This window comes from Flammeovirgaceae bacterium (assembly GCA_015180985.1).
GTDB lineage: Bacteria > Bacteroidota > Bacteroidia > Cytophagales > Cyclobacteriaceae > UBA2336.
Genome location: CP054185.1, coordinates 1,812,966 through 2,043,651 on the forward strand (window position 1 = coordinate 1,812,966; position 230,686 = coordinate 2,043,651).

The 230,686-nt window shown below is 46.6% G+C and carries 207 protein-coding genes, 4 tRNA genes, 3 pseudogenes and 1 riboswitch (2 of these 215 only partly in view); of the genes and pseudogenes, 110 read left to right on the plus strand and 104 right to left on the minus strand.

What is annotated here, in order from left to right; genetic code table 11:
• The 3 genes in view from HRU69_08535 to HRU69_08545 are tightly spaced (at most 17 nt apart) and all read left to right on the plus strand, a layout consistent with a single transcriptional unit that may run on beyond the window.
• Positions 1-531, plus strand: the 3' portion of a protein-coding gene (locus tag HRU69_08535) for a helix-turn-helix domain-containing protein (protein QOI97533.1). Its footprint begins 456 nt before the window's first position; 531 of the gene's 987 nt are visible here — the last part of the coding sequence; its start codon lies beyond the left edge, outside the window; its stop codon occupies positions 529-531.
• 1 nt (position 532) lies between these two features.
• Entirely contained in the window at positions 533-1,033 is a 501-nt protein-coding gene (locus tag HRU69_08540) for a YkgJ family cysteine cluster protein (GenBank protein QOI97534.1), read from the plus strand.
• Positions 1,034-1,050: 17 nt separating this feature from the next.
• Entirely contained in the window at positions 1,051-2,193 is a 1,143-nt protein-coding gene (locus HRU69_08545; protein ID QOI97535.1) for a P1 family peptidase, read from the plus strand.
• Positions 2,194-2,233: 40 nt separating this feature from the next.
• Here the strand turns inward: HRU69_08545 and trxA are convergent, their stop codons facing one another.
• Positions 2,234-2,557: a thioredoxin gene (gene trxA, locus HRU69_08550; protein ID QOI97536.1), complete on the minus strand. Its 324-nt coding sequence runs from the start codon at positions 2,555-2,557 to the stop codon at positions 2,234-2,236.
• A gap of 29 nt (positions 2,558-2,586) precedes the next feature.
• Complete coding sequence (gene dnaE / locus HRU69_08555) at positions 2,587-6,882, minus strand: DNA polymerase III subunit alpha (protein QOI97537.1); 4,296 nt, start codon at positions 6,880-6,882, stop codon at positions 2,587-2,589.
• A 404-nt stretch (positions 6,883-7,286) separates the two neighbouring features.
• Between dnaE and HRU69_08560 the strand changes: the two genes are divergently transcribed.
• Genes HRU69_08560 through HRU69_08570 form a run of 3 tightly spaced genes read left to right on the plus strand, consistent with a single transcriptional unit; the run spans position 7,287 to position 10,686 of the window.
• Positions 7,287-7,967 (plus strand): succinate dehydrogenase cytochrome b subunit, encoded by a 681-nt coding sequence (locus HRU69_08560; GenBank protein QOI97538.1) that lies wholly within the window; start codon positions 7,287-7,289, stop codon positions 7,965-7,967.
• 23 nt (positions 7,968-7,990) lie between these two features.
• Entirely contained in the window at positions 7,991-9,913 is a 1,923-nt protein-coding gene (locus tag HRU69_08565) for a fumarate reductase/succinate dehydrogenase flavoprotein subunit (GenBank protein QOI97539.1), read from the plus strand.
• A 2-nt stretch (positions 9,914-9,915) separates the two neighbouring features.
• Positions 9,916-10,686: a succinate dehydrogenase/fumarate reductase iron-sulfur subunit gene (locus tag HRU69_08570; GenBank protein ID QOI97540.1), complete on the plus strand. Its 771-nt coding sequence runs from the start codon at positions 9,916-9,918 to the stop codon at positions 10,684-10,686.
• Positions 10,687-10,699: 13 nt separating this feature from the next.
• Here HRU69_08570 and HRU69_08575 read toward each other — a convergent pair whose 3' ends face one another.
• Both HRU69_08575 and HRU69_08580 read right to left on the minus strand, forming a co-directional pair.
• Complete coding sequence (locus tag HRU69_08575) at positions 10,700-11,215, minus strand: hypothetical protein (GenBank protein ID QOI97541.1); 516 nt, start codon at positions 11,213-11,215, stop codon at positions 10,700-10,702.
• 18 nt (positions 11,216-11,233) lie between these two features.
• Positions 11,234-11,755 (minus strand): hypothetical protein, encoded by a 522-nt coding sequence (locus HRU69_08580; GenBank protein ID QOI97542.1) that lies wholly within the window; start codon positions 11,753-11,755, stop codon positions 11,234-11,236.
• An 81-nt stretch (positions 11,756-11,836) separates the two neighbouring features.
• Here HRU69_08580 and HRU69_08585 point away from each other — a divergent pair, with 81 nt between their 5' ends.
• Together HRU69_08585 and HRU69_08590 are read left to right on the plus strand one after the other, a co-directional pair.
• The gene (locus HRU69_08585) at positions 11,837-13,237 is read left to right on the plus strand and encodes an LPP20 family lipoprotein (protein ID QOI97543.1); all 1,401 of its coding nucleotides are present in this window, start codon (positions 11,837-11,839) and stop codon (positions 13,235-13,237) included.
• Between the two features lie 112 nt (positions 13,238-13,349).
• Positions 13,350-13,916, plus strand: coding sequence for an LPP20 family lipoprotein (locus HRU69_08590; protein QOI97544.1), 567 nt, complete (start codon positions 13,350-13,352; stop codon positions 13,914-13,916).
• A gap of 74 nt (positions 13,917-13,990) precedes the next feature.
• Here the strand turns inward: HRU69_08590 and asnS are convergent, their stop codons facing one another.
• On the minus strand, positions 13,991-15,424 hold the full coding sequence (gene asnS, locus HRU69_08595; protein ID QOI97545.1) for an asparagine--tRNA ligase: 1,434 nt from the start codon (positions 15,422-15,424) through the stop codon (positions 13,991-13,993).
• 150 nt (positions 15,425-15,574) lie between these two features.
• Between asnS and rpoN the strand changes: the two genes are divergently transcribed.
• The 3 genes from rpoN to HRU69_08610 are packed head-to-tail and all read left to right on the plus strand — an operon-like array spanning position 15,575 to position 18,457.
• On the plus strand, positions 15,575-17,032 hold the full coding sequence (gene rpoN, locus HRU69_08600; GenBank protein ID QOI97546.1) for an RNA polymerase factor sigma-54: 1,458 nt from the start codon (positions 15,575-15,577) through the stop codon (positions 17,030-17,032).
• 1 nt (position 17,033) lies between these two features.
• Entirely contained in the window at positions 17,034-17,657 is a 624-nt protein-coding gene (locus HRU69_08605) for a hypothetical protein (protein QOI97547.1), read from the plus strand.
• Between the two features lie 14 nt (positions 17,658-17,671).
• Positions 17,672-18,457: an enoyl-CoA hydratase/isomerase family protein gene (locus HRU69_08610; GenBank protein QOI97548.1), complete on the plus strand. Its 786-nt coding sequence runs from the start codon at positions 17,672-17,674 to the stop codon at positions 18,455-18,457.
• 1 nt (position 18,458) lies between these two features.
• Here HRU69_08610 and HRU69_08615 read toward each other — a convergent pair whose 3' ends face one another.
• Positions 18,459-19,226, minus strand: a complete 768-nt coding sequence (locus tag HRU69_08615) for a hypothetical protein (protein QOI97549.1) — start codon at positions 19,224-19,226, stop codon at positions 18,459-18,461.
• 107 nt (positions 19,227-19,333) lie between these two features.
• On the opposite strand from HRU69_08615, the gene HRU69_08620 reads away from it, so the two are divergent.
• The 3 genes and pseudogenes from HRU69_08620 (at position 19,334) to HRU69_08630 (ending at position 20,015) form a co-directional block, all read left to right on the plus strand.
• Positions 19,334-19,407, plus strand: a tRNA-Arg gene (locus HRU69_08620).
• Between the two features lie 54 nt (positions 19,408-19,461).
• Positions 19,462-19,662 (plus strand): annotated as a pseudogene (locus HRU69_08625) (GIY-YIG nuclease family protein).
• A 41-nt stretch (positions 19,663-19,703) separates the two neighbouring features.
• A complete protein-coding gene (locus HRU69_08630) occupies positions 19,704-20,015 on the plus strand; it encodes a hypothetical protein (GenBank protein ID QOI98872.1) in 312 nt (103 codons plus the stop codon).
• 360 nt (positions 20,016-20,375) lie between these two features.
• On the opposite strand, the gene HRU69_08635 is transcribed toward HRU69_08630, so the two are convergent.
• The 3 genes from HRU69_08635 to HRU69_08645 are packed head-to-tail and all read right to left on the minus strand — an operon-like array spanning position 20,376 to position 21,955.
• Positions 20,376-21,053 carry an energy transducer TonB gene (locus HRU69_08635; GenBank protein QOI97550.1) on the minus strand — a complete coding sequence of 226 codons (678 nt, stop codon included), beginning with the start codon at positions 21,051-21,053 and terminating at the stop codon, positions 20,376-20,378.
• 28 nt (positions 21,054-21,081) lie between these two features.
• Positions 21,082-21,345: a hypothetical protein gene (locus tag HRU69_08640; protein ID QOI97551.1), complete on the minus strand. Its 264-nt coding sequence runs from the start codon at positions 21,343-21,345 to the stop codon at positions 21,082-21,084.
• A complete protein-coding gene (locus HRU69_08645) occupies positions 21,332-21,955 on the minus strand; it encodes a sigma-70 family RNA polymerase sigma factor (protein QOI97552.1) in 624 nt (207 codons plus the stop codon). The genes HRU69_08640 and HRU69_08645 overlap by 14 nt, the downstream gene beginning before the upstream one ends.
• An 81-nt stretch (positions 21,956-22,036) precedes the next feature.
• Here HRU69_08645 and HRU69_08650 point away from each other — a divergent pair, with 81 nt between their 5' ends.
• Entirely contained in the window at positions 22,037-22,507 is a 471-nt protein-coding gene (locus tag HRU69_08650; GenBank protein ID QOI97553.1) for a nuclear transport factor 2 family protein, read from the plus strand.
• A gap of 11 nt (positions 22,508-22,518) precedes the next feature.
• Here HRU69_08650 and HRU69_08655 read toward each other — a convergent pair whose 3' ends face one another.
• Positions 22,519-23,421: a diacylglycerol kinase family lipid kinase gene (locus HRU69_08655; protein ID QOI97554.1), complete on the minus strand. Its 903-nt coding sequence runs from the start codon at positions 23,419-23,421 to the stop codon at positions 22,519-22,521.
• A gap of 27 nt (positions 23,422-23,448) precedes the next feature.
• On the opposite strand from HRU69_08655, the gene HRU69_08660 reads away from it, so the two are divergent.
• Positions 23,449-23,805, plus strand: a complete 357-nt coding sequence (locus HRU69_08660; GenBank protein QOI97555.1) for a hypothetical protein — start codon at positions 23,449-23,451, stop codon at positions 23,803-23,805.
• A 3-nt stretch (positions 23,806-23,808) separates the two neighbouring features.
• Here HRU69_08660 and acpP read toward each other — a convergent pair whose 3' ends face one another.
• The 7 genes from acpP to rsfS all read right to left on the minus strand — a co-directional run bounded on the left by acpP (position 23,809) and on the right by rsfS (position 31,042).
• Complete coding sequence (gene acpP / locus HRU69_08665; protein QOI97556.1) at positions 23,809-24,054, minus strand: acyl carrier protein; 246 nt, start codon at positions 24,052-24,054, stop codon at positions 23,809-23,811.
• Between the two features lie 53 nt (positions 24,055-24,107).
• Positions 24,108-25,460, minus strand: coding sequence for a GHKL domain-containing protein (locus HRU69_08670; protein ID QOI97557.1), 1,353 nt, complete (start codon positions 25,458-25,460; stop codon positions 24,108-24,110).
• A 9-nt stretch (positions 25,461-25,469) separates the two neighbouring features.
• Positions 25,470-26,810, minus strand: coding sequence for a sigma-54-dependent Fis family transcriptional regulator (locus tag HRU69_08675; GenBank protein QOI98873.1), 1,341 nt, complete (start codon positions 26,808-26,810; stop codon positions 25,470-25,472).
• Between the two features lie 198 nt (positions 26,811-27,008).
• The gene (locus HRU69_08680) at positions 27,009-27,806 is read right to left on the minus strand and encodes a hypothetical protein (GenBank protein QOI97558.1); all 798 of its coding nucleotides are present in this window, start codon (positions 27,804-27,806) and stop codon (positions 27,009-27,011) included.
• Positions 27,766-28,527, minus strand: a complete 762-nt coding sequence (locus tag HRU69_08685) for a UDP-2,3-diacylglucosamine diphosphatase (GenBank protein QOI97559.1) — start codon at positions 28,525-28,527, stop codon at positions 27,766-27,768. Before HRU69_08685 ends, HRU69_08680 begins: the two co-directional genes overlap by 41 nt.
• Positions 28,528-28,581: 54 nt before the next feature.
• Positions 28,582-30,627, minus strand: a complete 2,046-nt coding sequence (locus HRU69_08690) for an ATP-dependent metallopeptidase FtsH/Yme1/Tma family protein (GenBank protein ID QOI97560.1) — start codon at positions 30,625-30,627, stop codon at positions 28,582-28,584.
• Between the two features lie 46 nt (positions 30,628-30,673).
• Positions 30,674-31,042: a ribosome silencing factor gene (gene rsfS / locus HRU69_08695; GenBank protein ID QOI97561.1), complete on the minus strand. Its 369-nt coding sequence runs from the start codon at positions 31,040-31,042 to the stop codon at positions 30,674-30,676.
• Positions 31,043-31,082: 40 nt separating this feature from the next.
• Here rsfS and HRU69_08700 point away from each other — a divergent pair, with 40 nt between their 5' ends.
• The 10 genes and pseudogenes from HRU69_08700 (at position 31,083) to HRU69_08745 (ending at position 41,706) form a co-directional block, all read left to right on the plus strand.
• Positions 31,083-31,844, plus strand: a complete 762-nt coding sequence (locus HRU69_08700) for a biotin--[acetyl-CoA-carboxylase] ligase (GenBank protein ID QOI97562.1) — start codon at positions 31,083-31,085, stop codon at positions 31,842-31,844.
• A 115-nt stretch (positions 31,845-31,959) separates the two neighbouring features.
• Positions 31,960-35,223, plus strand: coding sequence for a hypothetical protein (locus HRU69_08705; GenBank protein QOI97563.1), 3,264 nt, complete (start codon positions 31,960-31,962; stop codon positions 35,221-35,223).
• Positions 35,224-35,246: 23 nt separating this feature from the next.
• A complete protein-coding gene (locus tag HRU69_08710) occupies positions 35,247-35,930 on the plus strand; it encodes an ATP-binding cassette domain-containing protein (GenBank protein QOI97564.1) in 684 nt (227 codons plus the stop codon).
• The gene (locus HRU69_08715; protein QOI97565.1) at positions 35,927-37,156 is read left to right on the plus strand and encodes an ABC transporter permease; all 1,230 of its coding nucleotides are present in this window, start codon (positions 35,927-35,929) and stop codon (positions 37,154-37,156) included. Before HRU69_08710 ends, HRU69_08715 begins: the two co-directional genes overlap by 4 nt.
• 37 nt (positions 37,157-37,193) lie before the next feature.
• The gene (locus HRU69_08720; GenBank protein QOI97566.1) at positions 37,194-37,646 is read left to right on the plus strand and encodes a hypothetical protein; all 453 of its coding nucleotides are present in this window, start codon (positions 37,194-37,196) and stop codon (positions 37,644-37,646) included.
• 168 nt (positions 37,647-37,814) lie between these two features.
• Positions 37,815-38,396: a protogloblin ApPgb gene (locus tag HRU69_08725; protein QOI97567.1), complete on the plus strand. Its 582-nt coding sequence runs from the start codon at positions 37,815-37,817 to the stop codon at positions 38,394-38,396.
• Between the two features lies 1 nt (position 38,397).
• Entirely contained in the window at positions 38,398-38,661 is a 264-nt protein-coding gene (locus HRU69_08730) for a DUF2024 family protein (protein QOI97568.1), read from the plus strand.
• The gene (locus HRU69_08735) at positions 38,661-39,275 is read left to right on the plus strand and encodes a winged helix-turn-helix transcriptional regulator (GenBank protein ID QOI97569.1); all 615 of its coding nucleotides are present in this window, start codon (positions 38,661-38,663) and stop codon (positions 39,273-39,275) included. Before HRU69_08730 ends, HRU69_08735 begins: the two co-directional genes overlap by 1 nt.
• 18 nt (positions 39,276-39,293) lie before the next feature.
• A riboswitch (cobalamin riboswitch) is annotated at positions 39,294-39,504 on the plus strand.
• 116 nt (positions 39,505-39,620) lie between these two features.
• On the plus strand, positions 39,621-41,519 hold the full coding sequence (locus HRU69_08740; protein ID QOI97570.1) for a TonB-dependent receptor: 1,899 nt from the start codon (positions 39,621-39,623) through the stop codon (positions 41,517-41,519).
• An 18-nt stretch (positions 41,520-41,537) separates the two neighbouring features.
• Positions 41,538-41,706, plus strand: a pseudogene (locus HRU69_08745) (hypothetical protein).
• Positions 41,707-41,732: 26 nt separating this feature from the next.
• Here the strand turns inward: HRU69_08745 and HRU69_08750 are convergent.
• Positions 41,733-42,749: an alkaline phosphatase family protein gene (locus HRU69_08750; protein QOI97571.1), complete on the minus strand. Its 1,017-nt coding sequence runs from the start codon at positions 42,747-42,749 to the stop codon at positions 41,733-41,735.
• A gap of 100 nt (positions 42,750-42,849) precedes the next feature.
• Here HRU69_08750 and HRU69_08755 point away from each other — a divergent pair, with 100 nt between their 5' ends.
• The 5 genes from HRU69_08755 (at position 42,850) to HRU69_08775 (ending at position 49,849) form a co-directional block, all read left to right on the plus strand.
• A complete protein-coding gene (locus HRU69_08755; protein QOI97572.1) occupies positions 42,850-44,751 on the plus strand; it encodes a CocE/NonD family hydrolase in 1,902 nt (633 codons plus the stop codon).
• Positions 44,752-44,800: 49 nt separating this feature from the next.
• Entirely contained in the window at positions 44,801-46,087 is a 1,287-nt protein-coding gene (locus tag HRU69_08760) for an exo-alpha-sialidase (GenBank protein QOI97573.1), read from the plus strand.
• 37 nt (positions 46,088-46,124) lie between these two features.
• Positions 46,125-48,077, plus strand: coding sequence for a HAMP domain-containing histidine kinase (locus HRU69_08765; GenBank protein ID QOI97574.1), 1,953 nt, complete (start codon positions 46,125-46,127; stop codon positions 48,075-48,077).
• Between the two features lie 108 nt (positions 48,078-48,185).
• Positions 48,186-49,487 (plus strand): adenosylhomocysteinase, encoded by a 1,302-nt coding sequence (locus HRU69_08770; GenBank protein ID QOI97575.1) that lies wholly within the window; start codon positions 48,186-48,188, stop codon positions 49,485-49,487.
• A 77-nt stretch (positions 49,488-49,564) separates the two neighbouring features.
• On the plus strand, positions 49,565-49,849 hold the full coding sequence (locus HRU69_08775; GenBank protein QOI97576.1) for a hypothetical protein: 285 nt from the start codon (positions 49,565-49,567) through the stop codon (positions 49,847-49,849).
• On the opposite strand, the gene HRU69_08780 is transcribed toward HRU69_08775, so the two are convergent.
• A complete protein-coding gene (locus tag HRU69_08780; protein ID QOI97577.1) occupies positions 49,850-50,374 on the minus strand; it encodes a hypothetical protein in 525 nt (174 codons plus the stop codon).
• An 11-nt stretch (positions 50,375-50,385) separates the two neighbouring features.
• The gene (locus tag HRU69_08785) at positions 50,386-50,943 is read right to left on the minus strand and encodes a sigma-70 family RNA polymerase sigma factor (GenBank protein ID QOI97578.1); all 558 of its coding nucleotides are present in this window, start codon (positions 50,941-50,943) and stop codon (positions 50,386-50,388) included.
• 132 nt (positions 50,944-51,075) lie between these two features.
• Between HRU69_08785 and HRU69_08790 the strand changes: the two genes are divergently transcribed.
• Complete coding sequence (locus tag HRU69_08790) at positions 51,076-51,441, plus strand: hypothetical protein (protein ID QOI97579.1); 366 nt, start codon at positions 51,076-51,078, stop codon at positions 51,439-51,441.
• A 67-nt stretch (positions 51,442-51,508) separates the two neighbouring features.
• On the opposite strand, the gene HRU69_08795 is transcribed toward HRU69_08790, so the two are convergent.
• The 5 genes from HRU69_08795 to HRU69_08815 form a co-directional block, all read right to left on the minus strand.
• Positions 51,509-52,948 carry a DASS family sodium-coupled anion symporter gene (locus tag HRU69_08795; GenBank protein ID QOI98874.1) on the minus strand — a complete coding sequence of 480 codons (1,440 nt, stop codon included), beginning with the start codon at positions 52,946-52,948 and terminating at the stop codon, positions 51,509-51,511.
• Between the two features lie 64 nt (positions 52,949-53,012).
• Positions 53,013-53,270 (minus strand): RNA-binding protein, encoded by a 258-nt coding sequence (locus tag HRU69_08800; protein QOI97580.1) that lies wholly within the window; start codon positions 53,268-53,270, stop codon positions 53,013-53,015.
• A 96-nt stretch (positions 53,271-53,366) separates the two neighbouring features.
• Positions 53,367-54,554 carry a phosphoglycerate kinase gene (locus HRU69_08805; GenBank protein ID QOI97581.1) on the minus strand — a complete coding sequence of 396 codons (1,188 nt, stop codon included), beginning with the start codon at positions 54,552-54,554 and terminating at the stop codon, positions 53,367-53,369.
• A gap of 11 nt (positions 54,555-54,565) precedes the next feature.
• The gene (locus HRU69_08810; protein ID QOI97582.1) at positions 54,566-55,666 is read right to left on the minus strand and encodes an ATP-dependent 6-phosphofructokinase; all 1,101 of its coding nucleotides are present in this window, start codon (positions 55,664-55,666) and stop codon (positions 54,566-54,568) included.
• Between the two features lie 19 nt (positions 55,667-55,685).
• Positions 55,686-56,639: a threonylcarbamoyl-AMP synthase gene (locus HRU69_08815; protein ID QOI97583.1), complete on the minus strand. Its 954-nt coding sequence runs from the start codon at positions 56,637-56,639 to the stop codon at positions 55,686-55,688.
• Between the two features lie 37 nt (positions 56,640-56,676).
• Here HRU69_08815 and HRU69_08820 point away from each other — a divergent pair, with 37 nt between their 5' ends.
• On the plus strand, positions 56,677-56,838 hold the full coding sequence (locus HRU69_08820) for a hypothetical protein (protein QOI97584.1): 162 nt from the start codon (positions 56,677-56,679) through the stop codon (positions 56,836-56,838).
• A 5-nt stretch (positions 56,839-56,843) separates the two neighbouring features.
• On the opposite strand, the gene HRU69_08825 is transcribed toward HRU69_08820, so the two are convergent.
• From HRU69_08825 to HRU69_08840, 4 genes are read right to left on the minus strand one after another with little or no spacing between them, the layout of a single operon-like run.
• Positions 56,844-57,182, minus strand: a complete 339-nt coding sequence (locus HRU69_08825) for a hypothetical protein (GenBank protein QOI97585.1) — start codon at positions 57,180-57,182, stop codon at positions 56,844-56,846.
• A gap of 55 nt (positions 57,183-57,237) precedes the next feature.
• On the minus strand, positions 57,238-58,827 hold the full coding sequence (locus HRU69_08830; protein QOI97586.1) for a beta-N-acetylhexosaminidase: 1,590 nt from the start codon (positions 58,825-58,827) through the stop codon (positions 57,238-57,240).
• 47 nt (positions 58,828-58,874) lie between these two features.
• Positions 58,875-59,126 (minus strand): hypothetical protein, encoded by a 252-nt coding sequence (locus HRU69_08835; GenBank protein QOI97587.1) that lies wholly within the window; start codon positions 59,124-59,126, stop codon positions 58,875-58,877.
• A gap of 40 nt (positions 59,127-59,166) precedes the next feature.
• Entirely contained in the window at positions 59,167-64,425 is a 5,259-nt protein-coding gene (locus tag HRU69_08840; protein QOI97588.1) for a gliding motility-associated C-terminal domain-containing protein, read from the minus strand.
• A gap of 174 nt (positions 64,426-64,599) precedes the next feature.
• Between HRU69_08840 and HRU69_08845 the strand changes: the two genes are divergently transcribed.
• The 11 genes from HRU69_08845 (at position 64,600) to HRU69_08895 (ending at position 76,281) form a co-directional block, all read left to right on the plus strand.
• Positions 64,600-65,667, plus strand: coding sequence for a type IX secretion system membrane protein PorP/SprF (locus tag HRU69_08845; protein ID QOI97589.1), 1,068 nt, complete (start codon positions 64,600-64,602; stop codon positions 65,665-65,667).
• Between the two features lie 4 nt (positions 65,668-65,671).
• Complete coding sequence (locus HRU69_08850; protein QOI97590.1) at positions 65,672-66,286, plus strand: trimeric intracellular cation channel family protein; 615 nt, start codon at positions 65,672-65,674, stop codon at positions 66,284-66,286.
• Between the two features lie 374 nt (positions 66,287-66,660).
• Positions 66,661-67,413 carry a GNAT family N-acetyltransferase gene (locus HRU69_08855; protein ID QOI97591.1) on the plus strand — a complete coding sequence of 251 codons (753 nt, stop codon included), beginning with the start codon at positions 66,661-66,663 and terminating at the stop codon, positions 67,411-67,413.
• A gap of 1 nt (position 67,414) precedes the next feature.
• On the plus strand, positions 67,415-68,629 hold the full coding sequence (locus HRU69_08860; protein ID QOI97592.1) for an argininosuccinate synthase: 1,215 nt from the start codon (positions 67,415-67,417) through the stop codon (positions 68,627-68,629).
• Positions 68,619-69,596 (plus strand): N-acetyl-gamma-glutamyl-phosphate reductase, encoded by a 978-nt coding sequence (locus tag HRU69_08865; GenBank protein ID QOI97593.1) that lies wholly within the window; start codon positions 68,619-68,621, stop codon positions 69,594-69,596. The genes HRU69_08860 and HRU69_08865 overlap by 11 nt, the downstream gene beginning before the upstream one ends.
• 57 nt (positions 69,597-69,653) lie before the next feature.
• Positions 69,654-70,796 (plus strand): aminotransferase class III-fold pyridoxal phosphate-dependent enzyme, encoded by a 1,143-nt coding sequence (locus HRU69_08870; GenBank protein ID QOI97594.1) that lies wholly within the window; start codon positions 69,654-69,656, stop codon positions 70,794-70,796.
• 6 nt (positions 70,797-70,802) lie between these two features.
• On the plus strand, positions 70,803-71,792 hold the full coding sequence (locus HRU69_08875) for an acetylornithine carbamoyltransferase (protein QOI97595.1): 990 nt from the start codon (positions 70,803-70,805) through the stop codon (positions 71,790-71,792).
• Positions 71,789-72,577, plus strand: a complete 789-nt coding sequence (gene argB, locus HRU69_08880) for an acetylglutamate kinase (GenBank protein QOI97596.1) — start codon at positions 71,789-71,791, stop codon at positions 72,575-72,577. The genes HRU69_08875 and argB overlap by 4 nt, the downstream gene beginning before the upstream one ends.
• The gene (locus HRU69_08885; GenBank protein ID QOI97597.1) at positions 72,574-73,695 is read left to right on the plus strand and encodes a M20 family metallo-hydrolase; all 1,122 of its coding nucleotides are present in this window, start codon (positions 72,574-72,576) and stop codon (positions 73,693-73,695) included. The genes argB and HRU69_08885 overlap by 4 nt, the downstream gene beginning before the upstream one ends.
• A 10-nt stretch (positions 73,696-73,705) precedes the next feature.
• Positions 73,706-75,040 (plus strand): argininosuccinate lyase, encoded by a 1,335-nt coding sequence (gene argH / locus HRU69_08890; protein QOI97598.1) that lies wholly within the window; start codon positions 73,706-73,708, stop codon positions 75,038-75,040.
• An 8-nt stretch (positions 75,041-75,048) separates the two neighbouring features.
• Positions 75,049-76,281, plus strand: coding sequence for a M48 family metallopeptidase (locus HRU69_08895; GenBank protein QOI97599.1), 1,233 nt, complete (start codon positions 75,049-75,051; stop codon positions 76,279-76,281).
• A gap of 4 nt (positions 76,282-76,285) precedes the next feature.
• On the opposite strand, the gene HRU69_08900 is transcribed toward HRU69_08895, so the two are convergent.
• Entirely contained in the window at positions 76,286-77,221 is a 936-nt protein-coding gene (locus tag HRU69_08900) for a LysR family transcriptional regulator (protein QOI97600.1), read from the minus strand.
• 154 nt (positions 77,222-77,375) lie between these two features.
• On the opposite strand from HRU69_08900, the gene katG reads away from it, so the two are divergent.
• Positions 77,376-79,577, plus strand: coding sequence for a catalase/peroxidase HPI (gene katG, locus HRU69_08905; protein QOI97601.1), 2,202 nt, complete (start codon positions 77,376-77,378; stop codon positions 79,575-79,577).
• Positions 79,578-79,791: 214 nt separating this feature from the next.
• Here the strand turns inward: katG and HRU69_08910 are convergent, their stop codons facing one another.
• The 4 genes from HRU69_08910 to HRU69_08925 all read right to left on the minus strand — a co-directional run bounded on the left by HRU69_08910 (position 79,792) and on the right by HRU69_08925 (position 84,872).
• Positions 79,792-82,152 (minus strand): glycoside hydrolase family 127 protein, encoded by a 2,361-nt coding sequence (locus tag HRU69_08910; GenBank protein ID QOI97602.1) that lies wholly within the window; start codon positions 82,150-82,152, stop codon positions 79,792-79,794.
• A gap of 83 nt (positions 82,153-82,235) precedes the next feature.
• Positions 82,236-82,820 (minus strand): DUF4256 domain-containing protein, encoded by a 585-nt coding sequence (locus HRU69_08915; GenBank protein ID QOI97603.1) that lies wholly within the window; start codon positions 82,818-82,820, stop codon positions 82,236-82,238.
• 139 nt (positions 82,821-82,959) lie between these two features.
• The gene (locus HRU69_08920; GenBank protein ID QOI97604.1) at positions 82,960-83,937 is read right to left on the minus strand and encodes a c-type cytochrome; all 978 of its coding nucleotides are present in this window, start codon (positions 83,935-83,937) and stop codon (positions 82,960-82,962) included.
• 122 nt (positions 83,938-84,059) lie between these two features.
• A complete protein-coding gene (locus HRU69_08925; GenBank protein ID QOI97605.1) occupies positions 84,060-84,872 on the minus strand; it encodes a helix-turn-helix transcriptional regulator in 813 nt (270 codons plus the stop codon).
• Positions 84,873-85,061: 189 nt separating this feature from the next.
• Between HRU69_08925 and HRU69_08930 the strand changes: the two genes are divergently transcribed.
• A complete protein-coding gene (locus HRU69_08930; protein QOI97606.1) occupies positions 85,062-86,537 on the plus strand; it encodes a carboxypeptidase in 1,476 nt (491 codons plus the stop codon).
• Positions 86,538-86,614: 77 nt separating this feature from the next.
• Here HRU69_08930 and HRU69_08935 read toward each other — a convergent pair whose 3' ends face one another.
• From HRU69_08935 to HRU69_08945, 3 genes are read right to left on the minus strand one after another with little or no spacing between them, the layout of a single operon-like run.
• Positions 86,615-87,805 (minus strand): hypothetical protein, encoded by a 1,191-nt coding sequence (locus HRU69_08935; GenBank protein QOI97607.1) that lies wholly within the window; start codon positions 87,803-87,805, stop codon positions 86,615-86,617.
• Positions 87,806-87,820: 15 nt separating this feature from the next.
• Complete coding sequence (locus tag HRU69_08940) at positions 87,821-88,651, minus strand: hypothetical protein (GenBank protein QOI97608.1); 831 nt, start codon at positions 88,649-88,651, stop codon at positions 87,821-87,823.
• A complete protein-coding gene (locus HRU69_08945; GenBank protein ID QOI98875.1) occupies positions 88,641-89,243 on the minus strand; it encodes an RNA polymerase sigma factor in 603 nt (200 codons plus the stop codon). The genes HRU69_08940 and HRU69_08945 overlap by 11 nt, the downstream gene beginning before the upstream one ends.
• Positions 89,244-89,397: 154 nt before the next feature.
• Here HRU69_08945 and HRU69_08950 point away from each other — a divergent pair, with 154 nt between their 5' ends.
• Together HRU69_08950 and HRU69_08955 are read left to right on the plus strand one after the other, a co-directional pair.
• On the plus strand, positions 89,398-90,165 hold the full coding sequence (locus HRU69_08950; GenBank protein ID QOI97609.1) for a methyltransferase domain-containing protein: 768 nt from the start codon (positions 89,398-89,400) through the stop codon (positions 90,163-90,165).
• Positions 90,162-90,821: an HAD family phosphatase gene (locus HRU69_08955; GenBank protein QOI97610.1), complete on the plus strand. Its 660-nt coding sequence runs from the start codon at positions 90,162-90,164 to the stop codon at positions 90,819-90,821. Before HRU69_08950 ends, HRU69_08955 begins: the two co-directional genes overlap by 4 nt.
• A gap of 15 nt (positions 90,822-90,836) precedes the next feature.
• Here the strand turns inward: HRU69_08955 and mdh are convergent, their stop codons facing one another.
• Together mdh and tilS are read right to left on the minus strand one after the other, a co-directional pair.
• On the minus strand, positions 90,837-91,766 hold the full coding sequence (gene mdh, locus HRU69_08960) for a malate dehydrogenase (protein QOI97611.1): 930 nt from the start codon (positions 91,764-91,766) through the stop codon (positions 90,837-90,839).
• An 89-nt stretch (positions 91,767-91,855) separates the two neighbouring features.
• The gene (gene tilS / locus HRU69_08965; GenBank protein QOI97612.1) at positions 91,856-93,178 is read right to left on the minus strand and encodes a tRNA lysidine(34) synthetase TilS; all 1,323 of its coding nucleotides are present in this window, start codon (positions 93,176-93,178) and stop codon (positions 91,856-91,858) included.
• A 59-nt stretch (positions 93,179-93,237) separates the two neighbouring features.
• Between tilS and HRU69_08970 the strand changes: the two genes are divergently transcribed.
• The 10 genes from HRU69_08970 (at position 93,238) to HRU69_09015 (ending at position 102,850) form a co-directional block, all read left to right on the plus strand.
• Positions 93,238-94,773, plus strand: coding sequence for an Organic solvent tolerance protein OstA (locus HRU69_08970; GenBank protein ID QOI97613.1), 1,536 nt, complete (start codon positions 93,238-93,240; stop codon positions 94,771-94,773).
• A gap of 84 nt (positions 94,774-94,857) precedes the next feature.
• Positions 94,858-95,565, plus strand: coding sequence for a T9SS type A sorting domain-containing protein (locus HRU69_08975; GenBank protein QOI97614.1), 708 nt, complete (start codon positions 94,858-94,860; stop codon positions 95,563-95,565).
• 66 nt (positions 95,566-95,631) lie between these two features.
• Complete coding sequence (gene bamD, locus HRU69_08980) at positions 95,632-96,432, plus strand: outer membrane protein assembly factor BamD (GenBank protein QOI97615.1); 801 nt, start codon at positions 95,632-95,634, stop codon at positions 96,430-96,432.
• Positions 96,433-96,449: 17 nt separating this feature from the next.
• Positions 96,450-96,770 carry a DNA-directed RNA polymerase subunit omega gene (locus tag HRU69_08985; GenBank protein QOI97616.1) on the plus strand — a complete coding sequence of 107 codons (321 nt, stop codon included), beginning with the start codon at positions 96,450-96,452 and terminating at the stop codon, positions 96,768-96,770.
• 7 nt (positions 96,771-96,777) lie between these two features.
• Complete coding sequence (coaBC, locus tag HRU69_08990) at positions 96,778-97,980, plus strand: bifunctional phosphopantothenoylcysteine decarboxylase/phosphopantothenate--cysteine ligase CoaBC (GenBank protein QOI97617.1); 1,203 nt, start codon at positions 96,778-96,780, stop codon at positions 97,978-97,980.
• The gene (locus HRU69_08995; GenBank protein ID QOI97618.1) at positions 97,973-98,866 is read left to right on the plus strand and encodes a DUF4835 family protein; all 894 of its coding nucleotides are present in this window, start codon (positions 97,973-97,975) and stop codon (positions 98,864-98,866) included. Before coaBC ends, HRU69_08995 begins: the two co-directional genes overlap by 8 nt.
• Before the next feature lie 68 nt (positions 98,867-98,934).
• Positions 98,935-100,587, plus strand: coding sequence for a DNA repair protein RecN (gene recN / locus HRU69_09000; protein ID QOI97619.1), 1,653 nt, complete (start codon positions 98,935-98,937; stop codon positions 100,585-100,587).
• A 35-nt stretch (positions 100,588-100,622) separates the two neighbouring features.
• Complete coding sequence (locus tag HRU69_09005) at positions 100,623-101,102, plus strand: lipocalin family protein (protein ID QOI97620.1); 480 nt, start codon at positions 100,623-100,625, stop codon at positions 101,100-101,102.
• A gap of 178 nt (positions 101,103-101,280) precedes the next feature.
• Entirely contained in the window at positions 101,281-101,850 is a 570-nt protein-coding gene (locus HRU69_09010) for a hypothetical protein (protein QOI97621.1), read from the plus strand.
• Between the two features lie 133 nt (positions 101,851-101,983).
• Positions 101,984-102,850, plus strand: coding sequence for a bile acid:sodium symporter family protein (locus HRU69_09015; GenBank protein ID QOI97622.1), 867 nt, complete (start codon positions 101,984-101,986; stop codon positions 102,848-102,850).
• A 177-nt stretch (positions 102,851-103,027) separates the two neighbouring features.
• Here the strand turns inward: HRU69_09015 and HRU69_09020 are convergent, their stop codons facing one another.
• The 5 genes from HRU69_09020 to HRU69_09040 form a co-directional block, all read right to left on the minus strand.
• Complete coding sequence (locus tag HRU69_09020; protein QOI97623.1) at positions 103,028-104,950, minus strand: RecQ family ATP-dependent DNA helicase; 1,923 nt, start codon at positions 104,948-104,950, stop codon at positions 103,028-103,030.
• A gap of 63 nt (positions 104,951-105,013) precedes the next feature.
• Positions 105,014-105,868 carry a transporter substrate-binding domain-containing protein gene (locus HRU69_09025; GenBank protein QOI97624.1) on the minus strand — a complete coding sequence of 285 codons (855 nt, stop codon included), beginning with the start codon at positions 105,866-105,868 and terminating at the stop codon, positions 105,014-105,016.
• Between the two features lie 92 nt (positions 105,869-105,960).
• On the minus strand, positions 105,961-106,734 hold the full coding sequence (locus tag HRU69_09030) for an enoyl-CoA hydratase/isomerase family protein (protein QOI97625.1): 774 nt from the start codon (positions 106,732-106,734) through the stop codon (positions 105,961-105,963).
• Complete coding sequence (locus HRU69_09035; GenBank protein QOI97626.1) at positions 106,731-108,803, minus strand: ComEC family competence protein; 2,073 nt, start codon at positions 108,801-108,803, stop codon at positions 106,731-106,733. The genes HRU69_09030 and HRU69_09035 overlap by 4 nt, the downstream gene beginning before the upstream one ends.
• A gap of 137 nt (positions 108,804-108,940) precedes the next feature.
• On the minus strand, positions 108,941-109,897 hold the full coding sequence (locus HRU69_09040; protein ID QOI97627.1) for a PhoH family protein: 957 nt from the start codon (positions 109,895-109,897) through the stop codon (positions 108,941-108,943).
• An 84-nt stretch (positions 109,898-109,981) separates the two neighbouring features.
• Here HRU69_09040 and HRU69_09045 point away from each other — a divergent pair, with 84 nt between their 5' ends.
• The 6 genes from HRU69_09045 to HRU69_09070 all read left to right on the plus strand — a co-directional run bounded on the left by HRU69_09045 (position 109,982) and on the right by HRU69_09070 (position 114,008).
• On the plus strand, positions 109,982-110,752 hold the full coding sequence (locus HRU69_09045) for an SAM-dependent chlorinase/fluorinase (GenBank protein ID QOI97628.1): 771 nt from the start codon (positions 109,982-109,984) through the stop codon (positions 110,750-110,752).
• Between the two features lie 13 nt (positions 110,753-110,765).
• The gene (locus HRU69_09050; GenBank protein ID QOI97629.1) at positions 110,766-111,062 is read left to right on the plus strand and encodes an antibiotic biosynthesis monooxygenase; all 297 of its coding nucleotides are present in this window, start codon (positions 110,766-110,768) and stop codon (positions 111,060-111,062) included.
• Between the two features lie 57 nt (positions 111,063-111,119).
• Positions 111,120-111,203 (plus strand) — tRNA-Leu (locus HRU69_09055).
• Between the two features lie 24 nt (positions 111,204-111,227).
• The gene (locus HRU69_09060; protein ID QOI97630.1) at positions 111,228-111,848 is read left to right on the plus strand and encodes a Crp/Fnr family transcriptional regulator; all 621 of its coding nucleotides are present in this window, start codon (positions 111,228-111,230) and stop codon (positions 111,846-111,848) included.
• 205 nt (positions 111,849-112,053) lie between these two features.
• Positions 112,054-113,469 carry an MBL fold metallo-hydrolase gene (locus HRU69_09065; GenBank protein QOI97631.1) on the plus strand — a complete coding sequence of 472 codons (1,416 nt, stop codon included), beginning with the start codon at positions 112,054-112,056 and terminating at the stop codon, positions 113,467-113,469.
• A 59-nt stretch (positions 113,470-113,528) separates the two neighbouring features.
• Complete coding sequence (locus tag HRU69_09070; GenBank protein QOI97632.1) at positions 113,529-114,008, plus strand: peptidylprolyl isomerase; 480 nt, start codon at positions 113,529-113,531, stop codon at positions 114,006-114,008.
• A gap of 51 nt (positions 114,009-114,059) precedes the next feature.
• Here HRU69_09070 and HRU69_09075 read toward each other — a convergent pair whose 3' ends face one another.
• A complete protein-coding gene (locus tag HRU69_09075; protein QOI97633.1) occupies positions 114,060-115,718 on the minus strand; it encodes a M20/M25/M40 family metallo-hydrolase in 1,659 nt (552 codons plus the stop codon).
• 95 nt (positions 115,719-115,813) lie between these two features.
• Positions 115,814-117,189 (minus strand): annotated as a pseudogene (locus tag HRU69_09080) (Gfo/Idh/MocA family oxidoreductase).
• 95 nt (positions 117,190-117,284) lie between these two features.
• Between HRU69_09080 and HRU69_09085 the strand changes: the two are divergent.
• Together HRU69_09085 and HRU69_09090 are read left to right on the plus strand one after the other, a co-directional pair.
• Positions 117,285-118,634, plus strand: coding sequence for a neutral/alkaline non-lysosomal ceramidase N-terminal domain-containing protein (locus HRU69_09085; protein ID QOI97634.1), 1,350 nt, complete (start codon positions 117,285-117,287; stop codon positions 118,632-118,634).
• Between the two features lie 83 nt (positions 118,635-118,717).
• Entirely contained in the window at positions 118,718-120,871 is a 2,154-nt protein-coding gene (locus HRU69_09090) for a S46 family peptidase (GenBank protein ID QOI97635.1), read from the plus strand.
• Positions 120,872-120,879: 8 nt separating this feature from the next.
• Here the strand turns inward: HRU69_09090 and HRU69_09095 are convergent, their stop codons facing one another.
• The 5 genes from HRU69_09095 to HRU69_09115 are packed head-to-tail and all read right to left on the minus strand — an operon-like array spanning position 120,880 to position 124,743.
• Complete coding sequence (locus HRU69_09095; GenBank protein ID QOI97636.1) at positions 120,880-121,983, minus strand: hypothetical protein; 1,104 nt, start codon at positions 121,981-121,983, stop codon at positions 120,880-120,882.
• A 49-nt stretch (positions 121,984-122,032) separates the two neighbouring features.
• Positions 122,033-122,506 carry a DUF1772 domain-containing protein gene (locus HRU69_09100; protein QOI97637.1) on the minus strand — a complete coding sequence of 158 codons (474 nt, stop codon included), beginning with the start codon at positions 122,504-122,506 and terminating at the stop codon, positions 122,033-122,035.
• An 11-nt stretch (positions 122,507-122,517) separates the two neighbouring features.
• The gene (locus HRU69_09105) at positions 122,518-123,033 is read right to left on the minus strand and encodes a hypothetical protein (GenBank protein QOI97638.1); all 516 of its coding nucleotides are present in this window, start codon (positions 123,031-123,033) and stop codon (positions 122,518-122,520) included.
• Positions 123,008-124,057: a hypothetical protein gene (locus HRU69_09110; protein ID QOI97639.1), complete on the minus strand. Its 1,050-nt coding sequence runs from the start codon at positions 124,055-124,057 to the stop codon at positions 123,008-123,010. Before HRU69_09110 ends, HRU69_09105 begins: the two co-directional genes overlap by 26 nt.
• On the minus strand, positions 124,054-124,743 hold the full coding sequence (locus HRU69_09115; protein ID QOI97640.1) for a hypothetical protein: 690 nt from the start codon (positions 124,741-124,743) through the stop codon (positions 124,054-124,056). The genes HRU69_09110 and HRU69_09115 overlap by 4 nt, the downstream gene beginning before the upstream one ends.
• A gap of 272 nt (positions 124,744-125,015) precedes the next feature.
• On the opposite strand from HRU69_09115, the gene HRU69_09120 reads away from it, so the two are divergent.
• Complete coding sequence (locus HRU69_09120; protein ID QOI98876.1) at positions 125,016-126,203, plus strand: IS256 family transposase; 1,188 nt, start codon at positions 125,016-125,018, stop codon at positions 126,201-126,203.
• A gap of 24 nt (positions 126,204-126,227) precedes the next feature.
• Here HRU69_09120 and HRU69_09125 read toward each other — a convergent pair whose 3' ends face one another.
• The 3 genes from HRU69_09125 to HRU69_09135 are packed head-to-tail and all read right to left on the minus strand — an operon-like array spanning position 126,228 to position 130,761.
• The gene (locus tag HRU69_09125; GenBank protein QOI97641.1) at positions 126,228-127,607 is read right to left on the minus strand and encodes a site-specific DNA-methyltransferase; all 1,380 of its coding nucleotides are present in this window, start codon (positions 127,605-127,607) and stop codon (positions 126,228-126,230) included.
• Complete coding sequence (locus HRU69_09130; protein ID QOI97642.1) at positions 127,607-127,975, minus strand: type II toxin-antitoxin system VapC family toxin; 369 nt, start codon at positions 127,973-127,975, stop codon at positions 127,607-127,609. The genes HRU69_09125 and HRU69_09130 overlap by 1 nt, the downstream gene beginning before the upstream one ends.
• The gene (locus HRU69_09135; protein ID QOI97643.1) at positions 127,972-130,761 is read right to left on the minus strand and encodes a DEAD/DEAH box helicase family protein; all 2,790 of its coding nucleotides are present in this window, start codon (positions 130,759-130,761) and stop codon (positions 127,972-127,974) included. Before HRU69_09135 ends, HRU69_09130 begins: the two co-directional genes overlap by 4 nt.
• Before the next feature lie 391 nt (positions 130,762-131,152).
• Here HRU69_09135 and HRU69_09140 point away from each other — a divergent pair, with 391 nt between their 5' ends.
• Positions 131,153-132,163 carry an oxidoreductase gene (locus HRU69_09140; protein ID QOI97644.1) on the plus strand — a complete coding sequence of 337 codons (1,011 nt, stop codon included), beginning with the start codon at positions 131,153-131,155 and terminating at the stop codon, positions 132,161-132,163.
• A 29-nt stretch (positions 132,164-132,192) separates the two neighbouring features.
• On the opposite strand, the gene HRU69_09145 is transcribed toward HRU69_09140, so the two are convergent.
• The 4 genes from HRU69_09145 to moaA all read right to left on the minus strand — a co-directional run bounded on the left by HRU69_09145 (position 132,193) and on the right by moaA (position 137,159).
• Entirely contained in the window at positions 132,193-133,026 is an 834-nt protein-coding gene (locus tag HRU69_09145; GenBank protein QOI97645.1) for a universal stress protein, read from the minus strand.
• 108 nt (positions 133,027-133,134) lie between these two features.
• Complete coding sequence (locus tag HRU69_09150) at positions 133,135-135,573, minus strand: YfhO family protein (protein QOI97646.1); 2,439 nt, start codon at positions 135,571-135,573, stop codon at positions 133,135-133,137.
• A gap of 60 nt (positions 135,574-135,633) precedes the next feature.
• Positions 135,634-136,152: a molybdopterin-binding protein gene (locus HRU69_09155; protein QOI97647.1), complete on the minus strand. Its 519-nt coding sequence runs from the start codon at positions 136,150-136,152 to the stop codon at positions 135,634-135,636.
• Positions 136,153-136,157: 5 nt separating this feature from the next.
• Complete coding sequence (gene moaA, locus HRU69_09160) at positions 136,158-137,159, minus strand: GTP 3',8-cyclase MoaA (GenBank protein QOI97648.1); 1,002 nt, start codon at positions 137,157-137,159, stop codon at positions 136,158-136,160.
• A gap of 71 nt (positions 137,160-137,230) precedes the next feature.
• Here moaA and HRU69_09165 point away from each other — a divergent pair, with 71 nt between their 5' ends.
• Together HRU69_09165 and HRU69_09170 are read left to right on the plus strand one after the other, a co-directional pair.
• Positions 137,231-137,473, plus strand: coding sequence for a MoaD/ThiS family protein (locus HRU69_09165; GenBank protein QOI97649.1), 243 nt, complete (start codon positions 137,231-137,233; stop codon positions 137,471-137,473).
• A gap of 100 nt (positions 137,474-137,573) precedes the next feature.
• Complete coding sequence (locus HRU69_09170; protein ID QOI97650.1) at positions 137,574-138,005, plus strand: molybdenum cofactor biosynthesis protein MoaE; 432 nt, start codon at positions 137,574-137,576, stop codon at positions 138,003-138,005.
• Between the two features lie 361 nt (positions 138,006-138,366).
• Here the strand turns inward: HRU69_09170 and HRU69_09175 are convergent, their stop codons facing one another.
• From HRU69_09175 to moaC, 3 genes are read right to left on the minus strand one after another with little or no spacing between them, the layout of a single operon-like run.
• Positions 138,367-138,960, minus strand: coding sequence for an NTP transferase domain-containing protein (locus HRU69_09175; GenBank protein QOI97651.1), 594 nt, complete (start codon positions 138,958-138,960; stop codon positions 138,367-138,369).
• The gene (locus HRU69_09180) at positions 138,953-139,750 is read right to left on the minus strand and encodes an ion transporter (GenBank protein ID QOI97652.1); all 798 of its coding nucleotides are present in this window, start codon (positions 139,748-139,750) and stop codon (positions 138,953-138,955) included. The genes HRU69_09175 and HRU69_09180 overlap by 8 nt, the downstream gene beginning before the upstream one ends.
• Positions 139,747-140,229, minus strand: a complete 483-nt coding sequence (moaC, locus tag HRU69_09185) for a cyclic pyranopterin monophosphate synthase MoaC (protein QOI97653.1) — start codon at positions 140,227-140,229, stop codon at positions 139,747-139,749. Before moaC ends, HRU69_09180 begins: the two co-directional genes overlap by 4 nt.
• Positions 140,230-140,261: 32 nt before the next feature.
• Between moaC and HRU69_09190 the strand changes: the two genes are divergently transcribed.
• On the plus strand, positions 140,262-141,455 hold the full coding sequence (locus HRU69_09190) for a molybdopterin molybdotransferase MoeA (protein ID QOI97654.1): 1,194 nt from the start codon (positions 140,262-140,264) through the stop codon (positions 141,453-141,455).
• Position 141,456: 1 nt separating this feature from the next.
• Here the strand turns inward: HRU69_09190 and HRU69_09195 are convergent, their stop codons facing one another.
• Positions 141,457-142,914 carry a potassium/proton antiporter gene (locus tag HRU69_09195; protein ID QOI97655.1) on the minus strand — a complete coding sequence of 486 codons (1,458 nt, stop codon included), beginning with the start codon at positions 142,912-142,914 and terminating at the stop codon, positions 141,457-141,459.
• 94 nt (positions 142,915-143,008) lie between these two features.
• Between HRU69_09195 and ffh the strand changes: the two genes are divergently transcribed.
• From ffh to HRU69_09225, 6 genes are all read left to right on the plus strand, one after another.
• Positions 143,009-144,340, plus strand: coding sequence for a signal recognition particle protein (gene ffh, locus HRU69_09200; GenBank protein QOI97656.1), 1,332 nt, complete (start codon positions 143,009-143,011; stop codon positions 144,338-144,340).
• 131 nt (positions 144,341-144,471) lie between these two features.
• On the plus strand, positions 144,472-144,987 hold the full coding sequence (locus tag HRU69_09205; GenBank protein ID QOI97657.1) for a DUF2911 domain-containing protein: 516 nt from the start codon (positions 144,472-144,474) through the stop codon (positions 144,985-144,987).
• 103 nt (positions 144,988-145,090) lie between these two features.
• Positions 145,091-145,549 carry an ATP-dependent zinc protease gene (locus tag HRU69_09210; protein QOI97658.1) on the plus strand — a complete coding sequence of 153 codons (459 nt, stop codon included), beginning with the start codon at positions 145,091-145,093 and terminating at the stop codon, positions 145,547-145,549.
• A gap of 19 nt (positions 145,550-145,568) precedes the next feature.
• A complete protein-coding gene (gene rimK, locus HRU69_09215; protein ID QOI97659.1) occupies positions 145,569-146,477 on the plus strand; it encodes a 30S ribosomal protein S6--L-glutamate ligase in 909 nt (302 codons plus the stop codon).
• A 30-nt stretch (positions 146,478-146,507) separates the two neighbouring features.
• Complete coding sequence (locus tag HRU69_09220) at positions 146,508-147,473, plus strand: succinylglutamate desuccinylase/aspartoacylase family protein (protein QOI97660.1); 966 nt, start codon at positions 146,508-146,510, stop codon at positions 147,471-147,473.
• Positions 147,474-147,574: 101 nt separating this feature from the next.
• Complete coding sequence (locus tag HRU69_09225; GenBank protein QOI97661.1) at positions 147,575-148,462, plus strand: PAS domain S-box protein; 888 nt, start codon at positions 147,575-147,577, stop codon at positions 148,460-148,462.
• 119 nt (positions 148,463-148,581) lie between these two features.
• Here the strand turns inward: HRU69_09225 and HRU69_09230 are convergent, their stop codons facing one another.
• The 5 genes from HRU69_09230 to HRU69_09250 all read right to left on the minus strand — a co-directional run bounded on the left by HRU69_09230 (position 148,582) and on the right by HRU69_09250 (position 154,497).
• Positions 148,582-151,032, minus strand: a complete 2,451-nt coding sequence (locus tag HRU69_09230) for an ABC transporter permease (protein QOI97662.1) — start codon at positions 151,030-151,032, stop codon at positions 148,582-148,584.
• A 149-nt stretch (positions 151,033-151,181) separates the two neighbouring features.
• Positions 151,182-151,730 (minus strand): peroxidase-related enzyme, encoded by a 549-nt coding sequence (locus HRU69_09235; protein QOI97663.1) that lies wholly within the window; start codon positions 151,728-151,730, stop codon positions 151,182-151,184.
• A gap of 6 nt (positions 151,731-151,736) precedes the next feature.
• Positions 151,737-152,966 (minus strand): MFS transporter, encoded by a 1,230-nt coding sequence (locus HRU69_09240; GenBank protein QOI97664.1) that lies wholly within the window; start codon positions 152,964-152,966, stop codon positions 151,737-151,739.
• A gap of 3 nt (positions 152,967-152,969) precedes the next feature.
• Entirely contained in the window at positions 152,970-153,533 is a 564-nt protein-coding gene (locus tag HRU69_09245) for a peroxidase-related enzyme (GenBank protein ID QOI97665.1), read from the minus strand.
• Positions 153,534-153,633: 100 nt separating this feature from the next.
• Positions 153,634-154,497, minus strand: coding sequence for a helix-turn-helix transcriptional regulator (locus HRU69_09250; protein QOI97666.1), 864 nt, complete (start codon positions 154,495-154,497; stop codon positions 153,634-153,636).
• Positions 154,498-154,694: 197 nt separating this feature from the next.
• Between HRU69_09250 and HRU69_09255 the strand changes: the two genes are divergently transcribed.
• The 3 genes from HRU69_09255 (at position 154,695) to HRU69_09265 (ending at position 158,923) form a co-directional block, all read left to right on the plus strand.
• Positions 154,695-156,719: a TonB-dependent receptor gene (locus tag HRU69_09255; GenBank protein ID QOI97667.1), complete on the plus strand. Its 2,025-nt coding sequence runs from the start codon at positions 154,695-154,697 to the stop codon at positions 156,717-156,719.
• 12 nt (positions 156,720-156,731) lie between these two features.
• Positions 156,732-158,159, plus strand: coding sequence for a hypothetical protein (locus tag HRU69_09260; protein ID QOI97668.1), 1,428 nt, complete (start codon positions 156,732-156,734; stop codon positions 158,157-158,159).
• 119 nt (positions 158,160-158,278) lie between these two features.
• A complete protein-coding gene (locus HRU69_09265) occupies positions 158,279-158,923 on the plus strand; it encodes a hypothetical protein (GenBank protein QOI97669.1) in 645 nt (214 codons plus the stop codon).
• Here the strand turns inward: HRU69_09265 and HRU69_09270 are convergent.
• The 5 genes from HRU69_09270 to HRU69_09290 all read right to left on the minus strand — a co-directional run bounded on the left by HRU69_09270 (position 158,908) and on the right by HRU69_09290 (position 163,217).
• Positions 158,908-159,480 (minus strand): PepSY-associated TM helix domain-containing protein, encoded by a 573-nt coding sequence (locus HRU69_09270; GenBank protein ID QOI97670.1) that lies wholly within the window; start codon positions 159,478-159,480, stop codon positions 158,908-158,910. The genes HRU69_09265 and HRU69_09270 overlap by 16 nt on opposite strands.
• On the minus strand, positions 159,477-160,427 hold the full coding sequence (locus HRU69_09275) for a CbiX/SirB N-terminal domain-containing protein (GenBank protein ID QOI97671.1): 951 nt from the start codon (positions 160,425-160,427) through the stop codon (positions 159,477-159,479). The genes HRU69_09270 and HRU69_09275 overlap by 4 nt, the downstream gene beginning before the upstream one ends.
• A 109-nt stretch (positions 160,428-160,536) precedes the next feature.
• Positions 160,537-160,842 (minus strand): hypothetical protein, encoded by a 306-nt coding sequence (locus tag HRU69_09280; protein ID QOI97672.1) that lies wholly within the window; start codon positions 160,840-160,842, stop codon positions 160,537-160,539.
• A 63-nt stretch (positions 160,843-160,905) separates the two neighbouring features.
• Positions 160,906-162,222: a hypothetical protein gene (locus tag HRU69_09285; protein ID QOI97673.1), complete on the minus strand. Its 1,317-nt coding sequence runs from the start codon at positions 162,220-162,222 to the stop codon at positions 160,906-160,908.
• Between the two features lie 95 nt (positions 162,223-162,317).
• Positions 162,318-163,217: a WYL domain-containing protein gene (locus HRU69_09290; protein QOI97674.1), complete on the minus strand. Its 900-nt coding sequence runs from the start codon at positions 163,215-163,217 to the stop codon at positions 162,318-162,320.
• A 207-nt stretch (positions 163,218-163,424) separates the two neighbouring features.
• Between HRU69_09290 and HRU69_09295 the strand changes: the two genes are divergently transcribed.
• Positions 163,425-165,002 (plus strand): D-aminoacylase, encoded by a 1,578-nt coding sequence (locus HRU69_09295; GenBank protein ID QOI97675.1) that lies wholly within the window; start codon positions 163,425-163,427, stop codon positions 165,000-165,002.
• On the opposite strand, the gene HRU69_09300 is transcribed toward HRU69_09295, so the two are convergent.
• Both HRU69_09300 and HRU69_09305 read right to left on the minus strand, forming a co-directional pair.
• Positions 164,995-166,899, minus strand: a complete 1,905-nt coding sequence (locus HRU69_09300; GenBank protein QOI97676.1) for a tetratricopeptide repeat protein — start codon at positions 166,897-166,899, stop codon at positions 164,995-164,997. The genes HRU69_09295 and HRU69_09300 overlap by 8 nt on opposite strands.
• Before the next feature lie 29 nt (positions 166,900-166,928).
• On the minus strand, positions 166,929-169,124 hold the full coding sequence (locus tag HRU69_09305) for a patatin-like phospholipase family protein (GenBank protein ID QOI98877.1): 2,196 nt from the start codon (positions 169,122-169,124) through the stop codon (positions 166,929-166,931).
• A gap of 168 nt (positions 169,125-169,292) precedes the next feature.
• Here HRU69_09305 and HRU69_09310 point away from each other — a divergent pair, with 168 nt between their 5' ends.
• Together HRU69_09310 and HRU69_09315 are read left to right on the plus strand one after the other, a co-directional pair.
• Positions 169,293-172,595, plus strand: a complete 3,303-nt coding sequence (locus HRU69_09310) for a UvrD-helicase domain-containing protein (GenBank protein ID QOI97677.1) — start codon at positions 169,293-169,295, stop codon at positions 172,593-172,595.
• Positions 172,596-172,625: 30 nt separating this feature from the next.
• A complete protein-coding gene (locus tag HRU69_09315; GenBank protein QOI97678.1) occupies positions 172,626-175,433 on the plus strand; it encodes a PD-(D/E)XK nuclease family protein in 2,808 nt (935 codons plus the stop codon).
• Here HRU69_09315 and HRU69_09320 read toward each other — a convergent pair whose 3' ends face one another.
• The 7 genes from HRU69_09320 to HRU69_09350 form a co-directional block, all read right to left on the minus strand.
• Positions 175,434-175,913, minus strand: coding sequence for a DNA starvation/stationary phase protection protein (locus tag HRU69_09320; protein QOI97679.1), 480 nt, complete (start codon positions 175,911-175,913; stop codon positions 175,434-175,436). It abuts the gene before it with no gap.
• Positions 175,914-175,972: 59 nt separating this feature from the next.
• Positions 175,973-178,411 carry an ABC transporter permease gene (locus HRU69_09325; protein QOI97680.1) on the minus strand — a complete coding sequence of 813 codons (2,439 nt, stop codon included), beginning with the start codon at positions 178,409-178,411 and terminating at the stop codon, positions 175,973-175,975.
• 25 nt (positions 178,412-178,436) lie between these two features.
• Positions 178,437-180,806 (minus strand): ABC transporter permease, encoded by a 2,370-nt coding sequence (locus tag HRU69_09330; GenBank protein ID QOI97681.1) that lies wholly within the window; start codon positions 180,804-180,806, stop codon positions 178,437-178,439.
• Between the two features lie 27 nt (positions 180,807-180,833).
• Positions 180,834-183,224 carry an ABC transporter permease gene (locus tag HRU69_09335; protein ID QOI97682.1) on the minus strand — a complete coding sequence of 797 codons (2,391 nt, stop codon included), beginning with the start codon at positions 183,222-183,224 and terminating at the stop codon, positions 180,834-180,836.
• Positions 183,225-183,236: 12 nt separating this feature from the next.
• Positions 183,237-185,663, minus strand: coding sequence for an ABC transporter permease (locus HRU69_09340; protein QOI97683.1), 2,427 nt, complete (start codon positions 185,661-185,663; stop codon positions 183,237-183,239).
• 134 nt (positions 185,664-185,797) lie between these two features.
• Positions 185,798-187,756, minus strand: coding sequence for a KUP/HAK/KT family potassium transporter (locus tag HRU69_09345; GenBank protein ID QOI97684.1), 1,959 nt, complete (start codon positions 187,754-187,756; stop codon positions 185,798-185,800).
• A gap of 31 nt (positions 187,757-187,787) precedes the next feature.
• Entirely contained in the window at positions 187,788-189,092 is a 1,305-nt protein-coding gene (locus tag HRU69_09350) for an NAD(P)/FAD-dependent oxidoreductase (GenBank protein QOI97685.1), read from the minus strand.
• A gap of 141 nt (positions 189,093-189,233) precedes the next feature.
• Here HRU69_09350 and HRU69_09355 point away from each other — a divergent pair, with 141 nt between their 5' ends.
• Positions 189,234-189,977 (plus strand): hypothetical protein, encoded by a 744-nt coding sequence (locus HRU69_09355; GenBank protein ID QOI97686.1) that lies wholly within the window; start codon positions 189,234-189,236, stop codon positions 189,975-189,977.
• Positions 189,978-189,979: 2 nt separating this feature from the next.
• Here HRU69_09355 and HRU69_09360 read toward each other — a convergent pair whose 3' ends face one another.
• The 3 genes from HRU69_09360 to corA all read right to left on the minus strand — a co-directional run bounded on the left by HRU69_09360 (position 189,980) and on the right by corA (position 193,021).
• Positions 189,980-190,957 carry a calcium/sodium antiporter gene (locus tag HRU69_09360; GenBank protein ID QOI97687.1) on the minus strand — a complete coding sequence of 326 codons (978 nt, stop codon included), beginning with the start codon at positions 190,955-190,957 and terminating at the stop codon, positions 189,980-189,982.
• A gap of 66 nt (positions 190,958-191,023) precedes the next feature.
• Positions 191,024-191,983 (minus strand): calcium/sodium antiporter, encoded by a 960-nt coding sequence (locus HRU69_09365; protein ID QOI97688.1) that lies wholly within the window; start codon positions 191,981-191,983, stop codon positions 191,024-191,026.
• Positions 191,984-191,995: 12 nt separating this feature from the next.
• Entirely contained in the window at positions 191,996-193,021 is a 1,026-nt protein-coding gene (corA, locus tag HRU69_09370) for a magnesium/cobalt transporter CorA (protein QOI97689.1), read from the minus strand.
• Positions 193,022-193,136: 115 nt separating this feature from the next.
• Between corA and HRU69_09375 the strand changes: the two genes are divergently transcribed.
• Positions 193,137-194,111 carry a polyprenyl synthetase family protein gene (locus HRU69_09375; protein ID QOI97690.1) on the plus strand — a complete coding sequence of 325 codons (975 nt, stop codon included), beginning with the start codon at positions 193,137-193,139 and terminating at the stop codon, positions 194,109-194,111.
• On the opposite strand, the gene HRU69_09380 is transcribed toward HRU69_09375, so the two are convergent.
• The 5 genes from HRU69_09380 to HRU69_09400 all read right to left on the minus strand — a co-directional run bounded on the left by HRU69_09380 (position 194,108) and on the right by HRU69_09400 (position 197,321).
• Positions 194,108-194,695: a DUF3365 domain-containing protein gene (locus tag HRU69_09380; GenBank protein ID QOI97691.1), complete on the minus strand. Its 588-nt coding sequence runs from the start codon at positions 194,693-194,695 to the stop codon at positions 194,108-194,110. The genes HRU69_09375 and HRU69_09380 overlap by 4 nt on opposite strands.
• Entirely contained in the window at positions 194,692-194,898 is a 207-nt protein-coding gene (locus HRU69_09385; protein QOI97692.1) for a hypothetical protein, read from the minus strand. Before HRU69_09385 ends, HRU69_09380 begins: the two co-directional genes overlap by 4 nt.
• Positions 194,870-195,091 (minus strand): hypothetical protein, encoded by a 222-nt coding sequence (locus HRU69_09390; protein QOI97693.1) that lies wholly within the window; start codon positions 195,089-195,091, stop codon positions 194,870-194,872. The genes HRU69_09385 and HRU69_09390 overlap by 29 nt, the downstream gene beginning before the upstream one ends.
• A 136-nt stretch (positions 195,092-195,227) precedes the next feature.
• Entirely contained in the window at positions 195,228-195,689 is a 462-nt protein-coding gene (locus HRU69_09395) for a hypothetical protein (protein ID QOI97694.1), read from the minus strand.
• Positions 195,690-195,872: 183 nt separating this feature from the next.
• A complete protein-coding gene (locus HRU69_09400) occupies positions 195,873-197,321 on the minus strand; it encodes a DUF5106 domain-containing protein (protein QOI97695.1) in 1,449 nt (482 codons plus the stop codon).
• A 136-nt stretch (positions 197,322-197,457) separates the two neighbouring features.
• On the opposite strand from HRU69_09400, the gene gldA reads away from it, so the two are divergent.
• The 6 genes from gldA to dnaN all read left to right on the plus strand — a co-directional run bounded on the left by gldA (position 197,458) and on the right by dnaN (position 203,845).
• On the plus strand, positions 197,458-198,378 hold the full coding sequence (gldA, locus tag HRU69_09405) for a gliding motility-associated ABC transporter ATP-binding subunit GldA (GenBank protein QOI97696.1): 921 nt from the start codon (positions 197,458-197,460) through the stop codon (positions 198,376-198,378).
• Between the two features lie 43 nt (positions 198,379-198,421).
• Complete coding sequence (locus HRU69_09410) at positions 198,422-199,225, plus strand: hypothetical protein (GenBank protein QOI97697.1); 804 nt, start codon at positions 198,422-198,424, stop codon at positions 199,223-199,225.
• Between the two features lie 92 nt (positions 199,226-199,317).
• The gene (gldF, locus tag HRU69_09415; protein QOI97698.1) at positions 199,318-200,046 is read left to right on the plus strand and encodes a gliding motility-associated ABC transporter permease subunit GldF; all 729 of its coding nucleotides are present in this window, start codon (positions 199,318-199,320) and stop codon (positions 200,044-200,046) included.
• A complete protein-coding gene (gene gldG / locus HRU69_09420; protein QOI97699.1) occupies positions 200,040-201,728 on the plus strand; it encodes a gliding motility-associated ABC transporter substrate-binding protein GldG in 1,689 nt (562 codons plus the stop codon). Before gldF ends, gldG begins: the two co-directional genes overlap by 7 nt.
• Positions 201,728-202,645, plus strand: coding sequence for a hypothetical protein (locus HRU69_09425; GenBank protein QOI97700.1), 918 nt, complete (start codon positions 201,728-201,730; stop codon positions 202,643-202,645). The genes gldG and HRU69_09425 overlap by 1 nt, the downstream gene beginning before the upstream one ends.
• A 75-nt stretch (positions 202,646-202,720) precedes the next feature.
• Positions 202,721-203,845: a DNA polymerase III subunit beta gene (gene dnaN, locus HRU69_09430; protein ID QOI97701.1), complete on the plus strand. Its 1,125-nt coding sequence runs from the start codon at positions 202,721-202,723 to the stop codon at positions 203,843-203,845.
• A gap of 8 nt (positions 203,846-203,853) precedes the next feature.
• Here the strand turns inward: dnaN and HRU69_09435 are convergent, their stop codons facing one another.
• A complete protein-coding gene (locus tag HRU69_09435; protein ID QOI97702.1) occupies positions 203,854-204,357 on the minus strand; it encodes a metallophosphoesterase family protein in 504 nt (167 codons plus the stop codon).
• A 106-nt stretch (positions 204,358-204,463) separates the two neighbouring features.
• Here HRU69_09435 and HRU69_09440 point away from each other — a divergent pair, with 106 nt between their 5' ends.
• Both HRU69_09440 and HRU69_09445 read left to right on the plus strand, forming a co-directional pair.
• Positions 204,464-206,926: a carbohydrate binding family 9 domain-containing protein gene (locus tag HRU69_09440; GenBank protein QOI97703.1), complete on the plus strand. Its 2,463-nt coding sequence runs from the start codon at positions 204,464-204,466 to the stop codon at positions 206,924-206,926.
• Positions 206,927-207,064: 138 nt separating this feature from the next.
• The gene (locus HRU69_09445; protein ID QOI97704.1) at positions 207,065-207,661 is read left to right on the plus strand and encodes a hypothetical protein; all 597 of its coding nucleotides are present in this window, start codon (positions 207,065-207,067) and stop codon (positions 207,659-207,661) included.
• A 9-nt stretch (positions 207,662-207,670) separates the two neighbouring features.
• Here the strand turns inward: HRU69_09445 and HRU69_09450 are convergent.
• Both HRU69_09450 and HRU69_09455 read right to left on the minus strand, forming a co-directional pair.
• Positions 207,671-207,743: transfer RNA gene (locus tag HRU69_09450), tRNA-Gly, on the minus strand.
• An 85-nt stretch (positions 207,744-207,828) separates the two neighbouring features.
• Positions 207,829-208,596, minus strand: a complete 768-nt coding sequence (locus HRU69_09455) for a hypothetical protein (GenBank protein QOI97705.1) — start codon at positions 208,594-208,596, stop codon at positions 207,829-207,831.
• A gap of 38 nt (positions 208,597-208,634) precedes the next feature.
• Between HRU69_09455 and HRU69_09460 the strand changes: the two genes are divergently transcribed.
• Positions 208,635-209,210 carry a YkgJ family cysteine cluster protein gene (locus tag HRU69_09460; GenBank protein QOI97706.1) on the plus strand — a complete coding sequence of 192 codons (576 nt, stop codon included), beginning with the start codon at positions 208,635-208,637 and terminating at the stop codon, positions 209,208-209,210.
• Here the strand turns inward: HRU69_09460 and HRU69_09465 are convergent.
• Positions 209,192-209,395, minus strand: coding sequence for a hypothetical protein (locus HRU69_09465; GenBank protein ID QOI97707.1), 204 nt, complete (start codon positions 209,393-209,395; stop codon positions 209,192-209,194). The genes HRU69_09460 and HRU69_09465 overlap by 19 nt on opposite strands.
• A gap of 232 nt (positions 209,396-209,627) precedes the next feature.
• Here HRU69_09465 and HRU69_09470 point away from each other — a divergent pair, with 232 nt between their 5' ends.
• Positions 209,628-210,158 carry a DUF255 domain-containing protein gene (locus tag HRU69_09470; protein ID QOI98878.1) on the plus strand — a complete coding sequence of 177 codons (531 nt, stop codon included), beginning with the start codon at positions 209,628-209,630 and terminating at the stop codon, positions 210,156-210,158.
• A gap of 205 nt (positions 210,159-210,363) precedes the next feature.
• On the opposite strand, the gene HRU69_09475 is transcribed toward HRU69_09470, so the two are convergent.
• Together HRU69_09475 and HRU69_09480 are read right to left on the minus strand one after the other, a co-directional pair.
• Complete coding sequence (locus HRU69_09475) at positions 210,364-210,903, minus strand: HD domain-containing protein (GenBank protein QOI97708.1); 540 nt, start codon at positions 210,901-210,903, stop codon at positions 210,364-210,366.
• Positions 210,900-212,051: a tetratricopeptide repeat protein gene (locus HRU69_09480; protein QOI97709.1), complete on the minus strand. Its 1,152-nt coding sequence runs from the start codon at positions 212,049-212,051 to the stop codon at positions 210,900-210,902. The genes HRU69_09475 and HRU69_09480 overlap by 4 nt, the downstream gene beginning before the upstream one ends.
• Before the next feature lie 110 nt (positions 212,052-212,161).
• On the opposite strand from HRU69_09480, the gene HRU69_09485 reads away from it, so the two are divergent.
• The 12 genes from HRU69_09485 (at position 212,162) to HRU69_09540 (ending at position 222,075) form a co-directional block, all read left to right on the plus strand.
• Entirely contained in the window at positions 212,162-212,650 is a 489-nt protein-coding gene (locus HRU69_09485; GenBank protein QOI97710.1) for a hypothetical protein, read from the plus strand.
• A gap of 10 nt (positions 212,651-212,660) precedes the next feature.
• Positions 212,661-213,161 (plus strand): histidine phosphatase family protein, encoded by a 501-nt coding sequence (locus tag HRU69_09490; GenBank protein ID QOI97711.1) that lies wholly within the window; start codon positions 212,661-212,663, stop codon positions 213,159-213,161.
• A 13-nt stretch (positions 213,162-213,174) separates the two neighbouring features.
• Positions 213,175-214,164, plus strand: coding sequence for an aldo/keto reductase (locus tag HRU69_09495; GenBank protein QOI97712.1), 990 nt, complete (start codon positions 213,175-213,177; stop codon positions 214,162-214,164).
• 33 nt (positions 214,165-214,197) lie between these two features.
• Positions 214,198-214,608, plus strand: a complete 411-nt coding sequence (locus tag HRU69_09500; GenBank protein QOI97713.1) for an OmpA family protein — start codon at positions 214,198-214,200, stop codon at positions 214,606-214,608.
• Positions 214,609-214,755: 147 nt separating this feature from the next.
• Positions 214,756-215,442, plus strand: coding sequence for an ABC transporter ATP-binding protein (locus tag HRU69_09505; protein QOI97714.1), 687 nt, complete (start codon positions 214,756-214,758; stop codon positions 215,440-215,442).
• A gap of 4 nt (positions 215,443-215,446) precedes the next feature.
• Positions 215,447-216,802 carry a TolC family protein gene (locus tag HRU69_09510; protein QOI97715.1) on the plus strand — a complete coding sequence of 452 codons (1,356 nt, stop codon included), beginning with the start codon at positions 215,447-215,449 and terminating at the stop codon, positions 216,800-216,802.
• A gap of 203 nt (positions 216,803-217,005) precedes the next feature.
• On the plus strand, positions 217,006-219,009 hold the full coding sequence (gene rpsA, locus HRU69_09515) for a 30S ribosomal protein S1 (GenBank protein QOI97716.1): 2,004 nt from the start codon (positions 217,006-217,008) through the stop codon (positions 219,007-219,009).
• Positions 219,010-219,096: 87 nt separating this feature from the next.
• Positions 219,097-219,167, plus strand: a tRNA-Cys gene (locus HRU69_09520).
• Positions 219,168-219,369: 202 nt separating this feature from the next.
• Entirely contained in the window at positions 219,370-220,158 is a 789-nt protein-coding gene (gene panB / locus HRU69_09525; protein ID QOI97717.1) for a 3-methyl-2-oxobutanoate hydroxymethyltransferase, read from the plus strand.
• A complete protein-coding gene (gene panC / locus HRU69_09530; protein ID QOI97718.1) occupies positions 220,158-220,934 on the plus strand; it encodes a pantoate--beta-alanine ligase in 777 nt (258 codons plus the stop codon). Before panB ends, panC begins: the two co-directional genes overlap by 1 nt.
• On the plus strand, positions 220,931-221,713 hold the full coding sequence (locus HRU69_09535) for a type III pantothenate kinase (protein ID QOI97719.1): 783 nt from the start codon (positions 220,931-220,933) through the stop codon (positions 221,711-221,713). The genes panC and HRU69_09535 overlap by 4 nt, the downstream gene beginning before the upstream one ends.
• Positions 221,713-222,075, plus strand: coding sequence for an aspartate 1-decarboxylase (locus HRU69_09540; GenBank protein ID QOI97720.1), 363 nt, complete (start codon positions 221,713-221,715; stop codon positions 222,073-222,075). Before HRU69_09535 ends, HRU69_09540 begins: the two co-directional genes overlap by 1 nt.
• Before the next feature lie 28 nt (positions 222,076-222,103).
• On the opposite strand, the gene HRU69_09545 is transcribed toward HRU69_09540, so the two are convergent.
• The 3 genes from HRU69_09545 to HRU69_09555 are packed head-to-tail and all read right to left on the minus strand — an operon-like array spanning position 222,104 to position 225,005.
• Complete coding sequence (locus HRU69_09545) at positions 222,104-223,102, minus strand: hypothetical protein (GenBank protein ID QOI97721.1); 999 nt, start codon at positions 223,100-223,102, stop codon at positions 222,104-222,106.
• 55 nt (positions 223,103-223,157) lie between these two features.
• A complete protein-coding gene (locus tag HRU69_09550; protein QOI97722.1) occupies positions 223,158-224,348 on the minus strand; it encodes an FAD-dependent oxidoreductase in 1,191 nt (396 codons plus the stop codon).
• A 9-nt stretch (positions 224,349-224,357) separates the two neighbouring features.
• Complete coding sequence (locus HRU69_09555) at positions 224,358-225,005, minus strand: orotate phosphoribosyltransferase (protein QOI97723.1); 648 nt, start codon at positions 225,003-225,005, stop codon at positions 224,358-224,360.
• Between the two features lie 138 nt (positions 225,006-225,143).
• On the opposite strand from HRU69_09555, the gene HRU69_09560 reads away from it, so the two are divergent.
• Positions 225,144-225,827, plus strand: coding sequence for an NUDIX domain-containing protein (locus HRU69_09560; protein ID QOI97724.1), 684 nt, complete (start codon positions 225,144-225,146; stop codon positions 225,825-225,827).
• Here the strand turns inward: HRU69_09560 and coaD are convergent.
• From coaD to HRU69_09580, 4 genes are all read right to left on the minus strand, one after another.
• Positions 225,824-226,279: a pantetheine-phosphate adenylyltransferase gene (gene coaD, locus HRU69_09565; GenBank protein QOI97725.1), complete on the minus strand. Its 456-nt coding sequence runs from the start codon at positions 226,277-226,279 to the stop codon at positions 225,824-225,826. The two genes, HRU69_09560 and coaD, sit on opposite strands and share 4 nt — an antisense overlap.
• Positions 226,280-226,327: 48 nt before the next feature.
• The gene (locus HRU69_09570) at positions 226,328-227,221 is read right to left on the minus strand and encodes a DUF3822 family protein (GenBank protein QOI97726.1); all 894 of its coding nucleotides are present in this window, start codon (positions 227,219-227,221) and stop codon (positions 226,328-226,330) included.
• A 1-nt stretch (position 227,222) separates the two neighbouring features.
• On the minus strand, positions 227,223-228,035 hold the full coding sequence (locus HRU69_09575; protein QOI97727.1) for a hypothetical protein: 813 nt from the start codon (positions 228,033-228,035) through the stop codon (positions 227,223-227,225).
• A gap of 72 nt (positions 228,036-228,107) precedes the next feature.
• A complete protein-coding gene (locus HRU69_09580) occupies positions 228,108-228,584 on the minus strand; it encodes an NUDIX hydrolase (GenBank protein ID QOI97728.1) in 477 nt (158 codons plus the stop codon).
• Between the two features lie 113 nt (positions 228,585-228,697).
• Between HRU69_09580 and HRU69_09585 the strand changes: the two genes are divergently transcribed.
• Entirely contained in the window at positions 228,698-229,096 is a 399-nt protein-coding gene (locus HRU69_09585) for a DUF1573 domain-containing protein (protein QOI97729.1), read from the plus strand.
• Positions 229,097-229,129: 33 nt separating this feature from the next.
• Here the strand turns inward: HRU69_09585 and HRU69_09590 are convergent, their stop codons facing one another.
• Positions 229,130-229,519, minus strand: coding sequence for a DUF423 domain-containing protein (locus HRU69_09590; GenBank protein QOI97730.1), 390 nt, complete (start codon positions 229,517-229,519; stop codon positions 229,130-229,132).
• The gene (locus tag HRU69_09595) at positions 229,516-230,184 is read right to left on the minus strand and encodes a YggS family pyridoxal phosphate-dependent enzyme (protein ID QOI97731.1); all 669 of its coding nucleotides are present in this window, start codon (positions 230,182-230,184) and stop codon (positions 229,516-229,518) included. Before HRU69_09595 ends, HRU69_09590 begins: the two co-directional genes overlap by 4 nt.
• A gap of 46 nt (positions 230,185-230,230) precedes the next feature.
• On the opposite strand from HRU69_09595, the gene HRU69_09600 reads away from it, so the two are divergent.
• Positions 230,231-230,686 carry the beginning of a GH3 auxin-responsive promoter family protein gene (locus HRU69_09600; GenBank protein ID QOI97732.1) on the plus strand. 1,101 nt of this gene lie beyond the right edge of the window, so only the first 456 of its 1,557 coding nucleotides appear in the window; its start codon is at positions 230,231-230,233; its stop codon lies beyond the right edge, outside the window.

Consider the following 230,686-nt stretch of genomic DNA (forward strand, 5'->3'; position numbering starts at 1 on the left):
CGCGTAATAACGGATGAGCAAGGCGTGTATTCCAGCGGAGGGGCAAGTTCGTTCTGGAATTTGTTGCTTTACCTTTTGGAAAAATACACCAACAGGGAAATGGCTATTTTGTTCTCAAAATATTACGCTATTGAAATTGACCGGTATACGCAATCTCCTTTTATCATTTTCCAGGGCCAAAAGGAGCACAAGGATCCGGTAATCCGCAAAGCTCAGGAGTTTATTGAAGCCAATTACCAGGAAAAGATAAGTGTGGAGCAGTTGGCCAGCATGTTTGCGCTGGGGCGCAGAAACCTGGAACGCAGGTTTAAGAAAGCCACTTCCAATTCAGTAATTGAATACCTGCAACGTGTGAAGATAGAAGCGGCCAAAAAGAGTCTTGAGATTTCGCATGAGAATGTAACTGAGGTCATGTATAAAGTGGGTTATTCCGATGCAAAAGCTTTTCGTGATGTTTTTAAAAAAGTTACCGGCATGACGCCCCTGGAATACCGTAAGAAGTACAACGCAGCAGAAGCAACAGCCGCTTAATATGAGCGTACCTGATCTACCTGCGTTTAGTGAAAAATCGAAGCGGCTTTCAAAGGAAAATCAAAAATTTCTGTTGAAACTGAAGGATAAAAATCCCCGCAAAGTAGATGACGTATTTCACCGCCTGCACGATGAGGTATTTGAACAAACCGATTGCCTTGCCTGTGCCAATTGCTGTAAAACCACAAGCCCGATTTTTTACCAAACCGATATTGAACGTGTCGCAAAGTCATTACGGATGAAGCCCGGTGATTTTGTAAAAAAATACCTTCGTGTAGATGAAGACAATGATTTAGTGCTGCAATCAACACCTTGCCCCTTTCTGCTTGCTGATAACCGTTGTAAAATATACACGGATCGGCCTAAAGCCTGCCGGGAGTATCCGCACACCAACCGGAAAAAGATGGTTCAGATTATGGATTTGACACACAGGAATACGCTGGTTTGCCCCGCGGTTTTGGAAATGGTAGAGCAGTTTAAAAGATTGAGCCTTGAATTCTGAACCTTAAATTTTGAATAATGAACCTTATCAAAAGCGCATTAATTATTGTATCGGTGCTGGTTGCGGGTTTACCGTACGTTTCGGGCCAAACCCGGGCGCGCGATCTGGGCATTACCATCGGAGTGCTGCCCACCGGTAAACTGAATGCGATAACCGATGTTACGGGTGTAAAGGTTGGGCACACCACGCTGGTAGCGGGCAGTACAGTTCGTACAGGGGTTACTGCTATTTTGCCGCATGATGGAAACATATTCCAGGAAAAAGTACCGGCAGCCATTTTTGTAGGTAACGGATTCGGAAAGCTTGCAGGCAGTACACAGGTAAAGGAACTTGGCAATATTGAAACACCCATTATACTCACCAATACATTATGTGTTTCCACAGGAATCGAAGCTGTTATCGAGTACACGCTAAATCAAAAAGGAAATGAGCATGTGCAGTCGGTAAATGCCGTAGTTGGTGAGACTAATGATGGATATTTGAATGACATCCGCGGCAGGCATGTAAGCCGTCAGCATGTGCTGGATGCGCTTTCATCCGCATCCGGTGGTTCGGTGAGGGAAGGAAATGTTGGTGCAGGTACGGGCACGGTATGCTTCGGCTTTAAAGGCGGTATCGGTACGTCATCGCGGGTACTTCCAAAAAGCCTGGGCGGTTATACAGTAGGCGTGCTGGTACAAACCAACTTTGGCGGTGTTTTGCAGATTGATGGTGCCCCGGTAGGGGAAGAGTTGAAAAAATTTTACCTGCGGGATCAACTTACCGAAAAAGCTGATGGCTCCTGCATAATTGTAGTGGCTACCGATGCACCGCTGGATGCGCGTAACCTGGAGCGGCTTGCGCAGCGTGCCATGATGGGCTTAGCTAAAACCGGAGGTATTGGCAGCAACGGCAGCGGTGATTATGTGATAAGTTTTTCAACGAACCCGCAGGTGAGGATTAAGCACGAAAAGGCGGGCTTATCGGATACAACGGTTTATGTGCGCAACGATGCCATGTCACCTTTGTTTATGGCTACCATTGAAGCAACTGAGGAGGCGATCATTAATTCATTAATTGGTGCTGAAACAATGACGGGAAAAGACGGGCGAAAAGCAGAAGCATTACCTCGCCAGGAGGTTCTTGCAATTTTGAGGAAATATGGTGCGGTGAAAAATTAAAAAAGTGGCCGTTTTGATTCGGCCACCTGGTTATAATCGTTTAAGCTACCTGTGCTGCCAGCTTTTGCGAGAGTACCGATTTAGGCACTGCGCCCACTTGCTTATCAACAACCTGGCCGTTTTTAAACACCAGTAAGGTTGGAATAGAGCGGATGCCGAATTTGGCTGCGGTCTGCGGGTTTTCATCCACATTCAGTTTAGCCACCACGGCTTTGCCATCGTAGTCGCCAGCCAGTTCTTCCACAATAGGGCCAATCATCTTACAAGGTCCGCACCATTCGGCCCAAAAGTCAACCAATACGGGCTTATCGGTTTTTACAATCTGATCAAAATTGGAGTCGTTGAGTTCAATCGTTTTTCCCATGATAATAATGTTGTGAATTTATGTCAGTTTTAAAGTTCTGCTGTTTCCAACACAAAGGTAGAAGAATTTGTTCCATCTTCTGCAGGTTCAGGTACGGGTTCAGTAACAAGGGTATCCGCAAGCCAGCGTAACCCGGTCTTGTCGGAAATTATCCCGATTTCACCTAGTTTTTTAAATGCCTGGATAACCGCATTGGAAGCATTAACCCGGTAGGTGCGCGACAGTAATTCGGTTTGGATGGACTCCTGTTCGTCCAGGACATATAAATGAAAGGAGGATTTTCCCGGATTCTTTTTAACGGTTTCTTCAATTGTTAGTATAAGTTCCGGGTTAATAGCCTGCAAGGGTAGTTTTAGAGCAATACCCTGCACGCGTTTTTCGGCCAGGTCATGCAGGTTTTCGATGTTGCGTATCTGGAACTCCAGATTCATGTTTCCCCAGTTGTTTCGTTGGACAGCGCCTTCAACAAACAGAAACCACCCTTGCGACATGAAGTCTTTGTATTTCCGGTATTGATCGCCAAACAAGGTAAAGGTGAAATTTCCCGAGTAATCCTCCAGGGTAAATTTGCCGAAAGGCCTTCCGGTTTTAGTCATCCGGTGTTCTACCGAAGTAACAATACCACATACTTTCTTTTCCTGGTTTTCAATTTTTTCAAGGTCGGCAAGCTGGCCGCACATGGAGTTGCAAAAGGCACTAATCTCAAAGCGGAAATTATCCAGCGGATGCCCCGAGATGTAAATGCCGATAACCTCTTTTTCCAGGTTAAGCTTTTCCAGTTCACTAAACGGTTCAATGGCATCCACTTTAGGCTTGGGCATGGCTGTGCCGGTAGCTGCGCCAAACAAACTTACCTGTGCGCTGAGTTCCTCCTGCTGCGATTTACCCGCATACTTAATGGCTTTTTCAATCAGGCTGGGTTCTCCATTGTTAGAATATATGTACTGCCTTCGGTGGATGCCCTGGAAGCAATCGAAAGCCCCGGAGAGCGCAAAGCACTCAAAGGTTTTTTTATTTACGGCACGCTGGTTAACCCGTTTGGCAAAATCAAAAATGTCTTCAAACGGGCCGCGGGCATCGCGTTCCTGGATGATGGCTTCAACGGCTGCTTCACCGGCTCCTTTAATGGCTCCAAGGCCGAAACGAATTTCACCCTGTTGGTTAACGGCAAAATAAACCCCCGATTCATTTACATGCGGCCCCAGTACCTTAATGCCCATGTTGCGGCATTCTTCGATAAAAAACGTAACCTTATCCAGGTTGCTTTGCGAGTGGGTGAGTACGGCAGCCATATACTCGGCCGGGTAGTTGGCCTTGAGGTAGGCCGTTTGGTAAGCCACCAAAGAATAGCAGGTGGAGTGCGATTTGTTGAATGCATACTGGGCAAAGGCCTCCCAGTCGCTCCAGATTTTTTCGCACGTTGCCTGCGGATGACCGTTTGCCTTACAGCCTTCGATGAATTTGTCCTTCATCTTGTCCAGCACACTCTTTTGCTTTTTGCCCATGGCTTTGCGCAAAATGTCGGCATCGCCTTTGCTAAAACCGGCCAGTTTTTGCGAGAGCAGCATAACCTGCTCCTGGTAAACAGTAATGCCATACGTTTCAGCCAGGTATTCCTGCATTTCGGGCAGGTCAAATTTCATGGCCTGTTGCCCGCGTTTGCGTGCAATAAATTCCGGGATGTACTCCATTGGTCCGGGCCGGTAGAGGGCATTCATGGCAATCAGGTCTTCAAACTTATCGGGCTTGAGTTGCCTCAGGTATTTTTGCATGCCGGCACTTTCAAACTGAAACGTGCCGGTGGTTTCACCGCGCTGGTAAAGTTGATAAGTCTTTTCATCATCCAGCGGTATGGCCTCTATATCAATCTCAATACCCTTGCTTTTCTTAATGTTTTTTAAAGCCGTTTTTATAATCGTAAGGGTGGTGAGGCCAAGAAAATCCATTTTCAACAATCCGGCACTTTCAACCACGCTGTTATCAAACTGGGTAACCAGCATGGCGGAGTCTTTGGCGGTTGAAACCGGCACAAAGCTGGCCAGCTCATCGGGTGTGATGATTACACCACAGGCGTGGGTTCCGGTATTGCGAACTGAGCCTTCTATAACCTCAGCCTGCCTCAATACCTCGGCACGCAGGTCGTTTCCTTTCCGGATATTGTCCAGATCTTTGATTTCTGTAAAGGCAGCATCCAGCGTTGTGCCGGGCCGTTCAGGAACCATTTTGGCCAGCAGGTTTGCCTCCGACAGGGGTAGGTCCATTACCCGCGCACAATCGCGAATGGAGGATTTTGCGGCCATGGTGCCATACGTAATAATTTGAGCAACCTGCTCTTTGCCGTACTTCTCAATTACATATTGAAGTACCTTCTCGCGTCCTTCATCGTCAAAGTCAATATCAATATCGGGAAGAGAAACCCGGTCGGGGTTAAGAAAACGCTCGAACAGCAAGTCGTACTGAATAGGGTCAACATTGGTAATACCGGTGCAATAGGCTACCACCGAACCGGCTGCTGAGCCGCGGCCTGGGCCAACCGAAACACCCATTTCGCGTGCTTTCGTGGTGAGGTCCTGTACAATCAGAAAATAGCCGGGGTAACCGGTTTTGCGGATGGTTTCCAGTTCAAATTCAATCCGGTCTTTTATTTCCGGACTAAGTTCATCGTAGCGTTTTTTTGCACCCTCGTATGTCAGGTGCCGTAAGTAATCATCTTCTGTTTTAAAGCCCGGGGGTATCTCAAATTTCGGAAGCACCACCTGGCGTTCCAGGGTGTAAGCTTCAACCTTATCAATTATTTCAGTAATAGTGTGGACGGACTCCGGTAAATCGCGGAAGATGGATTTCATTTCCTCCTGCGATTTGAAGTAGTATTCATCGTTAGGCAGCCCGTAACGAAAGCCCCTGCCCGATCCTTTCGGGGTATTTAGTTTTTCATTTTCACCAATGCATACGAGAACATCCTGTGCTTTGGCTTCGTGCTTTTCAAGGTAGAAAACTTCATTGGCGGCAAAATACTTAACGCCATATTTTGTTGCGAAGCGCAGCAGAACCTCGTTTACATGGTCTTCCTCTGCAAGGCCATGGCGATTAAGCTCAATGTAAAAATCACTACCAAATAAACGATGCCACCATTGAAATGCTTCTTCGGCTTGCCGTTCGCCTACATGAAGAATAAGGTGCGGAATTTCACTGTTCAGGTTTCCGGTGGTGGCAATGAGATTGTTGTGGTATTGCGAAACCAGTTCTTTATCAATGCGTGGATACATACCGTACAAACCTTCGGTGAAGCCGAGTGAACAAAGGCGCGCAAGATTATGATATCCGGTTTTGTTTTTTGCCAGCAACACCTGCTGGTAGCGCTTGTCGGGGTTGTCTTTAGTAAATTTTAGTTTCTTCCGTTCTTCAGCCAGGTAAAATTCGCATCCCACAATGGCTTTAATCCCAAGCGCATGGGCTTCGCTTACAAACTTAAATGCACCGTACATATTGCCCAGGTCGGTTAGGGCTACAGCCGGCATCCTGAGATCGGCCGCCAGTTTAACCAGCGACTTGATGTCTGGTGTGGCTTGCAGTACGGAGAATTGTGAGTGCACGTGCAGGTGACAGTACGCGCTTTCAATAGCCGGTTCTGATTCACCGGTAAGAGAGTAACCCGCCTGTTTTACTTTCTCGCGCTTAGCAAAGTTTGCCGTTTCCAGGTCGGGTTCTTCGTAGTCAATTTCTGTTACCGGAGTTTCATCAACTGGCGCGATAACTTTTTTTGTTATTAACCCGAAAAAGCAGCGGGCTGTGGCGGCTACATCGTAGGCAGCATCATGCGCATCGTTAAAACCTTTTCCAAAGAGTTTCTCGTGCAGTTCGAGCAGGCGCGGCATTTTCAGTTTGCCGCCAATACCGCCACTGAGCTGGCAGAATTCAATGGAGGCGATTCCGGTATCTGTCTTCCGGAGCTCAAGTATTTTTCGGGGGTCAAGGTCTCTGCGGATAAATTCCGCCCCGATGATGTTGATATCAAACTCAATATTATGCCCTACTAACATGGTAGCTTGGCCAACATCTGATAGAAATTGAGCCAATACGGCATCCAGTTCAGTACCCTCTTCCAAAGCACGTTTGGTTGAAATGCCGTGCACCTGCTCGGCCTTAAACGGGATGTTAAAGCCATCGGGCCGGATGATAAAATTCTGTTGCGAAAGAAGTTTACCCCGGTTGTCATGCAGTTGCCAGGCCAGTTGTACCAGTCGCGGCCAGTTTTCCAGATCGGTTAACGGAGCAGTTTTATTGTGCGGAACACCGGTAGTTTCCGTGTCAAAAATCAGGTACATCAGTAATTAAAAAGTGGTAGTGGTTTACAGCGTAAAAATAGGCTATTGGTTAGTTATTTCAATTTGGTTCATTTTGGAATATTAGTTCAATATTGGGAATTTAATCCGTTTTTAGTTCAACTCTGTTATATGTAAATAATTGACTATCAAACATTTAATTTTTCAGGCCTGAAATTAGCCTTACAGCATTAACCATTTTTTAAGTAAGATGAAGCAGTTCATGAAGGCGGTAATGAATTTTATCAGGCGCGAGTGGTTCTTGTTTGTTGTACTTGGCACCATAGCAGTTATTTTTCTCCTGTTCGAAGTTTTTTTTGCCTGATAACGATTTTGTTTCCTGTTCAACAAACATTGTTTGGTAATTCTTCGGGAGGTATTTTGCATGACTTAATTGCAAGTAAGTCATGAATTGGTTTATCCGTTTTTTAACCAGTAGCCTCGGAAGAAAATTAGTCATGGCCCTCACCGGCCTTTTTCTCATTCTTTTCCTTGCTGTGCATTTAACCGGTAATCTTCAATTACTGAAGAATGATGGTGGCCGGGCATTTAACATCTATGCCGAGTTTATGAGCACCAATCCGCTCATTCAATTCATTTCCAAAGGAAATTTTGCTTTCATTCTCATACACGTTCTGCTTTCTTTTTACCTCACCATTCAGAACCGCAAAGCGCGTGGATCGGAGCGTTATGCGGTAACCTCCGGCAAATCTTCAATTTGGGCATCTCGCAATATGGGCATCCTTGGAACCTTGATTTTGATTTTTATTGTCATCCACCTGAAAGATTTTTGGGCGCAGATGCACTTTGGCTCGGTAGCTACAGTTGATTACGATGGCCATCAGGTGCGCGATCTGGCCGGCCTTGTGGATTACTGGTTCGCTAAAGAATGGTACGTTGCCGTTTACGTATTCTGCATGGTTGCATTGGCGTTTCACTTGTGGCACGGCTTTATCAGTGCCTTTCAAACATTGGGCTTAAACCACCTAAAATATAATTCGCTTATCAGTTTTGTAGGCAAAGCGTTCGCGCTGATTGTTCCGGCACTGTTTGCCTGGATACCCATTGCCATGTACTTCAACATTTAATCGCTTAACTTGTTTGTACCGATATGAAGTTAGATTCCAAAATTCCTGAAGGGCCGCTTGCGGAAAAATGGACGAAACACAAGTTCAACCTGAAGTTGGTTAACCCGGCCAACAAAAGGAAATATGATATTATCGTAGTGGGTACCGGTTTGGCCGGAGCATCGGCAGCCGCTTCGTTGGCCGAATTAGGATATAATGTAAAAACATTTTGTTTTCAGGACAGCCCCCGCAGAGCACACAGCATTGCGGCACAGGGCGGTATCAACGCTGCAAAAAATTACCAGAACGATGGCGATAGTGTGTATCGGTTGTTTTATGATACCATAAAAGGAGGCGACTACCGGGCCCGCGAAGGCAATGTTTATCGCCTGGCCGAAGTAAGCGTAAACATAATCGATCAGTGTGTGGCGCAAGGTGTACCCTTTGCCCGCGAATATGGCGGCTTGCTGGCCAACCGATCATTTGGAGGCGCACAGGTATCGCGCACATTTTATGCCCGGGGCCAAACCGGCCAGCAGTTGTTGCTGGGTGCTTATTCGGCCATGAACCGCCAGATTGCCAACGGTAAGGTTAAATCATACACCCGAACCGAAATGCTGGATGTGGTGCTGGTTGATGGTAAAGCCCGCGGTATCATCACCCGCGATCTGGTAACCGGAAAGATTGAAGCGCATAGCGCTCACGCAGTATTGTTATGTACGGGCGGTTACGGTAACGTATTTTATCTCTCAACCAATGCCAAAGGCTCCAATGTAACGGCCGCCTGGCGCGCCCATAAAAAAGGGGCGTTGTTTGGTAATCCGTGTTTCACTCAAATTCATCCTACGTGCATTCCGGTTTCGGGCGACCATCAATCCAAACTCACACTGATGTCAGAATCACTTCGTAACGATGGGCGCGTGTGGGTGCCCAAGGTAGCCGTTAAAGGATTGAAGGCCAGCGATGCGGTAAAGATTGCCGAAGCCGATAGAGATTATTTCCTCGAAAGGCGTTACCCTTCGTTTGGTAACCTGGTTCCCCGCGATGTGGCCTCGCGCAATGCAAAATATGTTTGCGATGAAGGCCGCGGAGTAGGCTCTACCGGCCTGGCGGTTTTTCTCGACTTCTCCGATGCCATTAAACGCGATGGCCGCAACGTAATTGAAGCCAAATACGGCAACCTGTTCGATATGTATAAGCAAATCACAGGCGATGACCCGTATGAAGTACCCATGATGATTTACCCGGCCGTTCATTACACCATGGGCGGACTATGGGTAGACTATAACCTGATGACTACCGTACCCGGATTATATGCACTGGGCGAAGCAAACTTCTCTGACCATGGTGCTAACCGGCTGGGCGCCAGTGCCCTGATGCAGGGACTGGCCGATGGGTATTTTGTAATACCCTATACCATTGGCGATTACCTGGCCGGTATGCCGTATGAGAAAGTAAGTACTGACAGGCCCGAGTTTAAAGAAGCTATACAACAGGTGAGCGACCGGATAGCAAAATTGCTGAACATAAAAGGCAAGAAAACCGTGGACGAATTTCACCGTGAATTAGGTCTCACCATGTGGGAATATTGTGGCATGTCGCGGAATGAAGCAGGCTTGAAAATAGCCAAGAAGAAAATTCAGGAATTGCGGGCGGAATTCTGGCAAAATGTAAATGTATTGGGTAGTGGTAATGAACTGAATATGGAATTGGAAAAAGCCAACCGCGTTGCTGATTTTATGGAACTTGGTGAGTTGATGGTTGATGATGCCCTCAACCGCAGCGAGTCGTGTGGCGGGCACTTCCGTGAAGAATCGGCTACTGAAGACGGTGAAGCCAAACGTAGAGATGATGAGTTTGCTTACGTGGCCGCTTGGGAATACAAAGGCGATAACCAGCCTGAAGTGCTGCACAAAGAAGAATTGCGATTTGAAAATGTAAAACTTACCCAACGTAGTTATAAATAAGTATGGAGCTTACGCTGAAGATCTGGAGGCAAAAAGGCCCGCATGACAAAGGGGGTTTTAAAACCTACAAGCACACCCACGTTTCACCCGATATGTCGTTTCTCGAAATGCTGGATGTGCTCAATACCGAGTTAATTAAAAAAGGAGAGGAGCCTGTCCACTTCGACCATGATTGCCGCGAGGGTATCTGTGGCATGTGCAGCCTGTACATTAACGGCCGGCCGCACGGTCCGCTGCAAACCACCACGTGTCAGTTGCACATGCGCTCGTTTAAGGATGGCGAAACCATTACCATTGAACCCTGGCGGGCAAAGCCATTCCCTATAATTAAAGACCTTGTGGTTGACAGAACGGCTTTTGACCGGATCCAACAGGCTGGCGGATATATTTCGGTGAATACGGGTGGCGTACCCGATGGCAACGAAATACCCATACCCAAAAAAATTGCTGATGAAGCAATGGACGCAGCAACCTGCATCGGTTGCGGGGCGTGTGTGGCCGCTTGTAAAAATGCTTCGGCCATGCTTTTTGTCAGTGCTAAAGTGTCGCAGTATGCCCTGCTCCCCCAGGGTAAACCCGAACGGAAAGAACGTGTTGAACGCATGGTGGCCCAAATGGATGCCGAGGGCTTTGGTGCATGTACCAATACCCGCGCCTGTGAGGCGGAATGCCCTAAAGGAATTAGTGTTACCAATATTGCACGCTTAAACAGGGAGTATTACTCGGCCATGATGAGCTCGTATGAAATTGCCTCCAAAGGAGGCGGTGACTAAGAGCTATCGGTAATTATCGCAGATATTTTCGGATTCGCTTTGCGTAATAGGGTGGCAGTTGCCCTTCGGCTTGATATTTTTCCACCAGTCTGAAATATTTTTTTACCGTATAGGGTGTTAGCAGAATGTATTGCGCACCCAGATTAATTCCACTCGCTATCATGCCCATTGCACCAAGCAGGGGTATCAGGAAACTAATATCTTCCTGTCCTTCGGAAGGAGGCGCGTTACCGGCCATAACAAGGCCGGTAACAAGCACTACAGATGAAACGCCAAACACTATCCAGTTGGTTTTCATATTCAGCCCGATGTAGCGTTCAATTTCACTGGTTGTATGCGGGCCAATGATTTGTTGTCGTTTTGCCAGGAACAAGGTAGCCAGAGCCCGTGTAGTGTCATCATACGCGGCAAGGTAAATGCGCTCGTATTTTTTTAAACGAATGGTACCAGACGAGTCGGTTTGAGAAAAAACGGAAGACAACGGAAGCAACAAAAGAGTGATTGCGGTAAAGAAACGCAAGGTTTTCATTGCTTTTGCCGGATAATACTACTCGCTTTTACAAACTCCGAACTCAATGCGGCTTCTGCCCGAATCGTTGATGTGGGCGCTGCCAATGTTACCGCCTGCCAGGATGATATCGCGGTCAGGGCCGGAGTCAGCCAGGTGTACCTTTATGCAGGCGTTTAATGCAATAAGCGCCTCGTAGGTTATGGGCGTTTCATCGGCCAGCATTTCCAGGGTGGTTTCGCTCGTACCGGTGTTTCCTTTAACCGGATTCAACAGCGCAGCTATTTCCGCATCCGGTGTTGCAATATCGCCTAAATGCAGGTGCACCGGGTGCAGGAGGTTTCCTTCTGTTCCCGAAAGGGTAACTACAATTTGTGCTGCTCCATCCTTTCGTTCTTTAATGGTAACGCTACCGCTTACCGGGTACACCGAACCGGCTTGCAGGGCATAGGTAACTTCATTTCCGGTTAAATTGCTCAGGGCATTTTCGTTCTCCTGACAGGCCGTAAATGCACTCAACAACACAAAAACCCATAATTTTCTCATAATCGTGATGTCCATAACCGATTCAATTTAATACAGACTCTCTAAATTCTAAACAGATTTGGCCTTAGATTTGTCTTCACTGATTAAACGTTCTGAATGAATCCGATTTTACAACGCAGTTTCTGGTTAAAAAATTTTAGGTTGGTTTGCTTTTTTAGTGTGCTGCTTAACCCCTCCTGCAGCCCAAAGGTTCAGCAGCCAGTGGATACGCGGCCAGCCTGGTTAAAGGGTGAATCGGCCCAACGCGGTTACTATACCGGAGTAGGTCATAGCGTTAAGGACGGTACCAATAATTATGTGCAGGCAGCCAAAAAAAGCGCACTGGACGACCTCGTTTCACAGATTAAAGTAACTGTTTCAAGTACGTCAATCCTCAGCACATTCGAAGAAAACCGGAGTAACTTTAAAGAGACCTATGAGCAGATTATACAAACGTCTGTTGCCGATGAGCTGGAAGAGTTTGAACTGGTTGGCAGTTGGGAAGATGAGCGCAACTATTGGGTTTATTACCGCTTGTCGGTGGCGCGCTACCGCGAGATAAAAGAAGAACAAAAGCGCAATGCGGTTCTGCTGGCAACCGACTTTCTGAAAAAAGCCCGCGCCTCAGAAGCCGCAAAAGAGTATCTTCAAGCCCTTGGTTTTTATTTCCAGTCCTTCCGAAGTGTTGAAAAATACCTGGCTGAAGCCATTCCGGTAACTGTTGATGGCCAGGAGTTTCTTCTAACCAACGAAGTGTATGCCTCCATTCAAAAAATTCTCAATACTATTCAACTGCGTATTGAACCGGCCGAACTACAGGTTAACCGAAGGGTCAACCTGAAGGAACAGCCTCTTACTGTAAAAGCAACCTTCATGGAGGACAATAAACCAGTTTCCATGCTGCCACTACAAGCTGCGTTCGATAAAGGTGCAGGCGATGTTTTTCCGGATTACAAAACCGATGAGAGCGGGACAGCCAAAATACTGGTTACAAAAATCGCAAGCCGTGAACTGGAACAGACGGTGGCTGTTAAAGTGAACATTGACGCCATTAGTGGCTCCAGTTCAACCATCTATAACCTGGTGGCCAAAACATTAAATGTACCGGTTACCAAGGTGCTGCTCAAAGTGCAACGCCCCGTGGTGTACATGGTGGCCGAAGAAAAGAGCCTCGGTACAGCCCGTAATAACAACCAGTTAAGCAACAAGCTTAAAAACCTGCTGGCTAATAACGGATTTGAGTTTACTAATGATAAATCGGCAGCCGATCTGATGTTTGAAGTGCAGGCCGATTCGGAAAGAGGCTCGGTGAGCGGAAGTATTTACATCACTTTCCTTACAGGAGTCATCAAAGTTTCGGCTGTTCGCGAAGGAAAGGAGATTTATGCTACAACCCTGGACCGCATAAAGGGCTACGGCCTTGATTATGAGCGCTCCAGCCAGGATGCCTATAACAAAGCGCTCGAAACCCTTGAAAAGGAGCGGATGGCTGAATTATTGAACACGATTCTTCAGTAAAAATTGATGATTTTGAAAGAAATTCGATGGATTATTTAAATCTAAATGTTCTGCTCGTAAATTGGTCTTAAAATTGCCACAGTAAATACATTAACCAACTACTTATTTGATTATGAAAAAACTGACCTATTCTTCCGTGTTCCTTTTTGCACTGGCCGGTGCGGTGATGATCGGCTGTAAAGGAAAGGAAAAACTTCCGAAGGGTGAAGTTGAAGTGAACATACCCTGCTCCGGTCCGGATTATTTTACCAACAACAAATTTTTCCGGGCTAATTCGCTGGGCGAAAGTATGGACCTGGTGGCATCCAAAAAGAAAGCCATGGATAATGCCCGTGCCGAACTGGCTGCAAGCATTCAGTCAACCGTAAAAACCGTTACGGATAATTACCTGAATTCGCGGGAGTTCAATAACAAGGAAGAACTCGAAGAACGATTTGAACAACTCAATCGCACCATTGTTAACCAAACCCTTAGCGGGATAAAAACAATCTGCGAGAAGCAGGTTAAGACAGACAAAGGCAACTTTAAAACCTATGTGGCCATTGAATTATCAGCGGCCGACATTGTTTCGAAGTATAATGAAAGCCTTTCGAAGGAAGAGCGCCTGAAGATTGATTACGACTACGAGAAATTTAAAGAGACATTCGATAAAGAAATGGAAAAAATGGGGAACAGGTAATCCGATTCTCTCAATAAATACTCCGAGCCCTGGCGGTTGCCGTCAGGGTTTTTTAGTTAGTATGATAATGATTGTCAGAATTCCGCATTTCCCGGGTACCTCGGGAATGGAATTACATCACGTATGTTCGTCATGCCGGTAACAAACTGAATCAGCCGCTCAAAGCCCAATCCGAAACCGCTGTGCGGTGCTGAACCGAATTTGCGCAGTTCCAGGTACCACCATAAATCCTTTTCGGGCAGGTTCAGTTCTTTAATACGCTTCAACAGGTTATCGTACCGTTCTTCGCGCTGCGAGCCTCCTATAATTTCGCCAATACCCGGAAACAAAATATCCATTGCGGCAACCGTTTTGCCATCTTCGTTTTGCCGCATATAAAAGGCTTTAATACCGGCCGGGTAGTTGTAAAGGATAACCGGCTTTTTAAAATGTTTCTCCACCAGGTAACGCTCATGTTCCGATTGCAGGTCGGCACCCCACTGGTCGATGAGGTATTGAAATTTTTTCTTTTTGTTAGGATTGGAGTTTCTTAATATATCTATGGCCTCGGTGTAGGTAAGCCGTTGAAAATCATTCTGAACAACAAATTTCAGCCGGTCAATCAGTCCCAGTTCGCTGCGTTGTTCCTGGGGTTTACTCATCTCCTCTTCCTGTGCGCGCTTGTTAAGAAACTCCAGATCTTCAGCACAGTTTTCCAGTGCATACCGGCACAGGTATTTTAGAAAAGCTTCAGCCAGTTCCATGTTGTCGTGGATGTCGTAAAATGCCATTTCGGGTTCTACCATCCAGAACTCGGCAAGGTGGCGAGTGGTATTTGAATTTTCAGCCCGGAACGTGGGGCCGAACGTGTAAGTTTCTGAAAGCGCCAGCGCATAGGTTTCTACCTCCAGTTGACCAGAAACAGTTAGGTTGGTCTCTTTTCCAAAAAAGTCTTCTTTAAAGTCAATGTTGCCGGCCTCGTCTTTCGGAAGCTTATTTAAATTCAGTGTGGTAACCTTAAACATATCGCCTGCGCCTTCGGCATCGGACCCGGTAATGATGGGTGTGTGGATGTAGAAGAAGCCTCGTTCATTGAAAAATTGGTGAATTGCAAAAGCCATGGCATGCCGCACACGCATCACAGCGCTAATGGTGTTGGTGCGCGAGCGCAGGTGAGCAATTTCGCGCAGAAACTCCAGGGAGTGTTTCTTTGGCTGAAGCGGGTATTTTTCCGGGTCACAATCACCTAAAACTTCAATTGCCTTCACCTTGACTTCTACCGGTTGCCCCTTTGCAGGCGAAGGAACCAGGGTTCCGGTAACGGAAATGCAGGCACCTGTAGTAATCCGTTTTAAAGTAGCATCATCGGTAGCTGTATAGTCAACAACCGCCTGCAGGTTGTTGATGGTGGAACCGTCATTAATTGAGATAAACTGATTATTCCGGAACGTTCGCACCCACCCCATAACCACAACCTCCCGGCCATCGGGCACTGCTTGAAGTAAATCGCTGATTTTTGTACGCCTCATACCCTGTTTTATCCGTGTGAGTTCAGGCCGCAAAAAAAGGTATTTTAAAACTCTTATCAAAAACCAGCAAGAATCTTAAACCGGTACCCGGGTTTTCATGAACGCCATGAATTAATACCTTTGCCTATATTGTTTTTGAATGGTGGATTGATGCAGAAACTTGGATTAAGCCAAACGTTACAACAAAAACTGTCGCCCCAGCAGATACAGTTTATTAAACTATTGCAGGTGCCAACGGCCGAGCTGGAAAGCCGCATTGAGGAGGAACTGGAGATAAACCCTGCTTTGGAAGAAGGCTCCGATGAGCCGGTTGATGAAAAGCCCGGAAGTGAAGAGGAATACCAGGAAACTTCGGGGAGTGAGGATGAAATTGATATAAAAGATTACCTGCGCGATGACGACTATGCCGGGTATAAAATGCAGGCCGATGGGGGAGGCGATGAAGATGAAGACGATCGTGAAATGCCCATCCCCATGGCTACCAGCCTGCATGAACAACTGATGACCCAATTGGGGTACCTGGGCCTTGATGAACGACAACAGGCCATTGGCAAACAACTTATCGGCAGCATCGAAGCCGATGGGTACATCCGCAGGGAACTGGAAGCCATCGTAAACGACCTGGCCTTTTCGCAAGGTATTGAAACTACCGTAGAGGAAGTCGAGAGTATTTTAAAAAAGATTCAAACGTTTGATCCGCCCGGCATTGCCGCGCGCGATTTACGCGAGTGTTTGTTGCTTCAACTGGATCGTATGGATAACGGTCGCGATGTGGATGTAGCCGTGGCAAAAAAGATTATTGCAGAGTGCTATGACGAGTTTACCAAAAAGCATTACCAGAAAATTCAGAAAAAGCTGGGCACCGAAGATGAAGACTTTGTTCGCGATGCCGTTGAACTGATTGTGAAGCTAAACCCCAAACCCGGAGGGGGCGGCTCGGCCGGTATGGTAAAAAATCAATACATTATTCCGGATTTTATCCTTACCAACAATAACGGCAAGCTTGAACTGGCCCTTAACTCGCGCAATGCACCTGAACTGCGCATCAGCCGGTCATACACCGAAATGTTCAAGGCCTACGATAAAAGCGATAAAAAAGATAAAAAGCTGAAGGAAGCTGTTACGTTTGTTAAACAAAAACTGGATTCGGCCAAATGGTTTATTGATGCTATTAAGCAGCGTCAACAAACCCTGCTGAAAACCATGCGTGCCATTGTTGATTTTCAGTACGAATTTTTTCTCGAAGGGGATGAAACCAAGCTGAAGCCGATGATCCTGAAGGATATTGCCAACATGATTGGCATGGATATTTCCACGGTTTCGCGGGTGGCCAGCAGCAAGAGCATACAAACCGATTTTGGTATTTACCCGCTGAAATATTTTTTCTCCGAAGGCATTTCAACCGATTCAGGCGAGGAGGTGAGCAGCCGGGAAGTGAAGCAAATTATCAAAGAAATAATCGAGAAGGAGGACAAAAGCAAGCCGCTCTCTGACGATAAGCTTGAAAAAATGCTTAATGAAAAAGGGTACAACATTGCCAGGCGCACGGTAGCCAAGTATCGCGAACAACTGAATATACCGGTGGCCCGTTTGCGTAAAGAATTGTAAGGTGAATACACTGGCAAAAGGTTTTTCTTACCTGTTTCATCCGCTGCTTATTCCATCGGGTTTATTCGGGCTATTGGCGGTTTACTTTCCACCGGCTTTGTACCCGATCAAAATGGAAACGCAACAGCATTTTGTATTATTTGTAGGCGTAATAACGTTTTTACTGCCCGGTGTTAATTTGCTGTTCTTCCGGCAATTCGGGGTAATACGGTCTTTTTCAATGATCAGCCGCGAAGAACGGGTAACGCCTTTTCTGTTTATTACCTTACTTTACCTGGCCGGTACCTTTATGTTTTATTACAAAACGCGCATTGGCCTTCAGGATAACGTGTTTAAACTGTTACTGGTGGTTGATGCCCTGGTGCTGGTTTCATTTTTTATTACACTGGTGTATAAAGCCAGCATTCACAGCCTGGCCGTTTCGGGTGTACTGGGTATTTTATTGCCGCTAACCAAAGCCGCGGAAGATGGAAGTTTGTTTATTCCTTTTTTAATTGCCTTGCTGGTGGCAGGCGCCATCATGTCGGCCCGGCTGCAATTAAACGCCCACACGCCACGCCAGATTTTGGTTGGTGCTATAGCCGGATTTACCACAGCATTTACAGCTATGCTAATTTTATTTTAATCAATTTCGTAACCATGAATGCATTTAACTTTATCAAATACGAAGTTGCCGATGGGGTGGCCACCATTACATTGAATCGGCCTGACGTTTACAATGCACTGAACGATGAAATTACTTTTGAGCTGCAGGATGCATTGAAAGCAGTAGCGAAAGACGACAAGGTACGCGTGGTAGTGCTTACCGGTGAAGGCAAGGCTTTTTGTTCAGGCCAGGATTTGAAAGCCGCCTCCGGTAATCAAAAGCGGTCTTTTTTACAATCGCTCCATAAGCGTTACAATCCGATTATCCGCGCCATGCGTGCATTACCCAAACCGATTATTTGCCGGTTAAACGGAGTAGCTGCCGGTGCCGGCTGTTCGCTGGCGCTTGCGTGCGATATGATTGTAGCATCAGAAGAGGCAACCTTAATTGAAGTATTCATCAACATCGGGTTGGTGCCGGATTCGGGTAGCTCGTACTTTCTTCCGCGCTTAACCGGAATGGCCAAGGCGTTTGAACTTTGCGCCATGGGCAGCCGGGTAAAAGCGGGCGAGGCCCTGGCCCTAGGCTTGGTAAACAAGGTAGTTCCACACGAAAAACTGGATGAAACCGTTAAGGAATACACCGATTATTTTGCTAAAGCACCAACCAAAGCCATAGGTCTGATTAAAAAGATGCTTGCCAAATCGGCAACATCAACACTGGATGAAATGCTGGATTATGAAGCCTACTGCCAGGAAATTGCCGGCAGCACACAGGATTACCGTGAAGGTGTTCAGGCATTTCTTGAGAAACGGAAACCTGATTTTTCTGGTAAGTAACTTAAAAGCTAACCAGCGAAAGCGTAATGGTGTAATTTGAGGTTGCCGTACCATCTGGTCCTTTTCCGGCTTTAAACAAATCGCTGAAGTTGTAGTAAAAAGAAAGGTACACGTTGCCAACGCCAACGCGACCGTAAGCGCCATAGCGAAACTGGTTCAGGTTAAAATCCTGGCGGTCTTTTAATTTTTTCACTTCGCCATCCTCCCGGTACTTTAACTTAGTTTGGGCATTCAGTAAAACACCAAACCGGCCTCCAATAGCAGCTTTAAAACTTTTTGCCGGGTCGTTAGGGTTGGCTGTAAAACGGAATTCGATGGGTACATCCACATAGTTTGTAATAAACATGGATTTGGTAGCCGCCCGTGTTGTATCGCCATATAAAACTGCGCCTGAACTAATAAACCGGGTGTTACCTGAGGCATCAATGTGGAGGGTTGGCGTGCTTACCTTGATGGTATCATTACTGAATCGTTTTACAAAGGATTGCAATTTGTAACGTTCCAACCCGAACCCAATACCAGAGTGAACACTCCATTGTGATGAGCCGAATTGTTTATCGTATTGATAATAGAGGTTGAGCGTGCGCGAACCCCAGAAACCTTTATTTAAATCCTGGGGCGGCCGGGTAAACCAGTTAAAGCCGTATTCCACCATGAACGTACCGGGTATATCAGGTCGGCCTTTACGTTTTTTTTCAGGTTCGAGTTGCGCAAAGGTTATTACTGCCATAACCCCGAACAAAACAGTGGTTGCAAGCTTCTTAAGCATCAGTACAGGTTTTACCAAGTCCCAAAAATAGGTTTTTTGCGGTGGGGTGCAAAAGTGTGTTTTTGGCCGGGCCATATATTTTTTTACATTTGCACTCCTTTTTTACCGCACTCGTAGCTCAACTGAATAGAGCACTTGACTACGGATCAAGAGGTTCGGGGTTTGAATCCCTGCGAGTGCACATCAACAATCCCGGTTATCGAACGATGGCCGGGATTTGTTATTTTCAATTTCTATGTATTTCGTTTATGTGATTAAGAGCAAGGTGGATGGTCGCCTGTACAAGGGCATGACTGAAGATTTACAAAAACGGCTTGCTTTGCACAATGCGGGAAAAGTAAGATCTACAAAAGGGTATCGGACATGGGAGTTGGTTTATGTTGAAAAGTATTCAAAAAAGGAAGATGCGCGGGCCCGTGAGTTGTTTTTAACGAGTATGCAGCATATCTCAATGCTGCCCATTATACCGACAGGTTTATTGGTGAACTCTGGAATTACCTGCAAAGCGATGTACAATATAAGGATAAAACAACAATCATCATTACAACAGACCATGGACGGGGTGTGGATACGGAAAACTGGAAGCATCACGGCATTAAGGTTCCGGAAGCTGACCAGATCTGGATGGCTGTTATCGGGCCGGATACCAGGCCCATAGGAGAGGTTCGTACCCAGGGTCAGTTGTTTCAGAAACAAATTGCAAAAACCGTTGCTGCATTTTTGGGGCTTGCATTTAATGTTGCAAATGAAAGTTCGGGACCGGTGGAATCAATGTTAGCCGGCAGGTAACAACACCGATACTGAATCAGTTGCTTTGGTATTAGCTTCTGAAACTTTTCTTAACAGCAGCAGGTTCTTGTAAAAGTAGAATAACTATCGGTATACAATAACGTAACACCTGAAAGGTAGCTTTGTGTTTGGGTAAATTAAAATTCCGTAAATGAGGTTTTATTACCTCATTTCAATCTTCGTTTTAATTGCAGTTCTCTCATACCCACAGGAACTGAAAACAAAAAATGTCATCTTGGTTACTTTAGATGGAGTTCGTTGGCAGGAAATACCAAGCCGGTTGGCGATGTAATTGATGTACTGTTTTACACTCCTGAATACCGTGCCGCCCTGTCGGCTACCAGCAACAGGTAATTCCATTTAATGTAAACGGAACCACACGGGCATCACCATTTTAACGGTTACCGGGGTACCGCGTTGTTTGCCCGGTTCCCACCGGGTTAAAGCCACCACACGGGCCGCTTCGGCATCACAGCCGCTTCCAATTCCTTTAATCACCTTTACATTCGATACATTACCGGCTTTGTCAATAATAAATTCAACAAACACTTTTCCTTGTGTTCCATTTCGTTGAGCCAGTTTGGGATAGTGTATGGCTTTTGACAGGAACGTGTAAAAATGCTGATAGCCGCCAACCGGTTGGGGCATCTTTTCTACAATCAGAAATGTGTCAACAACGGGTTCGGGTGCCGTTAGTACGATTGGGGTAATACTGGTTTCAGCCGGGAGTTCAGATGGAATTAGCGAAAAGGTGTCAGCCTCGAATGGATTATCTGTACCTTTTGTTTGATTCAGATCGATAACCTGAACTTTTTTAACCGGTTTTGGGATAGCCTCCGTTTTTTCAACTATCAAGGGTGATTCAAGAATAATCCCAACAGGTTCGGTTGTTGTAAATCGACAGCTTGTTACGGGTTGTTTTTTTGCTTTCCACTGAAAGGCCATGGCTATCAGGGCAAGGCTGATGATTAAGCCGCTGGACAGGAGTGCCGGATAAAGCCGGTGCACATCCTTTGAAGGATTCTTTTTCGGTACCATAGGTCAGGTAGTTATTAACTACCCAATTCTATGTTTCATGAGAAGTCACTGAATACGACTGATTTATTTTTTTGAAGTGCAATTCACTGCGTTGCTTGCCTTCCCAGCGGATAACAATGAATAACAAAATGAGAAGAAACAGGATAATCAGGAAATAAGTAAACACCCGCAGCACGCGCTTCAGGCGTATTTCTTTATCGTGCTGGCGCATTAATTCCGAGTAGTTGCGGTGGCGCGCTATGCGCCCGCTGCTCATCTGTTGTCTGCGTAACCGTATTTCATTTCTTCCCATCGTACTTAATGCTAAGGTTAAAATTTTTGCGCAGCCGGTCCAGAGCCCGGTAGGTGCGCATTTTTGCCCCGCTTTCGGTTATGTTCAGGATGAATGCGATTTCTTTGAAATCTTTATCCTCAAAAAACCGCAATTCCAACACCTCCAGCATATCGGTGGGCAATTCTTTTAAATAATTAAGCAAACGCTGCATTAGTTCTTCATCCCATCCTTCTGAAGTTATTTCAATCAGCTCGCGTATCTTCACTTCTTCAATGGAAAAAACGCGCGTCTTTTTCTTGTTACGGTAATGCTTGTTTACTTCGTTGGCCGCAATGCGGTAAAACCAGCTGGATACGGGCACGCCCCTGTACTCAAACCGGTGGCTGTTTTTAAGTGCATTCAGAAAGGTTTGCGAGCATAAGTCGGCCGTCAGTTCCTCATCATCGGTTTGGCGGTAAATAAAATTAAAGATCCGGTCGTAGTACTTTTCGTACAATTCGCCAAACGCTTCGGGTTTTTTAGCCGATTGTTTAAGAATGGCGTATTCATGCCGTATTTCGTCATCGGATAACAAAGTGCCGAATTTTAAATTTCGTAATCCATTTACAATCTTTTCGTCACATAACAATATTACGGCTTCTTCATTTTGTTTTGTTACATATTACGGTAATTTGAGGGAAAAATTTAGTCAGCGCATATCCCCGGCATCATGTTATCTCGCTTTTATTTATGCATCGCCTTTCTTTTTTTGTCAGGCTGCCAGCCTGATGATACCAGTGAAACGCTGCGCGTACAGGTACTTGATGCCGATAAAAATTTTAACCGGATGGCCCAGGAGAAGGGTGTTGCTGAAGCGTTTGTTTTTTATGCCGATGAAAATGTAGTAAAGCCAACAGCAGGGCAACAACCTGTAGTAGGTAAATTTGCCCTGATGGAATCGTTTAAGAAAAACCCGCCCGGTAATACAAAACTTTTGTGGACTCCGCTGAAGGCCGAAGCGAGCGGCAGGTTGGGGTATACCCTGGGCAGCTATACCGTACATACCAAAACCCCTGATGGACAACGTGATACAATACTTTATGGAATGTACGTGTCCATCTGGAAGCGTAAAAATGACGGCAGCTGGCGGTATGTTTTCGACACGGGCAATCCTACGCCAGGTCCTGCTGTACTTAATTAGTCTGAAAGGAGTTAAATAGAAGACAAACTTTTTTCCGGTACAAGCACCGGTAATGAAGCGGGATTAATTTTGATTTCAAATTTTAAGTCTGCTCCGCAAGGCTCACCATCAACATGAAAGGGTACAGGTTTGCTGGTTTGCAGCACCAGGTTTCGTACCGGTTCACTCCGGTAGGTGGTGTTGTTTTGCAGGGTGCGGGTAAAAAGCCGGTATGCAAAGGGTACACTTTTATACAATGGAATTTTCTTTATGGAAACCAGGTGCAGCAGCTTATCGGTTACCGAGGCACCCGGTGATACGCGGGCGTTGTTTCCGTATTGCGATGAGTTCGCTATTGCGATAATTAAATTTTGTTTTAGTTCTTCTTCAGTATCGTTTTGAATACGGGATGCTTCAAAGGCAGCAAAGCGGATATACTCACTAATCACAAAGCGGGCATACCCCCAGAAGCCCCGTTTTTTATTTTCACCAAACAGGTTAGCCACGTGGCCGTCAAACCCGATGCCCGATACATTCACCGATAAGCGGTTATTCAGATTAAACGTATCCATCAGTATGGTTTTGCTGTTGAATAGTGCCTGCAGGGCTTCTTCCAAATTCATTGGTATGCCCAGATGACGTGCCAGCCCGTTACCAGAACCTTTGGGTAAAATACCCAGGGGTGTTTTTGAATGCAGTAAACCCTGGGCGATTTCGTTTACAGTGCCGTCACCGCCAACAGCAATTACAGCATCGTATTTTCCAATGGCTTCTTTGGCCAGGTCAGTGGCATGCCCGCGACAGGTTGTAAATTGAATCGTACATTCAGCCTGGTGCTGTTCGCACGCGGTAAGAATTTTTCCTTCCAGTTTCGGCCGTAAACCCGAGCCTGAAAATTTGTTGATAATGAATAATAGCTTGTTAAATTCGCTCATGCGGAAAGGCCAGCAAAATTAACCGAAATGGAAGAATTTCAACCCCGTGTGTTCAAGTTTAAAGCCTGGAACCGCGAAGACCGGCTGCTGGTTAAATTGAGCACAATTGATTTTAAAAAAGGAGTTCTCTATAAAAAAGATCATGTGCTGCTGCAGTTTACGGGGATGCTTGACAAACACGATGAAGAGATTTACGAAATGGATATACTGATGAAGCAGGACAAGAAGTACCTGGTACGTTGGCACGAGCAACAAAACGGATGGTACATTTTGCACCTTCCGGCACAGGCTTCGCTTGAGCCGTTACGCAATGAAGAGGCCCGTACAATGAAACGGTTGTGGAGTTACTTTGAATCGGAAGCAAACGGGAACGAAAGCTGCTAACGGTTACTTCTTTGCCTTTAATTTGTCTTCAATGTATTTAACAGCAGCGCCAATGGTAGTGAGTTTTTCGGCATCGTCATCCGGTATTTTAATGTCGAAGGTTTGTTCAAAGTCCATCACAATCTCGGCATAATCAAGCGAATCAATGCCCAGATCCTTAACGAGGTTGGTATCGGGATTTATTTCGGATTCGGCAACGCCCAGTTTTTCGATCAGGATACGGGCCACTTCTTCTGAAACGTTTGGCATAAGGTAATTAAAAAGGTGGTCAAAGGTATTAAATGAGGGGGTTCAGTCCAAACCTAGAACCGCATGATAAATTCGGTTCCTCCGCCCAGGGTTGATTTTACGGTAAGTGTTCCCTGGTGCTGCCGCATAATCTGCCTGGATAAACTCAGGCCGATACCGGAGCCGGTTTTTTTGGTGGTGAAAAACGGAATGAAGATCTTTTCCAGCGCATCCGGATCAATACCGCTGCCGTTATCGCGAACGGATATAACCGGGCGTAACTTTTGGTTACAATACGCTCGCAGTGTTATTTGTTTATCAGGCTGTTCATCAAAAGCCTGGATGGCATTTTTAATCAGGTTAATCAGTACTTGTTCAATCATGCCCTTATCGGCCATAATGGTCAGGTCGGCCGGCTCAACCAGGATATTCATCGTTATCTGTTTTTCGGCCAGCTCATTTTTATGCAGCATAGAAAGCTCTTCCAGCAGGGGCTGAACCATTACCGATTGTGGTTTGGGTTTGGGTATGTGGGTAAGGCTTCTGAATTCTTTTACGAAGTGAATCAGGTTGGCGCTGCGCTTGCTGATGGTTTGAAGCGAGAGTTGTACATCCGAAAGTTGTTCGGCATTAAGCGGCTTATCCTGCTGGTTTTTTAAATGATTGTTCAGCTCATCCTCCAGTGTTCCGGCCAACGAGGAGATAGGGGTTACCGAATTCATGATTTCGTGCGTAAGCACACGCACCAGGTTTTGCCAGGCTTCCATTTCTTTTTCTTCCAGTTCGCTCTGGATGTTCTGCAATGAAATCAGCTTTAACGTTTCACCCCGCAGGGTAAGTTCAATGGCATATACCGAAAGTTGGATAAAGTCTTCGCCAACCTGCAGCCGCAGCAGTTCGCGGCCTCCGGTTTTTAACCGGATGAAGGCCGTAACCAGTTGTTCGTTTACTTCTTTAAGGTCTTGCAGGGTGTCGGCTTTATTTATCCGCAGCAGTTTTCGGGCTGCGCTGTTAAAAATTTCGATTTTACCATCGCGTTCCCTGAAAATTACAAGACCGATGGCTACATGCATAACAATGTTTTTGTAGAACAGGTATTCCGTATCCTTTTCCTGCCGTGAATTCCTGATTTTTACCAACACTTCGTTTAACTGTTTTTCCAGTTCTTTGGCATCGGCATCGGTGCTATCCGTTTTAAACGAAGCAGTTATTTCATCAAAGCGTATTAGCTGAAGAAGCGATCCGATTGCAGGTTGCGGTCTTTCGATTAGGTCAAGCAGCTGCTTCACCTGGAAAACGCAGGCAGCCAGTAAGGCCAGGGCAGGGATGTAGCTGTTCCGGTCGAACAGAAAAAATCCAAAAGCAAGAATGGTAACCGCCAGGATGGCAAGGCGTGTTAGATATGGCGATTTCCGGTTGAGGTACACAGGCAACTGTTACAGTCCGTACTTTTCCATTCTGCGGTACAGCGAGGCGCGGGTAAGTCCCAGTTCATCGGCTGCTTTCGAAATGTTGCCGCTGTGTATGCTCAGCGCTTTAACAATAGCGGCTTTTTCAACTTCATCGAGGTTCAGCGTTTCGGGCGACATGGCGGTTACCGGCCGGCTGAACAGGAAGTCTGTTTCCTGTAATGAAGCAGAGTCGGTCATGATTACGGCTCGTTCAATAGCATGTTGCAGTTCGCGGATGTTGCCGGGCCAGGCGTACCGTTTCAGCTTGTCAATGGCTCCGGCTGATATAGCGGTAACCTGCTTGTGGTATTTACGGGCATAGTAATTCAGGTAATGGTCAGCCAGTAACGGAATATCTTCAATCCGGTCGCACAACGGAGGTACACGGATCTCAACGGTGTTAATGCGGTAGAGGAGGTCCTGGCGGAAGGTGCCTTCTTTCACCATCTGGTGCAGGGGCATGTTGGTGGCGCAAATCAGGCGGATGTCAACCGGTATGGGTTGGTTTGAGCCTACACGCGTTACCTGGCGTGATTGCAGTGCGCTCAACAGTTTGCTTTGCAGGCTCAAACTCAGGTTTCCGATTTCATCCAGAAATAAGGTGCCTCCATTGGCCAGTTCAAAGCGGCCGGGCCGGTCTTCGCGCGCATCGGTAAAGGCGCCCTTTTTGTGCCCGAAGAGTTCGCTTTCAAATAACGTTTCGGTAATAGCGCCCATGTCAACGGCCACAAAGCTGTTGTCTTTCCGGAGGGAACGCTGGTGAATGGCGCGCGCAATGAGTTCCTTGCCGGTTCCGTTTTCACCCAGTATCAAAACATTGGCATCGGTTTTCGCTACTTTTTCAATCAGGGTAAATACTTCTTTAATGGCCGGGCTTTGGCCGATGATTTCGCCAAAGGGTTTGCTGATCTGCTCTTCGAGCATTTCTTTGGCTTTGCGCAGTTTGTCCACCTCGTTGTAGGATTGTTTTAACCGGATGGCGGTTGAAATGGTGGCGATGAGTTTTTCGTTTTGCCAGGGTTTTAGTATGAAATCGGTTGCGCCTTGCTTCAGGGCTTTTACAGCCATTTCCACATCGCCAAAGGCCGTGATGAGGATAACCACTGCGTTGGGATCTTTTTCAAGGATTTTCTCCAGCCAGTAAAAGCCTTCCTTGCCGCTGGTAATGTCTTTGCTGAAGTTCATGTCCAGCAGGATTACATCGTAGGTATCATTATTGAGGAGGAAGGGTATTTTGTTTGGATTTTTTTCGATGATTACATGATGGTTCTGTTTCTTAAGCAACATTTTGGCTGCCAGCAACACATCTTCATCATCATCAATCATCAGAATTTTTGCCTGGCGTTCGGCCTGGCGGGCGCTTTCGGTACTCATTTCGTTTGTTTAGGGTGGGTAAGGTACTCGAATACCATGCCACGGTTAATAACTGCTTATAAAGCCCTAATTATAGTTCGGGCTGTTCCACAATGTACAAATATGTTCAATTCTGAACACAGGGATTGTTCGCTGGCACACGGAATGTGCTTAATTGATACGCGAAATAACCATTTTACCGGGGTAAACCGCATACCGAACTTCATCGGTTAGCAGAATAAAGAGGGCGGTACTATCAGTATATTCTTTTCGCTGCGTTCCGTCAAACAAATCATAAAAGTTCAACCTTCCTTTATCGGCATAATAGAGTTCTTCACCGATAAAATTAAACCACCTGATTTCCTCACCGGGAATGGTTTTCAGTTGCTTACCGAACCCGCTGAAGATGTGTATTTGGCTATTAATTAACAGAAAGAGAAAGCCCTGGTATTCTCTCAGTAATTCAACGTTGCCATGTAAACCAGCTGGCAGTGTAAATTCTGCTTCTGTTTTTAGCGAAGCGAGGTTTATCCGTCTCAAACTGTAATCTGCTTTATCCAAAATCCACATACCCTGATCCCCGGCTGAACAGGCCAGCCAGGGTTCAATAGCAAACTCTTCATTAATCGGAGTTTTTGGTTCACTTCCAAAACCTGTAAAGCCTGCCAGGTTGCGCGCTCGGTAATGGGTGAATGTTCTTGAACCATCGCGTGGTTCGAAAATCGTTGGCGATTCTTTGGGTTTAAATTCGCCAATTAGTTTACCTTCTTTACTGTATTTTATTATCTGGTCGTTCTTCAACTGTATGTATAAATCGCCAGGCCGATCGATAAAGGCATTAACGGGTTCGGCAGATAAAATAATTTCGATTCCTGCTTGTTGGGCTGCTACCGGCAGGCTGAAATAAACAAGTAGTAACGCTAAGATTTTAGCCCTCGAATGATTTAAGTTCAACGTTCTTCCCATCATAAACAGCATATGTACTGAAATGCACCCATTCACCCAGGTTGATATACCGGCTTTGTTGCCCAACCGCTAAATCAAGGGGCAAGTGCCGGTGCCCGAAAATATAAAAATCATGGTGCGTAGTTTTTTCCACATCACGGCAATACGCCAGCAGATATTCGTTCTCTTCGCCCTGAAATTTTTCTTCCCGCCTGGTGTTGCTGATGCGGCTCTTGCGCGACCAGTAATGAGCAATGGCAATGCCAAGATTAGGATGAATACGGGCGAACAGCCATTGACAGAATTTACTGTTGAGAAACTTTTTCAGGATTTTGTACGTGTGGTCACCAGGCCCCAGGCCATCTCCGTGGCCAATCATTAATTTATGGTTGGCAGCGGTAAGCACAATCGGTTTGCGGTACACAGGAATGGCCAGTTCGGTGGGGAAGTAGTCGAACATCCACATGTCGTGGTTGCCGGTAAAAAAGTAAATGGGTATGCCGGCATCGCGCAGTTCGGCCAGTTTGCCCTGCAGGCGGATAAATCCTTTGGGTATGGCTTTTTTGTATTCAAACCAGAAATCGAAAATATCGCCCATCAGGTAAATGCTGTGGGCATCGTGGCGGATGTGTTCAAGCCAGCGAACAATTCGTTTCTCGCGCTCCAGACTCGATTGCGTATCCGGAACACCCAGGTGAAAATCGGAAGCGAAATAAATCTTGTTATTGTTCAGTATTACTTCCATAAAATGAAAAAGCCCGGTTGAACCGGGCTTAAATATAAGTCCAAATATCAGTATTTACTGTGGCGAGGCTTTTGACTCTTCTGCAGCCGGAGTTTCCGTTACGGTTGGCGTGCCGTTGGTTTCAGTTTTAACCTGCTCCGGCTTACCGTTGGTAAATTGTTGATAAGTGGTGGGCTTATCGAACGGGCGTTTACCGATGAGCCGTTCCAGATCGCTTTGAAAGAGAATTTCTTTTTGAAGCAATTCGTTGGCAATTACTTCAAGGTGCTGCCGATGCTTGCTGAGCAGGCCTTTGGTGCGCTCGTAGCACTCATCAACAATACGTTTTACTTCTTTATCAATTTTTTCGGCCGTTGATTCGGAATAGGGTTTCTGGAAGGTGTAATCGTTGGCTTTGGAATCGTAGAATGAAATGTTACCGATTTCCTTATTCATGCCATAAACCGTAACCATGCTGTAGGCCATTTTGGTTATCCGTTCCAGGTCGCTTAACGCACCGGTTGAAATTTTTCCGAACACCAGGTCTTCGGCCGCACGCCCACCGAAGGCCATGCACATTTCGTCCAGCAATTGCTCGGTTTGGTAGAGGAATTGTTCTTTTGGTAAATACTGGGCATAGCCCAGGGCGGCAACTCCACGGGGTACAATGCTAACTTTCACCAACGGGTCGGCATGTTCTAAAAACCAGCCGGCCACGGCATGACCGGCTTCGTGGTAGGCCACGATTTTCTTTTCTTCCGGTGAGATGATTTTGGTTTTCTTTTCGAGCCCGCCAATCACCCGATCGATAGCGTCCTGGAAGTCCTGCATATCAACAGCCTTCTTGTCTCTGCGGGCAGCAATAAGCGCAGCTTCGTTGCACACGTTGGCAATTTCCGCCCCGGCAAAGCCGGGCGTTTGAGCCGAAAGTTTTTTGATGTCAACGTTCGGATCAAGTTTAATCGGCTTGAGGTGTACCTTGAAAATAGCTTCACGGCCCACGATGTCCGGTTTGTCAATACTAATCTGCCGGTCGAAACGGCCGGGCCTCAGCAGGGCGGAATCCAATACATCGGGGCGGTTGGTTGCCGCCAGGATGATAACGCCTGAGTCGGTAGCAAATCCATCCATCTCAACCAGCAGCGAGTTGAGCGTATTTTCGCGTTCATCGTTGGCACCGGGCATCTGGCCTCTTCCGCGCGAGCGGCCGATGGCGTCAATCTCGTCAATGAAAACAATGCAGGGTGCTTTTTCTTTTGCTTGTTTAAAGAGGTCGCGCACGCGGGCTGCGCCAACCCCCACGAACATTTCAACGAAGTCGGAGCCGGAAAGTGAGAAGAAAGGCACGGCTGCTTCACCGGCCACGGCTTTTGCCAGCAGGGTTTTACCGGTACCCGGAGGACCCACCAGCAAAGCACCTTTCGGAATTTTTCCGCCCAGCTTGGTGAACTTGGAAGGATTTTTTAAGAACTCAACAATTTCCTGAATTTCTTCCTTGGCTTCGTCAAGGCCGGCTACATCTTCGAAGGTTATCTTCACTTTGTTTTCGGCATCGAACAAGGCAGCTTTTGATTTACCGATGTTGAAGATTTGGCCGCCAGGCCCTGCACCGCCCGTCATTCTCCGCATCAGCATCCAGAATCCGAAAAGCAGCAGGAACAGAAAACCCCATTGCACAAGTACGCTAAAGTAATCGCTGCGTTCTTCAAACTGCAGGTCAACCTGTTCGGAACGGGGAATGTCTTTGTTTAACTCTTTGTATTCAGTAATAAATGATTCGATGGTGCCCACTTTCATTTTAAAATGGGGGCCGTTAGGATTTACGCCAAACCGGTTGCTGTTTTCGAGGCGCTCTTTGTATTTGGCATTTTGAAGGGCGCTGGCGGTAAGTGTTATCTCCAGCACATCCATGTTTTTGATCAGCACAACGCGTTTCAAATCGCGGCTCTTAATCATGGACTCAAACTCGCTGCGGTTTACTTCGGGCAGGCCGGATGAGTTGCCGAAATACATAACACCCATGATAACTGCCACGGTTACCAGAATAACCCAAAGCTGGTAGTTGCCTTTCGGTGGTTTGGGCGGGATAATTTTATTATTGTCTTTTTTGGTGTCTGACATTGCTTTTGTTCAATAACGGGTTAAATCTCAATATGTTCCCGGAGGCTCATTTTACTTCAATCATCTCTGCATCGCCCCAGAGTTTTTCCAGTGCGAAATATTCCCTGCGGTCGTGCCGGAAAATGTGGGCGACCACATCAAAGTAGTCGAGCAGCATCCATTCTTTATTGTTTTTTCCTTCAATGTGCCAGGGGTTTTCTTTAACCAACTTATACACTTCCTGGTCAACCGAGTCGGCTATGGCATCCAATTGCCTATCCGAGCTGCCCGAACAGATAACAAAAAAGTCGGCTACGGCATTTTTTACTTTCCGGAGGTCCATAATCAGAATATCAGCGGCTTTTTTCTCCTGCATTCCTTTTACGATGGCATCACAAAGTATTTCCGAACTGCCACCCTTTCTTTTTTTTGCCATTCAGCTATCTTCGGTTTACGTGCAAAACTACAACAATTCCATGTATAAAATCCCTGCCAATACCCTTTTCATGGGCAAACGCCTAATTTATATGCCAGAATGTCACTCTACGAATGATGAAGCAAGCAAGCTAATCGGGGCGGGTGGTGAGGTAAACGGAACGATAATGATTACTGATAAACAGGTTGCGGGTAAGGGACAACGTGGAAACCGGTGGGAGGCAGCACCTGCCAAGAATCTCACCTTCTCAATTGTTATAACCCCTACTAGGTTTTCAGCAATAAATCAGGCGTACCTTACCATGGTGGTTTCGCTGGGTATTCATGATTGGCTTAGTCGGACGCTTCAGCAGAAGAAGGTTTACATCAAATGGCCTAACGATGTGCTCGTTGCCGATCGCAAGGTGTGTGGAATACTTATTGAAAACCACATCACCGGCAATTTCATATCGCATGCAATTGTAGGTATTGGCCTGAATATCAACCAGGAAACTTTTCAGGCGCCTTTAGCCGTATCACTCAAAATGCTTACCGGTAAAGCATTCAACTTACAAAACTGCTTTGAGCAGGTTGTTGCCTGTATCGAATCGCGCTACCTTATGCTTGAGCAGAATGAATTTGTGCTTATTAAAGCCGAATACCTGGAGCGGCTTTATTGGATAGGTGAGCCGCATTACTTTATCAGTGCGGGTAAGCGTTTTTCCGGAATCATTACAGGCACCGATGAAAGCGGCCGGTTGGTGATTGATGTAAACGGCACCTCAAAGACCTTTGATGTGAAGGAAGTTTCGTTTGTGAGGTAAGCATGTGCCACTCATGTAATATGCAGGCATCCCATCCTTTAAATTTAGTTTCTGATCATTTCCTGCCGTGAACAGGCTTGCCGGTTGGTATCTTTAACGCATTAAAATCAACTCTATGAAAGCAATTTATTCCATCCCCGCCTGTATTGTTTTGTTCTTTACACTTTCGCAGGCTGTTTCACAAAAACTCGACATGGACAAACTCAAAGGCATGAAGCCCCGTGCCATCGGTCCTGCGGCCATGGGCGGCAGGATAACCGCCATTGATGCTGTGATCAGCAATCCGGATATCATCTATGCCGGTGCAGCTTCCGGGGGTGTATGGCTTTCGGCCAGCGGTGGCGTAACCTGGGAACCTGTTTTCGATAAGGAATTAACACAGTCCATTGGTGCAATCGCTATTCAGCAGGATAATCCCTCGGTGGTTTGGGTAGGTACCGGTGAAGGAAACCCGCGCAACAGTTTAAACGGGGGCGATGGCATTTATAAAACGCTAGATGGTGGTAAAACGTGGAAGAAAATGGGCCTCGAAAAAACGCGGCACATTCATCGGATTATTATCGATCCGAAAAATCCGAACACGGTTTATGTGGGAGCAATCGGTTCGCCATGGGGTGAACATCCTGAGCGGGGTGTTTATAAAACCACCGATGGAGGTGCTACCTGGGAACGTATTCTATTTGTGGATAACAAAACCGGCTGTGCCGAACTGGTGATGGATCCATCTAACCCGAATAAATTATTCGCCAACATGTGGGAGCACCGCAGAATGCCATGGACGTTTAAGTCGGGTGGGCCGTCTTCCGGTTTGCATGTAACGTATGACGGAGGAAAAACATGGAAGAAACTCACCAGCAAAGAAGGCCTGCCCGAAGGTGAGTTAGGCCGCATGGGTCTGGCCATCGCCCGCAGTAAGCCCAGCGTAGTGTATGCGCTTATTGAAGCAAAAAAAAATGCCCTGTACCGTTCGGATGACGGTGGCGAGAAATGGGTGAAGGTGAATGACAAAGAAGAAATAGGCGACCGGCCCTTTTACTATTATGAGATTTATGTCGATCCGAAAAACGAGAACAGACTTTATTCCATATACTCACGGGTCGGTGTGAGCGAAGATGGGGGCAAATCATTCCGGCAACTGCTTCAGTATTCGGGCGTGCACCCCGATCACCATGCCTGGTGGATTCATCCCGAAAACCCAAATTTAATTATCGATGGTAACGATGGCGGCCTGAACATTTCACGCGACATGGGTAAAACCTGGGTATTTGCCGACAACATCCCGGTAGGGCAGTTTTACCACATTAATGTGGACATGGAACATCCGTACAATGTGTATGGCGGCATGCAGGATAACGGCTCGTGGGTAGGACCTGCGTATGTATGGCGAAGTGCCGGCATTCGCAACTCGTATTGGCAGGAAACATACTTTGGCGATGGCTTTGATGTATTGCCTGATCCGGATGATGCACGTTATGGGTATGCCATGTCGCAGGGTGGAAACCTTGCACGATACGATTTGAAAACCGGCTTCACCAAAAACACAAGGCCAACGCATCCCGATCCGAATATGAAACTCCGGTTCAACTGGAATGCCGCGCTTGCACAGGATCCCCACAACAACTCAACCATCTATTATGGAAGTCAGTTTCTTCATAAGTCCTCCAACAAAGGCGATACATGGGAAATCATTTCGCCTGATTTAACAACCAACGATCCGTCAAAACAAAAGCAGCATGAAAGCGGGGGCCTCACTATGGATGCCACCGGGGCTGAAAATCACTGCACCATTCTTGCCATTGCAGCAAGCCCGGTAAAGCAGGGCGTCATCTGGGTAGGTACCGATGACGGCAATGTGCAGGTTACCCAGGATGGTGGCAAGACCTGGACAAACGTTTCATCGCGGATTACCGGTATGCCCAAGGGTGCATGGGTTCCGCAAATTCAGGCATCATCAAAAAATGCCGGTGAAGCATTTGTGGTGGTTAATAACTACCGGATGTTTGATTACAAACCGTATTTATTCCGCACCAAAGATTATGGAGCAACCTGGGAGAGCCTGGTGACACCCGCACAGGTGGGTGAAAGCAATTTTACGCTGGCCGTTGTGCAGGATCCGGTTGAACCTAAACTCATGTTTTTAGGAACAGAGAACGGATTGTTCGTTAGCATTGACGAAGGCAAAAACTGGACGCGCTGGACACATGATTATCCGGCAGGTGTTCCAACAATGGATTTGATAATCCATCCGCGCGAACATGACCTGGTTATCGGTACATTTGGCCGCGCCATTTATGTGCTGGATGATATCCGGCCCTTGCGCGAAATGGCTAAAACCGGAGGCATGCCTTCCAAAACAGTGCAGTTGTTTCCTCCACCCGATGCCTACCAGGTTTCCATACAGCAGCCTTCAGGCCCGCGCTTCGATGCCGATGCAGTATTCAACGGCCAGAACAGACCTGCCGGAGCGATGATTACCTATGCCGTGAATAAACCCACTGCACCCAAAGAAGAAACAAAACCTGCGATTGACCCCAAAACCAAAAAGCCGGTTGCTGAAGCCAAACCTGCAGCACTTACACAGTCGAAGCCCGGAGTAAAATACGATTCAGTGAAGTTGGAGATTTTCAATGCGCAGGGGAAATTGATAAACACCATACGCCAGAAGGCGCCTGATGAAAATGGCGTGTACCGCATGAGCTGGATGCTGAATGAACGTAGCGATCGGCAGCCATCGCGCGAAAGGCCTCGCGGTGAACCAGGCGGTGGCGGAGGTGGTTTTGGCGGATTTGGCGGTACACCGGTTTTGCCCGGCACGTATAAACTGCGTGTCACATTTGGCGACCAGAAAGATTCAACAACGCTTACCGTTAAAACCGATCCACGTATGGATGTTCCGGCAAGTGTTTATGAACAACGCTACGCCATGCTCAAAGATTTACAAGGCCTGCGCGCCAAAGCCACAGTTGCTACCGACAGGCTGCGCGAATCGAAAGAAGTGGTTGAGGATTTTGAAAAGAGAATCAAAGATGCAAAGCGGACCGACCTGAAGGAGGCAGCCGACAAAACAAAAGCTATGAAAGATTCTATCGATGCGTTATTCGATTTTATCCTTGGCAAGGTAGATACCCGCCAGGGCATCTTGCGTGCGCCCGATCCGACTCCGGTATCCTACATTCAAACCGCTTTGGGCTATGTGGCCCGCTCGCGCGACCCGATAAGCGATACTGACAGGCGCGTGTATAAACATGCCGAGGATAAGATTGCCCAGGTGACTAATCGCGTAAACAACTTTTTTAACACCACCTGGAAGCAGTATCGTGAGATGATGGAAAAAATTTCACTGTCACCGTTTAAGGACTATGAGCCGATTAAACAATAGCGGCCGGCTTTAACGATTAATTTATGCAAGTCTGGCTGGATAACCCGGCCAGACTTTTATTTTTGGAGTTTCAGATGGTTACTGTAAGAAATTTGTCGTTTACGTACGCAGGTTCAACGCCTATGTCCTTTCCTGATTTTCAAGTTGGTAGCGGTGAACATGCCCTGCTGTTGGGCGACTCGGGTAGTGGTAAAACAACGTTGCTTCATCTTATAGGCGGCCTGTTGCGCGGTTACACAGGGTCGGTGCAAGTTGATGGAGCCGAACTGGCTGATCTTTCGGAAAAGGAATTGGATCACCTTCGCGGAAGAAAAATCGGATTTGTTTTTCAGCGCAATCATTTAATCAGCGCACTAACCGTTAAGCAAAATCTGTTACTGGCATCCTACCTGGCGGAAGCGCCATTGGCTGCACAACGCGTTGAAGAGGTGCTTAATCACCTCTCGCTTACCAATTACAGAAATCAAAGCGTATTAAAAATAAGTCAGGGCCAGGCGCAACGGGTGGCCATTGCCCGCGCGGTACTGAATAAACCTTCGGTAATCCTGGCCGATGAACCGACTTCGGCATTAGACGATAAAAACTGCGAGCGGGTGATTAACCTGTTGCTTCAGGCGGCAAACGAAAACAAAACTACCTTGTTGGTGGCCACGCATGACCACCGCCTGAAATCTGTTATCAGTCAACACATTATGCTGCGCGCATGAACCTGGGCATATTGGTATGGAGTTACCTGAAAGCAAGGCCGCTGAACACGGTACTGAATATTGTATTGCTTTCGCTGGGTATTGCGGTAATGGTAGTGCTGCTTCTTTTCAGCAGGCAACTGGAAGAGAAGATTCAATCCAATGCAAAAGGAATTGACCTTGTTGTTGGAGCGAAAGGGAGTCCACTGCAATTGATTCTTTGCACCATTTTTCATATTGATTTTCCTACCGGCAACATAAACCTGGCCGAGGCCGAAAAAATTGCGAAGCATCGCCTTGTAAAAAAAGCAATACCCATGGCGCTGGGCGACAGTTATCAGGTATTTCGCATTATTGGCACCAACCTGGATTATCCTGCTTTATACAATGCTGAATTGCAGTCCGGACAATGGTTTCAGCATGATCTGGAAGTCGTGTTGGGAGCCAACGTGGCATCCCTTACCGGGTTTGGTGTTGGCGATAAATTTGAAAGTGCGCACGGCCTTTCGGCCGGAGGGCACGCCCACGAAGAACACCAGTTTAAGGTTGTTGGCATTTTGAAGAATACCGGCTCGGTACTTGATAACCTTATCCTCACCTCGGTGGAAAGTGTGTGGAAAGTACACGACCTGCTTGTTGAAGTGGTCACTGATTCACTTCGAAAGTCGGTATTGGTGCCTTCGGTGGCAGCCGGTGATTCAACGAAAGAGCTTACTTCCATATTAATTCAATATCGTTCGCCCATGGGCGCCATCCAATTGCCGCGCTATGTAAACCAGCAAACCAGCATGCAGGCCGCATCGCCAGCCTTTGAAACAGCCCGCCTCTTCACCATTCTGGGTACGGGTGTTGATGCGCTGATGATTTTGGCTTATGTGCTGATAATTATTTCAGCTCTGAGCATTTTTATTGCCCTGTATAATTCGCTGAAGGAAAGGCGTTTTGATTTGGCCGTTATGCGCACGATGGGCGCCACCCGCATAAGACTGGTTTTTACCATTTTGACCGAAGGTGTAAGTTTAACGTTGTTGGGTAGCCTGGTTGGTTTGGCGCTGGGGCATGGAGTTGTGTGGGTGATGGCGCAGGTGATTGAAGAGATTGAGAAAACCGGAATTACCGGACTTATTATTTATAGAGAAGAATGGATAATTTTGGCGGGAAGTTTGTTGTTGGGAATGTTGTGTGCTTTACTGCCTGCCTGGCAGGCGTATCGAACGGATATTTCAAAAGTACTGGCTGGAAACTAAACCGAATAACGAACAACTAACAACCATTAACCAACTTATGAGTAATCTGCGAATTATACTTTTTGCTGTAAGTTTTCTTATGGCATCTTCAGTGGTCGCTCAAACCCCGAAGTTTGATGCCTGGAACGAATTTGCCAAAACCAAGTTTGAGCCCAAATATTACGAGAAAATTGGCGAGTATCTTTTTTACCCCAATTTTCCGGATGCCTTAAAAGCACTGGTGGGTAAAGAAATTACGGTTGAGGGTTACTATGTCCCGTTTGCGCCTGAAGAGGGCAACTACATTATCATTTCAAAATACCCCATGAGCCAGTGCTTCTTTTGCGGAGGTGGCGGGCCGGAGTCTATCGCTGAGGTTACTTTTAAAACCAATCCCGGAAAATTTCAGGTAGATGACCTGATAACCGTGCGCGGTAAACTTAAACTGAACTCCGATGACATTGACCATGTTAATTTCATTCTCACCGAAGCGGTGTTGGTGAAAAAGTAATCCCTTTTGCTTGGGTGGCCGCCACCTGCCTTCTCATTCCGGGTACCACGCGTTCAAATGTTCCATTAGTTATTTGCCGTAACAGGCCGAAACGGGTGTCTGTTTATTGATGTTTGCTTTTATAGTTAGGATTCCTAACTTTATGCAGTTAAACAAAATTTACACCTTATGGCAACAAGTAAAGGATACGCTTACGGCCAGGCCGGGCTCGACAAATCGCCTGTTTCACTTCAGGATTTGGCTTTATTAAAGAAAACGTTGTTATGGACCGATGAGGACGATCGCGCCCTGCGGATGGCGGGCGATGTGTTAAAGGACCAGGTTGACAAGGTGCTGGATTTGTGGTACGGGTATGTAGGGGGTAATGATCACCTGGTACATTATTTCACCAAAAACGGGCAGCCCAATGCCGACTATCTGGCTGCCGTACGGGCCCGCTTCGGGCAATGGATTATGGATGTATGCAACCGCCCCTACGATCAAACCTGGCTCGACTATCAGTATGAAATTGCCAGGCGGCACCATAGTTCCAAGAAAAACAAAACCGATGGCGTTGATACCGTTCCCATAATTCATTTCCGGTACATGGTAGCCTTTATTTACCCGATTACCGCAACCATCAAATCATTTCTTGAAAAAAAGGGGCATGCTGCAAAAGAAGTGGATGCCATGCATCATGCATGGTTCAAAGCCGTAACCTTAACGGTCGTACTGTGGTGCTATCCGTATATCAAAAACGGTGAATTTTAATATGGAAGTAGCCGTTTGGGATACCTGGGTTAAACGGAGTGATGGCCGCTTAATGAATTTTGACATAATTGTTCCACGCACCTTCACTGATGCAACTAAAATTTTCTCCTTTGGCACGGAGTACCTTGCCTCAAAGGGAATGCAAGGAAAACTACTCTCTTCAGCCGAATGCCGGTTTTGTCATGTTCAGGTGGCCTTGCCGGAATGGATAAGCCAAATTAAAGAGCTGGGGTATTATATTTGTGAATTGCAAGGATGTGAATAATGCCGCAATCGCCATTTAATTTACAGGTACAGAATACGCAGGTTGAAGGAAGAATTGTAATTGCGCTTGAACGAATAGCCCAGGCATTTCGTGTATTGCTGTGGAATGAGGGAAAAGCCCACGCACTAAGTCCCGTGCAGGTGCAAATACTGATCTTTCTTCTTTACCAGCCGGTTGAAAGACGAACGATTAGTCTGCTAGCCGAAGCATTTAATTTAACCAAGGCTACTCTTAGTGATTCGGTAAAAGTACTGGAGAAGAAGAAGTTGGTGAAGCGCGTACCCAATCGGGATTTGCGAAGTCATACGCTTGAACTAACGGCTAAGGGGCGGGAGTTAGCCATGCAATCAGCCGTTTTTACACAGGAAATTCAACGTCCAATCAATAAACTAAGCCAGGCTGAAAAAGAATCCATGCTCCTTGGCTTACTCGACATTATTTATCATTTAAATCAACAAGGTATAATTAGTATTCAGCGGATGTGTTATTCCTGTGTCCATTATAAGGCCAATTTTAAAGGGCATCCTCATTATTGCCGGTTGCTTAATCAACAACTCCGGCAAGCGGATATCCGGATTGATTGCCCCGAATATTCATCGGTATTTTCTACTTGACAACCTCACTCGTTACTTTTATACTTGCACCGCTTTGGTTCCTGACTGGTTAACCAATCAGAAAGGATGAAAAGGGAACCCCGTGAAAAGCGGGGGCTGTTCCCGCAACTGTAAGCATCGTTTGCACTTGTCTGATTCTTTAAGCCACTTTTCAGACGTCATCGTCAGGATGGGAAGGCGCAGGCAAGGGATGCAAGCCAGGAGACCTGCCAAAGTAAATTGTTTTTCAGTGCTTCGGGTAAAAGCGACTGTGATTCATGTGCCTGCGCGGTAGCCTTATCGCCTCCCACCTGATTCATTTTCAGCCTTTACTCTTTTTTCGAACCGTTAAAACCTTTTTCAATTATGAAAAAAGAGATTAAAGTCTGGGCAATGACCATGATTGCCTGTTGGTTCTGGGTACCAACGCAAACAAACGCCCAACAAGATTCACTGTCATCAACTACACTTCGTGAGGTGGTGGTAACGGCCACCAAGTTTCCGAAAAATGTTTCTGAAACCGGAAAAATACTCACCATCATTGATGAGGAGCAATTATCACGAAGTGCCGGAAAGGATTTGTCGCAATTGCTGAATGAGCAGGTGGGCCTGGTCATCAACGGGGCGAACAGTAATCCCGCCAAGGATAAATCGGTTTTTTTGCGTGGTGCAGCAGGTAAGTATACACTTATACTTGTTGATGGCATACCGGTAAACGATCCTTCGGGCATAGATGGTGCTTTTGATTTGCGCTTGCTTTCTATCGACCAGGTTGAACGCATTGAAATTTTAAAAGGAAGCCAATCGACCTTGTACGGAACCGATGCCATTGCCGGGGTAATCAACATCATCACCAAAAAGAAAGGAGATAAACCGGTAAGTGGGTCAGGCACGGTAAGCTACGGCAGCTACAATACCTTTCGGGGGAATGCTGGCGTTTCGGGCAGTACGAAAAAATTTGATTACAACCTGGGCTACACACGTTTTCAAACCGATGGGCTCAGCGAGGCCAGAGATACAACCGGTACGGCCGGTTTTGATAAGGATGGTGCGGAACAGCATGCAGTTCAGGTATACGTGGGGTACAAGCCGGTTGAAAAACTTTCTTTGCGTCCGTTTTTGCGGTTTAACGATTTTAAAGGTGACTATGATTTGGGTGCATTTACCGATGATGCCGGGGCAAAGTATGATGCTACCACCTTGCAGTATGGGCTAAATACGGATTACCGGTTAACAAATGGTTCTGTATCGTTAATGTATGCACATAATAAATACGAAAGAACATTTTCGGATATGTTTGGCTCCAACGATTATGATGGCCGCTTTGACCACGGTGAAATTTTTGCTCAGTTCAACCTATCCGCCCATGTGCAAGTATTGGGTGGGCTTTCGTACCAACAATTTAAAATGATAGCCACAAACACCACTATTGAAAATCCTGAAACAACCATCACAAGTCCTTACGTTTCATTTTTCATTAACAACTTAAAGGGGTTTTCAGCAGAAGTGGGGGGACGTTTGAACAGCCATTCGGTATATGGAAATAATTTTACTTACAGTGTTAATCCTTCTTACCTCATCAATAAAAAAGCAAAGCTGTTCATTAATTATTCCACGGGGTTCAAGGCGCCAACGCTTTCACAATTATATGGCCCGTTTGGTGCCAATGAGGATTTGAAGCCGGAGGAAAGTAAAAGTTTTGAAGGGGGCTTGCAATGGTTGGCCGAAGATGGGAAGGTGGATGTGCGGTTGACGTACTTCAACCGGAAAATAGATAACGTAATTGCGTACACCACCGGTTATATAAACTGGGATAAACTGGCTGACCGGGGCGTTGAAGTGGAGGCATTCTATAAATTGAACAAGTTCACTTTCACGGGCTTTTATGCGTATGTGGAAGGAGAAGTTACCACACCCGTGGGTGCAGGTACGGAGACAAAGCCGAATGATCTGCTTCGGAGGCCAAAGCACTCGGTGGGGCTTAATGTGGGCTTCCAGGCAACGGAAAAACTTTTTGCCAGTTTGAACTTTAAAACCTTCGGCCAACGAAACGATTTATTTTTCGATTTTAACACGTTTGCCGCAAGCCCGGTGGTGTTGGACGCCTACCAGTTACTGGATGTTTATATGGAGTATGTTGTGATCAACAACCGGATAAAATTGTTTGGCGACTTCCGCAACCTCCTTAATCAGGATTATTACGAAGTGTACGGGTACAGTACGCAGCGTTTTAATGCAACGGTAGGGGTTCGGGCACAATTTTAAAATTTATAAAGCAGGTTTATGAACAAGCGAAAGGGAGTCAGTAAAAAAGTAAATTCAGGTAAAGTAATCGGTGAACCCGATTACTATTTCGAAAACGGAAACCTGGTGTTTACGACTGCCTATCATTAAAAAGCGGGGATTCTGTTGCCGGAATGGGTGCCGTCATTGTCCGTATTCAAATGGTTAAGAATTAAACTAACTTAAAGCGGCAACCTAAAGCGTTAACAGGTGTTTGGCAAAGACTTCATTTCCTTTACCCCGAATGGAAACGGTTAGCTGAAGTTTTTCGGCTTGCTGGCTGATTTCAAGTACTCCGAAATTTTTTTTCATAATCAGTTCACCAACCCGGTATTGATTGGCTTCGCCCCAGGCTTCAGCCCAGGTATGCGTTAATCCGCTGGAAGTAATATCGTAAAGCGGATAGGGTAGGCCTGTAATATCCATTTTTGATATTTCTGCAATGTGCCGGTCACCGCTGATAATCAAAACTTTTTTGTTCGGATACTTTTTTAGTAGTTCGATCAGCCGTTTGCGGGCAGCAGGAAAATTTGACCATTTTTCAAAATCATGTTCGCCCGAAATAACCTGGATGCTGGAGTTGATGATGTTCAGGTTGGCGTTGCTGCTTTTCAGTTCCTGTTCAAGCCAATGCCATTGCTCTTCACCAAGTATATCGCCTGTTGTGTTGGCGATGTACCGGTACCTTCTCCGGTTGGCTGTTGAATCAAAGTAGTATTCCTTATAAACCGTGTCGCGGAACCAGCGGGTATCAAGGTTTATAATTTTTAAACGCAGGTTTCCTTTGTTAACGGTATGCGAATTATAAATGCCATTGTGGTTGCGAATGGAATTATCCTTTGAAAACCCGATGAAATCCATCATCAATGTTTTGCTCTCCTGTTTCCTGGAGTAAAATTTTCCACCATCGTTAATGCCATAATCGTGGTCATCCCAGGTACCGGTTACCGGGCAGGTGGCCAGCAGTTTTTGGTAACCGGGATTATTTTTTTGTTGGTTGTACTTTTCTCTCATCACCTGCATATCATGGGTGTCGCCATAAATATTATCTCCTCCCCATACCCAGAGATCGGGTTTCAGGCTTACTACTTCGTTCCATAGCTGTTCGGTTAAATTTTGCCGGCTGCAGGAACCGAAAGCAATTTTTACTGTAGGCTGGCCATGAAGCTGGTTAATGTGAAGCAGCAGAGCCAATACTGTAAGTGTACGCATTCGTATTAATTGATTTGGCCAACAAGTTAATTCAATAGACGATATTTAGATGGATATTTCAAATACATATTATTAATTTTCGATGGATAAATTCTTACTTATGAAATCGCACATAATCAGTATTGCCCTCCTTGCTTCTTTTACAGGCTTAGCCCAGGATATACAATCGGATTCCATTTACATGCGTCAACACTACGATAAAGCGGAGTATCAAATTCCGATGCGTGATGGTGTTAAATTGTTTACTGTTGTATACACACCAAAGGATCAGACTAAAAAATATCCCATTCTGCTGAATCGTACATGTTACAATGCATCAGGCTATGCTGATTATAAAACATACGGTCATCCTTCTAACTACCTGGTTAAGGACGGCTACATCCTGGCCTTTCAGGATGTACGGGGCCGGTATATGAGCGAAGGAACATTTGATAATATGCGACCCAATATCCCGGGCAACAATCCAAAAGATAAAAAGGCGGTTGACGAAAGTTCAGATACCTGGGATACGATCGACTGGATGGTTAAAAACATTAAGAACAATAATGGCCGGGTAGGCATGTTTGGTATTTCTTATCCGGGTTTCTATACGGCTGCTGCCATTCCCGATGCGCACCCGGCTTTAAAGGCATCATCACCGCAGGCGCCTATTTCCGATTTCTTTTTTGACGACTTCCACCACATGGGCGCTTACCTGCAAAGCTATACGGCCGCTTTTGCTGTTTTTGGCTACCAGAAGGATAAACAGACAAAGGATGACTGGTTTGAAGATAAAATCATGCGGTTCTATGCCCAGGCCCCGAAAGACGGCTACGACTTTCACCTGCGGCAGGGGCCGTTGAAGAACATTACCGAAAAATACCACCACGATAATTTTTTCTGGCAACAAATTATTGACCATCCGAACTACGATCAATTCTGGCAGGCCAGAAACCTGCTGCCTCATTTAAAAAACGCGAAGCACGCCATCATGACGGTAGGAGGTTGGTTTGATGCCGAAGATTTGTATGGCCCGCTCAATATTTACAAGTCGCTCGAAGCAAACAGTCCGGGTGCAAAAAATACCATTGTTATGGGCCCCTGGGGCCATGGCGACTGGGCGCGTGAGCAGGGTAAATCAACGCACAATCATATTTATTTTGGCGACAGTATTTCAACCTTTTATCAGCGCGAAGTTGAACGTAAGTTTTTTGCTTACTACCTGAAAGATGAAGGACCGCTTGACTTACCCGAAGCGCTGATGTTCGACACCGGCAAAAAAGAGTGGCGCAAGTTTGATTACTGGCCGCCACGCGAGTATAACCCGCTTAAACTTTACTTTGGCGAAAAAGGAAAGTTGTACGTAAATACACCAACGCCCAAAGAGGCTGTTTTTGAATACGTAAGCGATCCGGCAAAACCGGTTCCGTATACATCACAAACCGAAGGCTTAACCTTTACACCCAGGCGGTTTATGAGCGATGATCAGCGGCAGGCCGCACGCAGGCCCGATGTTATCACCTTCGAAACCGATGTGCTTACCGATGATGTGGTGCTTGCAGGAGAAATTATGGCCCGCTTAAAAGTTTCGATGACCGGCACCGATGCCGATTTTGTTGTGAAACTAATTGATGTATATCCGGACAATCATCCAAACTATGAGCATAATCCGAAGAACATCGTAATGGGTGGCTATCAACAACTGGTGCGCAGCGAAGTATTTCGGGGCAGGTTTAGAAACAGTTTTGAAAAGCCGGAACCGTTTAAACCAAATGAAGTAACCGATGTGGAATTTCCTTTACAGGATATACTGCATACCTTTAAAAAAGGACACCGCATAATGATCCAAATTCACAGCACCTGGTTTCCGTATATCGACCGCAATCCGCAGAAATATGTTGACAACATCTATAAAGCAAACGAGGAAGATTTTATCAAATCGACCATCCGGGTATATGGCTCATCGGTAGTGGAGGTGGGGGGAAATGAAAAGTTAAAAGCCCGGTTGGAGTTTAAAAAGTAGATACGTTAAAGGGGTTGTCAGGCATGGCCGTTTTTGCTTATTTCGCTCAATGAAGAGATTTCTGGTAATTGGATTGCTTGCAGTAATTTGGGGTAACACAGCAGGCCAGCATAAAAATATTTTACTGGACAGCTCAGGGACCAAAGGTATCTATCCACATAACCCCTCAGTAGCAGTCAGCTACAGAAACCCCGAGGCGATTGTTGTTGGTTCTGCCCCGAGCAATGTTTATTATACCGATAATCGCGGATTATCCTGGATAAAGTCAAAACTTCGTTCCCCTTATGGCGTTTTTGGAAACCCGGCACTCCTTTCTGACTTTAAAGGAACCTTCACTTATTTCCATCACTCCGATCCGGACGGTAAACAGCAGGCCAGTGAATTGTTTCTTGATCGGATTGTAGGGCAGCAATCTTCCGATGGTGGCAGAACCTGGGATGCCGGAGCCTCCATTGGCCTTAATGCGTTAAAAGACCAGGTAATGCCTCGTGCCGTTACCGACAGAAAAGGTAATATGTATGTGGCATGGACGGAGTTTGACGAACTGAGCAGCGAAGCACCGGCCTGCCAAAGCCGGATTTTATTCAGTCAATCTTCCAATGGTACGAAGTATTCAAAACCCCGCATTATTTCTCAACAACCGGGCAATTGCCGGAATGATGATAATACTGCCCTGGGCGCCTGGCCTGCTGCCACGGTTGACGGCAAGATTTTTATTGTGTGGGCTAATCAGGAGAAAATTTTCATGGACCGTTCATTTGATGGTGGAACCACCTGGCTAACCAACGATATCGTATTAACCAACCAGCCGGGCGGCTGGTCAATGAATATTCCTGGAGTGGGCCGATCCAATGGTTTACCTGTGTTGGTCTGTGATCAAAGCAAAGGCATGTACAGCGGTGCCTTGTATTTAGTATGGACGGACGATGGGGAAGGCGATGCCGACATCTGGTTTATGCGCTCATTTAATATGGGCGATAACTGGACATCCCCCATACGCATTCATATCGAAAGCAAAGGCCACCAGTTTATGCCGGCCATGACGGTTGACCCCTCTACCGGTTTCATCTATGTTGTATACTATGACCAGCACAACTACGATGATGACCGTACCGATGTTTACCTGGCCTGGTCGACCGATAACGGCACAAGTTTTAAGAATACAAAAATCAGTGAATCACCGTTTAAGCCAACCGCTGATGCAAATCTTGGTGAGTACATTGGTATATCCGTGTACAATGAGATTATTGTACCGGTATGGACACGTATGGATAATGGCAAAACCAGTATATGGTCCAGCATCCTCATCCACCGGCAGTTAGCCGGTCAGCGGTAGTTTAGTATTTTTGCTTTTAATACCAATAAGTATCCTCTTGGCTTCGCTTATCTCTTTCCTTCGGGCGCCCTCTTATGAATCAGACGAGCGGAAGCAGTTTGTTTTTATTGCCAACATTCTCTCATTGCTGTTTGCCATCCTTAGCCTGATTTTGGTATTTATCCTCTATGGGTTATTTGGCTGGGGTAATACCCTTTGGCTGATTGCAGGAGTTGTTGTGTTATTTGGGGTGGTTATTGTTTTAAACCGCATGGGTTACACCAATGCCGGCCGGCTACTTTTTTGCCTGGTACCCGTTTGGCTTACACTGGTTGGTACCTTATGGGGCAAACTTGAAGAGCCCCGTCAATCGTATATCGGTTATTTTGATAGCCGGTTTATTTTACTAATAACTACCATTTTGCCTGCCATTGTGTTTGAACTGCGTGAGTGGGTTAAAATTTCGGTATGCCTGGTCTCAACTTTTATTTGCCTGGTTTTTTTCGATCCCATTCATAACCTGGTTGGTGTTGGTTACTACCAGCGGGGCTTTACTGTTGAATCATATTACTACATCAATTATGTGGTGTTTATTTCTTTTGTTGGGCTGCTGGCGGCTGTGTTTATCTTAAAATGGCGTGATCAACGGGCTTCGCTTGACCTTCGTCATGCGTTGTCAGAGTTAAAGCAACTAAACCATGAGTTAGTAACACAGAACAAAAAATTAGAGGCAATCTCGCACGAAATGACTGCTCAGAATGAAGAAATGTTGCAGCAAAACGAAGAACTGCAAACCAGTCATGAAATGCTGGAACAAGCTAACCAACTGATAACCGAGCAACGGGCAAAGTTGCAGGAGTATAACCTTGAGTTGGAACGGTTGGTTCGGGAAAAAAGCGCTGACTTATTTATCACCAACGAGGAATTGGTGAAATCCAATAATGAATTGCGCCAGTTTTCATTTACGGTTTCGCATAACCTGCGCGGGCCGGTGGCCCGCCTGCTGGGCCTTACTAACCTGGTGCGCCATTCCGAAAATAAAAATGAAATAGCCGAACTTACCCGGTTTATTCACCAGTCTGCCAATGAACTGGACTCTATATTAAAGGACCTTTCGCAGATCATAGATATCCGCAACGACTTGTACCGTGTGCGCGAACGCATTGCACTGAAGGACGAATGGGACAAAGCCCTGTCGCTGGTAGGTAACCATTCAGCCGCCAGGTTAACTGTGAATTTTGAAAAAGCTCCTTACCTGTATGGAATCCGCCCGATGCTCCAGAGCATTTTTTATAACCTGGTCAGTAATGCCTTTAAATACTGCTCCCCCGAGTGTGTATTGGTTATCACGGTAAATAGTTATTTGCTCCATCCGGATAAAGCCATCATTGAATTAAGCGATAACGGTTTGGGTATCGATTTGAATAAGCAGGGTGAAAATTTATTCAAATTGTACAAACGATTTCATCACCATGTACCTGGTAAAGGTTTGGGGCTGTACCTGGTAAAAACCCAGTTGGAAATTATGGGTGGGAGGATTGAGGTTGAAAGTGAACCGGATAAAGGAACCCTGTTTCGGATGACGTTGCCTGTACCCACCGATGTTGACAAGCAGGTATTTTTTGAAAACGATGCAGCCCAGCTTTATTTCGATGCCAACATCAACAATACTGTCATTGTATGGAAGCGAAACATAACCAGTGAAGACTACCACAACGTATTTGAAAATGTTTTGCAAACAATTAAAGCCTACAAAACCCCGGGTTGGATTGCCGACCTCCGCAATCAGGGAGTTGTGCCAGCTCAGGATCAGCAATGGTTTATCCAAAACGTGCTAAAAGCAGCTCACCAAAATGGACTAAAGCGTATCGGTACCATTGGGTTTAATGATCCGATACGAAGCGATTATTTTGCCCGCATGCAATCGGTAACAGCCGACCTTAATGTTGAGTTACGCAATTTCGATTCAATTGAATTAGCTATTGCCTGGATGAAAAAGTTTATTGTTTAATAGATATCCCGGTACGGATTTTTAAATCCTTTCTGGTATTTTTGTGCCCTTGCCATAACATTTACTGTTTTGGCGGGTTCTTTAATGAAGTGAAAAATCTATAAAAACATGGTAGAAACATTGAAATACAAGGTAAAAGACATTTCGTTGGCCGAATGGGGTCGTAAAGAGATTAAACTGGCCGAAGCCGAAATGCCGGGTTTGATGGCTATCCGCGAAGAGTATGGCCCGAAAAAACCCTTAAAAGGCGCCCGTATTGCCGGCTGTTTGCACATGACTATCCAAACGGCTGTGCTCATTGAAACGCTTATTGAATTAGGGGCTGAGGTTAGCTGGTCAAGCTGCAATATTTTCTCCACGCAGGATCATGCCGCTGCCGCTATTGCCGCTGCGGGCATACCGGTTTTTGCCTGGAAGGGCATGAACGAACAGGAGTTTGACTGGTGCATTGAGCAAACCCTCTTTGCTTTTAAAGATGGTAAGCCGCTGAATATGATTTTGGATGACGGTGGAGACCTGACCAATATGGTGTTGGATCGCTTCCCCGAACTTGTACAAGGTATTAAGGGAATTTCAGAAGAAACAACAACCGGTGTACACCGGCTTATGGAACGCGAAAAGAATGGCAAACTGCCCTTGCCGGCCATTAACATTAATGATTCAGTAACCAAATCGAAGTTTGACAATAAATACGGTTGCAAAGAATCCCTGGTAGATGCCATCCGCAGAGCTACCGATATTATGCTGGCCGGTAAGGTTGCCGTGGTAGCCGGCTATGGCGATGTGGGTAAAGGCTCGGCCGCTTCCTTGCGTGGTGCCGGTGCCCGCGTAATTGTTACCGAAATTGATCCCATCTGCGCGTTGCAGGCAGCCATGGACGGATTTGCAGTGAAGAAACTGGATGATGTGGTGGGCGATGTGGATATTGTGGTTACTGCTACCGGAAACTGCGACATTGTGGTTGACCGCCACTTTATGAAGATGAAGGACAAGGCCATTGTTTGCAATATCGGCCATTTTGATAACGAGATTGATGTGGCCTGGCTTCGCAAAAACGGCTCATGGGATACCATAAAACCACAGGTAGATTTGATTACCCTGAAAAACGGTAACCAGATAATTCTGTTGGCCGAAGGCCGGTTGGTTAACCTGGGCTGTGCCACCGGGCATCCCTCGTTTGTTATGTCTAACTCATTCACCAATCAAACCCTCGCACAGATTGAGCTTTGGACGAATTCCGCAAATTATGAGAACAAGGTTTACACCTTACCCAAGCACCTTGATGAAAAGGTTGCACGTTTGCATTTAAGTAAAATCGGGGTTGACCTGGAAGAACTTAACGATAAGCAGGCCAGCTACATTGGGGTTGATAAGCAGGGGCCTTTCAAGCCCGACTATTACCGGTATTAAGGCCTGTTTTATTACATGAATGCTGAACCCCGCAAAATGCGGGGTTTTTTCATTTTGAAGCCTGCTATATTTGTACCATGAAATTTTTTATTGTTAAAGTGCTGGTAGCCGTAGCTTTCCTGGCCTCTCTTGGCATGAAATCGCGGGTTGAGGATGAAGTCGAATTAGTGTGCATGCGCAAGCAGCATTCTACAAAAACCTGCCATTACAACTTTATCATTAATGGTATGCCCTATCGCTATGTTGACAACGGCTGCAAAGAAACAAAGGAGGCCCTGGTAAAAAAGGCCAAAGAAGGCAAGCTCGCACTGGCCAGGGAGTGGAAGGTTGATTGTCACCAGCAAAAAGACGGGCCAAACTAGTTACAACAGGTTCATCGTTCGCCTGCGCTCAAACCACGGTTTAAGTACTGTACGGTCTAATACAATAAAAGCCAAAGCGATATTGGCAAGGATTACCATGTTTACAATTAACCTCCCGTTAAAAGGGATGGTAGGCAGATTTCTCTCAAAATACGTGTTAGTAATGCCCAATTGATTCAGATTAATAGAGGTAACAGAATCAAACATGCCGCTCGAAAGAAGCAATGAAGCTAATCCAATTGTAACCAGTGCACCTGCAAGTAACAGGATGCCGTTACGGGTTAAATAACCTGATAATTGCGGTTGGTTCAGCCGGTTGATTACACCTTCGGTAAAATTTTTTGAAGTTTCTTCTACGCGGACTGATTTCAGGTAGGTGTGAATTAACCGGAGCTCTTCAAGCCGCTCGTTAGCCCGTTGATTGCTCATCAGGGTTTGCTTAAGTAAAGTTTGTTCCTCCGGCTTCAGGGTTCCGTCAAGGTAGTTCAGTAATTGGTCATCGGATATATCGGGTTGCTTTCCCATACCGTATTTGTTTATAATGTTAATGCTTCCTTGTTTAATAACCGGGTAAGTTCATCGGCCAGTCGTTGCCGTGCACGGTGTATTCTTACTTTTGCGGTGTTCGGTTGCATGCCGGTTATTTCTGCTATTTCTTCCAACGATTGCTCTTTCAGGTAGAACAACGTAAGTGCAAGCCGGTCGGCTTCGCTTAAAATGGTCATTGCCGCGGTAATGAATTTTTTCTTATCATCTTTTTCCAACTGGTTTTCGCTTTCCGGGTAGAGTCTCACTTCTGTTTTTTCTATGGATTGAAAAGTTCCTTTTTGTTTTCGTTTATAACTCACCGCAGTATTGAAAACAATCCGGTAGAGCCAGGTTGAAAATTTAGAATTACGGTTAAAGTTCCTCAGGTGATGGTACGCTTTAACAAATGCATCCTGAGTTGCTTCTTCTGCCTCTGCACGGTTGTTCAGTATCTTTAAAGCCAGGGTAAATCCATAGTTTTTGTATTGGTTTACCAGTTCGGCATAGGCATGCTGGTGCCCGGCCAGTACCCGGTCTATAATGGCAAACTCCTGTTCGGTTGTCATGACGTACCGTTTGACGTCTGCTTTTACGGATAAGTTACAGCATTTGCCTGGATTTAAGAAGTCGGGATTTACTTGTAACCCGGTAAACCGCAGAGGCGTCAAAGCGAAAAACAGCAATAAATTTTAAAATCTATGGATGGAATGGTTCCCATATTTGGCATAATGATACCTATAGTAGGTATAATCGGTGCCTTTATAATGATTGTTTACCTGCGCAGGTTTGAAAATGCCGAGCGGATGGCCATGATTGAGAAGGGTGTTGATCCTTCACTATTTACCAAAAAGGCGCGGCAAAGCAGTTCGGGTACACTTCGTGCCTCCCTGTTATTTATCGGTGCGGGAGCAGGGTTACTCATCGCGTACTTCCTCGACAGGGCTTTTGATATGGAAGAGGTGGCCTATTTTTCCATGCTCTTTATTTTTGGCGGCCTGGGTCTGGGGGCTGCGTACCTGGTGGAGGAGAAGAAGATCAGAGATGAGCGGAACTTAAACCGCTAACTATTTAAGTTGCAAGTTATTGCTTTAAGCTTGGTAGCTTAATGGCTGTAACTTGCAGCTCAATTTCTTACCAGTACCACTCCATAACTGTAATGGAGATGAGCCAGATGATGAGTACTGAAATTACATTCAGCAAGGCACCCGCCTTGACCATATCCTGAATACGGATGTGACCGCTGGAAAATACGATGGCATTGGGCGGTGTGGCAATGGGCGACATCAGTGCAATACTTGCCCCTAAGGTTACCGGCAACCCAAGCAAAATCGGGTTTACCTGCATAACCTGGGCTATTCCAAAAACAACAGGTACGAACACATTTACAAGGGCCACATTGCTCATCACTTCGGATAGCGAAACGGAAATGATGATGAGGGTTAAGGTTAACCAAATGCTGTACTGACTTTGCCCGGCAACCCAGGTTCCAACAGCCGGAATAATTCCGGAAACGCTAAGTCCTTCGGCCAGGCATAAACCACCCCCGAAAAGAAATAAAATGCCCCAGCCCATTTTTTCGGTATCCGGCCAATGCAAAATAAATTCACCCTTCCGGAAATTAACCGGAACGATAAACATCAGCACTCCGCCAAAAACAGCAATGGTGGTGTCATTAAGAAAATCCCAGGCTAATAAGGAGTTAATCAGTTGCTGGAACATCCATAGAAATGCCGTAATGGAAAAAACAACCAATACCAGTTTTTCACCCTTCTTTAAAGGCCCTAAAGCGGCTAAACGTGTTTGTAACAACTGGTCTGAACCCGGAATTTTCGGGAGGCGATTTGGAAATAAAATGCGGGTTACAACAATATAATTTGCCAAAACCAACAATGTTGCTACCGGAAACCCCACAATAAACCACTCGGCAAACGAAATCCTGATTTGAAACATATCGTTGAGGATACCGGCAAACACCACGTTAGGTGGTGTGCCGATTAGGGTGGCCATGCCGCCCAGTGAAGCAGCATAGCCAACCGAGAGCATCAGACCGAGGGCGAAATTCCGTTCTCCCGGATGTTCAATTTTTTGAGCGTCTTCGGAATTGGTAATAATCAGCCGAACAACTGAAGTTGCAATGGGCAGCATCATCATGGCTGTTGCCGTGTTACTAATCCACATGCTGAGGAAGGCCGTAGCGAGCATAAAGCCAAGAATAATTCCGTTACCTGAGGTGCCGGTTAGCCGGATGAGGTTAAGTGCAATGCGTTCGTGTAACCGGTGTTTTTCCAGTGCAAGGGCAATCATAAAACCGCCCATAAACAAAAAGATTATCGGGTTGGCATAGGGTGCAGCAGCTGCGCTGATTTTCATAACGCCCATCAGTGGGAAGCCTATCATGGGCAGCAAGGCCGTTACCGGAATTGGCACAGCTTCGGTTACCCACCAGGTTAACATCCAGGCGGCAAGGGCAAGCACGGCCGGGGCTTTTGGAGAAATCAGGCCGGCCGGAAACAGCAGCAAAACGAGGACAAAGAGCAAAGGCCCCAGAAAGAATCCGATACGGTTTGAAATGTGCACTGGATTTGATTTAGCAGCTAAAAATAAACCCCGGTGGTTCCGGGGTTCTTCAATTTTATTAGTCGTTACCCGATGGCTTTGGGTTAGCGGGTTTTACCACGATAACGCGGCCATCAAACTCTTTTTCGTTTAATCCTTCAATGGCAGCGCGGGCTTCGTCATCGTTGGGCATTTCTACGAATCCATATCCTTTCGAGCGGCCGGTTTCGCGGTCTTTCACAATCTTTGCTGAAGTTACCTGTCCAAATTTTTCAAATTCCTTTTGCAGGTCTTCCGAGCGGGTTTTGAAATTCAGTTTAGCAACAAAAATGTTCATGGTACAAGAGGGAATTAAGTAAAACAAACGTTTAGGCCGGCTTACTTGCCAGCCTAAACAAATATAGAACAAAAATTTTGTTACGCCAGTCGGGCTTTACTGGTTCAATGCCTGCACACCCGGAAGTAGTTTTCCTTCAAAATACTCAAGCAGGGCGCCCCCTCCGGTGGAGACATAACTTACTGCATCTGCCAGGCCAAACTGGTTTACTGCGGCTGCCGAGTCGCCTCCGCCAATAAGTGAGAATGCACCTTGCTTTGTTGCGCGGACTACCGCCTCGGCCACTGCCTTTGTTCCTCCGGAAAATTTCTCCATTTCAAAAACACCCATTGGTCCGTTCCACAAAATGGTTTTTGATTGTTCAATTACTCCGGCAAAAACCTGTGCAGCCTGCGGACCGATGTCAAGTCCCATCCAGCCATCGGGTATGGCGTTGTTATTGGCAATATCGGTGTTGGCTGCGGCATCAAACTTATCAGCTATGATGGAGTCGATAGGAAGGTGAAGTTCAACGCCTTTGGCTTTTGCCTGCTGTATCAGCGATTTGGCTAAATCCAGTTTATCTGGTTCAACCAGTGAATTGCCTACGGTTCCGCCAAGTGCCTTAAAAAAAGTGTACGACATGCCACCGCCTATTATTAAATGATTCACTTTGTTGAGTAATTGCTCAATCAGCAGGATTTTATCGGAAATTTTTGCACCACCCATAATGGCAGTAAAAGGTCTTTCCGCGTTTTCCATTACCCTTTTTGCATTGGCCAGTTCGGCTGCCATCACATACCCGGCACATTTTTCTTTGAAAAACTTGGCTACAATAGTTGTGGAAGCGTGGGCACGGTGTGCCGTGCCAAAGGCATCGTTTACATATACATCGCCATGTTTGGATAGCTTTTCTGAAAAGGCTTCATCGCCTTTTTCTTCCTGCTTGTAAAAGCGAAGGTTTTCGAGCAGCAGCACCTCACCGGGTTTCAACGCAGCCGATAACCGGTAGGCTTCATTGCCGATACAATCAGCGGCAAAGTAGATTTTTTTGTCCAGCAGTTTTTCGGTGGCTGAAATCGTGTGTTTCAGGGAGTATTTTTCTTCGGGCCCTTCTTTTGGGCGGCCCAGGTGCGACATGAGTACGCAACTGCCGCCATCCTGAAGAATTTTTTTTATGGTGGGTATGGTTGCCCGGATGCGGTTGTCATCCGTAACCTGAAATTGTTTGTTGAGCGGCACGTTAAAGTCAACCCGAATCAGTGCGCGTTTACCTGAAAATTTTATCTGGTCAATGGTTTTCATACTGTTCACAATTAATCGCCAAAGCTAATACCCAGGCCCTTTGCTGCCTTTACCAGGTATGAATCTTTATTCACAAAATTGTATTCGCGGGTGGCTTCTTCAAGTGAAACATACGTAATGGTATTGTTTTTCAGTGCAACCATTTTTCCGAATTCGCCATGGATTACCAACTCCATGGCCTTAACACCAAACAGCGTGGCCAGTATGCGGTCAAACGCGGTAGGAGTACCGCCCCGCTGGATGTGGCCCAATACGGTTTCTCTTATTTCAGCCTGGCAACCGGCATCCTTCAATTGTTTTGCTAACTGAAAGGCAACTCCGCCAAGCCGTACATGCTCTGAACCTTTTTCGCCTGCACGTGCCACGATGGTGCCGTCTTTGGGCTTAGCGCCTTCGGCAATCACCACATTTACAAAACCTTTACCGGCTTTATACCGGGCATCTATTCGCTTAACAAGTTTTGCTACATCGTAGGGTATTTCAGGTATCAGGCAAATTTCAGCGCCTCCGGCTATGGCGGTGTGCAGGGCTATCCAGCCGGCATCGCGGCCCATTACTTCCATTATCATTACCCGGTGGTGGCTCTCGGCTGTGGTAACCAGTTTATCGAAGCTGTCGGTAGCAATTTGCACGGCTGTTTGGAAACCAAAAGTCATGTCGGTTGCTGAAAGATCATTATCGATGGTTTTCGGAACGCCAACGATGTTGAGGCCTTTCTGATACAGTACTTTTGAGATTTTCTGAGAGCCATCGCCTCCGATGTTGATCACCGCATCAAACCCGAGGGCTTTGATTTTCTCTACGAGTTCATCAGTCCGATCAACCTCTTTAATGGTTCCGTTTTTTTGCGGAAGCGGAAATTTCAATGGGTTCGATTTGTTCGTTGTCTTTAAGATAGTACCCCCTTTAACATGTATGCCGGCCGTTCTTTTTGAGGTTAGTTTTACAATTTGTTGCGGTTCATTCAGTATTCCGTTAAAAGCCTCAATGCTTCCATATACTTCCCAGTTTTTTTCTTTGCGTGCCCGTTTGGCAATGCCGCGGATAACGGCATTAAGTCCCGGGCAATCGCCTCCTCCGGTTAGCACAAGCACTTTTTTTGTTCCGTTCATAATGTTTTAAGTTGGGTATTTAAGGTTCGGTTGCAGCGGCCCTTCTTAACCGATCGTTAATGGCTCTCCCAAGGCCTTGTTCTTCTACTAATTCGGCAAGGATAACATCTACCGGCATGGTTTCAAAATCGCGCAGGGCCTGAAACAGGTTGTGCGCGGCTTCGTGCAGGTTGCCGGTGGGCGACAGCATGCGCTGATGCGGTGAGTTGAAATCTTTGGACAGCGTTAGGATCCCGGAGCAATGGGCCGGATAGCGCTGCAATAACTCTTCAATTTTTCCGAGAATAATTTTTTTTGACGGTGCGTAATGACTTTTTAGCTGGCCCGGTGTTCTTGGGTTTTTGGTACCATTGGTTTTTATGAAAACCTCACCAACAACCTGGCGGATCTGTTCAATGGTTATTCCGCCCAGTCGGTAAACTACAGGCTGGTCTTCTTCGAAGCCAACAATGGTGGATTCTATTCCTACCACGCAAGAACCTCCATCTAAGATGTAGGGGATGCGCTGTCCCAGTTGTTCATTTACATGCTCAGGTTTAGTTGGGCTGACACGCCCAAACAGGTTGGCGCTGGGTGCGGCCAATGGAAAGGCAAGTTGGCTGAGTAATGTGTGTGTTAACGGATGGTCAGGACAACGAAGGCCCACCGTGTCGAATCCGGCAGTTACCAGGTCCGGTATGATAGGCTTCTTTTTAAGTACCAGCGTTAATGGGCCGGGCCAGAATGCACGGGCCAGTTTTTCGGCAGGCTCCGGAAATTGCTGAACGTAGCTTTTAGCCGTTGTTCCATCAGGCACATGAACAATGAGGGGATTGAAATGCGGTCGGTTTTTGGTTTCAAAAATCTTGGCAACCGCCTTCGGATTTAGTGCGTTCCCCGCCAGCCCGTAAACTGTTTCGGTGGGTATGGCCACCAGTTCGCCTGCGCGCAGCAGTTGGGCAGCTTTTTCAATATGGGTACCAATTTCAGCCATGCGATCCGTTATATTTGATAAGTAAATACATCAGGCTATGAATAACAAAAGTCGCTCAATTTTACGGGTAATTGCCGTGTTGCTGGTTTTGCTGGCGGTGTTAATGGAATTGGAGATCATTATCATTCCTGCTCTTGCCGGAATGAAATTCTGGATGATGGTAATTGCCTTTGGCGTAATGCTTATCAGTAACCGGTAAACCCGTTACTGAATCACTACGGTAATCTTGTTGATTTTATTTGCCTCCAGCCTGCTGGTTTGCTCTCCGCCCCCGGCATTGTCTTTGTCGTCTTTCCGGACGATGATGTAGTAGGAGATGGCTTTCAGATCTTTAAATTTTGCAACACCTTTTTTATCAGTTACTCCTTCGGCAGCAACATTTTTTTCTGATTTATAGTCCTCTTCACGTTCGAAGAGCATAACCGTTGCGCCTTCTTCGGTGTTGCCCAGTTCATTGCGTACCGTTACGGTAAGTTGGGTTTTAATGATCTGAAAATTCAGTAGGAACACTGAGGTCAGTACCAAGACACTAATTTTTTTCATGACAAGTGAAGGTTTACTAATCAAAAGTAATTGCTGGGTGCAAAGTTTGGTAGCCTTATTTAAAAATATGTTTGGCATAGTTTACCCGCATCTCATCCAGCAGCCACCGGTTGGCTTTTAGCCGTTTTACAAAATTAGCGTAATCCCGGTTTTTGCCATCCGACCACACCACTTCGGCCAGGGCACAGGCGCGGGGGTAGGCCATGTATTCGGCATGAGCCGGAGTTTTGATGTACTCGGTCCACAGGTTGGCCTGGGCTCCCAGAATAAACGGTGCTTCCTGGGCAGTTAGTTGTGGCGGGATGGGTTCGTAGGAGTACACCTCCTGCACAGGGGTAAATCCGCCAATGGCCAGTGGTTCGGTGGCGGCAGTATCCTGGTAATGGTCGAAGTAACACCAGTTGCCGGGCGTCATGATGACGTGGTGCTTTTGTTTAGCGGCTTCTATACCACCGGCTTCGCCACGCCAGCTCATTACGGTGGCATTGGGGGCCAGGCCGCCCTCGAGAATTTCATCCCATCCGATAATCTGCCGCCCTTTGCTGTTCAGGTATTTTTCAATGCGCTGGATGAAATAGCTTTGCAGTTCGTGTTCGTCTTTCAGGTTCTCTTTTTTTAGTCTGGCCTGACAATCGCGGCAATTCTTCCAGCTTGTTTTGGGGCACTCGTCACCACCGATGTGTATATATTCCGATGGGAACAATTCGATTACTTCATCCAATACATCCTGTAAAAACTGAAATGTTTTTTCTTTACCGGCACAATACACATTATCGAAAACGCCCCAGGTGGTGGCCACTTCGTAGGGTCCGCCTGTACAACCTAATTCGGGGTAAGCCGCCAGGGCAGCCTGCGAATGGCCGGGCAATTCAATTTCGGGGATGATGGTGATAAAGCGTTGGCGGGCATATTCCACAATTTCTTTGATTTCTTGTTGGGTATAATAACCACCATACGGAGTGCCATCATAATTTTTTGATTTGCCGGCATGGCCTACAACGGTTTCTTTCCGATAGGCGGCAACCTGTTGCAGTTTTGGGTATTTTTTTATTTCGATACGCCAGCCCTGATCTTCGGTGAGGTGCCAGTGAAAACGGTTAAACTTAAACCGCGCCATCAGGTCGATGTTTTTTTTAATGAAATCAACCGGGAACATGTGCCGGCCTACATCCAGGTGAAGGCCGCGGTACGCGAAGCGGGGTTGATCCTCAATTTCCACAAATGGGATTTGTTTTGGATCAGCAGCGAGTTGGATAAGTGACTGTGCCCCGTAAAACAACCCGGCTGCAGTTGGGGCTTTTATAATTACTCCGGTTTTATTTATTGTTAACCGGTAGCCCTCTGGGTGCAGGTTGGCTGCATCATTGATTTCGAGTCTTATAAAATCACCATCGGGAGGCTGTTCGCTGATGGTTATGTTCAGGTCCTTTCTTACGAGATTCTCTTTCAGTAATTCAGCAACGGCTTTCTCATCGGTTGAGGCTGCTACGATTGTTACCGATGCTCTCCATTGCAGAATATCATTACCGGCTTTTACCGAAGCGGGTGCGGGTATAACATTAATCAATTGATCGGGCTGTATATTTTTTTTGGGTGCGCATGATAAAAAAATGAAAAGTAAAGCGCTTGCAACGTACCGGTACATAAACGATGAGGTTAAGAGGAACAAAAATAAGGAATAGCGGATAGTGTTTACGAAAAAATCCACCAGGTTAATAAAAGCAAAATAAGGGTGAGAATCGAAGAAATGAAGAGGATAATAATTTGTTTCCGTTTTTCGTTTTCCTGCTCTCCCTTAACGGATAATAGCAATTGTTTTCTTTCAGCTTCTGTTAAGTTTTTGGATTCCCGAAGGTGTTGTTTTTTGGTGGCCCGAAAATTCTTGGTCGGTTTTCGTTTGATTTTTTCCCGTAAATCCAGGTTATACCGGATTGTGTCATTCATTTGTTTGAGAAATCCTCCAAGTAACATGGGTAATGCTCTTTTACCTCAGCAACACTACGCCTCCGCGTTTTTCCTGTGGTCCATCTTCCGGACGATAGGCGCTTCTGTATTTTACAATGTACGTGTAGGTTCCGGCAGGCAGCAGTTGACTGATATTGTTGTTGTAGCCGCCATTCCATTTAAACTGCCGGTCGTTCGATTGAAATACCAATCCTCCCCAGCGGTCGAAAATGAAGACCTGAAAACCGGCATCATCAACAAAGTAGGAGAAAATCCCAAACTCTTTGTTGGGTGCAGTGCCGCCTGCATCAGTTAATTGACTTCCGGGCCGAAAGGCCGTAGGCGCAACGATGCGCGGCTTGCATTCTTCAATAACATCGGTCTGATCAAATGAAGCACAGCCAAATGAGTTTATCAGATCAACCCCGAAAACACCGGGCTCGGTTACCAGTAATGTACGGTTCGTCTCGCCCGTTAACAACACACCGCCCTGGTACCACTGGTAGCTTTGAAAACCGCCACCGGCATCAAGCAGTACTTCGCGCGAATTCGGATCGGGGTTGGCCGGGTTGTTACAGATGAGTGCTTTAGACGGTAATGATCCGGGTGTAACCGGGAATAAAACAATTTCCTGTTCGGCAAATTCGGTACAGCCGGGTATAGTGCCTGTAAGCCTGTACAAACCGGCCGTGGTGCGGGTAAGTGTTGATGAGGTTGCCCCGGCAATATCCACTCCGTTTACTGCCCATTGAAATGCGGTGCCCGGAATTGTGCTGCTTCCGGTTAGTGTAAAAGGAGAACCGATGCAGGGAGGCGTTGAAGTAAACGTGATTTGCAAATCGCCTGCGACAAAAACAGTTTTAGATGCAGAACTGAAAACACATCCCGAAAGGGAGTTAACTACTTCTACCCGGTATGTTATCCCGTTGTCGGCCAGGCCGGCCAGGATGGATTGGCCACCGGGAATAAGCACACCGTTGCGGTACCAGCGGAAGGTGTATGCACCTGACGGAGTGGCTGTAGCCGTGAGTGTAGCCTGGTTTTCACACGGATCGCTTTGATTGAAATCAGCAACCACATTGTTATTTACAAAAACGGTTACCGATGTATTGAGCGGACAAAATCCTGCCTGTGTTACCGTTACATTGTAAACCTGGTTTCCTTGTGGAGGATTTGCAGAAATGGTTTGAAGCGTTGCTGAACCGACAATGTCAGGTCCGCTCCACGACCAGCCGGTGCCACCGGTAACACCAACCGTTATGGGGTTGGTGCACGGATTGACAGTAAACCCGGAAACAGCAACCACCGGATCCTGGTTAAACGTTTGAGCGGGTGAAGCAAACAAACAGCCACCTGCTGTCATTTCTATGATGTAGGTACCGCTAGGCACTCCGGGTGTATCAAAAGGAGAACCTGTACCAGCCCCCGTAGCCACCACCTGTGCCGTAGTTGAGTTGATAACGCGGTAGGTAAAGGGCAATGCTGTTGTATGTGTTACCCGAAGTACCAGCGGGTCGCAGGTGTTTTGCCGGATAACCGATGAAATCGTAAAGACATTGTCATTAATGCTGACTACATCGATGCTCGTACAACCGGATATTTGATCGGTTACGGTAATACCATAAGAGCCGGCACCCAGTCCGGTAAACGGTGGCAGTACAGGTCCAGCGGGCCGGTCAACATCGGAGAGTGAAGTTGAAGGGCCGGTTACAAAATAGGTAAACAAGGTTGAGGCGGGTGTGTTCAGTGTGAGTGCAATTTGTCCGGTTAGTGTTCCGCACCCGGCTGTAGGTGAAGCAACAGCCGTGAACACGGGCGATTCGTTAAATGTAAAGGTCACAGTATCATTTACTGTGCATAATGTAATCGGATCGGTAACCTGCACTATGTATTCAAAGATTCCGGGAATGCTGGAGTCAACCGATTGGGTTTGTGCTGTACCGGCTGGTGCACCATTGATGGTCCAGGCATAGGTTGTACCCGGATTCTGTGCATTGAGCGGAAATACCGGAGTGTTCTGACATAAGGTTTGATTGGGCCCCAGATCAACAATCGGCCGGTTGTCTGCCACCAGAATGGAGCCGCTGGAACGACAGCCGGTTGCGTTGTTGGTAATAATTACACTTACAATGCTTTGCTGACTAACACTGATGGTGCGGGTAGTTTCACCGGTTGACCACGAGAAGGAAAGGTCGGCCAGGTCCGGATTAGTTGCTGGTGTTGCCTCCAGCGTAAGCGGCCCGTTACAAAGTACAGGTTGAGGGATGCCTGCAGGTAAAAATGTAGGGTTTGCCGGTGGCGGAAAGATGGTAATCGTTTGTACAATAGTGGTGTCTAAGCCGCAGCGGTTAAATACGCGTAATGAAACAACGTAATTGGTTGGCGTACCAACTACCGGATAGGTATGGTCCACTTGTGGTTGGGTAGATCCTGTACCATCACCAAATGACCATTCAAACTCATCAATCGGATCAGTTCCGAAAGCAAGAAATGAGGTGGGCGACCCCTCACAGAAACCGGCAATCTGCATGCCTGCCGGCTGAACCACATTGCCTACGTTCTGTATGAAGTTGGGCAAACCTAACCGGCTTTGTGTTCCTGGAGCGAGCGCAAATCCGTTTGGAATAAAACCCGAAAGTAATGTTGTATCGGCATTGAAGGTGATTGTTCCTACGTAAGGTTTATTGTTAACAGCAACATACAGTTGACCATCCGGGCCAAGTTGGATAGCGCCTAATTCTTCATTCACTGCGGCAAGCGGTGGAAGTATCTGGTGGGGTATTCCCAGCGAATCGAAATAAAATTCAACCAACGTAGATTGGCCCGGTGCAGAATTGCGGATGGTGGCAAAGAACTTGTTAAGCGCAAATTCAATCCCGTATATCTGTCCGGCCGGTGCGGTTGGATAAGTCGGGACTATCATACGGAAATTGGTAACCACACCTGTTGTATCAATAAAATCAAAAATTTCAAGTGCTGCGATTTGATAAGTAGAGGGCGCCACTGCTCTGCTTAAGGCTACCATAAGCCGGTTCTGTGCACCAAGTTTCATATACCCATGTGCCAGCCCTTCATCGGTTACAAGGTAATCGGAACCGATGCTGCTGATAACCGGATTACCGATACCGGTGGGCGTAATCCGGTAGGCCCTAAATGAATTGTTACCGTACTCATGCGCGATGAGCCAGTTTCCATTTCCGGTTATGCGTTCGGTACTTCTTGAAAACAAGAGCTGGTTTACCTGGGCCAGGCCGCCATCACCACTATTCAGTTTAATGTCGTAGAGCGAATACCGAAGTTCATACGTATTGGCTCCATGAACTTCCTGTGTGGTAAATATATAATAAAGTGTCTCATCGCCCGGAACAGGAATTATCAGGGCCGACTGGGTAGAACCGTTCTCGCCCCCGATGCCCGGAGGCACCGCCAACGGAATTTCATTGTCGTTTCTGTCGTACACCCGCGTTCCGTCAGTTGATAAAATAACATTTCCGTTGCGGTCACTGATGACCGCAACTCCCTCCGGACTGGTTACCGGTCCGGATATGGCCACCCGCGGCTGCTGGTTAAAATCAATTCCCGCATTTTGCCCGAAGTACCAGATGTTGGCCCGCTGGTCCTGCAACCCGTACTCGCGCACGTTTACACCGGCATAGGCTGAGCAGCCCAGACCATCAGTTACAACAACATAATAGTAGCCTGCTGAATCGGGCGTTAGCACAGGCCCCACATCGCCATTCGACCAGATGACGGAAGCCGGTGTGCCACCTTGTATAGTTACCGTTACCGAAAAATCATCAGCGGTATTGTTCGGGCACGGAGGTATGCCGTTGTTAACCGGCAACTCACACTCGCATGCGGTGGTGTCCTGTACAAGGGTAAGTTGAAGGTCGAACTGATTGATGTTTACCACTCCGCTCGATGAAGCCGACTGCCCGTTAAGAAAGGCCGTAACTGTAACCGTATAGGAACTCCCGGTTTGGTAACTGTGGATGGGACTCCATTGATTGGAGCCGTTACCATCGCCAAAATCCCATACCAGGCTGTCGGCTGCGGGGCTTACGGTCGGGTAAAATGAAATGGGTGTATTTGAACAACTTCCTGATGAGACAAATGAAACCGTAAGATTAATATCAACACCCGGTGAGAATGAAGAAAACTGCTGCGCGTTGAAGTTAGGGTTGGAGGCAAAGGCAACCGGGTTATACGCAATACGGGTTGCAACACTGTCGGTATTAGTCATGCTTCCGAGCCTGAAAATGCCGGCACTGGATTCATACAAATGATAAATAGCGCTGTCGGGCGCCATCTGCAATCCCCAGCTGCGGAAAACATTGGAGGGAAGAACCGGTAACAATGAGGAGGTTGGATTCAGTAAATCAAATTGCAGTACCTGCGCATCCGTACCGGAGTCGTTAAGCCTGGAGATGTACAGGTACCGGCTGTTAGAACTCCACTCCGTGTCGTACAATGCCTGCGCAGCAGTATGCGCTGTATTAAATACGAACTGGTTAAAGGATAAAACTCCGGTGGCGTTGTCAAAATCAAGAATAATTACGTTGCGGTTGGCTGTTTGCGGGGTTACGGCAATACGTCCGGCAAGGCTGTCGTACGAAAAGTTTGCTGCCGAAATATCAAGGCTGCCGGTAAGGTTGTTAAATGTAGTGTGATTAAACGTACCGCCCGGCAGTATATGGGTTACGGTATAGTTGTCGGTATTGTTCTCGTGGGTAATCAGCCAGTAATCAGTGCCGTTGGCATGCGGTATGGTAAGCATTGCTTCGGAGCGGCTGTTTGCCGCAATGCCAAACGGCTGATTTTTTGATATCACATCACCAATGGGTGGAGCAGGAAATACAGCATTTCCAAAAGTGCCCATGTCCACCATGCTTACAGCAACGGTTCCTCCGGATGTAAAACTTGCTGTGTTGGTAAACACATAATATTGATTGGGCACTCCGGGCACGGGGCAGATGGCCACATGCTGGTTGCCATTAAGGTTGGCGGTTAATCCGAAGCCATTCGGCATTTGAGTATGGGTGACATCAAATACCTGGTTGCCATTGGTATAAAACAGCAGGTTGGCGTTTACCTGGTCGGTTACTGTGGCACTTCCGCCAACGCCCAGCAGGTTAGGATGTGCAACCAATACTGGGGAGTTATCTGTCCGGTTAAACCGGATGGCCTGCCCGCCATTGCCGAAATACCAGTTATGCCGGGTAAGATCCTGAGCGCCTGCAGCGATTGTCAGCCAACTGCACAGTACCACCATCCATCGTTGCATACTCTTTATATTCATTTAGCTAAGTCAAAGCATAGTAAGCATTGGAAAACGCACTGGTTACAAGCATAAACGATGCAGTGCTTGCGAAAATATACATTTTGACCAAAAATAACGTTAAAGAATCTGTAAACAGCGCTTTTAATGAGCCTGGTGTTTTATTCCAACTGTTAATCGCTTTAATTTGCTTTGATGGATTTAAACGCATTGAGTTACCGGTTACAAAAATGGCTACTGGTTGTGGTATTAATGCTGGTTATGCTTAATCCGGTAACTGCTCAGGATCCGCAGTTTAGCCAGTTTTATGCCGCCCCGTTGTATCTTAACCCGGCACTTACCGGATCAACCGGGCAGGCCCGTGCGGGGATCAATTACCGCAATCAATGGCCTGCTATTGATGCCAACTTCACCACCATGTCAGCTTACTTCGACTATTTTATCGAGGACGCAAATAGCGGAGTAGGAATTATTTTGAATCGTGATGTGGAGGGACTGGCCGGGTTACGTTCAACCCATGTTGGGTTGCAATATTCGTATGAGATTCAATTTTCTAAAAATGTGGGCTTCAGGCCCGGTGCACAGGTAGCTTTATACAACCGCGACATTAATTTTAACAGGCTTACATTTGGTGATCAGTTTGATCCGGTTACGGGTGAGTTAATATCACCACAAACAGCCGAAACGTTCAACACCAACTTCAGTAAAACCTTTGTTGATCTGTCGCTGGGTGGTGTTTTCTTCACCAAGATTGCCTACCTGGGCATTGCTGCCTTTCACCTCAATACGCCCAATCAATCTATTATTGATGAGAATAGCCCGCTGCCAGTTAAACTGTCAATACATGGAGGATTTAAATATTACATGAAATCCGGTGTGAAAGGCTCAGGAGTGTATGCACAACAAGCGGAACGAAGTATAAGCCCGGCCTTTCAGTACCGCCACCAGGGCCAGTTTGATCAGTTGGATTTGGGTGTGTATTATACAGCCGAACCGGTGGTGCTCGGTTTGTGGTACCGTGGTGTTCCGTTTAAACAGGTTAACGGATTTGTTAATAATGAATCGATTGTTCTGCTCTTAGGGTTTACCAACATTGGTGCAAAGGAAGCGCTGAACATCGGCTATAGCTACGACTACACGATTTCAAAACTGGGTGCCGGCAGTGGTGGTGCGCATGAATTTAGCCTGGTGTACACCTGGCCTATGCGCGATCCGCGCAAACCACCCAAAGACAAGCTGGTCATTCCTTGTCCTGATTTTTAGGGTCATGTATTTTCAGTATCCCTTAGAACTCATCGGAACTTTTTTCTTTGCTGTATCCGGGGCACTGGCGATGCAGGACAAAGACCACGATTGGTTTGGTGCCGGTTTTACCGGGTTTGTAACGGCCATCGGAGGAGGTACGCTCCGTGACATCATGCTGGGCAGTTATCCGCTCGTGTGGATTGGCGATATCAACTTTCTCTATGCAGTACTGGTGGGTGTTGTAATGGCCATTCTGTTCTACAGGGCGTTCATTAAACTGCGCAGAACGTTTCTGTTGTTCGATACGCTGGGGATAGCCTTCTTTACCATCCTGGGTACGGAAAAGGCCATTGCCATGGGGGTGCGGCCGGAGATAGCCGCCATTATGGGCATGTTTACAGCGGTTATGGGTGGTGTTATACGCGATACCCTAACCAATGAGGTGCCTATCATCTTCCGAAAAGAAATCTATGCCACCGCCTGCCTGGCCGGTGCCATTGTTTACCTGGTGCTTGATTTGCACACTCCGCTTGAGCGCAACATTAACCTCGTAGTATCCATCGCAGTCATCATCCTCATCCGCCTTCTTGCTGTAAAGTTTAAACTCTCCTTGCCCGGGTTCAAAGGACGCAGCTAACTCTCGTTCGGCAAGAAATTGGTATCAAGCCAAAAAATTATTTGCCATTGTCCGATTTTTATCGTTTAACTTTGTAAAACTGTTTAAACTAAAATTCAAAACTGAATGCCTTTTATCTGACGTTTAACTTTAACCACCAAGCAAGAAATTGAAAACAACGATCACCATTGCAGCAACTACGGTTGCTCACCATCCTAACAGAACTCTTCCGTTCTTCATCCCGGCCTGTTTGGTGTCCAGGCGTACCCGCCCCACGCGCTTCGTGCGTATTTGATGCATACCCCCAACTTTTGTTGATTCAGGCCTGAGGTCAGGGACCTTGTGCCTGTGCCCTTGTTCAGTTTTTTATTCAGGTAATTAACTACGAAACACCATTGGATAATCATAATATCATTGTCAGGCTGGCCACACCTGACGACAAACAGTATGCAGTAACCATTACCGATGAAATGGCCGAATCGGCCAAAGCCCGCGGTACCGGTATTGCCAAACGCTCGCCCGAATACATTGAAAAGAAAATGGAGGAGGGAAAGGCCGTCATTGCCGTGACACCAGACGGCACCTGGGTGGGCTTCTGCTACATCGAAGCGTGGGAGCATGAAAAATATGTGGCCAACTCCGGTCTTATCGTGTCTCCGCCCTTCCGGAAAACAGGGGTAGCTACGGCCATCAAACGGAAAATATTTGAATTGTCGCGCCAGCGCTACCCTGAAGCCAAACTCTTTGGCCTTACAACCGGCCTGGCCGTAATGAAAATCAACTCCGATCTGGGCTACGAGCCTGTTACCTATTCTGAACTGACTACCGATGAGGAGTTCTGGAAAGGCTGCCGCAGTTGCGTGAACTACGAAATCCTGATGAGCAAGGATCGGAAGAACTGCATGTGCACGGCCATGCTGTATGACCCGGCCGAAGTGGCAGCCAAAGCCCCGGTGCAACCTGTACAGGTTGTCGTTAATCAGCAGGGTAAACTTAAACGCAAACGCAGGCGGATGTTTAAAGGAAATCTCCGCTTGTTCGAACGATGGGTTAGGTTTAAACAGTTTGTTTTGCTTCGCCCCCGCAATAATGGCAACGGTACCGGTGAGCCAAAGAAAAAATCCATCTTAAGCCTTTTCTTTTGGTAAGATGAAAAAGCGTGTTGTACTGGCTTTTAGCGGTGGGCTTGATACCACCTATTGCGCGAAATACCTGGCCGAGGAGCGGGGTTATGATGTGCACACCCTTACGGTAAATACAGGTGGCTTTACTACGGCCGAACTGAAAATGATTGAAAAACATGCCAATGCACTGGGTGTAGCCTCGCACGCATTGGTTGATGAGATCCGGAATTACTATGAAAAAGTAATCCGGTTCCTTATTTACGGTAACGTGCTGAAAAATGGTACGTACCCATTGAGCGTAAGCGCTGAACGCATGTCGCAGGCATTGGCCGTGGCCCGGTATGCCACCGAAATAAAGGCCGATGCGGTTGCCCACGGCAGCACGGGTGCCGGAAATGACCAGGTTCGGTTCGATATGGTGTTCAACATTCTCCTGCCGGGAGTTGAAGTAATTACTCCGATTCGCGACAAGAAACTTTCGCGCGAAGAAGAGATAGCCTACCTGAAGGCCAAAGGGGTTGAAATGAATTTTGAAAAAGCCAAGTACTCTGTCAACAAAGGTCTATGGGGCACTTCCGTTGGCGGCAAGGAAACGCTGGGTTCATTAGGTATGCTTCCCGAAGAAGCCTGGCCGACCCCGGTTACCAAATCGGGTAGTGAAGTGGTGAAACTGCAGTTCAGCAAGGGTGAGTTAGCAGGAGTTAATGAAAAATCTTTCGCTAACCCTGTTGATGCGATCAACTATTTGCAATCCATTGCAGGGCCGTTTGGAATCGGCCGCGATATTCACGTTGGTGACACCATAATTGGTATAAAAGGCCGGGTGGGGTTTGAAGCCGCTGCACCCGTCCTTATAATCAAAGCCCATCATGCGTTGGAGAAACACGTGCTTACCAAGTGGCAGCTAAACTGGAAGGACCAGATGGCCCAGTTTTATGGTAACTGGCTGCATGAGGGGCAGTACCTCGATCCGGTTATGCGCGATATCGAAGCCTATTTGTTAAGCACCCAAAAAAACGTAACGGGTACGGTTTCCATCCAGTTGCATCCGTACCGGTATCAAATACTTGGGATTGAATCGCCTTTTGACCTGATGTCGGCAAAATTCGGAAAATACGGTGAAATGAACCTGGGGTGGACCGGTGAGGATGTAAAAGGGTTTACCAAAATATTCGGCAACCAGGTTTCGATTTATCATCAGGTAAAAGAAGAAGCTGAAAACAAAAGCAATGGGCAATAAGGTAAAGGTTGGAATAGTTGGCGGTGCAGGCTATACCGGTGGCGAAGCGATACGCATACTGCTTAACCACCCGGTAGTTGAAGTGATTTTTGTCCACAGCCGCAGCCATGTGGGTCAGCCCGTGCATGCCGCCCATCGCGATATGACGGGCGAAACTGACCTGAAGTTTACCGGTAATTTATCGGGCCAGGCCGATGTACTTTTTCTTTGCCTTGGCCATGGCGAGAGTAGCAAATTTTTGCAGGAACACGAACTTTCGCCTGGCGTTAAGGTAATTGACTTGAGCAACGATTTCAGGTTGGGCCATTCGGTTAACGGAAGAGAATTTGTTTACGGCCTGCCTGAACTGAACCGCGACAAAATAAAAACAGCCCAAAACGTGGCCAATCCCGGATGTTTTGCCACGGCTATACAACTTGGTTTGTTGCCGCTGGCAGTTCATGGGTTACTTACCGAAGTTTATACAACAGCCATTACCGGTTCTACCGGAGCCGGCCAGAAGTTGCAGGATTCAACGCATTTTACCTGGCGTGCCAACAACATCTCGGCATACAAAGCGCTTACACACCAGCACGTTGGAGAAATCAATCGCTCGTTAAAACAGTTACAACCTTCATTCGATGGTTCCCTGCATCTGGTACCCTGGCGCGGTGACTTTACGCGGGGCATTTTTGTGAGTTCAGTGGTTACAGTCAACAAATCCCTTACGGAAATCAAATCGCTGTTCAGTACCTACTACGCTCATCATCCGTTTGTGGTTATTGCTGATGAAATGATTGATATGAAACAAGCTGTGAACACCAACAAATGCTATGTTTTTCTTGAATTGGTGGGCGATAAACTGGTTATACACTCCGCCATCGATAACCTGGTTAAAGGGGCATCAGGACAGGCCGTACAGAACATGAACCTGATGTTCGGACTGGATGAATCGGAAGGATTAAAGTTGAAAGCAATTGGATACTAAGGTAAATGAATTTCTTATCTCCCCCTCTCCACCGGAGAGGGGGCAGGGGGGTGACATATGAAACCATTCAACGTATATCCGCTTTTCGAAATAACTCCCACACAGGCTAATGGCAGTTGGTTGTGGGATGATCATGGGGTTAAATACCTTGATCTGTACGGTGGTCATGCGGTAATTTCCATCGGGCACTCGCACCCGCATTATATTAAACGACTTGATGATCAACTCCATAAAATTGGGTTTTACTCCAACAGTGTTCAAAATCCAGTACAGGAACAATTGGCTGAGAAACTCGGCAATCTTTCCGGTTATCCAGATTATCAGTTATTTCTTTGTAATTCAGGAGCCGAAGCAAATGAGAATGCCTTAAAGGTAGCCTCGTTTGTTACTGGTCGGAAGAAGATCGTAGCCTTTCAAAAAGCTTTTCATGGCCGGACTTCCGCAGCGGTTGCAGTTACAGATAATCCGAAAATTGTATCCGAATTTAATAAGGGTCATGAGGTGGTGTTTGTCCCGCTTAATGATGAGCCTGCTTTTCTTCAGGCGCTAGATAATACGGTTGCTGCCGTAATTATTGAAGGTATTCAGGGTGTTGGCGGCATTCATGTTCCGGATACAGACTTTCTGCAACTTATTGAAAGACGTTGTAAAACAAACGGGTCGCTGCTGATTCTCGATGAAATACAATCCGGGTACGGCCGCACCGGAAAATTCTTTGCACACCAGCATGCCGGTATTAAACCCGATTTGGTTACCGTGGCCAAAGGCATGGGCAACGGGTTCCCGATTGGGGGCGTACTTATTCACCCTGATATTAAACCCTGGAGCGGTATGCTGGGCACCACGTTTGGCGGCAATCACCTGGCTTGCGCTGCCAGCCTGGCCGTACTGGAAGTAATCGAAAGCGAAAACCTGATGGCCAATGCAACGCTGGCAGGAAATTACCTTATCCATGAACTGGAAGCCTTGCCCACAATTACTGAAGTTCGGGGTATGGGACTGATGATTGGATTTGACCTGCCCGATGAACATCGTTCGGTTCGCCAGACTTTGTTAAATGAATATAAAATCTTTACTGGTGAAGCCAAGCCGAATACCATCCGCCTGCTTCCATCGCTTGCATTAACCATAGAAGAAGCCGGGATCTTTATTCAGGCACTTCAGTCATGCCTGGCAACCGTTGAACCGGAATCAAAATAACAAGGGGTGAGAAATTTTATTTCCATAACTGATGTTGCCGATGTTCAGTCGCTGATTGAAAGGGGATTGAACTACAAAAAAATTCCGTTAGCCGATCACGCACTGGGAAAAGGTAAACGATTAGGACTTTTGTTTTTAAATCCCAGCATGCGCACCCGAATCAGTACGCAGATAGCTGCTCACAATCTTGGTATGGATGCCATTGTTTTCAATGTTGGGCAGGAAGGCTGGTCGCTTGAATTTGGTGATGGCGTGATGGACGGTACCTCGGTTGAACACGTTAAAGATGCCGCCCCGGTGCTGGGTGAGTATTTTGATGTGCTCGGACTTCGCACATTTCCTTCTTTAAAAAAACGTGATGAAGATTACAGTGAGCAGGTAATCTGGCAGTTTGTAAAATATTCCGGCATTCCGGTAATCAGTTTGGAAAGTGCCACCCTCCATCCGCTGCAAAGCCTGGCCGATCTCATGACGATAGCTGAAACATTCAGTGAAAACAGAAAACCAAAAGTTGTATTAACCTGGGCGCCACATATTAAGCCCTTGCCGCAATGTGTTGCCAACAGCTTTGCCCAATGGATAAATGCCTGGGAGTATGCAGAATTTGTTATAGCTCATCCGGAAGGATATGCATTGGATGAAAAGTTTACCGAAGGTGCTACCATCATTACCAACCAGGATAAGGCACTTGCCGGAGCCGATTTTGTATATGTAAAAAACTGGAGCAGTTTTAGCGAGTATGGTAAAATTTTAAACACCGACCTGTCGTGGATGCTGACTGCAGAAAAACTGAAGATTACCAATAACGCCCGGGTTATGCATTGCCTGCCGGTGCGCAGAAATCTTGAACTGAGTGCCGAAGTGCTGGACAGCCACGCAAGTTTGGTAACACAGCAGGCGGCCAATCGCGTGTGGGCAGCACAGGCCGTGCTGGCAGAAATTCTACAATTCAATTTTAAAAATTCCCCCCTTGAGGGGGGCAAGGGGGGTGTATGAACAAACTCTTCATTATAAAAATCGGTGGCAATGTGCTCGATGATCCGGAAGCTTTAACAAAATTTCTGGGAGACTTTGCGGCCATTAAGGAACCAAAAATTCTGGTGCACGGAGGAGGTAAGCTGGCTACGAAAATCGGTGAGCAGTTGGGGATAAAGGCCTACATGATTAATGGCCGCAGGATAACCGATGCACAAACGCTTGACCTGGTAACCATGGTGTACGGAGGCCTGGTGAACAAACAATTGGTATCGCGGTTGCAACAACTGGGCTGCAATGCACTGGGCGTAACCGGTGCCGATGGCAACCTGATTAAAGCAATCAAACGACCTGTTGGCGAAATTGACTATGGCTTTGTTGGCGATATCCAACCTTCAGGTGTTAATTCAACTCTTCTTTATTTTCTCCTTCAGCAAAATGCAATTCCTGTTTTTGCACCGCTAACCCATGCCGATGGCGTTATGCTCAACACCAATGCCGATACCATTGCCTCGGTAGTGGCGATTGCCCTAAGTAAACATTTTGATGTGCGGCTGATTTTTTGCTTTGAGAAGAAAGGCGTTTTGCGGAATATTCAGGATGAAAACTCTGTCATCCGCACATTGACAACTGATTTATACGAGGAACTTTTGAAGCAGGGCGCATTAGCCGATGGCATCCTGCCCAAACTTGAAAATGCATTTACGGCCATTCGTTCAGGCGTGCGCGAAGTGCTGATTGGCGATGCAACGCATTTAAGCAATAACATCGGCCAGGAAACTATCGGCACCCTGGTTATCAAATGACATTCAATACCGATACCGAAATTGCAGTGAGTAAGGCAGTTGAATTGCTAAAGCAGCTCATTTTAACCCCGTCTTTCAGTCGTGAAGAAGCTGGTACAGCCGATGTTATTTTTTATTACCTGGAGCAGGAAGGGGTAGCGGTTAATCGGGCAGGTAATAATGTGTGGGCCCTAAACAAATTCTTCAGTACATCAAAGCCAACCATCCTGCTCAATTCCCATCACGATACTGTTAAACCGAACTCCGGCTACGCACGCGATCCGTTTAAACCCGAAATGATTGACGGTAAACTGTACGGACTGGGCAGCAACGATGCCGGGGGCGCATTAACGGCTATGATTCAAGTCTTCCTGCATTATTACCAGCAGCCTGATCTGAAGTTTAATCTCGTACTGGCAGCAACTGCCGAAGAAGAGATTTCCGGTCCTGGCGGCATTGAAAGCATCTGGTCCATGCTTCCACAAGTTGATTTTGCCATCGTGGGTGAACCCACCTTATGTAAAATGGCTATAGCCGAAAAAGGATTATTGGTACTGGACTGTGTTGCAAAAGGAAAGGCCGGTCACGCAGCACACAATGAAGGTGATAATGCCATTTATAAGGCCTTGAAGGATATTGAATGGTTCAGAACATTTCAGTTTCCGCGCATTTCGCCAACACTGGGCCCGGTTAAAATGACGGTTACGGGTATTGAAGCCGGCAAGCAACACAATGTAATACCTGCCGAATGCCGGTTTACGGTCGATGTCCGTGTAACCGATGCCTACACCCTCGATGAGGTGCTTACCGAAGTTACAAAACATGTTTCGTGCGAAGTAACACCCCGGTCGGTGCGGTTAAAGCCTTCCGGTATTGAAGCGGAACATCCGCTGGTTAAAGCTGCGAAGGCGTTGGGTATTGAAACCTATGGTTCTCCTACCACGTCCGACCAGGCTTTGATTCCGGTGCCGTCAGTAAAAATCGGGCCGGGCGATTCGGCCCGCTCGCACATGGCAGATGAATTTATTTATGTGGATGAGATTAAAGAAGGTATTGCCATGTATATTCGGTTGTTAAATGAATGTTCAACGATGTTGCCTTCAGCCGGTTTCAAGTTACCGGTAGCCGGCAACCGGTAACCCGCCTCGTATGAGTAAACTCTGGAAAAAGGATAAAGACTCACTGAAATCAGTTGAGAGGTTTACCGTGGGTAACGACCGCACGTTGGATATGCAGCTGGCCGCATTTGATGTATTGGGTTCACTGGCGCATATCCGTATGCTCGAGTCCATCGGATTGCTCACCAGCGAGGAATTAAGAAAACTAACGGTTGAACTGAAGCTTATTTATGAACGCATTCAACGGGATGAACTGAAAATTGAAGAGGACACCGAAGATATTCATTCGCAGATAGAACTTGAGCTAACCCGCAAGCTGGGCAACACCGGTAAAAAAATACACAGCGGCCGTTCGCGTAACGACCAGGTGCTGGTTGACATTAAGATGTATTTGCGGTTTGAAATTGAAGAGGTTGTTACCGAAACAAAAAAACTCTTCGATTTACTGATAACGAAAAGCGAAAAGCACAAGACCGACCTCCTTCCCGGCTATACCCATTTTCAGCCGGCCATGCCTTCATCATTTGGATTGTGGTTTAGTGCCTACGCTGAAAGTTTGGTAGATGACCTGGTGATGCTGGAAGCTGCTTACCGGGTTGTGAATAAAAACCCATTGGGCTCTGCGGCAGGTTACGGTTCATCATTTCCGCTTAAGCGCAAGATGACCACCCACCTGCTTGGCTTTGATGAGTTGAATTACAATGTGGTGTACGCCCAGTTGGGCCGGGGCAAAACCGAGCGGATAGTTGCGGCTGCCCTGGCCGGCATCGCCTCAACACTGGGTAAGCTGGCTGCCGATGCCATTGTGTTTATGAATCCCAACTTTGGGTTCATCAGCTTCCCTGATGAACTCACTACAGGCTCCAGCATCATGCCGCACAAAAAGAATCCCGATGTTTTTGAAATTATACGGGGCCGGTGCAACCAGTTACTTGCCTTACCCAACACGATTACACTTGTTACAGCCAATCTTCCTTCAGGCTATCACCGCGATTACCAGTTGCTTAAGGAGATGTTGTTTCCCGCTATTCAACACCTGAAAGAGTGTCTTCAAATGATGCACCTGATGATTTCTGATTGTGCGGTTAAGGAAAACATCCTTGAAGATGGACGATACATTCACCTCTTTAGTGTTGAGGAGGTAAATAAACTTGTGCTACAAGGGGTGCCGTTCCGGGATGCGTACAAAAAAGTTGGGCAGGATATTGAAAAAGGTGATTACCGGCCCCATCGCAACCTCCGTCATACGCACGAAGGGAGCATCGGAAATTTATGTCTTCCCGAAATTCAGCGGATGATGGAAGATGTGCTGAATCGGTTTAATTTTGCCGCGGTCCATCGGGCTTATGAAAACCTGGTGGGCTGAAACTTACCATGCAGCCACAGGAAATTCTTTACCTCATCATCGGCATCGTATCAATTAGTTTTCTGTTCGACCAGGTGTTGGATTACCTAAACCTGAAAGCCATGCGCACCGAGGTGCCGGATGAAGTGGCCTCGTTTTATGATGAGGAAAAATATGCACGCGCGCAGGCTTACCACCGCGAACTTGCCCGCTTCGGTTTCCTGGCTTCCACATTCAGTTTTGTGCTTTCGATGGCGATGCTCCTGTTGGGAGGCTTTGGGTGGATTGACGGGTTGTTGCGTACGGTAACCGAGAGTACCATTTTGCTGGCCCTGCTTTTTTTTATGGTAATTGGTGTTGCTTCCGATTTACTTACCCTTCCTTTTCAGTGGTATAGCACCTTTGTTATTGAAGAAAAATTCGGGTTTAACAAAACAACAGTGAAAACTTTTATTGCCGATAAACTAAAGGGTTACATTTTAGGAGCGCTTATCGGGGGAAGCCTTCTTTCGGCTTTATTATACCTCATTCAAACGCTGGGTGAGCAATTCTGGATATGGTTTGCAGCTATTGCTGCGCTGTTCATGTTGTTTATGAACATGTTTTATACCTCGCTCATTGTACCGTTGTTTAATAAACTTACTCCACTTCCGGAGGGTGAACTTCGCTCGGCTATTGAAGCGTATTCAAAAAAAATAAATTTCCCAATAGGCAACGTGTTTGTTATTGACGGTTCAAAGCGTTCGAAGAAAGCCAATGCATTTTTCTCTGGGATCGGTAGCAAAAAGAAAATCGTATTGTACGACACACTAATAGCCAACCATACCACCGATGAACTGGTAGCCGTGCTGGCCCATGAAGTTGGCCACTATAAAAAGAAGCATATCATCTGGGGTTATGTATTATCCGTTGTTCAGGTTGCTTTTACCTTGTTTATACTTTCGCAGATGGTGTTCAATGAAAACCTGTCGCTTGCCCTGGGGGGCAGCCAGTGGGCTATACACCTTAACCTGCTGGTGTTCACCATTTTGTTTTCACCGATTTCCGGCATCACGGGTTTATTTATGAATATGTACAGCCGGAGGAACGAATTTGAGGCGGATGCCTTTGCCAAGGAAACCTTTAGTGGCGAAGCGCTTGCTTCAGCGCTGAAAAAACTTTCGGTTGATAACCTTTCCAATCTGTATCCGCATCCGGCATACGTTTTTTTCCATTACTCACATCCGCCCCTGTTAAAGCGGTTAGAGAAGATGGTGCTGTAATCAATCAGTAATTAATCTCAACAATTTTTTTGTTTTGAAGTTTACGCATGGATCCGGGTATAAGTTGTATTAATTCTTCTTTTAGTGTTTGTATCAATCGGGTCTTGATGTGATCCCGGTGGGTTATCAGGCTCACTTCCCGTGCGGGACTGGGTTCTTTTAGTCTTTTTACCTGCTTTTGCTGCGGTTTACCAAACTCCATTACGGCCAGTTCGGGCAAAATTGTCAGGCCATCACTTTTGTCAACCATCCGTTTAAGTGTTTCAATGTTCCCGGTTTCGTACCGGATCTGTTGGTCAGAATGTTTACGCAGTTCACACAAGTTCAGTACCTGTGATCGGAAGCAATGCCCTTCTTCCAATAACCAAAGTTGATTCGGATCGATATCTGAAGGCAGCACATATTCCTTGTTATGCAAGGCATTCTTTTTGGAAACATAAACGAATAACTCTTCATAAAACAAGACGTCTTCTTTAATGGCTGGATCATGAAGAGGGGTTACTACTATACCACAATCGAGCCGGTTGTTTTTCAGTTCGTGGAGTAATTCTTCGGTAATGGATTCCTTAACAATGAGGGCAACCTGTGGGTATTTTTCCCTGATAGACTTAACCAGTTCCGGAAGCAGGTAAGGGGCGAGGGTTGGGATTATTCCCAAACGGATTTCACCGGTCATTGTGTTTTGTTGCTCTGCAATTAACGACTTAATAAGGCTGGCTTCACGAAGTACAACACGGGCCTGGGCAATAATCCGTTCACCGATTTCGGTGGGAATAACCGGCTGCTTGGTACGGTCAAAAAGCTTAACACCCAGTTCGTCTTCCAGTTTCTGAATCTGCATACTCAGCGTTGGTTGAGTCACAAAGCACTTTTCTGACGCAAGCACAAAATGCCGCCAGGTATCCAGTGCCACCAGGTATTCCAGTTGAGTTAAAGTCATAGTTTTTTGCTATATCTCTATAAAAATAATCAATTTGATTTATTGATACTTCCCCGGTAGCATTGTAGCCTGTCGGGGTTAAACCTGACGCGCGTCATTGCGAAAGCAAAGGCACGGCATGTTACTTAACCACTAAATCAATAACTACACGAACATGGAAAATAGAACAAACGGTGAAAGCAAATGCCCGGTCCATACCGGCAGGCAAACCGCTGGAGGTGGTACACGAAACCGCGACTGGTGGCCTAATCAACTGAAGCTGAATATCCTGCGGCAGCATTCGAGCCTCTCAAACCCGATGGGCGAGAAGTTTAACTATGCTGAAGAGTTTAAAAAACTTGACTACCAGGCCTTAAAAAAGGACCTGCATGCTTTGATGACTGACTCACAAGACTGGTGGCCGGCCGACTTCGGACATTATGGTCCTTTGTTCATTCGTATGGCCTGGCACAGTGCCGGAACCTACCGTACCGGTGATGGCCGTGGTGGGGCAGGAGCGGGCCAACAGCGCTTTGCGCCCCTTAACAGTTGGCCTGATAATGTGAACCTTGATAAAGCCCGCAGGTTGCTTTGGCCGATAAAGCAGAAATACGGAAAGAAAATTTCGTGGGCTGATTTGATGATACTGGCTGGAAACGTGGCGCTCGAATCCATGGGCTTTAAAACGTTTGGCTTTGCCGGTGGCCGCGAAGACGTATGGGAACCGCAGGAAGATGTGTACTGGGGTTCAGAAACCAAGTGGCTGGATGATAAGCGCTATTCCGGTGACCGCGACCTGGAAAACCCATTAGCGGCCGTGCAGATGGGATTGATTTATGTGAACCCGGAAGGCCCCAACGGAAATCCTGATCCTGTTGCTGCCGCGCACGACATCCGTGAAACCTTTAAGCGCATGGCCATGAACGATGAAGAAACCGTTGCGCTTATTGCCGGTGGACATACTTTCGGTAAAACCCATGGGGCAGCACCCGCTTCTCACGTAGGTCCTGATCCGGAAGCAGCTCCCATTGAAGAGCAAGGTTTAGGTTGGAAAAGCAGCTATGGATCAGGTAAAGGTGGCGACACTATTACCAGTGGCATTGAGGTAACCTGGACAACCACTCCAACAAAATGGAGTAATAACTTCTTCTGGAACCTGTTCGGCTATGAGTGGGAGCTAACTAAGAGCCCGGCTGGCGCACATCAGTGGCGACCGAAGAACGGTATGGGTGCGGGCACGGTACCTGATGCACACGATAAATCGAAAAAGCATGAACCACGCATGCTCACCACCGACCTGTCACTTCGGTTTGATCCGATTTACGAAAAGATTTCCAGGCGCTTCATGGAAAACCCTGATGAATTTGCCGATGCGTTTGCGCGTGCCTGGTTCAAACTTACCCACCGTGATATGGGCCCCATTGCCCGTTACCTTGGACCAGAAGTTCCAAAAGAAGCGCTCATCTGGCAGGATCCGATTCCGGCCGGTAACCATAAACTGATTGATGGAACCGACATCGCTGCGTTGAAAGCTAAAATCCTGGCTTCAGGGTTAACGGTTTCCCAACTGGTTTCAACCGCGTGGGCTTCGGCATCAACGTTCCGAGGTTCGGATAAACGGGGTGGCGCCAATGGTGCGCGCATCCGGCTGGCCCCTCAGAAAGATTGGGAAGTGAACAATCCGTCTCAACTGGCTAAAGTTTTAAAGACACTGGAAGGTATTCAGGCCGACTTTAACAAAGCACAAACCGGAGGCAAACAGGTATCGCTGGCCGACCTGATTGTACTGAGTGGTTGTGCCGGTGTAGAGCAGGCTGCAAAAAATGCCGGCTATAATGTGGTTGTTCCTTTTACACCGGGTCGTGGTGATGCTACCCAGGAACATACCGATGTGGAATCGTTTGCCGTACTGGAACCGATTGCTGACGGCTTCCGCAATTACCTGAAAGGAAAATACACCGTTTCGGCCGAGGAGTTGCTGATAGACAAAGCACAACTGCTGACGCTCACTGCACCAGAGCTTACCGTATTGGTAGGCGGTATGCGTATGCTAAATACCAATTACGATAATTCGAAACACGGAGTGTTTACTAAAAAGCCTGAAACGCTTTCCAACGACTTTTTTGTAAACCTGCTTGACATGGGCACCACGTGGCACCCCGTTTCGGAAGCGAAGGATGTGTTTGAAGGTCGCGACCGCAAGACAGGTGCCCTGAAGTGGACGGGCACACGGGTGGATCTCATATTTGGTTCAAATTCTGAGTTGCGTGCTCTGTCGGAAGTTTATGCCAGCGAGGACGCTAAGGAAAAGTTTGTGAACGACTTTGTGGCTGCCTGGAATAAGGTGATGAATCTGGACAGGTTTGATTTAAAATAAGCTCGCAGCAGTACTCGTAAGAGGGGCGTCCTTTTTATAAAAGGCGCCTCTTCTTTTAGTACCATGTCTCTACTAATTTTCCGGATATTTGTTGTTGCTACTAATGACCGGATAGCCCGTCTTTAACAAAAACCACTTGGAGCAGCATAGTGCAGAACCGAATTCCTGAATGTGTATTTTATTCTTCCTTGTGTGCCAGTTTGAACGTAATCATTCATTGCTTCCTTAGCACGCGACACCCAAACACCCTCCCTGCGGTTTTACCAGCATGGGCTTGGATGCGGATCACAACTTTGTTACGGTTTTGGGTAAGGGTTAATGGGATAGGGTACTCCACATCAAAAAATCTTCCGGCAGCAGTGCCCTGAAGTTCCTGTATTGCAATGCGCACACTGTCAACCAAAATATCAAAAGCCCGGTTTTTGTCATCACCAATATAACTGCACAGAAGGGCCTGTTCGGCAGCAGGGTCAACCTGCATATCAAACTCAAAATACCCGCCATTGCGCACTTCCCGTCCGGGCCTTCCCAACGCATGACTTACATAAGATCGTTCGCTGGCTTTCAGGTTGTGGTCGCGCTCGGGTTGCATTTCGCCAATGCGGATAACATCAATGGTGCGTAAATCAATATCATGCATGCGCCTCTTCTCGGCTTCATATTCAGCCTGCCGGGCTTGCCATGCTGCAGGTGTGAAGTAATCCCAATACACATTATAGTATTGCTGGTAGGTTTTGTAGAACGGAATAAGTTCCACATCGGCCGGACGGGCTGCGTTGTTGGTTTTGAAGGTTAATGATTTCCCTGCTACCGGTTTCAGCCAGTCAGAAACATTACGGCTATCGGTCAGGAGTACCGTAGTTTCAAAAACAGGGTCGGGCATTTCGGTTCCTAATTGCCCGGCAAGCACTACAGGTCCATACAACACGGCTATGCGATCAGGGTTGTCGGGCATGCTTTCGGTATAAACCGACATGGGCAGGGTTAGTTCCAGTCGGTCGTTGTCTTTCCAGGTGCGTGTAATTGTAATGAAGCCGGATTTATCGGCTGCTATCTTTACTTTCTTGCCGTTAAGCAATGCGTTAATTGCTCCCATTACCCATTTTGGTTTTCTGATTTTGATTGCAAATTTTTTGGGTGCGCCCGTTTTTACTGAAAGAATCATCTTGTCTTCTTCCGGAAGGCGGGTTTCAAGCTTCAAGGCAACATCATGGGTTCTCCAGTTTACTTCCGAAGGAATAAACAAATTAACAATCAGGTTGCCGTCATCGGTTTCGTAGTAAATGCCTTCGGTGTACTTCACATGGTTTTCCATACCGCTGCCTACGCAGCAGGTAAAAGTGTTAAACGGACTGCTGAATGTTTTTCGGGCGCCCATGCGCAGCGGAACGAAGTAGCACATCATGCCGGTTTCCGGATTTTGCGAAGCAAGAATATGATTGTAAAGTGCGCGCTCGTAATAATCGCCATACATGGAATTCGGATCCCATGAAAACAAATAGCGCGTAAGTTTAAGCATGTTGTAGGTATTGCATGTTTCGCAGGTGTTGTCGCTAAGCCTGTCGTTTAGCTTGCCGGCATCACCGCAGTATTCGTAGTTGCTGTTGCCACCGATAACGTAGGTGTGGTTATTCACCATGGTATTCCAGAAAAATTCAGCAATGGTTTTATCTTCAGGCGCATTGGCTACGGTAAACCTCCGGGCGCAGCCGATCACTTTCGGAACATTGGTGTTACTGTGCTTTCCGGGCAGAGGGTCAACCCGTTTAGCCAGTTCGCCAAGCACAAACCGGTCGTGAAATTTGTAGGACAACGCCAGGTACTTTTTTTCACCGGTCAGTTCGTAGAGATGCACAAGCACATCGTTCATACCTCCATATTCGCACTTGCGCATTTCTTCCAGTTGGTCATCGCTGAGGTCTTTAAGGATCACTGCGCACCAGTCGGCCATTCGGGTAACCAGACTTAGCGCTTCCGGATTGCCGGTGTACACGTACGCATCGGTTAACCCGGCCATTACTTTGTGTACCGTGTACCAGGGTGACCAGCCGCCATTCAAGTCAAACCCCGAAGATTTAATTATGCCGTGTTGAAGCTTGTAGAAAATTGAATCTTCATTGGGGATGGCCCCAATGTAACCTGTGCCCCGGGCCTGTTGGCAAACGGAAAGTTCATTCAGAATATAATCGATACGGTTTTTGAATTCATCACCACCACCAGCAGCATAACGCATGGCGCAGGCCGACAGGTAATGGCCAAGCGTATGGCCGGAGAGGCCGTCACTTTCCCAGCCCCGGTAAATTTCGCCTTTGGGTTGTAAGCCGGCATGAAGCCGGAAGCGGTGCAACAGTCGATCGGGATCAATCGAAAGCAAGTAGGCCGCATCTTTGTCCTGCGCATTTTTGAAGGGGCTGCCATCCGTCAATTTTATATCGGCAAGGTTAATGGCATAAGCCTTTACCGGTACGGTTGGCTTTACCTGAATTACATTATTTGATTTTTCAGGAAGGTAAGCCTGCGCAAACAGAGGGGACAGACGGGAAACAACAAGCAGTAAACCAATAACCGTTTTCATAACCCGTTGGATTTGAATGTAAATGTAAAAAACCAGTTAGCCGGGCGAAAACCGTTACTGTAAAGCAAGTGCCTTTAATGGTATTACACGCGCAAAATACCCCGAAAGCCCCGGGCGGCATAATACGACTCCGCCCCGTTGTGGTACACAAATACCTGGCCGTAGCGGTAATCGCAGAAGAGCGCACCACCAAGTTTACGGATGGCTTCGGGTGTTTTTATCCAGCTGCTGGTTTTGGTATCGAAGGTCCCGAATTGCTGAAGTTGCCGGTATTCTGCTTCGGTTAATAAGTCAATACCCATTGTTGTGGCCATCTCAGTGGCGTTGCCTTTGGGTTTATGTTCTTTCCGCGACTCCCAGGCTTTTCGATCGTAACAGAGGCTTCTGCGCCCGGCCGGACTTTCGGGCGAGCAATCATAAAAAATATACTCACCGGTTTTTTTGTCAAAACCCACCACATCGGGTTCGCCACCGGTTTTTTCCATCTCGTTTAGCGACCAGAGTTTATCATGCTTAGCCTTTAGTCTGGCTTGTACATATTCCCATTTCATTGCCTGGTGGCGTTTCATATTTTTCTCGAAACGGGATTTCAGGATTGTAATCAATTCTTTTTGCCGGGCGTCTGGCAGTTTCTTGTTCTGCTTTTCAGAGTTTTTTGTTTTTGACATGCTGTGTTTTATTGATGCTGCAATCAACCTAAAACTTCCTCCTGCTGTGAGGAAGTTTTTAAAGCTACACTTTTTTATAAAGGCACCCAACTGCCGGGCCGTAGCCTTGTGGTTGTTATCTGACAGAGAAAAGTTGAAACTATTTTACTGGCGTAAACCTTTCAACTGCATTGGTTACCGGGGCTAAACTGTGCAGGTACGCATAAATGGCCTGTAGGTCTTCCCGGTTCATGCCGGCATACATCGTCCACGGCATCACGGTTTGAAATTCGCCTTGTTCTGGTTTTTGAAGTACATATGCGCTGTCGGCAAACATTTTAAAACGAGCTACAAATTGTTCTTCTGTCCATGCGCCCAAACCAGTTTCCTTGTCGGGAGTGATGTTGGACGAACGAACTACCGAACCATCGGGTAGCGGAAACGCAAAGTTTCCGGCATAGGGCTCGCCTACAAATTTGCCTTTATCCTGTTTGGTGTGGCAATCCATACAACCTGCGGCTGTAACCAGGTATTTTCCGTAGGCAATTCCCTCAGTGGGTTGCGGCCGGGTGCTGAATTGAGGTTTTTTGGGAATGGTGTTGATAATAAAATTCATCGGGAAGTCGGCCGAAGAAATCGCTGGTTTGTGTTCGATTGGCTTTAACGTGCGGATGTAAGCAATAACAGCCTCAACATCCCTGCGGTCAAGCTGGCCGTAGTTGTGATGAGGCATAATGTTGAACAACGCGTTTCCGTTTTTTGATACACCTGACGTAATAGCCCTGAAAATTTCACCGTCTGTCCAGTTTTGCAACGCAACAGGGGTAATGTTGGGTGCAACAAATTTTCCGGGGAAGCCCAGTTTCTGATCGAAAGTTTCACCGCCTTTACCTTCCGTTCCTGCAACCATCGGGCCCGAAAAAGTCTGCCAGTCGCGTGTGGAGTGGCAGTCCATACACAGCATAACATGGTGGGCCAGGTATTTTCCGCGCTCCACCATTTCGGTAGTGGTTTGAATTTTCAAATCCGGTGGAGGCCCCACATCGGGCAGCATGGTTTTTACATAGGTTAGCAGGGCGATGAGGAGCAGGCCAATCAGGCCAAGCCCGTAGGCTAAGAGTTTTACTAATTTTTTCATGATGTATGCTGTTTACGGTTAAACCTTATTCGGGTTTCATTTTAACGATCCTCTGAGGGCGGTTTAATTTACCAGCACCAAGTTCGAAGCGGCAGAAAAATAAAATTGTATAAATCGGACATTCACAGGAAGATATGCCCGGGAAGATCGCTGGCGGCCTGCCGGTATTGCCCGGGGGTAAGGTTAGTGTAGGCTCTGAATTCCCGGATAAAATGCGATTGGTCGTAGTAACCGGCCAAATGGCCGATTTCGGTAAGCGATTGTATTGTGCTGTGAAGCAGGTTTAATGACAACAGGTATTTATGGTAGTGGATAAACTGTTCGGTATTCATACCCAGCCATTCGCGCGAAAAGCGCCTGAGGTGGCGATCCGAAAGGCAAATGGCTTCACTCAGTTTTTTTGCTGATAGATCGGTTCCATGCATCAGGCATTTTAGTTTCTCTGCCCGGCCCACTTCCTGCTGCCGCCAACATTCCGGGAGTTGGCGATACATCCATTTCAATATGATTTCTACCCGGTGATGAAATGTTTTTATAAGGGATAGTTCAGTTGCCAGATCAGCCAGGCCGGGGCACACGTGGCGAGCGTCATAAACTTCATCGTTTAAGGTTTCGGCCGGCATCCGGAAAAGCAGACGCAGGCCGATGCTGTTAAGTTGGATACCCAGGAAATGTTGTTCTCCGTTTTTAATCAGTTCAACAGGCTTAAAGTTTATTCCGTTAACAAAAGCAACAGGCAGTTTTTTTTTAACCTGCTGCAACGAATTACTGTAGTATATGCCTTCCGAAAAGTTGAAGATAATTTCAACTGTACCTTTGGGCAGAATAATTTCTTTTCGGTGGGCACCAGCGGTTTCCGATACCTGCCAGATGCAGTTGAGAATGGATTTTTCAATTTTGTTTACCGGATAATAAACGTTCGTTGATGTGGCCATCAGGGTTGCGGGTTTGTGCCTTGTACTCCAACTGCACCCATTGCCCTATAAAGTTACTAAAACTATTCAGCCCGTGGTTCGGTACAGGCCGGTGGGCCGGCTTGCCATAAAAAGATACCGTTCAGCACAAAGTTTATTGTTAAGCTTCGGTTTGCTTTTAATTTTCGAACCAGTTAAACCTGTATACCTATGAAATCACGCTTTGTACTTTTTTTACCTTTTTTTATTGTTACTGTCTGTACGTTTGCCCAGCGCATCCTCGAAGGCGAGTCGGCTGTAACCACCAACCATACCGTTACCATTAAAGGCAAATTGGTACCCTACACGGCTACAGCCGGCACACAACCGGTATGGAATGCCGATGGAAAAGTTATTGCTTCTCTTTTTTATACCTACTATGAGCGATCCGATGTAAAGGACAGAGCTTCAAGACCACTGGTATTTTCATACAACGGTGGCCCGGGCTCCGCCTCGGTGTGGATGCACATTGCGTACACGGGCCCGCGTGTGTTGGAAATTGATTCCGAAGGTTACCCCGTGCAGCCTTATGGTGTTAAGGAAAATCCTCACAGCATTTTGGATGTTGCTGATATCGTTTATATCGATCCGGTTAATACGGGCTACTCACGCATTCTTGATAAGGACACCAAACGTGAAGAATTTTTTGGCGTAAATGCCGACATTAAATACCTGGCTGAATGGATGACGACTTTTGTATCCCGAAAGAACCGATGGCAGTCACCTAAATACCTTATAGGCGAAAGCTATGGAACAACACGTGTATCGGGCCTGGCCCTTGAACTGCAAAATGCACAGTGGATGTACCTTAATGGTGTCATCCTGGTATCGCCAACCGAACTGGGCCTTGAGCGCGGCCCGCAGGTAGAAGCTGCAAACCGGTTGCCGTATTTTGCTGCGGCTGCCTGGTACCAGAAGGCGCTGCCTGCTGAATTGCAACGCAGGGATTTGAAAGATCTGTTGCCCGAAGTGGAGGATTACACGATAAATGAAGTAATACCCGCCATTGCACGGGGCGGATTTCTGGATGATACAAAGCGTAAGCAGGTAGCCGCTAAAATGGCCTACTACTCAGGTATTTCAGAAAAGGTTATTCTGCAACACAACCTGGATGTACCAACTCCTTTCTTCTGGAAAGAACTGCTTCGCGATAAAGGTTATACGGTTGGCCGTTTGGATTCACGCTACCTGGGCATTGACCGCAAGGATGCCGGTGAGCGGCCTGATTATGCTGCTGAACTAACCTCATGGCTTCATTCCTTTACCCCGGCCATTAATTATTACCTGCGCGAGGTGCTTAAATACAAAACGGATGTCAAGTATAACATGTTCGGGCCGGTAAACCCATGGGATCGGACCAACGACAACACCGGGGTAAACCTGCGGCAGGCCATGGCGCAGAATCCATACCTGAATGTAATGTTTCAGTGTGGTTATTTTGACGGAGCCACTACCTACTTTGAAGCAAAGTACACTATGTGGCAGATTGACCCGAGCGGTAAATTCCGCGACCGCTTCCGGTTTGAAGGCTACCGCAGCGGCCACATGATGTACCTGCGGGAAGAGGATCTGGCATCATCCAATGATCACCTGCGCGATTTCATACTGAAAACCATGCCGAAGAAAGGACAGCCTGCTAAGTACTAGTTATTGGTTGTTGGTTATTCGTTGTTCGCCAGGGTCATAGATTAACGAACATCGAATAACCAATGACGACCAACGAGTTACTGAATGGGCCCTTTTTTGATAACCACTTTCGAAACAGCAGCTTCCTTCGACAGTTTACCGCTGGCATGTTCTTTCAGTACGCTGGCTTTTACCGATGCCTCAATGGAGTAGGGGATGCCGCAGTCATCGCAGCGGGTTAGTTTAACATTAACTATCAGTTGCTCATCATCATTCAGGCTTTTTAAAGTTCGCCCGTACTCGATCATATTCTCCTTTAATTCTTTTTCGAAGGCCGGGTAGAGTTCTTTCACTTTTTTATCGCGGGTGGCCTGGTCAAGGTCATCGAGCTTTAGCGTGGGCATGGAATACTTGAACATGTCGCGCTGGTTGCTGCTGTACACCTTCATGTAGTACACGGCACCAAAGTTCTTGAGCCGCTCATAGTAAATGCTGTTATCGGTAAAGTAGGTCTTCGAGAGATCGGATCGGTAAAGCCGGTTAAAAATACTAGACAACAATTCAAGGTCAGGTTCGGGAGCATCCACCGATTCGGTATTAACCACCGCAATCTTTGCCAGCATTTGCTCGCGTGTAAGTTTGCCTTGTTTGAATTGCAGGAGGTCGGATTTCAGTGCATCTACTGAAATGTGCGACCGTTTGGGTGAACTAAAATACCGGTTGACCCACATGCGGGGCTGGTCGCCCTGGTTGGTGATCATGATTCGCTCGTTAGGTGCAAGCTGGCTCAGCAATTCGTTGTAATCGAGAATAAAATTCTTCGCGGCCTCAATCACTTTAAGGTTATAATCGTTACGCATACTGTCCAGGTTAATGCGCCTGTTAGCTGCTTTAGCCTTTTCTTTCAGCCGGATGGCATCTTCCTGGATTTCAACGCGGGCACGATCATGCCGTTCACGACCGGTGTATTGCCACACTCCGCCTCCGGCCGCGTTGCCGTCAAGAATTACAATGTTATCGTTATCACCTGAAAAGGAGATGGCCATCGGGGTAGTGTAATCAGGCGGAAGCCGGAAGGTTACACCGAAACCTTCCTGGTAGCTGCCCTCAATTTCCAGCGGGAAGAACATGCGCTGCGAAACGAACTGCTGCTTGATAAGTGTTTGCAAAGCATTTTCGGCAACTTCAATGTCGCGGTCCATGCGGGCCAGGTCAACCTTCTGGGCATAAACGGAAACGGCCAGGGCAATAAATAAAAGGCTTATTGGATTCTTCATCTGATTTTTCATGGGATGTTAGCTTCTTTAATTTCTGATTTCTTTGGTGTTTCCTCCTTCAACCGAAGCAATGATACTGGTTAATATCTGTTCGGTTTCCTGCTTAAACAGGTCGGTGTTTTGTTCGATGGCGGTCAGGCGGGTTTGCAGTGTCTGCAGGTCGGTAGTACGTTGCTGATTAAGGTACCGGCTGAAATCGATTAACAGTTCTTCAATAACCTGTTGTTGCTCATTGGCCGACAGGGTGAGGTAATCCTTCATCATGCGCGCATTTTCTTCCTGCAGGGCTGAAACATAATCACGCACCTGTTGGTGGGTGGCGCTGGCCACCTGTTTTATCAGGGCATCGCGGTTTGCCAACATGTTGGATGCCAGTGAATGCCTGATCGATTCGGTAAGCCGTTGTTCAGCCGAAGCCCAGTCAGCGGCTAATGCCCGGTTATTTTCCTGCAGCGATGCGGCAATCATACGTTGCACTTCCTGTGCTGTGAGCGACTCAGGTTTTTCAACCGGTTTTCCAAAACCAATGTGCAGTTCGCCATCGGCAAGCCTGAAGTTCAGGCCTGTTAGCCAACCAACCATTACCAGCAGGGTGATGGTTGCCGCAATGCCCATACTTGTTTTAATGTACGGATCGTGCCAAAACCTGTGGCCGGACGACCCCCACACCATGGGTGGCGGAATTATTTCTTTATCGGTTATAGCCGAAAGACCTTTTCTTACGTGTTGAAGTGCCTGAACTTCCTTTAAAGCCTCCGGATTACCGGCCAGGTATTCTTCTACACGCCTCTTCTCGTCTGTGCCGAGCTCACCATACAGGTAAGCCATCAGCAAGCCTTCATCGGGTTTAAAGTTCATAACTCAAAGTTTCTTTAGTAATGTTTTTCTTTTCTAAAATGCGCTTCAGCCCATCCAGCCCGTAGTACATTCTCGATTTTACCGTGTTCTCCGAGAGGTTCAGGATTTCAGCTATCTCGCGGAATTTCAATCCTTCGTATTCTTTCATAATCACCACTTCGCGTTGTTCGGCACTCAGTTCCAGCAGGCATTGCTGCAGCAGGTCGGCCAGTTCCTGCTGCTGGTACTGTCGCTCCGGGTTTTCACGCCTGCGATCGGATTTCTCCCAACGCGGAGAGTTGTCCTCATCGTAATTTGTAAGCCGGTCAAACGGTATAGCTCGCGTATTTTTACGTTTGCGTGCTTCTTCCCGGCACGCGTTCACGCAAATGGTGTAGAGCCAGCTTTTAAACCGACCGGTATCCTGTAAGGCGTGCATATTGCGATACATGGCAATAAATGTTTTCTGCGATACCTCCATGGCCAGGTCGTGGTCCATAAAAAATTTATAGCAATAGTTGTAAATCCGTTTATACCACAGTTGCACAAGCCTGCCCTGGGCCTGCTGGTCGCCCTCGCGGGCGCGGGTTATCAGGCTGTCAGAATGCATCATGGCGCTGTCCGGCAACGTTTTCGCATGCATGGTTTACGGGTTAGGCTGCCTAAAGCCGTTTACAGGAGTAAGATGACGGGTAAGTTAAAAAAGTTTTACCCGGATTGTAAGTTTGGCCGCTGTGGCACAGGCCGTATCTTAGCGCGCTTTTTCTATGAAAAGAGTCATTTCGTTTCTGATTCGGTTTGTACCCCGTACGCTGCTGCAGCGTACAGGTGGTTTTGGTATGAAGGTTATCGGGCTTTTTTACCGTGGAAGCAGCGTGGTCTGCCCGGTTTGTAACACCGGTTTCAGAAAATTTCTCCCTTATGGCAGAATCAACCCACGCGAAAATGCTTTGTGTCCGAATTGTTTATCGCTTGAGCGGCACCGCCTGCTTTGGCTGTACCTTAATGAACGTACTGATTTTTTTAAGAAACCGATGAAGGTTTTGCACCTTGCGCCTGAAGCCTGCTTTATTAATCGGTTTGAAAAAATTCATGGTGATGGCTACATCACAGCCGACATCGAATCGCCTTTAGCGAAAGTAAAGATGGATATCCAGGCCATTCCGTTCAGCGAAAACACATTCGATGTGGTGCTTTGCAACCATGTGCTGGAGCATGTTGAGGATGACATTGCCGCGATGAGGGAAATCAGACGCGTTTTGAAACCCGGTGGTTTTACTATTCTTCAGGTTCCTTTTTTTAATCCTGTGCCTGATAAAACGGTTGAAGATAAGACCATTACTGATAAGCGCGAGCGCGAGCGGTTGTTTGGCCAGGCCGACCATGTGCGCAGGTATGGAAGCGATTATGCCGGGCGCATCCGCGAGTCGGGGCTGGAGGTTGGCCAAGATGCTTTTGCTGCACAACTAAAGGATGAGGAGGCCAAGAAATACGGTATCGTAAAAAGTGAGATTATCTATAAAGGTATAAAGTGAAAAAAGTTGCCGTAATTTTTGATATGGACGGTGTGATAGTGGACACCAACCTGTTTCATAAAAAAGCTATTGAACAGTTTTGCTCGAAGTATGGTTTCCGGTTGAGCGAAGAAGAACTCCGGACTAAAATTTACGGACGCACGAATAAAGATTGGATTACCAACCTGTTCGGTACACTTACCCGGCAACAGTTGGATGGCTATGCCGATGAAAAGGAACAACTTTTCCGCGATTTGTATGAGCCGTATATTAAACCGGTAGAAGGCCTGCTTATATTTCTTGAACAACTAAAGGCAGCTGATGTACCCTGCGCCATTGTCACTTCAGCACCTCCGGCCAACGTTGATTTTGTGCTGAAGCATATACCGATAAGAAAATACTTTACGGCCATACTGGATGAACGCTCTGTTACGCACGGCAAGCCTCACCCTGAAATTTACCTGAACACCGCCCGTGCCCTTGAATTACCCGGCAGGCAATGTGTTGTCTTTGAAGATTCCCTGTCGGGTGTGGAGTCAGCACGGGCTGCCGGCTGTAACGTAATTGGTATAACAACAACACACACAGCGGCCGAGTTGAAAAAAACAGACCTTGCCGTAAGCAACTTTACCGGCCTGACGGTTGCCGGTATAATGGGCTTAGTGCAAGGTCTGTAAGGACTACTGCAAGTATCAGCCTAATTTTTCGAGCACGTCCATCACTTCGCGTACAGCTTTGCGGCTGGATTCGAGTAAGGCTTTTTCTTCTGTATTTAAATCCAGTTCAATGATTTTCTCAATTCCGTTTTTACCCAATATAACAGGCACGCCCAGGTAGCAGTTGTTAATACCGTATTCGCCTTCCAGTTTTACACATACCGGAAATACCCTTCGCTGATCACGTACGATAGCTTCAACCATTTGAGCAGCAGCCGAGCCGGGAGCATACCAGGCTGAGGTACCCATAAGTTTTACCAATTCGCCACCGCCTACTTTAGTCCGTTCCAGGATGGCGTTAAGTTTATCGCGATCGATGAGTTCGGTTACCGGGATGCCGGCAACGGTAGTATACCGAGGCAGAGGCACCATCGTATCGCCATGGCCGCCCAGCAACATGGCCTGAATGTCCTTAGGTGATACGTTTAATGCTTCGGCCAGGAAAGCGCGGTAGCGAGCCGTGTCCAGTATGCCGGCCATACCAAAAACTTTGGTACGCGGTAGTTTGGAAGTGAGGTGTGCCTGGTAGGTCATCACGTCCAGCGGGTTGGATACCACAATAATGATGGCGTTGGGTGAGTGCTTGATAATATTTTCGGTAACCGATTTTACAATTCCGGCATTGGTACCGATAAGGTCATCGCGGCTCATGCCGGGTTTACGTGGAAGCCCGGAAGTGATGACCACCACATCAGATTTTGCTGTTTTGGAATAATCGTTAGTTGAGCCGATGGTCCGTGTATCATACAAATCGATGGGTGCTTTTTGCCAGATGTCGAGCGACTTGCCTTCGGCAAGGCCTTCTTTAATATCAATTAAAACAACTTCGTTTGCGATTTCGCGATACGCCAATACATCGGCACAGGTAGCACCAACATTACCGGCACCAACAACAGTAACTTTCATATCAGAATAGGTTTAAATGAATAATCAATTTAGTGGTTGCCTGAAAAAGCCTGCCAATTTATTAATCGGTGGGGCAAAGAAAAAGGATATTATATAAAATGTGGGTGTAGAGTGAACTGTAAGGCTTGTTGGGTGGCAGCGGTAACCTTAAAGCGATTGTCAATCCGATAGCCGACTACCCACATAATCTGCCCGGCCGATTCCAGCACGGTAACATGGGGTTTATCGGAAAGCGGCACTTTGTTGTCAATCAGAAAGTCGCTGATTTTCTTCTTGTGGGTCATTCCCAGCGGGTAAAAGAAATCACCCGGTTTCCAGGTGCGCCATACCAGCGGAAATTTTACCAGGTCTTTATCCAGCAAGGCACTACCGGCATCGGCAGAAATGGCTTTACCGGTAACCGGTTCGATGGTCATATCCCAGGGCCCGAGTGAAGCTGTAGCTTGAACTGACGTAATTTCAACAGGTTGCCAGAACTTTTTATGCGGGGTAATAATGAGTGTTGTGCGATCGATAACAAGTTGGTGCGTGGGGCTAAGAAATCGCTTACCCGGCTGGGCCCGAAGGGCCTGTACAACATCGTAACAAACGGCTGGTGTAAAATGATATTCGCGCAGCAGGTACCATAGCATAAGCGGATGCTGAATTTTTTCGAATACTTCTTTTCGGATGATGACCTTGCTTTCTTCGGCCTTAAAATAGGCTTCACGTAATTGGTTAACAGCCAGCGTTTCAAGTGCATGACCGGCCTTCAGTTTTTCAAGCCCGAGTTGAAACGTTTCTTCCAGCGAAGGGTTGAGCGCCTGCAGTTTTGGAACTACCTGATGTCGCAGAAAATTTCGCGGGTAGTCATCCGTTTGGTTGCTGGCATCTTCGCGCCACACAAGTTTTTTTTCTGTGGCATACGTTTCAATCATCTTACGCGAGGCAAACAACAGCGGCCGGATGATGTGGTTGTTTTTTACCGGTATGCCGAGCAGCCCTTCGGAGGCACCCCCGTGGATCCAGTTTAGTAAAACGGTTTCAATGGAATCGTTCAGGTGGTGGGCGGTAGACAGGTAGTTGTAATTTTCTTTTTCCAATAATTCATCAAACCAGGCATAGCGCAGTTCGCGTGCAGCCATCTGGATGGAAAGGTTATTGAGTGCAGCGTATTCGGTGGTGTTGAATTGCCTGGCAAAGAAGGGAATGCCCTTGTGCTGGCACACAGCTTTTACAAACAATTCGTCTTGTTCCGACTCCGCACCCCGAAGTTGAAAGTTTGCATGGGCTACGCCAACCGGGTAGCCTGCTGCAAAGAACAAATCCAGCATGACCATCGAATCAATACCACCGCTTACGGCCAGTAATATCCGGTCGGTCTTGAGGCAAAGCGTATGCTTTTCAATATGGTTCAGAAATTGCTCAAGCACAGAACAAAGATATAATGGGAAACGCGGGTTCCTTTGATTTTATCTAATTTTGAGCGCGCATGCGTCTAATCATTTTAGTCTTTTTTGTTCTGCCTGCTGGTTTGGTGGTTGCCCAAAGCAAAGTCAACCTTAAGCAGGCCGACCAGTTGAAAGGCGGGCTGAAGGATGGTGAACGGTATGACCGCGTGCTGGGCAACGTTATCTTTATCCAAAACCGCACAACCATTTACTGCGACTCCGCCCATTTTTACCGGGCGCGCAATTCCGTTGAAGCCTTTGGGCAGGTACGCATCACCGAGGGCGACTCGGTTACGATTACGGCAGCCCGTGCGGAGTATGATGGCGATAAACGGGTGGCCCGGCTACGCAGAAATGTAGTATTCACCAAGCTGGCAACGGCTACCTTGTACACCGATTTCCTTGATTTCGATCGCGAGCGGAATGAGGCCTATTATTTTAATAACGGCCGGCTGGTTGACAGTATTAACGTGCTCACCAGCAACAAGGGCTATTACGATGTAAATTCGAATATGGCCTCCTTTAAGCGGAATGTACATGTAAAAAATCCGGATTACACGATGACCTCCGACAGCCTGCAATACAACTCCCGCACCAAGATTATTTACTTTAGAACGGAAACCACCGTTATTGATAAAGATAACAACAAAGCGATTTATGAAGGCGGAGAATATGACACCCGAACGAAGCAATCCGACCTGAAGAAAGGACAAGCCGAAACAAAAGCCTACACCCTTAGCGGGATAAAAATTTCGCTTGACGATGCACGGAAATTTTACCGGGTAAAAGGTAATGCGGTGATGACCTCGAAAGAAGAGAACCTGACTATTTACGGAGATGATGTAGTGTATGACAGGCAGCGCAACATAGGCAAAGTATACGGCAATGCCTGGATGGCCAAGGTAACGGATGAAGGCGATACGCTTTTTCTTTCGGCTGATACACTGGTATCCATTGATCATCAGGAGCCGGCAAAAAAACGACTGCTGGCTTACCGCAATGTAAAAATCTTTAAAACCGATTTGCAGGGCCTGGCCGATTCGGTGGAATACCGGCAGGCTGATTCAACGCTGATTTTTTACCGAAACCCCGTGTTGTGGACGGAAGGCAACCAAATGGTGGCCGATACGATTACCATGCTAATAGAGAACAATACCATCAGCCGGATGTTTATGGTGTTTAATGCCTTTATCATCTCAGTTGATACGCTTAAAAATTATAACCAGATGAAAGGCCGAAGGATGACAGCTTACTTTAAGAATAAGCAGTTGGACAGGGTGGTGGTTGATGGCAACGGAGAGAGTATTTTCTTTGCCCTGGAAGATCGCACCAATGTTTTTATGGGCATGAATAAGATAATTTGCAGCAACATTACCATCCGGTTCCTGAACGGTGTGGTGAACAACATCAGTTTTTATGTTAAACCGGAGGCGGAATTTATTCCACCACATGAACTGGTGAAAGATAAGACCCGCCTGAAGGGCTTTGTATGGAAGGAAGAAAGCCGGCCAGCCAAATACGATGTAGTAAAAAGCCAACAGCCTCCAACTGAAAGAAATAAAAGGTTATTACGTTAACAAATTGTTAAGGCAGTAATTTCCTGTACTTTTCTATGAAAGCCTGTTGAAAAATGTTACCTTTTCTGTCAACTCCTCTCACCCATGAAAAAGCTTCTGCTGTTGGCTTGCGGGCTTTTGGTTGCTGTAGTTTTACCGGCCCAGAGTTTTGAAGTTACCGGACTGCAGGAAAATTACAGGGGCTTTATTGGTGAACTGATTACCGCACCCCTAACCATTAAAAATACTTCCCAAAAGGCAATTACCCTTGTCATCCGGAAGAGTTCCGCTCAAATCGGGGGTACACAACGGTATTTTATTTGCTTAACGGCCTACTGCGAAACGGAGCAGATTAGTGAGGATTTAACTATACGACTGGAGCCTGGCCAAAGTTTTGTCAATTGGTCGGTTGCTTTGGAAGCCGGCCTGGTACCCTTAACCAGTATTGCCCGTTACCGGATTACCAACGTGGCTAATCCGGCCGAAACCGTTGAAGTTGAATACACTTTTATTACAGAAGAGAAACCGGCCCGTACAGAAATTTTCAATTCGCGCCTCATCACCATACACGATGTGTATCCCAACCCGGTAACCGATTATGCCACTATTAATTACCGGCTTAGCACCGAAACGGTGCGGGCAAAAATCGTCATCCACAATATTTTGGGTAGCCGGTTGTCAGAAATTGAGTTGCCATTTCCTGAAACCCAGGTGAAGATAAGGGCCGATGATCTGAGCGGGGGCATCTACTTTTACACCCTGTACCTTGATAACGAAGGGGTAATGACCCGCAAACTCATTGTTAAAAAATAAGAACACCAAAAGCGCAGTTTCAGCGTTTTTACACATATCTGCCTGATGTACTATATTTGCAGGCTTATGCGGTTAATAACTGTTGTTTTTGCAGTTTCTATCCTTCTTTTGGGTACTTCTTGCGGCAAGTTCCGCAAGATTGAAAAGAACCCCGACTGGCGCGTGAAGTACGAGGCCAGCCTGGCTTATTATGCCAAAAAGGATTATTACCGCGCTTCGGTACTATTGGAACAAATCATGCCGGTAATCCGAGGTTTGCCAGAAGCCGAGCGGGCTCAGTTTAACCTGGCCTATTGCCAGTATTATCAGAAAATGTACCTGCTGGCCAGCGAGCAATTCAGAACGTTTTATGAAACCTACGGGCGCTCGGCCCTGGCTGAGGAAGGCCGCTATATGTATGCGTACTCCTTATACAAATCATCGCCCGACTCCAACCTGGATCAAACCGAGAGCGTACAGGCCATGACCTCTATGCAGGAATTTTTAAACCGGTACCCCGCCAGCAAATTCCGCGATCAGGCTCTGGAGGTGATATTTACCATACAGGCACGGCTTGAAGAGAAAGGATTTGCCAATGCCCGCCAGTATTATAAACTGCGCAATTACAAAGCGGCCATTGTGGCATTGGGCAATTTCATCAACAACTTCCCCGATTCAAAATATGTGGAGGAAGCTCACTTTCTCATCGTAGCTTCGCATTACCTGTTGGCTGAGCAGAGTATTCAATCGAAGCAAAAAGAACGCTACCAGAGCGTAGTGAACGATTACATCGAATTTCTCGATCGGTATCCCAATAGTTCGTATCTCAAAGAAGCAGAACGGTATTATGTAGACAGCCTGGATAAACTGGGCAAATTAAAATCGTAATTACATTAACTAAACGTATGGCTATACAATCATCAATTATTACACGTGACCTCGAAAAACTTTCGGCACCTACCGGCAACATTTACGAATCGGTTGTAGTTATTTCCAACCGGGCCAAGCAGATTGCCGTTAACCTGAAAGAAGAACTGAATGCCAAGTTGGCTGAATTTGCCACCACGGTGGATAACCTGGAAGAGGTATTTGAAAATCGCGAGCAAATCGAGATTTCCAAATTCTACGAGCGCATGCCCAAACCAACTTCTACGGCAACGGAAGAATTTCTGGAAGGAAAATTGAATTTCCGCATCCGTGGCGCTGAAGAGCAGGCTCAGGCCTGATTGAAGCATGTTGCAGGGCAAGCGTATTTTGCTGGGCGTAACCGGCAGTATTGCCGCGTATAAATCGGCAGTCCTTATCAGGTTGCTGGTGAAAGCCGGTGCCGAGGTAAAGGTGCTGATGACCCCTTCGGCAAAGGATTTCATCACACCCGTTACATTATCAACGCTTTCCAAAAATCCGGTCTTGTCGGATTTTCTTAAAGATGCCAGCGGCCAATGGAACAACCATGTTGAGTTGGGCCTGTGGGCCGATGTGTTGGTGATTGCCCCGGCCAGCGCCAACACGCTTGCCAAAATGGCCAGCGGTATCTGCGATAACCTGTTGCTGGCGGTTTACCTGTCGGCCCGCTGCCCGGTAGTGGTTGCTCCGGCCATGGATCTGGATATGCTGCAGCATCCGTCAACCCAAACCAATTTCGAAAAGCTAAAGTCTTACGGTAATCAGCTAATCGATCCGACCCATGGCGAACTGGCCAGCGGATTGACCGGAACCGGCCGTATGGCCGAGCCCGAAGATATTGTACGTTGGCTCGAATCTTTCTTCAACTCAAAAAAAAAGTTAGCGGGTAAAAAAGCGCTTGTTACGGCCGGACCTACGTTTGAGGCCATCGATCCGGTCCGATTTATCGGCAATCACTCCAGTGGTAAAATGGGCTTTGCCATTGCCGAGACGCTGGCCAGCGAAGGGGCCCAGGTAGAACTGGTAACCGGGCCTACCCACCTGCATACGAACCACCCGGGCATTTCCGTTAAACGAGTAACTTCTGCCGAAGAGATGTTCCAGGCTGTTACACGCGTTTTTCCCCAAGCCGATATAACCGTGCTGGCGGCCGCTGTTGCCGATTATAAACCGGCTACCCGGGCCGACCAGAAAATTAAAAAGAAAGCGGATACATTAACGCTTGAGCTAACGAAGACACACGACATTGCAGCTACACTGGGTAAACAAAAAAATAACGGTCAGTTTATTGTCGGCTTTGCTTTGGAAACCGAAAATGAACAGGCAAATGCATTGAAAAAACTGGAGTTCAAGAATTTTGATCTGATTGTTCTGAACTCCCTGAACGATCCGGGGGCGGGCTTCGGCCACGATACCAACAAGATTACCCTGATTGACCGGCAACATCAGGTTAAGAAATTTGAAACGAAGGATAAACAGGCGGTTGCCCGCGATATTGTAAACTCCATTATCGAACGGCTGCATGCGTAATATAGTGGTGATTGTTTTAATGTGGCTGGCAACCACGTCCGTTGCACAGGAGTTAAACTGCCAGGTAAGCATAAATGTCGGTCCTAAAGTACGCACGGTTGACCAATCGGTTTTCCGCGACATGAAAAATGCGTTTCAGCAGTTTATGAACAGTCGGAAATGGACCAACGACACCTATCTTACACATGAGAAAATCAATTGCAGCATTCTGATCAATATAAATGACATGCCCTCAATTGGCGTGTTTAATGCCTCCGTGCAGGTGCAGGCCGCACGGCCCGTGTACAACACCAATTACACCAGTTTGATTTTTAATTTTGCCGACCGCGACTGGGACTTTGAGTACCTGGAGTCGCAGCCGCTTGAGTATAACGACAACAACTTCATCAGCAACCTCACGTCCATGCTGGCCTTTTATGCTTACATGATCATCGGTGTTGATAACGACACCTTTAGTGAATTGGGCGGAAACCCCAATTTTCAGCGTGCGTTGCAGGTGGTCAATAATGCGCAGGCCTCCAACCGATCGGGCTGGCAGCCGGTGGGCAGCATCCGCAACCGCTACTGGCTGGTGGAGAATTACATCAATCCGCAATTTGTCGAAATCCGCAGGGCCATGTACCGCTACCACCGGCTGGCCCTGGATACCTTTGATAAAAATCCGGAACAAAGCCGCGAAATTATTTTAAAATGCCTGAAGGATATAAAAAAGGCCCGCGACATCAACCCGAACGCCATTATTGTTATTTCCTTTTTTGATGCCAAATCAAAAGAACTGGCCAACATTTTTTCGGATGGTGCCCTGCCCGTCAGGCGCGAAGCGTACGATTTGATTATCACCATGGACCCGTCAAACCAGTCGGGTTATGAAAAAATGATCAAGTAACAACAGGGCAGTAGTTTTTTGCTTCTGTGCGCTGAAGGGATTCCTTTTTACTGCTAATTTGTACCGCCATGCTGCTGCAGCTTACCATTAAGAACTATGCGCTTATCCGCCACCTGGAACTTTCGCCATCGGGTAACCTGAATGTGATTACCGGTGAGACCGGAGCCGGAAAATCCATTATGCTGGGCGCCATCGGTTTGCTTACGGGCAACCGGGCCGATACAAAAGTACTTTGGGATGAAAATGAAAAATGCATCACCGAGGGTGTGTTTGATATTAAACCGTATAAACTACAACCGTTTTTCAAGGAAGAGAACCTGGATTATGACGATCAAACGGTAATCCGAAGGGAGATTAGCCCGGGCGGCAAGTCGCGGGCATTTATTAATGATACACCCGTTACGCTGGAGGTGCTTAAAAAACTGGGCAGCCGCCTGATGGATATTCATTCCCAGCACGAAACACTCGAGCTGGGCAGGCAGGCTTTTCAGTTAAAACTGATAGATGCCTATGCCGGCAACCAGGCATTGCTCGAAAACTACGAAGAAGCCTGGCGCGAATACACGGATAAAAAGGCGGCACTTCAGCAACTGGAAGCACAGGCGAATATTTTGCGGCAGGAAGCGGATTACGTGAATTTCCAGCTCGATGAACTGGTAAAAGCAAACCTGGAGGCCGGTGAACAGGAAGATCTGGAAGACGAATCAAAAGTACTTCAGCACGCAGAAGAAATAAAAGAACGGCTCAGTGCCGTGCTTGAGATTCTTTCACGCTCAGAAGCCGCTACTGAATCCACGTTAAAGGAAGCACGGCAGTATTTACAGGGCATTTCAGCATACGCAACGAAGTACGAAAAATTGCTGGAACGGCTGCAGAGCGTTACAGCAGAATTAAGCGACCTGGTAGGCGAACTGGATCGCGAAGAAAACCTGGTTGAATTTGATCCGGAACGCGCGGCCGTGGTTACCGGGCGGCTTGATTTGATTTACCGGCTGCAGAAGAAGCACCGGGTAAATTCTGTTGAGGAGTTACTCGCCATACAAGAGGAACTTCAGCAAAAAGCCGGCCTTACTGCCAACCTGGATGACGAATTGAATCGGATGCGGGAAGCATTTGAAAATTCGCGTGCCGTGTTGAAGAAAAAGGCCGCTGAGTTGAGTAAAAAACGCCAGGCCGTTTTTACTCCGTTGTGCACTGAAATAACCCGGCTGTTAAAAGAACTGGCCATACCCGAAGCGGTGCTGAAAGTGGATCACCGGCAAACGGAGCCCGGACCTGCCGGTGCCGATGCGGTGGATATACTCTTTAGTGCGAATAAAGGTATTGCCCCGCGGCCGCTGGCACAGGTGGCTTCGGGCGGTGAGTTTGCCCGCCTGATGTTTAGTGTAAAGTATGTGATGGCCGAGAAAACCGAAATGCCTACGCTGGTGCTTGATGAGATTGACACGGGCGTATCAGGCGAGACGGCTTTTAAATTGGGCAAGCTGATGCGTGCCATGGCTGCAAGGCACCAGGTGCTGGCCATTACCCATTTACCGCAGATTGCCGCACGGGCACATACCCATTACGTTGTGTTTAAAGACAACCATGCCGGAAAAACCGTTAGCGGGGTGAAGCTGCTTACTGAACCTGAGCGGGTGGAGGAAATTGCCAAAATGATTGGCGGAGAAAAGCCCTCGAAGGTGGCCGTAGAAAACGCGCGGGAGCTGCTGGTGGGGTAGGGCTAAGTAAGCTTTAAACCAAGTATAACAAATGTATGCAATGTAATAATACAGATGAAAATGCGTTAATTGTACAAAAGAAAAAAGTTATGGAAAAAATGAGCATCCTGTCCCTCGGTATTCTTGTCTCTGCCGCTGTTCTTATTTCCTGCAACGATGACGAAAAGAAGATTAACCACCCCATTGTAGGAACGTGGACGCTGCTCTCCGAATCGGCCAGCGATTGCACCGACCCGCTGAATGATTACGAAGACACCTATACCTGCACGCCTGACGAGTGCGTTACCGTTACCTTCAAAAGCAACGGAAAGTTTGTTATTAAGTATACCGAAGATGGCGATACCGAAACCGAGCAGGGTACCTATACAATTTCCGGTACTGAAATCACTCTGTGCTATCCGGATACTCCGCCCGATTGTGAAACGATAAGTTTTGTGATTGACGGCTCAACGCTGACCACTACCAGTGTTGACGAGTTTGACGGCTGCACATATACAGTTGTACTGATTAAGTAGGCTCCTGGTTGATGAGCAGGCCCTTCGTCATGCTTGAGGCACCACAAAACCAGTGCTAATTTGCGATGCTGAGGCCGCCCAACGGGCGGGCGAAGCATCTTCTGAGTTAACAAGTAGATCGTTATTAATACAGCAGTAGTTTATTTTTATTAGTTTCTGGATACTAAAATCATTTATCATGAAAATCAGGATAACACTATTGATTGCTATAACATTTGCCCTTACCGCAACGGCACAAACCAGGAAATGGTTTATTGAACCTTCCGTACGCCTGGCAGTTGATGCCGAAGCCTATTTTATCGGTCCTGCACTTGGCCTGGGGGTGGGTTATTACCTGACTGACCGCTTGTCGGTAAGTTCATCGTATCAGTATTTCAACCGCAAGGTTACGCACCACGATGGGTATTATGATGAACTTAATTTGCAAAGCATGGACGCGGTATTGAATTATTTTCCGGCCCGGTTGGCAGAAGATAGAAAAGGATTTTTCTTTGGTGGAGGACTTGCCGTTCAATGGCGTGATGAGATTTGTTTCTCAATCGAACACTTTTCCGACTCACCCGATGGGATTGAGCGGGAACAGCGCACATACTTTACCGGTACCTTCAACCTGGGGTATGAATTTCCGGTTACAATCGCATCAAAAACCAGGTTTTTTGCGGCAGACCTGAAAGCCATCGGCCCCTATACGGTTGACTACACTGAGATTTTTACGCAGGTGATGCTTGGAGTAAGACTGAGGTATTGACTGATCTGCAACCATTAACCTGATGATGATTGCAAAAGCACTTAACCCGATTTCGATTTTAATACAAGCCAGCTCCAAATCGTGCTGCTGCAATTTATGTTTATTTTAAAGATAGCTTCTGCTATCTTTAAAAATGCAACAGTCAGCCGCCACAACACTTTTCCTTCCCATTGCCCTCGGCATTATCATGCTCGGGCTCGGGCTTTCGCTTACGCTGGATGATTTTAAACGCGTTACCAAATACCCGAAAGCCATCATCATCGCCCTAGTTTGCCAGATGATTTTACTGCCGGCTTTAAGTTTTGTTATAGCCGGCTTCAGCGGACTTACCCCTGTGCTGGCGGTAGGATTGATTTTACTTGCTGTTTCGCCCGGTGGGCCTACGGCTAACCTGTACAGTCACCTGTCGAAAGGCGATGTAGCGCTAAACATTACGCTCACGGCTGTGAACAGCGTGTTGGTGCTTTTTACGTTACCGTTTATCGTTAACCTGGCGATGGAATATTTTATGGGTGCAGGACAGTACATTCCGCTGCCCTTTGCCAAGGTGGTTGAAGTTTTTGTGATTGTGCTTGTTCCTGTTTCGCTGGGTATGCTCATTAAAGTAAAAGCGCCCGGGTTTGCCGAAAAGATGAACAAGCCTGTAAAGGTCATCTCGGCCTTGCTGCTAATCGTGATTATTGTATCGGTAACCGTTCGGGAAAAACAGGTACTGACGGATAACTTTGGTCAGCTGGGCATGCCGGTGCTGCTCTTTAACGTGCTGTGCCTGGCCGTGGGGTATTTTATTCCGTTGTTATTCAGGGTTGAAAAGAAGCAGGCCATTGCCATTGGCATGGAGATAGGCATTCACAACGGTACGCTGGCTATTTACATAGCGTTGAATGTGCTGAATAATTCAACGATGAGTATACCCCCGGCTATTTACAGCCTGCTCATGTTCTTTACGGCAGCGGCATTCGGGTTCCTGGTAAACATTTCGGGGAAGCAAACCAACTGAAATCTAAAGTTCCGATTATCTTACTACAAGCCATCTCAAAAATAACTTTAGCCACTGAGGGCACGAAGAATGCACAAAGTTCACAAAGTAAAGGCCGTTGAATTACTGTGTTTTGTGCCCTTTGTGCTAACCTTTGTGCGCTTTGTGGTTTCAATATTTGATTTTTTGAAATGACTTCTACTTAAGTAGCCCGTTGCGCAATTGCAGGCGCCATACATCATCATAAGTCAGCACACCTTCATCCACCATCTCCCTTATCACTTCTATCAATAACTCAGCATCTTTCGGGTTAATGGCCCGCTCCAGTTCTTCGCTGGTCATTAGTTTATTTTTTAGAAGTCGCATTATTTCCTGTCGGAGTAACAAGGCTTCCGCTTCGTTCTCTTTCTTCTTTTTTGCAATGCACACATCGCATGTACCGCAGGGTTGCCAGGTTTCCTCTCCGAAATAATCCTGTATCAGGTTCATGCGGCAGCGGTGCGTTGACGTGGTGTATTCAATCATGGCTTTCATTCGCGACACGGCCAGTTCTTTACGCTCCTTCAGCCGGTGCAGGTTCAGCGGCAGGTGGTCGGCATCCTGGCGGGGAAGCACAAACGTAACCTGCGGACTATCCTTGCGTGGCAGGTACACCATGGCCTGCAACTGGTGTAAATGGGTAAGCATTGAAGTAATTTCGCCAACAGTTGTCTTCATGGCGTTGGCCAGGTAGTCTTCTGAAATTTTTACATAGCCGCTGTATAACTGGCCGCCATACAACCGAAGCAGCATCTTAATGAAAGGGTCAAACCGGGCGTTAGCCACCTGGAAGGCGTATAATTCAGCAGGCTCCATTTTAAAGTGCAGTTGCGAAGGGCTGTAATAACTTTCACTAAAGGCTATCAATCCTTCTTCTTCAAGTTTTTTCAGTGCACTGTACACCTCTGCCATGTGCAGCGAAAACCGGTCAGAAAAGCTGTAGATATCAAAATCAAAACTTTCACCTTCAGCGCTGCCTAGTGCCAGTTGAAAATAGTTGGCCAGGGCCTGGTAGATTTGTTTAACGTAAGGAGCCTCCGGGTGGGATTGGTTTACTTTAGCTTCAAGACTGGCAATATCAGCATCCTCATAGAGGATAACGGCAAAGGCCCTTTTTCCATCGCGTCCGGCACGGCCCGCTTCCTGGTAATACGATTCAATATTTTCTGGCAGATCCAGGTGCACAACCGTGCGCACATCGGGTTTGTCAATGCCCATACCAAATGCATTGGTGGCCACCATTATGCGCCTGGCATTTCGCAGCCACTCATCCTGGCTTTTGCTGCGCTGTTCAAACGTCATCCCGGCATGGTAATAGTTTGCCGGAATGTTCAGCTGGTTGAGCCATGTGGCTACTTCCTGTGTGGCTTTGCGGGAACGTACATAAAGGATGGCCGGCCCTTGTACTTTCTGCAGTACTTCCAGTAATTTTTTGTTCTTGTTTTCGGTTTTACGCACGACAAATGCCAGGTTATCGCGGGCAAATGTTTGCTGAAAGGTTTGATGCGGTTGCCTGAATTGCAGTTTATTGATGATGTCGTCTTTAACCAGCGGGGTAGCTGATGCCGTTAACGCGATGACCGGAACATGGGGGAGAAGGTTTCGTAAATCGGCAACCTTCAGGTAAGGCGGGCGAAAGTCATACCCCCATTGCGAAATGCAATGCGCTTCATCCACGGCAAGGAGGCAAATTTTCATTTGTTGCACACGCACCTGAAAGAGTTCGGTCTGTATCCGCTCAGGCGAGATATACAGGAACTTAACAGAACCATGAACACAATTGTCGAGTGTGATGTCAATGGCATCGCGCGTCATTCCTGCGTGTACAGCTACGGCCCGTATGCCTTTTCGCTCCAGGCTTTCTACCTGGTCTTTCATCAGCGCTATGAGCGGGGTAATAACAATGCAGGTGCCTTCGCGCATCATGGCCGGTACCTGAAAGCACACCGATTTACCACCGCCTGTTGGTAAAACAGCCAGCGTATCCTGTTCGGCCAGCACCGCATGAATGATTTCACGCTGCAGCGGCCGAAAGTGAGGGTGCTTCCAGTACCTGCGTAAAATAATGAGCGGGTCGTGCATGTACCAATATTAACAAAAAAGCGGGCTGTTAACCCGCTTCATTGCCGTGGGGATGGTAATCGGTTATTTATTGGCGGCCTGCAGCAGTTTAATGCCGGTTTCGCCAAGGTGTTTTGTCAGTATGCTTTTGTATTGGGATGAATTGGTGTACCCGCCACCGGAAGCAAAAAATTCTTCCAGCACCGGTTGCCAGTCTGAATTCAGCGGCATAATAAACCCAAATTGTTCGGCTGCTTTATCGCCTACCGGGTGGCGCTTTACCGGTTTCTGTTCACTTACGGCCTTGAGGTAAAACGCCAGATCCAGGTATGAAAAACTGTTCGGATCGGTAAAGAGTTTCTGATACACTTCGGGGCTGGTATCGAGTGTAACAATCTTCATGTTCGGAAAATGCTTTTGTTTCAGTTCAAGGATGCGCTTTTCGTTAAGTGTTCCTTTGGCGGTATAGGCCGTAAGTTTTGAAAATGCCGTTGAGATATCTTCCAGTTTGGCCAATGTAGGAATGTTGTTTTGCGTGATGAGTATGGCGAAGTTGGTAATGAAGGGCGGGCTGAATTTTACTTCGCGTTTTCGTTCATCGGTAATGGTAATGTTTCCCAAGCCGAATACTCCGCCTGTTGAGGCTTTTACTTTCGCATACATGCCCTGGAAGTTGGAGCCATCGCCAACAAACTTGGATTGCAGCTTAACGCCTTTGTTGGCGTTTACCCAATTAACAAAGTCATTCATAATATCAACGCATATGCCGGTAAGTTTTCCTGCACCATCTTTGTACGAGAAGCCGGGGGTTTCAACATAGGCCAGCGAAATGGTACCCTGGCCGGACGCTTTAACCTGGGCCCAGGTGTCGCCCACATAACCTTGTGCAAGCACTACATGGCTTGCAACAAATACCACAAATGTTGCTATTGTCTTCATAGGAGCGGAAGTTTCTTACCGAGTTACAAAAAACTGTAATCAAAAACGTAAATCAGGTAAGATTGATGTACTGTTTAACGCAAAATTACGCGTTACCACAGAATTTTTTCTTTGTTCAGGAAGGCGGCAATGCCGCGTTTGCAATCATCCGTGGCACGGGCCTGGGCATTCATGTTGGCGGCATAGTTCAGTGCAGCATCCAACGGCAGGTTTTGCACTTCGGCAATCATCTGCTTGGTTATTTTCATACTCGTGGCTGAGTTTGTGGTTACCAGGTGCCCGGCAAAATCGAGCACGGTCTTTTCCAGGTCACTTTGCTGAACAATGCGGGTAATCAGTCCTTTTTCAAGCGCTTCATCTGCGCTTATGGCGTCACCGCTTAGGAGCAGCTGGCGGGCCTTACCATCCCCGATTTTGCGGATGAGAAACACCATGACAACAGCCGGTATAAATCCGATTTTCACTTCGGTGTATCCGAATTTTGCTTCCGGTACGCTAAAACAGAAATCGCACACGGTGGCCAATCCGCAGCCGCCCGCCAACGCATGGCCCTGTACCTGCGCGATAACCGGTTTTGACAGTGTATAGATTTTACGATACAGATTTTTCAGGTTAGTTGAGTCGGCCAGGTTCTCTTCCAATGAATTTTTTTGAAGTTGCTGCAGGTAGCTCAGATCAGCCCCGGCACAAAAGGCTTCGCCTGCGGCTTTCAGGATAATTACATTAACCCGATCATCCTGTTCGGCCTGGTTAAACGCATCAGTCAATTCACTCACTATTTCATTGTTCAGTGCGTTCCGTTTATCCGGACGGTTAAGTGTAATGGATGCAATGCGGTTCGAAATTGAGTACAACAGGGTGTTCATGGTGTTACTTGGTTAACGAATGCACCGGAATGCATTACGGAATAGAATGGTAAAGAACGCGATTTTGCTTCATTCAGCAACTGTTTGCAAAGGGCAAGTGAATTACTGCTGTCGAGAATGACGGCTTTAGCCTGAATGTGGGCAATTTCGCTTGCGGACTTTATGGCATTATTGCTGATGAGGATGTAATCGGCATGGAGACTTTCCGGCAGGGTAGTACTTTTTTGTAAGCGAATTATCACGTTGTTCTGCCAAAATACTGCCAACGTATGGGGTGTAAGTTGTATGGCATTTGCCGAATCGTTTACTTCGGTGTGGTAGACACCACTTATAAGCCGGTTCGGGCTGATGTGGAAACGCATACGCTCAGTATTGCTGATTAATGAAGGATCACCGTAAAATCCAGATCGGCCATTTTGGATTAATTCCATGGCGCTGAAACCGGGTACATGGTACACCACCAGTTTGGCCGGTTTGATGAGCGTGTAGTAATGATACCATTGGGCAATTCCAAAAAGCAATGCAAAAAGGGTTGCAGTGATGAGAAATTGAAACTTTCGGTATTGAAGCAACAAAATACCTGAAACAACAATAAAAATAAGCAGCCAGCACTGGAGCGTGGTGATGTAAACATTTTCAATAATACTAAAAGGTAATCGTTCAGTTGTAAATACCAGGAAGTTCAGGGTTTTAATGAGTGCCGATAAAACAACTCCGAAAACCTTAGCTGCAACAGGTATCCAGCTGATTGCCAGCAATGCTATACCGGTAATCAGAATAAGGGTGGCACCGGGTATAACAAACAGGTTGGAGAACAGAAAGTAAACCGGAAACTGGTGAAAATAAAGTAGCCCCAACGCAAAGGTGGCTAATTGTGCAGCGAGTGATACACAGGTAATTTGCCATACCTTGTCTAACAAAATACTTTTTGGAATCCAGGCTCTGTATAGAACAGGTTGAAGGTATACAATGCCGATAACCGCCAGGTAAGAAAGCTGAAAGCCAACCGACATGACCAGGTAGGGATTGAACAGTAACAAAACAAAGGCGGATACCGCAAGGATGTTGTAAATATTGGTGCGGTAGTTTAGGGGGCGGGCCAGCGCTACAAACGAAAACATGGTTACTGCCCGCAGTACCGAAGGCGAAAACCCGGTTATCGAGGCGTAGCCCCATAAAAGTACAATGCTTACAAACGCCAGCGCCCACTTACCCTGCCGGCTGCGGCTTGTTGGTTGAAGCACAAAAAGAATTATCATGTAAATAATGCCAACGTGCAGCCCGCTTACAGCCAGTACATGCATGGCGCCCGAAGCGGCATAGGCCTGGGTGAGGTCAGTATCTAAACCATCTTTAACGCCCAGTATCAATGCTGCCGCAATGGCTTGCTGTTGCGTGCCATTGATACAGGTGTTTATAATTTGAAGGGCTTTGTTTCGGATGACATACACTTCTTTGAAAAACACGTTGCCGCCTGTTGTATCATGCAGCATGACTGAGTTATTGCGAATAAAATGTTGATGATAAATGTTACGGAAGCCCAGAAATCGCTTGTAATCGAACTCACCCGGATTGGCCGGAGGTGTTAACGGTTGCGGTGCTCCGTTAATCAGCAGGGTGGTGCCATAACTGAAGGGTTCGGCAAAATCGTTTTTTGAAAAATACAGCAGCACGTTTCCGCGGGCAGGTGTCCATTCACCGGTTGACGACCTAACAGCTTTTACCCGGGCAACCTGTTTCCATGAGCTGGCTTTTTCTTCGGCAGGTTCAGCAAGTTCTGCTTTATAAAATTCAACAGGTGTAACGGTGTGCATGAAATGATCCGGGTGCCGTGCCTGGGTATGTACCAACAGGTTGAGGTATCCGGCAACGAGAACAGCCAATAGTCCAACAGGGCCTGGATTTATTTTACTCCATAGCACAAGTATAAAATAGGAAACAACAAGTGCAACGAGGATTATACCGGCTATAAACTCGTTGAGTATTCCGGGCTGATAAATGCCGATGAGGATACCTGCGATAAAAAATAGAACAATCCTGACGAATGCAACAGGAACCCACTGGAACATGGGTAAAAGTTACTAAAAATCTGATTTTATCGGAGAGTTACTAAAAGTAGTTTTCGACTGCAAATTCATATTGTTTAATGAACAGTTTCTTAAAGGCAGTCAATATGATAGGATTTAACTTTGTTTTTGATAGGAATTTAACCCCTGGTACTGCTTCCTGCTGCGTACGCTTCAATGATATCGCGCACCAGTTTGTGACGGATAACATCCTGCTGGGTAAGTTCAATAAAGCCGATACCCTTAATCTGCTGCAGCAGCCTTACCGCTTCATTCAGCCCGCTGGTTTGTTTGGAGGGTAAATCAACCTGGCTGGTGTCACCGGTAACAATCATTTTTGAATCGGGGCCCATGCGGGTAAGGAACATTTTCATTTGCATGGGTGTGGTGTTCTGTGCTTCATCCAGCAGGATGAACGCATTATTCAGCGTGCGGCCGCGCATGTAGGCGAGGGGTGCAATTTCAATGATCTCGCGCTCCATGTAATACTGTAGTTTTTCAAACGGTATCATGTCGTGCAGGGCATCGTAAATGGGCCGCAGGTACGGATCAATTTTTTCTTTCAGGTCGCCCGGTAAAAAGCCCAGGTTTTCGCCTGCTTCAACGGCAGGCCGGGTGATGATAATCTTTTTAACCTGTTTGTTCTTCAGCGCCTTAACGGCAAAGGCAACTGAGATGTAGGTCTTGCCGGTTCCGGCAGGGCCGAGCGCAAACACCAGGTCGTTGTCTTTTACCAGTTTAACCAGCTTTTGCTGGTTGGGTGTTTTGGGTTTTATCGGAGTTCCCTTTGTTCCGTAAAGTATTACCTGGTCATCCTCCAGTGCGGTATCGGCTACCAGTGCTTTTTCGTTGCTTACATACGTTTTTACGTCCTCTTCACGGATGCTGCCGTATTTGTGGTAATGATGAATAAGTGCATTCAGGATATCATCAATCTGGATTACTTCGGATGTGCTGCCTTTAATCAGTATCTGGTTGCCGCGGGAAACAATTTTGCTTTTTGGAAAAGCCGTGGCCAGCGAAGTGATGGTCCTGTCTTCAACCCCCAGAAAATCAATCAGGGAAATATTGTCGAGTGTAATTACTTTTTCTATCAAACTACAGCCGTAAAATTTAGGTGCGTTAAAAATGCGTAATTTTACCGCGACACAAAAGTACAAAAGAACACCGGGAGCATCAACATGGCCATTGTTACCCTGCTAACCGATTCGGGCGAGAGCGACCATTACGTGGCAGCCATTAAAGCCCGGATCCTCAGCACCAACCCCGGTATCCGGCTTGTAGACATTACCCACCGGCTTCCTCCGTTCGATATTGCCCATGCGGCTTTTGTACTGCGATCGGTTTTCCGCGATTTTCCCAGGGGCACCGTTCATCTGGTTGGTGTTGATGCGGTGGCCAATGAGCAGGATAAACCAATTGCAATACAACTGGAGGATCATTTTTTTGTTGGTGCCGATAACGGATTGTTTGGCCTGATAAGCGATAAATCGCACCAGTATCTGGTGGAACTGAATTCAATCAATTCCATTGAGACAACTTTTCCTGAACGCGATATCTTCGCCCCGGCAGCGGCAAAACTGGCCAGTGGTATGGCCATTGCCAGCCTCGGCAAACCCTTGCCGGTATTTAAAAAGATGATTGACCGGCTGGTAAAGGCAACCAAGAAACAAATTACCGGGAGTGTTATCCATATTGATAATTTCGGTAATCTTATCACGAACATTCCGAAAGAAGCCTTTACGGTGCTGAGTAAGGACAGGGTTTTTACTATACAGGTGGGGGCTGAAAGGTTCCGGAAAATTCACACCCAATACTACCAAACCGATGAAGGAGAGTGTTTCCTGCTGTTCAACTCCCTGGGTTTACTCGAAATAGGTATATACAAAGGAAACGCGGCCGAACTGCTGGGCCTGGAGTATGGGAGTACCATTGTTATTTCGTTTGAATAACTAAACGTTTGTTATGATTATCCGGATTGTACGCATGCACTTCACCCAGGCGGGTGTTGATGAATTTCTTGAAATATTCAACGCCAATAAAAAAGCTATACGTGCTTTTGCCGGTTGCATCCATCTTGAATTGCTAAGGGATGCGGAGGATGAAAATACATTTGCAACACTTAGCCATTGGGTGGATGAAGCCAGCCTGGAAGCCTACCGTAAGTCGGAGTTGTTTGCGGGTGTGTGGGGAAGGGTTAAAACACTTTTTGCCGAACGGTCGCAGGCATTTTCGCTCGTAAAATATATCGAAGTGGCTTAACCTTACTGAATACTTGGCGGGCACAACTTTTCAATTAAATTTGCTGCCCCAAAGCCTGCCCGGGTGGCGGAATTGGTAGACGCGTTGGTCTCAAACACCAATGGTAGCAATACTGTGCCGGTTCGACTCCGGCCCCGGGTACAAATCCTCTTAGCGTTGCAAGCCATGCAAGTTCAGCAGCTCTTCCCGCAGTTCGATTCATCCCTTCTTGAGTTTATTGAAAAAACCGGGAATGAGGTGGAGTTCAATGAAGGAGAATTGCTGATGCGTCCCGGGCAGTACTTTAAAAATTCGCTCATTATTCTTGAAGGGCGTGTAAAGCTTTACCGGGAGGGCGAAAACGGTGAGGAGTTTTTTCTTTATTACCTGGAGCCGGGCAATGCGTGCGCACTCTCTATGATCTGTGCCACAAAAAACGAGGCAAGCGCCATTAAGGCCAAGGCTGTAACGTATGTTAAAGCACTGGCAATCCCCCTGCAGCACATGGATACACTGATGCGCGACCACCGCAACTGGTACTACTATGTGCTGGAAACGTACCGCTCGCGTTTTGAAGAACTCCTTACGGTTATTGATCAAATTGCTTTTCATTCTATGGACGAAAAACTGGAGTTTTACCTGAAACGCCAGTTTGAAACACTGGGTAAATCCATCACTATTACCCACCAGCAAATTGCAGATGACCTGAATTCTTCCCGCGAAGTAATTTCGCGCCTGCTGAAAAAACTCGAAAATCAAAAAAGGGTGGTTGTTTCGCGTAACGAGATTACCAACATCAACCTGTAACCGTAGGCGCCTGCGCCTAGCCGGATAAATTAAGCCTTTTTAAGGAATAGGATTTTTCAGCATTAAACCTGTTACCGAAAAATACAGCACCTGATTTTTTAAACACAGCCTTAAAGCCAAAAAATTCGGCTTCTGGTGACAAATGTCATGGTTGATGAGGCACCGGATTAACCAATTTTGATTTCCTGATTAATCTAATTACGTTATGAAAGTTGAACAAATCTACACCGGTTGCCTGGCACAAGGTGCCTATTATATCGAATCGGAGGGCGAAGCGGTCATAGTTGATCCGTTACGCGAAACCAGCCCGTATATTGAAAAAGCCGAAAAAAGCGGAGCGAAAATCAAGTATGTGCTCGAAACACATTTCCATGCCGACTTTGTTTCAGGGCATATTGACCTGGCAACCAAAACCAACGCTACAATTGTGTATGGCCCTACCGCCAAACCTTCTTTTAAGGCACACATTGCCGCTGATGGCGAAGAGCTGAAAGTTGGTAAACTTACCATCAAGGTGCTGCACACGCCTGGGCATACCATGGAGTCAACCACGTATTTACTGAAAGATGAAAACGGTAAGGACTATGCCATTTTCAGTGGCGATACATTATTCCTGGGCGATGTAGGGCGGCCCGACCTGGCACAGAAAGCCGCTAACATGACGCAGGAACAACTTGCCGGTTTATTGTTCGATTCGCTTCGTACCAAAATAATGCCGCTGGCTGATGAGGTAATTGTTTACCCGGCTCACGGGGCCGGTTCAGCCTGCGGAAAAAATATGATGAAAGAAACGGTTGATACCTTGGGCAACCAGAAAAAGGTAAACTATGCCCTTCGTGCCGACATGACACGCGAAGACTTTATTAAAGAAGTTACCGATGGCCTGCTGCCACCTCCGGCTTATTTCCCGGAGAATGTTAAGATGAATAAGGAGGGTTATAAAACTATTGATAGCGTGCTGAAGAAAGGCTCCCGGGCGCTCACATGCGAGGAGTTTGAAGTAGCCGCTAACGAAACCGGAGCACTGATGCTGGATACGCGGCATGAGCAAATTTTTGCAAAAGGATTTATACCCAACGCCATCAACATCAGTCTTGACGGAAGCTTTGCCCCCTGGGCCGGAACGCTGATACCCGGAGTTAATCATCCGATACTGATTATTGCAGAGCCGGGAAGAGAGGTTGAAGCAGTTACCCGGCTGGCCCGTGTAGGCTACGATAATACATTGGGTTATTTGAAGGGTGGATTGGAAGCCTGGAAAAATTCCGGAAAAGATGTTGACGTCATTGAATCAATACCGGCCACAGAATTTGCCCAACGAGCCAAAACAAGCACAATCAAAGTAATTGATGTGCGGAAGCCCGGTGAATACAATGCCGAACACATGGTAGGATCAATAAATATTCCTTTGGAATACCTGAATGAACATCTTGCTGAAGTGCCAAAAAGTGAAACGGTTTACATCCATTGTGCTGGCGGCTATCGCTCAATGACGGCTTCTTCCATCTTAAAGGCACGCGGCTGGGATAACCTGGTGGATATTGCCGGTGGCTTTAAAGCAATGGTTGTTGCGGGGATTCCTAAAACGGACAATACCTGCCCCGCATCAGCTAAGGTTTAATACAGGCCATTCAATAACTCCATAAAATTTACCTACCTTGGCCGCTCAATAAACAAAATATGCAGATAGCAAAACACAAAGTTGTCTCCATTCATTATACGTTGAAGGACAACTCAGGCAACACACTCGACAGCAGCGAAGGCCGTAGCCCGCTGGTGTACATGCAAGGCGTTGGTAACCTGATACCCGGTATGGAAGAAGGCCTTGAAGGAAAAAGTAAGGGCGATAAGTTTCAGATAAAAGTAAGCCCTGAAAAAGGGTATGGAGCGCGCGATGAACGCCTGCTGCAGAAAGTTCCCCGCTCCGCATTTGGCAGCCAGGAGGTACGCAAAGGCATGCAGTTCAGAGCGGAGACAGGCGGTGGTCCGCAGGTGGTTACGGTAACCGAAGTGGGGCTGGAGTCAGTAACGGTAGATGGTAACCATCCGCTGGCGGGTGTTGAACTGAATTTCTCCGTTGAAGTAATGGATGTTCGAAATGCAACAGCTGAAGAAATTGCCCACGGCCATGTTCATGGTCCCGGTGGTCATCATCATTGATTTGATTGTAAAAGAGAAGGCCGGATATACCGGCCTTTATTCTGGTTGCACCTATGGTTCCTTCAATTGATTCTCCCGAATTGCCTTAAACTCCGAACCCGGCTTCCAGCGGGGCCAGGTATTTTCAAGCGACAGGCGTTTGCCCACATTGAACAAAAGTTTTAAATCCTCCACGGCCCCTTCCAGGTTCCAGCGTGAAGTATCGTATTCATCCGATGGTTTGTGGTAGTATTTCGCTACGTACTCATCCTGCAGTTGCTTGCCGTATTCAGATCCTTTTTCGAAATGATCGATACCGGTACCGGTATAAAGTGCGGGCACACCCACTTTGGCAAAACTGAAATGATCGGAACGGAAGTAATACCCTGCAACCGGGTTGGGTTCCGGTGAGGTATAACGCCCAACGGCTTTCGCTTCTTCATTCAGGTAATCTTCCAAATCAGATTGGCCGATGCCTACTACCACAATGTCGTTCATTTTACCGTAAGGATTAATGCCGTCAATATTAATGTTCGCCACTGTTTTCTCAACCGGGTAAATGGGGTTGGCGGCATAATGGGCCGAGCCAAGCAGGTTCTGTTCTTCGGCTGTTACAAAAAGAAAAACAATGCTGCGGCTTGGCTTGTTCTTAACCGATTTAAATGCTTTAGCCAACTCCAACATGCCGGCCGTGCCGCTCGCATTATCCAGCGCTCCGTTATAGATGGTGTCTCCACGTTCATCGGCTTTGCCAATGCCCAGGTGATCCCAGTGCGTGGAGTAGATAATGTATTCACCGGGTTGCTGTGCCCCGGTGATTTTCCCAACCACGTTGTAGGATGTATCAAAGGTTGCCTTTACCGAAAGCGAAGTGGACAGTTTCAGGTTCATCGGCACGGCTTTGAAACCCGGCTTACGGGCTGCTGAAACTGTAGCAGCCCAATCTACTCCGGCAGTTTCAAATAGTTTTTTTGCTGTCGGATTGGTAACCCAGCCTACCATGTTGCAGAAATAAGGATTGGCTGCGCGCCTGTCGAGGTAGAGGCGCGAGGTGTTCCAGTTGTTTTGAACTACCCAGAAGCCATAACCGGCCGCAACATCATCATGAATAATCAGAACACCTTTGGCGCCTTGCCGTGCGGCTTCTTCAAACTTGTAGGTCCACCGGCCGTAGTAGGTCATGGTGTTGCCTTTAAACAGAGTAGAGTCACCCGAACCAAATCCCGGAACGTTCACCATCACCAGTACAACTTTATCTTTTACATCAAGTCCTTCATAATCGTTCCAGTTGTATTCGGGCGCTACAATGCCGAAGCCGGCAAACACCAGGTCAACGTCACGGAGTTCAATTTTCTCATCGGTGCGCTCCGTCCAGATAACATAGTCTTTTAAGCCCTCCAGGGTAGTTGCCCCTTTTTTCGATTTCACGGTCATGGTTGGGGCCGCAGTGGTTGTAATATTTACCATGGGTACCTCTTGCAGGTAACTGATGCCATTACCCGGTTCAATACCGATTTGTTTAAGCTGGTCTTCCAGGTAAGCCAGTGTTTTTTTCTCGCCTTCGGTAAAGGGCATGCGGCCCATAAAGTCATCGGAGGCGAGGGTTTTTAAATGTTGCTCCAATCCGCTTACGCTAAAAGAGGTGAGTCCGTCTTCGCGGGTAAATACTTTCTTTTTGTTGGAGCAGGAAACAGTAAGGAATAGGAGCAGCAGAAAAGTTGATTGTTTCATTGTAATAAAAATTTTAGCAGGGTAATGATACCGAATTCCCTTGAATGGTAAAGGGTAATTTATGGCAACCTTCGGATGATTGTTTCAACAGGAACCTACAGGGATATATCGGCTACTCGCTTCTCCAGCCGGCTTTTCTCAGCCGCAAACCCCATCAAATGGCTCTCGATAGACTGATCAATCGTGGATGACAGTAAGGCCGGATTCTTTTCAGTAATTGCCTGTATCCAGTTGGCCACCAGCCGCCAGTCGCCACCCCCGTGCCCATCGGTTGGTTGTTTCCACTCGGTTTTTTGCCCGGTGCGGAAATCGGTGAGCACAAAAGAATTCATATCTCCCACAATGTCGCCCGTGCTGCCCATTATGCGCGTGCGCCTGCCTTCGTATGAGGTGAAGGCTTCCATGCTGAAACTTGCGGTAATGTTGTTTTCGAATAAAATGTTGGCGATGTAATGGTCGGGCTGGTTGTTTTCCATCCGGTAAACGCACCGGCCGTAATTGGTGGTTTTTAATCGTTCAAAGATTGCTTCATCCCATTTGGTTTTGTCATCCGGAAGATCAAGAGTGTACACCCGCGAACGCCTGCGCTGGTAGTGCTCAATGGCCGAGTAGGGGCAGGTGCTTTCTATGGCACACCCATCGGTGCAGCGTGCCGTGCTGCCGGGTGGCGCATGTTCTTTTCTGAACCACTTCACATCGCCAAACGCCTGGATGGATTTGGATGGCTTGCCCACCATCCACCTAAGTATATCAAGATCATGACAACTCTTAGCCAGGATTATTGGTGTAGTTTTTTTGCTGTTGTGCCAGTTGCCGCGTACATAGGAGTGCGCCATGTGGTCGTAACCGATGGGTTCCAGGTGTTGTATGCTAACCAACTCACCGATGGCTCCGCTTTGAATAAGTTCGCGCAGTTGAATAAAGTAGGGTGCGTAGCGCAGCACATGGCAAACGGCTACTATCCGTCCGGTTTTCTTCGCCAAAGCAAGAATATCGCGGCATTCTTTTTCGCTGGGCGAGATGGGTTTTTCTAGCAGCACGTCATACCCATCTTCAAAGCTTCCATGCAAGGGCCATAATGCAAATCATCCGGAGTGGTAATGATAATCGCATCGGCAAATTTGGGTCGCTGAAAAACATGTTCCCAGGTAGTAAAGCGGTTGGCGTTTTCAATTCCATGTTTGGCCGCATAGCGCTCATTACGTAAAGGTACCGGCTCGGCCACGCCAATTATTTTTAAGTGTTCGGGATATTGAATGGCATAGTTGCCATACACGTTTCCACGCGCCCCGGCACCGCAGGTTATTGCCGTAACGGGTTTAGCCAGGTTTACCGTGTACCGTTCATCCGGTAGAATGATGGGCTCACCGCTTTCATTTTTTGCCCAGGCGGATACAGAAAAGGTGGCTAAACTGCCTGCGGTTAAGCCAAATGTTTTGAGCAGTTTTCGTCTTGACCAGTTATTACCCATAGTTCGGAATGGTTGAGGCTGTATTTTATAATTTGTGATGAAGTTACTCATTTATCTATGTTATCGGGGAGCTATTCCTGTTAAATTGCCGCGCTATGCATAAAGTTTTTCGGGTTAGCGTAAGAGTAATACTGGGGCTGTTAACTGTAATCATCCTTTTTTTGGCTGTTTCAATAGCTCCTGTTGAACGAACCTTACCGGTTGACCAATTCTTTTATAATGAAATGATGAGCCGGATTGACAGCGCAGTAACAAGACCTGAAGAAACAGATACTACTGCACTACGTGTTGGTTTTGGAAAGGCATCCATTACCCCGGCTTACCCAACTGCTACGGCCGGTTATGTTAAACGAAAAGGAAAACCGTTTTCAGCTATCCGCGATTCGGTGTTTGTGCGCACAATGGCAATTGACAAGGAAGGGGAGATGTGCTTTATAGTGAGCCTCGATATGCTTATTGTACCGCCCTTGCTGTATGGACAACTGAAGGAACAACTCCCTGCTTCAGGCTACTCTATTGATCAGGTTTTTCTTGGGGCAACGCACACGCATAACAGCATTGGCCAGTGGGATGATAGTGTGGTAGGCGAAATATATGCGGGCGATTACAAGGCTGACTTAGTGAGTTCGCTGGCACAGCAAGTTATCCGAAGCATGCACAATGCTGCTGCTGATCTGAAGCCGGGTAAATTCAACTACGGAGTTGTTGCAGTACCCAATGCGGTTACCAATCGCCTCATCAGTAACGGACCTGTTGATTCGCTGCTGCACATATTGGAATTTACCCGTAATGATGGAACGAAAGGCATACTCACCTCTTTTTCTGCCCATGCCACATGCCTGTCATCAAAAGATTTGCGCCTCTCCCGCGATTACCCGGGCGAGTTGGTTGATCAACTTGAAGCCAGCGGGTACACCTTTGCCATGTTCATGGCCGGTGCTGTAGGCAGCCATGCGCCAATACGGGAGGCGAGCGGTGATTCGAAAATCCAAATGATGGGAAGCCTTTTGACCGAGGCTGTTCAGCAGGTATCCGTAAAACCGGTAAGCGTAACAGAAGTCCGGTTGTTACACATTCCTCTTAAACTGGGTAACCGGCAGATAAAAGTGTTGCCGAACTGGCGGGTACGGCCGTGGCTTAGTTCACGGCTTATGGGTGAACACGAAGTTAATCTCACCATGTTAAAGATTGGCGAGGTGGTGATGTTCGGAACACCGTGCGATTTTTCCGGAATGCTTACGCCTCAGATTTATCATGCAGCCGTGCCGCATAAGCTACATGCATTCGTCACCAGTTTTAATGGCGGCTATATCGGTTACATTACACCTGATGAGTATTATGATTTGGATGCCTACGAAACCCAAACCATGAACTGGTATGGACCCGGTAACGGTTCGTACATACAGGATTGTTTAAAGAGAATAATCTCAAACTTTGAACCCTGAACTTTGAACTTTGAACTTTGAACTTTGAACTCTTGAATCTTCCCAACTAACCGTTAACTTTATTACCCTTTAATACAAGCACCATGAAACGAAAAATTCTCCCGCTGCTTTTTGTTTTTCTGTTTACCGTTGCCCGTGCCGATGAGGGCATGTGGCTGTTGTACCTGCTGGGCGACCAGGTGTATACCGACATGGTGAAGAAAGGGCTTAAACTGAGTAAAGAACAACTCTACAGCATAAACAAGTCGAGTTTAAAAGATGCCATCATCATTTTTGGTGGCGGATGTACGGGCGAGATTGTAAGCCACGAAGGCTTGATTTTTACAAACCACCATTGCGGTTACAGCGCAATAGCTGCTGCCAGCACGGTAGAAAAAAATTACCTGCGCGATGGCTTCTGGGCCAGGTCGAAGGCCGAGGAAATACCCGCACCTTCACTAACGGTGCAATTTCTGGTTCGCATTGAAGATGTTACGAAACCGGTAGAAGAAGCATTGAAAGGACTTTCGGGCAGCGAGTGGAATGCAAAACTGCAATCCGTATCGCAGGAGATTGTGAAAAAAACCACCGAAGGAACCGGCTATGAAGCGCGCGTGGTACCCTTTTACAAAGGCAATCAGTTTTTGCTTTTTGTGTATGAACGCTACCGCGACATCCGCCTGGTGGGTACTCCGCCCGAAAGCATCGGCAAGTTTGGCGGTGATACCGACAACTGGGAGTGGCCCCGCCACACGGGCGACTTTGCCGTGTTCCGCGTGTATGCCGGCAAAGACGGAAAACCGGCCGCGTATTCGGCCGATAATGTGCCGTTGCAGCCAAAATATTTTCTTAACGTGTCGACCAAAGGAATTAAAGAGGGCGACTTCGCCATGATTTACGGCTACCCCGGCAGTACCAACCGCTACGAAACTTCGTTTGGTGTTAAACTGAAAACCGAAATCGAAAACCCGGCCATCGTTAACCTGCGCGATGTGCGGCTGAGGCTCATGTTCGATGAGATGAAAAAAGATCAGGCCGTACGGCTGCAACTCGCTTCATCGTATGCCGGCATTGCCAACTACTGGAAGTTTTACGATGGCGAAGCCAAACAGTTGCTCAAGTATGATGTGTACGGTAAGAAAAAAGCAGATGAAGAAAAATTCATTCAATGGGCCAAAGGCAAGCCGGAGTATGAACAGGTTTTTGCACAGTACGAAAAAGCCTATGCCGACTGGCAGCCGTATGCGAAACACCGCATTTATATGAGCGAAGGCATCCTCGGTTCACCACTGGCAGCCTATGCCGCCTCGTTGCAGGCGCTGGAACGCGCGCTTACACGTAAAACAGTAAATGCCGATGAACTGACCCGGATTGCGGAAACGTTGAAGCGAAGCCGGCAAACATTTTTGGAAAATGAAAACAAAGCATCCGATCAGAACATACTGGCCGCCACCTGCCGGATGTTTTATGCGGATATTGATCGAGCCCAGCACCCGGAAGCGTATTTCAACACCATCCGCTCCATGTATGGCGATCTTTCGGACGACAGTACCTTTAAGAAATTCGCTGCTGATGTATTTGCCAAAACCATGATTTTTGATGATGCCCGCTGGAATGCCTTCGTGGCTAAACCCGATTCATCCAGCCTGCAAAACGATCCGGCTTACCGGTATGTAAGCACCTTCCTGAAAAACTATAACGAGCGGTTTGGAAAATATTCCACTGAGTTTAACAACCGCCTCAACGACCTGGGCCGTGTGTACCTGAAAGGAGTGATGACCATGAATCCCGGCAAGGTATCGTACTCCGATGCCAACTTTACCATGCGCATGAGCTACGGTGCGGTGAAATCGTACCGGCCGCGTGATGCCGTGTTTTACGATTACGTGTGCACCATGAGCGGGGTGCTTGAAAAATACAAACCGGGCGACTATGAATTCGATTTACCGAAAAACCTGATTGAGGCCGCTAAGAAAAAGGACTTTGGTATTTACAAAGATCCAAAGTATAACGACCTGGTGGTATGTTTCATCACCACCAACGACATTACAGGCGGTAACTCCGGCTCACCGGTGCTCAACGGCAATGGCGAACTTATCGGCCTGGCGTTTGACGGCAACTACGAAGCGCTGAGCCATAAAATTGCCTTTGATAAAGACATGAACCGCACCATTTGTGTGGACATCCGCTATGTGCTCTGGTGCATCGATAAACTGGGCGGAGCCAAAAACATCATCAGTGAATTGGTGCTTAAATAAGCCCCTGTTTACCGGCAACCTGTATAGGTAAAGAAGATTGGCGCACCGATTTGCACACCGCCTGAGTTTTTAAACACCATTTTTGTGGGGTAACCGGCACGGCTGTATTCATATTCAACGGTAATGACTGTGCCTGATTGCCGCGGATTGTTTGTGCTGCCGGTGTTCGGGATGAAATAAAAATTGGTGGTCAGCAGAACCAGCAGCGCCTGTTGCTGTTGGAGAGCCTGCACCATTAATGTGGCCGGATTAGGGTGATCATCGTAATTACCAAAACTGGCCGATGTTGTTCCGAAGGGAGCTTCCAGCGTACTTCCCACCAGATTATTATTTTCATCATACACCAGCGTGGTGGTTTGGTCCCAAAAATAGGTGTAGCGTTCAAGCAATTGGTTATTGTATTCAAAGGTGTACTCACCGGTGTTGGCCGTTGCCGCAACACGGTCACCGGCATACGTTAGCAAGGTGAGTTTACTGCACCAGCCACCACGGCTTGCAAGGGCTACCGGTTTGTTGTTCACGTACGATATATAGTGATTGATGAGCTCTCCGCCAATTGTTCGTGAAAGCCCTACCAGGTTGCCGTGCTGGTTGTAGGCGTAATAAACAGTGCGGGCATCATCTTCATTTAACCTGCCGCTTTCGGTAAGCAGGCAGCCGGATGGTTTGCTTATTGGTGATTGGAAACTTCCTTTTGTTACTGTTACCTCCGAATCATCCATGCTTTCGGCATAAAATGAAAAACTTCCTGAGACCAGGCCGGCTGTAATTGATAACGACAAGCTGCCCGATACGCTGAAATGAACATTGCCTGACTCATCGATGTATTCAGCGAACACACCCGTGTTTTCGGCTAAGGAGGGTTCGCAGATGCTACCTATCCGTGTGTTGTTAACCGGTGATTCACCGTTTTTTAACCGGGGTACCCAAAAGCGCAAATATGATGAACCCGAAACCAGCTCAATATACAGGCTGTTGCCGCTGATGACGGCTGCAACCGATGAGGCCATAAACGGTTCACCGTTAAGCTCGGCAAAACCCGAAGTAGTTTCATCGTCCGAGCAGGATGTGGCTAATAAAGAAATGAGCAGTATACGGGTTATGGGTTTCATGGAATAGCTAAGGTACAATTAGGTACCGAATCTGCCAATGAACACGTTTTTAATTTTCATTCAATGGTTTTAAGGCAGTTATACTTGTTGTTAATGCTACAAGGGTAAGTGCAATTAATTCTGCCGCTGTCCTCAAAATGTGTAGTGTCCACCATTTGTCCCGAAGCAACGTCCAGTTGTCCGGTAGTGTCTCCACTGTCCAGTTCATCATTTCAGTTTGAATAGGGAGGTTGCCAAACCTTGAAATGAAAATACAGGATGCAAAAAATGCGGCTGCGATAAGCAGCATAATAAAACCAGTCTTGTTTTTTCTATGAAGAACTGCCGAGATTATAGTTACGATGGTTGCAGCCAGTACAAGCGAAACCATAAGCGTATTTAATGATTTAACCAGCAGGTGTTGTTGCTCAAGGTAAGTAGCGGGCGAGTAACTTCTGGGATTAAGTCCTATCCAGATTCCAAAACTTGTGCCGGCAAGAAGAGCCGCTAAAATTAGATTAACAAAACGTATAAATACTGTCATTTGTAAGTGACTTAAAGTTTAGTTGATTCTGCAATTTTCCAAGCACCTGTGTTCAGGCCGAAAAATATTCTTCTGTTAGTGTTTCCAAACATTTTATCTAAAGCGGTGTGCCTGGATTGGGCATGTTTCCAAGTTGAAAACGTTAAGAATTGCTGGTAACGTTTTGGCGCTTGGCGCAGTGGCGGATTTCGGAGCACAAAACTGTCAATACACCACAAAAGTTGATGCGAGGTAGAATGTTCAATTAACCACGTCACCCGCCATTGCCGCCAAACGCCTGTTGTGTGCGGGCGTTCTTGTCCACTGAGTCTATAAACCATTGTCTTTGTTGAGTTTGCGACCATTGTCAGGCTGTGTGTCGGGTGTTTTAATTTTTCATTTTGTGGGAAAAAAATTTTGAAATTCTGTCCAGCGTGGGAAAGGTGGAAGCTCTTTTGCAAGCTTTGGTCTGTGCTGGGGCTTGTGCGGCTTGCAAATGTGCTTACACCTGTGCGATGGCAATTATCTTTCATTCCAAATTTCTTCAATCGTTTTTGTTTTTAGTCCTTCTTTTATTTTCTCTATTGCCTTTTGTGAATACCTGTCAAATGGAACGTTACCTACTTTTAGATGCTTGAAACATTCAGGGTCTTCTTTGATTCCAAAATGTTTTATGGCTGCTGTCGTTTTTGGGCCAGTCAAGCCCAATTTTTTAGCTAATTGGTCTCTTCCAAGATTGTAAAAGTCTAATTCGTTCACTCTTTTTATAGCAACCACACCTGCTCCCGGTGTTCCTTCGGGAACAACTGTCACGGGAACGCCTTCTGATTTAGTAATTCTCAAGTCCAATGAAGGGCCATAACCGTTTTGAGTAAATGACAAGGTTGAAACGCTTGGAAAAAGCTGTCCCCAATTGGTAGCTTTTGAAAGTCGTTTGGCTAATGCTTTTAGTTCTGTGTCTGATGGCTGTGATTCATTTCCTTGAATAGCATTTTCCATTATCGCTAATGCTCTCAACTTTTCTGTGGCTTCCAGTTTCTTTCTGCTCTTTGGTGCAAGTAGCTTTTTTATTTCCTGAACTTCTGTGCTGAAAAAAGCTTGAATGTCCATTGGTGGAGTGGTGGAAAGAGGTAAAACCCTTACAGGCAATTGGGTCTTTAAGTCAATATTGAATACTTTTTTGGCTATATCTCTGAAAAGTGTCAAACCCGCTTGGGCTTGGAAATACAAATACTGCTCCGACATTTCAAGTGTGTAATGTTGAGCTGCATCTCTCAATCCGTTAATGGTCTGCAATGTCAAAACATCCGTGTCAGATAAAAACTTGATTGTATTGTCGCTAAATCCCTTCCGCACACAAGCACCAAAGCCAATAGTTTCTTTAGCACCTTTTTCTTTGATTTTACCGCCCTTGTGAATGATGCTTGCTTTGAGCAACATTTCAAATGAATGGTCCATAAAAATCAAAACACCGTGTATTCGTCCGCAATCGTTCGGACGATTAAAAAGCTCAATGCTCAATGTTAATGAGTCAATGGCTTTTTGATACAGGTGTTTTGCTTCCTTTCTCATTTAATATGCACTTCAATAATTTTGCTTGTATCAATTCCTAAAATGTCAACCACTTTCACCATCACTTTGTATTTACCTGCTTTCTTGTATTCGTAGGCAATACTCGTAAATTCTAGAGTTGGATTTTTCTTGGTGCGGAAACTCTGCCACTCGTTTTCAAACAGGTAGTTGCCAGTCCATTTTTCTTCGGTTTCGCCTGATTCGTTTTTGATTTTGATGATTTCCTTTTTGTCTTCGTAGTTGAAGTCAATTGCCCAATAGTCAATCCAGTCGTGCCAGTCTTTGGTGAGAATGGTTTTGGTGATGATTCCGTTTTTGTCTTTTTCTACTTTAATTATCTGTCCGTCTTCAATCACCACTTTGCTTCCTGCTCTCATTGACTGTTGCAGTTCTTCGATGTCGTCTTGTGTGTAGTGGGTCACAAAGTCGGTAAGTTCAATTGTGATAGACTTGCCGTTGATTTTTTCTTTGGTGTTCAAATAGGCCACATCAAAGAATTTTACTTGACCTTTCTCAACCGCTCGTTTGTCAAACACATCTTTGGGTATGTATTTCAATGTAATGGAAACGCCTTTTTCTTTCAGTTCCTGAATGAACTGGGGCGTTAAGCCCATTTCAAACTCAAAGCCCAAAACATCAACCTGCGTATAAAGATTTTTGCGACACTCTTCAAAAATATCAACCAATCGGCTTTGTGTAACAGGAACGTCTAAAGGGCCAACGTGAACAAACCTGCCTGATTTTTGACCGTGCAATGCACTATGTCCGTCAATACGTTTGGCTTTGTAAGCTTCCAGAATTAAAGGTAACGACTAAGCAACTGTGTAAAGGCCCGATTCGGCCTTGCTGAAAGGGGATGTGGAATGTACCACTTTCAGCCGAATCGGTTGCATTTAAAGACTTAACTTTAAACACAGTTACCATGGAAAATCAAGAACAACACCCACTACTCAAAGAGATGCTCACCCCTGAGTTTCTCAAGCAATTTAAGAATTCGAAAGACCTCAACAGCTTTATCGATGAACTTTTCAAAAAGGGCATGGAGCAAATGCTGGAAGGTGAACTCGATGGCCATTTGGGCTATGCCAAACATTCACCAGAAGGGATTAACTCCGGGAACTCACGGAACGGAAAAACCCGTAAGACCATCAAGACCACGCGAGGTGAACTACAGATAGAAGTACCTCGGGATCGGAACAGCACGTTTGAGCCCGTCCTGGTTCCCAAGCGCAGCCGGTTCGTAGAAGGCATCGAAGAAATTATCATCTCCTTATATGCCCGGGGTATGAGCGTACGCGACATTGAAATACAAATCCGGGAAATCTATGGTGTGAATGTTTCGGATGCCACTATTTCCAACGTTACCTCGCGGGTACATACGTTGGTAACGGAGTGGCAAAGCAGGCCTCTTTCATCGGTGTACTTTGTGGTGTGGATGGATGGGATCGTATTCAAAGTCCGGCAGAATGGGAAGGTGATCAACAAAACCATTTACCTGGCCGTAGGCCTTAATGCTCAGGGGTTTAAGGAAGTATTGGGCATGTGGCTGGGTGAAAGCGAAAGTGCTTCATTCTGGATAAGTGTACTTACTGATTTAAAAAGCCGTGGCGTGGAAGATATTCTCATCACCAGCACCGATAATCTGAAGGGCTTCACCGATGCAATCACCAGCGTGTTTACCCAATCGGTAACCCAGATTTGTGTAGTTCATCAGATCAGAAATGCGCTTCGCTACGTTGTCTGGAAAGACAAGAAACAATTTGTAGCCGATTTGAAGACTGTTTACGGAGCACCAAACAAAGAGCTGGCTGCTCAAGCCTTAGAGCAGCTTGAAGTAACATGGGGCAAAAAATATCCGCATGCTATCAAGTCGTGGAAAACGAATTGGGATAACCTCACGCACTTCTTCGATTATCCGATCGAAATCCGAACGCTGATCTATACCACGAACATTATCGAAAATCTCAACGGAAAAATCCGCAAGTATACCAACAACAAACTTTCGTTCCCTGACGACCAGGCGGTGGTGAAAGCGGTGTACCTGGCTTTACGGGAGATCACCAAAAAATGGACCTTGCCCGTGAGAAACTGGCCACTAATCGTAAATCAATTTTTAACTATCTTCGAAGGCAGATGCAAAATATAAAACCTTTACGCAGTTGCTTAGTCGTTACCCAGCACTTACACACTTAATTAGGCAGTGTCGAATTAAATCCAAATACAAATCTTCTTTGGCTTTGCGTTTGCCGTTTGTAAGGTCGTCCATAAAGAACTGCCTTTCATACTTGCCTAAGTTGAGAATCTCAAAGGCTCTAAAATCTTTTCCGTTATTTTGTAGTTCTCTCTGCACTCCAATTAAACGCTTACGTGCAGTGTGAATAGAAAAACGTCCTAAATCAGTTGTAATCCATTTTCTTCCCAATTTTTCAGCTACTGCTGCCGTTGTTCCACTGCCACAGAAAAAGTCGGCTATCAAATCGCCTTCATTACTGCTGGCTTTGATGATGCGTTCTAATAGGGCTTCAGGTTTTTGGGTTGGATAGCCAAGTCTCTCATCTGATTGAGAGTTTATAAAGTTAATTTCCCAAACATCGGGTGCAATGGTTTCTCCTGTGTTTACTTTTACAATTCTTGCATAATCCTTTAGATTTATTTGACCGCTCTTTACTGCTGCATCAACTTTTTCTTGATTGTAAACAAGTAATTGTGGCTGTCTCCTGCCTTCTATTTTTGCCGTATTTCTATCCCATCCCTTCTCGTGCTTTTTCTTTTGCCCATCAGTTGCTTCAATAAAAACTGGGTTAAGGTCAAAGGAATCTGATTTAGAATAGAACAGAATGTCATCGTGCATTTTTTGAAAGCTATTACTTCCCGCTGTCCATCGCCTGTAATACCAAACAATATTATTTCTATGATTCGCAACGCCAAAAACATCATCGAGTAATAATCTCAAATAGGATGTTACTCTGTAATCACAATGCAAAAACATACACCCATCTTCTGCCAATAGGTTATGCATCAACTTTAATCTCTCATACATCATTGAGAGATAAGAAGAAATACCCTTTCCCCAAGTATCACGGTATGCAATCTCTTCAATAATGCTTTGTTTCTTTTCGGCTTTTTCTCCGCCAATTTCAATTTCAAAACCAAAGTCCGCACCTACGGCAAATGGTGGGTCAATGTAAATGAGTTTTAAACCGCCTTCTTTTTCTATTTCATCACGAATAGGTCCATTTGCCAATGAAGAAAGAATCAATTTATTATCGCCCCAAATCAATTTGTTTGTCCATCCTTTGAGTTGTCGCCCACGGGTGTCAAACATTTCAAACATATCGCCTTGCTTCTTTTCTTCCTTGCGTGGCTCGTCTATATGCTCAATGCTATGAAAGGGCAGGGCTACATTGGTAACATCTTCTTTTCTTCCGTTCCAAAACAGGAATACATCTTCTTCGTCAGCAAAAAGCTTGTAAATGAATTCCTTTGGCAGTTTTTCACCTGCCTTTATCAGTTCAATGATTCGGTTTTTATCAGTATCGTTCAAGTTCATCAATTGTCAATTGGATTGTTTACTATTAAATCAGGAATGTGGTTAAAGTCGCCTGTGTTCCTTGTAATTACTTCTGTGCAATGCAATAATGCTGTTGCAGCAATTATCGCATCAGCTGATTTCATATTTCTTTGCTGCCTTAGTTCAGTAGCTCTATCAATCACTTCACTTGTAATTGGCAAAATGGTAACTAATGAAAATACGGCATTGAAATACTCTTCTGCTTCTTCGGTTAAACCGTGATAGCCCAATACTTCAAGTTTGGTTAATTCTGAAACAGCCAAATCTTCCTGTTCCAACAATTCCTTTAATTGCGGAAATTCAGGTTTTGCAGCGTAAATCAATATGTTGCTATCTACTAATCTCATAGCCCATTGATTTTACGCTCCGTTCTGTCTTTCTTTTGCCATTCCACAGGGTCGCCAAAGTTTGATACGTCTGCACCCTTTTTAATGAGTTGGATGGCTTCTTCCTTAGAAAGTTTTTTGCCGAAGTCCTTAATAAAAAATATAGAAATCAGGTCTTGGAATGATTTCAGGTTGTTTTTTATGTCATCCCATTTTTCCTGTTTTACATACACAGGATTGTATGTGTATTCGCTTTGAGCATTGTTGATGTCTTTGCACCAAGTTGCCAAGCGTTTAATTTTTAGCAAGTCGTCTAAATCTTCCCTGCCTTTGGTTTCAAGAATGTAAAAAGTGTTCGTGCCTGTTTTTACAAAGAAGTCAGGAAAATACTCCCGAATGTTTCCGTCTTGTGCCTGATATTCAATTTTGAAATTGATACCACCTTCGCCCATTGTGTTTTTTGCATAGGCAATTACATCTGAAAAACGACTTTCAAGAAATGATGCCACTTCCAGTTCAAACGGATTGTCTCCAATTATTTTGTTGAAAACCGATTTTTTGGGAACAAGGAAAGGTTGGTTTTCTGCAACCTTTGGTTTGGTCAGTTTTAGTGAAATGTAGTTTTTTACTTCTGCTGTTCCTTTGTCGGTTACGGTTAGTTCATCAATCGCCTTTTTGAATGTAGTTCGCAAAACTTCTTTAGGTTTTACTTCCGAAAGATTTCTTAGCGTTTGCGGGTCGCTTAATTCAACTTCATTGGTAAAAAGCTGATACTTGATAAAGCTTTCAACTTTCGGATAAAGGATATTAAAGCCGCTTACCAATCGGCTATCTTTTAATATGGAAGAAGTGAAAAAGCCAATTACATTTCGGTAATCAGGAACTGTGTCTTTGAAAGCTGTTTTGTGTGAAAGATTGCCTTCAATGTCATTGAAAACAATTTCTTTCAATTCGTCTGAACTGAATTTTTTAAGAGCTACTTTTTCGTTTTTGAATTTACTTACATCAATGAGTTCTAAATTTTTGAACTCACGATAAATTCTCGGACTCATTTGTGGAATCGGAATATCCAGTTTGTCCAAATCCTTGTCGGGATTTTCTTTGTCCACTTCCACAATAACAGGCGATTTTCCCTTCGTGCCTTTACCCATTGGGCTGTATTGGAATTCAACTCCTTCCGTTTTCAGTTCTTCCACAAACTCCAAAAACTTAGGAGTTCCAACAATTACCAATTTTTCGGGAGTGTCAAGCGAAAACATTTTTCTCAAACCACGACCGATGGTTTGTTCGGGAAGGATTTTAGAATCCGCACCATAGGGGCGAAGCCCCACTATGGTTGCAACATTTCTTACGTCCCAACCTTCACGAAGCATCAACACCGAAACAACGGCTTTGTAAGGCGAATGGTCTTTATCTATATCGTCTGCTGCTTTGCGTAGCTTCTCTAATTCTTCCTTGTCTTTTTTACTTGATGCCGTTTCTTTGATTTCACCTGATGTATTGGTGTGAATGGTCAGCACCGAATTTTTCATTTTCGGATAGTTGGCTTCCAAAAAAGCTGCGGCTTGGTCGGCTTCTTTTGTGTTCATAGTCATTATGAACAGAATAGGAGTTTTATGATTTTTCAGTTCTTCATACTGCTGTTCCCATTCTAAATAACCCAAATGAATGTAGTCACGGTATCGTTCAACAAAATCGTTGCTGTCTTTTTCCTGAATTTTTTGTCTTGATGCTTCATCAGGCAAAACAGGAGATTTTACAACATTGTGCTTTATGGCTTCTACTAACGGATAATCACAAATAGTCTGAACGAAAATTGCTCCGTTATTATGTCTTGGTGTTGCTGTGTAATCTGCTTGTAAACTGATTCCGTTTCCAGTTTTCAGTTTGATTTTATTGTTTATGTCTTCAATACTTTTGAACCAAGCCAATGAACTATCGTGAATGTGATGTGCTTCGTCATTCAACACAACAAGGTTTTTAATCTTGTCGCTTCTTAGAATTTTTCCAAGGTCTAAGCCTTTTGAAGTGTCTGCGTCAGGTTTTGGTTTTACTCCTAAGAAAGTTGTTTCAAAACTCTGCTCAGGTTCTTCATTGAAAAATACCCGATGAATGTTGGTCAGGAAAATATTTCCCGATTCCGTTATCGGTTTTAAGTCATCCTGAATATGCAGCGTTAATTGAAAATCGTTTTTCCAGTCCTTGTCGTCAAAGCCATTGTCAGGAATAAAAGGCTCGTCAAAAAACATTTTAAGACCATCAAAATCTTTTCTCAAACGATTTAAAACGATTATGTTCGGAGCAATCACCAAAAAGTCTTTTGACATTGTGCTGTCGGCTTCATAGAGTTTATGAAAATAAGACCAAACCAAAGTCAAGCCCATTACTTTCGTCTTACCTGCACCTGTCGCCATTTTCACCACATATCGAGTCCAGTTTTCGTCAAACATACCTGTGCTGATACGACCTGATGAATCAAACTTCATCAATTCGTATTTGTCTTTTGCATTGGCTATTTCATACAGATAAACGATTGACTCAATGGCTTCACGTTGTGAAAAGAAAAAACTAAATTTTGTCTGCCCGATTAAATGCTCTTGATTAAACCAATAATTCAAAAGTGATTTTGTCGTTTCGGATGCTCCTGCATAATTTTCGTCACGCCATTTTGCAACTGCAAGTCTGATTTTATAAACCAATGGCGGTAACAGCTTTTCATAGGCATTTTGAAAAGCGTCCATTTGGCTTTGTGTCGGTGCCCACCTTTCGTTGGGAGACAGTATTTTAAACGGGTCTGAAAACTTCATTTATTTTTTAATGTATCGTTCAAAGTTAATATTTCTGTCTGTGCGATGGCAAAAAACGGCTCTTTTGCAAGCTTGGGTTGTGCGTTGGCTTGTGCGGCTTGCAAATGTGCCGTTTGCGGGTCGGCATAGAATTTCAAAATTTTTGTGCGTTGGGAAAAATTAAAACACAGAAGGGTCGGCAATGAGTGTCGGCTTACTCGTTGTCCGTTTGTTGTATCGTTTCTATGTCTTTGGTCACCTGTCAAAATGGTTTACTTTTTCTGTTTTTCCTGTCCGTTATTTTCTGTCGGGTCGTTGTCTTTTACGCTTGCACACAACAACGCGCTATATGCATTGTACATATTTCTCTCTTAAATTTAACAATCAAGTACTGATTAAAGTAACTCTCACCATGCCCTTTTTTGTTTACTTCCTTTCCATTTTTGCCTGTCAAACTTTAGCTCAGCCTGTAATAACGGTGCCATTGCAGGTTGATGTACCCTCATCTTTCCGGGCGCTTTCGGTTGTTAACAGCAAGGTGGCCTGGGTGGCCGGCAGCAACGGGTATGTTGGCCGTACCACCGATGGCGGCACTACCTGGCAGTTTAACCGGGCAAAGGGATTCGAAGGCCTTGATTTCCGCTCGCTATATGCGTTTAACCGAAAGCAAGCCATCATTGCCAATGCCGGCACACCCGCCCGTATTTTACGTACTGCCGATGGCGGTAAAACCTGGAAGTCAGTTTACACCAATACCCATGCTGATGCGTTTATCGATGGCATGGACTTTTGGAACAAGCAGGAGGGAATAACTTATGGCGACCCGATTGATGGCCGCATGGTGCTGCTGCGCACCACCGATGGGGGCAAGTCGTGGAAGCCGGTTAAGCAGCCTCTGTTAGCACAAGGTGAAGCTTCGTTTGCAGCCAGTGGTACAGGCATCCGCTGTTTCAATAAATTAGCAATTGTTATTGCTACCGGTGGGGCTGTTTCGCGGTTGTGGCACTCGGCTGATAAAGGAGATACCTGGCATACCGTTGAAGTGCCCGTTATTCAAGGCGTAAACAGCGCAGGCATTTTTTCGGTGGGTATCCGGGGTAACACGTGGATAGTTGCAGGAGGTAATTACCAGCAACCTAACCAAACTGAAAGGCACATCTTTTACAGCACCGATGCCGGAAAAACCTGGCAGGCACCTGTGCTACCCACCCGGGGCTACCGTGAATGTGTTGAGAACCTGCAGGGCACAATGTGGGTTGCCGCAGGTCCAACCGGTGCCGAGGTTTCAGTTGATAACGGGATAACGTGGAGCCCGCTTTCGGATGAACAGGGATTTCATACAGTTCGAAAGGCGCGCAAGGGTTCATTAACCCTGATGGCCGGTAACGGTAAATTGCAAGTTGTGAAGCCTCAGGGTAAGTAGCGGTTGATGCAGCCCCTTGCCTGTGTAACCTACTTTATGGTCGTTTTGTTAAACGAGAGCAGCGGTACGGTGGTATGAAAGGCCTGTTTGCGGGTTACCCCCTTACCAAAGAATTTTTCGTAGGCGCTAAGCTTATGGGTGAACATGGCCAGTAATTGCGGCTTTTGTTTGGCTACGAAAGCATCCACTCCGGCAGTAATGGTTTCGTTTTTAGCGAAGTTGAACGTGAGTTTCTTATACTTGCTTACCTTGATCAGGTTTTTGGTGAATTTATCCGGATCGAATTTTTTATCGGGTGTGGCTAGCGTTACATGAACAACATTTACCGTGGCTTTAAACAAAGCGGCAAACATGGTTATGGTTTTTATTTCTTCATCCAGGTTAACCATGTCGGTGGCATACACAATTTTTTTAATGGGTTTAAATGCGGCATCGGCCGGAACGGCAATTACCGGCACCAGGCTGGTGTTTATCATGGATGCGGCATTGCTGCCCAGCAATACTTTTTTCAGGCCGGTTGCCCCGTGGGTACCCATTATTACCAGGTCCACATCGTTTTCTTCCACAAAGCGGTTAACCACTTTGGCAAAGTCGTAACCCAGGCGGTATTCAAAGGTTATCTCGGTTTTTTCGCCTGCTTTTTTCTTTACTTCTTTCAGCAAGGCTTCTCCGTCTTCTTTGGCAATTTTAACCATTTCCTCCTCCAGCCGTTTCCATTTCAGCAGGGTTTCGCCTGAGGTGTTGGTTTGCACCACATTCAGCAAAATAATTCGGGCTTTGATTTTTCTGGCCAGTTCGATGGCGTAGGTAACAGCCTTTTTCGATGCTTTTGAAAAATCGGTAGGGACCAGCAGCGTCATCATATCAGGTGGTGTTTAAGGTATGCTAAAGTCGCTAAATGAGTTAGTAAAATAGATGATTGGGATCAAAATCAAAAGTGACTTTTGTCAAACGGGCAACTGATAATCAACTTATAACCTGTTTTTAATGCTTAAGCCCAATGTGCTTAGCAATACAAGCACTACCAGCCACGATGAGGCCTGCGTAACCGGGTTGCCTATGGCGTAGGATTTCGGACTGAATCGGAACTCGATGGTGTGGTTGCCGGCAGGAACCTCCAATGCGCGCAGCACATAGTTGGCTCGCATGATGGGTGTTTCTTTTCCGTCAACGGTGGCAGTCCATCCTGGCAGGTAATGGATTTCAGAAAATACAGCGAGACCGTTGGCCGGATTACGGGTTTCGTACTTCAGGTAGTTGGGTTTGCGGGTTACCAGCCGGATGGTTGCAGTACTATCAACCACAAACCTTGAATCCTGAACTTTGAACCTGGAACCATCAATCACAACCTGACTTTTTGTATCGATTTCACCGGTAGTTTTCAGTTCCTCGTTAGCCGAATTTACAACCTGCACTTCGCGTACAAACCAGGCGCTGCCGTTGGCCTGGCGGTTCGGGATAACGTTGGCCCGGTTCTGCCCATAGAAAACATAGCGGGTATTAAGCATATTGATGACCGGCAGATTGTTAAAGTCAGGGTCGCCTTCCTGTGCCGACTCAATGAGGCGGTTTATTTCAGGGTAGATGCAGGAATCGTACAGGTCCTGATAGCGTTTCAGTTTGGCGCCATGGTATCCTCCTATGGAATTGTGGTAGTAGGAGGTAAGCGCATCGGCCATGGGATTATTCAGATTAAGCACCCGGTAATAGTCTTTGTCGTTCAACACCTGCTGATCGGCCGCGCTCATTTCAATTACGTTTCTGCGTTTGCTCAGGTAATTGTCTTTGGTAAAGTACCTGCGGTCAACCACGGCCAGGTCAACTGTAATAAAAAAAATCAGCAACGCATAAAAGCCGGCCGGTGTTTTTTTGCGCAGGTCAAAATAAATCATCACAAAGGCTGCAACAATAAAGGACAGCGACCGGAAGGCATCGCTGCGCAATAGGCTGCGCCTGTCGCTTCGCAAGGCTTCGGTAAACCAGGCCGGCAGGCCCGATTCGCTTTCGTTCAGGTAACTGAACATGCCCGAGGCGAGCAGCACCAGCAGGCACAATCCTCCGCTTGCTGCCAGGGCAATCACTAATTTCTTTTTGGTTTCTTTCGTTATGCCCAGTTCAAATAATTTCTCCAGCCCCAGCATGCCGAGCAGGGGCATGGCGAACAGAATGATCAGCAATGCAAAAGTTACCGAGCGGAATTTGTTGTACCCGGGAAAATAATCAAACACCAGGTAGTTGAATGCGGCAAAATTATTTCCCCAACTGAGCACCACTGCCAGCAGGCTTAACGGTAAAAGCCACCATACAAACTTTTTTTCGGCAAACACAATGCCGATGACGAACAGAAAAAAGATGATGGTCCCGCCATAATACGGTGCGGTGTTCGACTGAGGCCCCCAGTAGGCACGGGTAAATGGTGCCAGTTGATTGGCTATACGCTGGTCGCCTGACTCAACCAACGCTTTATAAACATTGCTCTCCGGATTTTGCACCAGGTAGTTGGATGAGCTGCCGCCATAAAAGCCGGGAATAACCAACACCAATGGTTCAAGTATTCCATTACTGTATTCAAAGGCATATTCTTTCCGCAAGCCGTCAGCCGGTTTTTCGGTTGCCGATGTCACCAGTTCCGATTTTCCGCGGATGGAATACGGACTGTATTCGCTGATGCTCCACAGCGGTCCGAAAAAACTGCCGGCAGCCAGCAAGGCTGCCGGAATTAAAAGCAAAATGGTTTTAGCAAAATCGGGAAGCTGCTTTTCGCGGATGGCCGTTATCAATCGAACCAATCCATATCCTAAAACAATCAGCAGCAGGTAGTAGGTAATCTGCAGGTGATTTTCGCGCAGGTGAAGCGCCAAACCCGCTGTGGTTAAGCCAAAGCCCAGCATTTTACGGTTGCTAAACGCCAGGTGAATACCCCCAACCACCAACGGCATAAAGGCAATGGCCCCGATGCGTGCATTATGCCCGGCCGCAAGCCCGATGATCATGTAACTGGACAGGCCAAAAGCCAGGGCACCGGCAATGGCCAGGTAAGGCCTAATCCGGAAGCACAGTAACATGATATAATAGGAGAGGAATGCAAGGAAGATGTTATTTACCGGGTGAGGCAAGCCGATGCCGGCAATTGATTTCATATAGCGTATGGCCTGGTTACCCCACTCCACATTAACCAGGTAGGCGGGCATACCGCTGAACATATTGGGCACCCACAGTCCTTCTTCACCGGTTTGGTTTCGGAAATCGCGCAAGGCTTTTGCCGCGCCTATGGATTGCACAATATCGTGCTGGTTGAGGGTTTTGTTTTCGAAAAATACCGGGCTGAAGAAGAAAACAGTAACAAGTAAAAAGACGATCACAGCCAGCAGGTGCGGTGCGATGTGTTGCGAGAAGGTAATGTTTTTCATGCGTGCAGCGAATGAGCGCAAAATAGGAAATAATAATGATGATGATTAGCGCTTGCCGGCTCACTCGGCCCGCCCAACATACACCCGGGCAAGATTTTTCAGGTAGCGCCTGCCGGTGCGTACATCGGCAGGCACCAGGATGGAGATACCCTCATCAAGTTGAGTAACCGGTTTACCATCTTTTTCAACAATAAAATAAGCCTGGTCGCCAAGCGGGCTGTTGAATAATTCATTCCACGAGAAAACAACTTTATAGTTATCGTTGGCGGTGAATACAAAATAATATTCACTGTACTCCTTTGGATTCCCGGCATCCGGTTGCACTTTTTCCAGAACATCTTTAATCCGAACACCACGCGCTGTTTTAATGGTACTTCGTTTTTCACCCAGGTGGTTGGTGATGGTAAGGTTAGTTATTTCATATGAAGTATACGGAGCCAACTGCTGGTTTTTAATTACAAGCTCCGGATTTTTCATCCGGCCGGTAACCACAAATTCGGTAGTAGGTTTTAGCGATTGCTGGGCAAGGGCGGTTCCAAATAATGTCAGTAAAATCAATACAGTAACCAGTCTGTTCATATCAATTATCCTCCTATTGTTGCCATGGATTCGTGCACAGGCGTATTGCCTGCCCGTTTCAGTTCAGCCTCAAACCCGTCTTTTGGCCGGTGGGCAAATGCGTTTAATAATAGTGTTTTAATTTCTTCATTGGTATGGCCCTTGCGCATCAGGTCTCGAATGTTAAGTACACCATCATCGTACAAACAGGTTTTCAGAATGCCCTGCGCTGTAACGCGAATGCGGTTACAGGTACCACAAAAGGTCCGGCTAAAGGCCGCGATGATGCCGATATCGCCCAGGTAACCGGGTACTTTATAGTTTGAACTGGTTGAATTTTCGGGATCCGTTAGTTTGTATATAGCCGGATATCCATCTTTTATGTAGTTAAAAATTTCTTTGTGCGTCCAACGCAGTACCGGGTAATGAGCGCCTTCGCCATTAAAGGGCATCTCTTCAATAAACCGGACAGACATGTTGTGCTGTTTTGTTAGCTCAACCAGCGGGTAGATGTCATCAATGTTTTTTCCTTCCATGACTACGGCATTCACCTTAACGGGTATCTGGCAGTCGAGGAGCAGGTGCAATGTTTTCATAACCGCATCAAACTCATCACGGAAGGTTATTTTTTTGAATCGAGCCTTGTCCAGTGTATCGAGGCTGAGGTTTACCGAAGCAATCTCCAGTTCTTTTAACTCCTTTATGTATGGCGCAGTAAGTACCCCGTTGGTGGTGAGGTGCAGGTTGGTGATGCCGGGTACTTCTCTGATTTTTCGGATGAGGTTCATCAAATCGGTACGAACAAAGGGTTCGCCCCCGGTTAAACGCACTTTGCTGATGCCCATACCGGCCAGCAGGGTTACCAGTCGTTCAATTTCTTCAAAGCTCAGTAAGTCTTTTTTGGGTAAATAGTTTATGCCCTCTTCGGGCATGCAGTAAAAGCACCGCAGGTTGCACCGGTCGGTTACTGAAAGCCGCAGGTAAGTCAGTGGCCGGTTGTGGTTATCGTATAATTGTGGAGATTTCACCCCGAATCGTTCAGACGCCCTTATCAAACTGAATCCCTAAATTTACGTGTTTTCACGGTAATTAATCGGTTATGAAATGTACGGTAAAGGCTTTTGGAGTTACGCGCGATATACTGGGGCAGCGAGAAATGATGGTGGAAGTAAATGAAGGGTGCACTGTAGGAGAGCTAAAAGCAATGCTTTTTAATCAATTTCCGCGGTTACATGGTTTGCGGTCGTTATTCATTGCAGTTAACAGCGAATATGCAGAGGATGCCCGCCTGTTGGCCGCTGGAGACGAAATTGCCCTGATACCCCCGGTAAGCGGAGGGTAGAAAAAAGGTTGGTAGCAGGCATTGAAATCCGGTTGTGATTATTTACTTTCAAGCAGCCTTCCCGTTCCGCACATGACAATTATTCACCAACCTGTAGATAATGATTAAAATCACCGAAAAGCCCATTGACATTCAGAAGGTAATTGATGCCACCTCGAGCCTGGGAGCCGGGGCCGTGAATGTCTTCATCGGAACTGTTCGAAACACCGCCCACGGTAAAAATGTGGTGTGGTTGGAGTATGAGTGCTACGAGTCCATGGCTGTAGCCGAAATCCGCAAAATAATGGATGAAGCTTCGCACCGCTGGCCTTTACTGGGTGCGGCCGTTAGCCACCGTGTTGGTACGCTTAAGCCGGGCGAAGTGTCAGTAGCTATTGCCGTGTCGGCCCCACACCGAAAGGATTCATTCGAGGCATGCCAGTTTATTATAGACACTTTAAAAGTTAAGGTGCCCATCTGGAAGAAGGAAATCTTCGAGGATGGCGAAGAATGGATCTCCGCCCAGCCCAACATGGAGCGATCCTACAACTGATTAACCAGTATGATGGCGGCTGTTACAAGGGTAACAGCCAATACAAAACTACCGATGGCCAACACTACCAGGTCGCGGCTGATGGGGTTGATGTAGGGCTTTGAGAGTGTTTTCATAAACCAACTATTTTTTTAGACAACGCTAAGGTACCGATTACCTTGGCGTTTTTTTTGATTGTGTAAGAAATTCAAATTTTACCTTAATCAGCAAACCACATTTTTGGTTGATTGTTAAGCAGATAGAAAAAAAAATATTTTACCACTTCGCTTAAGAAGGCATATGATCTTAGCAATTAGTTATTTACACCGATTTGGTTAAGAAGCGAGTTAGTATAAGCACAACTTTTGAGCTAATCAGGCTGTTACCCGTTGGTATTCTTTTGTTGTAAGGTTTTTCTGAATTCTTCCAGCTCTTCAGGCGTATTGATATTAATCAGGTACTTAGGATGCGGTACGGTAAGCAGCGTTGCCTGATTGTTACGGATGAATTCCCTGGGGCTGTTTCCACCGGTGTTACAAAATTCTTTTAATGGTGTCAATGCACCGGGCTCCCAGATGGCAAGCAGGGGTTCAGGTTGGAGACCGGTTGAATCAAGAAAACAGGTAACGATTTTTTCAGCGCTCCTCCCGGCAACCAGTAAATCAAGCAGGGGCTTGTCAATATAAGGCATATCCACCGGCACGGTTAACCAGGCTGCTTCGGGTTGGTGATAAAATGCAGTTAGGATGCCGTTCAGCGGACCCTCGAAGCTGAACCGATCGGGTAGTGCCGACAGCGTTGTACCTGCAGGTGGCTTATGGGCTGAAAGAAAGACTTGCCGGCAAAAAGGTAGTAAGAGTTCAGCCAGGTATTGGCGTTGTGGTTTATCGTAATAGTAAACTTCGCTTTTGTCAAATCCCATGCGCGAACTCTGTCCGCCTGCCAGTATCAATCCGTTTAACCGGGCGCTAATCATGAAATTCTTTTCCGCAATGCGGGCAAGTGTGTTTTTTTGACCGCGGGGTATGGAGAAGTTCAAAAAATCCTGACGACAGGATACCGGCCGGCAAAGCAAGAAAGGCCACTCCCGCTATGGCGAAGAGCCCGCCCAGCACTTTGCCCAGTGGGGTAATGGGTACCACATCGCCATAGCCAACTGTGGTAAGCGTGGCCATGCCCCACCACATGGCTTCGGGTATGGAGCCGAACTTATCGGGCTGGGCTTCCCGTTCGGCCAGGTGCATAAAAAAGGAAATGATAACTAAGATAAAAATGATAAAGATGAAACTTAACACCAACTGTTCTTTCCGTTCGGCAATAACCCGTTTAAAGATATTCATGGCCTGCATGTAACGGGTAATCTTAAACATGCGGAATAGCGCCATAAGGCGGAAGATCCTTAGAAAGCGCAGGTCCAGTGGAAGGAAGGTCAGGTAAAATGGTAAAAAGGCCAGCAGATCAACAATGGCCATCGTTGTTCGCGCATAACGAAGCCTTCCGTAAAGGGGGTGTGAGAATTTTGGGTTTTCTACAATGGCATATAGCCGGGCAATGTATTCTAACGTGAAAAATGCAACGGAGAAAATTTCAAAATCGGTAAATAGCTCGCTGTATTGTTTTTCAAGTGAAGGCACCGATGCGGCAACGACTGCCACGATGTTCAGCAAAATGATGAGGATAAGCAGGTATTCAAAAATCCGTTCGGGCAGGCCACCCTTTTCGTTCGGGTCAAGGGTCAGGTACAGTCGTTTGCGAAAGGTTTTCATGGGTTGCGTGTAAAATCTTTTTTACCACCAGTTTTTTCCATCAGTTTTATTTCTTTAATCATAATGTCGTGCGACAAGGCCTTACACATATCATAAACCGTTAAGGCAGCCACAGTAACTGCTGATAAGGCCTCCATTTCAACCCCGGTTTTACCCGAAACAGAAACAGTGCTGTCGATTACTATGGCATTGCGGGTGGTGGTTATCCGGATTACGCAATCTTCCAGGCCAATGGGGTGGGCCAGGGGTATCAGGTCGGCCGTTTTTTTGGCGCCCATGGTGCCGGCCAGGATGGCGGTTTGGAAGACCGGGCCTTTTTTGGTTACCAGTTCCTGCTGTTTAATCAGTTTTAAAATAGCAGCACCCACTTCAACAATGGCCTGTGCGCGCGCGGTACGTTTGGTGACGGGTTTGCCGGAGACATCCACCATTTGCGGATTGCCCGACTTATCGGTGTGGGTTAATTGTTTAACTTTCATGCACCCGTTAACTCAAAGGTAGCAATTTATTCATGGTAAGCGTACACGAAGCCTTTCAGATAATTCAATCCGTGCGTTGTCCCGTTGGTATTGAAACACTATCCCTTACCGATTCGGTTGGGCGTGTACTGGCCGAAACCGTTGTTGCCGACCGCGACTTCCCCCCGTTCAATCGGGTAGCAATGGATGGTATTGCGGTCAGTTCAAAATCATTTGAGGCGGGCCAGCGGGAATATGAAATTGAATCCGTTCAGGCTGCCGGTCAGCCGGGTAATAAACTTCAGGATTTGCAAAAGTGCGTTGAGGTGATGACGGGCGCCATATTGCCGGAGGGCACCGATGTGGTTATCCGGTATGAAGATATTGAGTTGAAAGGCAACCATGCCCTGGTGAAAATTTCAGAAGTAAAGAAAGGAATGAACATTCATCCGCAGGCGCAGGATGCGAAAGCGGGCGAAGTGCTGCTCAGGCCTGGCCAGCGTATTTCACCGGCTGACGTGGCGCTGCTGGCCGCGGTGGGTAAACCAACCGTGCAGGTCAAGGCGTTTCCGCGAACTGCCATCATTTCATCGGGCGATGAGCTGGTTGAATTGAATGTTGCGCCTGCCCGGCATCAACAGAGGCGTTCCAATGTGTATGCTTTGCATGCCGCCATGAAAGAGGCCGGTTGGCGTGGTGAACTTTTTCACCTGAACGACAGCCGGAGTGAAATTGAAATTATCTTAGCTGACCTGTTAAAGCGATTTGATATACTGATTTTATCGGGAGGTGTGTCAAAGGGTAAATTTGATTTTATACCGCAGGCACTTGCAGCACTTGGTGTTGAAAAAAAAATTCATCAGGTTAGTCAGCGCCCGGGTAAGCCGTTTTGGTTTGGCAATCGCAGCGATGGCAAAGTGGTGTTTGCCTTGCCGGGTAACCCGGTTTCAACTTACGTATGCTTTTACCGGTATATCCTTCCGTGGATGATGCAGCAGATGGGTGTTGTGTTAAAACCCGAGCAGGCCATACTTGCCGAAGACGTTATGTTTACACCCCCGCTAACCTACTTTCTTCAGGTTAGTACTTTTTTTAAAGAAGGAAAGCGGATGGCCCGGCCTGTGCCCGGTGGAGGCTCCGGAGACTTTGTAAACCTGAAAGACGTTGACGGATTTATGGAGTTGCCGGCCGGTAAATCTGAATTTAAAACGGGTGAATACTTTCCGTATATTGGTTTCAGAGCATAAGCTACCTTAGGCTGTCAAAGACTTTGTTAATGGTTTCTTTGTCATTAGCCATTACCAGCAACTTATCGTTTGCGTTTAAAACGGTTGAACCGCCCGGCCTTATAAATTTCCCGTTGCGGTTTATCATAACAATAGTGGCTCCCTTGGGAAAGTTCAGTTGTACAATAGATTTTCCGGCTGATTTATTTTCAGCCTGTATGTCCACCTCAAACAACTCCGACTTAAAGTCATCAATCAATTCCATTTCCAACAACGATTTTTTCCGGACTTTTTCCGGAACAGTCAAATGAAGCCATTTAGCAACAAGCGTTAATGTTGTTCCTTGAAGCAGTACCGATGTTACCGTGATAAAAAAAACAATATGAAAAATGGTACCGGCACTCTCAACCCCGGCAAGTAAAGGGTACGTAGCAAATACAATAGGTACGGCTCCCCGTAAACCAACCCACGAAATAAATAATTTATCACGAAAAGGAATTCTAAATGCGGCAAGGCTGATAAATACTCCGATGGGCCGGGCAACAAACATTAAGACGGCTGCTATTAAAATGCCGATACCTAAAATAGGGAGTATCTGACTCGGAAATACAAGAAGCCCCAGCGTAAGAAACATAATGATTTGCATAAGCCATGCTATTCCATCGTAAAACTGAATTAATGTTTTTTTATGGATGAGTTGGGCGTTACCAACCAGCAGGCCGCTGATGTAAATTGCCAGAAAGCCGTTTCCACCAACAAAGTCGGTAATTGAAAACGTGAAAAGTACCAAGGCAGTAACCAACACCGGATAAAGCCCATCAACATCAAGGCTGATCTTATTTACAATCAGTACTATACCTTTTCCAAGCAGGAAGCCTAAACCGGCACCAATTAGCATTTGTTGAAGAAACAGCAACAGCAAGTCCAGTACGGTTTGTTCAGTGTTGCCGTAGAACGACAGTAAACTAATGGTAAGCACGTAGGCCATCGGATCGTTGCTACCGCTTTCCAGTTCAAGCATGGGGCGTAGGTTTCGCTTTAAGCCAACACTTCGCCCTCGCAAAATGGAGAATACGGCCGCGGCATCGGTTGAAGAAACTATCGATCCTAACAGGAAACTCTCAAGCAACGGAATATCGGCCAGCCAATAAGCGCACAACCCAACAACAGTGGCAGTAAGCAACACGCCAATGGTAGAAAGAAGTATGCCCTGCTTAAGCACGGGTTGTACACTTTCATACTTGGTGTCAATGGCACCCGAAAAGAGAATGAAATTTAGTGCAATGACTCCAATAAACTGAGTGAGTTTGGGATCATTAAAATAAATTCCGCCAGGGCCATCTGAACCGGCCAGCATACCCAATAAAAGGAACATGATCAGTGCGGGAACACCAACCCGGTACGAAGTTTTACTGGCAATTATGCTCAGAAAGAGCAGGATTGATCCCAGTAGCAAAATATTTTCCGAGGTGAGTGTCATTAATCAACTAGTATACGCATTTTATATGGAAACATTGCCGCTGTAATTCGTTTTGGGTTAATTTTGCATTCTTATTTGAAAATCGAAGGTACGCATGTTCGATAGCTTAAGTCAAAAACTCGAAAAAGCATTCCAAACCCTTAAGGGGCAAGGCCGCATTACCGAAATTAACGTTGCCTCCACCATTAAAGAAATCCGCAAGGCCCTCATTGATGCGGACGTGAACTACAAAGTAGCCAAGGAGGTAACCGATGAAATCAAGCAAAAAGCCCTGGGCCAAAATGTGCTCACGGCTATTTCGCCAAGCCAGTTGCTCATTAAAATAACCAACGATGAGTTGACTGCCTTGATGGGAGGTACAGGCGAAGAGATTACCATTGCCGGCAACCCGGCCGTTATTCTTATCGCGGGTTTGCAGGGTTCGGGTAAAACAACTTTTTCAGGTAAACTGGCCAACTACCTGAAAAAGCAGGGCCGGCAGGTATTGCTTGCGGCCTGCGACATTTACCGGCCGGCAGCCATTGATCAGCTTAAAGTGCTTGGCCAGCAGATTGGTGTTGATGTGTATGCCGAACCCGAAAACAAAGATGCCGTAAAAATTGCCAACGCGGCTATTGAATATGCCAGAAAGAATAACTACCGTATTGTTATCGTAGATACAGCCGGCCGCCTGGCGGTGGATGAGGAAATGATGAATGAGATTACCCGGCTGAAGGAAGCGCTCCATCCTTCCGAAACGTTGTTCGTGGTGGATTCGATGACCGGCCAGGACGCGGTGAACACTGCAAAAGCATTTAACGACCGGCTGAATTTTGATGGCGTAGTACTTACCAAACTCGATGGCGATGCCCGTGGCGGTGCGGCCCTCTCCATCCGCAAGGTGGTTGAAAAGCCCATCAAGTTTATCAGCACCGGTGAGAAAATGGATGCCCTCGACCGGTTCTACCCCGACCGGATGGCCAGCCGCATCCTCGGCATGGGCGATGTGGTGTCGCTGGTAGAAAAAGCACAACAGACTTTTGATGAAGAAGAAGCCAGAAGGCTGAATAAAAAATTACGCAAGAACCAGTTCGACTTCAACGATTTCCTCAGTCAGCTTGAGCAGATTAAGAAAATGGGCAACATGAAGGACCTGCTGGGCATGATACCGGGCGTTGGTAAGGCGTTGAAAGGGGTGGATGTTGATGATAACTCTTTTAAGCCTGTGGAGGCCATTATCCGTTCCATGACCAATGAGGAGCGTGAGAACCCCGACATCATTAACGGCAGCCGGAAGAACCGCATCGCAAAAGGCAGCGGTACTTCGGTGCAGCAGGTTAACCAGTTGCTGAAACAATTTGGCGATATGCGTAAGATGATGAAAACCATGAATAAAATGGGCGGTGGGGCCAAAGCATTATCGGCATTAAACCCGTTTGGCCGGTAAAAAAACGTATGCAAACCCAAAACCTATTTTCCTTATTAAACGTTATCCCCTTAGTTTACAGGATAATTTAAATTCGTTTCAAAATGCCCCTGCCTCAGGGGCATTTTACATGAGTAACCAAAACCAGTTATATGAAAAGAATAATATTATTTACCGCTTTTGTTGCTGCGCTAACCTTCGTTGCCGCTGCACAGGATAAATCAAAACGACCAAGCCCTCCGGCTGTAGCCGAAGGAACCATTGATGGGGTAAAAGTTAAAGTGGATTACAGCCAGCCCGGTGCAAAAGGCCGCAAGGTGATGGGTGGCCTGGTGCCCTACGGTGAAGTATGGCGTACTGGCGCCAACGAGGCAACCGTTATTGAATTTGATAAGAATGTAAAAATCGAAGGGCAGGCATTGGCGGCCGGTAAGTATACCCTGTTTACAATCCCCGGAGAAAATGAGTGGACCATTATTTTTAACAAAAAGACAGGTCAGTGGGGTGCTTATGACTATGCCAAAAATAAAGATCAGGATGCCCTCCAGGTAAAAGTTAAATCCGGTAAGACCAACTTTACCGAACTGTTTACTATCAGTGTGGACAAAGATGTTGTTACCCTGAAATGGGAAAATACGGCCGTGTCCTTTAAGGTGAGCAAAGGCTGAGTTAAGCCTGATACCATAAAAAGCCTTGTCTGATTTATTCAGGCAGGGCTTTTTTGTTTTTGGATAATATTATTTTGTGCATCTTCGGTTAAGGAATAAAGTCATGGAAACCCTCGGCCGTTACGACCGCGTTGACCTGCCCGACCTGGGGCTGTATAACATTCATGCAAAAATTGATACCGGAGCCTTTACCAGCAGCCTGCATTGCTCGCGGGCCGAAGTGGTTAACGGACAGCTTGAATTTGTTTTGCTGGATGAGGAACACCCCGAGTTTACCGGGATGAAATTTGTTTCCGGAAACTTCGACCAGCGCGATATAAAAAACTCGTTTGGTGAAGTAGAGCGCAGGTTTCTGGTCACTACCACCATTGTTATTTTTAATGAGCCGATAACTTCAGAATTTTCGCTGAGCGACCGTGGATCGCTTAAATTTCCCATTCTGCTGGGGCGTAAAATTTTACGCGACCGGTACCTGATTGATGTGAAGAAAAAAAATCTATCTTACAAAAGAAAACTGGCCGAGAAAAAGGCTGCCCGCCAGGCAAACCGGACAATCCGCTAAAACAACTGCTGCAACCTGTATGAACATTGCCATCCTGTCGCGCGACCCCAAGCTATACTCTACAAAACGACTGAAAGAAGCAGGCGAAAAACGCGGGCACAATGTGGAGATCATCGACCACATGAAATGCGTGCTGTTTATTGAAAAGAAAAACCCGATGGTGCTGTACCAGGGCCGGAGGCTGGATTATTTTGATGCGGTTATTCCACGGATAGGCGCATCGGTAACCTTTTATGGCGCTGCCGTGGTGCGCCAGTTCGAAATGATGAAGGTATTTACAGCCATCGAATCGCAGGCGCTGATTCGCTCGCGCGATAAACTGCGCAGCTTGCAGATACTTTCGCGTGCCGGCCTGGGGTTGCCCAAAACCATTTTCATGGATTACTCGCGCGACACGGAAGGCATTGTTGAGTCGGTGGGTGGCGCACCGGTCGTTATTAAACTGCTGGAAGGAACCCAGGGCCTGGGTGTTGTGCTTGCCGAAAATAAAAAAGCAGCCCAATCGGTAATCGAAGCATTTCATGGTGTGCACGCCCGCATTATTGTGCAGGAGTTTATCAAGGAAGCGAAAGGTGCTGATGTACGCGCTTTTGTAGTGGATGGTGAAGTGGTAGGCGCCATGAAACGGCAGGCCCGGCCCGGAGAATTCCGATCGAACCTGCATCGTGGAGGAACCGCTTCACTGGTCAAGTTAAGCCGTGCAGAACGATCAACAGCTGTTACCGCAGCCAAAAAACTGGGGTTATCCGTTGCCGGTGTGGACATGCTGCCGTCAAACCGTGGGCCGCTGATTATTGAAGTCAATTCTTCGCCCGGCCTTGAAGGCATTGAAGGCGCTACCAAAGTGGATATAGCCGGAAAAATTATTCAGTACCTTGAAAAGAATGCCGCCAAAAAGAAGATTCAGAAAGATAAAGTAAATGCATAGTTTACCATACACAATTCAATTGAAACAACCTTGCGCATAGTTAAGATAGCCAACCACGAAATAAAGCCCGGAGAATTTAAAGAGATCGATATTAACATCGCCCGGCTTCCATCGCATACCCAGATTGATACTCCCATTTACGTCTCGCGCGGGCTGGAGGATGGCCCTGTACTGGCTCTGATGGCCGGCATGCATGGCGATGAAATCAACGGCCTGGAGATTGTGCGCAGAATACTCGACAGCGAGCTGCACCGCCCTAAGCGCGGTACAGTGGTTTGTATGCCGATTGTAAACGTATATGGATTTTTAAACTTTTCGCGCGATGTACCCGATGGCAAGGATGTAAACCGCTCATTTCCCGGAAGCAAAAACGGCTCGCTGGCCAGCCGGGTGGCTTATCATCTCACGCACGACATTATCCCCTTCATCGACTACGGGGTTGATTTTCATACCGGGGGCGCCATGCGTACCAACTACCCGCAGGTGCGTGCCGTGCTGGCCAACGAAAAAAATGTTGAGCTGGCCAATGCCTTTTGCGCTCCGTTTACACTCGATGCGCCCTTCCGCCCAAACTCCCTGCGGAAAGAGGCTTCAAAGAAAGGAAAGAATATCATTGTGTATGAGGGTGGCGAATCACTGCGGTTCGACCAACAGGCCATTGAAGAAGGTATTGCCGGCACGCTGCGGCTGATGAAACATTTAAAGATGATTGACTGGGCCCCTGAACCGAAGGAAGAGAACCGCGTGATCTGGAGTACCTCATGGATACGCGCTAAATATGCCGGCCTGTTCCAGAGCACTATTCAATGTGGGCAGTTGGTTCATAAGGGTGAATGGATTGGCACCATTACCGATCCCTTCGGTGAGTTCAAACAAAAAGTGCTGGCTACCGCAACAGCCTATGTTATCGGTTTAAACAACAGTCCGGTTATCAATGCAGGCGATGCATTGGTACATTTAGGTATGGATAATGTTTGTAAAATTGGTAATCCATAATGATTTCGTCAATGTAATTTAACAGGAGGGTTCGTTTTAATGGCACTAGTTTACTTTTGACAAATGTATTTTTAATCTTTCAGAGTAATACCATCAGGAATATGACAAACGATAATAAACCACATTTCGTAGATAAAGTTTTACTACGGCAACCCATTGGTTCTGTACGCATGGTTATTGCGCTTTTTACAATTGGTGCTACAGTAACCAAGCTGCTCTATAACCGGTTTTTGCCTGAACTGACCGACTTTGACACGGTTCGATGGACTATCATTGTTTTGGGATGCGTGTTTTTTGCCACCACATACATTCGTATAAAGCGAGGTCTGATTGTTACCTACTTCTCATTTTTCCTTTACCTGGCAACCCTGTTATATGTAATGGCCTTTGTAGTCATAAACCGGTTTGATCCTCATGCAGTCATTATTCTGATACTTGTAACAGGCGCAAGTACAGTGGTAATGAATAGCTTGTTTTACTACGGCCTGCAGTGCACGCTTATTTTATTAATTACCCTGGTTACTTTTCTGTCGGGTGGATTCGATAGCGGTCAAATTATTTCCATGATTAATCTGACATTGGCAATGGTTGTATTCGGAATAGTGGTGTCAATCCGGTTGAAGCTCATTGAAAGTATTAAAGAATCGTATAACAATCTTGATAAACTTAATGTCATGTCAATTGTCGCGAATAAAGCGGGCGAGATTGTATTCGTTAGTCCTTCGGTACGGAAACTGTTGGGTTATGACCCTTCAGAACTGATTCAGGAAGGATGGTGGGAGGAAAATAATTTGCAAGAAGGCTGGATCAACCGCGACTACATAGTAAATTACCCTAACATTATGCCGAAAGAACTGGCCTCGGTAGAGACGGTTGTTCGAAGTAAAGATGGTAAAACCGTTTGGCTCAACTGGGCAAATTCCTTACTGCCCAATGGCAACTACGTAGGCGTTGCGCTTGATATTACCAGGTACAAGATGCAAGCGTAATATAGCAGGCAACGGATTTCCTTGGTTTATCAAGGCGATACACTTTAGTGTTTCGTTTATTACTGTAACTGCTACCGATATCATAGGCTGAGGTAATGCTTTGTCCTCCTTTGATTAGATCACTCACTCCTGAGTGCATTCACCGGATTTTCTAGCGCTGCTTTTACCGTTCTCGAACAAATTGTAATAAATGCAACTACACCAGCCAACAGCCCGGCAATAATAAATGAGCCAATCTCCAACGAAATGCGATAGGCAAAATCCTGCAGCCATTCGCGCATAAAGAAATACGATATAGGTACGGCCACCAGCCAGGCAAGCCCCACAAGCAACAAAAACTCTTTCGATACTAACTCCACGATGTTGTTTACTGAAGCCCCTAATACTTTGCGTACACCAATTTCTTTTGTACGGCTCTCAACCGAATAAGAAACCAGCGCGAACAAACCCATGCAGGCAATAAGTACAACAATGAATGAAAGAGTTAAGAAAATCTGCCCACGTTGGGTGTCGGCTTTGTAAATATCTTCAAAACGACTTTCGAGAAATGTATATTCCAATGGGTTGTCGGGGTCTATTTTGCTGTTGATTTCTTGTAATGTAGCCAACGTTTGCTCCCAGTTGTCGGTTTTAATGCGTAAGGTGTAATAGTCAATGCGTTGTATGGCGGTGTTGGGTGCGCCAAAAATTACAGGCATCATTTCTGCACGAAGCGACTCGAAATGAAAATCCTCTGCCACACCAATTACCTCCACGCGGAAGGGTTGTTCTAAGAGTTCCGCGCTACCGCCTTGCCGGGTAGAAGGTATTTCGAGTATTTGCCCGATGGGATTGGCAAGTCCAAGCTGCTGAACTGCCATTTGCGTAAGTACTACTTTTAATGAATCGGCTTTGGGGTCGTCAATGGTGCGACCTTCCAAAAGTTTGATATTGTACGTTTCTAAAAAATCTTTATCGATGCCCACAAAAATCATTTCACGCCCTTGTGTATTTGCCTCACTGTTTACGGTGGCAATGGGGAAACTTTTCCAGTCACCCGGCACGCGCGTAGAGGTGGTGATACGTTGCACTTCGGGAGGCCGACTAAACTCAGTCTTCACCATTTCAAAATTTCTGCGCAGCGCCTGGCTGTTAATATCCACCACGAGAAGATTCTCCCGATCAAAACCAAGGTCCTTCTTACGCATAAAGGTGAGTTGCTGTTGGATGATAAGCGTTGAAGCAATCATAATAATGGAGATGGTAAGTTGTGCCACTACCAGCATTTTGCGCACCGGTACAATGCGGTGGCCTATTTTTACTTCTTTTTTCAACGCATCAGCAGCCGATACCTTTGTTACCACAAAGGCCGGATATAAGGCTGACAAAACACCTGCCAGCAAGGTAACACCCACCGTTGCAAGCATCCACGCAAGGGGCATGGCGGCCAATGTCATTTCTTTATTCGTAAAACTGTTGATGTAGGGAAGCAATGCCTGAGCAACCCCCAGGGCCATCATCAATGAAAAAATGGAGAGTACCCATGCATCGGTTAAGAACTGCCATATCAACTGTTTTTTCTGCGCGCCTAATGATTTGCGCGTGCCCATTTCGCGTGTGCGTTTAAAGGCCGCAGCTGTGCTCAGGTTCATGTAGTTTAAACACGCTGTAAGCAGCAGCAACAACCCTACTACGCCAAACATGTAGAGGTAAAACGGTTTGATGCTGTTGGCATTCAGTTCATTGTCCTGTGCATTGTCGGTATAGAAATGTAAATCGGTGAGAGGCTGAAGTGAGAAGGTGCTTTTAAATTCTTTGTCTTTCGGATAATGCGATTTCACCAGTGCGGCCATCTTATCACTCAATGCTTTTGCATTGGTACCTGGTTTTAGCTTGAGGTAGGTTACGTACTCGTTGCTCTCCCAGTCGGTAGTAATGTATTCATTGTACCACCTGAACAAGGAAGGCCATGTATGCTCGGAGAATACAATCTCCAATTGAATATGGGAGTTGTGAGGCAGGTCTTTCATTACTCCGGTTACTGTAAGAGTTACCGGTTCGCCCTGACGCCTGAGTGCCGACCAGATTTGTTTGCCGAGGTAGGGCCCGCTGCCAAAATACTTTTTAGCCAGTGTTTCGGAAATCACAATGCCATCGGGCGTTTTCAACGCGGTGGCCGCATCACCTTCCACCAGCGGAAAATTGAAGAACTGAAAGTAATTATCGCTTACCGACCACGTGCGTTCATAACTGCGCGTGCCGGGTTCATTGCCAAGGGTTACACGGCCAAAAGCTGAAAGCCTGCAGGTTGCCTCAATTTCCTCAAACTGCGCATCGGCTTCCGTACCCAGCAAGGCCGATACCTGCGCAATGTTGCGCGTACTGCCATCATTCTGTTGCTGGTGTTCCATTATGCGAACAATATTATCCGCATCGGCATGAAACGTATCGAAGCTCAGCTCATCGTGCAGATAGAGTGAGATCAGAATGAAACACAAAAATCCGAGTGTAAGTCCTGCCACATTCACGATTGTAAACGTTCTGTTTTTTACCAGGTGGCGAAGGGCGATTTTGAGGTTGTTAAGCAACATCGGGTATGAAATTTACTCCCTATTACCAATAATCAGGCCAGCAGAAATTCAGCAATGTTATTTTGGAAGTCGGCATACCAAAATTCAGTAAGTCCGATTTCGGTCAAGATTGTTCGCTAATGGGCAATACTTGTAGGTAACGTGCGATGTTATCTGTACAAATCAAACTGACGGTATCCTTCTTCAGCACGCATCTTGCCCCGGTTAACGTAGTAGTTCCGATCAGTCGGGGCCGTGGTTCCGAGCCCGTCAACATACCGATTGCACAGGCAGAAGAATGCTGCAATAAGTACAGTATCATGAATTTCTTTATCGGTAGCACCGGCATTACGGGCCCGTTCAATTTGCTGAGGGGTAACTGCTTTACCGCTTCGTTGTACACTACCGGCAATACTGAGCAGGGCCTTTAATTTTTCAGGTAATGGTTTTGATTCGAAGTCTTCTTTTATTTTATCGAGTGTCTGGATATCGCATTGAAGGTAATGCTGGGCAATGGCGCCATGGGCATTCTGGCAGAAGAAGCAGTCGTTAAGATAAGATACATAAGTAGCGATGAGTTCGCGGTCGCCACGCGACAGGGTGTTGTCATCCCGAAGAAGTATTTCGGCAAGTTCATTGAGATGGGTTGCCGTTTCGGGTCTGAAGGCCATTAATCCGCGTATTCCGGGCAGGTCGTCTTGTATGGTTATATACGCCATGATAAATTAAGTATCAATAAGATTTTTTTCGCGTGCAAATAATATGGAAATAAATCCAACCAGAAAGATAAATGAAAAGATGAATAAAGCATTCCCGTAACCGCCCAGAAAGTCCACCATCCAGCCAACGAAAAAGACAGCTGCTGCAGTAAAGGTGCGCCCGATGTTGAAACAAAAACCGGTTGCTGAAGAGCGTACCCGGGTTGGAAACAATTCGGGGATGTAAACATTTAATATACCCTGGCTCATGCCGAAGAAGAAGGCAATTCCGGCCATTTCAAGGTAACTGTAAATGGTTAGGCTTGGGTTGAGTTTAAACAAAATGAAACTAAAGGCAAACACGGCCGCATAGCACAGAAGCAAAGCGCGCTTGATGCCGAGGAAGTTACTTACCCACCCGGATACAAATCCGCCCACCAAACCCCCGGTTGCAAACAGCATCATGCTAAGGCCGCGCTCTTTTTGACCATCAGAATTGTGAACAAGCGTTTGAACCCACGTGGGCAGCCACGAGAAGATGGCCCATAATCCGATGAGCATGGAACCGTAGATAATGCACCCGATGATCAGGTCGGACACGAGTGAAGGATGAAAGAACGCAATGGTATCTGATTGTTGTTCAGGCAACCGGGCTTTCCACCGGGCCGATTCCTCAAGGTAGAAATGCGAGAGCATACCCAGCGCCAACGGTGCTATGCCAATCAGGAACCCCGTACGCCAGTTGCTAATGAAATAGGTAATCAATCCGGCTGCGAAAATTCCTATAGGAATTGTGGTGGATAAAATTCCAAGAACAACATTTCTGGATTTGTCCGGCCACTCCTCGGCAACAAGTATGGTGGTGGTAACCAATATTCCGCCAACGCCTACTCCCGTAAGGAAGCGAAGTGCTGCCACAAGTTGCCAACTCTCAGCAAAGGCGGTAAGGAAGGTAAAGACACCAATGAACACAATTGAAAGCTGTACTCCGGGTTTTCTGCCCATCCGGTCGCTGAAGAATCCAAGGAGCAGGCCTCCGGCCATCATACCGAACAAATACAAGGAGTTTATTATTGCACTGGCTTTATCGATGAGTTGCGGTGCTGTTGCCGGTAACAGTTCAGTCAAGGTAATTGGTAAGTATGATGACATCAGTGTAGCGCTGATCCCGCCAAGCACACCCGAAAGAAAACAAATCGAGTACATACTGTATAAGTAGGCAGAAGTACGCGGATTGGAAGGTATGGCCGTTTGCACGGATTACTTTTTTTTCAAATGATCATAACCTTGGGGAGGGCGATAGTACCCCCTGGTTTTCAGTCGTTCGGCCATTTCAGCATAATAGTGTGAGTCAGTAGGGGCAATCGTATTTAAGCCGTCAACGTAGCGGTTGTACAAACAAAACAAAGCAGCTATCAGTACGGTATCATGAATTTCAATATCAGTAGCGCCAAATTTTTTTGCCTGCTCAATAGCTTCGGGCGTAACGCTTTTGCCGCTTTCCTGCACCTGCGATGCAATGGTCAGTAGGGCCTTCATTTTGTTGCTGATGGGTGCCGTACGGTAATCTTGTTTGATTTTGGAGGTAGTTTCATACTCACCCAGAAATGCATCGGCAGCGGCCGTATGCGAGGTGGCACAGTAAACACATTTGTTTTTGTGCGAGACGAGGGCAGCAATCCACTCGCGTTCGGCTTCCGATAAGGTTGAAGGGCCCCGCAATAATAATTGTGTCAGCGCGCGCAGGGGCTCAGCGGTTTGGCGGTTAAACTCAAGCAGGCCGGTAACACCCGGCAGGTGTTCTTCCAATGAAATGTATGGCATCTTTATTCTTTGTCAAGCCAAATTAAGAATTCTATCGAATCCTTCAAGGTGAGATCAAACAAAGTATAAGCAGCCAATGCAATCGGCCAAGCGGCAGAGATTACCGTTGATTCATCAGGTATTTTTTCGGTGTTATCCCAAACTTCTTTTTAAAGGCTGCGATAAAATGACTGGGGTTGGCATACCCAATCTGGTAGGCTACCTCGTTTACATGCAGCCGCCCTTTATCCAGCAGCACCCGGGCCTGGTCAAGTTTGTGGTCCAGTAAGTACCCGTAAACCGTGTTTCCGTATATCTGTTTAAAGCCGGTTTTAAGCTGGTACTCATTTAGGCCGCACAGTTTGGCCAGTTGGCGGATGGCGGGCGGATGTTCGAGGTGTTTAAGTAAATGTTCTTTGGCGATTTTAATTTTTCGAACCACTTCATCATCTTTTAAAAACGGGCAGCTCTCCGTATCCGGAGCTTTAAGCGCAAAGTAAAGGCTGAGTATTTCCAACACTTTACCCTGATAAAAAAGCAGGCGGGCATGATCATTCAGTTGAACGGTGAACAACTGATTGAGCACCACCAGCAGCGAGGGGGCAACCTCTTTCTCATCATAAAACTTGCGGTTAATGTTTTCCGGGGTGAGAAAGGGCAATGGCTCATGTATGAATAATGCATGCAGATGCTCCAGGGTAATCGATAACCAAACCAGACTGGTCTTGCCGGCAAGTTTAAGCGTATGCGGTAAGTCAGTTTCCGGGTTGTAAAACAAAAAGTTCTTCCTCAGGCCAAGTTCACGGCTGTAGTGCGGTCCAAACTCCAGCACGGCTTGCCCTTCGAGGCAGAAATAAAAATGTACCACCCGCTTTGCAAATGTTGAGGGTAACTCAACCTGTCCGGCCGGATTTACCAGCGTGCTTAACCGGGTGCTGGCATCCTCAACAAGTGATTTCCATATCGGGGTATTTTCTGTTTTCAAATTAAGCTCTTTCTTCCTCCTGCCTGGCGCAAAAGTATCCAATTATAGCTAATCATAATAGCCTAAAATGACTGATTTTGGATATAGAATACCCTTATCAGGAGCCGGCACAAACTGATTTTTATCAGGTGGTATAATTGCTCCGTTTACGGGTATTTTTAAATCAGGTATGATTGAATATTTGCGCCCTGTTAATTATGGAAAAAGGGGTTTTGCCGGTATTGCTGATGCTTTTATGCACAGGTGTTTTTAGTCAGGACAGCCTGAAGACTACCCAACTTGAAGAAGTAGTTGTTACCGGGCAGTTTGAGCCGCAATCGGCTCGTAAGTCGGTTTACCAGGTACGAACCATACCCATGGAAATGCTGGAGGCACGCGGGGCCGTGCGCCTGCAGGATGTACTCAACACCGAACTTAATATTCGTTTCAGCCAGGACATGGCCCTGGGAGGCTCCAACCTTACCATGCAGGGGCTGTCGGGCCAGAATGTGAAAGTGCTGATTGACGGTGTGCCCCTGGTGGGTCGTCAGGGTACATCAAACGAGATCAACATTAACCAGATTAATGTTAACGCCATTGAGCGCATTGAAATCATAGAAGGGCCCATGTCGGTGGTGTATGGAGCCGATGCACTGGCCGGTGTTATCAACATTATCACCAAAAAATCAGTTGATAAAAAACTAGAAGCCTCGCTTAAACTGCATGAGGAAAGTGTTGGTACTGAATATGGTGTGGGTGCAGGCATCCACAACCAGGCATTAGGCATTGGTTATTCTTCCGGGCATTTCCGTTACCGGGCCGACTTTAATCACAACTATTTTGGGGGTTGGCAGGGTAGTGCGGCCGGGCGTGATAAGCAGTGGCACCCGAAGAAACAGTTCATGGCGGCAGGGCTTGCCGGCTTTGAACGCGGGTCAACCAATGTGTATTACCGGCTGGATTATCTTTTCGAAGACATTTATAATCCGGGTGTATTTCAGGGTGGTGAGGCGCTCGACCAACACTACTACACCAACCGGCTGATGCACCAGCTTCAGGGTGGGTACTCTCTTTCTCCTAAGTTGCAGGGCAACACTGCATTTTCATTTACCGGTTATCAGCGTGAAACACAATCCACTATTGTAAATGAGACCACAGGCCAACGCTTCCTGGCCACCGGTGCAGGCCTGCAGGATGAAACTACCTTTGATGGATTGACGCTTCGCAGCACGTTGCAGTATAGGGTTAATGAAAAACTTTCGGTACAGCCGGGTATTGATTTCAATTTCGAATCAGGAAGTGGCGGAAGGATTAAGGAAGGCACCCAACACATTGGCGACTATGCTTTGTTTGCTTCGGCCGAATGGCGTATCCATCCCGCCATTCAGATACGACCGGGCCTTCGCCTGGTTTACAATACAGTCTATGCCGCTCCTCCTGTTATTCCGTCATTAAATACCCGAATAACCATTAACCCGAAGCAGGATCTTCGGCTGTCGTACGGGCGCGGGTTCCGCGCGCCTTCGCTACGCGAACTATACTTTGATTTTTTTGACGCCAGCCATGCCATCGAAGGAAACACCGACCTGAAAGCTGAATTATCGCACAGCATTTCGGGTTCGTGGAACTTCCGGTTTTCGGAAAAAAATGGCTTAGTCATTACGGCAACGGTGGGCGGGTTTTACAACACTATCGAAAATATGATTGGCTACGGGCAGAAACCCGGCAACAACCTGGTTACTACCTACCTGAACGTTGAACGCTATAAAACCACTGGTATAACGGTGGGCTCCACAATAAAGCACAAGGCGGTGGAGGCAGCCGGTGGGCTTGGATACACCGGCCGCTACAATCAGCTCAGCGAAAGTTTTGAACAAGTAAATGGTTTTGCCTGGTCACCGGAAGCCACGGCATCGGTAACCTACCGGTTTATCCGGGCAGGTCTTGATGTTTTCCTGAATTACAAGTTCACCGGCAAAACACCGTTCTACGAAATCGTAACCGAAAATGGTAATCAGGTGCCGCGCCTGGCCGAGCAGGATGCCTTTTCGTGGGCCGATTTGAGCGCAGTAAAGCAACTTGGAAAACACATTTCATTTACTACGGGCATCCGTAACCTGTTTGATGTAACCGCGGTGAACAATACCTCGGTTGCTTCGGGCGTGCACAGCGGAGGCGGTACACGGCCAATCGGTTACGGGCGCTCATACTTTTTTTCAATCAATTATTCACTAACCAAATAAACAAATATGAGGATGCATATAAAGATTGGTCTGTTACTGAGTATAGTTGGTAGTTTACTGTTGCTGGGTTCCTGCAAGGAAGATCCGGAGTTGCCTGATAACCTGGTTGAATTTGAGTCAACCACATTGGGTGTGGCTGATGATGAGAACGAATTAAACATTATTATAAAACTTTCTCGCGAAGCCACTGCAGCAACCCAGGTTGCTGTTCAGGTTACGCCAACGGGTGTTACTTACGGTGTTGATTTTACTACCGAACCGGCCGCAGTAGCAGGTACCATTACGTTACCGGTGGATAAGGGAGCTGTTTCTGTTTCTTTCACCCTTGTTAAAGAAACCGGTATTTTGTTTGATGGCGATGAACAGATAGTGTTTACAGTTACCCCGGCCGATGCTTCGCTGGTTGCCGGAAGTAAAGCACAATTAACTGTTACTTTTTCGGAGTTGATAGCCCTCTCGGGCGAAATGGAAATAAACGGAGGAGGTGCACTCTATCCAAACAAAGTGTTTATTGATTTAAGCGCCAACCGGCAAACTGCCGTGCAGCGCACTGCCTGGGATTTCGGATTCAGTTCCGGCAGCGAGTTTCGGGTTATTCTTAACTCTTCGAATGGCATGATGGCCCGTGCACTTGATAAAACAGATATGAATGCGGTTACAGCTGCCGATACGGCTGGTTTTGGTGCGCAACTCTCGCTGGCTGCCGTATTTGCGGCCATCAATACCACGCCCATACCCGGTTGGGTGCCCGAAGCGATTAACTGGATTGACGATCCTGCCGGTGATTTGACTAAAACAGCTATAGCGGCCGTTTCCTCAACGCTTTCGGAAAATAAAGTTTATATCGTTAACATGGGTACAGGACCCGGCACGCCTGCTCCGCAACTGGGCTGGAAGAAAATCCGGATCATTCGTAATGGAAATGGATACACGCTGCAGCATGCGAATATCGGTGCTACTTCGTTTTCGGAAATTCAAATTACCAAAAATTCGGCCTATGCTTTCCAATATGTCAGTTTAACAACAGGCGAAGTACTTGTGGAGCCATTTGTTGGCCGGTGGGATATTGCATGGACAGGCTTTACCAACTCAACCAACTTCGGTTCGGGACTGGTGCCTTACTATTTCCAGGATGTGATTTTGCAAAATATGACGGGCGTTGCCGTTGTGCAGGTATTAACCAGCACGAAATCATATGAAGCATTTGCAGAAGCCGATTTAACAGGCTTGGATTTCTCCAGCCAAAATCAATTGAAAATCGGAACAAGCTGGCGTACGGGCGGTGGCCCGTCAGGGCCGCCTTCAATCCGCAATGATCGATTCTATATCGTTCGTGATGCATCCGATAACTACTACAAACTGCGCTTTACTTCGCTCACAACCAGCGGTGAACGCGGAAGGCCCCGGTTTGAATTTGCCCTGGTGAAAAAGGGCGTGTAACTGATGTTTTAGGGGAGTTGCTTCGAAGGAGGTAACTCCTTTATTGTGTATACAAGGTGATTGAGCTAATTCATAAGGTTCCGATTCTGACAACGATAATTTCGTTGGGATTCTTTATTGTGCTGCGTAAGCATTGGATAGCGAAGAACTGTCCTCCTTACCTTTTCTGGTGGATGACAGGCGTATTGTGTTATGGCCTGGGTACCTTAACCGAAAGCCTGGTAAGTATTTTCGGTTGGAGCGAAGTCGTTTTTAAGGCATGGTATATTTTAGGTGCCCTGTTCGGAGGGTTTCCATTGGCACAGGGTTCGGTGTACCTTATGGTTAACAAGTTTGTTGCGGATGTTATGTTGCGAATAGTTTTAATCATAATCATGATTGCCACCATCATGGTTATCCTTTCTCCTATAAACTACGGATTGGTTGAGCCCACCCGGCTAACGGGCAGCGTGTTGGAATGGAAAACGGTGCGGCTGATAACCCCGTTTGTAAATTTGTACGCCTTTGTTTTTCTGGTTGGCGGTGCGGCATATTCGGCATACCGGTACAGTAAAAACCCCGAATTCATAAAGCGCTTTTGGGGAAATGTTTTTATTGCCACGGGCGGCTTACTTCCCGGTATTGGCGGATCGTTCACTAAGTTTGGCTATACCGAAGTGTTGTATGTTACTGAACTGATAGGAATACTCTTTATATACGTAGGTTACCGGACCATTCGCGCTGACCGGACCCTGTCAGTATTCAAGGTTCAGCTCAATTCATGAAGAATCAGTGCAATAACCGGTAGCAGAAACCCGGCCGCCATAAACCATTTGCCTCGTCCGGTTACGCCATTTTTACCTTTAAGTACAAACAGCCCGGTTATACTGATGATGATTAAAAAGCCGCCAAAGATATCGGATACCCATTTCCACCCTTTCAGGCTGTTGCGGTGTAACACGTTCGATTGATAAAAAACGGGCCTGCGTTTTATTTTTTCATACAAGCCTTCCCCAGTCTCAAGGTCGATAAATAGCGAAGCATTGTCGTAATAAATCTTTACACGGTTTTTGGCCGGGATGTCGTACACTTTAAACTGTTCTTCACCGGCCAGCTTACTGAATGCAACAATTAAATCAGCGGAAAGCTGGTGGGTTGCATAACCGGGCGGCACACGAACTTCTTTCTTTTCGATGATAAAATCCGGATTCCATTCGTCTACATGGTTTAGTGCAATTCCTGATAAGGAATAAATGATGATAAGCGATGAGAAGAAATATCCCGCATCGCGGTGGGTGATGATGTTCAGCCGCCTGATTTTTCCGGAAAGTTTTTTACTCATGGCAACTGTGCCAGGCTGTTGTTTACAAGGTTGTCGGCATGTTCGCGCGAAATGCGAATAACCCACTGCTCAATGTTTTTATCGGGTAGTATAGAATCGGCTATATAAGCCACATCTTTTTGGCGATTACCGGTTTTGGCAATACCATCGCCAATTATCTTAACCTGGAACATCTCATCGTGTGCCACCAGTACGGGCACCACCAGCGCTTTTTCTTTTTGCTTAAACACACGCTTAATAGCAACCGTGGTAGAATCCGGGTTATAATGGGCAACATGGCCGCACCAGCCGAAGGAGTAGGCATCAATGGCTGAATGTTGTTTTACGTAAGTGCCCACATCATGCAACAGGGCCGACCATTCCTTCATGTAGGTGGCATCGCCATAGGCAATCATTACTAGGCCTTCTTTGCCCGGCTCTTTCGAAAGCTGGGATGCCCTGTGCAGGATGTTTTCTTTAAGCAGGCCCGAAAAATCAAGCAGGGGTGTGATGTGCGTTGCAGCTTTGGGTGTGTACCGCTCAATCTTTTCAATCTTCAACGTTTCAAGCGATTGCGGGTCTTCTTTTTTGCCGATGATGGTGGGGATATCATCAAATGAATGGGAACTGACCGTTAAGAAAATCGGTACAATGATCACATCCGTATATCCTTCAGCATCAAATTCTTTAAGGCGGGTGGCAATGGAGGGTTCGTTGTACTCCATAAATGCTGTTTTGGTGCCCTGAATTTTTCCGTACCCTACCAGCGAGTCTTTAACATTGTCTTCCAGGTTAAGTAAAGCCTGCCGCCATGTAGCCGAGCGGGAGCCGTGGTTTACCAATAGCACCCCGATTTTTTTTGAGTTGGCGGGCTCACCTGTCCGGAGGGTCTCTCCGGAACTTGAACTGCATGCCAGTTGGGCCACTAATCCGGCCATGACGATGAGAATGAATGCGAAGCGTTTCATTGTAATTTGCTGTTTCCGGCAACAAAAATGAGCCATTAGGCATGTTTTTGCAAGGTTTATTTAGAATAATTCTAAATAATCTGATTTACAGTCTTTTACTGCCTTGCCTTTAAAACTTTCCGAAAAAGCTGTTGATATCGAAGTAGGCTTTTTTGGTGTCTCCGGAGGGTGTAACGAAAGTCAGTTCATCGTAATGTTTACCACCTCGTTTAAGCAGGGCTTGCCCGATTACCCTTGAATTCGGATAGTGCTCCTGTACCCATTGGTATTCTTCCCGGATTGATTTTACAACCACCGCTTTTTCAATGCTTGAACCGTCCCGGATGGTTGAGGTGGTTGTGTGTGTTGACGAGCACCCGGCCCAGGCTGTAAACAGCACGATTAAAAAGAATGGAGCAAGATGGTCAGGTTTCATAACGAAGAATTTTAGTTAAGATAAATAAAAGCAGGGCAGTGGTATCTGCCCTGCGGTAAGAAATTACTTTTCCTTACCCATTTTAATTAACCGCTCCACATCGTTGTTTACCGATAGAATCAGCAAACAGGTTGCCGTGCAGAACACCGGGCTGGTAATACAGTGGTGGCCGTTCCAGCTTCCATCGTTGTTTTGGATCTTGATTAATCGGCCGCTCATATTCTCATACCAGTTCTTCCAGCTTTGGTCTTTGCCGATGATCATGCCTTCACCGGTTTGCAGGTAACTTAAAAACTCCTCGCCACCATTATTACCGAAGCCATCCATCACCTCATCGCGCTGAGCGGTTTGTTTGGCCGATTGATAGACTTCGTAAGCTGTTGCATACCGCATGGCATCGTCTTTCGAAAAACCAAGCTTTTCCAGGTTCTCAGCCGAAGGTGCCGCACTCTGTGGGAGTGTTCCGTTACGTTTTGCCAACTCCATCTCTTCCTGTACCCTGCGGGCTTCTTTGGCTGAGGCTCGTGTCGATCCGGAAACGGAGTATAAAACAATACCGGCACCACGGTCGGTTTTTGATTCACCGGTCTTTGCATCGTAGTTGTTTTTCTGGAACTCGCGCGACTTCCGTAAAGCATCCGCATCAACGCTGGCGCCATTGGCCTGGGCTGCTTCCAATGCAGTTGTTGCAAAAGAAGACTGCAGCACACCTGCCCAACCATCGCCCCGCATGCTTCCGTCTTTATCCTGTGCACTCTGGATTTTTGCCACACAGGTATTCAGGTTTTTCTTTACCCGATCCTTTAACGCTTTATCGTGATTAGTATGCTCAAGAATGTTCGACAGGAATTGCGCGGTTAACACCACATCAATGTTGGCCCCGAGCTTGGTTTGGATTTGCGTGCCGGTAAGTTGTGTAATGTTGTAGCTGGCAGCCGGTGCAGTTTCAACAGCGTTGAACAAGTAGTGCAGGGCGTTGCCGAGTTGCATTGAATATTCTCCGCTGGTAAGCGTGCTACCGCTTCGCAGAAGGGCCATGGCCACCATGCTGGTGGTTGCCGGATCGGTTTGCACGGCATGCGGGTCCATAATATCCTGCCGGTAATGGCTGCCGGCACCCCAGCCTCCGTTCTGGTTTTGTGCACGGGCAATCCAGCTTAAGCCGCGTGTAATGGAAACCGCTACCCGGTCGGGAGTTAAATAAATAAAACTGGAGTCTGAACTTTCTTCTCCCATTACCGTGCGGAACACGCACCCTTTTGGAATTTCCCGTAGTGTTTTCTGCCCTGTACGGCTTTCAACACGGCTTGTAAATGCTGCCAGTATAAATACCAGGGCAGCCGTTCCCGTTATTGCAGGGATGATTAATGCCTTCTTCATATGCATTTTGTTTTGGTTTACAATGCCTGAGATGCCGGGTGCGTCAGGATTTCACACGGGTGCGGTGTGATTTTCTTGATAATTATTTAATCGGGCTAAAAAAGCCGCTGGGATTTGACTTTTTCCCTGATGTAGTTTTTAAATTCTACCGGGCTCAGAATGGTTACTTCATCGGCAAGGCCCAGTACAAAGCGGCCAACGCCTTTAAAGTTCAGTACGGGGCCGTTAAACAGGTAGGATTTGGCTTCCTCGGTTTCCTCTTTTTCCAGGTAAGGCTGTGCCAGCGGAAACTCCTCGCGCATCAGCACATACGCCCGCAAACTTAACCGGAGGGTAACCCAGGTTTCCTTTCGTCCGGTAATGCCGAAAATATCGGTGTTCGTTTTTTCATGCATTTTCTCAAACTTGTAAGGTTTGTCGAGCACCACCACTTCGCCTATGCGTTCAAGTTTAAAATACTTGCATTGCTTGTCTTTGGTATCCAGCGCCAGTACCGACTGAAAGCCTTCGCCAAACTGGAAGGGCTCTACCAGCCGATCGGTAATTTCCTGGCTGTTGGCCGAGTGGTAATTTTTAAGAACAACCTGCCTTTTGTTCTCAACCGCTTCCGATAGCGTACGAAACATCTTGGCTACCCGCAACTTTAAAAACTGTTCGGGCAATTCCTTTGCTTCAGAGTGGAGTGCAAGTTTTTTTAATAAGTTTCCGCGCAGCGGATGGCCGCTGGCCCCGCTTTGAATGAGTTGACGCAGGATGCTGATTTCTTCAAGCGTAAAGCGGTCTTCGGGGTTTTCGCCTTCTTCGCGATGCACAAAATAGCGGCCGTGAAAATCCTGATCGATCATAAACCCGATTTCTTCCAACAGTTTAAAATACCGGTAAATGGTGCGGGGAGAAGCATCCAGGTGTTGGGCGAGTTGCTCAACCGTTCGGCCACCGCCTTTCAGTAAACTGATGAGTTGAAAAACACGAAGGATTTTAGCCTGGGGAATCATGCCTGCAAGCTAAAGAAATGACACAGTCTGACAAAAGCCTTACGTTCTTTTGCAAGAAAGAGGTTACCATAGCGTCTATAGGATTGGTGTAAATCCATCAATCCTATCCTCTTTTTTCCGCTGGTCAGGTGGCAGAACCGTCATTGTTTTCTGTTTGAAGGACATTAAATTCCCGCTTATCTTGAAGAAAAGTTAAATCTGCTGACTATGCGCCTTCTGACTTTATCTTTATTTCTGGTTGCTTCAATAACTTCTTTTTCACAGTCGTATGATTTGCTGATTAGAAACGGTAAAATCATCGATGGCACCGGCAATCCCTGGTTTTATGCCGATGTGGGCATTCGCGAGGGCCGCATTGTGGCTATCGGCAAGCTTGACTATCAGCAAGCAAGTAAAACAATTGATGCAACCGGCTTAATTGTTGCCCCGGGATTTATTGATGTGCATACTCACATTGAAGGCAGTGTACTGGAAGTGCCCACAGCCGGCAATTTTATTCTGGATGGTGTTACTTCCGTTGTTACCGGAAATTGTGGTGGCTCCGCTGTGGATGTAAAACGATTCTTCGATCAACTGGATAGCGTTAAAACATCCATTAATGTAGCCATGCTTATCGGGCACAACAGCGTGCGCAGGGCGGTACTGGGCGATGCGCAGCGCGATCCGACTCCGGCCGAGCAGGAGCAGATGCAGAAACTGGTTGAACACGGTATGCTGGATGGTGCCGTGGGTTTATCAACCGGGCTGATTTATGTGCCCGGAACATATTCAAAAACTGAGGAAGTGATTGGATTGGCAAAGGCCGCTTCCCGTTTTGGAGGCGTGTATGCTTCGCACATCCGCGATGAAGGTGATAATGTAACCGAAGCAGTTGAGGAGGCTATCAATATCGGCCGGCAGGCTAAGCTGCCTGTGCAGATTTCGCACTTTAAAGTTACCTACAAACCCAACTGGGGCAAATCGGTTTCAACGATTGCGCAGGTTGAAAAGGCCCGGCTGGAAGGTATAGAGGTAACCGTTGATCAGTACCCGTATGTAGCCAGCAGTACAACTTTAAGTACCACAGTGCCAAGCTGGGTGTTTGGCGGTGGCCGCGATTCAGTGATGATTCGACTTAATGATCCTAAAACCCGCCAACGTATCAAACAGGAAATGGCCGATATGCTGAAGAAAAAACAACTGAAAAATTACAGCTATGCCGTTGTGGCCCGCTATGCACCCGATAGTACGTATAACGGAAAGAGTATAACAGAGATAAATAAACTACGAGGCCGCAAAACAAAACCACTGGAAGAGGCCGAAACCATTCTTGAGTTGATTGCCTCTACCGAGCGGGTGCAGATGGTTTATTTCAGTATGAATGAGGGCGACCTTCGCAGGATACTGCAATACCCCTATAACATGTTTGCTTCCGATGCCGGTATAAACAAGTACGGAGCAGGCATGCCGCACCCCCGGGCCTATGGCACCAATGCGCGGGTATTAGGAACGTATGTGCGCGAGTTGAAACTCATCCGCCTGGAGGAAGCCATCCGCAGGATGACTTCCTTGCCGGCAACCAAATTCAATTTGCGTGATCGCGGCCTGCTGCGTGAAGGCATGGCAGCCGATATTGTAGTGTTTGATGAGAAGGCCGTTGGCGATCGCGCTACGTTTGAACGTCCGCATGCCTATGCATCAGGTTTTTCGTACATTATTGTAAACGGGCAGGTAACGGCCGAAGCAGGAAAACATACGGGCGTACGCAACGGAGTTTCGCTGAAGCTCCAGCCGGCAGTTAAGTAACCGGTAGCATAATGCGAAAGGTTGTTCCTTCGTTTACTTTGCTTTCAACATAAATGGAACCCTGCATCGCTTCCACCTGGGTTTTAACCAGGTATAAGCCCATTCCTTTCCCATCGGCCTGCGTATGGAAACGTTCATTCAGGTTAAAGATTCTGTCCTTTAACAAATCTGAATCAAATCCAGAGCCGTTATCCGAAAATGACAGAAAAATTTTTCCGTCATCGCGCCATGAAGTTACCCGCACGATGAGCGGCCTTTGCAGTTGGCGGTATTTCAGTGCATTGCTTAACAGGTTGTAAAATATACTGTCGATGTAGGCGGGTATGGCATGGCACACCTGTTCGCGGAAACTTGTTTCAATTTCAGGTTTTACTTCTTTGAGCTTATCCCGAAGCACGAGGCAAACTTTTTCAAACCGGTCGGGCAGGTTAACCTGTTCAAACGCGTTCGAACTGTTTTTCAGTTCAATGAGTTTTACCAGGTCGTCCAGTATGGTTTCCAGTTCATGGGCGGCCTCGGAAAGTTTTCCGGTAATCTCTTTATCGGGCAGGTTAAATTTCGAAAGAATATTAACCAGGCCGGTTATCCGGGCTACGGATGAGCGCAGGTTGTGGGCAATGATGTAACTGAATTGTTCAAGTTGTGAATTTTGCCGGCCCAGTTCCAGGTTGGATTGCACCAGTTCGCGGGTGCGATGGGCCACTTCCTTCTCAAGGGATTGATTGTATTCGGTGAGCAACGCATTGTGTTGCCTTCGCTGAATATTAATCCGATAAAGCAAAAAGCTGCCTATGATGAGGAAACCTATGGCTCCGGCTGCAACCCATACCCATGTTCGTTGCTGTTGCAACCGTGCATTTTTTAGTTCGGTATCTTTTAACAAGAGTTCATTTTGCTGGGCAAGTTTTTGTGTTTCGTAATTAACTTTAAGGTTTTCAATGTATTGCAGGTTGTCTTCGCTGAAAATGCTGTCTTTATAGTGATTGGCCGTACGATAACAGTCAAGCGCCAGTTTGTAATTATTCTGTGCTTCATAAATTTGATAGAGTACCAGGTAGGCCAGCCGGGCCCGGTCGCGGTAGTGGTTTGCTTTGGCGATGTCAATGGCTATGTTGGCTGCCCGGATGGCTTTTGGGTAATTCTTTTGCCCCAGGTAAACACGTGCAAGGCCTATGTATGTCAGGGTTCTTCCAAAGGAACTAAGTTGAGGTTCGCTCAGCATGCTTGCCAGGCTGTAGTAGTAAAAAGCTTCATCGTAGCGTTCTAAATCAGTGTACACTTCACCCAGGTAGTTGTACGCATTGCCCAATCCATAATCGGCTTTGGGCTGGTTGCCCTCCAGCGCCAACGCTGCTTTAATGAAATAGATTGCGCTGTCATATTTTTTCTGTTTCCCATAATTCCTTCCGAGGAAGGTGTAGGCATTTGCCAGCTCAGGGCTGCTTTTGGATTTACCGAGAATCACTCCACGGATTAGGTAGGTGTGTGCGGCCTGGTAGTTCTCCATTGATGAACAAATGTTCCCCAGCATCAGGTAGGAATCAATCAGTTCCAGGGTATCTTTTTTTTGCTCCAGTTGCGGCAGGGTAGTAAGGGTGTACTCCAGAGCTACGGCAAAATTCCCGAGCCTCCGGTGTATGCGCCTTAATACTTTACTGGCTTTGTAAACTCCTTGTTCATCGTTTAATTGTTTCGCCAGCGCAAATGCCTTTTCGCTGTATTCCAGTGATTTTTTTACGTTCGGGCTGTAGTACAGTTCAGCCAGTTGAACGAGCAGTTCCACCCTGTTTTTTTCAGGTGTTTGAAGCAACTTTTCTTCAAGGCTGTCAATACCCTCCGGTTGTGCCAGCAGCACAGAAGCACAGTGAAGGAGTATGATGGTACCCTGTTGACGCACAATTCAAAGATATACGGATTAACCCGAAACTATTGAAGCAGTTTCTTTAGTTTTTCGAGCTGGGCCTGGTTGGCCGAAGAATTCAGTGTTTCAACAATGTTGTTTTTTTCGCGGGTGGTCAGGCGCCAGCTTAGCGAAGCCCGGGCATTGTTTTGCCTGATGCTGTCCATTTGCTGCAGTATCGGAACATAACTTTCAGCCTGATACTGGATATCAATCCGCTCAATCTCGCCTTTAAACCAGCTGCCGGCCTGGCCAATCATCAGGTCGCTGTTGATGTCCTGAAAGTTTTCGAAATTGTTATACACCGTACTGATGGGCTGCGTAATGGCGTCCACAATGGTTTGGCCTTCTTTCGGGGCGATGGTGCCAAGTTTTGGCGAATCGCGGATGGACACAAATACGACAGCTGAAGTATTTTCAGCTATCCAATCTTTAAAGGCATACAGAAACCGGATGGCATCCGAAAGGCCGAAGTTATCGGAGATGCCGGCATCCATAATCTGGATGGGCGGCTCGGTGGGCAAGGTGGTGTTGGGTGTGATGTACGGAAAGGTGGCGCTCATGCGCAGGGCCGAAAGGAATCGTAAGTTCATGGCCCCTTGATCGTTGAACAACCGGTGAAAATCAACCCCGCTCATTTTGGGTTGTTCGTAACGGGCATTCGAAAGCATATCGGCATTCATAAAAGTTACCGGCCTGGCACCAATAAAAAGTTTGCGGCCATCGTTAATGATGGTTGGCGTTAAAATGATCATCGGAATAACCGACAGCCGTTCGGGCTCATCATACGCCTGTATGGGTTTATCCATAAAACCCTCGGTATTCTGGTTCAGTTGTTCTTCGAAGGTATAGCCCCGGTCGCGCTGATAATGATTGCCGGCATACTGAAACGTGGTGAAACCAACAAACAGGTCATTGGCCAGTAATGAAAAGATAAGCGGGTTAAGATTGTCGGTGGAAATTTTCTGCCGGTGAACAGCCGCATACGGATTTACCGGTTCGTTGTTTTTTTTTCGAAGTACCAATTCGCGGTAATACGAAGCGCCCAATAATCCGCCCGAAGCTCCGGTTATTAAAATGCTGTTCTCCATCAGCCTGCCATTGGTAATACTATCCGCATGCTGTAATGTAGCCAGCGTCCATAGGGCTGCCCGCTTGCCGCCACCGCTTACACATAAAAATACCATGGGCGGTTTTTTATCAGCCGGAAATTTCTTTCGCCACGTTTCGAGTATGGCCAATGTGGCCTGCCGGTCGTGCTCAATGTTAGCGCTGTCGTTCAGTTGCCTTAGTGATTCTACCGAGTAGGTTGCCGGCTGTGTGGTATAGTCCAGTCCGAATGCTTCATAGCGCTTGGTAAAAAAATCTTCACCTACAAGATGATTCACAATCAGAAATATAACCAGCGAGGTGGTAGCAGCCCAGTTGCCAAACCAGTATTCAAAAGCCCCGGCCAGCATTACAAAAATGGTCAGGAAGATCATAAAACTGGCGGCAGCCGGCAACTGAAAGGCGGGGTGGTCTTTAAAAATACCCAATACCAGCACCAGGGCAAAAATCAAAATCTCAATTACCACCAGGTTAAAATGATTTTGATCGAATACCTGCAGGATGGTTGAGCGATCGTAAAAACTGGTATCCTCTACTTTTTTTATTTTAAAATCGTAGTCAAGGTAGTTTTCAACATGCACCTGGTTTTTCCGCGCGATGTCCAGCTTCTTAATGGCACTTGCCCGTGTAACGGTAACGCTCTGCTTAAGTTTTTCGTCAATGCGGCACACCACATATTTAAAAATATCTTTATTGGTTACCCAGAAGTACGCAAAGAAGGCCAGCTTCATCAGTATGTAACCCGTAAGTAACCCGGCCAGGTTAATAGCCAGCAATTTTCCGGTGGTGTATTGGTTGTTTACCTGAAAGCTGACGATTTGGTAAATGTACAGCCCCATAAAAACAACCGGGATGAGGCTGTTATTGAGCGAGAACTTGGTGAACGGGCGGGGCAGCGTGCCGATAAACGAAAACCGGTGGCCGTCCATAATATAACTGGTAATGTGGAATGCCGTGGTAAACCCGGCAGCCGCAATGCCAATGATAAAAAAGCTGGTAAAATTTACTTTGTTCAGGTATTCGGGGTCGAGGAAGAGGTATGGAATGCCCAGGTATTTGCCAAAATTGCCGGTAACCATGGCGAACAGTACAATCCAGCACAGAATCAGCACCTGGTTGCGCTTGAAGTTGTTGAGCAGCAACTGCACGGGGAAGGAGTAGAACAGGGCGACTAAAAAGTGGTAAAATCTCCTCATAAATAAACCCGTAAAAGATAGGTTTTTTTTCGCGGCAATGCTATACCGCAGTTACTTTCAGGAGTAACCGACAGAACTTGTCGGATGATTTTAGTTTCTTGCCCGCATTCGCTTACTTCGATGCCTGTGGCTGAAAAATCCTTAGTAATCTACCGGAGTTCTGCCGGAAGCGGTAAAACCCGCACGCTGGTAAAAGAATACCTGAAATTGGCGCTTCAGCACCGTGCCGGATACTTTCGGCACATTTTGGCGGTAACCTTTGCCAACAAGGCTACCCAGGAGATGAAGGAGCGCATTGTGCAGTACCTCAATGATTTTATTGACGGGGGCGATAACCCGATGGCACTGGAATTGAAACGCGAACTAGGCCAGGGCGATGCCGGGTTTAAGGAAAACTGCCATGAGTTGCGTACGCAACTGCTGCATCAGTACAGCCAGTTCTCCATCAGCACCATCGATGCGTTTTTTCAAAAAGTCATCCGCTCGTTTACACGCGAAGCCGGCCTTGCGGGCGATTACCGCCTGGAAGTTGATAACGAGGCGGTACTGGAGGAAGTGGTTAACAACCTGATTGATGACCTTGGCACCGATCCGGATTTGAAGCGTTGGGTTGTTGACTTTTCCGTAAAAAAACTGGAGGAGGACAAGCCGTGGGATATGCGCAGGGGGTTGGTTGAATTTTCGAAGGACCTGCTTAAAGAAGATTTCAGACGTATTGAAAAAGATTTTATTGCCAAAACCAGCGACCGCAAGTTTTTAAAAGACCTGTTAACGGAGTTGAATAAGATAAGGGCAATTTTTATTAACGAGGTGAAGGCTCTGGCGCAATCGGGTTTTGATGTTATTAAGCAAAAGGGTTATACGCAAAAAGATTTCTGGTATGGTGAGGCATACAAATTCTTTCAAAAATGTATCGGATTAAAGTCTGTTGAAGCCTTCACCGAGCCAAGTGACCGTGTAAAAAATGATCTACAACATCTGAATAACTGGCCGCAAAAGCAGTCGTTACGTTATAAAGAGATTCTGGCCGTTTCGGAGGCGGAGTTGTATCCGTTATATAAAGAAATTCTCGAGTACCGCGAAAAAAATTATAAACGCGCACTGTCGGCCGAAGTGGTACTGCAAAACTTTTACGCCTACGGCCTGATGGCCGATATTTCCAAAAAACTGCAGGCCTTTAAAGCCGAAAATAACCTGATGCTGCTGGCTGATGCGCCACACTTTTTGCAGGAAGTGATTGGCGAAAGCGATGCGCCTTTTATTTATGAGAAGATCGGATCATTTTACAAAAACTACCTCATCGATGAGTTTCAGGACACCTCCAACCTGCAATGGCTCAACTTTGTGCCCCTCATAAACGAAAGCCTGAGCAGCAACCACCGCAACGTTATTGTTGGCGATGTGAAGCAGGCCATCTACCGGTGGCGGGGGGGCGACTTAACGTTACTTCAGCAAAAACTGGCGGAGCAACTGGGTGGCGATCGCGTTGAACAGGTTAACCTTGCCGATAATTACCGGAGCGCGGCCAACATTATTTCCTTCAACAATGAATTGTTTAAAACAGCTTCGGCCTTTCTTTCGAAAGAAACCGGGGCAGGCCTGGCCGAAGCGGCTTATGCCGATGTGAGCCAGCAAAAAAAAAATAATACCACCGGCTTTGTGGACATTCAGTTTATTGCTGATGAGAAGAATAAAGAAGAGAAATGGAAAGATCAGGCAAAAGCTCAGTTGGTAAAGACAATCGAAGACTGGCAGCAGGCCGGTGTGCAGATGAAAGACATTGCCATTCTGGTGCGCACCAACCGGGAAGGGCAGGAGGTGGTTACGTATTTATTAAACTATAAAAATTCGGCCGAAGCAAAGCCGGCCTGTAATTACCACGTTATCTCCAACGAATCGCTTCGAATTGATGGTGCCGCTTCGGTAAACCTGCTGCTTGCAGCCATGCGCTACCTGAATAATCACGCGGATGCGGTAGCCCGTGCCGAACTGGCGTATGAGTTTGCCCGCATCCACCAGGCGGGTATGGCCTTATCCGATGTTTTTGCGGTATCAAACGAAGCGGTTTTTGAAAGCCAGTTACCGCAGGAGTTCACCCGCCAAAAACCATCACTGAAAAAACTTCCGCTCTTCGAAATGACGGAGATGCTCATCCGCATTTTCAGGCTCTCTGAACAGGTAAATGAGTTGGCTTACCTGCAGGCCTTTCAGGATATTGTGCTGAATTTTTATACGCGCGAACGCAACGACCTGCAGGCCTTTCTGGAGTGGTGGGAGGATCACGAAGACTCCGAGGAAACTTCTGTAAAAACGGCAGGCACTATTGATGCAGCGCAGATCATTACCATCCACAAGGCTAAGGGACTCCAGTTTAAGTATGTTATCATTCCCTTTTGTTCGTGGACACTCGACTACCCCGGTTTTAAACAGCCTAATCTTTGGGTCCTGTCTGAAATGCCGTTGTTTAAGGATGCGGGTTACTTGTCGGTTAAGTACGGCAGCAAGTTAAAGGAGACCGTTTTTGAGCCCTACTATCAGCAGGAACGTACCCAGATTTACCTCGACAACCTGAATATCCTTTATGTAGCACTTACCCGTGCCGAACTGGGCTTGAAAATTTTTGCTCCAGATAAAAAGCTTGTAAATGATAAGGGCAAGTTGACTATTAACGATGTCAGTGCCTTGGTTCGGTACTGTATTGAAAACAATCCTTCGCTTACAGCAAGATGGAATCAACCTGAACTATGTTGGCGCAACGGAGCGCTTGAACTCCCTTCAAATACTGCCCCGCATCGTCAGGATGCAGGTAAGCCCATCTCCTTAAAGCACTACCCGGTGTCGCGCTGGCGCGATAAGCTGGTTATCCGCTCTGCAGGCAAACCGTATTCCGATGAGGCAACAGGCGAGAAAGTGAAATACGGAATCCAAATCCACACCTTGCTTTCATACATCCGCACAAAAAATGATGTTGAACCCGCCCTTCAACGCGCCATTTACGATGGCTTGCTTACCTCAGCCGAGGTTGATCAGGTTAAGGCAGAATTGCAACAATTGCTGGCCGATCCGCTTATTGCTTCCTGGTTTGATGGCAATTGGGAGATTCGAACCGAAGTGCCGGTACTGTTGCCGGGCGGAGAGGAAAGCCGGTTTGACCGGCTGCTTACAAAGGATAGCCGGGCGGTTGTAATTGATTTTAAAACCGGAACTCCTTCCAGCGAAGATAAAAAGCAAGTGCTGGCTTATATGGAAATTATTAAAACCATGAATTATACGAATGTCTCCGGTTATGTATTGTATGTGCGAACCGGTGAAGTTGCAGAAGTGACTGCCGGCAAACGTAAGGCAGTAAAGAAAAAGGATGATAACCAAATGGAACTTGATCTGTAACCCGCCATGGATAAATAAGTAGTAAAGTAGATGACACCCTTCTTGTTTGAAGCCGCCCAGAAAGTAATTGCCCAATACCCCCGGATTGAGGAGGTAACATTGGTATTTCCAAACCGCAGGGCAATACTGTATTTCCGAAAACACCTGGGCGCATTGATTCAAAAGCCGGTGTTCTCACCAAACCTTCTTACCATCGAGCAATACATCAGCAGTTTTTCAACTCTTCAGGTTACGGATAAGCTGGAACTTGTGAACCGGCTGCATAAGGCGTACACCGAAACAGTAAACAGCACTGAGTCATTCGACCGGTTTTATTACTGGGGCGACATGCTGTTGCGCGATTTTGATGAGCTTGACAAGCACCTGGTGAATGCCGAACTGCTGTTTCGCGACCTGAGTTACCAGAAGGAACTGGATGCCGGTTTCGATTACCTGACCCCGGAACAAAAAAAAATCCTGCTCGATTTCTGGGGAAATTTCAACGGGCAGCAAACCGAAAACCGGAAGAAATTTCTGCACGTATGGAAACACCTGTTCAGGGTTTATACCCGCTTTCGCGAACACCTGGCAGCGGCAGGTGTGGCTTACGAAGGCATGGTGCACCGCGAAGTGGCTGAGAAAATTCTGGCCGGTGCAGTTATCCGCAAGGGTAATGAAGTTTTTATTGGTTTTAATGCGCTTACCAAAGCCGAAGAAATCATCCTGTCGCATGCCGTTGAAGGGAATGCGTTGGTGTTCTGGGATGTTGACGAGTACTACCTGAATAACAACATACAGGAAGCGGGCGATTTCTTCCGCGAATACCAACGGCACACCGTGTTGGGTAAAACGTTTGACCAGGCACCGGCTCATTTCCGGAATCAAAAGAACATAAAACTCTATGGTGCAGCTCAGCCGGTAGGTCAGGCTAAAATCATGGGGCAGTTGCTGAATGAAAACCTGGCTTCGGGTGATCGACCCGAAGATACCTTGATTGTATTGCCTGACGAAAAATTGCTGCTGCCTGTGTTGCACAGTGTTTCTGACAGCGTGGAGAAATTGAACGTAACCATGGGCTTTTCGCTGAGTGCAACCCCGGTGTTCAATTTTGTTGAGTTGTTGATTGAATTGCAGATAAGCCGCAAGGAAGAGTACTTTCATCACCGCCCGGTGTTGTCGCTCTTAAACCATCCGTACACGGTTTCGGCTGATCCGAATGCCTCATACAATAAGCATAAAGAGATTCTGAAGCATAATTGGATCTCAATACCGAAGAATTTTCTGGCCACCGAAACCGCTTTGCACCGGGTGATTTTTGTTCCGGCTGCTGAAGGCAACATTACCGGCTACCTTAAAAATTGCCTTGAAGTGCTGGGTGCGCAGGCTGCGATGAGTGTTTTGGATAAAGAGTACATCTTCCAGATGGTGAAGTGCCTGAACCGGATGGATGAGGTGTTGGGCGATCAGGTTGGTAACCTGTCTTCCTTTTTACGGTTCTTCCGCCAGTACGTGCGTACCGTACGCATACCGTTTAGTGGCGAACCGTTGCAGGGTATGCAGGTAATGGGCGTGCTTGAAACCCGAAACCTTGATTTTAAAAATGTATATATCCTTTCGCTTAATGAGGGTGCGTTGCCGGCTGGCGGAAATAAGGGGTCCTATATTCCCTACAACCTCCGCAAAGCCTATGAGTTACCCACCTTGCAGCACCAGGATGCTATTTATGCCTACCTGTTTTACCGGGTTATGCAGCGCGCGGAAAATGTTTACCTGTTCTATAATACCGAGACGGACATCCTGGGGCAGGGCGAAATGAGCCGCTACCTGCAGCAACTGATGTTTGAAAGCGGGAAGAAGGTTGAACACCACATTTTGCACAACACCATCGGGGTAAATGAGGTAAAACCGATTGTTGTCAGGAAAGACAAAGCCGTTCTGGAGTTGCTCGCCAGCCTGAACGAAAAGAACACATACCGCAAGTTCAGCGGCCTGTCGCCCTCGGCCCTGAATGCGTATATCGAGTGCCGGCTTAAATTTTATTTCCAACACGTTGTAAAAATTAAAGAAGCGGATGAGATTGAGGAAGACATGGATGCCCGCGTGCTCGGCAACTTTGTACATAATGTAATGGAGGCTTTTTACAAGCAGCTGCAGGAACAGAAAGGTTCGCCCATCGTTGAACCGCGCGATTTGGAAAACAAGGAGAAGTTAATTCAGGCCTTGCTCGATAAGGAAGTAATCAAAACCTACCACCTCAATCCAAACAAACCTGTGGTATATGAGGGCCAATTAGTATTGGTTAGTGAAATAGTTCAGCGGTTTATCGAAAAAATTCTTCAACACGACAAACAATATGCCCCCTTTACGTTGGTTGGGGTAGAGCAAATTATTGAACACAGGTTTGCCATTAATGCCCCGGTGGGCCGGGTGTTACTGGGCGGGAAGATTGATCGCATTGATCAGAAAGATGATTTGCTGCGCATTGTGGATTACAAAACCGGTAAAGACGAGTTGAGTTTCACATCCGTTGACTCACTCTTTGCCCGTGAAGGAAAGCGAAATAAAGCGGCTTTTCAGACACTACTGTATGCCTGGCTGTATGTAAAAACAACAAACCAACCCGGTCATCGGGTAGTACCCGGATTGATGAATGCAACCACCCTGTTTGGTGAAGACAAGGAATTTGGACTAAAAACGGGCAAGCAATTGCTAAACGATGTGCATGCCCTGTTGCCTGAGTTTGAAGCCGGCCTGAAGGCCTTACTGGAAGAACTCTTCAATCCGGACACTGTTTTTGACCAGACACCGGTAGTTGATAATTGCAAGAATTGTCCCTACCAGCGGATTTGCTACCGGTAATTATCTTTTGTTCAGAAAAGCTGAATACATCCACACCAGTTTTTCCTGCTGCCGGATGTAATCACTCATCAACGCATTGGTGCCTTCGTCATTTATTTCTGCTGATAACGTAAGGATGTGCCGCTGTTTGGTTAGTAATTTCTGAAAAGCGGCCAGTATCTCTTCTACGGCCTTGTGTCCATCACTTACTTCATTACTTTCAGTAATTGCTGAAATACCAAGGTAATCGGTAAACTTGTGGCGGGGTGTGTACCCCAGCGTTAGAATTCGTTCGGCTACTTCATCAATTTTCAGCAGCAGGTCGTTGTATAACTCTTCAAACTTCAGGTGCAATTCGAAAAACTTATCGCCCTTTATATTCCAGTGATAGCCGCGCACATTCTGGTAAAAAGCCGAGTAATTAGCCAGCAAATCGTTAAGCAGGGTAGCCAGTTGCTGGCTTTTAGCGATATCTAATCCGATGTGATTCATTGTTGCCATAAAGAAATATTAAGTCCATTCCATCCGGTCAACAAGGTTTGCGTTAAAAATGTTCACCGTTATTCATTTCTCAGATTCTCAACCGGGTTGCTGGTAGCCGCCCGAAGGGCCTGGGTGCTTACAATGGCCAGTGCTATAATAAGGGCCAGTAAGCCTGCAGTTGCAATAATCCAGGGGTTGAATTGAATGCGATAGGCAAACCCCTCGAGCCAGTGCTTTTCAAGTAAATACCAGGTTAAGGGTATAGCCAATACGAAGGCAATAAGAATCAGTCTGGCAAAATCCACACCTAACAAGAATACCACCTGGCTTACCGTGGCACCCATAATTTTACGGATGCTGATTTCCTTTGCACGCTGCTCGGCAGAGTAGGTTATAAGTCCTAATAACCCCAGGCAGGCAATGATGATGGCCAGTACCGTAAAGATCAGGAATACCTGGCCCATACGCTCTTCGGCTTTGTATTTGGCTGCGAAGTTGGCATCCAGAAAACTATATTCAAACGGGGCATCGGGTGCATATTTCTTCCAGAGCTTTTCAACCAGTTCAATATTCTTGCGAATGTCTCCTGAAGCGAAACGGATACCGCCTTCAAAATTAGCTCCTGGCTGAAGCAGCACAATCATAGGGCGGATGTTGTTCTTTAATGATTCGTAGTTGAAATCGCGCAGCACCCCCAGCACTTCCACTTCGTATTCTTTCAATGAAGCATAGCGCGAAATGAGTTTCTTGCCCTCGTGTGTATCCCAGCCCATGTGGCGCATGGCGGCCTCGTTCAGCAAAACCCCGGTGGAATCGCTCGGGAAATCGCGGGAGAAGAACCTTCCGGCCACAAGTTGGTATCCCATGGTTTCCAGAGCGTCATAATCGGTTACATACACGGTCAGCAGTTGTTCATTGCCCGTATCCTTCATCCGGAAGGTGGAACTCCAGTCGATGTTGGGCGGCATGCGGCTCACAAACGTTACTCCCTTCACTTCGGCATGCTGCAGCAACTCATTTTTGAAGGCATCAGCATTTTGCTTAAGCGACATGGTGTGCATCAGCGTCATGATGTTGTCTTTGTCATACCCAAGGTTTTGATTTTGCACATACTTCAATTGCTGAAATACTATCAGTGAGGCAATGATCAGTCCGATGGAAATGAAAAACTGAAATACCACAAGGGCATTGCGTATGCCTGAACGCCTCATGCCCGCGCGTACTTTTCCTTTTAACACTTCGGCCGGTATGAAGGAAGTGAGATAAAAAGCAGGATAACTACCGGCTACCGCACCAACAAGAATGGTAAATACGGTTAATCCGGCTACGAATAGCGGATTAAGTAATGTGCTGAAGACAATGTTTTTGGCAGTAATGATGTTAAACAGGTTCAGTGACATCGACACCAACATCAGCGCAAACAGCACAGCGATAACGGTATAAAGATAAGATTCAAGCATAAACTGCCCGATCAGCTTACTGCGCAATGCACCTATTGTTTTGCGTATGCCAACTTCCTTGGCACGGTTGGCCGCACGGGCTGTGCTCAGGTTCATAAAATTGATGCACGCCAGCACAATCAGGAATACAGCAATCAACCCGAACAGGTAGAGGTAACGGATGTTGCCGTTGGGCTCCAGTTCATCGGGAAACTGTGAATGCAGGTGGATATCGGTTAATGCCTGCGTAGAGAACCGGATATAACTGCCCGAAGCCGCGAGCTGGTCCATGCTCATATTCAGAAACTGCTCAATCTCGCGGGCGATGTACTTATTCACGAAATAGTCATATTTCGCATCCATACCGCTGGCAGATGCTCCGGGATGCAGTTTAAAGTAAGTGACTACCGCGCTGTTCATCCACATTTGGGGATATTTCAGCATATCCCAGGTAGAAATCGAAACCAGAAAATCGAATTGCAGGTGTGCATGGTGTGGCGGATCTGCCGCAATGCCGGTTACCTCTGCTTGTATGCTACCGTCACTGCCGAAATAAAACAGCTTGCCGATGGGTGTACGGTCTCCGGCACCGGTGTACCCGAAATATTTGCGGGCCGCCCGTTCGGTAATCACCACTTTATTCGGGCCCTTCAGGACATCGTTGGGGTTACCGGCCATCAGTTTATAGCCGTTGAAGAAGGAAAAGAAATTGGAATCGGCCCATACATAGCCGCTTTCGGTAAAGGTTTTGTCTTCGTAACGGACGGGCATGGTATTCCAGCGTGTAATACGTGTTACCTCCTGCACTTCCGGCACATCATTCATCAATGCTTCGGCCATAGGAAAGCCTGTGCTGATGGTACTGAACGATTGCCCGTTTAGGTTGGCGTTCAGCACGGTCCGGTAAATACGGCCGGCATCCGGGTGGAAACGATCGTAACTCACCTCATCGGTAATGTAAAGCACCAGCAGCAAGGTGCTGGTAATGCCAATTGTTAACCCGAAGATGTTGATGGCCGAATAAACCTTTTGGCGGCTTACTATGCGAAGGGCGGTGAGGATGTAGTTGCGCAGCATCGTTTTCTTAAGTATGAAATAATTATTATTCGTTTCTTAGGGTCTCAACCGGGTTGCTGGTAGCCGCCCGCAGGGCCTGGGTGCTTACAATGGCCAGTGCTATTAATAACGTTGCAAGGCCTGCTGCCGGTAATATCCACCAGTTGATGGTGATGCGGTAGGGATAGCGTTCAAGAAAGCCCGACAAAAACCACCAGGCAATTGGCGAGGCAATAATAAACGCCACAATCACCAGCCGTGAAAAATCCTTACTGATAAGCAACACCAGGTTGGTTACGGTTGCTCCGAGTACTTTGCGGATGCTCACTTCTTTGGCCCGCTGCTCGGCCGTAAAGGCGGCCAGCCCAAACAGGCCGAGTGAAGTAATGACCAGCGCCAGGCCGGCAAAAATTTTGGCCAGGCTGCTGATCAGGTTGATCTGGGTAAATTTCTTGTCAAACTCAACATCGGCAAAGCGGTAGGCAAACGGGTAGGTGGGGTTGAGTCGCTTAAACACGTTTTCAACTTTGCTGATAGCAGCCGGCAAATCGGCCGTCTTTTCAAGGCGTACCGAAATGGTGCTGGTCCAGCCCGGCATAAACACCATCACCAGCGGCTGCACGGGCTCGTAGGGCGAGTTCATGATCACGTTTTCCATCACACCAATTATTTTCCATTCGCCACCCCACATGTTAATGGTTGCGCCAATGGGATTGGTTAAGCCCATCACGTCAACGGCTGCCTGATTAATGACTACATTGGTTGAGTCGTTATAATCGGGTGAGAAATCCCGGCCCTCGATAAGGTTAATGCCCATGGTTTTGGCATAGTCATATTCAGTGGCAATGGTAGTAAATACCACGCGTGTTCCGGGTGCCATGCCGGGCCACTCTACAATGTTGTTGGAGAATATGGACGTAATCGGGCTGTTTGATTTGCACACGGCTTTTACTGCCCCGGTATTAATGAGTTCGTTTTTAATTGTCTGGTAATTGGTTTCCAGTTCACCGTTGGTCCAAACCATCATCAGGTTTTCGCGGTCGTAGCCCGTGTTCCTGTTTTTTACATGTTCTATTTGCTGGTAAATAACCACTGTGCCGACAATTAAAAAGATGGAGAAACCAAATTGCAGGGTTACCAACACCTTGCGGGGCGTTACTGTGTCTTTTCCGGCTTGTATTTTTCCTTTGAGCACCTGTACCGGTTTAAACGATGAGAGATAAAAAGCCGGGTAACTGCCGGCAATTACTCCGGTAATCAGTATGATGCTGCCGGCCGCCAGCCACAGGTACGGATTAGCATAGTCAATGAGCAGTTTCTTTTTTACCAGTGTGTTGTAAGCGGGCAATGCAAGTTCAACCAGCACGATGGCCAACAGAAAGGCCACCAGCGTTATCAGAATGGATTCGCCCAGAAACTGGATAATCAGTTCTTTTTTTCGCGATCCGATGCTTTTACGGATGCCCACTTCGCGCGCCCGTTTTTCGGAACGTGCTGTGGCCAGGTTCATAAAATTGATGCACGCAATAAGCAATACGAATACCGCAATAGCGCCAAACAACTGCACGTACTCAATCATCCCACCCGATACTTTGCCGTTCTCAAAATTGGAGTACAGCCGTAAATCTGTTATCGGGTGGAGAAAGACCTGCGGGTTGGTAAGCGTATCGGCTATATGTTTCTTTACAATATCCCTGATGGACGCATCTACCTTTTCTTTTGTACTGCTGCCTGCCAGTTCTACATACATCTGGAAGGAATTGTTATCCCACCGTTCGCGCGAATCACGCACCCAGTCCTGGGTCGATTCGTAAAAGGCGAAAGGTGTAATGTGGTGAATGAATGAAAAGTCCGACTGGTCCGGAATCGGGGCCAGCACCCCGGTAACTTTTAATTCGCGGTTGTTATCAATCTTTACCAGTTTGCCCATGGGGTCTTCCTCGCCAAACAGGGTTTTGGCTACATCCCGGGTAAGTACAATCGAGTTCGGATCGCTCAGAGCCGTATTTACATCACCTTGCTCCAGCGGAAACGTGAACATCTTTAAAAAATCCTCGCTGGCGCTGATGCCTACTTTGGTTACTTTGTTTTCGCCATTGGCCAGCAGGTAGCCTTCGCCCCAGTTGGTAATAACGCTGTACTTTATATCGGCCGATTGTTCTTTTAGTTTATCCTTGAGCGGATAAGGCAGTGCCACTTGCGAGCCCACCTTGCCGGAGAAGGTTTGGTTCATCATTACTTTAAACAGCCGGTCGCTGCGTTCATGAAAGCGATCGTACTTAAATTCATCGGCTATCCACAGCAGAATAAGAATGCTGCAGGCAATGCCAACCGCAAGCCCGAAGATGTTAATGAATGAATAGGTTAGGTTGCGCTGCAGGTTGCGGAGTGTAATTTTTAAATAATTGACGAGCATACTTGATAAGCAATTAAAGTGATACTATTATTCGTTTCGTAAAGAATTAACCGGGTTTGTGGTGGCGGCCTTAATTGATTCAAAGCTTACGGTAATCCAGGCAATCAGCAGACTTATAAGTGCTGCTGCCGCAAATACTGTTAGGCCGATGGTAGTTTTGTAGGCAAACCGCTCCAGCCAGTTGTTCATCAGGTAATAGCCTGCAGGCAAACCAATACCAATGGCGATAACGACCAGTTTCAGAAAATCTTTCGATAACATAGCCACCAGTTGCGACACCGATGCGCCCATTACTTTACGAATGCCAATCTCTTTGGTGCGCTGGTTGGCGGTAAATGCTGCTAGCGCATATAACCCAAGGCACGCGATGAAAATGGCAATAACTGAGCCCATCATAACTACGTTGGCCAGTTTCTGTTCGGTGTGATACAGCGAAGCCATCCGATCATCAATAAAAGTGTAATCAAAAGCTGCCGGGATTAGCTGTTTATATAGAGCTTCAAGCTTCTCTACTGTTTTTAAAACGTCTGATGTTTCTACTTTTACCAGCAGGTAATTGTATCTGTTGTCGGGGATGTTGTTAAAGGCATAAGGTCCTATCTGCTGATGCAGCGAAGTAAAGTGGAAATTTTCAGTTACACCCACTACTTCAGCGGGCTTATTGCCAAAGATATAAACCTGTTGGCCCACGGCTTCTTCGGGTGACAGGTGCAGGTAATCCACTGCGCTTTTGTTTAATACAACCTGAAGGGTTGTATCACTCGGATCTTTTATTGCAGGAAGTGTTTTACCGGCCAGTAGCTTTATTCCAAGCACATCCACTATTTCGCTGGTTGCGCGTGTGGTAAGAATGGAAGCTCCTTCCGGGGTATCCCGTTCGCGTTTAATGGTATAGGCGCTTGTGCCAATACCGGGGTATGACTGGCTGCGGCAAACGCCTTTTACTTCAGGCAACTTTTCATATTCAGTTTTGAGCGAGCGGATCAGATCCTGATCGCGTGTACCCGATGTCATCACCGCAATGACCTGCTCCGGTTCATAACCTAATTTTTTATTCCGGATGTAGCTCATTTGGCGGTGGAATACCAGGGTGCTGACAATCAATACCATTGATGCTGAAAACTGAATAACCACCAGGCCCTTGCGGACAACGGCCTGGCTACCTCCTGAGGTTGTTTTATGTAATGCAGTTTTTGGCGAAAATGATGAAAGATACCAGGCCGGGTAGGAGCCGGCCAGTACCGTCAGCAGTATTCCAATCGCTGCAAATCCACACCAAAACCAGGTGGCGCGCAAAAAATCCATCGTAACCTGCTTGCCCGCTACGTCATTGTACAAGGGTAGGATGGCAGTAAAAATGATAAGGCTCAGCACCATAGCCAGTACAACAAATACCGATGTTTCGAAGTAGAATTTTCCACTGAGGTGCCTTGAGGTTGCGCCTAATGTTTTACTAATGCCCACCTCTTTGTTTCTTCGTTGGGATTGAGCGGTAGCCATATTCATGTAATTAATGGCTGCGATCACCAAAACGATTAGAGCCAGGGCCATCAGTATCCTTACCTGGTTCATATCACCATAAGTAGTGCGGTCAAACGTAGCGTTTAAATCGCCCGACTTTAAATGGATATCAGTTAAGGGTTGGAGCGAAATTTTGAACCAGCGATTTTCTTTTTCGATGTGTTTGTTCAGCATGTTTTCAATTTTGGCATCTACAGTTTCCTTATCGGATTCATCATGAAGCAGAAAGAAGGACTCAAAACTGGCATTGCCCCAACTTTGATTGCGATCCTCACCAAACCAATTAGAGGCAAACGAAGCAATCAGGCTTGCCTGTAGCGATGAATTAGGCGGGAAGTCCCGATAAACACCGGTTACTTCCATTGAAAGATTGTTGTTTATGGTGATAATTTGCCCGATGGGATCAACTCCGGAAAAATACTTTGTAGCAGCTGATTCGCTGATTACGATGGTACCCGGTTTTGAGAGGGCCTTTGCTTTATTGCCCTTCACAAAATCCACTGTGAAGATGTCGAAAAATTCAGGGTCTGCATAGTAGAGTTGTGTTTCGGTAAATTTTTCGTCATTTATTGAAAGAAAAGCAAGGTCTCCAAAGTTGTGGTGAAAGTATCGTGCTGATTTCTCTATTTCCGGAATTTCTTGTTTTGCGGTGGGTGCCACCAGGTTAGGCACCCGGCTCCACTTGTTTACTTGCCCGTCAAACTCTGCAGTGATTACTGCGCGATAAATCCGGTGTTGTTTTTCATGAAACCGGTCGTATGAAAACTCATCGAATACGTAAAGTGCAATAGCCACAAATACTGTGAACCCGATAGTCAAGCCCAGTATGTTAATGAAACTGTATGTTCTGTAACGCAACAAGTTGCGGAGGGCAATTTTTATATAGTTGAGAATCATCAGAATTGTTAATTATTCGTTTCGTAGAGCATTAACCGGGTTTGTGGTGGCAGCCTTTACTGATTCGTAGCTTACCGTGAGCAACGCGATGCCCAGGGCCGTCAGGCCCGCCATTAAAAATACCCAGCCGTTTATTCCGGTTTTGTAGGCAAATCCTTCGAGCCACCGGTTCATGGCATACCAGGATAGCGGCACTGCAATGACAAAGGCAATAACCACCAGTCTGACAAACTCTGTTGACAGCAGCCCTACAATTTGCGCTACCCCTGCACCAAACACCTTACGTATGCCTATTTCTTTAAATCTGCGTTCGGCCATGTAGGTAGAAAGTCCGTACAGGCCAAGGCATGAAATAATCATGGCGATGAAGGTAAAACTGTTAATGATGGACGACACTTTTTTGTCGTCATCATATTGTTTACGGATAGTTTCATCGAGAAAGGAGTACTCAAAGGGTGTATCGCTCACCACGCTCTTCCACAATGCTTCCAGTTTTGGAATGGCCTCAGTAAAATTTCCGGCATCAACAGTTGCTATCAGGTAACCGTAATTACCGGTGTCTTTCGGCAGGCTAAACATTAGCGGGTTAATCGCTTCTTTTAGTGAGTTCTGGTGATAATCGGCCATTACACCAATTACTTCGAAGGCGTAATTCTCACCCTGCCAGTCGAAATAAATTTTCTCGCCTACCATTTGCTCGGGCGACTTACCGAAGCGTTTTGCCGAGGTTTCGTTAATGATAACCTTCGTATCGCCATCCATTTCGCGGTTTGTGGTAAAGGTTCTTCCGGCAACCATAGTAATACGCAGCATTTCAATGTAGCCTGCGTCAACGCGGTTTCTGCGGTTCAAAACAGCCGTATTCATATTCCCGCCCTGAGTGTAAAACATCATGTCAGACCATACGATGTTTCCCGGCAGGTAATCAGCTGCTGAAACTTCGGAGGCTATTTTATTTCTGATCAATTCATCCCGTAAGGCTTCATAGTTGGTTTTTGCACGTTCGGTACGCAGTGGCAGTACAATTTTTGCACTCGGGTTAAACCCCAGGTTTTTATTCTGTATAAATTCAAGTTGTTTGTTAATAATAAACATGCTGCACACCAGGCTTATGGCAATAATGAATTGAAATACTACCAGGCTTTGTCGTAAAAATCCTGAAGCATTGCCCAGGTTGTTTTTTCCCTTAAGAACGGCTGCGGGTTTAAATGATGAAAGGTATAAGGCAGGGTAACTTCCGGAAAGAAAGCCGGCACTAAGCGCAATGGCCAGTAAGGAGCCAACTGTGTAACGCCAGGCAACACCACCAAGCCCGATATGTTTATTGGTTAGTTCATTAAACAAGGGTAATGCAGCCTGCGTAATAATTAAGCTTAAAGCGATAGCGATAACCACGATGGCCATGGCTTCGCCCATCAACTGTGCAATTAACGAACTGCGGTAGGCACCCACTACTTTTCGCACCCCGATTTCGGTTGCCCGCCTGGTTGCTTTGGCGGTAGCCAGGTTCATGAAATTGATGCAGGCGATAATCAGGATGAACGCAGCAATGGAAGCAATGACGTACACATACGTTATTCGCGGACTGCGTCCGATGTCGGATTTAAGGTAAATATCTTTTACCGGTTCAAGGCCCAGCGTTTTGGTCATACCCAGGGCCTTCATGTCTTCAGTTCCGTATTGAATAAGCACGTCATTCATTTTTTTAATAACCTCTTCTATGTTGGCTCCATCAACCAGTTTGATGTATGAAGGAACGAAATTTTGTCCGGCCCATTCGCCCATGGCATTATCTGAACGGAGGTATTCGCCCAGGCCGGGGCTCATCATGGATAAAAAGAAGGTAGCCTGAAGGTGGCTCTGAGGCTGATCCTGAAAGACGCCCGTAATTTTATACAAGGCCGGTTCACCCCCCTGACCAACCTTAATCAGTTTATTTAATCCGCTTTCGCTGCCAAACAGTTTACGGGCAAGCGATTCAGCAATAACCATGGTGTTAGCGTCACGCAGGGCGGTAGCGGCATCTCCTTCAATAAACTGATAGGTTAAAACTGAAAATACTGTTGAGTCGGCAAGAAAGCCGTTGGTTTCATAAAAAATTTTATCCTCGTACTGAAACAGATACTGTGCAACTCCGGGTGGGTTTACCACCCGCGTGGCAACTTCTATTTCAGGCAGTTCATGCTGTAAAGTCGGGGCAATGGGTGGCGAAGCGGTAGCCAGTTTGTCAATACCGGTGGCCCCCTGAAAGGTGGAAGTTATCCGGTAGAGATTATCGAGCGACTGGTGGTGCTTATCGTACCGGTGTTCGTCTAGTATGAAAAGCATGAGCAATAAACAACAGGCTATACCAACAGCCAAACCCGAAACAGTAATTAGTGAATAGGCCTTGTTACGCAGTATGTTGCGCAGGGCTATTTTCCAATAATTAAACAGCATACCAGACTTAGTTTTGATGCCTGTTAACTAAATCGGTGCCATCTGAAAAACTTTGATTTTGAGCTGGAATAGGGCAATTGTAATGGCCGTGCCGACCACTTCTGAACGGTTCTGTCCGAAACCGGATAGGGGTGTTACTCTTCCCGTTCGCGCTTGATCTTGATTTTGGCAGGCGGGCCCACCTGGATTGGCGCTTTTTCAATTTCCAGGTTGGCGGCTTCAATGCCATAGTGCTCTTCGGTTGAGAGGCTGAACTTTTTCAGGAGGCGGTAGCCCTGAATAATCAGGCGTTCGAAGTTGGAAATCTCACTGTCGGGCGAAGCCCATGATTGAATGATGATAAACTTAAAGTCGGCAGTCTGGCTGTACTTGTGCAGCGATGGATACGGGCTTATCAGATCAATCTCGCCATTGTCGGCCATTTCATGCACAATTTTGTTAAAGATTAAGTTAATGCGGTGGTCGGCTTTAAAGCCGAGTTTGATGCGCACGAAGAAACATTTTTTCGGAATAATGGTATCAACCGAATATTTGCTGGTAAACGGACTGTCCACGGTATCCACATGCAGGAACCAATACACATCGGCACGCTTGGGCCGTTTGCGGAAAATGGAATAGATAATGTTTGAATCTATATATCGCTTGCTGTCGGCTACAGCCAGAAATACCAGGTTGGTGGCTTCTTTGGGTACCGTTTCATCAGCTTGCAGATCTTTTATCATCTCCACATAATGCTTCAGGTCAACAAACTCGGTATGGCGGGTGCGCAGTTTACGGGCACGCAACTGAACAAATAATATAATAAACAAAATGCCGGCCATCATGAAAGAGAACCATCCGCCATGTGAAAATTTATCGAGGTTGGAAATGAGGAACATGCCCTCGAGTGAAAAGAAGATAAGGCCTAAGGCCAGTGAACGAATGGTGGATTTTTTCGAAAGTGAATAATAATAAACGAGCAGCGAGCTGGTCATCAGCATATCAATGGTAATGGCCAGGCCGTACGCGCCTTCCATAGCAGATGATTCCCGGAAGATCAATACAACCAGAATACAGCCAAGCATTAATATCCAGTTAATTGAGGGGATGTAAATCTGCCCCTTGGTTTGGCTGGGGTAACGTACGCGGGTCATTGGCCACAACTTTAACTTCATGGCTTCGTTAACCAGGGTGAAGGTTCCTGAAATCAGCGCCTGGCTGGCGATGATGGCCGCCATCGTAGCGATGATGATACCAAGCGGCAGGAACCATTCGGGCATAATGGCATAAAACGGTATCTTACCGTTCAGGCTGTCGCCCTCATGCCCGAGCAGCCAGGCCGCCTGGCCGAAATAGTTTAGCAGCAACGTGGTCTTTACAAATACCCAACCTACCCGGATATTGCCTTTGCCAACATGGCCCAAATCCGAATACAGAGCCTCTGCCCCGGTGGTGCAAAGAAATACCGCCCCGAGAATCCAGAAACCACCCGGGTAATGAGTGAGCAGGTTAATGGCGTACCACGGATTGAGAGCTTCAAATACTCCGGGATTTTCAATGAGTTGAAGTGTACCCATGGTTCCGATGGTGGTGAACCATACGAACATGATTGGGCCGAACGTTGAGCCAACAACACCGGTACCGAACTGCTGAAAAATAAACAAGCCGATAAGGATGGCTATTACGATCTGAACGGTGGGTATATCCGGGTTGTAAATCCGAAGCCCTTCAATGGCGGATGATACACTGATAGCCGGAGTTATAAACCCGTCAGAGATAAGTGTGGCACAGCCGATGATGGCCGGATACACTACCCAGCCGGCTTTGTACCTGCGCACCAGTGCATACAAAGCAAAAATTCCGCCCTCGCCTTTGTTATCGGCATTCAGTGCCAGGTAGATGTACTTAATGGTGCTGATTAGTGTGAGCGTCCAGAATACACATGAAAGTCCGCCATAGATAAGTTCTTTTGTAATAATGTGTTCACCCACGATGGCTTTGAATACATACAGGGGTGAAGTACCGATGTCACCGTAAATAATTCCAAGTGAAATCAAAACCCCCGCAGAGGAAAGCGGGATGCTGTACTTACTGCTGGCTTCGGAGGCAGTCATGAATAATTAAAGGTAAAAAGGTTCTTCATTTTTAGCTAACCCCCTCTTTATTTCTGCTGATGATCAACCGGTTGCTTTTATCGTACGAGAAATAACTCCATAGCCAGGAGAACATAACAAACACTTTATTTTTAAAGCCAATAATGTAGAGCAGGTGCACCAGCATCCACACGTACCAGGCGAAGAAACCCTGAAACCGGAATTTGCCCAGATCCACCACAGCCCGGTTCCGGCCGATGGTGGCCATGGTGCCTTTATCGAAATACCGAAAAGGGATCATGGCCTTTTTTTGGATGAGTCGCTTCAGGTTGCGGGCCAGCAGCCTGCCTTGTTGGATGGCAGGCGGAGCCATCATCGGGTGGCCGGCCGGGTAAGCCTTATCGCCTTCCATTATGGCGGCATCACCAATAGCAAATATATTGTCGTAGCCAATAACCTTGTTGAATTCATCAACGCGTATCCGTCCTGATTTGGAGATGCATTCAGACTTTAAGCCTTCAATCGGTCGTGCTTTTACTCCGGCAGCCCAAACCAGTGTACGACTTATTAATTTTTCTCCGGTATTAAAAAGCACTTCGTAGCCGTCATACGATTTTACCGTGCAGTTCAGGTGAACTTTAACGCCCATTTGCTGCAAATATTCCAGGGCCTTATCCGAGGCCTGTTTCGACATGCCGTTAAGCAGGCGCGGGCCGGCTTCAACCAGGTGGATGTCCATGTGGCTGAGTTCCAGTTCGGGGTAATCCTTCGGGAAAACATGCTGCTTCAGTTCCGAAAGAGCCCCAGCCAGTTCAACTCCGGTTGGCCCACCACCTACAATTACAAAGTCCATCAAACTGTTCATCATTTCCGGATCGTCTGTAAGCAGGGCGGTTTCAAAATTCCGGATGATGGTGTTGCGCAGTTTGATGGAGTCCACGATGGTTTTCATGGGTATGGCGTGTTGTTCCACATCGGTCATGCCGTAATAGTTGGTGGTAGCGCCATGGGCAATCACCAGGTAATCGTATTTTACCCCGCCTATGGATGTTTCAATATAGTTTTCGTCAGGCTTAATGCTTATTACTTCCCCCATGCGGAAAAAGAAGTCGGGCTGCTTGGCGAAACGCTTTCGGAAGGGAAATACAATAGAACTGGTTTCAAGGCCTGATGTGGCCACCTGATAAAGCAAGGGTTGAAAGGTGTGGTGGTTGTACCGGTCGAAAAGGATTACCTGCGCTTTGGCCCCTTTCAGACCTTTAGCCACCTGCAGGCCGGCAAAGCCTCCGCCTATAATAATTACCCGGGGTTTGCCCAGGTCGGCTATGCGGGTTCGGGTTGTAATCAGTTTGGCCATGAAAGCCCTAAAGCGGGGGCAAAGTTAAGCGCCCGTATGGTATTGCAAAGGCTAAGTTGATTTATTAAAAATTAACATCTGAGTGTTAAATCTGTTCAAAAGGAGCCTTATTTTTGGCTGCTTATCTAAATTATTTCCGGTATGAAAAGGTTAGCTGTTGCCATTTTTGGTGGAATTTCTTTAGCGGGTTGCGGTACCAAAGAAAAGGTTGCGCTACAGGCCCAGGTGGATTCCCTGCGAGTTGAATTGGAAGCTTCTCAGCGCATGACCAACACCTTAATGGAAGTAGGTATGCTGATGGACTCCATCGATGCCAACCGCCAGCTGCTGCGCATCAACATGGTGGAAGGTACCACATATGATGACTATACCTCGCGCATGCGCGACATCAACAACTATGTAAAGGAAACTGAGAAAAAAATTGATGACCTGGAAAAGGCATTGCGGAAAGCACAGGGCAATGCTTCGGCTTATACCAAACAAATAAAAAGGCTCAAAGAAGACTTGCAGGCCAAGACCAACGAAATAGTTGCCCTGCAGGAGCAGGTTGAAAAATACCGCAACGAGAACAAAAACCTGATAAGCCTTGCCGAAATGCAATCGGCTGAACTGAACGACAAAGAAGCACAGATACTGGCCAAAGAAGCCGAGCTGGCCCTGATTGAAGCGCGTATTCAGGAATTGATGATCCAATCGAAAGTAAGCGAAGCCGATGCCCTGTATGCCCGTGCCCAGGCAGTTGAAGAGGCGGCTAACCGCACTAAACTGGCCCCGAAAAAGAAGAAGGAAACATTAAAAGAGGCGCTGGAGCTTTACAAAAAGGCGTTATCGCTCGGAAAGAAAGAAGCCGAAGCAAAAATCAACGAACTGGAAAAAAAGTTCTGAGTTCAGGCCAGCCCTTCTTCCATCCCGATAAGGAAGACGGTGTACACGATGTAACCCAGAAACAGCAGGAGCGCTTCCCAGCGATCGAGTTTACGGGTATTGAGGGTAAACATAAAAATCATCAGCACAACGGTTGCCACCCCCAATACTTTCAAATCGAAGTTCATAGCGGTATTGTAACCAATGGGGCTGATGGTGCCTGTTATACCCAGGATGAAGAAGATGTTGAAGATGTTAGAGCCCACCACGTTGCCAATGGCGATGTCGGTATTCTTCCGGTAAGCCGCCACGGCCGAAGTGGCCAGTTCAGGCAAAGAGGTGCCAACAGCCAGAATGGTGAGCCCGATGAGTTTCTGACTAAGCCCGAAATGCTCGGCCAGTTTAACGGCATTGTCCACCACCAGCTTGCCTCCTCCAACAAGCATTACCAACCCCAGAACGGACAGGCCGATGGAAACGGGAGTGCTGTAAAGTTTAATAATTGCTTCATCACTGTAATCAGAAGCCTTTTTCATCGTGCGATAAATGTACGCCATGAAGAACCCGAAAAACACAAGCAGGATAAAACTATCTGTTCTGGAAAGTTCGTTAGAGGTTGCCCCCCGCAACCAGGAATCATTAACCAGCATATAAAGTACCCCGGCAGCCAGCAGCGATATGGGTACTTCAAATTTTACTGTATTGCGTTGCACTACAAGAGGGTAGATAAGCCCGGCAATCCCAAGAATGCCCAGCAGATTAAAATTGTTGCTGCCGATAACATTGCCAAAGGAGGCATCGCTGTTTCCGTTAATGGCCGAGAGCAGACTGACGATCAGTTCCGGGGCAGATGTGCCAAAAGACACCACGGTAAGCCCAATGGCAATATTGGAGATACCGAATTTTTTAGCCATGGAGGAAGCGCCATTTACCAGAAAATCAGCTCCTTTAATCAGTATGGCAAAGCCGACTAAGAGAAGCCCTGCGGCAAGCAAAAGCATAAGGGTTTGGGGTGTTTAACTTTAAAGGTATTCAATTTTTTAAATGCAATACCTGTGTGCTGCAACTTAATTTCGAATAATTAAATAACAGGTATACGCGATATACAGCATCAGGAAGATAAAGGCCTCCCAGCGGTCAACTTTATTGCGGTTAAGGGTAAACATGGCAATCAATAACACAATGGTTCCGCCACCCAGTACTTTCATATCGGTATTGAGTACCGTATTGTAGCCGATGGGGTTGATTAATCCATTAACCCCCAGAATAAAAAATATGTTAAAGATGTTTGACCCGATGACATTGCCAATGGCAATGTCAGTTTTCTTTTTATAGGCTGCCACTGCCGAAGTTGCCAGTTCGGGCAGCGAAGTGCCTACGGCCAGTATGGTTAGTCCGATGAGTTTTTCACTAAGGCCAAACTTCTGTGCGATACCCACCGCATTTTCGGTTACCAGGTAGCCACCGCCAATCAGCATGGCAACACCCAGTATAATAAGGCCCAGCGAAACCGGCATCGACATGATTTTAATGCCGTCTTCTTCAAAATCAGGTTTCTGGCGCATCGACCGGTAGATGTAGTACATAAAGAATGCAAAACCGATTAGCAGTAAAAAGGCATCAACCCGGCTAAGTGTGTTGCTGGTCCCATCAAAAAATAAAACATCGTTAACCAGTAAATACATCACTATAATGGCGATGAAGGAGAGAGGCACCTCGTACTTTACAGACTGCTGCTGAACCACGAGCGGGTAAATCAAACCGGTTACCCCCAGAATCATCAGCAGGTTAAAGATGTTGCTGCCGATGATGTTGCCGAAAATGGCCTCGTTGCGGCCATAGGCTGAATTAATAACGTTAACAGTTAACTCCGGGGCGGATGTGCCGAACGCCACAATGGTTAAACCAATAACCAATGTGGAGATGTTCATCCGTTTGGCTACAGATGAGGCTCCGTTTACCATATACTCAGCGCCCTTTATCAGGATGATAAAACCGGCCAGTAACAGGATGATGTTAAGCAGCATGCATTAACCCGATTAAAACCATTTTTTAATTTTAAAGTATGCCAGCATGGCAATGCCGAGAACGATCATAATCGTCCAAATCAATCCATAACCGTAATGCCAACGCAACTCGGGCATGTAGTCGAAGTTCATGCCATATACTCCCACAATGAAGGTAAGTGGAATAAAAATGGTAGAAATGATGGTGAGCACTTTAATTACCTGATTAAGTTGGGCATTCTGGGTATTTATATGTAAGTCCATTAAGCCGGAGGTCAGATCTTTATACGTATCAATAGAGTCGGTCAGGTGGATAACGTGATCGTAAATGTCATTAAAGTAACGGATGTTCTCTTCGGCAATAAATCCGCTTTCATCTTTTAATAGCTGTGACAGGGCATCGCGCAGCGGATACACCGCTTTACGCAGGTAAATCAGTTCTTTTTTAAGGCGCTGTATGCGCTGAAAGGTATGCTCTCTTTTCTCCTGGGTATAATGCGAAAAGCTGTCTTCAATGATTTCAATCCGTTCGCCAATGGAATCAAGTACGATGTAATAATTGTCAATGATAATGTCAATCAGGCGGTATAGAAGGTAATCTGATCCCCGCTTGCGAACACGTCCCTGGTCGAGCCGGATGCGCTCACGGAACTGGTCGAACAAATCACCTTCTTTTTCCTGAAAAGAAATCAGGTAGTTGCTGCCGAGTACAAAACTTATCTGTTCGTATTCAATGGTACCCTGCTTGATGCTGTACAGCATCTTTAATGTAAAAAACAGGTAGTCATCATACTCTTCGGCTTTGGGGCGCTGGTCGTCCAACACATCTTCCACCAGCAGCGTATGCAGATTAAAGTGCTCCTGTATGGCTTTGATGATTGCCTTGTCCTCCAGGCCGTCCAGGTTAATCCAGTTTACCCGATCAGGATGAATCTTCTGCAGCAGGTCATCAACAGCCAGGTCATCGTATTTTTCGTAATCAGTTTTGTTGTACGAGATAAGTTCAAGGATAACCTTTTTGGCAGGGTGAGTGTTTCGTACAGGTCTTCGTTTCTTCATTGCAGAAGGTAGGCAAAAACGGTGAGCCAATATAGGCCACTGTCCTGATTTTACCATACCCGGTACTGCAATTTTTAGTTTGAAACCGTGCCACGCGGTTGTATTATTGTGCCGCATGACGCTGCGCCTTGACGACATAAAGAAACCCATCGCCCGCGAAATGGAGGAGTTCGAACACAAGTTCAGGGCCTCCATGAAAACCCGCGTGATGCTGCTTGACCGCATCATGAACTACATCGTTAAGCGCAAGGGTAAGCAAATGCGGCCTATGTTTGTATTTCTTACGGCCGGTACCTGCGGTAAAATTACTGAGTCAACCTACCGTGGTGCTGCACTGATTGAGTTGCTGCATACTGCCACCCTGGTACACGATGATGTGGTGGATGATGCAAATTATCGAAGGGGTTTCTTTTCGGTAAATGCCCTTTGGAAAAACAAAATTGCTGTACTGGTGGGCGATTTTCTGCTCTCGCGTGGCCTTATCCTTTCGGTTGAAAACAAGGAGTTTGATTTGCTCAGTATTGTTACGGATGCCGTTCGCCAGATGAGCGAGGGCGAATTATTACAAATGGAAAAATCGCGCCAGCTTGATATATCTGAAGAAGTTTATTTTCAAATCATCCGCCAGAAAACCGCTTCCCTCATAGCTTCGTGTTGTGCAGTGGGCGCTTCTTCGGCCGGTGTTGAAAACGGACAGGTGGAGCGGATGAAGTTGTTTGGCGAAAAAATAGGAATGGCTTTTCAAATTAAAGACGACCTTTTTGATTATGGTGACGATGAAATCGGCAAGCCGCTTGGCATTGATATTAAAGAAAAGAAAATGACCCTGCCGCTGATTTATGCCTTATCGAAAGCTGGCTGGCTTGAAAAGCGAAGAATCATTTCCATTGTTCGTAACGAAAGCAGTAAAACAGCAAAGGTTAAGGAGGTAATTGCATTTGTTAAACAATCCGGAGGTATAGCGTATGCCATTGAGCGGATGCATACATTTCACCGCGAGGCATTGGCGTTGCTGGAGGATATTCCTCCATCGGATTACAAAGAATCATTAAAACAACTGGTGCAGTTTACGATTGACAGGAGCAATTAATGTGCTTTGTTTTTCCTGAACACCACATGCCATAGTCCGCGCAGGTCTCCTTCCTTATACCCTACAGCCTTATCGGTTGGATATTTTTCTTCGATAGCAGCAACTGTTTCAGGTTTTAGGTGTTCACCGGGTGTTCCGTGGCAGTGCAAACACATGCCCTGCATCAATATAGGCTTAATGTAGTGCACTTCGCTTTCCGTTCGCACAATCCGGGTTGATGGACCTTCTGCCCTGAATTGATCAAGAAGAGCGCTTTCCAGGCTGTCGGCTGCATTTTTGGGGTTCCGGTATTTGTCGGATGCGCGCCTGATGGTAACGCCTTCTTCCTGGTAATAGGTGGTAAGCGGATAGGCGTTCTCGTTGCAAAACGAAACCGCATAGGCAAAGCCCTGCTGCCCGATGGCGGTGGTCAGGGCATCGCGCAGGGTATCGAATGTTAATGCTACCAGTTGATCGCCCAGCCTGAGGTAAACCGAATCAGGAAGGGAAGCAGAATCAGTTTTTTCGGCCGGACGCTTCAGGCAGGAGATGACCACAAAAAGCAATGCGGCAAGCGCAACCAGCATCAACCTCACGGGCCTCATTTCTTTTTTTGTTTTTTTGATTGTTTCTTTAACTCTTTCTCAATTGAATCCATCCTATCTTCCAGCTCCAATAGTTTTTTGATGATGATAATATGAGTATGCCGGGCATCAATGCCCACCACACTTTCAGTGCTTTGAATCTGGCTGCCGATGGCTTCGTAATCGGAATGCTCCTTACTGATTAATCTTTTTTTCAGTTTCATCGTTCCCTTTCTTTTTCGATTCAAACGTATTTAAAAGCAAACCACCCATCAGGGCACCGTACAGGGTGCTGTTAACCGGGTTAGAGGTAATGGCGCAACTTCCGCTGCTGCACCCAATGTAGTACCAGTAGAGGTAGCCTGCTGTTGCACCAAGTACAATACCGATGCTCCATTTAAGAATAGCTGTCTTCATTGCTTAATTTTTACTTAGCAAAACTACTAAATCGGTTACCGTTTTTAGGTGACTTTTGTTACGATGAGGTAGGCGGAAAGCAAAAGCCCCATACTTTTGGGGCTCGAAAGTGTAGATAACGTAAACCTGTTGTTAATTATGCCGAAACCCGGTTCCGGCCGGCTTCCAGGATGGCGTAGTCGCGCCAGGTTTTGTAATTATCGGGGTCGAGGTGGTCGGTGGCGGGGCCGTTTTCGCCCGGCACAAAGGTGCCGTTGCTTGCCCACCATTGTTTGGCATGCTCGCGGGCAACGGCCTTATCCACTTCAAACAGGTTAATGCAGGAATCAGAAATCATCCAGGGCTTTTCAACTGAACTGTATTTTTCAAAAATCAGGCTCCGCATGTGTGTGCCGTCAACCTGGTTTTTAAAATGCGAAACCGTGTACGAAATCGTTTCGGGTTCGGTCATCACCAGGTCCCAGTATTTTTTAGAGGCCACCACCTGGGCGGTGGTAAGCATGTATCCATAACCCGTTTCGATGGGCTCTTTGGTGATGGGGCAGCGCGCTTTCAGCGCGGTTTTCTTTTTGCCAAGCAGTTTATCAATCAGCGTCATGGTTGTTTATTTGCTTTAGTAGATACTTTGTCCGCCTTAAATAGTTGCATGTATGACGCCAAAATTTTCAGAAATGTTACAAAAGGCGGTTTTTGGGTTATCCGGGCCTGTTTAATGATGTGTTAATTAATGCTAAACACGCCCGGATGTGCACTTCTGAACACCCGGGTGTTCATTTCTTACTTAACTTTTTGACTGAGCTCCGGTTCGTTGCTTTTGAAATTTCTCGTAGTTGGTCAGAAAGTCCTCCAGTCTTTCGGTAGGAATTTTCTTGCCGATGATCTTCTTTTTGTCATCCAAAATATAAAGTGTCGGGGTGGTTTGGGCATCATACAAATCGTGGTACGAGCCTACATACGTACGCGGCCCGTTAACGGTAATCCACTTCATGTTCATTTCTTTTATGTAGTCACGCATTTTTTGTATGGACGTGTCGGCACTTACGGCATACACTTCCACATCAAACCGGGCCTTGTTTTTTGTGTAGAACGAAACCAGTTTGGGTGTTTCCACCTTGCAGTGGCCACAGTCCGGATCAAAGAAGTAAATGATGGTGTACTTGTTTTTCAGCGCGTACATCGAGCGGGGCTGCAGGTTGGCGTCCTGCATGATGAGGTTGGGGGCGGTGCGGCCAATTAAACTTTTACGCAGATTATCAGCATGGTCTTTCAGGTTTTTCCTCAGTTTATCATTGGCCCAATAGTTCATCTCGCCCGAGGCAAAATAGGTATCGTAAAGGTGAACAAACAGCTCATCCAGGCCCATAATATCCGGGTTTTGGTATTTCAGTGTGAGCGTCCACACCATAAACTTGTAGGTTTCCGGATTTTTCTTTGCGCGTGCAACTAAACCGGCTATTGCTTTTTTAAGCGTGTCCACCTGAGGTGCATACAGTTTATCGAGGTATTCGTTTACCTTCTGGCTGTAAATGGGTTGGGGCAGGCGAATCAGGGCGTCATCGCTCAGGTCGAAATAGTCAAAGAAGTGTTCGCGATAGTAGCGGAGTTGAAAGGTTGAATCGATTCGTCCATCAGCATTTTTTGGCGGCTCCGGAATTTCAACCCGCTTGGAAGTTTTAAGCAAGCGTGCTGTCATCGTAGCAGGATGTTTTTCGATGAGCGAGTGCTGATAGGCCATCACTTTGTCATTTACCTTACTGAAGCCTTCGCGTGCTGCACTTTTTTTTGTTTCATCTTTAAGCGTGGTATCCTGCAGGATTTTTATAAACGGGTCGGCTTCTTTGTTCCGCTCCATATTAAAACGCATGTTATCGAAAAACAGGGTGTTGTCTTCATCGCCTGTGATAACCGCATGCCTGATGTAGTCATCCGATTTGGTTTCGATGCTGAAGTATTGGTTGTGACCAACGACCATATCGAACAGGCGGGTTTTGTTCAGCACCACAAAATAGATTCCCTGGGGCAGGGGTTGTTTGCCGTCAAATACAAACTGTCCTTGTTTGTTTACCCGGGCGGTATCGCGTACAAACGTGCTTTCACCATAATAATATCCCAGGTACACGGTGGTATCCTGGAGGCCGGTTATTTTAAATCGTATGGCATAGCCGGTTTTCGGTTGTGCATAAACTGAAACGGAAGCGAAAAACAAAATAATGAGGCTGATACTGCGCATGCCGGTAAAAATTTTAGGCGAAATTAGTTATTAAACGTTAAGTAAGGCAATTCGTATGCCGGTTCGGCCTGCCCTTTATCGGGTAGTTGCACTTTCTGTAACCAAAGTTTGCAATCATTGCTTAGTTTAGCGCCCGATGTCGCTGGTTGTTAACAAGCTTACCAAGGTTTACGGAACACAATATGCCATTAACACCATTTCATTCGAGGTAAGCGAAGGTGAGATTGTGGCCTTTCTGGGTCCCAATGGTGCCGGTAAATCCACTACCATGAAAATTGCTACAGGTTTCCTGGCGGCCACTTCCGGCACGGTGCTGGTTAACGGCATGGACGTAGCCCATCGCCCGATGGATGTAAAACGGATGACCGGCTACCTGCCGGAGCATAACCCGCTGTATGTAGATATGTATGTGCACGAATACCTTGCTTTTACAGGGCGGCTTTATGGGTTATCGGGTAAAAGGTTGCGTAATCGGGTTGGGCAAATGATAGATCTTTGTGGCTTGACCGTTGAACAGAACAAAAAAATTGAAGCGCTCTCAAAAGGCTATCGCCAGCGCGTTGGCCTGGCTCAGGCGTTGCTGCACGATCCGAAGGTGCTCATCCTGGATGAGCCTACCTCAGGGCTTGATCCGAATCAACTGGTTGAAATACGAAAACTCATTAAAGAAGTGAGTAAAAATAAAACGGTGTTGTTTTCAACTCACATTATGCAGGAAGTACAAGCGCTTTGCGACCGGGTGATTGTGATTAACAAAGGAAGCATTGTTGCTGATGCCGGTCTATCAGAACTTGTTGGAAAGGATAAAACACGTTCGCTTATTATTGAATTTGAAGAGCCTGTTTCAGTTGGGGAGATTGAAGTTTTACCAGGTGTTGTGGGTGTCCGCCAAGTGGCTGCAACGGTTGTTGAAGTAATTCCTCAACAGGGTTTTGATGTTCGGCCTTCAATTTTTAAATTTTCAACAGAACAAGGCAATTCGCTTGTTGGTTTACGGTGGGATGAAAACTCGCTGGAAAGTGTGTTTGCTGAATTGACCCGTAATGTGAGCAGTTAACCCCGTGTTTTGTTATTCTTCATAACCTGCCTACATTTATCTTATGACCCTCAGGAAATTATTTCTTTTACACCTTTTTAGTACCCTCATTGTGTATGGTACCGTTTCCGCACAGGATGCCGGCCCTGCAGAAATTCAGCAGCGATTTGAACGGATGCACTTTTCATCATTTTCTATTGGAATGGTAAAAGGTTCTACCGGTGATTATGGAAAAGGGTGGCAGGCTGAAATCGGTTATGGCAAACGGTTGAACAAATTAATAACCCTTGGCGCGAGTTTAACCTACCAATCCCTGGGAAATACCTACAATGGTTACGATTATTATGTATCGGAAAGCGATGAACCCTCGGCATTCCCTCCCGGCAGTACCACCGATGGTGAGCCGTATGATGAATCTATTGAAGTGGGTATTGATGGCGGAACATTTTCTTCCTTCTCGTTTAGTGGTATCATCCGCATGAACCTGACTCCCTACAGCGACAATAGTAAGATTGTGGTTTTTGGATTCATTAAACCTTCTGTAGGCATTGGTTTCTTATCAGCCATGACCAAGGAAGCCCGGCTGGTGGTTGATTTTGAGTACGTAAACACAACGTATGTTGATCGCGAAAGCACTTCATCTTTTGTGGCAGGCGTTTCGGTTGGTCCGGGCATGGAATTTATACCATCAAAAAACCTGTCCGTTACCGCTCATGTTTGTTTTAACAGCCAGTTTGGCGACAAAATTGTTTTAGATAAATCAGCCTTTCGTCCAAGCACTGCAACTATTACTAATGTAGATTTTCCAGTTACCTCCGGTGCCTTGGTTTCGCTTTCATTTACTCTCGGACTTCAGTATAATTTTTAGCTAACCACCGAACAGTCGTTGTGTGGGCGCTTATACTCCTTGCTTTGAATTATATTAAATCCCTGATAAACTTGCACTTTGTTTTTTGAGCGGTGATTCAAATCCTTACCAAAGAGTTTAATGCATTCCTTAACTCGCTGATTGCCTACATCGTAATCGGGGTGTTCCTCACCAGCATGGGCCTGCTCATGTGGGTGTTTCCGGAAACCTCGGTGCTCAACTACGGCTTTGCCGATATGGACACGCTCTTTTCGCTGGGCCCCTATGTGTTTATTTTTCTGATACCCGCTATCACCATGCGTAGCTTTGCCGAAGAGAAACGTGCCGGTACCCTTGAATTGCTTTTTACCCGCCCCCTTACCGATTGGGATATTGTGCTGGGTAAATTTCTTGCGGGCTTCCTGCTGGTGCTCTTTGCTTTACTGCCTACCGGAATTTATTATCTCTCAGTTTATCTGCTGGGCGATCCGGTTGGTAATGTGGATACCAGCGGAGTTATCGGGTCGTACATTGGACTGGTTCTGCTGGCCGGTGTATTTTGTGCAGTAGGTTTGCTGGCTTCCAGTATAACAACCAACCAGATCGTGTCGTTTATCCTGGCGGCCTTCCTTTGCTTTTTCCTGTTCACGGGTTTTAATTCACTGGCTGCGCTTAATGTATGGTCGGGCAATGTGCTGGTAATTAAACAACTCGGCATTCTGTACCATTACGAATCACTCGGTCGGGGACTCATTGACAGCCGGGATGTGGTTTATTTTTTAAGTGTTACTGCCTTGTTCCTGCTGGCAACCAAAACCATTTTATCGGCCCGTACATGGTAAAACTGGAGAGCAAAAAACTTCGCGACTTATTACTGCTGGTTAATGGGCTGGTGCTGGTGGTGCTTATTAACCTGGTGTCATCGGCTTACTTTTTCAGGATAGATCTGACTGAAGAAAAACGGTTCTCGGTAAAACCCCAGACAAAAGAACTTCTTCAAAACCTCGATGATGACGTGTATATTGAGGTGTACCTGGAAGGTGAACTGAATGCCAGTTTCCGCAGGTTGCGCAATGCCATCCGCGAATTACTTGAAGAATTCAGAATCTATTCGCGTAATAAAGTGCGATATGCGTTTATCGATCCGCACCAGGCCATCAGCCAAAAGGCCCGTAATGAATATTTCCAGGAGCTGGCCCGTAAAGGAATAGTGCCTACCCGGGTGGTGGAACGCGAAAACAACCAAACATCCGAAAAACTGATCTTCCCCGGTGCCGTGGTTTCCTACGGAGGTTTTGAAACCGGCATTAACCTGCTTAAAGATGTTGCCGCCCGCACAGCCGATGAACGGATAAACCCCTCCATCGAAGGATTGGAATACGCTTTTGCAAACACCATTTTTAAATTGGTTAATACTAACCGTAAACGCATCGGTTTTGTCCAGGGGCATGGCGAACTGGATAGTCTCCAGGTAGCCAGTTTTAATAACGCCCTGCTTGAATTGTACGATGTGTATAAGGTTGATCTTTCGCGTAAGCAAACCAATCCCGTGTATGATGCCCTGATTATTGCCAAGCCAACCCAACCTTTTTCGGATGCTGATAAGTATAAGTTGGATCAGTACGTAATGAACGGGGGGCGTGTGTTGTTTTTGCTTGATAAACTTGAAGCCACCATGGACAGTGCTTCACGCGAAGACTATTTCGCTTTTCCCTATACAACCAACCTGGATGATCTGCTTTTTAAATATGGCGTACGGATTAATAACGACCTGGTGCAGGATCGCCATGCCGGGCTGTACCCGGTTGTTACAGACCAGACAGGAGGGAAACCCCAACTGCAGTTAATGGACTGGCCCTTTTTTCCGCTAATAAATCATTATGCCGACCATGTAATAACCCGCAACCTTGATGCAGTGATGCTGAAGTTTGCCAGCAGCATGGATACAGTAAAAGCCACCGGTGTTAAAAAAACTCCGCTGCTGTTTACATCTGATTTTTCGCGTAAACTCGGAGCACCCGTGTCGGTGAGCATTAACGAACTTCGCAGGAATGTAAAACCTGAAAGTTTTTCAGAGCAGAAAATTATGCTGGCCTGTTTACTGGAAGGACGGTTTACTTCACTCTATAAAAACAGGTTTCTGCCTGAACGGGTCGATGCCGCTGCATTTCGCGAAGAAAGCCTGCCGGCTAAGGTATTGGTGGTTGCCGATGGCGACCTGGCCCGTAACGACAGGAATCCGCGCACCGGCAACCCGCAACAGCTTGGGAGCGATCCGTTTACCGGGTACACGTTTGCCAACGAAGAACTGCTGATGAACGCATTGGCTTACCTGGTAGATGAAAACGGATTGATAAAAACCCGGAACAAAGAGGTGAAAATCCGGCCGCTCAATAAAGAGAAAATACGACTTCAAAAAAGTGTGTGGCAAAGCATTAACCTGGTTGCACCGGTTGTGCTGCTGCTGATTTTTGGTATCCTGAGGTTTATTATTCGTACGAAAAAATTTGCAACATTTCGTTAATGTATCGGAAGCAAAACATTGGGCTGCTGGTTTCTTCAGGCGTTTTGGTAACGCTTACGGTACTGGTATTTATTCTTCAGCATCGCGAAAATGGTATTGATAAAAATCTGTTTAAAGTAGCTGATCTCACCGCAGTTGATAGGGTGGAGTTAACGAGTAAATCGGGTACTATTGAATTAACCTTTGATGGCGTGCGCTGGAAAGTTAACGGCAAACCGGCCGATGCGGATATGGTGCAGGTGCTGATGGCCACGCTGGCGCAAGCTGAGCCCCGGAGGCCCATGCCGAAGCTGTTACGCGATTCAACTGCTGCCGCACTTGCTGAAAAGGGCGTACGGGTATCCCTGTTTGCAGGTTCGCAACCAGTTCTTACATTTTTTGCAGGAGGCAACCGGCAAAAAACGGAAGCTATTTTTCTCAAACAAGGTGAGGTAACACCATACTCAGTAGTTATACCCGGTTATCGCGTTTACGTTTCCGGAATTTTTGAAGTAGATGAAACCGGCTGGTTAAACAGGCGGATTTTTAATTTCAACTGGCGCAACTTTAAATCACTGAAAGTAACCTTTCCGAGCATCGGTGATTCGTTTGAAGTTTCATACGATGGCACGATGTTTTCAATACCAGGCGTTAAAACCGATACGGCCAGGCTTAATACATTTCTTGATCAGATCTCCTTGCTGGAAGCTGACCGGCTGGTAACCAATAAGCCACTGCGCGACAGCCTTGCCTCAGCACAGCCCGCAGTTACGTTACAGGTGGCTACCCTGGCAGGCAAGGTTTTTTTGCTTGCTCTTTACACAAAACCAGGCGCGGCCACTGCTTACGGTCTCACCGAATTGGCTCCGGTTGCAGTTTTTGACCAACGGAAAGTAAGCCCGCTGGTGCAGCACAAGGTGTGGTTTACACTAAAATAGCAGCCGGTAGCTGTCGTTTCCTTAATTCTTTTTTCTTTCTAACTTTACCGCGCAACCAAAAACCACACGTTTGTAATGAAGTTCATCGTTAACTCAGCTTACCTGCTCAAGCAGCTTTCCAATATCAATGGTGTTATCACCACCAACCCGGTTGTTCCGATTTTAGAGAATTTTTTATTCGAACTGGATAAAGGCCGGCTGACGGTTACCGCCTCAGATCTGCAAACCTCTATGATTACTGAGTTGCAAGTAGAGTCAAAAGAGAAAGGAAATATTGCCGTGCCCGCCCGTATTCTGCTCGAAACGTTAAAGAACCTGCCGGAACAGCCGGTAACTTTTTCAATTGATGAAACAACATACAGTGTTGAAATTAATTCGGATAACGGCCGATATAAACTATCCGGTGAAAATGCCACCGATTTTCCGAAGGTTCCTTCGGTAAGCAATGATTTTTCAGCTGAAGTATCTTCTGAGGTGCTGGCGCGAGCCATTAACAACACTATTTTTGCAACCAGCAACGATGAATTGCGTCCGGCCATGACGGGCGTTTACGTAAACCTGAATGAGAAAAACACCACCTTTGTTTCTACCGATGGCCACCGGTTGGTACGGTACCGCAGAACGGATGTGAAATCAGATAACGGCAGTGCTATTATTGTTCCGCGTAAGGCGCTTAACTTATTGAAAGCTACACTGCCAACCGAAAATACCATCGTTAATGTCGACTTCAATTTATCGAATGCGTTTTTCCGGTTTGGCAATATCCGGATGATCTGCCGGTTGATTGATGAGCGTTTTCCGGATTACGAAAATGTAATCCCTACCCAGAATAACATAAAGATGACCATCGGCCGGGCTGAATTGCTTGGCGCTTTAAAACGAATCTCCATCTACGCCAATAAAACCACCCACCAGGTGCGGTTAAAAATTACCGGAAGTGAATTGCAGATCTCGGCAGAAGATCTTGACTTTTCAAACGAAGCCAACGAGCGGCTTTCGTGCGAGCATGACGGAGAGGATATTGAAATTGGCTTTAATGCCAGGTTCCTCATGGAGATGCTTTCCAATATCGACTCCAACCAGGTGGTACTCACCATGTCGGCACCGAACAAGGCTGGTGTTATTCTTCCCTCTGAAAAGGATAAAAACGAAGACATTCTGATGCTGGTGATGCCGGTAATGCTGAATCAATACGTTTGAGTTACCGGCTAAAGCGCACCGCGCTTGCCGAGTTCAATCACTTCCATGTTGGTTATTTGCTTTGCTTTTACATCAAAGCGAACGATGGTTTTAATAGTATGAAACCCGTGATTACCGGCTGCGCCCGGATTAATAAACAACATGTTGTTTAGTTTCGGGTCGCGCATAATTTTCAGCATGTGCGAGTGACCGCATATAAAAATATCGGGTGCATTGGCCTGCAGATGCGTTCTTACTTCAGAATTGTAATAGGGTGGTGTTCCCCCGATGTGGGTCATCCACACTTCAAGCCCTTCAACTGTAAACCGTTGGCTGTCCGGAAATACGGTGCTGATTGTCCGGTCGTCAATGTTTCCGGACACGGCCCGTATCGGGCATATGGCCTGCAGGGTTTGAGTAACTTCCAGGTTTCCGATATCACCGGCATGCCAGATTTCATCGCACCGGTTGAAATGCGGGATCACCTGTGGGTCAAGATAGCCATGCGTATCGGATAAGACACCGATTTTCATCCGTTTGTGGAGAGTATTTAACCAATCGTAAAGATTGACAGTTTTTTTGGCTCATCCATGCAACCATGGGTACGGAATGCGAGTATTTAGCGTTGTTAGGCAGTTCATGAATAAAACCCGAATCACTTTCCTTACGGTTGCTCTAAGTGCTGGCTTATGGAGCGAAGCGTTCGCTGCTGACCCACGTGAGTTTACAGCAAGGCGGGTTGCCCATGCGCCCCGCATTGATGGCGTGCTTGATGATGAGGCCTGGGTGCAGGGAGATAATAAGGTTCAATTTTTTCAGTTTACCCCGGTTAATGGCAAGGAATCGGATTTTTTCTCCCGTATACAGCTGGTATATACCGATAAAGGTATTTACATCGGTGCTTACCTGTATGATCCGGAGCCGGACAAAATCCTGAAGGAATTTGGTCAACGTGATGACATGGAGCGTAATGCGGATTACTTCGGGATACTGCTGGATACCTACAACAGCGGGCTGAATGCGTTTGTCTTTGTTGTTTCTGCTGCCGGGGTGCAAAGCGATATTTATTTTACAGCTAACGATGAAGATGGATCCTGGGATGCCGTTTGGAATAGTGCGGTTTCAATAACCGATGGAGGATGGAGTGTTGAAATGGAAATACCCTACTTCGCACTTCGGTTTCCCAAGCAGGAAGTACAGGCCTGGGGAATTAATTTTTACCGGAATGTAAAACGTAAACAAGAAGAATCTTTCTGGAATCACGTAGATAATTCCATCCGGGGGATTGTAAATCAATCGGGACGGCTGCTTGGATTGGAGAATATCAAACCGCCATTGCGCCTGGCACTTTATCCATACGCCTCCGGAATTTATAATCACGATGGCCACTCCGGCACTGGCCAATTTTCGGTTGCCGGAGGGATGGATGTAAAGTATGGCATTAATGAAAGTTATACGCTTGATGTTAGCCTGATACCCGATTTTACCCAGGTGCAATCGGACAACATCGTCTATAACATTACCGCTTATGAAGTTCGTTTTAATGAGAACCGCCAGTTTTTTACCGAGGGCACGGAGTTATTTAACAAAGCTAACCTGTTCTACTCACGGAGAGTGGGTCAATCCTTTGGTTCTATCAATTACGATTCAGACACAGAACGCGTTGTTTCTCAACCTTCAGGTGCCAACCTGATTAATGCCGTAAAACTGTCAGGCCGCAATAAAAAGGGATTGGGAATTGGTTTTTTTAACGGACTCACGGCAAAAACATATGCAACCATTGAAAACACCGAAAGCGGAGAACGCAGAACAGTTCAGGTTGATCCATTAACTAATTTTAATATGGTTGTTGTTGATCAGAACCTGAAGAATAATTCGAACATCAGTTTTACCAATACCAATGTTATACGCGATGATGGCGGACGGGACGCCAATGTAGCGGGTGTAAATGTAAGCCTGCGCGATAAGAAGAATAATTACCAGTTTACGTATTCAGGCAGCATCAGCACTATATTAGAGGGCTCTGGAAATGATCGAACGGCCGATAACGGGTATAAATACTTTATTGAACTGGCCAGAATAAGCGGCACCTGGCAATACGGCATCAGCAGAAATGTGGAAAGCTACAATTATAACATTAATGACATGGGCTACCTGCAGGCCCCGAATGAAGTTACTCATATGGGGTACCTGCGCTACAATATTTTAAAGCCGGTAGGCATTGTTAACCGCATGCATGCGGGTGTAAATGTTGCTTATCAGCGCTTGCATAAGCCTGATGAGTTTACCTCCTTGCGCACGGTTGTCAATGTTAACACGCAGTTCAAAAATTTCTGGTGGGTGGGTTTCAATTTGGGGGGCCACCCAACCGATTCGTATGACTATTTTGAACCTCGTGTGTGGGGTTATAAATTCCGTCAGCCCCGTAATTTCAATTACAATTTTTGGGTTGAAAGCGACAGCCGTAAACCATTACAGGTAAATCTTTACACCGGCCAGTGGCACCGCCCAATCTGGGATCAGCAGTTTACCTGGGGTGGTTTTTATGTGCGCTATCGTGTGAACAATAAGCTTTCATTTAATACGGAAGTAAATCACGAGAAAGGTTTTGGGCGCGGTTATGCCACCAGGTTATATACACCCGAAGGCGCTTTGCAGAGTATAATTTTTGGCCATCGCGAGATGCAAACAACCACCAACATCATCGGATTTAATTACACGTTTAATGATAAAATGGGCTTACGGTTAAGGCTGCGGCATTATTGGTCTAAAGTTCGGTATGAAAAATTCTTTGAACTGGGCACAGATGGTGAACTGTACGAAACAACTTATGAAGGACTTAATACAGACAATACCCCCAAGCATGATGCGAACTTTAATGCCATTAACCTCGATTTGGTTTACTTCTTCCAGATTGCGCCCGGGTCTTTCCTTAACTTAGTTTGGAAGGATGCTATACAAACGTTTTCCAATAATACCCGACCGGACTACCTGGAAAACCTGCGTGACTGTGCGGATGCCCCCCAGGTCAACAGTATTTCAGTAAGGCTTACGTATTTTATTGACTACTTTACCCTGCGCAACAGCTTTAAGAGGAAGTAATGGTAACCGGCCTGACAGTTTTTTTTTCATCGTTATAAATTAAACGCTTAACGTATCGTTTGCGATATTAACCGGTATTTCTTTTGCCGGAACACCTTGCGGTTATTATTTGCGGTTGTTATCTAACCCCTTTGGTGTATGAAAAGTAAGCTCTTTGCATTGCTGGCTATGTTGGCGATTATCCATGCAGGCTATTCAGATGATCCGGTAAAAAACGGCACCGGGCCCCTTACGCAACAGTACCAAAACCTGCTGGCTACTGCCGAGGTAATTGAAGGTTACCGGATGGTTAAAGTTTACGAGGTTGACCGTGTATGGAAAGCCGTTACCGACTCACTGAAAGAAATAAAAGCAGCTGTTTCTGATGTAAAGAGCTCAAACACGTCACTCCAGGTAACCATAAAGGCTCTTGAGGATAAACTGGCAAAAAGCGAAACCGCCCATACCGACCTGATCTTTGCCGGTAGCCACATTCGTGTTTTCGGAAGGGATTTTAAAAAATCGTCATTCATTACCCTGGTATTAATCAGCATAACTGCTCTTATTGCCTGTATTGCATCGCTGTTGATAATGGGCAAAGTGAATTACAAAGCCTGCCGCGATGCGCGTAAACTCTATGAAGATCTGTATGCAGAGTTTGATCAATACCGGCATAGTGCCGTAGAGCGCCAGATAAAGCTTTCGCGCGAACTGCAAGACTACCGCAACAGACAAATGGATTTGCGAAGCGCGTAAGATTATAAGAGCGGGAAACGGGGCTCGAACCCGCGACCTTCGGCTTGGGAAGCCAACGCTCTACCAACTGAGCTACTCCCGCTTAACGCTTCTGCTTGGGGCCACAATTTATAAATTTTAGTGAATGCCCATCAATACAAATGGGCTCGAATCAGCGTTTGTTATGGTTATTTTAGTGCTGGCAGACGCATAACAAAACCGGCCCGCAGTTCAATCAGTTCAACATAACTGGTATAAACGTATCCAATGTGGTGCTTATGCACCACCTGGGTTTGCGTGTTAATGAATTGAGCATTTACATCGTTGTTGGGCATGTGGTGGTGGCCGGGTGCATCGGTATTCATGTAGTTTACCTTTCCGCCCAGGGTAATTGCCGCACCCAGGTTAAATAAAAATGTGTTCGAAGGAATCCTGTTAAAAACAGTACTCATATCCCATTGAATTCCTCCTCCTGCAGAAGCGGAAAAGGTTCCGTCCTTCAGCAGAATATCCCTGTCAATTGGTTCACAATGGTCTGTGTCATCCGGATCATAAATGGAAAGGTTGGTACGAAACGTGGTATAGCCCGCCCGAAATGAAACGTACGGCTTTACATTCTTTCCATTACCCATACTATAGCGGGTGCCCAGCATGTAGTTAAAGAATGAATTACTCACGATGATATCCATCGGGGCAACGGTGCCGTCACTGAAAGTGTATTCCTGGCGGCTTTTATCATGCCCGTAAATAACCAAACCGAAATCAGCGCCAATGGCCAGCCGGTTGGTAACCAGAAAGTAATAATCCATTGAAAACCCATGCCCCCGGCTGATGTTTTGTTGCATGGTTGCCATGGGTGCGGCAAACGTATAGGCAAAACCAAACTCTTTGTTTAGGGATTGACTCTTTGCTAAAACACCCACTACCAGTAACAGAAACGTTATGATTGTTTTCATAGAGTGAAGATAACCAAATATTTGCAACTTTACCGGCCATGACCCTGGAGGAAAAAGTTGCGAAGGTTGAGCAGGTATTTGTAAAACTCGATGCTGAAATAACGGCATTTCAACAGGCCTCCGGGCTGAATTGCCCTTCCGGATGCGGTAAATGTTGTTTTAAAGCCGATATCGAAGCAACAGTTATTGAATTTTTGCCCTTTGCTATGCAGGTGTATAAAAATGGTATTGCTATGGAATGGCATGAGCGGTTAAGCCGTACCGACACACCTGTTTGTGCGATTTTAAACCCCCTCCAAGCCGGGCAGGGGCTGTGCAGTGAATACAAACACCGAGGGCTCATCTGCAGGCTGTTCGGCTATTCGGCCCGAAAAAATAAGTACGGCACAGCCGAATTAGTAACCTGTGAAATAATTAAGGATCAGGCTGGATATCAGGCAATAAAAGCAGGTATCGAATCGGGCGAAATCCGTATACCCTTAATGCACGATTATTACATGCAGCTATATGCCATTGATATGGATTTGTCGCGCGAGTTTTACCCGATTAACCGGGCATTACAAAAAGCAATTGAAGAAGTATTGCATTATTACGCTTACCGAAATGCAACCTGAAGGATGGTATTAATTTTCTGAAACAGTATCTTGGCTGCAGGCGTGGAGATTCCACCAGGTGTGTCAATACCTGAACCTGAAAAGCCGGTTTCCAGGGGGCTTAACCAGATAACCACCAGAACAATAACCGCTACGATAATGCCGAGCGCCAGCGAAATTTCCCTATATGTAATCTTGCGGGCCATGTTCAAATCAGAGCCTATTATCGTGCCAACCCTGGTTTTAATTCATTTCAAAGCTTTTTATAAGCATTCAGCCTGCCGGATGTTCACAGGTGAACAGCCGGTTGGTTGATTATGAACAACTGATGTACCGGAACCCTGGTTACAGTTGTTGGCTAAAACCCAATTAAATAGCAAGGTGAACCAACCTGACCATTAAATTTGTTGCTTTGATAGTCTTAAAATTACAAGCATGATGCGATTACTTTTGATGCCGGCCTTACTGGTTATACTTGCCTTAACCTCGTTTAAACCCGTGCAAACAGGCCCGGTGAAATGGATGACCTTTGAGGAGGCCGTTGAACGTTCGAAGATTGAAAAGCGGAAGATTTTTATTGACGTGTATACCGATTGGTGCGGCTGGTGCAAAGTGATGGATAAGAACACGTTTAGCGACCCCAAAATTGCCGAAATTCTGAATACTAAATTCTACCCCGTTAAGTTTGATGCCGAACAGCGTGAAGATGTTACTTTTCAGGGTACCACATTTAAATTCATACCTTATGGCAATAAAGGCACCCATCAATTGGCGGCCGCACTGCTGAACAACCAGTTAAGTTACCCTACGGTTGTTTTTCTTGATGAGGAATTCCGCATGATTCAGCCGCTGGCGGGTTATCACGACCCCAAACAATTTCACCCGATTATTCAATACATCGGTGAAGGACACTATAAGCGAACAAAATGGGAAGACTGGCAGGCGGCATACCGATCGCCTTACAATTAAATGTAATCCTGAATCAGGATTATTTTTCTTCTTTCTTCGGGGTTCTTAAAAAATCAACATAACCAAGTGCGGCTGCAAAGCCGATAATAACGGCAACAATCAGAATAAACAAATCAGCTCCGGAACCTACATAGTGACTGAACATAAGCGTTTACGGTTTTGTGTTTCAAAGGTATGGTTTTTTGTTTTCTTTTCAACTGATTTTTCAGATGCCCAGCTCATCCTTATTTTTCTTTAATGTCTGAATAATAAAATCAATGTGTTGGGTTAAATCCACACCCAGCATTTCGGCCCCTTTATACACTTCGTCACGTTCAACTTTAGCCGCAAAACTTTTGTCTTTAAGTTTTTTAATTACCGATTTGGGTTCCAGGCTGGTAATGCCATCGGGGCGTACCTGGCAGCAGGCAATGATAAAGCCGGTCAGTTCATCGCAGGCCAGCAGGGCTTTATCCAGCCTGTTGGTATAGGGTACATTCCATTTAGTATAATGAGCCGAAATGGCGTGGGCAATCTTGTTTTCATTAAGGCTGCGCAATCGTTCAACAATAATGGCAGGGTGCTTATCCGGAAAGGCCTCGTAATCGGCATCGTGCAGCAGGCCTGCAATGGCCCACTCGTCTTTGTCTTCATCAAATTTTTCCGCATAAGCCTCCATTACCAGTTCAAGGCTGCGCATGTGGCGCAGCAGGCTGGGGTTGGTAGTTAATTCATTGAGGATGGCGCGGGCTTCGCTGCGGGTCATGATTTAATAAATTCCCTACGTTTGTTCATGAAGTAAAAATTCACCGCTGCAATTATTACCAGCAAGCCAAGAATAGACAGCACAATAAATAACCGGCTGTTGCGCAACTGCAGCGCGTTGATTTCGGCTTGCTTACGCAGTATTTCGTACTCTTTTTCTTTCTCGTTCAGTTCCAGGGCTATCTCCATCTGTGCGATGGATCGGCTGCTTTCTTCACCGTAAATTTTTTCGCGGGCCGAATCGTATTTTAACAACACTTCGTACGCTTCTTTGAGTTTACCCATCCGGTAAAAGTTTATCGAATTGTTTTTCAGAATATCGGGCAACCCGGTATAGGCGCGTAACTCTTTGGCCAGTTTTTCAGCCTGGGTTAAATATTCCTGTGCGGGTTTGGGCTGGCCCGCTTTGGTGTAGGCAATGCCGATATTGGTAACAGCATTGAGCATGCCCAGCCGGTTATTGTTTTCTGTTTCAATTTCCAGGGCGCGCTGGTAGTGTTCAATGGCGCGCTGGTAATTGCCCTGACGGAAGTACACATTGCCGATGTTGTTAACCGGGTCAGCAAAAGGCTTGCCCATCTTTTGGCTTAGTTGATAGGCTTCCGAAAAGTAGCGCATGGCTTTCTCGTACAATTGCAGGTCGCTGTTCAGATTACCCAGGTTGTTCATCGACCCGATGATTTTTGCCTGATCGCCCAGTTGTATAAACAGGTTATGCGATTCCTCTAAAAACTTCATCGCCTGGCCGTAATCTTTTTTCATCGAGTAAATGGTGGCAATATTGTTTTTGGTGGTGGCAATACCCTCCTTATTATCAAGTTGCTCGTAAATCTTTAGCGAGGTGATATAATACTGCAAGGCTTTATCCAGTGCGCCCTGGTTTCGGTAGGCCACACCCAGGTTGTTGTAGGCGGCTGCCTGCCCTCGTTTGTCGTTAATCTCACTGGCCAGGTTAAGGGCTTCGCGCGTATAGCCGATGGCTTTTACAGGATCCGACTGGATGTTTGCACGGAATAATTCGTTAAGTGTTTTAACCTTTCGTTCATTCGTTGCCGTATCCAGCACGGCCATCAGGCTGTCAACCGGTTGGCCGGTTGCCTGTTGCTTAAACGACAGGACAATACACAGTAAAACCAAAAGCCCTTTCATAGCATGCATTTTAGCAGGTTAAAGTTAATTCAAAAAGCGGTATTCTCCGCTTGCGTAATTTTTGCTTAACTTTTCACGTGGGGCGGTCAAATTTCCAAAAAACTTTACGAATGAAAAAACTACCGGTGCTTATTGTTTTATTGGCTTTTTCACTTAATGGCCGTGCTCAGACTGCCGATGAAGGTGAAGTGAAAAACGTTATCCAAACCTTGTTTAAAGGGATGCAATTGGGCGACAGTGCATTGGTTGCTTCCATACTCACACGCGATGTTCAGTTTGTAACCGTTGCCTTTAGCAAGGATGGGCAATCTGTACGGCATACTGAAAATTCTTCCCGGTCGTTTTTAAATGCGGTCGGTATGCCTCATGTTGAGTCGTGGAATGAGGATATCTGGAATTTAAAAATTTCGGTTGACGGAGCCCTGGCCCAGGCCTGGTGCGATTATGCATTTTATATTGGTAAAAAGTTTAGCCATTGTGGAGTGGATGCCTTTTTGTTGCACAGGGAGAAAAGTGGCTGGAAGATTTTTCACCTGGCCGATACCCGCAGGACTTCACCTTGTGCTATTCCGAAGGAAATAGAAATTCGTTACAAGTAATTTTACTACGATGGTTCGATTTGTTGCTTTGTGGCTTGTGCTAATCCCAATGCTGGTCTGCGGCCAGGAAATACCAACCACATTTATATTGCTTCGACATGCCGAAAAAGACATGAAGCAAAGTACCAACGATCCGGATCTTTCAGAAGCCGGAAAGAAGCGGGCACAACGCCTGGCTGTAATGCTCGATAAAACAGCAGTTACCGCTATTTACAGTTCAAATTATAAACGTACCCGGCAAACGGTTGAACCCCTGGCGCAGAAAAAGGGGTTGACTATCCAGAGCTATGTTCCTAATAAAGATGAGGATATCGATCGGATACTGGCTGCTAATCAAGGTGGCACAGTAGTCGTGGCCGGCCACTCCAACACCATACCGCAGTTTGTAAACTACCTGCTGGGTGAAGCCCAATACCATACCTTCGAAGATGGTGAATATGGCAACCTGCTGGTTGTGTCGCTTGTAAGGCGGGGCGAGGGTGTTAAGGTGGTATGGATTACAACAGATTAATTGTTTAGTGGAAATGGAATACAGGCGATTGGGTAAATCCGGATTACCAATAAGTGTACTCTCCCTGGGCTCGTGGTTAACATTCGGCAAGCAGATCGACAATTCAGTTGCTGATGAATTGATGACACTGGCTTATGAGGAAGGAGTAAACTTTTTTGATAATGCCGAAATCTATGCACGCGGCCGTTCCGAAACGGTGATGGGCGAAATTTTAAAACGCAAAGGCTGGCCACGCGACAGCTACATTGTTTCGAGCAAAGTATATTTTGGATACCTGGGCAAGGAGGCTAAACCCACCCAGCGCGGGCTGCACCGGAAGCATGTAATGGAAGCATGCGAACAAGCCCTGAAACGCCTCCAGCTTGACTACCTTGATTTATATTTCTGTCATCGCCCGGATAAGGAAACACCCATTGAAGAAACAGTGTGGACCATGCACAACCTGATACAGCAGGGTAAAGTTTTGTACTGGGGTACCAGTGAGTGGAGCGCCCAGGAGATTATGGAAGCCTATGCCGTGGCTGAGCGTTACGCGCTAATCGGCCCAACCATGGAGCAGCCGCAATACAACATGTTCGAACGCCAAAAGATTGAAGTTGATTATACGGGTATTTACAAAACATACGGATTAGGTACTACCATTTGGTCACCGTTGGCCAGTGGTGTGCTGTCCGGTAAATACAACTCCGGTTTTCAGCATGATACCCGGTTATCGATACCTGGCATGGAATGGTTAAAGGATGCGGCATTGGTTGAAATGAAACTCGAAAAATCCAGAAAGCTGGCGGTGCTGGCAAAAGAGTTAGGCATGTCGCAGGCTGTTATGGCTATTGCCTGGTGCCTGAAGAATGAAAACGTAAGCACTGTAATTCTTGGCGCTTCACGAGTTGGACAATTAAAGGAAAATTTCTCAGCGATGGAGGCCAAAAATAAACTGACTTCTGAGGTGATGGATCGCATTGAACTCATTTTAAATAACAAGCCAAAACTACCCGACTACTAGAACTCATCGCCAACTACATTGTTAGAATAGGGTATGCGCAGCAGGCTGGTATATATAGTCCTAGTAAATTTCTCGCTGACTTTCGGCCAGCATACCGATGAAATTCGGAAAAGCATCTATTTTGGCGGAGGCAGCTATTTTGTGGATGAGGTCCAGGCAACTGACTTGCTAAACTGGCTGGACTCCATCCCGAACCTGCTTACAAAATATGAAATTCACCTGATTAGCCATACCGACCCGATTGGCGGAAAGGCCTACAACGAGTGGCTCTCCGAAATGCGCAGCATGGCTGTTAAAGAAATCCTGGTCAACCATAAAATACCCGAGAACAAAATTACCATTAAAGACTGGGGCCTCGAAAACCCGGTGTACAGCAACACAACCAGGCGCGGCATGAGCCTCAACAGGCGCGTTGACGTAATTTTATACCCGATTGTGTACTAGGCGATGGTTGTCCGATTTCAGACACTTATGTGCATAATCGGACGCGCAACTGTACTAAGACCAATAAAATTACCCTTACAACCCCGTTGGCACTAAAATTGGCTGTCTGCCCCTGCGCAATTATGCCGGAACTTAAGTTTTCAGCCTATGATCCAACTTCGGGATATTGATAAATATGTTGACAGCCGCTTTCAGCGCACATTCATCCTGAAAGGGATCGATCTCACCATACAGCAGGGAGAATTCGTAACCATTATGGGGCCCAGTGGTGCGGGTAAATCAACCCTGATGAACATTATCGGTATGCTCGATGAACCTTCGGCTGGTGAGTACTATTTTTTTGATGAGCCTGTGCATAAGATGAAAGAGAAGCAAAAGTCCGACATGCACAAAAATTACATCGGGTTTATCTTTCAGGCTTACCACCTGATAGATGAACTTACCGTTTACGAAAACATTGAGACCCCGTTGTTATATAAAGGCGTAACCAGCAGCCTGCGCAAAAGTTTGGTGGCCGATATACTCGATCGGTTTAACATGGTGGCCAAGAAAGATCTCTTTCCTGAACAACTCTCAGGTGGGCAGCAACAGTTGGTAGGAGTAGCAAGAGCCATTGTGGGCGAACCTAAATTATTGCTGGCCGATGAGCCAACGGGTAACCTGCACTCGGAACAGGGAAAACAGATTATGGAAATATTCAAAAAACTAAATACCGAAGGGATGACCATTATTCAGGTTACCCACTCCGAAGAAAACGCACGCTACGGCAAGCGCATTGTACGGCTGGCCGATGGTGCCGTGGTGATGGATGAAAAAGTACTGGAACATGCTTAACGTTATGAAGAAGTTATTGATTGCGCTAACTGGATTTTGTAGCACGCTGGCGCTGCTGGCCCAACCAACTCCTCTAAAACTCACATTTAAAGAGGCTGTAAAGATTGGCCTGGAAAGAAACCCTTCGCTTAACCAGGAAAAAAATAACCTGGTAACCTCAACCGTAACCAAAACCAGTAGTTTGCTGCAGTTAACACCCCAGGTTAATATCACCGGTAATGCCGGCCGAAATGACGGTAACTCATTCAACCAGCAACAAGGAGAGGTGATTAATGGTGTATTGGATTTTATCGGAGCTAATATTAACGCAAGTATGCCGTTATTCAACGGGCTTAATAATGTCAATACCTACCGGCAATCGGTTAACCAACTGGATGCCCAGTCGCAGTTGGTGCATCGTACCAGCCAGGATGTCATCCGCAACGTAGCCGCCCAATACCTCACCTGCCTGTTGGACCAGCAACTGCTGGCTATTCAGGAACGTAATTTAGAAACCCAGCAAAAACAATACGACCAGATTAAAGAACAGGTTGCTGCCGGAAGCCGGGCCGAAGTGGATTTGTATAATCAGGAGTTCCAGGTAAAAAATGCCCGGTTGCTTGTTTTGCGTGCTGCAAACACCTTGCGCAACGACATGATCGTACTGGCGCAGACCATCCAGCTTGATCCATCCGTACCCTTTGAATTAGCAGAGCCCGAATGGGATTTTAATGTGGTAATGGAAGACCTTGAATTGACTGCTATGTATGCCACGGCTGTTGAAAGGCGGGGTGATCTCGCCTCTGCCCGATTTAATGAGAAGGCCTCTCAGTTGGGTTATCAGGCAGTAAAAGGAACTTATTTTCCGCGTATATCTTTATTTGCCCAATATGGATCCCGCTATAATTATGTGCATCCATCCGAAGGCTTTAACCCGGATAACCGAACATTTGAACAGCAGTTCTTTGAAGATAATCTTCAACTAACCTATGGCATGTCATTCACTATACCTATTTACGGAGGATTCAATACCCGCTCAACAGTTGTTCGTAACAAAATGGCATACCACAATGCAAAACTTAATGCCGATAATACTGAATTGACTGTAAAAAGTGATGTTCAGCGGGCCTATCAGAATTACTACGATGTGCGAACCGGGTTTGAGGCTGCAACGGCACAACTTAAAGCCGCTGAACTTACGTTCAGCCTGGAGCAGGAGCGCTACAACCTGGGTATTACCGACATTGTTTCGCTTACACAGGCTAACCAAAACTATTTCCGGGCCCAGGCCGACTATGCCAGTGCCAAGTACACCCTGTTGTTCCAGAAGATATTAATTAATTACGCCACCGGAACGCTGAAGTTTGAGGATATACCCTGAACAGCCATGATTTTGAGGTTTTTTACACGATTTTGAACGGCCAGGCAAAATCAGGCTAACCTTCGTTATTCTGCTTAAAATCAATACCTTTGCAGCCCCATCCGGGTGGAGGGGTCATCAGATAAACCCTGGTGAATTGTTAAACGTAAAACTTGCGGCTGGCTGGCCCGGCTTCCGCAATGTAACAGGGCAATTTATTTTTTATGGCAAAAGAGAAAGAAAAAAAGAAGGCTACCCCTGAAGAGGAGCTCGTTGAAGAGTTAAAAGCCAGCAAAAAGAAAGCAAAGGCCATTGCCGAGATTGATGAAATCGATCCGTTGGAAGAGGCCAAAGCCTTTAAAAAAGAAGCGGAAGAAATTGATACCGAAGCAATTCCTGTAACTGAACTGAAAAAGGGATTGAAAACCCAGCAAACGCCCGGTGAGTTTGACTGGGATGCCTTTCAGCGCAAAGGTTTTGGTGAAGGCTATTCTGCCAAAGACCGCCAGGAAATGGAAAAACTTTACTCAGGTACCGTTACCACAGTTAACCGCGGTGAAGTTGTTAATGGCATTGTGGTGGGCATAAATGATCGCGATGTTATCCTGAATATCGGGTTCAAGTCGGATGGCCTGGTACCCCTTGCTGAATTTAAGGATCAGCCCGATATAAAAATTGGCGACCAGGTTGAAATTTTTATAGAAGAGCGCGAAGATAAAATGGGTCAACTCATTCTAAGCCGCAGAAAGGCTAAGCTGGTTAAAGGATGGGAGCGCATACAAAAAGCACTTGACGAAGATCTGGTCATTGAAGGTTTTGTAAAACGCAGAACCAAAGGCGGGTTAATTGTAGATGTATATGGTATTGAAGCTTTCTTACCGGGTTCACAAATCGATGTGAAGCCCATCCGCGATTTCGACATCTATGTGAACAAAGCCATGGAGGTTAAGGTGGTGAAAATCAACTACACCAACGACAACGTGGTGGTTTCGCATAAGGTATTGATTGAAAAAGACCTCGAAGAACAGAAGGTAGCCATCCTGAGCAACCTGGAGAAAGGCCAGGTGCTGGAAGGAACCATCAAGAACATGACAAACTTCGGAGTATTTATTGACCTGGGCGGTGTGGACGGCCTGTTGCACATTACCGATATATCATGGGGCCGAATCAACCATCCTGAAGAGGTGCTTAAACTGGATCAGGTGGTTAAAGTGGTGGTTCTCGACTTCGATGAAGACAAGAAGCGCATCAGCCTGGGCATGAAACAACTTACCCCGCACCCGTGGGATTCGCTGCCTGCCGATGTACAGGTTGGCTCACGCGTAAAAGGCCGCATTGTAAACGTGGCCGATTATGGCGCATTCCTTGAACTGCAACCGGGTGTTGAAGGGCTTATCCACGTAAGTGAAATGAGCTGGTCGCAGCACCTGCGCAATCCGCAGGACTTTATGAAAGTAGGAGATGAGGTTGAGGCCGTAGTATTAACCATCGATCGCGAAGAGCGCAAAATGTCGCTGGGCATTAAACAACTCAGCGAAGACCCATGGACCCGTCAGGATGTATTAACCAAATACGCTATCGGCACCCGTCATGAAGGCATTGTGCGTAACCTCACTAACTTCGGCTTATTTATTGAACTGGAAGAAGGAATTGATGGATTGGTTCACGTATCAGACCTGAGCTGGACCAAGAAGATTAAGCATCCTTCGGAGTTTATTAAAGTGGGAGAGAAGATGCAGGTTGTGGTGCTTGAACTGGATGCGGCAAACCGCAGGCTGGCCTTGAGCCACAAGCACCTTGAAGAAAATCCCTGGGATACCTTCGAGACCATCTTTACGGTTGGGTCTGTTCATAAGTGTACTATCATCAGCAAAAATGATAAGGGTGCAATTCTTGAACTCCCCTATGGTATTGAAGGATTCTGTGCGTTGAAAAACCTGGCTAAAGAGGATGGCTCCAAGGCCGAGGTAGGCGATTCGCTTGACTTTAAGGTTCTTGAGTTTTCGAAAGAAGATCGCAGAATTGTACTTTCGCACAAGGCCGTATATTCAACTGCCGAGGAAGATAAAGCACCCGCCAAGAAAGGCGCAGCCAAGTCAGCACCGAAAGGTAAAACGATTGATAAGATCAACCAGGAAGTTGAAAAGTCAACCCTGGGCGACCTGGAAGCGTTAAGTGCTTTGAAGAGCAAAATGAATGCACCGAAAGGTGAAGATAAAGCGGAGTAACTTTTTGAATCCGAATCAAAAGGTGGCTTCGGCCACCTTTTGTTTTTTGGTTCATCCATGAATTTTATAGTTTTGCTCAACTTCTAAGGTTCCGTGGCCGAGTGGCTAGGCTGAGCTCTGCAAAAGCTCCTACAGCGGTTCGAATCCGCTCGGAACCTCACCATCAGCGCTGATTGGTTACAGCTACTGATGTTGCTTTTTCACTATTAATAAAATATCGGACTTGATCCATGCGACAGGTACCCGTTATGCATCAGGCAGTATGCGAGCCCGTTCAACCGAAAGGTTTAACGCGGCTTGTCTTCCATCCATACACTGCACTAACCGGGTATCGGCTCACCTCACTAAAACCCGGTAACGATGACCAACATGCTTGACTTTAAAAAAAAGAAACAATCGGGCAGCCCCATTACGGTAGTAACCTGCTACGATTACGGGTCGGCACGGATAATCAGTGAAACCAGTATTGATGCTGTTTTGGTTGGCGACAGTGTTGCGATGGTTGTACATGGATTTCCATCTACGGTACATGCCGAAGTGGATATGATGGCCTATCATACGGCAGCCGTACACCGGGGTTTAACCGGAAAATTTCTTATTGCCGACTTACCCTTTTTGGCTCATCGTAAAGGAATACGCTACCTGATGCAGAGTATTGATAAGCTGATGAAGGCCGGGGCGCAGGCCGTTAAGATTGAGGGCGCAGATGGCATGCTTGATACCATTGAATACGTGGTGAAGTCGGGCATACCGGTTATGGGGCACCTGGGGCTTACCCCGCAGTCGTACCACCAGCTTGGCGGATTTCGCCTGCAGGGCGCAGAGGAGGTGTCGGCTAAGCAAATGGAATGGTATGCAAAGAAACTGGAAGATGCCGGAGTATTTTCGTTGGTTCTTGAAATGGTTCCGGCTGCACTAGCCGCAAGAATTACCAATACCCTATCGGTACCCACCATTGGTATCGGTGCCGGCCCACACACCAGCGGTCAGGTACTGGTGTGCCAGGATTTGTTAGGCCTTACAAAGAATTTTGAACCAAAGTTTTTGAAGAAATACCTTAATGGATTTGAATTACTAAAGGGAGCCTTGCAACAATTTGATGAGGAGGTTAAACAGAAACGGTTTCCGACCGACCAACACAGCTACTGATGACACGCATAATCCGCAAAATTGATGATTGGATAAACCTCAGGAGCCGGATGTCCGACTCGGATACATTAGGGTTTGTGCCCACAATGGGCGCTTTACATGCGGGCCATGCCAGTTTGATTAGCCGTTCCATCAGTGAAAATCGTAATACCGTAGTAAGTATCTTCGTAAATCCCACCCAGTTCAATAACCCGGACGATTTAAAAAAATACCCCCGCACTGAAGCGGATGACATTGATCTGCTTGAAAAACTACAGGTTGATTATGCTTTTATACCAGATTATCGGTCAATCTATCCTGATGATTTTCATTATAAGGTAACTGAAAACAATCTAAGCCTGGCGATGGAAGGTACCGGCCGGCCCGGCCACTTTGATGGGGTGCTTACGGTAGTCATGAAATTATTAAACATTATCCGGCCTACACGCAGTTACTTTGGTGAAAAGGATTATCAGCAGTATATGCTTGTAAAAAAAATGAGCGAAGCATTCTTTATGAATGTGGAGGTCATTCCATGCCCCACCGTACGCGACAGCGATGGCCTGGCGCTGAGCTCGCGCAATGCGCTGTTAAGTAAGACGGATCGACTACGCGCCCCGATCTTTGCCCGGCTGCTTCAATCGGGTAAGCCGGTTGAACAGATAAAAGCTGAACTGGAGCAATCGGGCTTTACCGTTGACTACATTACCGATTTTGATGGGAGGCGATACGGTGCAGTGTACCTGGGCGGTGTAAGGCTTATAGATAATATTGAGTTAAACCAAAATATAGTATGATACTCTGTTTAGATGCCGGCAACACCACCATTCATGGCGGTGTATTTACCGGCAATAAATTGGTTACACAGTTCCGTAAGATGTCAAAGCAGCAGTTTTCTGCCGATGAGGCCGGACTTTTTTTTAAAGCGGCCCTGAAAGAAAATCAGGTCGTTATCAGTCAGATAACCGGTATTTCTATTTGCAGTGTTGTACCCAGCATTAACCACTCGTTACGCGGGGCCTGCCAGCGGTATCTGGGCATTGATCCGTTTTTTCTGAAACCGGGCGTAAAAACAGGGCTGCGTATTAAATACCGGAACCCGCTGGAAGTGGGGGCTGATCGCATAGCCAACGCTATTGCCGGTGTAACCCAATATCCTGATCGTAACCTGGTAATAATTGATTTCGGCACCGCTACCACCTTTTGTGTTATCAGTAAAGAGAAAGATTATATGGGTGGTATTATTGTTCCGGGTGTTCGCATATCCATGGAAGCACTCGAACGAGAGACCGCCCAACTGCCGGTGGTGGAGATTGTTGCTGTGGATTCCATCGTAGGTCGCTCTACGGTTGAAAGCATTCAATCAGGCTTATACCACGGTCAGGTAGGCATGGTAAAGGAACTGTTGCGGGGAATTACCAATGAGGCTTTTGGAGGAGAAAAACCCTTGGTGATTGGTACCGGGGGTTTTTCACGCCTTTTTGAAAATGCCGGATTGTTTGATCAGCTCAATCCAACCCTGGTGCTGGAGGGGTTGAATATTGCTTATACCTTAAATTTTAAAACAGAAGTGTGATGATGCGTACCATGCTGAAATCCAAAATCCACCGGGCAGTAGTTACCGGTTCGGATTTGAATTACGAAGGTTCGATTGCCATTGATACTGAGTTATGTAAAGCAGCCGACATGCTGGAGTTTGAGAAAGTGGAAATTTATAACATCAACAACGGTGCGCGTTTTTCAACTTATGTGATACCGGGCAGGCGGGGAGAAATAAGCTTAAATGGTGCTGCCGCCCGCATGGTTCAGCCGGGCGACTTGATTATAATCGCCAGTTACGTTAACCTGCCGGATGACGTGGCAAAGAAAATAACGCCCAAAATTGTTATGGTTGACGAATCAAACACTCTCTTGCCGGAGCCGGTAAGCGTGCCGTAGAAGTCGCGCTAAACTGAATTTAGAACAATTATTTCTTTATCCGCATGTAGGTCGTTCCGGGTATGCTGATGGCGTTAAGGTTTTTGTCTTCAACCAGCGGGGGCACATAAAATGCATCTTTATCCACGCGACCTTCCTGTACCGCTACAGCGGTTTGAATGATATTCATGCCCATTGCACTTCGTACGACCTGTAAAGGCAAGCTGCCCGACATTTTCAGGAATTCGGCAAAACCTTCGCTGGTGTGTTGTGCGTATAATGCAGGGTTAACTTTAGCCTGGGTTTCGTTGTAGTAATAATCAACTTGCCCGAGTTTCCACTTCATCCGGATGAGTTTGCAAGGTAATCCCATAATGGTTACAGCGGTATCAACCAGTGTAATTACGGGCTTATCAGCAGCACCGCTCAGGTCGAGATCCACGGCTTTCTGAACGGAACAAATATCATTACCGCTTAACTGGAAGGTATAGATAATGTTATCATCCGGATCATAAACTTTTGTGGTTTGAATTTTATTGTTTCCGTATTGGGCATAACTGCCCAGGCGGTAATTAACCCACAGCGTATCGAACCAGTTACCATCGCTGTTCATTTTCTCCATGAGCATTTCTTTGCTAATACCCATTTTTTTAAACGACCCTCCAATTTCAAAATCCTGGATGTACGTTATTATTCCCTGAAAACTGGTGTTGGCTTCGTTGTCTTCCAGTTCACTATTTCGTGCGAAGACAGTTTTACTTACATCGGGGCACTGCTGAAAAACAACTTTCCAGAGGTTTTCTACTTCAGCCTGCGTGGCTTTATCAATGTCAATCACTTTTTTCTTCTTTAGTTCTTTCTGGTGTTTTTTACCCGCATTCAGAAAACAGTTCCCCATTTCTTCGCCAAGCGCTTCACTGCTGGTGTATGTGTCAAGTTTAAGATTTTTGAAACAGGCACAAACATCATTGGCAAATGCAACAGTAATATCTTGGGCGAATACCGGTGAGCAGAAGGTAAGAATCAATAAGGTGACAGGGGTCTTCATCGGACTGATAGGTTAGGTTTGTAAATTAAAGATAGGACTTTTGCTCTGAATAGCATTACATCCGGTTAATCAAAAAGAATGGCGGAATTTTGATTTTGCCTGTCATTATCAGGCTCACCATTTCGCCAAGGGCCGGCCCGTGTTTAAAGCCATGTCCTGAGCCCCCGCCCAGAAAAAACAGGTTACTCGCTTGGGCGTGTGAGTCAAAAAGAAAATTTCCGTCAGGGGAGTTTTCATAAGGGCAAACACGGTTTTCAATAAGTGGGGCGCTGGCTAATCCGGGAAAGCGGTGGGTGATAAATTTTCTGGCCTTTTCCAGTACCGTTGTGTTAACTGTGCGGTCGCCTGTTGACGGGTGAAAGGGTTCGCCACGTTCGTCCACACCAATTTTAAAGCCCCGGTAGTTGTTGCCGGGTATGCCGTAGTAAAAGTTTTTTCCGTCCACATCTACCCACACAGGGAGTGAATCGAACTGATCAGCGAGGGCTGCAGGTACTCCCAGATAGTAAACTTCTTGTTTGGTGCAGGATAGATGATGACCAAGAATTTCAGGAAACAGATAGCCAAGCCATGAGCCGCAGGCAAAAATAAATCGGTCGGCCGTGAGTGTGTTGCCATTAGCCTGGAGTATATTTTCCAGTCTGCCGTTTAGCATTTTACCGGGTTGCACTACGGATTGGAGGTACTGTCCTCCTTCATTAAGAAAAGCCCTGAAAACAGCCTGGCACGCATCGCGGGCACGCAGGCAACCTCCGTACGGATCAAAGTAGGCATGGTGCAGATCACCGGTATTGATGATGGGGTATCGCTTTTTAAGTTCATCGGTGCTTAGCTTCTCATACTCCATACCGTGAGTTTTTGCAAAGGGTATGGAGGCATCCACCAGGGGTGTGTGCTCATTATAACATAGCCACAGCACGCCTTTATTCTGAAATAACTTTGTTTTCCATTGTTGCTCGTGTTCTTTCCACAGTTGCAGTGCCCGTACATTCAGGTTGAAGTAGAATTGGTTTGCTCCGTAGGTTGATCGGATTACCCGTGTTTCATCGCCCGAGCTGGAGCGTGAGTTGCCAGGGCCCCAGGCATCTACTAAGGTTACATCATACCCTGCGCGAAGCAGGTACAGGGCGGTCCACCCGCCAAATGCTCCTGCACCAATTACCACAACACGGCTGCCCTTTTTTAGTGGTTCAATGGCTTTGCCTTCGGTATGGCTGTGTACAGGCGCAAAGGTGTTGGTGCTCATGGTTTAAGGTTATTTCCAGCCGGATGGATCAAACCGCCAGGCCTTTAGCGATACGAGTTGGTTGGAAGTAATATACCCGGTTTCAACGGCTACAGTAAGCAGGTGACTGAAATCACTCAGACTTACCAGCGAGACATTGGCATTGTAAAAATTACTTTGTGCGATATCAAACCCATAGGTAAAGATTGAAACCATCCCTAAAACTTCAGCCCCTGCTTTGCGTAACGCCTCCACTGCTTTTAATGAACTTCCTCCGGTTGAAACCAGATCTTCCACAACCACGATTTTCTGTTGTGGATTGATCCGGCCTTCAATGAGGTTTTCAAGCCCATGGTCTTTGGGTGATGAGCGCACATAGGCAAAGGGCAGGCCCAATGTGTCAGCCACCAGGGCGCCCTGGGGTATGCCGGCTGTAGCTACCCCGGCAATGGAATCAACTGCAGGATAATTTTCACGGATAACGTTAACCAGGCTTTCTTTTATCAGGCTGCGCACAGGCGGGTAGGATAGTGAAACGCGGTTATCGCAGTAGATGGGAGATTTGATTCCGGAGGCCCAGGTAAATGGTTTTTCGGTGTTGAGTTTAATAGCCTCAATTTTCAGTAACTGCAAGGCAATTGCGGCTGCTGTGTCGTGCTGCACTTTTAGTATAGGCATAAGCAAATTTTAGAACCCGAAAATCAGCGAAAGCTTTGGTTTTCCCAATATGCAAACTAAAAAACTTCGGATGGAACTTGCCGGCATGGAAAATATTTATTCTTTTGCACACATGGACACCTGTTATTAACTGCCAGCATGATTTTATTCGTCAACGACATACCCGTAAGGATTTACAAGGTTGATGAAACTCCGTATGCTGGTCATTTCACCCATAGCATTGACGCCTCCAAAGAACTGATTACCCAGGCCAAACTAAATCATCATGTTTGGGTTAAAAATGTAAAGGAAGTTGAGCTTGATCTGTTATTTACTTTCTTAAATGCTAAAGTACCGTTTGGTTTATCATCGCTGCATATTTCGGTAACCGATTACGCACGGGTTAAAAACTACCTTCGTAACAAGTTCAGCATTATTAAAGCCGCAGGGGGGCTGGTAAGGAAAAAGGATAAATTCCTGATGATTTACCGCATGAAGAAATGGGATTTACCCAAAGGCAAGAAGGAGAAGGGTGAAAAGTATAAACAAACTGCCGTGCGCGAGGTGGAGGAAGAATGTAACATCACCGTAAAAATCGGGCCTAAAATATGCACCACCTGGCACACCTATACCATGAATCGCAAAGCCATGCTGAAGAAAACCCGGTGGTACGTAATGGATTTAACGGATGATTCCAAAATGAAGCCGGCCGGCCAGGAAGATATTGAAGAACTCCGCTGGATGAACCCCAAGGAAGTTTATCATGCGCTTGAGCACTCTTATAAATCCATCCGCTACGTGTTTGAGCGGTACTATGAACTGGCCGAATTAAAGGCAGTTTAAAGTTTATAAGGCAAAAATCCGGAAATATCACCGCCATACTTATGTACTTCGCGGATGATGGATGAACTGATCCACGCAAATTCGGGTGAGGTGATTAAAAATACAGACTCCAGTTGCTGAAATAACTGCCTGTTAATTTGCGAAATGCTGTTTTCGTATTCAAAGTCGGTGGTGTTTCGCAAGCCGCGCAGCAGGTACCTGGCATTATGTTTTCGGGCGAACTCGGCTGTTAACTCAGCGTAGGTGTGCACCGAAATATTCGGATAGGCGTTGAATGTTTTTTTTATATGCTCCACCATTTCAGCAATTGCAAAATATCGCACACTTTTTCCGCTGTTGTATCCGATGGCAATAATAATTTCATCAAAAAGTTTCAGGCCCCGGAGTACAATATCTTCATGGCCTTTCGTAAATGGATCAAAAGAACCCGGAAACAGCGCGATACGTTTCATGGTGCGGAGGTTGTGGCAGTATAAAGATTGGCAAATAGCATGGCATTATCAACCCTGACGGCACAGGTAAATGCCATATAAATCCAGAAAGTGCTGATCCTGAATTTCATCAAAAAGGTATCCAAAGCGAAGAAAATCAGGACGCCCGCCATAGGTAACGTTATTAATGTATTTATAAAATTCGTGATAGTGTGGTGAGTTTTTGCCAATGTAGCCCCACAGCAGCACTTCGCTGGTTTTCTGGTCCATACCCAGCAGTTTCATTACCAGCATAATATACTTCACATAATCAGAAAAATTCTGAATGGCAAATTGGTTGTAGAACCGGAGCGCATTATCCTGCACGGAAAGAATGTGCAGTTTAAACCGGTCAACATAAATGTAAAGCGGGTTATCCTGCCGTTTTTTTGCATGATGCAGGGTGGCCTCAATTAACGCAGCTGATTGATGTGTGTAAACGGGTTTATTGTTGGCGTAAACTGATTCGAGCCATCCTTTTAAATTTTTTGGTACGGCAAATACGGTTACAGCCTGGCTTTGTGGAAGCACTGCATACAGCAATTCCTCGGTATCCGTATCCGGTTTGGCGTTAAATCGAAGATACTCGCTCAAGGATGTATCAACGAACAACGCCTGGGGCACCTGGACAAATTTTTGGTTTTTAAATGCAATGGTTATTGACTTCCAGAAGCCCGCCTGCAGCAAGGCATGACTATCGAACAGGTTATCAAGAACAGCCAGCAGGTCGGAGGGAGAACCTACGGAAGGAAGCACATAGTCTTCCAGGTAAAGCGCACGGTTATCAGTATGCTCAACAATGAGTGTCTGGAAATCACGGCTGCCGATATTGATCAGCAGGTGGTATAGATGAATGTTTTCTTCATCAAAACGTTCATCCTTTATTTTTTTTATCAGCTTATATTGAGCAGTGCTGGTTTGCAAGTTACTCCCAGTTTCCGGCCGTAGTTACATCGGTTCTTGAACCGAAGCGCAGGGGCTTCCGGTTTTTGGCTTCGTTGGTTTCTTTCCGGTCGGGGTTGATGGGGGCCGGATCCTTCACTTCAATTACCCAGACTTTTATGCCGCTCCGGTCAATAGTCCCTGTAAAAATATCGAACATTTTATCCGAGCCGGGTACTTTACCCAGGTTTTTTATATCTACATTCGGATTAAGCTGGTAATCCCAGAAACTGATCAGGTTTTGTCCTTTGGTAACCCGATCACCCGATTTAACCGGAGCCAAAGAAGATACAGTACCTTTCTCCAGAAAGCTATACTCTTCAACCCGGTCGCTGCCATCTCTGCGCAGTGAATATGACTTTTTACCTTTCACCACAAAATCGCCAACATTAACCGCATAACCTAAAAAGGTACCATTATCAGCAGCATTGACTGAATAGGTCTTCTTAAAAATCTTATCCTTTGCCGAGATAAAGCCAAGGGTATCCACAAAAACTTTTACACAGTCAACCCCATAACTACCTTCTTTAATAATTTCTCTTCGCTGCAGAATGGGAACCTCAGCCGTTTCAATGAAATTAATTAATGAATCCCAATTGCTGGTATACCGCCTGTTTTGTTCAAGAAACACCTTTTGAGCCTCACGGATTACCGACAGTTTGTCGATGATTTGCTGCTCGGTGGCTTTGATGTTTTCGGTTACTTCAATGGTGGTGGCAATACTGTTGTAGAGGTAGTAGGCCAGTGCAAGCGAGGCGATAAACAAAACAATGGCAACAATCTTGGTCAGGTTCATTTTCGAAGGTTTAAGGCCACAAGTATAGGTATTTTACAAGGTAAAAAACAAGGCAAAACCGGGTTTGCGGCTTTAAATTCTGAAAAATCCGGTCAATTTTTTCAGGTCATCGGCCTGCCGGCAAAAACTAAAAATTCCGTGTTTTTCAGAAGGCGGAATGGCTTCAATTTCAGGCCATGATAAAAATTTAACCTCCTTTATAATTTGTGTACCGGCTTCCATTTCCGGATCGCTTCCCTTGACTAACGAGCCCCCGGTTTTAGGGGTAAAAAAAAATAATTCAACCGCATGCAGGGGATGATGAACATACTCACACGCGAATTGCAGGTGTGCTACCCGTACGGTCAGGCCTGTTTCTTCTCCGATTTCGCGCATCAGGGCATCGGTAGCAGATTGCCCGAATTCAACACCCCCGCCTGGTGGCGACCAAAAATTATTGGCATGTAACCCCTGGTGGTTAACCATCAGCAGCCGGTCATCGTCCCAGCATAAGCCACATACGCGTACACGTACCCGGTTTCCAAATTTTTCTTCGATATCCTGTTTCATTTTGGGTTACCAGTTTGCAACCAGACTTATGGATGTTGCCTATCAGGTTAAATTTTATGAACGCCTGTGGCTTAATTGTTGTTGATATCGGTAAATTTGTTAAAAATAAGCGTATGAAAAACTTTCTGATTCTTTTATTGATGGCTATACTGGCCTACCCGGTATTTGCCCAGGATGCCCAAAAGGCTAAAGGACCAGTGCTTACCCTGGAGAAGACGGCCCATGATTTTGGCGATATTCAGCAAGGCGAAATTGTTGAGCACGTATTTAAATTTACCAATACCGGTAATGAGCCCCTGATTATTACCAATGTGCAGGCCAGTTGCGGCTGTACTACCCCGCAATGGACTAAAGAACCGGTGATGCCGGGTGGCAAAGGTGAAATTAAAGTGGGCTTTAACAGTGCCGGCCGCATGGGCATTCAGTCAAAATCGTTGCCCGTAATTTCAAATGCTGTTAACGATGTGGTTATCAATTTCACCACAAACGTGTTGCCCAAAAATCCCCAATAAATAAAGTGGAATACAATAGCCCAGAGCCATTCCTTAGCCGGAATGGCTTTTTGATTTCAATACTCCGGTTAACAGCAGAAGCCACCCGCCAATAAGGAGAGTACCGCCAAACGGAGTGATAAACGCAATCCATGTATGCCCGGTAAAGCAAAGCGCGTACAGGCTGCCACTGAACAACAGGATGCCCGAAGTAAAACCAATTGCCGAAAGACGCAGGTAAGCCGATTGATATAGAGATTGTGCGATGCCGGTAAAGAGCAAGGCCAGGGTATGATAAAACTGATAGCGGACGGCCAGTTCAAAGGTATCGAGTCGGCCGGTTTCCAGCAGCATAGGCTTCAGGGCGTGGGCGCCAAAAGCTCCCAGTGCAACCGCGAGTGCGCCAGACAAGGCCGCAGTTTTGATGGAAGTGTGTTTACTCATGCCTCTCTGGCCCCAAAGATAGCAGAACCAATCCGAACCATTGTGCTTCCTTCTTCAAGGGCAATGCGGAAATCATGGCTCATGCCCATGGATAGCTCAGTCATTTCAATGCGACCCGACAAGGTATACGCTTTAAATTTCTCGAATAGTGTTTTTAAGCCGCTAAACTCCTTTCGGATTGTTGAAGTGTCGTCCGTATAAGTAGCCATCCCCATTAACCCGGTAATTTTAATATGGTTAAGATTTTTTATGTTGAAATCCTTAATTAGACCTTCTGCTTCGTCCGCTGAGAGTCCAAACTTGGTTTCTTCGCTGGCAATATGAATTTGCAGCAATACCGGTATAATGCGGTTGCAGCGTTCAGCCTGCTTGTTAATTTCCTGCAGCAACTTCAGGCTGTCAACCGAGTGGATGAGGCTTACAAACGGGGCGATATATTTTACTTTATTGGTTTGTAAATGGCCAATCATGTGCCATTCAATGTCTTTGGGCAAGGCCTGGTATTTTGGCACCAACTCCTGCACTTTATTTTCGCCAAAACAACGCTGACCAAGCCGGTAAACCTCCAGCACACGGTCAGGTGGATGCGTTTTGCTTACCGCAATAAGTTTTACGTTTGCTGGCAGTGTAGCCTGTAATTCCCGGATGTTATTTTTATCACTCATTGCGTATTTTTAGCACCGCTAAAAAACAAAAAAACTGCGGCACCACATGGCAATTATCGGAAACTTGCTTAAAAAAGGAATACGGCTGCGGGAGATGATGGAGCAGGAGTACACCGCTCCGTTCGATTTACAGAAACGTGAATTAAAAGAGTTGCTGATAACCGCCAGTCAGACGGAATTCGGCAAGCATTACCGGTTTAACGATATTCTGAGCGCTTTTCGAAAAGGACAAGCCGATTTTTATAAACTGTATAGTTCTGAGGTGCCCGTTCACGATTATAACAAGATTTACAACGAGTGGTGGAAGTACACAATTGAAGGGAAAAAGAACATTTGCTGGCCTGGTCGGGTAAAGTACTTTGCATTAAGTTCAGGCACCAGCGAAGCTACCTCCAAGCACATCCCGGTAACGAAGGATATGACAAAGGCTATTCAAAAGACGAGCATCCGGCAGATCCTTACTCTTTCTAAATATGATTTACCGAGCGCATTTTTCACGTCC

What these genes read in the sequence shown, in the direction of transcription:
- HRU69_09275 (QOI97671.1), bottom strand. Translation starts at nt 160,427, where the DNA reads ATGAAACGCTTCGCATTCATTCTCATCGTCATGGCCGGATTAGTGGCC.
- HRU69_09445 (QOI97704.1), top strand. Translation starts at nt 207,065, where the DNA reads ATGAAAAGTAAGCTCTTTGCATTGCTGGCTATGTTGGCGATTATCCAT.
- HRU69_09320 (QOI97679.1), bottom strand. Translation starts at nt 175,913, where the DNA reads ATGGCAACAATGAATCACATCGGATTAGATATCGCTAAAAGCCAGCAA.
- corA (QOI97689.1), bottom strand. Translation starts at nt 193,021, where the DNA reads ATGAAGAAACGAAGACCTGTACGAAACACTCACCCTGCCAAAAAGGTT.
- HRU69_09355 (QOI97686.1), top strand. Translation starts at nt 189,234, where the DNA reads ATGAAAAGGTTAGCTGTTGCCATTTTTGGTGGAATTTCTTTAGCGGGT.
- HRU69_08815 (QOI97583.1), bottom strand. Translation starts at nt 56,639, where the DNA reads ATGGCTGAAATTGGTACCCATATTGAAAAAGCTGCCCAACTGCTGCGC.
- HRU69_09130 (QOI97642.1), bottom strand. Translation starts at nt 127,975, where the DNA reads ATGAGATTAGTAGATAGCAACATATTGATTTACGCTGCAAAACCTGAA.
- HRU69_08870 (QOI97594.1), top strand. Translation starts at nt 69,654, where the DNA reads ATGAAACCATTCAACGTATATCCGCTTTTCGAAATAACTCCCACACAG.
- HRU69_08610 (QOI97548.1), top strand. Translation starts at nt 17,672, where the DNA reads ATGAATGCATTTAACTTTATCAAATACGAAGTTGCCGATGGGGTGGCC.
- HRU69_09440 (QOI97703.1), top strand. Translation starts at nt 204,464, where the DNA reads ATGAATAAAACCCGAATCACTTTCCTTACGGTTGCTCTAAGTGCTGGC.
- HRU69_09535 (QOI97719.1), top strand. Translation starts at nt 220,931, where the DNA reads ATGATACTCTGTTTAGATGCCGGCAACACCACCATTCATGGCGGTGTA.
- HRU69_08820 (QOI97584.1), top strand. Translation starts at nt 56,677, where the DNA reads ATGAATAACAAAAGTCGCTCAATTTTACGGGTAATTGCCGTGTTGCTG.
- HRU69_09595 (QOI97731.1), bottom strand. Translation starts at nt 230,184, where the DNA reads ATGAGTGATAAAAATAACATCCGGGAATTACAGGCTACACTGCCAGCA.
- HRU69_08685 (QOI97559.1), bottom strand. Translation starts at nt 28,527, where the DNA reads ATGGAAGTAATACTGAACAATAACAAGATTTATTTCGCTTCCGATTTT.
- HRU69_09050 (QOI97629.1), top strand. Translation starts at nt 110,766, where the DNA reads ATGATTATCCGGATTGTACGCATGCACTTCACCCAGGCGGGTGTTGAT.
- HRU69_09290 (QOI97674.1), bottom strand. Translation starts at nt 163,217, where the DNA reads ATGATTCCCCAGGCTAAAATCCTTCGTGTTTTTCAACTCATCAGTTTA.
- HRU69_08950 (QOI97609.1), top strand. Translation starts at nt 89,398, where the DNA reads ATGAAAAGAGTCATTTCGTTTCTGATTCGGTTTGTACCCCGTACGCTG.
- HRU69_08760 (QOI97573.1), top strand. Translation starts at nt 44,801, where the DNA reads ATGAAGAGATTTCTGGTAATTGGATTGCTTGCAGTAATTTGGGGTAAC.
- HRU69_08800 (QOI97580.1), bottom strand. Translation starts at nt 53,270, where the DNA reads ATGAACATTTTTGTTGCTAAACTGAATTTCAAAACCCGCTCGGAAGAC.
- HRU69_08635 (QOI97550.1), bottom strand. Translation starts at nt 21,053, where the DNA reads ATGGTACCGAAAAAGAATCCTTCAAAGGATGTGCACCGGCTTTATCCG.
- HRU69_08975 (QOI97614.1), top strand. Translation starts at nt 94,858, where the DNA reads ATGAAAAAGCTTCTGCTGTTGGCTTGCGGGCTTTTGGTTGCTGTAGTT.
- trxA (QOI97536.1), bottom strand. Translation starts at nt 2,557, where the DNA reads ATGGGAAAAACGATTGAACTCAACGACTCCAATTTTGATCAGATTGTA.
- HRU69_09335 (QOI97682.1), bottom strand. Translation starts at nt 183,224, where the DNA reads ATGATTCTCAACTATATAAAAATTGCCCTCCGCAACTTGTTGCGTTAC.
- HRU69_09400 (QOI97695.1), bottom strand. Translation starts at nt 197,321, where the DNA reads ATGCGCAGTATCAGCCTCATTATTTTGTTTTTCGCTTCCGTTTCAGTT.
- mdh (QOI97611.1), bottom strand. Translation starts at nt 91,766, where the DNA reads ATGAAAGTTACTGTTGTTGGTGCCGGTAATGTTGGTGCTACCTGTGCC.
- HRU69_08895 (QOI97599.1), top strand. Translation starts at nt 75,049, where the DNA reads ATGCAGCCACAGGAAATTCTTTACCTCATCATCGGCATCGTATCAATT.
- HRU69_08750 (QOI97571.1), bottom strand. Translation starts at nt 42,749, where the DNA reads ATGCGTACACTTACAGTATTGGCTCTGCTGCTTCACATTAACCAGCTT.
- HRU69_09260 (QOI97668.1), top strand. Translation starts at nt 156,732, where the DNA reads ATGCATATAAAGATTGGTCTGTTACTGAGTATAGTTGGTAGTTTACTG.
- HRU69_08570 (QOI97540.1), top strand. Translation starts at nt 9,916, where the DNA reads ATGGAGCTTACGCTGAAGATCTGGAGGCAAAAAGGCCCGCATGACAAA.
- HRU69_08850 (QOI97590.1), top strand. Translation starts at nt 65,672, where the DNA reads ATGTATTTTCAGTATCCCTTAGAACTCATCGGAACTTTTTTCTTTGCT.
- HRU69_09110 (QOI97639.1), bottom strand. Translation starts at nt 124,057, where the DNA reads ATGAGAAAGGAAGCAAAACACCTGTATCAAAAAGCCATTGACTCATTA.
- katG (QOI97601.1), top strand. Translation starts at nt 77,376, where the DNA reads ATGGAAAATAGAACAAACGGTGAAAGCAAATGCCCGGTCCATACCGGC.
- acpP (QOI97556.1), bottom strand. Translation starts at nt 24,054, where the DNA reads ATGCCAAACGTTTCAGAAGAAGTGGCCCGTATCCTGATCGAAAAACTG.
- HRU69_09120 (QOI98876.1), top strand. Translation starts at nt 125,016, where the DNA reads ATGCTCACCCCTGAGTTTCTCAAGCAATTTAAGAATTCGAAAGACCTC.
- HRU69_08985 (QOI97616.1), top strand. Translation starts at nt 96,450, where the DNA reads ATGGCTATACAATCATCAATTATTACACGTGACCTCGAAAAACTTTCG.
- HRU69_08705 (QOI97563.1), top strand. Translation starts at nt 31,960, where the DNA reads ATGAAAGCAATTTATTCCATCCCCGCCTGTATTGTTTTGTTCTTTACA.
- HRU69_09075 (QOI97633.1), bottom strand. Translation starts at nt 115,718, where the DNA reads ATGAAACAATCAACTTTTCTGCTGCTCCTATTCCTTACTGTTTCCTGC.
- HRU69_09180 (QOI97652.1), bottom strand. Translation starts at nt 139,750, where the DNA reads ATGAAAACCTTTCGCAAACGACTGTACCTGACCCTTGACCCGAACGAA.
- HRU69_09020 (QOI97623.1), bottom strand. Translation starts at nt 104,950, where the DNA reads ATGCACGACCCGCTCATTATTTTACGCAGGTACTGGAAGCACCCTCAC.
- HRU69_09255 (QOI97667.1), top strand. Translation starts at nt 154,695, where the DNA reads ATGGAAAAAGGGGTTTTGCCGGTATTGCTGATGCTTTTATGCACAGGT.
- HRU69_09155 (QOI97647.1), bottom strand. Translation starts at nt 136,152, where the DNA reads ATGAACAGACTGGTTACTGTATTGATTTTACTGACATTATTTGGAACC.
- HRU69_09025 (QOI97624.1), bottom strand. Translation starts at nt 105,868, where the DNA reads ATGAAGACAATAGCAACATTTGTGGTATTTGTTGCAAGCCATGTAGTG.
- HRU69_09345 (QOI97684.1), bottom strand. Translation starts at nt 187,756, where the DNA reads ATGACTGCCTCCGAAGCCAGCAGTAAGTACAGCATCCCGCTTTCCTCT.
- coaBC (QOI97617.1), top strand. Translation starts at nt 96,778, where the DNA reads ATGTTGCAGGGCAAGCGTATTTTGCTGGGCGTAACCGGCAGTATTGCC.
- HRU69_08740 (QOI97570.1), top strand. Translation starts at nt 39,621, where the DNA reads ATGAAAAAAGAGATTAAAGTCTGGGCAATGACCATGATTGCCTGTTGG.
- HRU69_08865 (QOI97593.1), top strand. Translation starts at nt 68,619, where the DNA reads ATGGGCAATAAGGTAAAGGTTGGAATAGTTGGCGGTGCAGGCTATACC.
- HRU69_09070 (QOI97632.1), top strand. Translation starts at nt 113,529, where the DNA reads ATGCAGATAGCAAAACACAAAGTTGTCTCCATTCATTATACGTTGAAG.
- HRU69_08785 (QOI97578.1), bottom strand. Translation starts at nt 50,943, where the DNA reads ATGACAACCGAACAGGAGTTTGCCATTATAGACCGGGTACTGGCCGGG.
- HRU69_09005 (QOI97620.1), top strand. Translation starts at nt 100,623, where the DNA reads ATGCAATGTAATAATACAGATGAAAATGCGTTAATTGTACAAAAGAAA.
- HRU69_08545 (QOI97535.1), top strand. Translation starts at nt 1,051, where the DNA reads ATGAACCTTATCAAAAGCGCATTAATTATTGTATCGGTGCTGGTTGCG.
- dnaN (QOI97701.1), top strand. Translation starts at nt 202,721, where the DNA reads ATGAAGTTCATCGTTAACTCAGCTTACCTGCTCAAGCAGCTTTCCAAT.
- HRU69_09135 (QOI97643.1), bottom strand. Translation starts at nt 130,761, where the DNA reads ATGAAGTTTTCAGACCCGTTTAAAATACTGTCTCCCAACGAAAGGTGG.
- HRU69_09435 (QOI97702.1), bottom strand. Translation starts at nt 204,357, where the DNA reads ATGAAAATCGGTGTCTTATCCGATACGCATGGCTATCTTGACCCACAG.
- HRU69_09030 (QOI97625.1), bottom strand. Translation starts at nt 106,734, where the DNA reads ATGAACACCCTGTTGTACTCAATTTCGAACCGCATTGCATCCATTACA.
- HRU69_08840 (QOI97588.1), bottom strand. Translation starts at nt 64,425, where the DNA reads ATGAATATAAAGAGTATGCAACGATGGATGGTGGTACTGTGCAGTTGG.
- HRU69_08565 (QOI97539.1), top strand. Translation starts at nt 7,991, where the DNA reads ATGAAGTTAGATTCCAAAATTCCTGAAGGGCCGCTTGCGGAAAAATGG.
- HRU69_08640 (QOI97551.1), bottom strand. Translation starts at nt 21,345, where the DNA reads ATGGGAAGAAATGAAATACGGTTACGCAGACAACAGATGAGCAGCGGG.
- HRU69_09225 (QOI97661.1), top strand. Translation starts at nt 147,575, where the DNA reads ATGACAAACGATAATAAACCACATTTCGTAGATAAAGTTTTACTACGG.
- HRU69_08575 (QOI97541.1), bottom strand. Translation starts at nt 11,215, where the DNA reads ATGAAAACCTTGCGTTTCTTTACCGCAATCACTCTTTTGTTGCTTCCG.
- HRU69_09480 (QOI97709.1), bottom strand. Translation starts at nt 212,051, where the DNA reads ATGAAAGGGCTTTTGGTTTTACTGTGTATTGTCCTGTCGTTTAAGCAA.
- HRU69_09460 (QOI97706.1), top strand. Translation starts at nt 208,635, where the DNA reads ATGACCCTGGAGGAAAAAGTTGCGAAGGTTGAGCAGGTATTTGTAAAA.
- HRU69_09280 (QOI97672.1), bottom strand. Translation starts at nt 160,842, where the DNA reads ATGAAACCTGACCATCTTGCTCCATTCTTTTTAATCGTGCTGTTTACA.
- HRU69_09510 (QOI97715.1), top strand. Translation starts at nt 215,447, where the DNA reads ATGAAGAAGTTATTGATTGCGCTAACTGGATTTTGTAGCACGCTGGCG.
- HRU69_08925 (QOI97605.1), bottom strand. Translation starts at nt 84,872, where the DNA reads ATGGCCACATCAACGAACGTTTATTATCCGGTAAACAAAATTGAAAAA.
- HRU69_09165 (QOI97649.1), top strand. Translation starts at nt 137,231, where the DNA reads ATGAAATGTACGGTAAAGGCTTTTGGAGTTACGCGCGATATACTGGGG.
- HRU69_09330 (QOI97681.1), bottom strand. Translation starts at nt 180,806, where the DNA reads ATGCTCGTCAATTATTTAAAAATTACACTCCGCAACCTGCAGCGCAAC.
- HRU69_09210 (QOI97658.1), top strand. Translation starts at nt 145,091, where the DNA reads ATGGAAACCCTCGGCCGTTACGACCGCGTTGACCTGCCCGACCTGGGG.
- HRU69_08660 (QOI97555.1), top strand. Translation starts at nt 23,449, where the DNA reads ATGGAAGAATTTCAACCCCGTGTGTTCAAGTTTAAAGCCTGGAACCGC.
- HRU69_08920 (QOI97604.1), bottom strand. Translation starts at nt 83,937, where the DNA reads ATGAAAAAATTAGTAAAACTCTTAGCCTACGGGCTTGGCCTGATTGGC.
- HRU69_08780 (QOI97577.1), bottom strand. Translation starts at nt 50,374, where the DNA reads ATGGGAAAGCAACCCGATATATCCGATGACCAATTACTGAACTACCTT.
- HRU69_08650 (QOI97553.1), top strand. Translation starts at nt 22,037, where the DNA reads ATGTTATCTCGCTTTTATTTATGCATCGCCTTTCTTTTTTTGTCAGGC.
- HRU69_09045 (QOI97628.1), top strand. Translation starts at nt 109,982, where the DNA reads ATGGCCATTGTTACCCTGCTAACCGATTCGGGCGAGAGCGACCATTAC.
- HRU69_08580 (QOI97542.1), bottom strand. Translation starts at nt 11,755, where the DNA reads ATGGACATCACGATTATGAGAAAATTATGGGTTTTTGTGTTGTTGAGT.
- argH (QOI97598.1), top strand. Translation starts at nt 73,706, where the DNA reads ATGAGTAAACTCTGGAAAAAGGATAAAGACTCACTGAAATCAGTTGAG.
- HRU69_09490 (QOI97711.1), top strand. Translation starts at nt 212,661, where the DNA reads ATGGTTCGATTTGTTGCTTTGTGGCTTGTGCTAATCCCAATGCTGGTC.
- HRU69_08690 (QOI97560.1), bottom strand. Translation starts at nt 30,627, where the DNA reads ATGTCAGACACCAAAAAAGACAATAATAAAATTATCCCGCCCAAACCA.
- HRU69_08900 (QOI97600.1), bottom strand. Translation starts at nt 77,221, where the DNA reads ATGACTTTAACTCAACTGGAATACCTGGTGGCACTGGATACCTGGCGG.
- HRU69_09295 (QOI97675.1), top strand. Translation starts at nt 163,425, where the DNA reads ATGCGCCTTCTGACTTTATCTTTATTTCTGGTTGCTTCAATAACTTCT.
- panC (QOI97718.1), top strand. Translation starts at nt 220,158, where the DNA reads ATGACACGCATAATCCGCAAAATTGATGATTGGATAAACCTCAGGAGC.
- HRU69_08810 (QOI97582.1), bottom strand. Translation starts at nt 55,666, where the DNA reads ATGAACGGAACAAAAAAAGTGCTTGTGCTAACCGGAGGAGGCGATTGC.
- HRU69_09340 (QOI97683.1), bottom strand. Translation starts at nt 185,663, where the DNA reads ATGCTGTTTAATTATTGGAAAATAGCCCTGCGCAACATACTGCGTAAC.
- HRU69_09175 (QOI97651.1), bottom strand. Translation starts at nt 138,960, where the DNA reads ATGATTAGCGCCCGGTTAAACGGATTGATACTGGCAGGCGGACAGAGT.
- HRU69_09315 (QOI97678.1), top strand. Translation starts at nt 172,626, where the DNA reads ATGACACCCTTCTTGTTTGAAGCCGCCCAGAAAGTAATTGCCCAATAC.
- HRU69_08970 (QOI97613.1), top strand. Translation starts at nt 93,238, where the DNA reads ATGCGTCTAATCATTTTAGTCTTTTTTGTTCTGCCTGCTGGTTTGGTG.
- HRU69_09270 (QOI97670.1), bottom strand. Translation starts at nt 159,480, where the DNA reads ATGAGTAAAAAACTTTCCGGAAAAATCAGGCGGCTGAACATCATCACC.
- HRU69_08930 (QOI97606.1), top strand. Translation starts at nt 85,062, where the DNA reads ATGAAATCACGCTTTGTACTTTTTTTACCTTTTTTTATTGTTACTGTC.
- argB (QOI97596.1), top strand. Translation starts at nt 71,789, where the DNA reads ATGAACAAACTCTTCATTATAAAAATCGGTGGCAATGTGCTCGATGAT.
- panB (QOI97717.1), top strand. Translation starts at nt 219,370, where the DNA reads ATGACCAACATGCTTGACTTTAAAAAAAAGAAACAATCGGGCAGCCCC.
- HRU69_09140 (QOI97644.1), top strand. Translation starts at nt 131,153, where the DNA reads ATGCCCTTTTTTGTTTACTTCCTTTCCATTTTTGCCTGTCAAACTTTA.
- HRU69_09010 (QOI97621.1), top strand. Translation starts at nt 101,281, where the DNA reads ATGAAAATCAGGATAACACTATTGATTGCTATAACATTTGCCCTTACC.
- HRU69_09325 (QOI97680.1), bottom strand. Translation starts at nt 178,411, where the DNA reads ATGCTGCGCAACTACATCCTCACCGCCCTTCGCATAGTAAGCCGCCAA.
- gldG (QOI97699.1), top strand. Translation starts at nt 200,040, where the DNA reads ATGGTAAAACTGGAGAGCAAAAAACTTCGCGACTTATTACTGCTGGTT.
- HRU69_09580 (QOI97728.1), bottom strand. Translation starts at nt 228,584, where the DNA reads ATGAAACAGGATATCGAAGAAAAATTTGGAAACCGGGTACGTGTACGC.
- HRU69_09125 (QOI97641.1), bottom strand. Translation starts at nt 127,607, where the DNA reads ATGAACTTGAACGATACTGATAAAAACCGAATCATTGAACTGATAAAG.
- HRU69_09575 (QOI97727.1), bottom strand. Translation starts at nt 228,035, where the DNA reads ATGAACCTGACCAAGATTGTTGCCATTGTTTTGTTTATCGCCTCGCTT.
- HRU69_09015 (QOI97622.1), top strand. Translation starts at nt 101,984, where the DNA reads ATGCAACAGTCAGCCGCCACAACACTTTTCCTTCCCATTGCCCTCGGC.
- HRU69_08755 (QOI97572.1), top strand. Translation starts at nt 42,850, where the DNA reads ATGAAATCGCACATAATCAGTATTGCCCTCCTTGCTTCTTTTACAGGC.
- HRU69_08730 (QOI97568.1), top strand. Translation starts at nt 38,398, where the DNA reads ATGGAAGTAGCCGTTTGGGATACCTGGGTTAAACGGAGTGATGGCCGC.
- HRU69_09505 (QOI97714.1), top strand. Translation starts at nt 214,756, where the DNA reads ATGATCCAACTTCGGGATATTGATAAATATGTTGACAGCCGCTTTCAG.
- HRU69_08585 (QOI97543.1), top strand. Translation starts at nt 11,837, where the DNA reads ATGAATCCGATTTTACAACGCAGTTTCTGGTTAAAAAATTTTAGGTTG.
- HRU69_08615 (QOI97549.1), bottom strand. Translation starts at nt 19,226, where the DNA reads ATGCTTAAGAAGCTTGCAACCACTGTTTTGTTCGGGGTTATGGCAGTA.
- recN (QOI97619.1), top strand. Translation starts at nt 98,935, where the DNA reads ATGCTGCTGCAGCTTACCATTAAGAACTATGCGCTTATCCGCCACCTG.
- HRU69_09555 (QOI97723.1), bottom strand. Translation starts at nt 225,005, where the DNA reads ATGCCTATACTAAAAGTGCAGCACGACACAGCAGCCGCAATTGCCTTG.
- HRU69_08860 (QOI97592.1), top strand. Translation starts at nt 67,415, where the DNA reads ATGAAAAAGCGTGTTGTACTGGCTTTTAGCGGTGGGCTTGATACCACC.
- rpoN (QOI97546.1), top strand. Translation starts at nt 15,575, where the DNA reads ATGCAGAAACTTGGATTAAGCCAAACGTTACAACAAAAACTGTCGCCC.
- HRU69_08700 (QOI97562.1), top strand. Translation starts at nt 31,083, where the DNA reads ATGTATAAAATCCCTGCCAATACCCTTTTCATGGGCAAACGCCTAATT.
- HRU69_09060 (QOI97630.1), top strand. Translation starts at nt 111,228, where the DNA reads ATGCAAGTTCAGCAGCTCTTCCCGCAGTTCGATTCATCCCTTCTTGAG.
- HRU69_08560 (QOI97538.1), top strand. Translation starts at nt 7,287, where the DNA reads ATGAATTGGTTTATCCGTTTTTTAACCAGTAGCCTCGGAAGAAAATTA.
- HRU69_08715 (QOI97565.1), top strand. Translation starts at nt 35,927, where the DNA reads ATGAACCTGGGCATATTGGTATGGAGTTACCTGAAAGCAAGGCCGCTG.
- HRU69_09235 (QOI97663.1), bottom strand. Translation starts at nt 151,730, where the DNA reads ATGGCGTATATAACCATACAAGACGACCTGCCCGGAATACGCGGATTA.
- HRU69_08735 (QOI97569.1), top strand. Translation starts at nt 38,661, where the DNA reads ATGCCGCAATCGCCATTTAATTTACAGGTACAGAATACGCAGGTTGAA.
- HRU69_09475 (QOI97708.1), bottom strand. Translation starts at nt 210,903, where the DNA reads ATGACCCGCAGCGAAGCCCGCGCCATCCTCAATGAATTAACTACCAAC.
- HRU69_08830 (QOI97586.1), bottom strand. Translation starts at nt 58,827, where the DNA reads ATGTACCGGTACGTTGCAAGCGCTTTACTTTTCATTTTTTTATCATGC.
- HRU69_09375 (QOI97690.1), top strand. Translation starts at nt 193,137, where the DNA reads ATGACGCTGCGCCTTGACGACATAAAGAAACCCATCGCCCGCGAAATG.
- HRU69_09285 (QOI97673.1), bottom strand. Translation starts at nt 162,222, where the DNA reads ATGAAGAAGGCATTAATCATCCCTGCAATAACGGGAACGGCTGCCCTG.
- HRU69_08885 (QOI97597.1), top strand. Translation starts at nt 72,574, where the DNA reads ATGACATTCAATACCGATACCGAAATTGCAGTGAGTAAGGCAGTTGAA.
- HRU69_08775 (QOI97576.1), top strand. Translation starts at nt 49,565, where the DNA reads ATGAAATTTTTTATTGTTAAAGTGCTGGTAGCCGTAGCTTTCCTGGCC.
- rpsA (QOI97716.1), top strand. Translation starts at nt 217,006, where the DNA reads ATGGCAAAAGAGAAAGAAAAAAAGAAGGCTACCCCTGAAGAGGAGCTC.
- HRU69_09100 (QOI97637.1), bottom strand. Translation starts at nt 122,506, where the DNA reads ATGACAGTATTTATACGTTTTGTTAATCTAATTTTAGCGGCTCTTCTT.
- HRU69_09245 (QOI97665.1), bottom strand. Translation starts at nt 153,533, where the DNA reads ATGCCATACATTTCATTGGAAGAACACCTGCCGGGTGTTACCGGCCTG.
- ffh (QOI97656.1), top strand. Translation starts at nt 143,009, where the DNA reads ATGTTCGATAGCTTAAGTCAAAAACTCGAAAAAGCATTCCAAACCCTT.
- HRU69_09500 (QOI97713.1), top strand. Translation starts at nt 214,198, where the DNA reads ATGCGCAGCAGGCTGGTATATATAGTCCTAGTAAATTTCTCGCTGACT.
- HRU69_09470 (QOI98878.1), top strand. Translation starts at nt 209,628, where the DNA reads ATGCGATTACTTTTGATGCCGGCCTTACTGGTTATACTTGCCTTAACC.
- HRU69_08720 (QOI97566.1), top strand. Translation starts at nt 37,194, where the DNA reads ATGAGTAATCTGCGAATTATACTTTTTGCTGTAAGTTTTCTTATGGCA.
- HRU69_08770 (QOI97575.1), top strand. Translation starts at nt 48,186, where the DNA reads ATGGTAGAAACATTGAAATACAAGGTAAAAGACATTTCGTTGGCCGAA.
- HRU69_08675 (QOI98873.1), bottom strand. Translation starts at nt 26,810, where the DNA reads ATGATTGATGATGATGAAGATGTGTTGCTGGCAGCCAAAATGTTGCTT.
- HRU69_08995 (QOI97618.1), top strand. Translation starts at nt 97,973, where the DNA reads ATGCGTAATATAGTGGTGATTGTTTTAATGTGGCTGGCAACCACGTCC.
- HRU69_09495 (QOI97712.1), top strand. Translation starts at nt 213,175, where the DNA reads ATGGAATACAGGCGATTGGGTAAATCCGGATTACCAATAAGTGTACTC.
- HRU69_08910 (QOI97602.1), bottom strand. Translation starts at nt 82,152, where the DNA reads ATGAAAACGGTTATTGGTTTACTGCTTGTTGTTTCCCGTCTGTCCCCT.
- HRU69_08655 (QOI97554.1), bottom strand. Translation starts at nt 23,421, where the DNA reads ATGAGCGAATTTAACAAGCTATTATTCATTATCAACAAATTTTCAGGC.
- HRU69_09585 (QOI97729.1), top strand. Translation starts at nt 228,698, where the DNA reads ATGAAAAACTTTCTGATTCTTTTATTGATGGCTATACTGGCCTACCCG.
- asnS (QOI97545.1), bottom strand. Translation starts at nt 15,424, where the DNA reads ATGAGGCGTACAAAAATCAGCGATTTACTTCAAGCAGTGCCCGATGGC.
- HRU69_09035 (QOI97626.1), bottom strand. Translation starts at nt 108,803, where the DNA reads ATGTTCCAGTGGGTTCCTGTTGCATTCGTCAGGATTGTTCTATTTTTT.
- HRU69_09385 (QOI97692.1), bottom strand. Translation starts at nt 194,898, where the DNA reads ATGAAACTGAAAAAAAGATTAATCAGTAAGGAGCATTCCGATTACGAA.
- HRU69_09350 (QOI97685.1), bottom strand. Translation starts at nt 189,092, where the DNA reads ATGGCCAAACTGATTACAACCCGAACCCGCATAGCCGACCTGGGCAAA.
- HRU69_08680 (QOI97558.1), bottom strand. Translation starts at nt 27,806, where the DNA reads ATGATGGGAAGAACGTTGAACTTAAATCATTCGAGGGCTAAAATCTTA.
- HRU69_08835 (QOI97587.1), bottom strand. Translation starts at nt 59,126, where the DNA reads ATGAATGACACAATCCGGTATAACCTGGATTTACGGGAAAAAATCAAA.
- HRU69_09205 (QOI97657.1), top strand. Translation starts at nt 144,472, where the DNA reads ATGAAAAGAATAATATTATTTACCGCTTTTGTTGCTGCGCTAACCTTC.
- HRU69_09360 (QOI97687.1), bottom strand. Translation starts at nt 190,957, where the DNA reads ATGCTTTTGCTTGCCGCAGGGCTTCTCTTAGTCGGCTTTGCCATACTG.
- HRU69_09455 (QOI97705.1), bottom strand. Translation starts at nt 208,596, where the DNA reads ATGAAAACAATCATAACGTTTCTGTTACTGGTAGTGGGTGTTTTAGCA.
- HRU69_08540 (QOI97534.1), top strand. Translation starts at nt 533, where the DNA reads ATGAGCGTACCTGATCTACCTGCGTTTAGTGAAAAATCGAAGCGGCTT.
- moaC (QOI97653.1), bottom strand. Translation starts at nt 140,229, where the DNA reads ATGAAAGTTAAACAATTAACCCACACCGATAAGTCGGGCAATCCGCAA.
- HRU69_09590 (QOI97730.1), bottom strand. Translation starts at nt 229,519, where the DNA reads ATGAGTAAACACACTTCCATCAAAACTGCGGCCTTGTCTGGCGCACTC.
- HRU69_09170 (QOI97650.1), top strand. Translation starts at nt 137,574, where the DNA reads ATGATTAAAATCACCGAAAAGCCCATTGACATTCAGAAGGTAATTGAT.
- HRU69_09365 (QOI97688.1), bottom strand. Translation starts at nt 191,983, where the DNA reads ATGCTGCTTAACATCATCCTGTTACTGGCCGGTTTTATCATCCTGATA.
- HRU69_09485 (QOI97710.1), top strand. Translation starts at nt 212,162, where the DNA reads ATGAAAAAACTACCGGTGCTTATTGTTTTATTGGCTTTTTCACTTAAT.
- HRU69_09560 (QOI97724.1), top strand. Translation starts at nt 225,144, where the DNA reads ATGATTTTATTCGTCAACGACATACCCGTAAGGATTTACAAGGTTGAT.
- HRU69_09540 (QOI97720.1), top strand. Translation starts at nt 221,713, where the DNA reads ATGATGCGTACCATGCTGAAATCCAAAATCCACCGGGCAGTAGTTACC.
- HRU69_09465 (QOI97707.1), bottom strand. Translation starts at nt 209,395, where the DNA reads ATGGCCCGCAAGATTACATATAGGGAAATTTCGCTGGCGCTCGGCATT.
- HRU69_08935 (QOI97607.1), bottom strand. Translation starts at nt 87,805, where the DNA reads ATGAAAAATCAGATGAAGAATCCAATAAGCCTTTTATTTATTGCCCTG.
- HRU69_09230 (QOI97662.1), bottom strand. Translation starts at nt 151,032, where the DNA reads ATGTTGCTTAACAACCTCAAAATCGCCCTTCGCCACCTGGTAAAAAAC.
- HRU69_08945 (QOI98875.1), bottom strand. Translation starts at nt 89,243, where the DNA reads ATGATGCATTCTGACAGCCTGATAACCCGCGCCCGCGAGGGCGACCAG.
- HRU69_09395 (QOI97694.1), bottom strand. Translation starts at nt 195,689, where the DNA reads ATGACGCTGATTGATAAACTGCTTGGCAAAAAGAAAACCGCGCTGAAA.
- rsfS (QOI97561.1), bottom strand. Translation starts at nt 31,042, where the DNA reads ATGGCAAAAAAAAGAAAGGGTGGCAGTTCGGAAATACTTTGTGATGCC.
- HRU69_09195 (QOI97655.1), bottom strand. Translation starts at nt 142,914, where the DNA reads ATGACACTCACCTCGGAAAATATTTTGCTACTGGGATCAATCCTGCTC.
- HRU69_09145 (QOI97645.1), bottom strand. Translation starts at nt 133,026, where the DNA reads ATGATGACGCTGCTGGTCCCTACCGATTTTTCAAAAGCATCGAAAAAG.
- HRU69_09095 (QOI97636.1), bottom strand. Translation starts at nt 121,983, where the DNA reads ATGAAACCCATAACCCGTATACTGCTCATTTCTTTATTAGCCACATCC.
- gldA (QOI97696.1), top strand. Translation starts at nt 197,458, where the DNA reads ATGTCGCTGGTTGTTAACAAGCTTACCAAGGTTTACGGAACACAATAT.
- HRU69_09150 (QOI97646.1), bottom strand. Translation starts at nt 135,573, where the DNA reads ATGAAAAACATTACCTTCTCGCAACACATCGCACCGCACCTGCTGGCT.
- HRU69_09085 (QOI97634.1), top strand. Translation starts at nt 117,285, where the DNA reads ATGCATAAAGTTTTTCGGGTTAGCGTAAGAGTAATACTGGGGCTGTTA.
- HRU69_08725 (QOI97567.1), top strand. Translation starts at nt 37,815, where the DNA reads ATGGCAACAAGTAAAGGATACGCTTACGGCCAGGCCGGGCTCGACAAA.
- HRU69_09310 (QOI97677.1), top strand. Translation starts at nt 169,293, where the DNA reads ATGATTTTAGTTTCTTGCCCGCATTCGCTTACTTCGATGCCTGTGGCT.
- coaD (QOI97725.1), bottom strand. Translation starts at nt 226,279, where the DNA reads ATGAAACGTATCGCGCTGTTTCCGGGTTCTTTTGATCCATTTACGAAA.
- HRU69_08710 (QOI97564.1), top strand. Translation starts at nt 35,247, where the DNA reads ATGCAAGTCTGGCTGGATAACCCGGCCAGACTTTTATTTTTGGAGTTT.
- HRU69_08940 (QOI97608.1), bottom strand. Translation starts at nt 88,651, where the DNA reads ATGAACTTTAAACCCGATGAAGGCTTGCTGATGGCTTACCTGTATGGT.
- rimK (QOI97659.1), top strand. Translation starts at nt 145,569, where the DNA reads ATGAACATTGCCATCCTGTCGCGCGACCCCAAGCTATACTCTACAAAA.
- HRU69_09545 (QOI97721.1), bottom strand. Translation starts at nt 223,102, where the DNA reads ATGAAGACCCCTGTCACCTTATTGATTCTTACCTTCTGCTCACCGGTA.
- HRU69_08825 (QOI97585.1), bottom strand. Translation starts at nt 57,182, where the DNA reads ATGAAAAAAATTAGTGTCTTGGTACTGACCTCAGTGTTCCTACTGAAT.
- HRU69_08845 (QOI97589.1), top strand. Translation starts at nt 64,600, where the DNA reads ATGGATTTAAACGCATTGAGTTACCGGTTACAAAAATGGCTACTGGTT.
- HRU69_08915 (QOI97603.1), bottom strand. Translation starts at nt 82,820, where the DNA reads ATGTCAAAAACAAAAAACTCTGAAAAGCAGAACAAGAAACTGCCAGAC.
- dnaE (QOI97537.1), bottom strand. Translation starts at nt 6,882, where the DNA reads ATGTACCTGATTTTTGACACGGAAACTACCGGTGTTCCGCACAATAAA.
- HRU69_09380 (QOI97691.1), bottom strand. Translation starts at nt 194,695, where the DNA reads ATGAGGCCCGTGAGGTTGATGCTGGTTGCGCTTGCCGCATTGCTTTTT.
- HRU69_08790 (QOI97579.1), top strand. Translation starts at nt 51,076, where the DNA reads ATGGATGGAATGGTTCCCATATTTGGCATAATGATACCTATAGTAGGT.
- HRU69_09425 (QOI97700.1), top strand. Translation starts at nt 201,728, where the DNA reads ATGTATCGGAAGCAAAACATTGGGCTGCTGGTTTCTTCAGGCGTTTTG.
- HRU69_09550 (QOI97722.1), bottom strand. Translation starts at nt 224,348, where the DNA reads ATGAGCACCAACACCTTTGCGCCTGTACACAGCCATACCGAAGGCAAA.
- HRU69_09390 (QOI97693.1), bottom strand. Translation starts at nt 195,091, where the DNA reads ATGAAGACAGCTATTCTTAAATGGAGCATCGGTATTGTACTTGGTGCA.
- bamD (QOI97615.1), top strand. Translation starts at nt 95,632, where the DNA reads ATGCGGTTAATAACTGTTGTTTTTGCAGTTTCTATCCTTCTTTTGGGT.
- HRU69_09090 (QOI97635.1), top strand. Translation starts at nt 118,718, where the DNA reads ATGAAACGAAAAATTCTCCCGCTGCTTTTTGTTTTTCTGTTTACCGTT.
- HRU69_09190 (QOI97654.1), top strand. Translation starts at nt 140,262, where the DNA reads ATGGTAAGCGTACACGAAGCCTTTCAGATAATTCAATCCGTGCGTTGT.
- HRU69_09410 (QOI97697.1), top strand. Translation starts at nt 198,422, where the DNA reads ATGACCCTCAGGAAATTATTTCTTTTACACCTTTTTAGTACCCTCATT.
- HRU69_09065 (QOI97631.1), top strand. Translation starts at nt 112,054, where the DNA reads ATGAAAGTTGAACAAATCTACACCGGTTGCCTGGCACAAGGTGCCTAT.
- HRU69_08590 (QOI97544.1), top strand. Translation starts at nt 13,350, where the DNA reads ATGAAAAAACTGACCTATTCTTCCGTGTTCCTTTTTGCACTGGCCGGT.
- HRU69_08805 (QOI97581.1), bottom strand. Translation starts at nt 54,554, where the DNA reads ATGAAAACCATTGACCAGATAAAATTTTCAGGTAAACGCGCACTGATT.